The 230,123-nt window shown below is 67.7% G+C and carries 201 protein-coding genes and 2 tRNA genes (1 of these 203 only partly in view); 97 read left to right on the top strand and 106 right to left on the bottom strand.

From position 1 onward, the window contains the following. Positions 1-335 precede the first annotated feature (335 nt). Positions 336-2,141, bottom strand: a complete 1,806-nt coding sequence (locus tag LO787_RS19480) for a diguanylate cyclase (protein ID WP_232492640.1) — start codon at positions 2,139-2,141, stop codon at positions 336-338. 232 nt (positions 2,142-2,373) lie between these two features. Between LO787_RS19480 and LO787_RS19475 the strand changes: the two genes are divergently transcribed. Continuing rightward, a complete protein-coding gene (locus LO787_RS19475; RefSeq protein WP_232492639.1) occupies positions 2,374-3,540 on the top strand; it encodes a pectinesterase family protein in 1,167 nt (388 codons plus the stop codon). Positions 3,541-3,567: 27 nt separating this feature from the next. Here the strand turns inward: LO787_RS19475 and LO787_RS19470 are convergent, their stop codons facing one another. From LO787_RS19470 to LO787_RS19450, 5 genes are all read right to left on the bottom strand, one after another. After that, positions 3,568-5,175: an alkaline phosphatase D family protein gene (locus LO787_RS19470; RefSeq protein WP_232492638.1), complete on the bottom strand. Its 1,608-nt coding sequence runs from the start codon at positions 5,173-5,175 to the stop codon at positions 3,568-3,570. Between the two features lie 11 nt (positions 5,176-5,186). Further along, positions 5,187-8,042, bottom strand: coding sequence for a TonB-dependent receptor (locus LO787_RS19465; protein ID WP_232492637.1), 2,856 nt, complete (start codon positions 8,040-8,042; stop codon positions 5,187-5,189). Positions 8,043-8,121: 79 nt separating this feature from the next. Further along, positions 8,122-9,081 carry a FecR family protein gene (locus LO787_RS19460; RefSeq protein ID WP_232492636.1) on the bottom strand — a complete coding sequence of 320 codons (960 nt, stop codon included), beginning with the start codon at positions 9,079-9,081 and terminating at the stop codon, positions 8,122-8,124. Next, a complete protein-coding gene (locus LO787_RS19455; protein ID WP_232492635.1) occupies positions 9,068-9,664 on the bottom strand; it encodes an RNA polymerase sigma factor in 597 nt (198 codons plus the stop codon). The genes LO787_RS19460 and LO787_RS19455 overlap by 14 nt, the downstream gene beginning before the upstream one ends. Before the next feature lie 108 nt (positions 9,665-9,772). Then, positions 9,773-10,648 carry a fumarylacetoacetate hydrolase family protein gene (locus LO787_RS19450; protein WP_232492634.1) on the bottom strand — a complete coding sequence of 292 codons (876 nt, stop codon included), beginning with the start codon at positions 10,646-10,648 and terminating at the stop codon, positions 9,773-9,775. 146 nt (positions 10,649-10,794) lie between these two features. On the opposite strand from LO787_RS19450, the gene LO787_RS19445 reads away from it, so the two are divergent. Beyond that, positions 10,795-11,241, top strand: coding sequence for a hypothetical protein (locus LO787_RS19445; protein ID WP_232492633.1), 447 nt, complete (start codon positions 10,795-10,797; stop codon positions 11,239-11,241). Between the two features lie 35 nt (positions 11,242-11,276). Here LO787_RS19445 and LO787_RS19440 read toward each other — a convergent pair whose 3' ends face one another. Further along, positions 11,277-12,728, bottom strand: coding sequence for an NAD-dependent succinate-semialdehyde dehydrogenase (locus LO787_RS19440; RefSeq protein WP_232492632.1), 1,452 nt, complete (start codon positions 12,726-12,728; stop codon positions 11,277-11,279). 210 nt (positions 12,729-12,938) lie between these two features. On the opposite strand from LO787_RS19440, the gene LO787_RS19435 reads away from it, so the two are divergent. From LO787_RS19435 to LO787_RS19410, 6 genes are all read left to right on the top strand, one after another. Continuing rightward, a complete protein-coding gene (locus LO787_RS19435; RefSeq protein WP_232492631.1) occupies positions 12,939-14,396 on the top strand; it encodes an aldehyde dehydrogenase family protein in 1,458 nt (485 codons plus the stop codon). Positions 14,397-14,579: 183 nt separating this feature from the next. Further along, complete coding sequence (locus LO787_RS19430; RefSeq protein ID WP_232492630.1) at positions 14,580-15,380, top strand: SDR family NAD(P)-dependent oxidoreductase; 801 nt, start codon at positions 14,580-14,582, stop codon at positions 15,378-15,380. A gap of 3 nt (positions 15,381-15,383) precedes the next feature. Then, positions 15,384-16,703, top strand: coding sequence for a cytochrome P450 (locus LO787_RS19425; protein ID WP_232492629.1), 1,320 nt, complete (start codon positions 15,384-15,386; stop codon positions 16,701-16,703). An 8-nt stretch (positions 16,704-16,711) separates the two neighbouring features. Beyond that, positions 16,712-17,737 (top strand): NADP-dependent oxidoreductase, encoded by a 1,026-nt coding sequence (locus LO787_RS19420; protein WP_232492628.1) that lies wholly within the window; start codon positions 16,712-16,714, stop codon positions 17,735-17,737. 53 nt (positions 17,738-17,790) lie between these two features. After that, positions 17,791-18,798 (top strand): DUF2889 domain-containing protein, encoded by a 1,008-nt coding sequence (locus LO787_RS19415; protein WP_232492627.1) that lies wholly within the window; start codon positions 17,791-17,793, stop codon positions 18,796-18,798. 216 nt (positions 18,799-19,014) lie between these two features. Continuing rightward, complete coding sequence (locus LO787_RS19410) at positions 19,015-22,473, top strand: indolepyruvate ferredoxin oxidoreductase family protein (protein ID WP_232492626.1); 3,459 nt, start codon at positions 19,015-19,017, stop codon at positions 22,471-22,473. Here the strand turns inward: LO787_RS19410 and LO787_RS19405 are convergent. Continuing rightward, entirely contained in the window at positions 22,389-22,910 is a 522-nt protein-coding gene (locus LO787_RS19405; RefSeq protein ID WP_232492625.1) for a GbsR/MarR family transcriptional regulator, read from the bottom strand. The genes LO787_RS19410 and LO787_RS19405 overlap by 85 nt on opposite strands. 70 nt (positions 22,911-22,980) lie before the next feature. Between LO787_RS19405 and LO787_RS19400 the strand changes: the two genes are divergently transcribed. Genes LO787_RS19400 through LO787_RS19385 form a run of 4 tightly spaced genes read left to right on the top strand, consistent with a single transcriptional unit; the run spans position 22,981 to position 26,315 of the window. After that, entirely contained in the window at positions 22,981-23,790 is an 810-nt protein-coding gene (locus LO787_RS19400) for an SDR family NAD(P)-dependent oxidoreductase (RefSeq protein WP_232492624.1), read from the top strand. 4 nt (positions 23,791-23,794) lie between these two features. After that, positions 23,795-24,286, top strand: a complete 492-nt coding sequence (locus tag LO787_RS19395) for a nuclear transport factor 2 family protein (RefSeq protein ID WP_232492623.1) — start codon at positions 23,795-23,797, stop codon at positions 24,284-24,286. Further along, entirely contained in the window at positions 24,283-25,284 is a 1,002-nt protein-coding gene (locus LO787_RS19390) for an LLM class flavin-dependent oxidoreductase (protein ID WP_232492622.1), read from the top strand. Before LO787_RS19395 ends, LO787_RS19390 begins: the two co-directional genes overlap by 4 nt. Next, positions 25,281-26,315, top strand: a complete 1,035-nt coding sequence (locus tag LO787_RS19385) for a zinc-binding dehydrogenase (protein ID WP_232492621.1) — start codon at positions 25,281-25,283, stop codon at positions 26,313-26,315. The genes LO787_RS19390 and LO787_RS19385 overlap by 4 nt, the downstream gene beginning before the upstream one ends. Before the next feature lie 12 nt (positions 26,316-26,327). Here the strand turns inward: LO787_RS19385 and LO787_RS19380 are convergent, their stop codons facing one another. From LO787_RS19380 to thrS, 3 genes are read right to left on the bottom strand one after another with little or no spacing between them, the layout of a single operon-like run. Then, the gene (locus LO787_RS19380; protein WP_232492620.1) at positions 26,328-27,002 is read right to left on the bottom strand and encodes a spermidine synthase; all 675 of its coding nucleotides are present in this window, start codon (positions 27,000-27,002) and stop codon (positions 26,328-26,330) included. Further along, positions 26,999-27,436 carry an acetyltransferase gene (locus LO787_RS19375; protein ID WP_232492619.1) on the bottom strand — a complete coding sequence of 146 codons (438 nt, stop codon included), beginning with the start codon at positions 27,434-27,436 and terminating at the stop codon, positions 26,999-27,001. The genes LO787_RS19380 and LO787_RS19375 overlap by 4 nt, the downstream gene beginning before the upstream one ends. Continuing rightward, complete coding sequence (gene thrS / locus LO787_RS19370; protein ID WP_232492618.1) at positions 27,433-29,424, bottom strand: threonine--tRNA ligase; 1,992 nt, start codon at positions 29,422-29,424, stop codon at positions 27,433-27,435. Before thrS ends, LO787_RS19375 begins: the two co-directional genes overlap by 4 nt. Before the next feature lie 401 nt (positions 29,425-29,825). Here thrS and LO787_RS19365 point away from each other — a divergent pair, with 401 nt between their 5' ends. Genes LO787_RS19365 through LO787_RS19355 form a run of 3 tightly spaced genes read left to right on the top strand, consistent with a single transcriptional unit; the run spans position 29,826 to position 30,798 of the window. After that, on the top strand, positions 29,826-30,410 hold the full coding sequence (locus tag LO787_RS19365) for a hypothetical protein (protein WP_232492617.1): 585 nt from the start codon (positions 29,826-29,828) through the stop codon (positions 30,408-30,410). Beyond that, positions 30,407-30,601 (top strand): helix-turn-helix transcriptional regulator, encoded by a 195-nt coding sequence (locus tag LO787_RS19360; RefSeq protein ID WP_232492616.1) that lies wholly within the window; start codon positions 30,407-30,409, stop codon positions 30,599-30,601. Before LO787_RS19365 ends, LO787_RS19360 begins: the two co-directional genes overlap by 4 nt. After that, complete coding sequence (locus LO787_RS19355; RefSeq protein ID WP_232492615.1) at positions 30,601-30,798, top strand: hypothetical protein; 198 nt, start codon at positions 30,601-30,603, stop codon at positions 30,796-30,798. Before LO787_RS19360 ends, LO787_RS19355 begins: the two co-directional genes overlap by 1 nt. A gap of 3 nt (positions 30,799-30,801) precedes the next feature. Here the strand turns inward: LO787_RS19355 and LO787_RS19350 are convergent, their stop codons facing one another. Further along, entirely contained in the window at positions 30,802-32,139 is a 1,338-nt protein-coding gene (locus tag LO787_RS19350; RefSeq protein ID WP_232492614.1) for a glycosyltransferase family 39 protein, read from the bottom strand. Positions 32,140-32,241: 102 nt separating this feature from the next. Here LO787_RS19350 and LO787_RS19345 point away from each other — a divergent pair, with 102 nt between their 5' ends. From LO787_RS19345 to LO787_RS19330, 4 genes are all read left to right on the top strand, one after another. Next, on the top strand, positions 32,242-33,018 hold the full coding sequence (locus LO787_RS19345) for an alpha/beta hydrolase (RefSeq protein ID WP_232492613.1): 777 nt from the start codon (positions 32,242-32,244) through the stop codon (positions 33,016-33,018). Positions 33,019-33,023: 5 nt separating this feature from the next. Beyond that, complete coding sequence (locus LO787_RS19340; protein ID WP_232492612.1) at positions 33,024-33,923, top strand: tetratricopeptide repeat protein; 900 nt, start codon at positions 33,024-33,026, stop codon at positions 33,921-33,923. Between the two features lie 10 nt (positions 33,924-33,933). Further along, positions 33,934-34,923, top strand: coding sequence for an LLM class flavin-dependent oxidoreductase (locus LO787_RS19335; RefSeq protein WP_232492611.1), 990 nt, complete (start codon positions 33,934-33,936; stop codon positions 34,921-34,923). Positions 34,924-35,140: 217 nt separating this feature from the next. Further along, a complete protein-coding gene (locus LO787_RS19330) occupies positions 35,141-36,367 on the top strand; it encodes an NAD(P)/FAD-dependent oxidoreductase (protein ID WP_232492610.1) in 1,227 nt (408 codons plus the stop codon). Positions 36,368-36,385: 18 nt separating this feature from the next. On the opposite strand, the gene queG is transcribed toward LO787_RS19330, so the two are convergent. Further along, positions 36,386-37,507, bottom strand: coding sequence for a tRNA epoxyqueuosine(34) reductase QueG (gene queG, locus LO787_RS19325; RefSeq protein WP_232492609.1), 1,122 nt, complete (start codon positions 37,505-37,507; stop codon positions 36,386-36,388). Here queG and LO787_RS19320 point away from each other — a divergent pair. Both LO787_RS19320 and LO787_RS19315 read left to right on the top strand, forming a co-directional pair. Further along, the gene (locus LO787_RS19320) at positions 37,506-38,498 is read left to right on the top strand and encodes an ABC transporter ATP-binding protein (protein ID WP_232492608.1); all 993 of its coding nucleotides are present in this window, start codon (positions 37,506-37,508) and stop codon (positions 38,496-38,498) included. The two genes, queG and LO787_RS19320, sit on opposite strands and share 2 nt — an antisense overlap. After that, positions 38,495-39,700 carry an ABC transporter permease gene (locus LO787_RS19315; RefSeq protein WP_232492607.1) on the top strand — a complete coding sequence of 402 codons (1,206 nt, stop codon included), beginning with the start codon at positions 38,495-38,497 and terminating at the stop codon, positions 39,698-39,700. The genes LO787_RS19320 and LO787_RS19315 overlap by 4 nt, the downstream gene beginning before the upstream one ends. A gap of 101 nt (positions 39,701-39,801) precedes the next feature. Here LO787_RS19315 and LO787_RS19310 read toward each other — a convergent pair whose 3' ends face one another. The 3 genes from LO787_RS19310 to LO787_RS19300 all read right to left on the bottom strand — a co-directional run bounded on the left by LO787_RS19310 (position 39,802) and on the right by LO787_RS19300 (position 41,028). Then, positions 39,802-40,416, bottom strand: coding sequence for a PilZ domain-containing protein (locus LO787_RS19310; protein ID WP_232492606.1), 615 nt, complete (start codon positions 40,414-40,416; stop codon positions 39,802-39,804). 177 nt (positions 40,417-40,593) lie between these two features. Next, positions 40,594-40,677, bottom strand: a tRNA-Leu gene (locus LO787_RS19305). A 66-nt stretch (positions 40,678-40,743) separates the two neighbouring features. Further along, positions 40,744-41,028: an integration host factor subunit beta gene (locus LO787_RS19300; RefSeq protein WP_232492605.1), complete on the bottom strand. Its 285-nt coding sequence runs from the start codon at positions 41,026-41,028 to the stop codon at positions 40,744-40,746. Positions 41,029-41,343: 315 nt separating this feature from the next. On the opposite strand from LO787_RS19300, the gene LO787_RS19295 reads away from it, so the two are divergent. The 3 genes from LO787_RS19295 to LO787_RS19285 all read left to right on the top strand — a co-directional run bounded on the left by LO787_RS19295 (position 41,344) and on the right by LO787_RS19285 (position 45,757). Then, positions 41,344-42,999: a peptide MFS transporter gene (locus LO787_RS19295; RefSeq protein ID WP_232492604.1), complete on the top strand. Its 1,656-nt coding sequence runs from the start codon at positions 41,344-41,346 to the stop codon at positions 42,997-42,999. A gap of 65 nt (positions 43,000-43,064) precedes the next feature. Beyond that, positions 43,065-44,453, top strand: a complete 1,389-nt coding sequence (locus LO787_RS19290) for an amidohydrolase (RefSeq protein ID WP_232492603.1) — start codon at positions 43,065-43,067, stop codon at positions 44,451-44,453. Then, positions 44,450-45,757, top strand: coding sequence for an amidohydrolase family protein (locus tag LO787_RS19285; protein ID WP_232492602.1), 1,308 nt, complete (start codon positions 44,450-44,452; stop codon positions 45,755-45,757). Before LO787_RS19290 ends, LO787_RS19285 begins: the two co-directional genes overlap by 4 nt. 166 nt (positions 45,758-45,923) lie before the next feature. On the opposite strand, the gene dxs is transcribed toward LO787_RS19285, so the two are convergent. Next, positions 45,924-47,846 (bottom strand): 1-deoxy-D-xylulose-5-phosphate synthase, encoded by a 1,923-nt coding sequence (gene dxs / locus LO787_RS19280; protein ID WP_232492601.1) that lies wholly within the window; start codon positions 47,844-47,846, stop codon positions 45,924-45,926. 98 nt (positions 47,847-47,944) lie between these two features. On the opposite strand from dxs, the gene LO787_RS19275 reads away from it, so the two are divergent. Then, positions 47,945-48,331 (top strand): VOC family protein, encoded by a 387-nt coding sequence (locus tag LO787_RS19275; protein ID WP_232492600.1) that lies wholly within the window; start codon positions 47,945-47,947, stop codon positions 48,329-48,331. Here LO787_RS19275 and LO787_RS19270 read toward each other — a convergent pair. The 6 genes from LO787_RS19270 to rpe form a co-directional block, all read right to left on the bottom strand. Beyond that, positions 48,328-48,789: a Fur family transcriptional regulator gene (locus LO787_RS19270; protein WP_232492599.1), complete on the bottom strand. Its 462-nt coding sequence runs from the start codon at positions 48,787-48,789 to the stop codon at positions 48,328-48,330. The two genes, LO787_RS19275 and LO787_RS19270, sit on opposite strands and share 4 nt — an antisense overlap. A 62-nt stretch (positions 48,790-48,851) precedes the next feature. Next, the gene (locus LO787_RS19265; protein WP_232492598.1) at positions 48,852-49,001 is read right to left on the bottom strand and encodes a hypothetical protein; all 150 of its coding nucleotides are present in this window, start codon (positions 48,999-49,001) and stop codon (positions 48,852-48,854) included. Positions 49,002-49,172: 171 nt separating this feature from the next. After that, complete coding sequence (locus LO787_RS19260; protein WP_232492597.1) at positions 49,173-49,373, bottom strand: hypothetical protein; 201 nt, start codon at positions 49,371-49,373, stop codon at positions 49,173-49,175. 36 nt (positions 49,374-49,409) lie between these two features. After that, the gene (purH, locus tag LO787_RS19255; RefSeq protein WP_232492596.1) at positions 49,410-51,002 is read right to left on the bottom strand and encodes a bifunctional phosphoribosylaminoimidazolecarboxamide formyltransferase/IMP cyclohydrolase; all 1,593 of its coding nucleotides are present in this window, start codon (positions 51,000-51,002) and stop codon (positions 49,410-49,412) included. Positions 51,003-51,119: 117 nt separating this feature from the next. Then, positions 51,120-52,928: a heparinase II/III family protein gene (locus tag LO787_RS19250; protein WP_232492595.1), complete on the bottom strand. Its 1,809-nt coding sequence runs from the start codon at positions 52,926-52,928 to the stop codon at positions 51,120-51,122. A gap of 86 nt (positions 52,929-53,014) precedes the next feature. Further along, positions 53,015-53,683 (bottom strand): ribulose-phosphate 3-epimerase, encoded by a 669-nt coding sequence (gene rpe, locus LO787_RS19245; RefSeq protein ID WP_232492594.1) that lies wholly within the window; start codon positions 53,681-53,683, stop codon positions 53,015-53,017. Positions 53,684-53,948: 265 nt separating this feature from the next. Here rpe and LO787_RS19240 point away from each other — a divergent pair, with 265 nt between their 5' ends. Further along, positions 53,949-54,467, top strand: a complete 519-nt coding sequence (locus LO787_RS19240) for a DUF2141 domain-containing protein (RefSeq protein ID WP_232492593.1) — start codon at positions 53,949-53,951, stop codon at positions 54,465-54,467. A gap of 4 nt (positions 54,468-54,471) precedes the next feature. On the opposite strand, the gene LO787_RS19235 is transcribed toward LO787_RS19240, so the two are convergent. From LO787_RS19235 to LO787_RS19225, 3 genes are all read right to left on the bottom strand, one after another. Beyond that, positions 54,472-55,242 carry a nucleotidyltransferase family protein gene (locus LO787_RS19235; RefSeq protein ID WP_232492592.1) on the bottom strand — a complete coding sequence of 257 codons (771 nt, stop codon included), beginning with the start codon at positions 55,240-55,242 and terminating at the stop codon, positions 54,472-54,474. After that, the gene (locus LO787_RS19230) at positions 55,239-56,144 is read right to left on the bottom strand and encodes a hypothetical protein (protein ID WP_232492591.1); all 906 of its coding nucleotides are present in this window, start codon (positions 56,142-56,144) and stop codon (positions 55,239-55,241) included. Before LO787_RS19230 ends, LO787_RS19235 begins: the two co-directional genes overlap by 4 nt. Positions 56,145-56,215: 71 nt before the next feature. Beyond that, positions 56,216-57,259, bottom strand: a complete 1,044-nt coding sequence (locus LO787_RS19225; protein WP_232492590.1) for an acylglycerol kinase family protein — start codon at positions 57,257-57,259, stop codon at positions 56,216-56,218. Between the two features lie 161 nt (positions 57,260-57,420). Between LO787_RS19225 and LO787_RS19220 the strand changes: the two genes are divergently transcribed. Next, positions 57,421-58,557 carry a CDP-alcohol phosphatidyltransferase family protein gene (locus LO787_RS19220; protein WP_232492589.1) on the top strand — a complete coding sequence of 379 codons (1,137 nt, stop codon included), beginning with the start codon at positions 57,421-57,423 and terminating at the stop codon, positions 58,555-58,557. A gap of 4 nt (positions 58,558-58,561) precedes the next feature. Continuing rightward, positions 58,562-58,990, top strand: coding sequence for an HIT family protein (locus LO787_RS19215; RefSeq protein WP_232492588.1), 429 nt, complete (start codon positions 58,562-58,564; stop codon positions 58,988-58,990). A 283-nt stretch (positions 58,991-59,273) separates the two neighbouring features. On the opposite strand, the gene LO787_RS19210 is transcribed toward LO787_RS19215, so the two are convergent. Continuing rightward, positions 59,274-60,029 (bottom strand): phosphocholine cytidylyltransferase family protein, encoded by a 756-nt coding sequence (locus LO787_RS19210; RefSeq protein ID WP_232492587.1) that lies wholly within the window; start codon positions 60,027-60,029, stop codon positions 59,274-59,276. Between the two features lie 148 nt (positions 60,030-60,177). On the opposite strand from LO787_RS19210, the gene LO787_RS19205 reads away from it, so the two are divergent. Next, entirely contained in the window at positions 60,178-61,545 is a 1,368-nt protein-coding gene (locus LO787_RS19205; protein WP_232492586.1) for a lipopolysaccharide biosynthesis protein, read from the top strand. 40 nt (positions 61,546-61,585) lie between these two features. Next, on the top strand, positions 61,586-62,800 hold the full coding sequence (locus LO787_RS19200) for a M20 metallopeptidase family protein (RefSeq protein ID WP_232492585.1): 1,215 nt from the start codon (positions 61,586-61,588) through the stop codon (positions 62,798-62,800). Positions 62,801-62,802: 2 nt separating this feature from the next. Here LO787_RS19200 and LO787_RS19195 read toward each other — a convergent pair whose 3' ends face one another. Beyond that, positions 62,803-63,093, bottom strand: coding sequence for a GNAT family N-acetyltransferase (locus LO787_RS19195; RefSeq protein WP_232492584.1), 291 nt, complete (start codon positions 63,091-63,093; stop codon positions 62,803-62,805). A gap of 57 nt (positions 63,094-63,150) precedes the next feature. Between LO787_RS19195 and LO787_RS19190 the strand changes: the two genes are divergently transcribed. Continuing rightward, positions 63,151-64,146, top strand: coding sequence for a threonine aldolase family protein (locus LO787_RS19190; protein ID WP_232492583.1), 996 nt, complete (start codon positions 63,151-63,153; stop codon positions 64,144-64,146). Further along, positions 64,143-65,054, top strand: coding sequence for a DMT family transporter (locus tag LO787_RS19185; protein WP_232492582.1), 912 nt, complete (start codon positions 64,143-64,145; stop codon positions 65,052-65,054). The genes LO787_RS19190 and LO787_RS19185 overlap by 4 nt, the downstream gene beginning before the upstream one ends. Here LO787_RS19185 and LO787_RS19180 read toward each other — a convergent pair. After that, the gene (locus LO787_RS19180) at positions 65,010-65,822 is read right to left on the bottom strand and encodes a Rossmann-fold NAD(P)-binding domain-containing protein (protein WP_232492581.1); all 813 of its coding nucleotides are present in this window, start codon (positions 65,820-65,822) and stop codon (positions 65,010-65,012) included. The two genes, LO787_RS19185 and LO787_RS19180, sit on opposite strands and share 45 nt — an antisense overlap. Positions 65,823-65,944: 122 nt before the next feature. Between LO787_RS19180 and pepN the strand changes: the two genes are divergently transcribed. The 6 genes from pepN to LO787_RS19150 all read left to right on the top strand — a co-directional run bounded on the left by pepN (position 65,945) and on the right by LO787_RS19150 (position 73,241). After that, positions 65,945-68,599, top strand: a complete 2,655-nt coding sequence (gene pepN / locus LO787_RS19175) for an aminopeptidase N (RefSeq protein ID WP_232492580.1) — start codon at positions 65,945-65,947, stop codon at positions 68,597-68,599. Beyond that, positions 68,592-69,398 carry a peptidoglycan editing factor PgeF gene (gene pgeF, locus LO787_RS19170; RefSeq protein ID WP_232492579.1) on the top strand — a complete coding sequence of 269 codons (807 nt, stop codon included), beginning with the start codon at positions 68,592-68,594 and terminating at the stop codon, positions 69,396-69,398. Before pepN ends, pgeF begins: the two co-directional genes overlap by 8 nt. 388 nt (positions 69,399-69,786) lie before the next feature. Continuing rightward, the gene (gene petA, locus LO787_RS19165; RefSeq protein WP_232492578.1) at positions 69,787-70,320 is read left to right on the top strand and encodes a ubiquinol-cytochrome c reductase iron-sulfur subunit; all 534 of its coding nucleotides are present in this window, start codon (positions 69,787-69,789) and stop codon (positions 70,318-70,320) included. 23 nt (positions 70,321-70,343) lie between these two features. Further along, the gene (locus LO787_RS19160; protein WP_232492577.1) at positions 70,344-71,642 is read left to right on the top strand and encodes a cytochrome b; all 1,299 of its coding nucleotides are present in this window, start codon (positions 70,344-70,346) and stop codon (positions 71,640-71,642) included. Between the two features lie 26 nt (positions 71,643-71,668). Further along, the gene (locus tag LO787_RS19155) at positions 71,669-72,508 is read left to right on the top strand and encodes a cytochrome c1 (protein ID WP_232492576.1); all 840 of its coding nucleotides are present in this window, start codon (positions 71,669-71,671) and stop codon (positions 72,506-72,508) included. Between the two features lie 196 nt (positions 72,509-72,704). Next, entirely contained in the window at positions 72,705-73,241 is a 537-nt protein-coding gene (locus LO787_RS19150) for an adenine phosphoribosyltransferase (protein WP_232492575.1), read from the top strand. A gap of 141 nt (positions 73,242-73,382) precedes the next feature. Here LO787_RS19150 and LO787_RS19145 read toward each other — a convergent pair whose 3' ends face one another. Further along, positions 73,383-74,738: a malonyl-CoA decarboxylase domain-containing protein gene (locus LO787_RS19145; RefSeq protein WP_232492574.1), complete on the bottom strand. Its 1,356-nt coding sequence runs from the start codon at positions 74,736-74,738 to the stop codon at positions 73,383-73,385. A 283-nt stretch (positions 74,739-75,021) separates the two neighbouring features. Between LO787_RS19145 and LO787_RS19140 the strand changes: the two genes are divergently transcribed. Beyond that, positions 75,022-75,095: transfer RNA gene (locus LO787_RS19140), tRNA-Gly, on the top strand. 18 nt (positions 75,096-75,113) lie between these two features. Here LO787_RS19140 and LO787_RS19135 read toward each other — a convergent pair. From LO787_RS19135 to LO787_RS19120, 4 genes are all read right to left on the bottom strand, one after another. Further along, positions 75,114-75,905, bottom strand: coding sequence for an SDR family oxidoreductase (locus LO787_RS19135; protein ID WP_232492573.1), 792 nt, complete (start codon positions 75,903-75,905; stop codon positions 75,114-75,116). Further along, positions 75,902-77,467: a GMC oxidoreductase gene (locus LO787_RS19130; RefSeq protein WP_232492572.1), complete on the bottom strand. Its 1,566-nt coding sequence runs from the start codon at positions 77,465-77,467 to the stop codon at positions 75,902-75,904. Before LO787_RS19130 ends, LO787_RS19135 begins: the two co-directional genes overlap by 4 nt. Next, positions 77,464-79,500, bottom strand: coding sequence for an acyltransferase family protein (locus LO787_RS19125; RefSeq protein WP_232492571.1), 2,037 nt, complete (start codon positions 79,498-79,500; stop codon positions 77,464-77,466). Before LO787_RS19125 ends, LO787_RS19130 begins: the two co-directional genes overlap by 4 nt. A gap of 160 nt (positions 79,501-79,660) precedes the next feature. Next, positions 79,661-80,797, bottom strand: coding sequence for a cell wall hydrolase (locus tag LO787_RS19120; protein ID WP_232492570.1), 1,137 nt, complete (start codon positions 80,795-80,797; stop codon positions 79,661-79,663). Between the two features lie 247 nt (positions 80,798-81,044). Between LO787_RS19120 and LO787_RS19115 the strand changes: the two genes are divergently transcribed. Continuing rightward, positions 81,045-82,364 carry a glycosyltransferase gene (locus LO787_RS19115; protein WP_232492569.1) on the top strand — a complete coding sequence of 440 codons (1,320 nt, stop codon included), beginning with the start codon at positions 81,045-81,047 and terminating at the stop codon, positions 82,362-82,364. Positions 82,365-82,420: 56 nt separating this feature from the next. Here the strand turns inward: LO787_RS19115 and LO787_RS19110 are convergent, their stop codons facing one another. The 5 genes from LO787_RS19110 to LO787_RS19090 are packed head-to-tail and all read right to left on the bottom strand — an operon-like array spanning position 82,421 to position 87,632. Beyond that, positions 82,421-83,386 carry a hypothetical protein gene (locus LO787_RS19110; protein WP_232492568.1) on the bottom strand — a complete coding sequence of 322 codons (966 nt, stop codon included), beginning with the start codon at positions 83,384-83,386 and terminating at the stop codon, positions 82,421-82,423. 28 nt (positions 83,387-83,414) lie between these two features. Then, the gene (locus tag LO787_RS19105) at positions 83,415-84,173 is read right to left on the bottom strand and encodes a CpsD/CapB family tyrosine-protein kinase (RefSeq protein WP_232492567.1); all 759 of its coding nucleotides are present in this window, start codon (positions 84,171-84,173) and stop codon (positions 83,415-83,417) included. An 8-nt stretch (positions 84,174-84,181) separates the two neighbouring features. Beyond that, the gene (locus tag LO787_RS19100; protein ID WP_232492566.1) at positions 84,182-85,684 is read right to left on the bottom strand and encodes a GumC family protein; all 1,503 of its coding nucleotides are present in this window, start codon (positions 85,682-85,684) and stop codon (positions 84,182-84,184) included. Continuing rightward, entirely contained in the window at positions 85,681-86,847 is a 1,167-nt protein-coding gene (locus tag LO787_RS19095) for a hypothetical protein (protein ID WP_232492565.1), read from the bottom strand. The genes LO787_RS19100 and LO787_RS19095 overlap by 4 nt, the downstream gene beginning before the upstream one ends. Beyond that, positions 86,844-87,632, bottom strand: a complete 789-nt coding sequence (locus LO787_RS19090) for a polysaccharide biosynthesis/export family protein (RefSeq protein ID WP_232492564.1) — start codon at positions 87,630-87,632, stop codon at positions 86,844-86,846. The genes LO787_RS19095 and LO787_RS19090 overlap by 4 nt, the downstream gene beginning before the upstream one ends. A gap of 258 nt (positions 87,633-87,890) precedes the next feature. On the opposite strand from LO787_RS19090, the gene LO787_RS19085 reads away from it, so the two are divergent. From LO787_RS19085 to LO787_RS19075, 3 genes are read left to right on the top strand one after another with little or no spacing between them, the layout of a single operon-like run. After that, positions 87,891-88,778, top strand: coding sequence for a WecB/TagA/CpsF family glycosyltransferase (locus LO787_RS19085; protein ID WP_232492563.1), 888 nt, complete (start codon positions 87,891-87,893; stop codon positions 88,776-88,778). A 24-nt stretch (positions 88,779-88,802) separates the two neighbouring features. Then, positions 88,803-90,338, top strand: coding sequence for a hypothetical protein (locus LO787_RS19080; protein WP_232492562.1), 1,536 nt, complete (start codon positions 88,803-88,805; stop codon positions 90,336-90,338). After that, on the top strand, positions 90,335-91,930 hold the full coding sequence (locus LO787_RS19075) for an O-antigen ligase family protein (protein ID WP_232492561.1): 1,596 nt from the start codon (positions 90,335-90,337) through the stop codon (positions 91,928-91,930). The genes LO787_RS19080 and LO787_RS19075 overlap by 4 nt, the downstream gene beginning before the upstream one ends. A gap of 179 nt (positions 91,931-92,109) precedes the next feature. On the opposite strand, the gene LO787_RS19070 is transcribed toward LO787_RS19075, so the two are convergent. Further along, complete coding sequence (locus tag LO787_RS19070) at positions 92,110-93,378, bottom strand: glycosyltransferase (protein WP_232492560.1); 1,269 nt, start codon at positions 93,376-93,378, stop codon at positions 92,110-92,112. Continuing rightward, positions 93,378-94,760 carry an oligosaccharide flippase family protein gene (locus LO787_RS19065; protein ID WP_232492559.1) on the bottom strand — a complete coding sequence of 461 codons (1,383 nt, stop codon included), beginning with the start codon at positions 94,758-94,760 and terminating at the stop codon, positions 93,378-93,380. The genes LO787_RS19070 and LO787_RS19065 overlap by 1 nt, the downstream gene beginning before the upstream one ends. A 266-nt stretch (positions 94,761-95,026) precedes the next feature. Here LO787_RS19065 and LO787_RS19060 point away from each other — a divergent pair, with 266 nt between their 5' ends. From LO787_RS19060 to LO787_RS19035, 6 genes are all read left to right on the top strand, one after another. Beyond that, complete coding sequence (locus LO787_RS19060; RefSeq protein ID WP_232492558.1) at positions 95,027-96,196, top strand: glycosyltransferase family 2 protein; 1,170 nt, start codon at positions 95,027-95,029, stop codon at positions 96,194-96,196. Beyond that, the gene (locus tag LO787_RS19055) at positions 96,193-97,119 is read left to right on the top strand and encodes a glycosyltransferase family 2 protein (protein WP_232492557.1); all 927 of its coding nucleotides are present in this window, start codon (positions 96,193-96,195) and stop codon (positions 97,117-97,119) included. Before LO787_RS19060 ends, LO787_RS19055 begins: the two co-directional genes overlap by 4 nt. Positions 97,120-97,251: 132 nt before the next feature. Further along, positions 97,252-101,925 (top strand): MupA/Atu3671 family FMN-dependent luciferase-like monooxygenase, encoded by a 4,674-nt coding sequence (locus LO787_RS19050; RefSeq protein WP_232492556.1) that lies wholly within the window; start codon positions 97,252-97,254, stop codon positions 101,923-101,925. A 92-nt stretch (positions 101,926-102,017) separates the two neighbouring features. Continuing rightward, on the top strand, positions 102,018-108,632 hold the full coding sequence (locus LO787_RS19045; RefSeq protein WP_232492555.1) for a type I polyketide synthase: 6,615 nt from the start codon (positions 102,018-102,020) through the stop codon (positions 108,630-108,632). Beyond that, positions 108,629-109,615: a glycosyltransferase family 2 protein gene (locus LO787_RS19040; protein WP_232492554.1), complete on the top strand. Its 987-nt coding sequence runs from the start codon at positions 108,629-108,631 to the stop codon at positions 109,613-109,615. The genes LO787_RS19045 and LO787_RS19040 overlap by 4 nt, the downstream gene beginning before the upstream one ends. A 14-nt stretch (positions 109,616-109,629) precedes the next feature. After that, on the top strand, positions 109,630-110,316 hold the full coding sequence (locus tag LO787_RS19035; protein WP_232492553.1) for a 4'-phosphopantetheinyl transferase family protein: 687 nt from the start codon (positions 109,630-109,632) through the stop codon (positions 110,314-110,316). A 39-nt stretch (positions 110,317-110,355) separates the two neighbouring features. Here the strand turns inward: LO787_RS19035 and LO787_RS19030 are convergent, their stop codons facing one another. Both LO787_RS19030 and LO787_RS19025 read right to left on the bottom strand, forming a co-directional pair. Then, a complete protein-coding gene (locus tag LO787_RS19030) occupies positions 110,356-110,589 on the bottom strand; it encodes a response regulator transcription factor (RefSeq protein WP_232492552.1) in 234 nt (77 codons plus the stop codon). Between the two features lie 154 nt (positions 110,590-110,743). Continuing rightward, positions 110,744-111,625: a response regulator transcription factor gene (locus LO787_RS19025; protein WP_232492551.1), complete on the bottom strand. Its 882-nt coding sequence runs from the start codon at positions 111,623-111,625 to the stop codon at positions 110,744-110,746. A gap of 481 nt (positions 111,626-112,106) precedes the next feature. On the opposite strand from LO787_RS19025, the gene rfbB reads away from it, so the two are divergent. Continuing rightward, a complete protein-coding gene (gene rfbB, locus LO787_RS19020; RefSeq protein ID WP_232492550.1) occupies positions 112,107-113,165 on the top strand; it encodes a dTDP-glucose 4,6-dehydratase in 1,059 nt (352 codons plus the stop codon). Next, the gene (gene rfbA / locus LO787_RS19015; protein WP_232492549.1) at positions 113,162-114,097 is read left to right on the top strand and encodes a glucose-1-phosphate thymidylyltransferase RfbA; all 936 of its coding nucleotides are present in this window, start codon (positions 113,162-113,164) and stop codon (positions 114,095-114,097) included. Before rfbB ends, rfbA begins: the two co-directional genes overlap by 4 nt. A gap of 292 nt (positions 114,098-114,389) precedes the next feature. Here the strand turns inward: rfbA and LO787_RS19010 are convergent, their stop codons facing one another. Continuing rightward, complete coding sequence (locus LO787_RS19010; protein ID WP_232492548.1) at positions 114,390-115,637, bottom strand: family 43 glycosylhydrolase; 1,248 nt, start codon at positions 115,635-115,637, stop codon at positions 114,390-114,392. 86 nt (positions 115,638-115,723) lie between these two features. After that, positions 115,724-118,585, bottom strand: coding sequence for a TonB-dependent receptor (locus tag LO787_RS19005; protein ID WP_232492547.1), 2,862 nt, complete (start codon positions 118,583-118,585; stop codon positions 115,724-115,726). Positions 118,586-119,012: 427 nt separating this feature from the next. Here LO787_RS19005 and LO787_RS19000 point away from each other — a divergent pair, with 427 nt between their 5' ends. Both LO787_RS19000 and LO787_RS18995 read left to right on the top strand, forming a co-directional pair. Further along, on the top strand, positions 119,013-120,359 hold the full coding sequence (locus LO787_RS19000) for an MFS transporter (RefSeq protein WP_232492546.1): 1,347 nt from the start codon (positions 119,013-119,015) through the stop codon (positions 120,357-120,359). Then, positions 120,356-122,203 carry a DUF8034 domain-containing protein gene (locus LO787_RS18995; RefSeq protein ID WP_232492545.1) on the top strand — a complete coding sequence of 616 codons (1,848 nt, stop codon included), beginning with the start codon at positions 120,356-120,358 and terminating at the stop codon, positions 122,201-122,203. The genes LO787_RS19000 and LO787_RS18995 overlap by 4 nt, the downstream gene beginning before the upstream one ends. A gap of 142 nt (positions 122,204-122,345) precedes the next feature. On the opposite strand, the gene LO787_RS18990 is transcribed toward LO787_RS18995, so the two are convergent. Further along, the gene (locus tag LO787_RS18990) at positions 122,346-123,239 is read right to left on the bottom strand and encodes a LysR family transcriptional regulator (protein WP_232492544.1); all 894 of its coding nucleotides are present in this window, start codon (positions 123,237-123,239) and stop codon (positions 122,346-122,348) included. Between the two features lie 163 nt (positions 123,240-123,402). Between LO787_RS18990 and kdgD the strand changes: the two genes are divergently transcribed. Further along, a complete protein-coding gene (gene kdgD / locus LO787_RS18985; protein WP_232492543.1) occupies positions 123,403-124,329 on the top strand; it encodes a 5-dehydro-4-deoxyglucarate dehydratase in 927 nt (308 codons plus the stop codon). A 214-nt stretch (positions 124,330-124,543) separates the two neighbouring features. Here the strand turns inward: kdgD and LO787_RS18980 are convergent, their stop codons facing one another. From LO787_RS18980 to LO787_RS18970, 3 genes are read right to left on the bottom strand one after another with little or no spacing between them, the layout of a single operon-like run. Further along, on the bottom strand, positions 124,544-125,551 hold the full coding sequence (locus LO787_RS18980; protein WP_232492542.1) for an alpha/beta hydrolase: 1,008 nt from the start codon (positions 125,549-125,551) through the stop codon (positions 124,544-124,546). An 11-nt stretch (positions 125,552-125,562) separates the two neighbouring features. Then, a complete protein-coding gene (locus LO787_RS18975) occupies positions 125,563-126,861 on the bottom strand; it encodes an MFS transporter (RefSeq protein ID WP_232492541.1) in 1,299 nt (432 codons plus the stop codon). Positions 126,862-126,914: 53 nt separating this feature from the next. Continuing rightward, positions 126,915-127,712, bottom strand: coding sequence for a 2-keto-4-pentenoate hydratase (locus LO787_RS18970; RefSeq protein WP_232492540.1), 798 nt, complete (start codon positions 127,710-127,712; stop codon positions 126,915-126,917). A gap of 290 nt (positions 127,713-128,002) precedes the next feature. Here LO787_RS18970 and LO787_RS18965 point away from each other — a divergent pair, with 290 nt between their 5' ends. The 5 genes from LO787_RS18965 (at position 128,003) to LO787_RS18945 (ending at position 133,508) form a co-directional block, all read left to right on the top strand. After that, positions 128,003-129,028, top strand: coding sequence for a LacI family DNA-binding transcriptional regulator (locus LO787_RS18965; protein ID WP_232492539.1), 1,026 nt, complete (start codon positions 128,003-128,005; stop codon positions 129,026-129,028). Positions 129,029-129,084: 56 nt separating this feature from the next. Then, positions 129,085-129,921 carry a 5-dehydro-4-deoxy-D-glucuronate isomerase gene (kduI, locus tag LO787_RS18960; RefSeq protein ID WP_103099314.1) on the top strand — a complete coding sequence of 279 codons (837 nt, stop codon included), beginning with the start codon at positions 129,085-129,087 and terminating at the stop codon, positions 129,919-129,921. A gap of 114 nt (positions 129,922-130,035) precedes the next feature. Further along, a complete protein-coding gene (kduD, locus tag LO787_RS18955; RefSeq protein ID WP_232492538.1) occupies positions 130,036-130,791 on the top strand; it encodes a 2-dehydro-3-deoxy-D-gluconate 5-dehydrogenase KduD in 756 nt (251 codons plus the stop codon). Position 130,792: 1 nt separating this feature from the next. After that, positions 130,793-131,815, top strand: coding sequence for a sugar kinase (locus tag LO787_RS18950; RefSeq protein ID WP_232492537.1), 1,023 nt, complete (start codon positions 130,793-130,795; stop codon positions 131,813-131,815). 139 nt (positions 131,816-131,954) lie between these two features. After that, positions 131,955-133,508 (top strand): carboxylesterase/lipase family protein, encoded by a 1,554-nt coding sequence (locus LO787_RS18945; RefSeq protein ID WP_232492536.1) that lies wholly within the window; start codon positions 131,955-131,957, stop codon positions 133,506-133,508. Between the two features lie 41 nt (positions 133,509-133,549). On the opposite strand, the gene LO787_RS18940 is transcribed toward LO787_RS18945, so the two are convergent. Both LO787_RS18940 and LO787_RS18935 read right to left on the bottom strand, forming a co-directional pair. Beyond that, positions 133,550-133,900: a cupin domain-containing protein gene (locus LO787_RS18940; protein WP_232496372.1), complete on the bottom strand. Its 351-nt coding sequence runs from the start codon at positions 133,898-133,900 to the stop codon at positions 133,550-133,552. Positions 133,901-133,935: 35 nt separating this feature from the next. Further along, positions 133,936-135,249: a pectate lyase family protein gene (locus LO787_RS18935; RefSeq protein WP_232492535.1), complete on the bottom strand. Its 1,314-nt coding sequence runs from the start codon at positions 135,247-135,249 to the stop codon at positions 133,936-133,938. 286 nt (positions 135,250-135,535) lie between these two features. Between LO787_RS18935 and LO787_RS18930 the strand changes: the two genes are divergently transcribed. After that, complete coding sequence (locus LO787_RS18930) at positions 135,536-138,421, top strand: TonB-dependent receptor (RefSeq protein ID WP_232492534.1); 2,886 nt, start codon at positions 135,536-135,538, stop codon at positions 138,419-138,421. Between the two features lie 99 nt (positions 138,422-138,520). After that, entirely contained in the window at positions 138,521-139,519 is a 999-nt protein-coding gene (locus LO787_RS18925) for an alpha/beta hydrolase (protein WP_232492533.1), read from the top strand. A gap of 152 nt (positions 139,520-139,671) precedes the next feature. Here the strand turns inward: LO787_RS18925 and LO787_RS18920 are convergent, their stop codons facing one another. Genes LO787_RS18920 through LO787_RS18895 form a run of 6 tightly spaced genes read right to left on the bottom strand, consistent with a single transcriptional unit; the run spans position 139,672 to position 146,503 of the window. Beyond that, positions 139,672-140,523, bottom strand: coding sequence for an aldose 1-epimerase (locus LO787_RS18920; RefSeq protein ID WP_232492532.1), 852 nt, complete (start codon positions 140,521-140,523; stop codon positions 139,672-139,674). Then, on the bottom strand, positions 140,520-141,959 hold the full coding sequence (locus tag LO787_RS18915; protein ID WP_232492531.1) for a sugar porter family MFS transporter: 1,440 nt from the start codon (positions 141,957-141,959) through the stop codon (positions 140,520-140,522). The genes LO787_RS18920 and LO787_RS18915 overlap by 4 nt, the downstream gene beginning before the upstream one ends. A 41-nt stretch (positions 141,960-142,000) precedes the next feature. Beyond that, the gene (locus LO787_RS18910; protein WP_232492530.1) at positions 142,001-142,876 is read right to left on the bottom strand and encodes an SMP-30/gluconolactonase/LRE family protein; all 876 of its coding nucleotides are present in this window, start codon (positions 142,874-142,876) and stop codon (positions 142,001-142,003) included. Between the two features lies 1 nt (position 142,877). Then, the gene (gene xylB, locus LO787_RS18905) at positions 142,878-143,669 is read right to left on the bottom strand and encodes a D-xylose 1-dehydrogenase (protein WP_232492529.1); all 792 of its coding nucleotides are present in this window, start codon (positions 143,667-143,669) and stop codon (positions 142,878-142,880) included. Between the two features lie 51 nt (positions 143,670-143,720). Next, positions 143,721-144,860 carry a fumarylacetoacetate hydrolase family protein gene (locus LO787_RS18900; RefSeq protein ID WP_232492528.1) on the bottom strand — a complete coding sequence of 380 codons (1,140 nt, stop codon included), beginning with the start codon at positions 144,858-144,860 and terminating at the stop codon, positions 143,721-143,723. A gap of 14 nt (positions 144,861-144,874) precedes the next feature. Continuing rightward, positions 144,875-146,503 carry a family 43 glycosylhydrolase gene (locus LO787_RS18895; protein WP_232492527.1) on the bottom strand — a complete coding sequence of 543 codons (1,629 nt, stop codon included), beginning with the start codon at positions 146,501-146,503 and terminating at the stop codon, positions 144,875-144,877. Positions 146,504-146,615: 112 nt separating this feature from the next. Here LO787_RS18895 and LO787_RS18890 point away from each other — a divergent pair, with 112 nt between their 5' ends. Continuing rightward, positions 146,616-147,647, top strand: a complete 1,032-nt coding sequence (locus tag LO787_RS18890) for a LacI family DNA-binding transcriptional regulator (protein WP_232492526.1) — start codon at positions 146,616-146,618, stop codon at positions 147,645-147,647. Positions 147,648-147,747: 100 nt separating this feature from the next. Here LO787_RS18890 and LO787_RS18885 read toward each other — a convergent pair whose 3' ends face one another. Beyond that, positions 147,748-149,178 (bottom strand): mannitol dehydrogenase family protein, encoded by a 1,431-nt coding sequence (locus LO787_RS18885; RefSeq protein ID WP_232492525.1) that lies wholly within the window; start codon positions 149,176-149,178, stop codon positions 147,748-147,750. After that, positions 149,175-150,617: a glucuronate isomerase gene (gene uxaC / locus LO787_RS18880; RefSeq protein ID WP_232492524.1), complete on the bottom strand. Its 1,443-nt coding sequence runs from the start codon at positions 150,615-150,617 to the stop codon at positions 149,175-149,177. Before uxaC ends, LO787_RS18885 begins: the two co-directional genes overlap by 4 nt. Before the next feature lie 76 nt (positions 150,618-150,693). Between uxaC and LO787_RS18875 the strand changes: the two genes are divergently transcribed. The 4 genes from LO787_RS18875 (at position 150,694) to LO787_RS18860 (ending at position 156,162) form a co-directional block, all read left to right on the top strand. Beyond that, positions 150,694-152,199 carry a UxaA family hydrolase gene (locus LO787_RS18875; protein ID WP_232496371.1) on the top strand — a complete coding sequence of 502 codons (1,506 nt, stop codon included), beginning with the start codon at positions 150,694-150,696 and terminating at the stop codon, positions 152,197-152,199. A 116-nt stretch (positions 152,200-152,315) separates the two neighbouring features. Then, positions 152,316-152,834: a sigma-70 family RNA polymerase sigma factor gene (locus LO787_RS18870; protein ID WP_232492523.1), complete on the top strand. Its 519-nt coding sequence runs from the start codon at positions 152,316-152,318 to the stop codon at positions 152,832-152,834. 33 nt (positions 152,835-152,867) lie between these two features. Next, positions 152,868-153,809, top strand: a complete 942-nt coding sequence (locus tag LO787_RS18865) for a FecR family protein (RefSeq protein ID WP_232492522.1) — start codon at positions 152,868-152,870, stop codon at positions 153,807-153,809. Between the two features lies 1 nt (position 153,810). Next, complete coding sequence (locus LO787_RS18860) at positions 153,811-156,162, top strand: TonB-dependent receptor (RefSeq protein ID WP_232492521.1); 2,352 nt, start codon at positions 153,811-153,813, stop codon at positions 156,160-156,162. Between the two features lie 64 nt (positions 156,163-156,226). Here the strand turns inward: LO787_RS18860 and LO787_RS18855 are convergent, their stop codons facing one another. From LO787_RS18855 to panC, 5 genes are all read right to left on the bottom strand, one after another. Then, positions 156,227-156,808 carry a hypothetical protein gene (locus tag LO787_RS18855; protein WP_232492520.1) on the bottom strand — a complete coding sequence of 194 codons (582 nt, stop codon included), beginning with the start codon at positions 156,806-156,808 and terminating at the stop codon, positions 156,227-156,229. Then, complete coding sequence (locus LO787_RS18850; RefSeq protein ID WP_232492519.1) at positions 156,805-158,160, bottom strand: sensor histidine kinase; 1,356 nt, start codon at positions 158,158-158,160, stop codon at positions 156,805-156,807. The genes LO787_RS18855 and LO787_RS18850 overlap by 4 nt, the downstream gene beginning before the upstream one ends. 127 nt (positions 158,161-158,287) lie before the next feature. After that, entirely contained in the window at positions 158,288-158,974 is a 687-nt protein-coding gene (locus tag LO787_RS18845; protein ID WP_232492518.1) for a response regulator transcription factor, read from the bottom strand. A gap of 439 nt (positions 158,975-159,413) precedes the next feature. Further along, a complete protein-coding gene (locus tag LO787_RS18840) occupies positions 159,414-160,178 on the bottom strand; it encodes a CsgG/HfaB family protein (protein WP_232492517.1) in 765 nt (254 codons plus the stop codon). Positions 160,179-160,310: 132 nt separating this feature from the next. Beyond that, a complete protein-coding gene (gene panC / locus LO787_RS18835; protein ID WP_232492516.1) occupies positions 160,311-161,168 on the bottom strand; it encodes a pantoate--beta-alanine ligase in 858 nt (285 codons plus the stop codon). 132 nt (positions 161,169-161,300) lie between these two features. Here panC and LO787_RS18830 point away from each other — a divergent pair, with 132 nt between their 5' ends. Continuing rightward, entirely contained in the window at positions 161,301-162,113 is an 813-nt protein-coding gene (locus LO787_RS18830) for a division plane positioning ATPase MipZ (RefSeq protein WP_232492515.1), read from the top strand. A 12-nt stretch (positions 162,114-162,125) separates the two neighbouring features. Continuing rightward, on the top strand, positions 162,126-162,413 hold the full coding sequence (locus LO787_RS18825) for a J domain-containing protein (protein ID WP_232492514.1): 288 nt from the start codon (positions 162,126-162,128) through the stop codon (positions 162,411-162,413). Between the two features lie 185 nt (positions 162,414-162,598). Here the strand turns inward: LO787_RS18825 and LO787_RS18820 are convergent, their stop codons facing one another. Together LO787_RS18820 and LO787_RS18815 are read right to left on the bottom strand one after the other, a co-directional pair. After that, positions 162,599-163,390 carry an energy transducer TonB gene (locus LO787_RS18820; RefSeq protein ID WP_232492513.1) on the bottom strand — a complete coding sequence of 264 codons (792 nt, stop codon included), beginning with the start codon at positions 163,388-163,390 and terminating at the stop codon, positions 162,599-162,601. 347 nt (positions 163,391-163,737) lie between these two features. Next, the gene (locus LO787_RS18815) at positions 163,738-164,340 is read right to left on the bottom strand and encodes a TlpA family protein disulfide reductase (RefSeq protein ID WP_232492512.1); all 603 of its coding nucleotides are present in this window, start codon (positions 164,338-164,340) and stop codon (positions 163,738-163,740) included. 19 nt (positions 164,341-164,359) lie between these two features. Between LO787_RS18815 and argH the strand changes: the two genes are divergently transcribed. The 7 genes from argH (at position 164,360) to LO787_RS18780 (ending at position 170,348) form a co-directional block, all read left to right on the top strand. Then, entirely contained in the window at positions 164,360-165,733 is a 1,374-nt protein-coding gene (gene argH / locus LO787_RS18810) for an argininosuccinate lyase (RefSeq protein WP_232496370.1), read from the top strand. A gap of 4 nt (positions 165,734-165,737) precedes the next feature. Then, positions 165,738-166,007, top strand: coding sequence for a hypothetical protein (locus LO787_RS18805; protein WP_232492511.1), 270 nt, complete (start codon positions 165,738-165,740; stop codon positions 166,005-166,007). Between the two features lie 8 nt (positions 166,008-166,015). Beyond that, a complete protein-coding gene (lysA, locus tag LO787_RS18800; protein ID WP_232492510.1) occupies positions 166,016-167,275 on the top strand; it encodes a diaminopimelate decarboxylase in 1,260 nt (419 codons plus the stop codon). Positions 167,276-167,282: 7 nt separating this feature from the next. Then, the gene (locus LO787_RS18795) at positions 167,283-168,071 is read left to right on the top strand and encodes a precorrin-2 dehydrogenase/sirohydrochlorin ferrochelatase family protein (RefSeq protein WP_232492509.1); all 789 of its coding nucleotides are present in this window, start codon (positions 167,283-167,285) and stop codon (positions 168,069-168,071) included. Positions 168,072-168,274: 203 nt separating this feature from the next. Continuing rightward, positions 168,275-168,466 carry a hypothetical protein gene (locus LO787_RS18790; protein WP_232492508.1) on the top strand — a complete coding sequence of 64 codons (192 nt, stop codon included), beginning with the start codon at positions 168,275-168,277 and terminating at the stop codon, positions 168,464-168,466. A gap of 11 nt (positions 168,467-168,477) precedes the next feature. Beyond that, the gene (locus LO787_RS18785) at positions 168,478-169,434 is read left to right on the top strand and encodes a hypothetical protein (RefSeq protein WP_232492507.1); all 957 of its coding nucleotides are present in this window, start codon (positions 168,478-168,480) and stop codon (positions 169,432-169,434) included. Beyond that, positions 169,431-170,348 carry a transposase gene (locus LO787_RS18780; protein ID WP_232492506.1) on the top strand — a complete coding sequence of 306 codons (918 nt, stop codon included), beginning with the start codon at positions 169,431-169,433 and terminating at the stop codon, positions 170,346-170,348. The genes LO787_RS18785 and LO787_RS18780 overlap by 4 nt, the downstream gene beginning before the upstream one ends. On the opposite strand, the gene ruvX is transcribed toward LO787_RS18780, so the two are convergent. The 6 genes from ruvX to pyrE are packed head-to-tail and all read right to left on the bottom strand — an operon-like array spanning position 170,345 to position 174,656. Then, entirely contained in the window at positions 170,345-170,833 is a 489-nt protein-coding gene (ruvX, locus tag LO787_RS18775) for a Holliday junction resolvase RuvX (protein WP_232492505.1), read from the bottom strand. The two genes, LO787_RS18780 and ruvX, sit on opposite strands and share 4 nt — an antisense overlap. Further along, positions 170,812-171,930 (bottom strand): DUF3089 domain-containing protein, encoded by a 1,119-nt coding sequence (locus tag LO787_RS18770; protein WP_232492504.1) that lies wholly within the window; start codon positions 171,928-171,930, stop codon positions 170,812-170,814. The genes ruvX and LO787_RS18770 overlap by 22 nt, the downstream gene beginning before the upstream one ends. A gap of 5 nt (positions 171,931-171,935) precedes the next feature. Further along, the gene (gene lepB, locus LO787_RS18765; RefSeq protein WP_232492503.1) at positions 171,936-172,856 is read right to left on the bottom strand and encodes a signal peptidase I; all 921 of its coding nucleotides are present in this window, start codon (positions 172,854-172,856) and stop codon (positions 171,936-171,938) included. Between the two features lie 20 nt (positions 172,857-172,876). Beyond that, a complete protein-coding gene (gene acpS, locus LO787_RS18760) occupies positions 172,877-173,281 on the bottom strand; it encodes a holo-ACP synthase (protein ID WP_232492502.1) in 405 nt (134 codons plus the stop codon). Positions 173,282-173,306: 25 nt separating this feature from the next. After that, complete coding sequence (locus LO787_RS18755; RefSeq protein ID WP_232492501.1) at positions 173,307-174,047, bottom strand: pyridoxine 5'-phosphate synthase; 741 nt, start codon at positions 174,045-174,047, stop codon at positions 173,307-173,309. Positions 174,048-174,074: 27 nt separating this feature from the next. Then, complete coding sequence (pyrE, locus tag LO787_RS18750) at positions 174,075-174,656, bottom strand: orotate phosphoribosyltransferase (RefSeq protein WP_232492500.1); 582 nt, start codon at positions 174,654-174,656, stop codon at positions 174,075-174,077. Positions 174,657-174,864: 208 nt separating this feature from the next. On the opposite strand from pyrE, the gene coxB reads away from it, so the two are divergent. The 13 genes from coxB (at position 174,865) to LO787_RS18690 (ending at position 187,059) form a co-directional block, all read left to right on the top strand. Continuing rightward, the gene (gene coxB / locus LO787_RS18745; protein ID WP_232492499.1) at positions 174,865-175,932 is read left to right on the top strand and encodes a cytochrome c oxidase subunit II; all 1,068 of its coding nucleotides are present in this window, start codon (positions 174,865-174,867) and stop codon (positions 175,930-175,932) included. 29 nt (positions 175,933-175,961) lie between these two features. Beyond that, complete coding sequence (ctaD, locus tag LO787_RS18740) at positions 175,962-177,647, top strand: cytochrome c oxidase subunit I (RefSeq protein ID WP_232492498.1); 1,686 nt, start codon at positions 175,962-175,964, stop codon at positions 177,645-177,647. 112 nt (positions 177,648-177,759) lie between these two features. Then, entirely contained in the window at positions 177,760-178,686 is a 927-nt protein-coding gene (locus LO787_RS18735) for a heme o synthase (RefSeq protein WP_232492497.1), read from the top strand. An 11-nt stretch (positions 178,687-178,697) separates the two neighbouring features. After that, positions 178,698-178,823, top strand: a complete 126-nt coding sequence (locus LO787_RS26125) for a hypothetical protein (protein ID WP_255700809.1) — start codon at positions 178,698-178,700, stop codon at positions 178,821-178,823. Then, complete coding sequence (locus tag LO787_RS18730) at positions 178,823-179,401, top strand: cytochrome c oxidase assembly protein (protein ID WP_232492496.1); 579 nt, start codon at positions 178,823-178,825, stop codon at positions 179,399-179,401. Before LO787_RS26125 ends, LO787_RS18730 begins: the two co-directional genes overlap by 1 nt. An 85-nt stretch (positions 179,402-179,486) precedes the next feature. Next, positions 179,487-180,308 carry a cytochrome c oxidase subunit 3 gene (locus tag LO787_RS18725; protein WP_232496369.1) on the top strand — a complete coding sequence of 274 codons (822 nt, stop codon included), beginning with the start codon at positions 179,487-179,489 and terminating at the stop codon, positions 180,306-180,308. Positions 180,309-180,381: 73 nt separating this feature from the next. After that, positions 180,382-180,945 (top strand): SURF1 family protein, encoded by a 564-nt coding sequence (locus LO787_RS18720; protein ID WP_232492495.1) that lies wholly within the window; start codon positions 180,382-180,384, stop codon positions 180,943-180,945. A 57-nt stretch (positions 180,946-181,002) separates the two neighbouring features. Further along, a complete protein-coding gene (gene ruvA / locus LO787_RS18715) occupies positions 181,003-181,608 on the top strand; it encodes a Holliday junction branch migration protein RuvA (RefSeq protein ID WP_232492494.1) in 606 nt (201 codons plus the stop codon). A 15-nt stretch (positions 181,609-181,623) separates the two neighbouring features. Further along, positions 181,624-182,652, top strand: coding sequence for a Holliday junction branch migration DNA helicase RuvB (ruvB, locus tag LO787_RS18710; RefSeq protein WP_232492493.1), 1,029 nt, complete (start codon positions 181,624-181,626; stop codon positions 182,650-182,652). Positions 182,653-182,913: 261 nt separating this feature from the next. Further along, positions 182,914-183,912, top strand: coding sequence for a PEP-CTERM sorting domain-containing protein (locus LO787_RS18705; RefSeq protein WP_232492492.1), 999 nt, complete (start codon positions 182,914-182,916; stop codon positions 183,910-183,912). Positions 183,913-184,110: 198 nt separating this feature from the next. Then, positions 184,111-185,154, top strand: a complete 1,044-nt coding sequence (locus LO787_RS18700) for a glycosyltransferase family 2 protein (protein WP_232492491.1) — start codon at positions 184,111-184,113, stop codon at positions 185,152-185,154. 10 nt (positions 185,155-185,164) lie between these two features. Next, positions 185,165-185,551, top strand: a complete 387-nt coding sequence (locus tag LO787_RS18695; protein WP_232492490.1) for a GtrA family protein — start codon at positions 185,165-185,167, stop codon at positions 185,549-185,551. Continuing rightward, a complete protein-coding gene (locus tag LO787_RS18690; protein WP_232492489.1) occupies positions 185,548-187,059 on the top strand; it encodes a GtrA family protein in 1,512 nt (503 codons plus the stop codon). Before LO787_RS18695 ends, LO787_RS18690 begins: the two co-directional genes overlap by 4 nt. Here LO787_RS18690 and LO787_RS18685 read toward each other — a convergent pair. Genes LO787_RS18685 through LO787_RS18670 form a run of 4 tightly spaced genes read right to left on the bottom strand, consistent with a single transcriptional unit; the run spans position 187,047 to position 191,371 of the window. Further along, positions 187,047-188,282, bottom strand: a complete 1,236-nt coding sequence (locus tag LO787_RS18685) for a hypothetical protein (RefSeq protein ID WP_232492488.1) — start codon at positions 188,280-188,282, stop codon at positions 187,047-187,049. The genes LO787_RS18690 and LO787_RS18685 overlap by 13 nt on opposite strands. Before the next feature lie 2 nt (positions 188,283-188,284). Then, a complete protein-coding gene (locus LO787_RS18680) occupies positions 188,285-189,085 on the bottom strand; it encodes a sugar phosphate isomerase/epimerase family protein (RefSeq protein ID WP_232492487.1) in 801 nt (266 codons plus the stop codon). Next, positions 189,082-190,248 carry a sulfotransferase family protein gene (locus tag LO787_RS18675; protein ID WP_232492486.1) on the bottom strand — a complete coding sequence of 389 codons (1,167 nt, stop codon included), beginning with the start codon at positions 190,246-190,248 and terminating at the stop codon, positions 189,082-189,084. The genes LO787_RS18680 and LO787_RS18675 overlap by 4 nt, the downstream gene beginning before the upstream one ends. Before the next feature lie 4 nt (positions 190,249-190,252). Further along, positions 190,253-191,371 (bottom strand): LLM class flavin-dependent oxidoreductase, encoded by a 1,119-nt coding sequence (locus LO787_RS18670; RefSeq protein WP_232492485.1) that lies wholly within the window; start codon positions 191,369-191,371, stop codon positions 190,253-190,255. 118 nt (positions 191,372-191,489) lie between these two features. Here LO787_RS18670 and LO787_RS18665 point away from each other — a divergent pair, with 118 nt between their 5' ends. The 3 genes from LO787_RS18665 (at position 191,490) to LO787_RS18655 (ending at position 194,400) form a co-directional block, all read left to right on the top strand. After that, entirely contained in the window at positions 191,490-192,590 is a 1,101-nt protein-coding gene (locus LO787_RS18665; protein WP_232492484.1) for a helix-turn-helix transcriptional regulator, read from the top strand. Between the two features lie 118 nt (positions 192,591-192,708). Continuing rightward, complete coding sequence (locus LO787_RS18660) at positions 192,709-193,461, top strand: SDR family oxidoreductase (RefSeq protein ID WP_232492483.1); 753 nt, start codon at positions 192,709-192,711, stop codon at positions 193,459-193,461. 129 nt (positions 193,462-193,590) lie between these two features. Next, complete coding sequence (locus tag LO787_RS18655; RefSeq protein ID WP_232492482.1) at positions 193,591-194,400, top strand: SDR family NAD(P)-dependent oxidoreductase; 810 nt, start codon at positions 193,591-193,593, stop codon at positions 194,398-194,400. Between the two features lie 114 nt (positions 194,401-194,514). On the opposite strand, the gene LO787_RS18650 is transcribed toward LO787_RS18655, so the two are convergent. Next, a complete protein-coding gene (locus LO787_RS18650) occupies positions 194,515-195,039 on the bottom strand; it encodes a VOC family protein (protein WP_232492481.1) in 525 nt (174 codons plus the stop codon). After that, positions 195,036-196,187, bottom strand: a complete 1,152-nt coding sequence (locus LO787_RS18645; RefSeq protein ID WP_232492480.1) for a sulfotransferase family protein — start codon at positions 196,185-196,187, stop codon at positions 195,036-195,038. The genes LO787_RS18650 and LO787_RS18645 overlap by 4 nt, the downstream gene beginning before the upstream one ends. 130 nt (positions 196,188-196,317) lie before the next feature. On the opposite strand from LO787_RS18645, the gene LO787_RS18640 reads away from it, so the two are divergent. Then, on the top strand, positions 196,318-197,106 hold the full coding sequence (locus tag LO787_RS18640) for an SDR family oxidoreductase (protein ID WP_232492479.1): 789 nt from the start codon (positions 196,318-196,320) through the stop codon (positions 197,104-197,106). Further along, entirely contained in the window at positions 197,103-197,522 is a 420-nt protein-coding gene (locus tag LO787_RS18635; protein WP_232492478.1) for a nuclear transport factor 2 family protein, read from the top strand. The genes LO787_RS18640 and LO787_RS18635 overlap by 4 nt, the downstream gene beginning before the upstream one ends. A gap of 131 nt (positions 197,523-197,653) precedes the next feature. On the opposite strand, the gene LO787_RS18630 is transcribed toward LO787_RS18635, so the two are convergent. Then, the gene (locus LO787_RS18630) at positions 197,654-198,715 is read right to left on the bottom strand and encodes an aldo/keto reductase (protein ID WP_232492477.1); all 1,062 of its coding nucleotides are present in this window, start codon (positions 198,713-198,715) and stop codon (positions 197,654-197,656) included. Positions 198,716-198,967: 252 nt separating this feature from the next. Here LO787_RS18630 and LO787_RS18625 point away from each other — a divergent pair, with 252 nt between their 5' ends. After that, positions 198,968-200,116, top strand: a complete 1,149-nt coding sequence (locus LO787_RS18625; RefSeq protein ID WP_232492476.1) for a pyridoxal phosphate-dependent aminotransferase — start codon at positions 198,968-198,970, stop codon at positions 200,114-200,116. Here LO787_RS18625 and LO787_RS18620 read toward each other — a convergent pair. Then, a complete protein-coding gene (locus LO787_RS18620) occupies positions 200,103-200,678 on the bottom strand; it encodes a TetR/AcrR family transcriptional regulator (protein WP_232492475.1) in 576 nt (191 codons plus the stop codon). The two genes, LO787_RS18625 and LO787_RS18620, sit on opposite strands and share 14 nt — an antisense overlap. Positions 200,679-200,758: 80 nt before the next feature. On the opposite strand from LO787_RS18620, the gene LO787_RS18615 reads away from it, so the two are divergent. Next, positions 200,759-201,475, top strand: coding sequence for an alpha/beta hydrolase (locus LO787_RS18615; RefSeq protein ID WP_232492474.1), 717 nt, complete (start codon positions 200,759-200,761; stop codon positions 201,473-201,475). 252 nt (positions 201,476-201,727) lie between these two features. Then, positions 201,728-202,159, top strand: coding sequence for a hypothetical protein (locus tag LO787_RS18610; RefSeq protein ID WP_232492473.1), 432 nt, complete (start codon positions 201,728-201,730; stop codon positions 202,157-202,159). 290 nt (positions 202,160-202,449) lie between these two features. Here the strand turns inward: LO787_RS18610 and LO787_RS18605 are convergent, their stop codons facing one another. The 19 genes from LO787_RS18605 to LO787_RS18515 form a co-directional block, all read right to left on the bottom strand. After that, the gene (locus tag LO787_RS18605; protein WP_232492472.1) at positions 202,450-203,052 is read right to left on the bottom strand and encodes a response regulator transcription factor; all 603 of its coding nucleotides are present in this window, start codon (positions 203,050-203,052) and stop codon (positions 202,450-202,452) included. A 184-nt stretch (positions 203,053-203,236) separates the two neighbouring features. Beyond that, positions 203,237-203,608 carry a flagellar protein FliS gene (locus LO787_RS18600; protein WP_232492471.1) on the bottom strand — a complete coding sequence of 124 codons (372 nt, stop codon included), beginning with the start codon at positions 203,606-203,608 and terminating at the stop codon, positions 203,237-203,239. A 1-nt stretch (position 203,609) separates the two neighbouring features. Beyond that, positions 203,610-205,028, bottom strand: a complete 1,419-nt coding sequence (gene fliD / locus LO787_RS18595) for a flagellar filament capping protein FliD (protein WP_232492470.1) — start codon at positions 205,026-205,028, stop codon at positions 203,610-203,612. Between the two features lie 30 nt (positions 205,029-205,058). Beyond that, entirely contained in the window at positions 205,059-206,198 is a 1,140-nt protein-coding gene (locus LO787_RS18590; protein ID WP_232492469.1) for an EscU/YscU/HrcU family type III secretion system export apparatus switch protein, read from the bottom strand. Continuing rightward, positions 206,195-206,965, bottom strand: a complete 771-nt coding sequence (gene fliR / locus LO787_RS18585; RefSeq protein WP_232496368.1) for a flagellar biosynthetic protein FliR — start codon at positions 206,963-206,965, stop codon at positions 206,195-206,197. The genes LO787_RS18590 and fliR overlap by 4 nt, the downstream gene beginning before the upstream one ends. 5 nt (positions 206,966-206,970) lie before the next feature. Next, positions 206,971-207,261 carry a flagellar biosynthesis protein FliQ gene (gene fliQ, locus LO787_RS18580; RefSeq protein ID WP_232492468.1) on the bottom strand — a complete coding sequence of 97 codons (291 nt, stop codon included), beginning with the start codon at positions 207,259-207,261 and terminating at the stop codon, positions 206,971-206,973. A 118-nt stretch (positions 207,262-207,379) separates the two neighbouring features. Next, the gene (gene fliP / locus LO787_RS18575; protein WP_232492467.1) at positions 207,380-208,174 is read right to left on the bottom strand and encodes a flagellar type III secretion system pore protein FliP; all 795 of its coding nucleotides are present in this window, start codon (positions 208,172-208,174) and stop codon (positions 207,380-207,382) included. 137 nt (positions 208,175-208,311) lie between these two features. Beyond that, complete coding sequence (locus LO787_RS18570; RefSeq protein ID WP_232492466.1) at positions 208,312-208,590, bottom strand: flagellar biosynthetic protein FliO; 279 nt, start codon at positions 208,588-208,590, stop codon at positions 208,312-208,314. A gap of 12 nt (positions 208,591-208,602) precedes the next feature. Beyond that, positions 208,603-208,905, bottom strand: coding sequence for a flagellar motor switch protein FliN (gene fliN / locus LO787_RS18565; RefSeq protein WP_232492465.1), 303 nt, complete (start codon positions 208,903-208,905; stop codon positions 208,603-208,605). Between the two features lie 15 nt (positions 208,906-208,920). Next, positions 208,921-209,796 (bottom strand): flagellar motor switch protein FliM, encoded by an 876-nt coding sequence (locus tag LO787_RS18560; RefSeq protein WP_232492464.1) that lies wholly within the window; start codon positions 209,794-209,796, stop codon positions 208,921-208,923. 8 nt (positions 209,797-209,804) lie between these two features. Next, complete coding sequence (locus LO787_RS18555) at positions 209,805-210,398, bottom strand: flagellar basal body-associated FliL family protein (RefSeq protein ID WP_232492463.1); 594 nt, start codon at positions 210,396-210,398, stop codon at positions 209,805-209,807. Positions 210,399-210,430: 32 nt separating this feature from the next. Next, a complete protein-coding gene (locus LO787_RS18550; protein WP_232492462.1) occupies positions 210,431-212,230 on the bottom strand; it encodes a hypothetical protein in 1,800 nt (599 codons plus the stop codon). A 31-nt stretch (positions 212,231-212,261) separates the two neighbouring features. After that, positions 212,262-212,687 carry a hypothetical protein gene (locus LO787_RS18545; RefSeq protein WP_232492461.1) on the bottom strand — a complete coding sequence of 142 codons (426 nt, stop codon included), beginning with the start codon at positions 212,685-212,687 and terminating at the stop codon, positions 212,262-212,264. Further along, positions 212,684-214,003, bottom strand: a complete 1,320-nt coding sequence (locus LO787_RS18540; RefSeq protein ID WP_232492460.1) for a FliI/YscN family ATPase — start codon at positions 214,001-214,003, stop codon at positions 212,684-212,686. Before LO787_RS18540 ends, LO787_RS18545 begins: the two co-directional genes overlap by 4 nt. 265 nt (positions 214,004-214,268) lie before the next feature. Then, the gene (locus LO787_RS18535; protein ID WP_232492459.1) at positions 214,269-214,889 is read right to left on the bottom strand and encodes a FliH/SctL family protein; all 621 of its coding nucleotides are present in this window, start codon (positions 214,887-214,889) and stop codon (positions 214,269-214,271) included. Next, on the bottom strand, positions 214,882-215,895 hold the full coding sequence (fliG, locus tag LO787_RS18530) for a flagellar motor switch protein FliG (protein WP_232492458.1): 1,014 nt from the start codon (positions 215,893-215,895) through the stop codon (positions 214,882-214,884). Before fliG ends, LO787_RS18535 begins: the two co-directional genes overlap by 8 nt. After that, a complete protein-coding gene (gene fliF, locus LO787_RS18525; RefSeq protein WP_232492457.1) occupies positions 215,895-217,550 on the bottom strand; it encodes a flagellar basal-body MS-ring/collar protein FliF in 1,656 nt (551 codons plus the stop codon). The genes fliG and fliF overlap by 1 nt, the downstream gene beginning before the upstream one ends. Positions 217,551-217,555: 5 nt before the next feature. Then, positions 217,556-217,924, bottom strand: a complete 369-nt coding sequence (fliE, locus tag LO787_RS18520) for a flagellar hook-basal body complex protein FliE (protein ID WP_232492456.1) — start codon at positions 217,922-217,924, stop codon at positions 217,556-217,558. After that, positions 217,921-219,231, bottom strand: coding sequence for a sigma-54 interaction domain-containing protein (locus LO787_RS18515; protein WP_232492455.1), 1,311 nt, complete (start codon positions 219,229-219,231; stop codon positions 217,921-217,923). The genes fliE and LO787_RS18515 overlap by 4 nt, the downstream gene beginning before the upstream one ends. 579 nt (positions 219,232-219,810) lie before the next feature. On the opposite strand from LO787_RS18515, the gene LO787_RS18510 reads away from it, so the two are divergent. Continuing rightward, positions 219,811-220,095, top strand: coding sequence for a DUF4139 domain-containing protein (locus LO787_RS18510; RefSeq protein ID WP_232492454.1), 285 nt, complete (start codon positions 219,811-219,813; stop codon positions 220,093-220,095). Positions 220,096-220,321: 226 nt separating this feature from the next. Here LO787_RS18510 and LO787_RS18505 read toward each other — a convergent pair whose 3' ends face one another. The 7 genes from LO787_RS18505 to LO787_RS18475 form a co-directional block, all read right to left on the bottom strand. Further along, positions 220,322-221,446 carry a pectinesterase family protein gene (locus LO787_RS18505; RefSeq protein WP_232492453.1) on the bottom strand — a complete coding sequence of 375 codons (1,125 nt, stop codon included), beginning with the start codon at positions 221,444-221,446 and terminating at the stop codon, positions 220,322-220,324. Next, the gene (locus tag LO787_RS18500) at positions 221,443-222,411 is read right to left on the bottom strand and encodes an alpha/beta hydrolase (protein ID WP_232492452.1); all 969 of its coding nucleotides are present in this window, start codon (positions 222,409-222,411) and stop codon (positions 221,443-221,445) included. Before LO787_RS18500 ends, LO787_RS18505 begins: the two co-directional genes overlap by 4 nt. 66 nt (positions 222,412-222,477) lie before the next feature. Next, the gene (locus LO787_RS18495) at positions 222,478-225,507 is read right to left on the bottom strand and encodes a TonB-dependent receptor (RefSeq protein WP_232492451.1); all 3,030 of its coding nucleotides are present in this window, start codon (positions 225,505-225,507) and stop codon (positions 222,478-222,480) included. Between the two features lie 122 nt (positions 225,508-225,629). Beyond that, the gene (locus tag LO787_RS18490) at positions 225,630-226,589 is read right to left on the bottom strand and encodes a FecR family protein (RefSeq protein ID WP_232492450.1); all 960 of its coding nucleotides are present in this window, start codon (positions 226,587-226,589) and stop codon (positions 225,630-225,632) included. Next, a complete protein-coding gene (locus LO787_RS18485; RefSeq protein ID WP_232492449.1) occupies positions 226,583-227,242 on the bottom strand; it encodes an RNA polymerase sigma factor in 660 nt (219 codons plus the stop codon). The genes LO787_RS18490 and LO787_RS18485 overlap by 7 nt, the downstream gene beginning before the upstream one ends. A 490-nt stretch (positions 227,243-227,732) precedes the next feature. Further along, entirely contained in the window at positions 227,733-228,485 is a 753-nt protein-coding gene (locus LO787_RS18480) for a nitroreductase (protein ID WP_232492448.1), read from the bottom strand. A 50-nt stretch (positions 228,486-228,535) separates the two neighbouring features. Then, positions 228,536-230,123, bottom strand: the 3' portion of a protein-coding gene (locus LO787_RS18475; RefSeq protein ID WP_232492447.1) for an N-acyl-D-amino-acid deacylase family protein. Its footprint extends 86 nt past the window's final position; the window shows 1,588 of its 1,674 coding nt (coding positions 87-1,674); its start codon lies beyond the right edge, outside the window; its stop codon occupies positions 228,536-228,538.

The raw sequence follows: 230,123 nt of genomic DNA, 5'->3' as shown, positions 1-230,123 counted from the left end.
CTGCATTACGGGAAACAGAGGGCACTTTGCCTGCCGCCACCAGTCTCTCCTGTATCGTCTGACGCAGTCTCGTTACCAAACACGGCAAATGACTTCATGGCCCCGAAATCTCAATCAGGGACTCTACGCAGATAGAGATCAACTGCATCCATTGATCGGATGCATCGCAGATATCTCTGCACAGCAGTACGCCTGCCACATCGATGAGAACTATATTTACAAATTTTTAGGTGTTTACTTGTGCTGCAAACGCCTGAACTCCGGTTCATGACGTATCGGGCCAAAGCGGGCAACGCGCGATGGAGCCATAACGGCTTCGATACGACCCAAATCCGTCAGGATGCCTTCGCGATGCGCTGGCGCCGCACGGCCACGACAGTACGGTCGCGCCCTTCCTCCTTCGCTCTCAGCAGGGCGGCGTCGGCCGTTATGATGAGCGACTGTGCAGTGCCATGCTCGGGGTAGACCGCGATGCCCATCGAGACTGTGACAGGCCCCAGCACTTCTCCGTCGTGGACCAGTTCCAGTTCGGCAATCCTGTCCCTGATGAGGCTGGCCCGATCCAGTGCCTGTCGCTCGTCGAAGCCGGGCATCAACATCAGGAACTCCTCGCCGCCGTAGCGGAACGCCAGCCCTTCGTCGCGGACCACGCCGCCGAAGACGCCGGCCACGGCCCGGATGACGAGATCTCCGGCATCGTGGCCGAAGCGGTCGTTGAGACGCTTGAAGTGGTCGATGTCCAGCATCAGGCAGCTTAGCGGCTGATCGGTGGCATCGGCAGCCACCACCAGCCTGCCCAGCGTATCCAGCAGATCGTGGCGATTGCGCAGGCCGGTCAGGGAGTCGAACAGCGCCTTTTCGTGCAACGCCGCGCGCAGGTTCAGGTTCGCCAGCGCGAGACCCAGGGTCTCGGACATCAGTTCGATGTAGACGATCGTCGATACATCCGGTTCATGCGCGGCGGCGAGGTTCTCGAGGACGAGAAGGCCGATCGTCTCTCCCTGCGCCGTCAGTGGGACGCACATTGTCGCCTGCGCGACATCGGTCGGGACGTGCCTGCACGGAACGTCTACGAGGTCGCCGCCCGGACTATGCACCTGCCCCCGCCGCAGCGCCCAGCATCCCTCGGGACTGAAGCTGGCTCCGCTGCCGCTCGGGGTCTGCCATTCGGTGGCGCACACCATGAGGTCGATGCGGCCGTCCAGAATGTACAGCCGCCCGGCGAGGTTCGGGGCGATCCTTGGCGCGAACAGGCGCACGACGTTGAACAGGTCTTCCACGGACTCGCAACCTTGCAATCGCTGGGTCATGCGGGCGAGCACGTCGCGCACGCGCCAGTCGGCGTCCCGCTGGCGCTCCAGCCGCTGGCGCTCGAGGCCGTTCTCCCGGAAGATGCGGATCGCCTGCGCCATGTCGCCGATCTCGTCCACTTGCGAGAACTGTGGCGTCTCGACGGCGTAGTCCTGTTCCGCCAGTCGGTTCACGACATCGCTCAAAGTGACGACGGGCTTGAGGATGCGGCGCTTGAGGATGAAGCCCAGGACGAAGAGGAACAGGATCGCGGTGATCGCCACCATGATTTCGGATATCGACCGCAGGCGCTGGGAAGCGAGGCTCGCATCCTCGATCGTGCGGTCGGAACGCTGGTCGAGCATGTACCGGAAACGGTCGAACTCGTATCTGACGCCTTCCAGTTGGCGCTGATAGTTTGGCCCGAAGATGATGCTGCGGGCGCGCTCGCTGTTACCGCCGCGATTGGCCGCTATCGCTGCCTGCTGTTCGTCCTCAAGCTCGCGTGCCCCCTGAAGGCCTGCGTGGAGCAGTTTCAGTTCAGCTTCCGACGCCCCATTGTCGCGCAGCTTCGCGATGCGTTGCTCGACGGTATCCAGCGCCGACAGCATCTGCCGGTACGTGCTCTCATGACCGGGATCGTCCGACATGGCGGCCAGTCGGGCCTGATCGGAAAGTTCCGACAGGTCGTTCTCCACCTCGAAGGTCAATGCGTCGAGCACATCGCGCTGCCTGACTGCGGAGCGTTCGGCCCGATCCGCGCTCGAAGCCATCACCATCGCGACACCGGCGGCGATCGTCAGGCACACCGTCGTCGCGTAGGCCCAGTTCGTTATTGCAGCGATCCTCATCGGAAAAGCCTAGGGCGAACATGGTTACTTTTTCGTGCCCGACGAAACCATTGCGGACCCAATGCATGAGGTTGCCGCGTTGCCGATGTCATCGCAACGTGACATTGCCCTTGCGGGGCCGCTTCGGATCGTTACGGTAGCGATAACAAATGGGAAGAGGGCATCAGGTTGCTGCGCCGCAGGGCCGGGGCTGCGCGGGTGTTCGGGCGCGCACGAACGTAAAGGAGGCCTGATGACGTTGACGATTCCGTTGGGAAGGGCGGGCGCTGCCGCCGGCATATCACGCCGGGCCTGCATGGCCGGTATCGGCGCGGGCGCGCTTGTGCCTTTGCAGGCCAGCATTCCGGCGAGGGCGGCCCCGACCTTCGACGCTGTCGTCGGCGCGATGCCCGCTGCTACGGCCGGGCGCAGGTTCGCCTCTTTGCAGGAGGCGATCGACGCTGCCGCTTCGGTTCCTCAGGGCCAGCCATGGCGGATCGCGCTTGGGGAAGGGCGGTATCGCGGGCAGTTCCGGATCGAGCGACCGAACGTAGAGATCCATGGGCAGGGCGCTGGACGGAGCGTGCTGTTCTTCGATGCCGCAGCCGGATGGATCGCGCCCGACGGCAAGCCCTACGGAACCTTTCGGACCTGGTGCCTGAGCGTCACCGCGCCCGATGTCAGGCTGCATGGCCTGACCATCGCCAATACCTTCGACGCTGCAGCAGAGATGCGACGGCCGGGGGGTATGCGCTCGGACGAAGGCGGCAGCCAGCAGGCGCTGGCGCTTTCGCTCGGCCGGGGGGCTGATCGCACTATCGTCTCGGAGTGCGAGATCACCAGCCATCAGGACACGCTCTACTGCGCGGAAGGGCGCGCGCTGTTCTTCGCCTGCCTCATCACCGGCAGCTACGACTTCATCTTCGGAGGCTCGGCCGCGCGGTTCGAACGGTGCGAAATCCGTTCGCTGCCGCGCATCGACCCGGTGGAAGGCTATATCACTGCGCCCAACACGGTGGCGGATCAGCCTGCGGGACTGGTGTTCGATGCCTGTGCGCTCACGGCAGAGACGGGGGTGCCGGATGGCAGCGTGTTCCTTGGCCGTCCTTGGGGCGTATCGACGATGCGCGGCGGCGTGCGGGTGAAGACGGTGGGAATGGCCGCCTACCTGCGCTGCTTGATGGGGCCGCACATCGCCCCCGCCGGGTGGACGAACATGTGGTACACCGATGCCGACGGCAAGCCAGCCTTCTTCGAGCCCGAGGATGCCCGGTTCATGGAATTCGGCAACACTGGTCCCGGCGCCTCGCCGCCATTCGGCGCCGCGCGAACGCAGCGCCGGGGGCGTATCATCGACGCGGCGCAGGCCGCAGGCTTTTCACGCGAGCAGATGTTCCGGGACTGGCAGCCGGAAGTCTGACGCTGCATCCCTGGCCTGCGCTCCGGTTCAGGCCGAGTGCAGGCCGGGCTTCCCGCGCTCGATGGCGAAGCGGGCGTAAGTCGACAGCTTCCCGTCGGGCACCGTCACCCGGTCCAGCACCTTGAGGTCAGCGGTCCAGACATCGCGGCCGACGTCGCACAGTACGTAGCCGCGCTGGTCGGTCGTCGCCTTGAGGAACGCGTTGTCCGTCCTGACCTGCCGGCTGTAGCCGTCCTGATCGCCCTGGCCGTCCGCGCCGGAGGTGATCGAGGTGGCGAGGAACTCGCTGGAGATCACCTTGCCGTCGCCGTTGTCCTGAACGAGATCGCCCGCATAGTGCCGGTGGGCATCGCCGGTCACGTTGACGACGTTGCCGGGGCAATGCGTGTCGATGTGATCGAGCAGACGGCGGCGGCTGTGCATGTAGCCGGGCCACTGGTCCATGGCGTAGGTCTTCTCGGTCGTGGTCGCGGCCTCGTCTCGCTGCATCAGGTTCATCACCATGACCTGATGGGCGATGAGGTTCCATCGGCTCTTCGAGGCGGTGAGACCATCGAACAGCCACTGCTCCTGCGCGTCACCCATCATCGTGCGGTAGGGCGAATAGACTTCCGGCCCCAGCGGCATGATCTTGTCGCCGTAGGACTGGTCGGAGCGGTACTGCCGTGTGTCGAGGATGAATGCGTTCAGCAGGTCTCCGTACTGCGCGGCGCGGAACATGCGCATGTGGCTGCCCTGCGGGATCGAGGACCGCCGCAGCGGCATGTGCTCGTAATAGGCCTGCATCGCCAGCGCGCGACGGAAGGCGAAGACTTCGGCGGGGGTGCCGTCCTGATCGAAGTCGCTCGCCCAGTTGTTGTCGATTTCGTGATCGTCGAAGCTCATCCAGAAGGGCAGGGCGGCATGGGCGGCCTGTAAGTCGGCGTCGGACCTGTAGAGTGCATGACGCCGACGATAATCGTCCAGCGTATAGATTTCCGTGCCGATGTGGCGGCGGACGGGATCGTAGCTGCGCCCGTTCACCTTGAACTGCCCCGGCCCGCGATCCGCGCCTTCGTAGATATAGTCCCCGTAGTGGAACACGAAGTCCACCGGCTCCTCGGCGATGCGGCGCCATGCCGTGAAATGGCCCTGCTCGTAGTGCTGGCATCCCGCAGCGACGAAGCGCACCCGGTCTACCCGCGCGCCGGGCATGGGCATCGTGCGGGACCGGCCCACCGCGCTCTGCTCGCTGCCCACGCGGAACCGATACCAGTACGGCCTGTCCGGGCGCAGGCCCGCCACTTCCACATGGACGCTATGCGCCAGTTCCGGATGGGCGAGGGCGGTTCCCTTCGCGACGACGCCGGTGAAGCGTTCGTCCTCCGCCACTTCCCAGCCGACCGCCACGGGCTTGAGGTCCATGCCGCCGTGCGGTTCGAACGGCAGCGGGGCAAGCCGGGTCCAGATCACGAAGCCGTCGCTAGCCGGATCGCCGGACGCGATGCCGAGCTTGAAGGGGTGATCCGGGAAGCTCGGCACCGCGAGCAGGTTGCGCGGTTCCGGCTGCTGGGCGAAGGCGGGGAAGGGAAGGCCGGCGGCAAGGCCGGCCGATCCCATCATGCGCATCAGGGCGCGGCGGTCGGTGAGGATCATGGCGCCGGGTCTCAGCGGATGATGAGGTGGACGAAGGCGGTGCGGCCGTAGTTGTCCGCCTCGGTGTAGTACTGAAGGTTCTCGCCCATCAGCCAGCGCGGCTTCTCGCCGAGGGCATTGTAAAACTCGTACTTCAGGGTGGCGAACGAGGTGATCCGCTGCGTCAGGCTGAGGTCGAGCGTGCCGTAGCCCGCGCGCCCTTCGTCGAGCCACGGCGAGGCGCCGACGCTTTCGAGGTACTTGCCGCGATAGTTGTAGCGGGCGGTGAAGGCGCTGTGCAGGAACGGCGTGTGCCAGGTCACGCCCGCATTGGCGAGCACGGCGGGCTGGTAGAGCAGCCGGTCGATCTCACGCACGCCGCCGTCCGAAGTGACCTCCATATGGCCCTTCATCAAGGTCAGGTTGGCGAAGATGTCGAACTTCTGGCCCGCCAGCTTGATGCCCTTGTTCTCGACCCGCATTTCCGCACCCATGATGCGCGATCCGCTGGAGTTCATCGGCTGGGAGATCTTGTAGACGGTGTCGCCGATCGAGGTCTGGCTGGTCAGGTTGTAGATGTCGTCGTCGATCCACTTGGCGAACAGGCTGACGCCGACCAGCCCCTTGCCGCGATTGAACGCCTGCGTCGCGGTGAAGTCGAGGTTGGTGGCGCGGCGCGGCTGCAGGTCGGGGTTGCCTCGGCTGATGACGCAGCCTTCGCTGCCGTTCTCCTGCTCGCCGCAGCTCGTGCTTTCGGCCTGCGCGATGTCGCCGGGCGTCGGGCGGCCGAGCGTGCGGCTGGCCGATGCGCTGATCGTGGCGGTATCGGTCAGCTTGTATTCGGCCGAGAGTGAGGGGAGCACGAATTCATAGCCGCCGTGGCTGCGCGCGGTCCCCGCGATCGCTCCGTTGGACACCTGCGGGGTGTCGGCGGTGAAGCGCGTGTGATCGAACCGCAGGCCCCAGACCATGGCGAAACGCTCGGCGGTGTAATGGAGCGAGGCGAACGGCGACACGACCGTCTCGGCGTAGCGATAGTCGCCGATCGCGGAGTTGTAGGCGGTGTTGGTCTTGTCGACCGCCAGCGTCGGCATCTGGCTCACGAAGCCGTAGCTGATCCACGGCATTGGCGAGATCGCGCCCGCCGCCGTGTAGTCCGGCGTGAAGAGGTAATCGGCCATGTTGCGGCCGACCTTGTAGTCCAGTTCGTCGAGATTGCGGCGCAGCACCAGGTCACGCCACTCCGCGCCGACCACGAAGCCCACGCCGCGATCGTCGGCGCCTGCGTTGTACGAATAGTCGATACGCGCATTGCCCATGTCTTCGCGGGCGACGCGGTTCATGTCGTAGGCGGTGCTCAGCAGATAGGGCGTCTTCTTCGGGTCGAGCACCTTGGGATCGCTGAGCGAAGTGATGTGCGGGATCCTGCCTTCCGAGCTGTAGGTCAGGAAAGCCGAAGTGGGATAGGCGCGCGCCACCAGTGAGGTCTGGTGGTTGTCGTACAGGGCCTTGGTGTAGCCGCCGCGCACCTGCAGGTGGCTCTTGCCTTCGGTCCATTCGACATTGCCGATGCCGCCGAACAGCCGACGGTTCCAGTCGTCGTGGCGGTAGCGGGTGTAGATCGAGTTGATCTGCTGGCGGCCGCCCGCCTCGGTCTGGTCGAAGATCGAATTCTTGGTGTAGTAGTCCTGCTTGTTCATGGTGGAGTCTTCATAGCGACGCCGCCCGAACCCGAGGATCGATGCATAGAAGCGCTCGTCCGGAGAAGACCATTCCAGCTTGGCCGAACCGCCGTAGGAACGCAGCTGGTTGGTGTAGCTGGCATATTGCTGGTCGTAGGGGACGATCAGCCCGTTCCAGTTCGGGTCTTCCGGGCTCGCGAGCTTCTTGCCCGCGTCGCTGAAGTAGTACTTGGTGGCCTGCCAGTACTTCGACGAATTGCGCACGCGGTCCTGGTATTCGCCGGTGACGACGATCCCGAACTGCCCGTCCGCGCCGAACCGGCTGCTGACGACGCCTTTCAGGCCCTTGCCCCAGTGCGCGCCGCTGCCGGTGATGGCGTTGATGCCTGCGGGGCCGCGAAAAGTGGAGTAGATCGCGTTGGCGTCGAACAGGGTGTAGAGCCCGTCCTTGTCGAAGGCGGACCGGGTGACGACGTTCACCACGCCGCCGATCGCATCGCCGGGAAGCTCGGGCGTGAAGCTTTTGTAGACCTCGTTGCCCGAACTCATGTTCGAGGGCACGAGCTGCAGGTTGACCTGACGCGAACCGTCGCCGTCCGATCCGATCGATGCCAGCGCGATGCCGTCGATCAGGGTGCTGTTGAGGTTGGCGGAGATGCCGCGGATCGAGATGAAGCGAGGCGTGTCGCCTTCCTCGACGCCGGTGATGCCGGGGAGCGTAATCAGCTGCTCGACGACGGACCCGTCGCCGCCCGCCAGCGTGGCGACGTCATCGATATGGACGGCATCGACCACGGCGGTGGCCCGGCGCGCGATGCGCTCGTCGGAACGGCGGGCCATCACGACGATGGAGGACGCGCCATGCTCGATGCCGCGCGGCGTCGAGGAGACGATCTCGCGGCGGCCAAGGGTGATGACGGTGCCCTCGATGGAAAGCACTTCGAGCCCGGTTCCGCGCAGCAGGCGGGAGAGGCCGTCCTTCGTCTCCAGGTTGCCCTTCACTTCACCGGTGCGCTTGCCGTCGGTCTGCTCCTTCTGGACGAGAAGTTGCACGCCGGCCTGCCGGGCGAAAGCCTGAATGCCTGATGCGGCGGACTGGGCCGGAACGTTGAAGTGCGTCGGCCGGGCAGAAGCGGGCATCGAGACGACCAATGCGGTCACGGCGGCGCCGAACATCCACGGCGACGGGCGAGAAAACGAAAACATGCGACCTCCGGTAAGTGTTAACCGGTAAGAAGATCGGCCGCGTGTTTTCCCTCAACTTCGTCGAAAAATTTTATGATGACTATTCGATGATGATTTCATTTCGATTTGATGACAATCGCGATCCGCTGATACGCGCCAACGCGGTTGCGAATTCCAGCGACTGACTGGTCTGGAAGTAACCGACCAGCTGGTAGCGTGCCGCTCGCGCATTTCGGATCCGGATCGGGCGCTCATTGTACCGGTTGAACTCGTCGGCCGCCTCGCTCCCCGTCTGGCCGTTGAGCACGATTTCACCCCGACGCCAGGCGAGCGTCTGTTCGATGTCGGTGCCCGCCGGTGAGGGTTCGGTGATCGTCAGTGCATGCTTGGTGCCGTTCTGGCGCAGGAAAGCCTGGTCTCCCATCGCGATGGCTATGGGTTTGTGCGCGGACCCATCGATCCACGCCAGCACCCGGCCTTCGGTGACCGTCACCCTCACTCCCTCGTCCACGCTGCGCACGGCAAAGGCCGTCCCGGTGGCGCGAACGTGGACCGAACCGACCGTCACCTCGAAAGGACGGGCGCGGTTATGCGCCACGCGAAACCAGGCCTCGCCCTTGCGAAGCGCCAGATCGCGCCGGGAAGCACTGTAGTCGACATCGAGAGCCGTATCGGTGTTGAGCGCCGCAAGCGACCCGTCAGCGAGCATAACGTCGCGATGCTGCCCGATAGCCGTGGCGTAGTCCGGGGGGGAGGGCCACAGCACGAATGCGCCAACCGCAGCGGCAATGCCTGCAAATGCGATGCCCCATCCTCGTGAAACTCCTTTACTTCCGAGATATGCGGCGGCCGGGATGACGATCGGATCTGCCGCATCGGCGGCATCAGGCTCCCGCGCCTGGTCTATCCACTGCAGCGTGGCGCGGGCCCGCAGATAGGCGCCACGATGCCTGCGATCCATGGCGAGCCAGGCTTCAAGCTCCTGCTTTTGCGTGGCATCCAGCACTCCGGCGTCCCAGCGCACGGCCCAGGCATTGGCTATCTCGTCAATGGAAGGCATGGAGGGGCGTCTCGTCGCGATGGCTGGTGCCGGCTTCGTTATGGGGTTGTCCATCGGACAGGATTTTCATGATCATACGCAGGCCGCGCAACGAGTTATTCTCGACGATCTTCTCCGTAATGCCGAGATGTCGGGCCGTCTCCTTCTGCGAAAGCCCATGAATGCGCCGCATTTCGACGACATGACGATAAGCGGGAGGCAGCGTGGCTATCGCGTCGAGAACCCGTCGCAGTTGAAGCCGCGCATCGACGACCCGCTCGGGAGAAGGCGCCTCGTCCCGGATGTCGGCGAGTTCGGCATCTTCGATAGCATCGAAGGCGACGACCTTCTCCCTCCTGAATCCCTGAATGACGATCGAACGCGCGATCGTGAAGAAGTAGGCGCGGCCGCTCTGGATGTGGGACGTATCCGGCAGTTCCGAGAGACGGCAATAGGCTTCCTGTATCACGTCATCGACATCGCTCTGGCTACGCACCGTCTTGCGCAGCCAGAGCCGGACATCGGCCTCATGTGGTATGATGTGCGTGGCGACCCATTGGATCAGATCCTCGCGATGATCCTTGTCGCTTGCCTTGGAGGCCACCGGTCTTCTCGAATACGTGACGGCTCCGACTGAGCCGGGCGGTCACAAATCAGAAATGTGAGACACATTGATGACGCCCGCGCCATGACGTTGATAACCGGCTTGGAATCAGGGAAGCATACCCTCCAGCGGCGTCTTGCGGCCGGGGCCGCCGCGCACCGCCACGGTCATCTCGCCCAGCCCCTCGATCCACGCATGCATGGTGTCGCCCGGCACCACGGGGCCGACCGAGCGCGGCGGGGTGCCGGAAAAGATCACGTCGCCCGGATGCAGCGTCATCACCGAGGCCGCATGCTCGACGAGCGCGGCGATGCCGAGGACGAGGCGGAGGGTATTGTCCACCTGCCGGTCCTCGCCGTTGACGGTGAGGCGGAAGTCGAGTGCGTCGGGGTCGGCGATCTCGTCCTTCGTGGTCAGCCACGGGCCCATCACGCCATAGGTGTCGAAGCTCTTGCCGAAGCTGGGAAACTCGCTGCCCTGCATCGTCATGTCGAGGCCGATGCAGTAGCCTGCGACGTAGTCCAGCGCCTCCGACGCGGGGATCTCGGTGCCTTCGCGGCCGATGACGATGGCGATCTCCATTTCGTGGAAGGTCGTGCGTTCGGGCCAGCGCAGGGTAACGCCGTCGGCGGGACCGGCGGCGGCGCTGGTCATCTTGAACAGCAGGCCGAGGCGGCGTGGATGGCCGCCCGCCGCCAGCACTTCCTCGAAGTTGCCCGCGCCGCAGACGAACTTGCCCGGATTGGCGACGGGGTTGGAAAGAAGCACGCCGGACAGGGGCAGACCCTCGGCGGCGTCGGCCAGCGCCTCCATCCGGGGGCGCAGGGTGTCGAGATGGGCGATGAACTGGTCGCCGGGCGGGAAGGGCCAGCGCACGGAGGGCAGGGCCTCGGTCACGGCGGTGACGTCATGCACCCGATCCTCCCGAACCACGCCGAGGCGGATCGGTGCGTCGGGCGCGGTGCGATAGCGGCAGATCTTCATTGCGGCATTCCCCTCTCGTTCTCGCGGCAAGGGAATGCGGATTTTCCCCTCGCGCAATTGCAGAGGGTCCATCGACGCGGTTTCATCGTCCGGAGATGTTCTCCAGACTGGGATTCACCGCATCGGCAGTATCAGGAAAACCACGCATGACCCGGTTGTTCTTCGCAGTGGCGATGGCCTTGCCGCTGCTGGTTGTTGCTCCGGCCTTGGCGCAGGCTCCCGAGATCCCCGCCGAGATATACGGCAGCTATGCGCCGGGCGGCGACTGTACGCGCCAGCCCCGGGTTATCGTCGGCAAGGCGGGGGTCTTCCTCGACACTGCGGCGGGCAAGGCGGGGCCGCTGCCGGTCGACGTGTGCTATTCCTGCGCGGGCGGCGCGCGCTACGAAGGCATCCAGCGCTGGGTCGGGGTCAAGTACGGCAAGGACAAGTGGGGCGGCGACAACATGCCCGTGACGCTGATGTTCAACGACGGAGAGCGGCGCGGCGCGCTGCTGGTGGAGCATGACAACACCCTGCGCACCCCGCTGGGCGCGCCGATGATGCAGGTGGTTCAGGCCCGCTCCCTCAAGCAATGCAGGACGCCGAAGTAGGCTTCGGCGCGAAGCCTACTTCGGCCAGACCCGGATCAGGCCGGCTTGATGCCCATGCAGAGGTACTTGACCTCCATGTAGTCATCGAGGCCGTAGTGCGAGCCCTCGCGGCCGAGGCCCGACTGCTTGACGCCGCCGAATGGCGCGACCTCGGTGGAGATGAGGCCGGTGTTGATGCCGACCATGCCCGCCTCCAGCGCCTCGGCCACGCGCCACACGCGGCTCAGGTCGCTGGCGTAGAAGTAGCTGGCGAGGCCGAACTCGGTGTCGTTGGCCATGCGGATGGCGTCTGCCTCGTCGGTGAAGCGGATCACGCCCGCGAGCGGCCCGAAGGTCTCCTCGCGCGCCAGCTTCATGTCGGGCTTCACGCCCGCGACCACGGTGGGGTTGAAGAAGCTGCCACCCAGCGGATTGCGCTGGCCGCCCGCGAGCACCGTGGCACCGCCGTCGACGGCGTCCTTGAGGTGCTCCTCGACCTTCTCGACCGCCTTCTCGTCGATCAGCGGGCCGACCTGCACGCCTTCGTCCAGGCCGTAGCCGACCTTCATGGTGCTGACGCGCGCGGCCAGCTTCTCCACGAATTCGTCGTAGACGCCGTCCTGCACGTAGAAGCGATTGGTGCACACGCAGGTCTGGCCGCCGTTGCGGAACTTGGAGATCATCGCGCCCTCGATCGCCGCATCGACGTCGGCATCGTCGAAGACGAGGAACGGTGCGTTGCCGCCCAGTTCCATCGAGCACTTCTTGATGGTCTCGGCGCATTCGCGCAGCAGGTCGCGCCCGATCTCGGTGGAGCCGGTGAAGGTCAGCTTGGCGACCTTTGGGCTGGCGGTCAGCGCCGAGCCGATCTGCCCCGCGCTGCCGGTGACGACGTTGACCACGCCCTTGGGGATGCCCGCCATCTCGCACAGCTGCGCGATGGCGAGGGCCGAGTAGGGCGTCGCCGAGGCGGGCTTGATGACGATGGTGCAGCCCGCCGCCAGCGCCGGGCCGAGCTTGCGGGTGATCATCGCATTGGGGAAGTTCCAAGGCGTGATCGCCGCGACGACGCCGACGCCCTGCTTGATGACGACGATACGGCGGTCGGGAGCATGGCCGGGGATGGTGTCGCCATAGGCGCGCTTGCCCTCTTCGGCGAACCACTCGATGAAGCTGGCGCCATAGGCGATCTCGCCCCGGCCCTCGGCCAGCGGCTTGCCCTGTTCGCGGCTGAGCAGTTCACCCAGATCGTCCTGATGCTCGATCATCAGTTCGAACAGCTTGCGCATCAGCCTGGCGCGCTCGCCCGCGGTCTTGGCGCGCCATGCCGGGAGCGCGGCCTCGGCGGCGTCTATCGCGCGGGCGGTTTCGTCGGCGCCCATCTTCGGCACCGTGCCCAGAACCTTGCCGCTGCCCGGGTCCGTCACCTCGAAGGATGCCCCGGAATCCGCGCCGACCCACTCGCCGTCGATGTAGCACTGCTGCTTCAGGAAGTCGGTGTAGGCCATTTCTTGCGGGTTCCTCTTGGTTGCCGGTGGCGTCTCTCGAACGGACACGCGCGGGTTCCGGCATGGTCTAGGCACGCCTCCTAGCCGTTACAAGCCGCACCCGCCGCCTGCCACAAGCGCGAGGTCGCGCGATTGACGCTCCTCCAAGCCTGCGTTAGTCTGAAATCCGAATAATAATTCGCAAATGTGAATATATCCGGGAGAGTGGACTTGGACTACGCAGGGTACATCGGCGGCAGGTTCGTGCGCGGCGAGGGCGAGCGGTTCGCGGTGCAGAACCCCTCGGACGAATCCGTGGTCGCCGAAGTGACCGGCGTTTCCGCTGCCCAGGCAGAGGCCGCCATCGCCGCCGCGCGGCAGGCGTTCGATTCCGGCGCCTGGCCCGGGCTCTCCATGAAGGAGCGCGGCGCGGCGATGACCCGCTTCGGAGAGGCGATGCGCAAGCGGGCGGACTGGCTCAAGGAATGCGCGATCAACGAAGCCGGATGCCCGGTCTCCGCCACGGTCATGGGCGCGCAGGTCCACGCGCCGCTGCGCATGACGGACGAGATCGTCGACCTGTTCCTGCGCCTGCCGGAGCATGAGGAAAACCCGCTGCCGATCCACGAGCGGGTCAACCCGCACTTCGTGGTGCAGAGCCTCAAGCGGTGGTCGCCGCTCGGCGTTGTCTCGGCGATCTCGGCCTACAACGTGCCGTTCTACACCGCGTTCTGGAAGGTGGTGCCTGCGCTCATGGCGGGCGACACGGTGATCCTGCGGCCCAATCCGCTGACGCCGATCTCATCCATGATCTTCGCCGAAGCGGCCGAGGAAGCGGGTCTGCCGCCCGGCGTCATGAACGTGATCGTCGAGCCAGGGCTTGCCGGCGGCCTTGCCATGACCACCGATCCGCGCGTGGACATGGTCTCGTTCACCGGATCGTGCACGGTAGGCGCCAAGGTGGCGGAGCAGGCCGCGCCCACGCTCAAGCGGCTGGTGCTGGAACTGGGCGGCAAGTCCGCGCAGATCTATCTGCCCGACGCCATGGCGCGCGCGCCGTCCGCCGCCTACTCGGTCTGCACTTCGCACGCCGGGCAGGGTTGCGTACTGGGTACGCGCGTGTTCGTGCCGCAGGAGAGCAAGGCCGAAGTGCTGGACGGCATGGCGAAGCTGCTGGCGAACGTGAAGATCGGCCCGGCCAGCGATCCCGCCACCCAGCTCGGCCCCGTCATCAGCGCCGCCCAGCGCGACCGCTGCGAGCACTTCACGAAAGCCGCCGTCGAGGCAGGGGGCCGTGTCGTCTGCGGCGGCAAGCGGCCCGAGGGGATCGACAAGGGCTTCTACTGGGAGCCGACCGTGCTCGACCTGCCGGACAACGCCAACCCCGCCGCGCAGGAGGAGATATTCGGCCCGGTGGTGGGCGTCATCGGCTACCGTGACCTCGACCACGCGGTCGAGATGGCGAACGACAGCCGCTTCGGCCTGTCCGGCTGGGTCCACGGCGCGGACAAGGTCAAGGCGCTGGAGGTGGGGCTGAAGATCCGCAGCGGCGCGGTCAACATCAACGGCGCGGTGATGTCCAGCTACGCCAGCGGCGGCGGCATCAAGATGAGCGGCCTCGGCCGCGAACGCGGCGTCGAGGGCCTGCGCGAGTTCCAGATGATGACCACGCTGAACATCGGCGGGTGAGGCGAGCGGTGTGGGCACCCTCTGCCGTCGTCGGTTCCCCGTCGTCATTGCGAGGAGGCGAAGCCGACGAAGCAATCTGCGGCGACGCGAACGGCGATGGATTGCTTCGCTTCGCTCGCAATGACGAGGTGGGGAGCGGGCAGGCTTGACCTCAGACGCGAGAACATAAGGGAGAGGACGAGGATGGAAGGACTGGTTCAGGGCAAGGTCGCCCTCATCACCGGCGCGGGTTCGGGGCTTGGCCGCGCCGCCGTGCTGCTGTTCTGCGAGCATGGCGCGAAAGTCGTCGCCGCCGACATCAACGCCGCGAATGCCGAGGAAACCGCCGCGCTCGCAAGGGAAGCGGGCGGGGAGGCAGTGGCGGTCGCCTGCAACGTCGCCGATCCCGCCAGCGTCGATGCTGCCGTGGCCAGGGCGGTGGAGAGCTTTGGGCGGCTCGACGTCATCTACAACAACGCGGGCATCACCATCAGCCCGATCCCCGGCAAGGGCCTGCGCTCGCTCGTCGAGTGCGACCCGGAGGAGATGAAGCGGGTGGAGGACGTCAACATCAACGGCGTCGTTTACGGTTGCCAGTCGGCGATCCGCCAGTTCGAGAAGCAAGGGGGCGGAGGGGCCATCGTCTCCACCGCCTCGGTCGCGGGGCTGATGGGCTACGGCGGCGTGCTCTACGGCGCGACCAAGGGCGCGGTCGTGCAGCTGACCCGCGCACTCGCCATCGAGGTCGCGGGCAAGGGCATCCGTGTCAACGCCGTCTGCCCCGCCGGGATGCTCACGCACTATGCGGGCATGGACCCCGACAGCGAGCATCGCGACCGCATCCTCGAAGGCATGGGCAAGGCGCACCCGCTGGGCAAGGCCATAGACCCGCGCGACACCGCGTCCGCCGCGCTGTTCCTCGCCTCGGACCTCGCCGCCAACATCACCGGCGTGAACCTGCCGGTGGACGGCGGTCTGTCCGCCGGGCGCAAGGCGGGGGGCTGAGCCATGGCGACCTGCCCGATGAGAGGCGGCAATTCCGCCGCGCTCGCCTCGCTGATGAGCGACAATCCGCGCTATGCGGAGATGTTCGACGTCAACAAGGAGAGCGCCAACGCCGGGGTCGACGGCAACCGCGACTATACCGACGACATGAACGCCTTGCGCGACGCTGCCCCGGTCCACAAGGGCAGCTTGCGCGAACTGCTCGGCGTGCCGGAGATGGCCCATGCGATGGGCCCGCCGCGCGATGCGATGACGTTCTTTTCCTGGCGGGCCTGCGAGATCGGCTTTCGCGAGAACCTGCTGTTCTCGTCCGAGGGCTACAACGAAAGTCCCGGCGTGCGCACCATCGGGCCGACGATCCTCTCCATGGTCGGCAAGCCGCACAAGCGCCTGCGCTCCGCCGCGCAGCCACTGTTCAAGCGGCCCAAGGTGATCGACTGGTGGAACCGCCGCTGGATCGAGGAGACGGTGGACGCCCTGCTCGACCGCCTGCTGGACGAGGAGACGACCGACCTCAACAGCCAGCTCTGCGCCCGCCTGCCGATGGCCACCGTCACCCGCGCCATCGGGCTGGAGGGGGAGGACGTGATCGAGTTCCGCTACCAGCTCAACCGCGCCACCTTCGGCGCGGCGAAGCTGACGCCCGAGGAAGCGGCGGCATCGCGCGCGTGGATCGACGCGACCTTGCGCGAACTCATCGCCGAGAACACCCGCAATCCCGGCGACAACCTCATCACCGGGCTCATCGCCAGCGAGATCGTCGACGAGGAGGACGGCTTCAAGCGCAAGCTGACCGAAGACGAGATCTTCGGCTACTGCAAGCTCGCGATCTTCGCGGGTGGCGGCACCACCTGGCGGCAACTGGGCATCACCATCGACGCGCTGATGAACCACCGCCACTTCTGGGATGCCTGCCGTGACGACCGTTCGCTGGTGGAACTCGCGGTCGAGGAATCGCTGCGCTGGCGCTGCACCGACCCGATGATGCCGCGCCTCTGCATGGAGGATACCGAGGTCGAGGGCGTGCCGGTGCCCGCCGGAACCCGCGTGTTCCTGTGCTTCGGCGCGGCGAACCACGATCCTGCCGTGTTCCCCGATCCGGGCACTTACGACATCTTCCGCAAGAAGCAGGCGAACATGGGCTTCGGCTACGGCCCGCATCGCTGCCTCGGCATCGAGGTCGCGCGGCAGGAGATGATCGTCGCCATCAACGGCCTGCTCGACCGCTTCCCGAACATGGCCCTCGACCCCGGCAAGCCGAAACCGGAGTACCGGGGCCTCGAACATCGCGGCATGACCGCCGTTCCGGTGAGGCTGAAATGAGCGCGACGATGAAGCAGGTCGTCCTGGCCGCCTATGCGCAGGGCAATCCGAAACCGACCGACTTCCGCGTGGAGGACGTGCCCGTGCCCCAGCCGGGGGAGCGGGAGATACTCCTCAGGACGCTCTACATAGCGGTCGATCCGCTGCTGCGCTTCTCGGTGGACGAGAAGGTGCTGACCGGTGCAGGCCGCGCCGAGCTTGGCCAGCCGATGGTCGGCCCGGTGGTGAGCGAGGTCGTCGCTTCCAACCACCCGGACTACGCCGCGGGCGACGTGGTGGAGGGGCGCTCCGGCTGGCAGGAATATGCCGTGCTCGCCCCGGACCAGAGCGACTATCGCGGGCCGCCGCGCAAGCTGGATACCGCGCTTGCGCCCGTCTCCACCGCGCTCGGCGCGCTCGGCGGGCCGGGGCAGACCGCCTACGAGGGCATCGTCAACGTCGGCAAGGTGAAGGCGGGCGAGACGGTGGTGATCTCCGCCGCTGCGGGCGCGGTGGGCTCGATCGCCGGGCAGATCGTCAAGGTGCTGGGTGGCCGGGCGGTCGGCATCGCGGGCGGCGCGGCCAAGTGCGCGGCGCTGCTGGACTTCGGCTTCGATGCGGTGGCGGACTACAAGGCGGCCGACTTCGCCGACCAGCTCAAGGCGGCGATGCCCGAAGGCGCGGACGTGTACCTCGACAACGTCGGCGGCGACGTGACGATGACCGTGCTGCCGCTGCTGAAGCGCGGCGCGCGTATGCCGATGTGCGGCTTCATCGCCTATTACGGCGTCGGCATGGAAGGCCCGGGGCCGGACCGGCTGCCCGGATTCTACCGCCTCATCATGAACAAGGGACTCGAGATCAAGGGCTTCGCCGGGATGCTGGCGGGCCAGAAGGGGCTGGAGGACATCGCCGGGTGGATGAAAGAGGGCAAGATCCGCTTCGCCGAATCCGTCGTCGAGGGCATCGAGGCGGCTCCGCAGGCCTTTTCCAGCGTATTTTCGGGCCATGACCACGTCGGCAAGCTGCTGGTGCGTGTCGCCCCCCGATCATGATGCAGGCTTGATCCGGGCGGCGGCGGGGTGCAGCGTCTCTTGCAATGAACTTCATGACGCTCCCTCCGCCGCCGCGCGCCACCGCGAACCCGGCCCCGGTCCGCGCCGCCGGGTCGGTGCGGCGCACGTCCAGCATCGACGTGTCGTGGCCGGACGGCATCGAAGGCCAGCGCCTGTTCGTCGGCGCCGCGCGCGACTTGTGGACCCCGCTGGCGGGGGAGGACGGCCTGACGCTTGCCGAGGGCCGCTACGAAGTGCGCATGACCGAGGACAAGACGATCACCGCGATTCATGCCGACCCCGCGCCCGAGGGGATCGCCGCGCTGGTCGGCGCGCGCGCGGGCGGTCACTTGCGCGGGCTGCTGCGTGAGGAACTGCCGGGGCTCGTGGCCGATGCGCACCCGCTCTACCTCGTGCTCGACGATCTGTCCGGCACCGCGCTCGTCAGCAGCTTCGCGTGGTCGCAGTGGTATCCCGACTGGGCCGACCGCCTGCGCGAGAAGCTGGGCGACGAACAGCACGACCGCATGATGGCCAGTCGCGTCAACGTGTGCTGGGGGCTGCAGGAGGGCAACATCGGCGTATCGGGCGACGTCGATCCCGAGAAGGTCGCCAATGCCGACGCGGGCGATCTGCGCAACCCGGTGGATCCGCTCGGCTGGCATTCGCTTTCTGACCACGATGGCCCGGGGTTCCGCCGCGCGCGCCGCATCGACGTGACGCGCGACGATGCGGCAGGCGTGATCCGCATCGACTCCGCCTTCCAGGACAGCGCCATGCGCCGCGACGGCACCCGTGTCGCCATCCACGAATACGTCCTGCGCGCGACGGCGGACATCGCGACGCTGGAAGTGCTCTCGATGGAGCCCGAGGCGCGCATCCTGCCGTTCCCCGAATGCCCCGGCGCGGTGGCGAACACCCAGCGCCTCGTCGGCCGCAACCTCGCCGAGATCCGCGAGGAGGTGCTGGCGCACTTGCGCGGCCCCGACGGCTGCACCCACCTCAACGACGCCCTGCGCGCACTGGCCGACGTGCCGGAGCTGGCGGGGCGGATAGCCTAGCTGGCTGACCCTTCGACAAGCTCAGGGTGAGCGGGGTTGGCATAACAACCCCTGACCCCGCTCAGGCTGAGCTTGTCGAAGCCCCGCCGGCAAGGCACAACGCCGCCCCACCCCGCAACCCCGCTTGACCGCTGCGGCGCAAGCCCGCCCTCCCGCTTGCGCCCGCCCTGCCCCTCTGGAAAGCCGCCGGAAGGCAAGGCAAATCCGGGAGGCCGAGTGACCCGTTCGGTCGTCACGCTCGATGACAAGTACACGCAAGGCGAAGGGCAGGTCATGCTCTCGGCGCTGCAGGGCGTCGTGCGGCTGCTGCTCGAACAGGCGCGGCGGGACCGGGCGGGGGGGCTGAACACGGCGGGCTACGTGACCGGCTATCGCGGCTCGCCGATCACCACGCTGGACGCGCAGCTCTGGGCCTCCGAAAAGCTGCTCACCGACCACGCGATCCGCTTCGAGCCGGGGCTGAACGAGGAACTCGCCGCCACCTCGCTGCGCGGCACGCAGCAGCTCGACTGGTACGGCAGGCCGAAGGTCGATGGCGTCTTCGCGCTGTGGTACGCCAAGGGCGTCGGCGTCGAGCGTGCGGGCGAGGCGATCAAGGCCGCCAACTTCGAAGGCACCCATCCGCGTGGCGGGGCGCTGCTGCTGTGCGGGGACGATCACGCGGCGAAGTCGTCGCTCACCGCGCACCAGTCCGAGCATGTGATGGTCACGGCGATGGTGCCGATGCTCTACCCCGCCACGACCGACGAAATGCTCTCCATGGGCCAGCTCGGTTGGGCTCTGTCACGTCTCAGTGGCCTCTATGTGTCGCTCAAGGCCGTTACGGATACGCTCGATCTGACCACCACCGTCACGCTGCCGGGGCACGGTTTTCCGATACAACTCCCTGAAATCACGGGATCTCCGAACCTGCGCATCGCCATGTCGGCGCTGGAGCAGGAAGCGGCCGTGATCGAACACCGCCTGCCCATCGTCCCCCGCTTTTCCGCGCTGAACCGGCTCGATCGGGTGAGCCATGATGCCCCCGAACGACGCCTCACCGTGGTCAGCGCAGGCAAGGCCTGGCTCGATGTCTGCCAGGCCCTCGCCGACCTCGGCCTGACGGACGAACGCCGCCGGAATCTGGGCCTCAGGGTCGTGAAACTGGGCCTCGTCTGGCCGCTGGATGGCGCTTTCCTGCGAGATTCCTGCGGCGGCAGCGCCGAAGTCCTGGTGGTCGAGGAAAAGCGCGCCTTCATCGAGGAACAGCTGGCCCGCATCTTCTACGGCCGCGCCGATGCCCCGGTCCTGACCGGCAAGGCCCTGCCGGACGGCACACCGCTCCTGCGTGAAACCGGCGTTCTCGACCCCGCCACGGTCCGCCGCGCACTCGTGAACCGCCTCTCGGCGCTGGGCATTCTCGACGAGGAAACCCGCGCCCGCGGCGGCGCCCTGCGCGTGATCGAGGACGGCGCGCAGAGCCTCCAGCGCACGGCGATCCGCCCCGCCTACTTCTGCTCCGGCTGCCCGCACAATACCTCGACCATGGTGCCCGAAGGCAGCGCGGCGATGGGTGCGACGGGGTGCCACGGCCTCGCCCACTACATGCCCGAGAGGCGCACGATGCAGACCGTCTCGATGGGGCAGGAGGGCATGCCCTGGGTCGGCGCGCAGCACTTCGTCGATACGCCGCACATGTTCCAGAACCTCGGCGACGGCACCTACACCCACTCCGGCCTGCTGGCGATCCGCGCGGCGGTGGCGGCCAAGAGCCGCGTCACCTTCAAGATCCTCTACAACGATGCCGTCGCGATGACCGGCGGCCAGCCCGCCGAGGGCGCGTTGAGCCCGGAGCAGGTCGTGCGCGAACTGGTGGTGGAGGGCGTCGATCCGGTCGTGCTGGTGAGCGAGGATCCCGCGCGCTTTTCGGCGGCGGAACTGCCGTCCGGCGTGCGCATCCTGCACCGCGACCGGCTCGACGAAGTTCAGCGCGAGTTGCGGGAAACCTCGGGCACGTCCGCCATCGTCTACGAACAGACCTGCGCCAACGAGAAGCGCCGCCGCCGCAAGAAGGGTGTGCATCCCGATCCCGACAAGCGGCTCTGGATCAATCCGGCGGTGTGCGAGGGCTGCGGCGACTGTTCGGTCCAGTCCAACTGCCTCTCGGTCGTGCCGATCGAGACCGATCTCGGCCGCAAGCGCGCCATCGACCAGTCGACCTGCAACAAGGACTATTCCTGCATCAAGGGCTTCTGCCCGAGCTTCGTCGAGGTATCCGGCGCGATTCCGGCGAAGCGGGCGACGGACGACAAGGCCCTGCTTGCCCGCGCGGCGGCGCTTCCGGTACCGCCGGTTCTCGATCTTGCCAACGGTCCGGTCGCTCTGGCTGTGGCAGGGATCGGCGGGGCGGGCGTGCTGACGGTCGGCGCTATCCTGTCGATGGCGGCACATCTGGAGGGCAAGGCCGCCAAGGTGCTCGACCAGACCGGCATGGCGCAGAAGGGCGGCGCAGTTACCAGCCACCTGCGGATCGGCGCGGATACCGCGGCGATCCCCTCGGCGCGGCTGGGCGCGGGGCAGGCCGACGTGCTGATCGCCTGCGACCTCGTCGTCGCGTCCAGTCCGGAAGTGCTGGCGCTAGCCCGCCCGGAAACGCGTGTGCTCGCCAACGAAGATGTGGTGCCGACCGGGGAATTCCAGCGCAACCGCGACCTCGACCTTACCGCCAGCCGCTTCCTGTCCGCCATCGGCAGGCGGGTGGAGGCGGGCAACATCGCCTCGCTGCGCGCCGGGGCACTGGCGAGCAGGTTGCTGGGCGATACGATCTTCACCAACCTGATGATGGTCGGCTTCGCTGCCCAGCACGGTCTGTTGCCGGTCGGGCTGGAGTCCATCGAGCAGGCGGTGCGGATGAACGGTGTCGCGGTGCGCGCGAACCTCGCCGCGCTGGCACTCGGGCGACTGGCGGCGGCGGGCGAGGACGAGGGGCTAGCGATGGACGATGCGCCAGTGCCCCACGACTATGCCGCCGTGGTCGCCCATCGCTCGCGACTGCTCGCCGACTATCAGGACGAAGCCTTTGCGGCACTGTATCGAGCCTTCCTCAATGACGTGGAGACCACGCTGCAAGCGCGCGGCATCGTGGATCGGGAGCCGTTCCTCGCCGCGACGGCACGGGGTCTGGCACGGCTGATGGCCTACAAGGACGAGTACGAGGTGGCGCGCCTCTATTCCGCGCCTCCCTTCCGCGATGGGCTTGCCGAAGCCTTCGACGGCGCGCCGCGTCTGAAGGTCCACCTCGCCCCGCCGCTGCTGGCGTGGCGGCGCGATGCGCGTACCGGGCTACCACGCAAGATCGCCTTCGGGGCGTGGATATTCCCGGCATTCCGCCTGCTCGCGCGGATGAAGGGCCTGCGCGGGACGGCCTTCGACCCCTTCGGCTATACCGCCGAGCGGCGCATGGAGCGCGCGCTGATTGCGGAATACCGCGATCTGATCCGCGATGTGGCGGCGAAGGTCACGCCGGAAACGACGCAGGTCGCGGTTGAGATCGCAGCGGCGGCGGACCTTGTGGTCGGCTACGGCCCGGTCAAGGAGGCAGGCGTCGCGGCTTACCGCGCGAGGGTGGCGGACCTTCTGGCGCGGTTGTCAGCGCCGTTGTCGGTTCCCGCCGGACGCATCGCCGAACCGGCCTGATCGGCGATCACGCCTTCGATCGCCGCGCGCATCGCAGTGTAGAACTGGCTGATCCGCTCGAACCGGTCGGCGACGGCGTCGGGAATGTCGCGCTCCCGCTGGCCGGAGAAGAGTCGGACCTGCCGGTCGAGCAGCGCCGCCTTCTCCACGAAAGGTCCGCTGAACTCGCCCGGTAGGGAGTAGTAGATCCGGCGGCTGCCCGGTTCGCCCTGGCGGCGGGCATTGCCGCAATGCTCCAGCGTCCGGGCGGCGGTGCTTGCGTTGCTCTTGCTCATGCCGAGGTCCGCGGCGATCTCGTCCAGCGTCGCCGGTTCCTCGCGCAGCAGCAGGTACGCATAGATGCGCCCGACCGGTCGGGGCCAGCCCCAAGGGGCCATCAACATCGCCATGGCGTCAAGAAAGGCTTCGTCCTGCTGTGACAGCTTGATGTTCGACATATTCTGGATTTACTGAATTTGATCGATGGAGGCCAGCGGTAATCGGCCCGGACCTTGGGAGAGCAAAGCCATGGAACAGCAGGAGTTCGCCGCGCGCTACGGCCCGTGGGCCCTGATCGCCGGGGCGTCGGAAGGAACGGGCGCTTCGTTCGCGCGCCAGCTTGCGGAGAAGGGCCTGAACCTCATTCTCGTCGCCCGGCGCGAGGGGCCGCTCGACGGGCTGGCGCAGGAACTGCGCGCCGCGCACGGGATCGAATGCGTGACCGCCTCGATCGATCTGTCGGTTGAGGAGGCGACCCAGCAACTGCTCGCCGCCGCTGATGGGCGCGAAGTCGGGTTGCTGATCCTCAACGCCGGGGCGGATACCAATGGCTCGCTGTTCCTTGATACCGAAGTGGCGAACTGGGACGCGCTCATCATGCGCAACGTGCTTACGGTGACGCGGGCGCTGCACGCATTTGCTGAGCCGATGCGTGAGCGGGGGCGGGGCGGGCTCATGGTCGTGGGCTCAGGCGCTTGCTACGGCGGGCTGCCCGGCATCAACGTCTATGCCGCGACCAAAGCGTTCGACCTCGTGCTGAGCGAGGCGCTGTGGGCCGAACTGGAGCCGCACGGTGTCGACGTCCTCAGCTTCGTGCTGGGCCGCACCGACACCCCCGCGCACCGCGAACTGATGGAAGCGCGCGGCATCGCCATTCCCGACGGTCTCGCCGACCCGGACGAGGTGGCGCGCCTCGGCCTCGAACGCCTGCCCTTCGGCCCGGTCTGCAACTGGGGCGAGGCGGATGACGAGGCGAAGATGTCGGCTTCGTCCGCCGCCGACCGCCGCGAGCGCATCCGCCGGATCGCGGCGATTTCCGCCGCCTACGCGAAGGCCTGATGTGATGACCGACCTTGAAGCCAAGTTCGCCATCACCGAACAGTTGTATCGCTATTGCCGCAGCGTCGACCGGCTCGACGCGCCGCTCGGCCATTCGGTGTTCCATACCGATGCCACCGTCGATTACGGGCCGTCCGGATTTCAGGGTAGCGGGCATGCCGCGATCGACTGGATCTGCGCGGCGCACGGGCAGCTTGCCGCCCACTCGCACCAGATCTCGAACATCCTCATCGACGTCGACGGCGACCGCGCGGGCAGCGAGGCTTACGTCACCGCCACCCTGCGCATGGAGCGCGAGGGCAAGGTCATGCACATGGAGGTCTGGTCGCGCTACTGCGACCGCTGGTCCCGTCGCGACGGCGTGTGGCGGATCGAGCGCCGCGACACCGTGACCGACTACGATTCCATCCGCGAAGTCACGCCGATGAAGCGCCACGACTGGGCCCGGCGCGACCGCGATGACCCATCCTATGCCGCATTGGGAGGCGCACGATGAAGGACTTCAAGATCTCCGTCTCGTTCGACATGCGCTCGCCTGACTGGGCGACGCCGACGCCCCGGCTCTACCGCGCGGCGATCGAGATGGCGGCTTTCGTCGACCGGATCGGCGCGGACCAGATCGGCCTCATGCAACATCACGGTTCGGACGACGGCTACCTTCCGCAGCCCTTCGCGCTGGCGGGCGGCATGGCGGCGGTGACGCAGCGCATCCGCTTCGTCCTCGGCGCGGTGATCCTGCCGCTGCACGATCCGCTGGAGCTGGCCGAGCAGATCGCGGTGGTCGACAACATGTCGGACGGCCGCCTCAACGTGATTTTCGGCGCGGGCTATGTGCCTTACGAATTCGCGATGTTCCGCAAGTCGCTGAAGGACCGCGCCCGGCTGATGGACGAGGGGCTGGAGATCATCCTGCGCGCCCTCAAGGGGGAGCGGTTCGAGGCGGATGGTCGGCCGATTTTCGTGCGCCCGCTGCCGGTGCAGGAGCCTGAGGACATCGTGCTCGTCGGCGGCGGGGTTCCGGCATCGGCGAAGCGGGCGGCGAGGTTCGGGGTCGGCTTCGGGCCGATGAAGGGCGAACTCGTCGACATCTACCTGTCCGAGTGCGAGCGGCTCGGCCATCGTCCGCGCACGTCTTTCCGCCCGCGCCCCGGCATGCCGCTGGCGATCCACTTGTGCGAAGACCCGGACCAGGGCTGGGAGGCCATCGCCCCCCATGCCGTCCACGTCATCACCGAATATGCCAAGTGGGCCGAGGCGGAGGGCGACGGTTCCAATTCCCCGTTCAAGGGCCTTACCGACCCTGCCGTCCTGCGCCATGCAGGCATGTTCGCAGCATGGACGCCGCAGATGCTGCTGGACGCCGTGGCCGGGCGCGAGGGCGGCAACATCGGGTTCCAGCCCCTGTTGGGCGGCCTTTCGCCCGAGGAGGGCTGGAAGAGCCTCAGGCTGCTGGAGCAGACGATGCCTGCGCTGCGCGAGGCGATTGCGGCATGAAGGCGGCCTGCGTCGAGAACGGGGCGATCCATGTCCGCGAGCTGCCCGATCCAGAGCCGGGGAAGGGGCAGGCGCTGGTCCGCACGCATTCCTGCGGTCTCTGCGCGTCGGACGCGCATTTCCTGACCGGCGGGCAGCACGTCATCGACCTCTCGCGCCGGATGGGAGGGCCTTACGCGGCGCTCGACTATGCGCGGGCCTTCGTGCCGGGGCATGAGTTCGTGGGAGAGGTCATCGACTATGGCAGTGGCAGCCGCCGTCCGGTCGCGCCGGGGCGGCGGGTGACGTCGGTGCCGATCATGCGACAGGGCGGCGCGCATGCCGTCGTCGGTTTCAGCCATGCCTGCCCCGGCGGCTGCGGCGAACTGATGCTGCTCGATGAGGATTTCCTGATCGAAGTGCCCGAGGGCCTACCCGACGACCACGCGGCGATGATCGAGCCGCTGGCGGTCGGCCTCGAACACGCAAGGCGCGGGCGGCCGGGCAAGGACGACGTGGCGCTGGTGCTCGGCTGCGGGGCCATCGGTCTTGGCGTGATTGCGGGGCTGGCGCTCGCCGGGATCGCACCGATCGTCGCGGCTGACTTCCATGCCGACCGGCGGGAGCTGGCCTTGAAGATGGGCGCGCATATCGCCGTCGATCCGCGCGAGACCGATCCCTATGGGCCGCTCCCCGATCTCGGGGGGCGGCGCGTCAATCTGGTCTACGAGAACGTCGGCGTGCCGGGGATGCTACAGCGGATCATCGAGAGCATGCCGTTCGACGGGCGCCTCGTCATGGGCGGCTACTGCATGGAGCCGGAGCCGCTCTACGTCTTCGCCGCGCAGAACAAGCGCCTCAACATCCAGTTCGCGGGCGGCGAGGAGCCGCAGGACATGGAGCTTGCCCTGCGCAGAATCGCCGATGGCCGGATCGACGTGACGCCATGGCTCGGCGGCCGGATCGGGCTGGGCGGCGTGGCTGCGGCCATCGCCAACCTGTCCGGACCGGGCACACCTGTGCGCACGGTCGTCGATCCGCGAATGATGTAGGAGGAGGCCTCCTTACTCCTTCTTCGAGGCGAACCAGATCACGTGCTTCGGCCCCTTGCCGTTGCTGCGCGACGAGACCTTCACTTCGTTGACGAAGAACCCGGCCTTCTCCAGCCGACGCGTGAACGCCGGGTCCGGGCCTGCCGACCAGATCGCCAGCACGCCGTCAGGGGTGAGCGCGCGCTTGGCGGCGCGCAGGCCGGCCAGCGAGTAGAGGACGTTGTTATCCTCGCGCACCAGCCCATCCGGCCCGTTGTCGACGTCGAGCAGGATCGCGTCATAGTCGCCCATGCCCGCGCCGATCACGGTCGAGACGTCGCCCATCAGCAGCGTGACGCGCGGATCGTCGAGGCAGCCCTGTTCGAGATGCGCCATTGGCCCGCGCGCCCATTCGATGATCTCGGGCATGAGTTCGACGACGGTCGCCTGCGCGTTGTCCGGCAGCACCTTCAGCGCCGCGCGCAGGGTGAAGCCCATGCCGTAGCCGCCGATCAGCATGTGCGGGCGGCGCGATCCCTTGATGCGATCGTAGGACATCGTCGCCAGCGCTTCCTCGGAGCCCCACTTGCGCGTGCTCATCAACTCGTTGTGGCCGAGCACGATCATGAAGTCCTTGTCGTGCCTGAAAAGCTCAAGCTTTTCGCCGCCGGGCACCCAAGCGGTGTCTATGAGTTCGCGCTGGATCATGACGGTCGTCCGTATTGCAGATGGATGATGGGATAGGGGCGCCCCGCGCTGTCGCGTTCGGAACGTCCGGTGCGCACGAAGCCGCGCGCCTCGTAGAAGGGCAGGGCGTTGTCGGCCTGCTCGTTGGCATCGACGCGAGGGGCCGGATCGAGGGTCAGTGCATGACGGACGAGTGCGGAGCCGAAGCCGCTGCCGTGGACCGCCGGATCGACGAACAGGGCCTCGATCACGCCGTCCATGAAGATCATGAAGGCTTGGGGCTCTCCGGCGGCATCCTCGGCGATCCAGAGCGGCGCCTGCGGCAGCATCGTTTCCACGTCGCCGGCGATCCCGGCCCTGTCCCCGGTCGAGAGGAAGCCGTGGGTGGCGTCCACCGCCGCGCGCCAGATGGCGAAGGCGCGCGGGGCGTCGGTGGGGCCACCCGGACGGATCACTTGAGGTCCGGGGCGGTCGCCTCGTCCTTCAGGAGCGCTATGGCTTCGTCGAGGGTCATGACCTTCTGGTGCTCGGCGCCCAGCGTGCGCAGGGCGACGGTGCCCTCCTCCGCCTCGCGCTTGCCGACGACGAGGAGGTGGGGAACCTTCTTGAGCGAGTGTTCGCGCACCTTGTAGTTGATCTTCTCGTTGCGCAGGTCGGTTTCGACGCGCACGCCCGCCGCCCTGAGCTTCTGCGCCACGTCCTGCGCATAGCCGTCGGCGTCCGACACGATCGTCGCGACCACGGCCTGCACCGGGGCGAGCCACACGGGCAGCCTGCCCGCGAAGTGCTCGATCAGGATGCCGATGAAGCGCTCGTAGGAGCCGAAGATGGCGCGGTGCAGCATGACCGGGCGGTGCTTCTCACCGTCCTCGCCGATGTAATGCGCGTCGAGGCGCTCGGGCAGCATGCGGTCCGACTGGATCGTGCCGACCTGCCAGGTGCGGCCGATCGCATCGGTGAGGTGCCATTCGAGCTTGGGCGCATAGAACGCGCCTTCGCCCGGCAGTTCCTCCCAGCCGTATTCCGGCGTGGCGAGGCCCGCACGAACCACGGCATCACGCAGTTCGGCTTCGGCCTTGTCCCACTGCTCGTCGGTGCCGATGCGGTTGTCCGGGCGCAGCGCCAGCTTGATCGCGTAGGTGAAGCCGAAGTCCCGGTAGACCTTGTCCGCCATCTCGCAGAAGGCCTGCACTTCGCCGACGATCTGATCTTCGCGGCAGAAGATGTGGCCGTCGTCCTGCGTGAACTGGCGCACGCGCATCAGGCCATGCAGCGCGCCGTGCGGTTCGTTGCGATGGCAGCAGCCGTTCTCGACGATGCGCAGCGGCAGGTCGCGGTAGGACTTGATGCCCTGCTTGAAGATCAGGACGTGCGCCGGGCAGTTCATCGGCTTGAGCGCCATCCACTCGGCATCGTCCGAGATGATCGGGCCGTCGTCCTCGGTGTTGGGCACTTCGTCGGGGATGACGAACATGTTCTCGCGGTACTTGCCCCAGTGGCCGGACTGCTCCCACTGGCGCGCGTCCATGACCTGCGGGGTCTTGACCTCCTTGCAGTCGGCCTTGCTGATGGCGCGGCGCATGTAGTCCTCAAGCGCGCGGTAGATCACGTAGCCCTTGGGGTGCCAGAACACCGAACCGTGCGCTTCGTGCTGGAGGTGGAACAGGTCCATCTCGTTGCCGAGCTTGCGGTGGTCGCGCTTGGCGGCTTCCTCAAGGCGCATCAGGTGCTCGGCAAGCTGCTTCTTGTTCAGCCAGCCGGTGCCGTAGATGCGCGAAAGCATCGCGTTGTTCTGGTCGCCGCGCCAGTAGGCGCCCGAAACGCGCGTCAGCTTGAAGGCGGCGGGGTCCAGCTTGCCGGTCGAGGGCAGGTGCGGACCGCGGCACATGTCGAGCCAGTCGTCGCCCGACCAGTAGACCGTCAGCGGCTCGTCGCCGGGGAGTTCGGCGGCCCATTCCGCCTTGAAGCTCTCACCCTGCTGCTTCCAGCGGCTGATGAGCTGTTCGCGGTCCCACACCTCGCGGCGCAGCGGCTTGTTGGCGGCGATGATCCTGCGCATCTCCGCCTCGATCGCGGGCAGATCCTCGTCCGTGAACGGGCGATCCTTGGGTGCGAAATCGTAGTAGAAGCCATCGTCCGTCGAAGGGCCGAAGGTGATCTGCGTTCCGGGGAACAGCGCCTGCACCGCTTCGGCGAGGACGTGCGCGTAGTCATGCCGGGCAAGGTCCAGCGCCTCTGCCTCGTCGCGGCTGGTCACGAGCGCAAGGCTGGCGTCGCCGGTGAAGGGACGGCTGAGGTCGACCAGCTCACCGTCGATCTTTGCGGCGAGGGCCGCCTTGGCGAGGCCGGGGCCGATGGCGGCGGCGACGTCGGCCGGGGTCGAGCCCTCGGGCATCTCGCGGACCGAACCGTCGGGCAGGCTGATCTTGAACATCTCGGACATGGACGAACTCATCTCTCGTTTGCCCCATGCCATACCAGAGCATGTGGGCGGAAAATCCTTGGGCGCGCCATGGCACAGGCGCGCCTCCGGGTGAAGGTGCGGCGTCGGCTAAATTGGCTCTGTTTCGGGAGAGAGACGCCGGCCTCGCCCGAAATCCGGGCGACGGCGGCGACGCGAACTCAGCCCGCGACCGACCGTGCCCGGACGAGCCGGGTAGTGCGGGTAGTCGTGGTGCGCGCGTGCGTCATCGTCGGTGCATGTAGCGATTCGGCGGAGGAAAGCCAAGGTTCGCGGCTGCGGGCGTTTCGTGAGACAAGCATCATTTTCATAATGTCAATGAAGCTTGACTTCGATGCACAACAATGACAAATAAACTTTACATCTAAGCAAGGGAACTTGTCATGGAACGTGAAGCAGTCGATCGTCGACCCGTGTGGCTGTGGGGTGCGGCCTTCTTCGTCGGGATGTTCGGCGCCGGGCTGATGGCGCGGGCGCTGCAATTCGGCACCGTGGCGTCGATGGCGGTCATGGTGCCGCCGATGCTGCTGCTGATACCCTTCCGCCGCGCGACCGAGCGGGCGCAGGGGGCATGCGGATCGCTGTCTCCGGCAACCCGCCGCTACAACCGGCGGGCGATGGCCTGGTCGTTCGCGTACATGGTGCTGCTCTTCGTCGCGATAGCCGGGGCCAAGGCGGGTGCTAATGGGGCACTGTTGTGGCTGCTGGCGGTCCTGCCGGCGCTGCCGATCCTCTACCTGCTCTGGGCGATGGCGCGCTATCTGGTGGAGGAAACCGACGAATACCTCCGCATGCGCGTCGTCACCGCGGCGCTCTGGGCGACGGGCCTGCTGCTGGGCCTGGCCACGCTCTGGGGCTTTCTGGAGACCTTCCGCCTCGTCCCGCATGTCGCAGGATGGGCCGCGATTCCCGTCTGGGCCATCGGGCTCGGGCTCGGCAGCGCCTTTGTCCGCTGGAGGGAGCGTTGAAGAACCGCCTCAAGGTGCTCCGCGCCGAACGTGGCTGGAGCCAGCAGGAACTTGCCGAAAGGCTGGAAGTCTCCCGCCAGAGCGTCAATGCGATCGAGACGGGGCGTTACGATCCCTCTTTGCCGCTGGCCTTCCGCATCGCCGATGTCTTTGGTATGGCGATCGAGGATATCTTCCAGAGGGGTGAGTGATGGCTACCGGCCCGCAGCGGCGCAGAAGGGGAGCATGGCTGGGCGCCGCCGTGGCCATCGCGGTCGCCATGGCCGTGTCGCTCGGTCTGTTCAGGACTTCGGGAGACCGTGATGCCCCTCGGGAAGAGAGCACTCTCGGCGCGATCCGTGCCGATGGGAAGCTGGTGCTGAAGGTCTTCTCTCCGCACCTCTACTGAACTTCAGTGCAGGGTGTGTGCGGTTGTGCCGCGCTCGCCCAGTCGGCCTAGCGTGGTCATCGCCAGCCATCCCACCGTCATGCATACCCATGGCATCACCGGATAGTGGAACCGCGATTGCCCTGAAAAAACGAGGCAGATCAGCGTCGGATAGAGCGCGATCCCGTAAGGCAGCAGCCACCAGCCGATCCATCGCTGCCCGTCGCGACGGCGCCTTGCGATCATGACGAAGAAGGCGACGGCGAACCCTGCCATCAGCAGGACGTAGTACCCCTGATTGAGCACGCGCACCGCGCGATAGGCCAGTTCGAACCGCTCGTAGCCGGGCGCGCCGCCCTGATAGGCCCATTCCGCCTCGCCATCCGGCAGCCAGAGGCGCAGGAACTTCTTCGGGAGCAGCTTCGCGAAGCGGTCCGGGTGCGCGGCGATCCACTCCATGCCGAGCCTCCGCGCCTCGGCATCGCGGGTCACTTCGTCGAGGCCGGGGCGGGCCATGAGTTCCTTCACCACCGGCGCATCGGGCGTGTAGTCGCCGGTCGCGGTGTCGTGATTGCCGGTCAGGAGCGTGTAGCCGCCATTGGTCGAGACGGCGACCCAGTGGCCCAGTTGCGCTTGATTCCGCACGGTCCAGGGCAGCACGGTCAGTCCGGCGAGGGCCAGCACGATCATGCCTTCGACGACGAGGCCGGGCATGCGCTTCCACACCTGGCCCATGCGCAGCCACTCGATCGCGAAGAGCAGGGGCACGACCACGAGGGTCTGCGCCTTCACCATTGTGGCGATGCCGAACAGTAGTCCAGCGCTGACCAATTGCCAACGATTCGAGCGGGTTACGACCGCCCAGCATCCCGCCATCAGCAGCGCCGTATAGAACACTTCGGTCAGCGCGAGGGGCACGTAGCCGATGGCGTTGGGGTACACCGCGAGCAGCAGCAATCCCGCCCGCGCCGCGCCTTCCGAGCCGAACAGGCGGCGTCCGAGGGCCAGCGTCAGGGCTCCGATCAGCAGCGAACTGACCAGATTGAAGATACCAAGCGACACCAAGGATGCACTGAAGCGCCCGAAGACGAGCCCAAGGGCGATCGGCCAGCCCGCAGGCCAGAACGCAGTCGGCGCACCATGGTTGTCGAGATACCCCTGCCCCGCCGCCAGGCTGACCGCGCGGGTGTAGTACCATTCCGCGTCCGAAGTGGGCGCCACATCGATCATCAGCACCGCCGCGCGCAGGGCGAAGTACAGCGCCCAGATGCCGAGCAGCACCGAGCGATCGGTGGCGAACCATTCGAGCCGCAGCGCGAGCCGGGAGGGGCGGGTGGGGAAGTGGATGACCTTGGCGCTCATGTCGGCCCGATCGTTTAGGGACGGGGACTTAAGATCGCATTACGCCCCTGCAAGCAAGTCTTTGGCTTGCCGTTCATCCCTCGGGTTCCCACTAAGGGCAGCATGACCTCGACCAGCTATCTCGAATTGTCCGACGGGCGCTCCATCGCCTACCGCTTCACGCCCGGCGGAGCGTCCTATGCCGGCCCGGTGATCGTCTTCCTGCCCGGCTACATGTCCGACATGGCAGGCTCCAAGGCCGCCGCCCTGTTCGAGATGGCGCACGCCAGCGGCATCCCCTGCCTGCTGTTCGACTATTCCGGCTGCGGCGAGAGCCCGGGCGACTTCGCCGACGGCACCCTGTCGCGCTGGACGCAGGAAGTGCTCGCCCTCGTCGCCGCGCTGGAGACGGACGCGAAAATCGTGCTCGTCGGCTCGTCGATGGGCGGCTGGCTGATGCTCAAGGCGGGCCTCGCGCTGGGCGAGCGGCTGGCGGGTCTCGTCGGCATCGCCGCCGCGCCGGACTTCACCGACTGGGGCATCCCCCAGATGGACAAGGCACTGCTGGCCGATGGCGAGATCCTCTTCGAAGACAATCCCTACGGCCCCGAACCGACCCCGACGCACCCCGGCTTCTGGGCCGACGGTCAGGCCAGTCTGATGCTGGAGGGCGAGATCGCCATCGACGTGCCGGTGCGCCTGCTCCACGGCCAGCGCGACCCCGACGTGCCCTGGGAAATCTCCATGCGCCTCGCCGAACGACTGCGTTCAGCCGACGTGCAGGTCACGCTCATCAAGGACGGCGATCATCGCCTCTCGCGCGAATCCGACATCCGCCTGCTGCTGCGCACCGTCGCCGAGCTTGTGTTGCCGCGCGTGGAGGATGGCCCGGAGTCCTGATCCCCATGTCCTCGCTGCTTCTCCTGCTTCCGCTGCTGGCCCAGGTCGGCCCCGCCTCGACCCTGCCGAGCGCCCAGCGGCCCTATGCCTCCGAGCTTCCGCTCGAAATCATCGAGAAGAAGGACAAGCAGGACCGCGACCGCCGCGCCCGCGAGGCGCAGAACGTGGCGATGCCCTCGATCGGCGGTGGCAGCGGCAGCGGCGCGGGCTGCATGAGCGCGGTCGAGGCCAACCCGGAAAAGTCGGTCGAAGTCATCCGCAGCGCGCTCGCCGATGCGGTGGGGCGTGAGCGGGTGCGCGCTGGGCTCTGCCTCGGCGTCGCGCTGAGCGACCTCAACCGCTGGGACGAGGCGCGCGCCGCCTTCTCCGACGCCCGCGACACGGCGGAGAGCGAGGACCACGCCAGCCGCGCCCGGCTCGGCGCGATGGCGGGCAATGCCGCGCTGGCAGCCGGCCAGCCGGGGCAGGCGCTCTCGCTGCTGGCGCCTGCCGCGACGGATGCCAAGATCGTCGGCGATGCCGAGCTTACCGCGACGATCGCGCTCGACCGCGCCCGCGCGCTCGTCGCGGTGAAGCAGCCGGAAGAGGCCGCCAACGCCCTTGCCGAAGCCCGCGCCGCGCAGCCCGACAATGCGCAGGCCTGGCTGCTGTCCGCCACGCTCTCGCGTCGTCAGGACAAGCTCGCCGTGGCGCAGACCCAGATCGAGAAGGCCGCCAGCCTCGCCCCGCAGGATCCCGAGATCGGGCTTGAGGCGGGCGTGATCGCGATGCTGTCCGACAACGAGGCCGCCGCGCGGCGCAGCTGGGATTCGGTGGTCAAGACCGCCCCTTCCAGCGACGCAGCGGTGACCGCGAAACAATACCTCTCCCAGCTCGGGGCTCCAGACCCGGCTCCGGCAAAATAAGGCTTCCCCCATGGTTCCGCTTTCCGTCCTCGATCTCGTCACCGTCCGCGAAGGCGGCACCGTTGCCCAGGCCCTCGATATCTCGGTCCGCACCGCGCAGGCGGCGGAACGGGCGGGCTACAAGCGGTACTGGGTGGCCGAGCATCACGGGATGGACGGCATCGCGGGCGGCGCGACTTCGGTGGTGCTCGCCCATCTCGGCAACCATACGTCCACCATCCGCATCGGCGCGGGCGGGATCATGCTGCCCAACCACACGCCTTACGTGATCTCCGAGCAGTTCGGCACGCTGGCCGCGATGTTCCCCGGCCGTGTCGACCTCGGCCTCGGACGCGCGCCGGGTGCGGACGGGCGGCTCGCCCACGCGTTGCGCAAGGACATCCATGCGGCGTCCGAGCGCTTCCCCAACGACGTGGTGGAACTGCGCGCGCGATTCGCCGGGCAGGCGGCAGGCGGCGTGCCGTCTCCGCAGGCGGTCGATGCGGACGTGGAGATGTGGATCCTCGGCTCCAGCCTGTTCGGAGCGCAACTCGCCGCCATGCTGGGCCTGCCCTACGCCTTCGCCTCGCACTTCGCCCCCGCCGCGCTGGACGAGGCCGCGCACGTCTATCGCGAGCGGTTCCAGCCGTCCGAATCGCTCGACAAGCCGCACTTCATGGCCGCGATCAACGTCGTCGCCGCCGATACGGACGAGGAGGCGGTCTATCTTTCCTCCTCCACCGACCAGAGCTTCGTGGCCCTGCGCACCGGCAATCCCGGCCGCCTCCAGCCCCCTGTGCGCGACTACCGTGCGGGCTTGCCGGGTGCGGCGAAGGCGATGCTGGAGCAGGTCCGCTCGGTCAGCGCCGTCGGCAGCCCGCAGACCGTGCGGCAGGGTCTTGAGGACTTCGTGGCGCGCACGCAGGCCGACGAACTGATGGTCAGCATCGCGACTTACGACCCCGAAGCGCAGATCCGCTCGCTGGAACTGACAATGGACGTGCTTAAGCAGCCTGCCTGATGACACACCCATGAATCGTCATTGCGAGCGTAGCGAAGCAATCCATGTCCGCCCCCTATGCTGGGTGGCGACGCTGGATTGCTTCGCTGCGCTCGCAATGACGAAGGGGGTGAGTGATCGGGACGACTCCTTCCGGCACTACGATGCCTACCTATCAAGGTAACTAGATTTCGCCTGAGGCATTGACCGCGCGCTTAAATTGCGGAACCCAAGCGCCATGAGCAAATCAGACGTCGTCATCGTGGGAGCGGGACATGGTGGAGCGCAGTGTGCGCTTGCCCTGCGCCAGAACGGGTTCGAGGGGACCATCACCGTCATCGGCCGCGAGCCGGAGTATCCGTATGAGCGGCCGCCGCTCTCGAAGGAATACTTCGCGCGGGAGAAGACCTTCGACCGGCTCTACATCCGCCCGCCGACGTTCTGGGCGGAGAAGGACGTGGCGTTCCGGCTCGGCACCGAGGTGACGAAGGTGGACGCCTCGGCGAAGGAACTGACGCTCTCGGACGGCAGCACGTTCGGCTACGGCAGGCTGGTCTGGGCGACCGGCGGCGATCCGCGGCGGCTGTCGTGCTCGGGCGCGGATCTGGCGGGCGTCCACGCGGTGCGCACGCGCGAGGACTGCGACACGCTGATGGCCGAGGTCGACGCGGGGACGAAGAACATCGTCGTCATCGGCGGCGGCTACATCGGGCTGGAAGCGGCGGCGGTGCTCTCGAAGATGGGGCTCAACGTGACGCTGCTCGAAGCGCTGCCGCGCGTGCTGGCGCGCGTAGCGGGCGAGGAACTGTCCGCGTTCTACCAGAACGAACATCGCGCGCATGGCGTCGACCTGCGCACGGGCGTGGCGGTGGAGTGTCTGGAGGGCGACGGGCATCGCGTGACGGGCGTGAAGCTGGCGGATGGCGAGATCGTGCCCGCCGAAGCGGTGATCGTCGGCATCGGCATCGTGCCGGCGGTCGGCCCGCTGATCGTGGCGGGCGCCTCGGGCGCCAATGGCGTGGACGTGGACGAATACTGCCGCACCTCGCTGCCGGACGTCTATGCGATCGGCGACTGCGCGGCCTTCGCCTGCGACTATGCGGGCGGCACGGTGATGCGGGTGGAATCGGTGCAGAACGCCAACGACATGGCGACCTGCGTGGCCAGGGCGATCTGCGGCGACGAGAAGCCCTACAAGGCGTTCCCGTGGTTCTGGTCGAACCAGTACGATCTCAAGCTGCAGACGGCGGGGATCAACATGGGCTTCGATCGGACCGTGGTGCGCGGCGATGTCGAGGGGCGTTCGTTCTCGGTGGTGTACCTCAAGGACGGGCGCGTGGTGGCGCTGGACTGCGTCAACATGGTCAAGGACTACGTGCAGGGCCGCAAGCTGGTCGAAGCCGGCGCGATGCCGGATGTAGAGCGGCTCGCCGATGCGGGGACGCCGCTCAAGGAAATGGTGTGAAGATGGCGTCGTCCCGGATCAGGTCCGGGACGACGTGAGCCTATCCCTCGCCCACCGCGCGGCATCCGCCACGCCCTCATCTCCATCCGCCAGCAACGGCTCGACCTGCGCCAGCAGCGCCGCAATCCCGCTGTTCCCCGCCGCGTAGAGGCAGTTGCGCACGAACCGGTCCCGCCCGATCCGCTTGATCGGACTGCCCGAGAACAGCCTGCGGAACCCCGCATCGTCCAACGTCAGCAGGTCCGCCAGTTCAGGCGCGGTCAGTTCCGCGCGGGGCAGGAAGGTCTTCATCGTGTGCGCCGTCGCCGCGAACTTGTTCCACGGGCATACCGCAAGGCAGTCGTCGCAGCCGTAGATGCGGTTGCCGAGGCCCTCACGCATGTCCTCTGGCACCGGCCCCTTGTGCTCGATCGTCAGGTAGCTGACGCAGCGCCGCGCATCGAGGCGGTAGGGCGCGGGGAAGGCATCGGTCGGGCACGCGTCCTGGCAGGCGCTGCACGACCCGCAGCGATCCCGCGCCGGAGCCGACAGCGGCAGGTCCAGCGTCGTGTAGATCTCGCCGAGGAACAGCCACGAACCATGCTCGCGGCTGACGACATTGGTGTGCTTGCCCTGCCAGCCGAGCCCGGCTGCGGCGGCGAGCGGCTTTTCCATGACCGGCGCGGTGTCGGTGAAGACCTTCACGCCGACTTCTCCCAGCCCGCGCTTCGCCCCTTCGCCCACCATCCAGCGGGCGAGGTTCTTGAGCGCCTTCTTCACCGTGTCGTGATAGTCGGCGCCCTGCGCATACGTCGAAATCCGACCGATGCCGCCCTCGTCCGCCAGCCGCAGCGGATCGGCGGCCGGGGCGTAGCTCATGCCGAGCGCGATGACGCTGCGCGCCTCGGGCCACAGCCCCTGCGGGCTGCGCCGATGGTGCGCGCGCTCCTCCATCCAGCCCATCGTGCCGTGCATGCCCGCCGCAAGCCAGGCATCGAGCCGCGCCGCGCGGGGCCCATCAGGCGCAGCCGAGGCGATGCCGAAGGCGCAGAATCCCAGCGCGCGCGCCTCCGCCTCCACAGCCTCGGCAAAAACGCTTAGTGCGCTCTTAACCGGGACTGCGGTATGATCGTCGCAAGTGCTGGACCCTGGGGGCTTCATGGATGCGCAAGTAGGAGATCCTCGGTTGACCGGCAATGAGCGAAGCTTCGATCTGCCGCTGGCGATCGAGGCGCGGGGGCTGGTGAAGCGTTTCGACGGGACCACCGCGGTCGACGGCGTGGACCTCAGCGTACCGCAAGGCTCCGTCTACGGCATCCTCGGCCCCAACGGTGCGGGCAAGACGACGACGCTGCGCATGCTGCTGGGCATCATCGAGCCTGATTCGGGCTATCGCCGCATCCTCGGCGCGGAGCGGCCGCACGACGTCGCCCACGCCATCGGCTATCTGCCGGAAGAACGCGGGCTCTACCCGGCGATGAAGGCGACCGAGGCCATCGCCTTCCTTGGCGCGCTGCGCGGGCTGCCGCTGAAGGAGGGCCGCAAGCGCGCGCACGAACTGCTCGAACGGCACGGCCTCGGCTATGCGGCGGACCGGCAGATCCGGCAGCTTTCCAAGGGCATGGCGCAGCAGGTGCAGATCCTCGGCACGCTGGTCCACCGCCCCCGCCTCGTCATCTTCGACGAGCCGTTCTCCGGCCTCGACGCGCTCAACCAGGGCAAGCTGGAGGCGATGATGCGCGGGCTGGCGGAGGACGGCACAACCGTCATCTTTTCCACGCACGTCATCGCCCATGCCGAGCGCCTGTGCGACGAGGTCGCGATCATCGCGGGAGGCCGGGTGCCCTTCGCCGGGCCGGTGGACGTGGCGCGGGATCGCATCCCTGCGCAGGTCCGCCTCGAAACGCAGGCCGAGACCGGCCTCTGGCGCACCGCGATGCCGCCGGATGCCAGACGGGAAGGTCGCTTCTGGCGCTTCGCGCTGCCCGATTCCGGGATCGAACCCCTGCTGCGCGCGCTGATCGCGGGCGAGGCGGGCATCCTGTCGCTTTCCATCGAGCGGGCGGGACTGCACGATGCTTTCGTCTCCATCGCCGGCGCCGCCGCCGCCCGCGCACTCGACGAGGAAAAGCCCGAGGAGCCGCGCCGATGATCGCCGATTCGCAAGGCGTCGCCCATCGCGGCAGGCTCTCGATGCTCGCCGCCGCGTGGGTGGTGGCGCGGCGCGATTTCACCGCGATCCTGTTCTCGCGGACGTTCTTCTTCTTCCTGCTCGGCCCGCTGTTCCCGGTGATCGTGGGCATTCTGGCGGGCAGCGTGGGCCAGCAGGTCGACCAGAGCGGTGATGCGCCCGCCATCGCCGTCGCCATGCAGGAGGCCGATGCAAAGGCGATGGTCGCCGCGCGCAATGCCCTTGCCGGTCGGCTGGGGCAGGGCCTGCCGGAACTGCGCATCGTGAAGAGCGCCGAGGATCGCGGTGATGCCGCCGCCTTGCTGACCGGTACGCCTGCCGCCCCCGTGCTCGGCGGCCAGGCCGCGCAGATCGAGGCATGGCGCGGCGACGTCGAGATGATCGCAGCGCAGGCCCGCAGCGATTCGCTCCATGCGTGGCCGCGCGTGCGCCTTGAAGCCTCGGCGACGCACCATGCTTCGGCTGACCGCCGCAGCCGTCTCAGGACTGCACAGGCGGCGCAGACCCTGCTGTTCCTGCTTACCATGATGCTGGCGGGCATGGTCCTGTCGAACCTCGTCGAGGAGAAGGGCAACAAGATCATCGAGGTGCTCGCTGCCGCGATACCGATGGAGTCGGTATTCTTCGGCAAGCTCTTCGCAATGCTCGGCGTCTCGCTCGTGGGCATCGCCGTATGGGGCGGCGTCGGCGGTGTGCTCTACATCGTCGCGGGTTCAGCGTTTCCGGTGCTGCCCGATCCCGCAGTCGGCTGGCCGCTGCTCATGGCGCTCGGCGTCATCTACTTCGCCATGGCCTACCTGCTGCTCGGGTCGGTGTTCCTGTCGATCGGGTCGCTGGCGAACACCGTGCGCGAGGTGCAGACGCTCTCGATGCCGGTGACGATGATGCAGCTCATGCTGTTCTTCTTCGCCACCTTCGCGATGACGCAGCCGGGCAGCCGGATCGAGCTTCTGGCGATGCTGCTGCCCTTCAGTTCACCCTTCGCGATGCTGGCGCGCGCGGCGCAGGATCCCGCCCTGCTGCCGCACCTAGCGGCGCTGGCATGGCAGGCGCTGTGGCTGCTGCTCCTGGTCCGGGGCGGATCGATGCTGTTCCGCAAGAAGGCGATGAAGTCCGGCCCGCAGGGGACGGGGCGTCGCTGGTGGAGGCGCGCAGCCAGCTAGGCTGCGTCCCACTTTCGTCGTCATCCCGTGCAACAGGCAATGTCAGGAGATAGGTTCCCGCCTTCGCAGGAATGAGTGCTAAACCGTTCAGCGAGACCCGCTCAGCGAAGGCGTCCGGGCTGCATGTGAAAGGCTCGGACCGCCAGTTCCTCAAGGCTCATGAGCTGGCGGAAGACGAGGCCGTAGGCCGGGTGCTTGCGCCAGCATACCGTCGCTTCAAATTCGGGCATGTCCTCCGCCTCGATGCGCAGGTACTGGCCGATGGCGAGGTGGCGGTCGGTCTCGATCCCGGCGCCCTGGCGCGAGAGGTCGCGCAGGCGCACGACGCTGGTTTCGCCCATGATCGTGACGCGGGCCACCTGTTCGACCCCGATGCGGATCGGGCGCTTGGGGTAAGGTCCGGCCTCGGCGATGAAACGCTGGACGTCGATCGGCAGGTCGAAGCGGAAGCCCGCCTCGCCACCCTGTTCCCAGACTTTCTCCACGCCCAGCCGGTCGCCCGCCGCGCTTTCCAGCGCAAGCCGCCGTTCGGTTGCCAGCGGATGGAAAAGGCGCAGCTTCACGCCGGTTTCGGAGACGTCGCGGACGATGCACAGGTACTCACCCTCACGGCCGATCAGCTTTGCGGCGCGCAAGAGCAACGCGAAGCGCGGGCTTGCCCGCTGCTCCTCGTGCGTCAACGCCCGGCTGGTCGACAGGCTTTCCTGAAAGGTCATGCCAACGATACCCCTCGGTACGCGCACCCCGACGCCCGAACGGTGTGCGATGGGGGAGTACCTAGTATTTGATACTCTTTCGCAAGTTACGTATTTGTAAACGCAATCGTTTGAATAGAATCTTCTTTGCGAAGAAACTGCAAATATTCGCCCAAGTAGATGTTCAGGCTCAAGATCTGGTGCGGGCGGCGGGACTCGAACCCGCACTGGATACCCAAGCGGATTTTAAGTCCGCAGCGTCTACCATTCCGCCACGCCCGCGAACACGCAGATCGGCGCGCCGTCATCTAGCGGCGCGCGACCTTCGGTGCAATCTCGGAGCGAGCGTCAGTCCGCCACGTTGAGGCGGGCGCGCATTTCCTTGCCCGGCTTGAAGTAGGGAACGCGCTTCTCGGGCACTTCCACGCTTTCGCCGGTGCGCGGGTTGCGGCCCTTGCGGCCATCGCGGTGGCGGGTCGAGAACGCGCCGAAGCCGCGCAGTTCCACGCGGCCGCCGTCGGCAAGGCGCTGGCTGATCTCCTCGAAGAAGGTATCCACCGCGCGCTCGACGTCCTCGGCGCGCAGTTCCGGATTGTCCTTGCCGAGAACCTGCAGCAGTTCGGACCTTATCATCGCGACTATCCCCGCAAAAAAAAGCGTGCCCGGAAAACGCGGCAGAAAATTTCTTCAACCGCGTGACGAAACACAAAATTACGTCCGGCCTCCCCGTGGCCTGTCGTGAAAATGCCACCGGTGCCCGCTTCGCGCAATGGGCTCGCTAAAGATGGGGGAAAGTCGGGATGAAGGCGGGTCCGACGTGGTGATCCACCGGGGTGCGGCCATTTACAGCGGCAAATTGCCCGCTAACCTCCCGTTCCTTCACGCGCGGCCCCTCTGCGGCCGCAAGACAAGAAACATGAGACGACAGGGCGCGAAGGCACGAGCATCATGAAAGACATCGCACTTTGGAACGAAGGGGACTGGATCGCCGCGATCGGCGCCGTATTCCTCTTCGCCGTGCTCGCCGTGGGCGGCATCATCGCCACGCGCAAGAGCGAGGAATTCGTCGGCCATCCGCGCGGCCTCTTCGTGCTTTTCTATGCCGAGATGTGGGAGCGTTTCTCCTACTACGGCATGCGCGCGCTGCTGATCCTCTACCTCACCAAGTTCTGGCTGTTCTCGGACGGCCCGTCGAACCTGATCTACGGGGCCTATACCAGCCTCGTCTACATCACCCCGGTGCTGGGCGGCTATCTGGCCGACCGCTGGCTGGGGCAGCGCAAGGCCGTGCTGTTCGGCGGCATCGTCCTCGCCCTCGGCCACCTGTTCATGGCCTACGAGGGCCTGCAGGGCGTCACCGATCCGGCGGTCAAGCAGGCTGACCCCGCCATCAACGTGTTCTGGCTGGCGCTGGCGCTCATCATCGTCGGCTCGGGCTTCCTGAAGGCCAACATTTCGGTGATCGTCGGCCAGCTCTACAAGATGACCGACACCCGGCGCGACGCGGCCTACACGATCTTCTACATGGGCGTGAACACCGGCGCGGCGCTCGGCACGATCCTCGTCGGCTATCTGGGCGAGACGATCGGCTGGTCCTACGGCTTCGGCCTCGCGGGCATCGGCATGGTGCTGGGCCTTATCATCTTCGTGGTCGGCAGGCCCGCGCTCAAGGGCCGGGGTGAGCCGCCCAAGCCGCTGGCGAAGAACAACGAACTGATGCTCTACGGCATCGGTGCGGCGTCGGTCGCGGTGATCTGGTTCCTGATCCAGTACGTCAGCGTCATCCAGTCGCTGCTGGTGGTCTCGGGCATCGCGATGCTGCTCTATACGCTCTACGAGGCATTCAAGCTGCCCAAGGAAGCGCGTGAGCGCATCTTCGCGATCCTGTTCCTGATCGCGCTCAATCCGATCTTCTGGGGCCTGTTCGAGCAGGCGGGCGGATCGCTCAGCCTCTACACCGACAAGTTCGTGGATCGCGGCGGCGTGCCGACGAGCCTCTTCCAGTCGATCAACCCGATCTACATCGTGCTGTTCGGCCCGATCTTTGCGGGCCTGTGGGCCTATCTCGGCAAGAAGGGGCTGGAGCCTTCCGCACCGGCCAAGTTCGCGCTGGCGCTGGCGCAGGTCGGCCTCGGCTTCCTCGTCTTCGTGTGGGGCGCGGGCACCGGCGATCCGGCGGTGATGACTTCGGTCGTCTTCGTGTTCCTCATCTACATGCTGCACACCACGGGCGAGCTGTGCCTGTCGCCGGTCGGCCTTTCGGCCATGACCCGCCTGTCGCCGCTGCACCTCGGCAGCTTCATCATGGGCGCGTGGTTCTACATGACCGCGGTCGGCAACTTCGTCGCGGGCAAGATCGGCGAGGCGACGGGCGGCGAAAGCGGCACCATGGACAAGGCGCTGACCCTGTCGATCTACTCGAAGATCGGCTGGATCACGATCGGCGTCGCGGTGGTCGTGCTGCTCCTCTCGCCCATTGTGCGGCGCTGGATGCACCTCGACACGCTGGGTGATCGGGCGGGCGACGCCGACCTCGCCGGCAGCGCCGAGTTCGGGCTGGAGGCGCAGGAAGCGGGCTTCCACCCGGCCATGAAGAAAGACTGACGAAGACCTCTCCGGCCCGGGCGCTCCCCGGGCCGGATTTCCATCTGCAACAGGGGAATATGCTGATGACGGTATCGCCTTGGAAACGGCGACTGGCCCGCAGCCTGACGTGTGCGCTGGCGCTCGGCGTCGCGCTGTCGACGCAGGCGGCCGACGCGAAGAAGAAGGGCAAGGACGAGAAGGCGGGCGAAGCGCCTTACGCCTCCACCTACAAGCCCTATCCCGGCCGCCCCACGGCGCTGGTCGGCGCGACGGTCTATGACGGTCGCGGCGGGCGGATCGACAACGGCACGGTGCTGTTCGAGAACGGCAAGGTCGTCGCCGTGGGCGGTGCGGACCTGACGGTGCCCGCAGGCTATGATCGTGTGGACGGCAAGGGCAAGTTCGTCACCCCCGGGGTGATCGATATCCACTCGCACCTCGGCGTCTATCCCAGCCCTTCGGTCGATGCGCTGTCGGACGGCAACGAGATGACCTCCCCCACCACGCCGGACGTCTGGGCCGAGCATTCTGTCTGGCCGCAGGATCCCGGCTTCAGCCGCGCGCTCGTCAACGGCGGCGTCACCACGCTGCAGATCCTGCCGGGCTCCGGCAACCTCATGGGCGGGCGCGCGGTGACACTCAAGAACGTGCCCAGCCGCACGGTGCAGGGCATGAAGTATCCCGGCGCGCCCTACTCGCTCAAGATGGCCTGCGGTGAGAATCCCAAGCGGGTCTACGGCGGCAAGGGGCAGAAGCCGATGACCCGCATGGGCAACTTCTCGGTCAACCGCCAGGCTTGGATCGACGCCAAGCAGTACATGGACGGCGACCATGCCGAGCGCGATCTCGGCAAGGATACGCTGGAAGGCGTGCTGAAGGGCGAGATCCTCGTCCAGAACCACTGCTACCGCGCGGACGAGATGGCGCAGGTTCTCGATATGGCGAAGGAGATGGGCTACAAGGTCACGGCCTTCCACCATGCCGTCGAAGCCTACAAGATCGGCGACATCCTCAAGGCCAACGATGTCTGCGCTGCGATCTGGGCGGACTGGTACGGCTTCAAGATGGAAGCCTACGACGGCATCCCTGAAAACGCCGCGCTGCTCGCCAAGCAGGGCGCCTGCGTGGTGATCCACTCCGATGATGAGAACGGCATTCAGCGGCTCAACCAGGCGGCCGCCCGCGCGCAGGCCGCAGGGCGCCGCATCGGCGTGGACGTGCCGGACGCGCAGGTCGTCGGCTGGTTCACCTACAATGCCGCCAAGGCCATGGGCATCGGCGAGAAGACCGGCAGCCTCGAAACCGGCAAGATGGCCGACGTGGTGCTGTGGAACGGCAACCCGCTGTCGATCTATTCGCGGCCCGAGAAGGTCTGGTCCGACGGTGCGCTACTCTATGATGCCGACGATCCGAAGCGAAAGCCGGTCAGCGATTTCGAACTCGGCCAGCCCGGTGAAGGAGACGTGAAGTGAAGCGCCGCCTGATCCTTGCCGCCCTGCTTGCGGCCCCAGCCCTGACGGCCTCCCTGTCCGCGCTCGCGCAGGACTTCGCCATCACCAATGCCACCGTCGCCACGGGTGACGGCAGCGCGCCGATCGAGCACGGCACCGTCGTCGTGCGCGCCGGCAAGATCGTTGCCGCAGGTGCAGGCGTCGCCGTGCCCGCCGGCATCCAGACCGTCGACGGCACCGGCAAGTGGGTGACGCCCGGCCTGTTCTCCGCGATCACCGACCTCGGCCTCTGGGACGTCGAAGGCGTGGACGACAGCAACGACACTTCCGCCGACAAGTCGCCCTTCAACGCCGCGCTGGATGTTGTGCCTGCGCTCAACCCCTCCAGCGAGCACATCGCCGTCAGCCGCGAGGGCGGCGTCACCCGCGCCAGCGTGACCCCGTTCAACGGCGGCTCGATCTTCGCGGGACAGGGCGCGGTGATCGATCTTGGCGAAGATGCCGCAATCGTCGTCAAGCCGCGGGCGTTCCAGTACGTCGAACTCGGAGAGGCCGGTGCGAAGCTGGCGGGCGGCAGCCGCGTCGCCGCACACACCGCGTTGCGCAATGCGCTGCGTGAGGCGCGCGAGGTTGCGACCCTGACCGCCGGGGCGCAGCGACAGGGCGATGTCCTGCTCACCCGCGCCGATGCGGTGGCGCTTGCCAAGGTCGTGGACGGGACACAGACCCTTTACGTCGGCGTGGAGCGCGCGGCGGACATCCGCAACGTGCTGGCGCTCAAGCCCGAGTTCCCCAAGCTCGACCTCGTGCTCGTCGGCGCCACGGAAGGCTGGCTCGTCGCCTCGGAGATCGCGGCGGCCAAGGTGCCGGTCGTGACCATGCCGATGCGTGACCTTCCGGCCGCGTTCGAGACGCTGGCCGCCACCATGTCCAACGTCGGGCGCCTGAAGAAGGCGGGTGTCAAGGTCGCCATCGGCCTGTTCGAAGGCGGCAACCAGCCCCGAAATGCGCCGCAACAGGCAGGCAACCTCGTGGCGCTGACCAAGATCCCGGGCGCAACCGGTCTGACCTGGGGCGAGGCGCTGGCCGCGATCACCTCCGTCCCGGCGGAGATCAGCGGCTTCGGCGGCAAGGCCGGGGTGCTGGCTCCCGGTGCCGTAGGCGACGTTGTGCTGTGGGACGGCGATCCGCTGGAGGTATCCTCCGCTCCGGTGGATGTGTGGATCGACGGCGTGAAGCAGTCCGTCGACAGCCACCAGAGCCGCCTGCGCGCACGGTACAAGGATCTCGACGAGACCTATCTGCCGAAGGCCTACGACTGGTAGTGGAAATGGCGGGCAGCGACGACCGGCTCCTGCCCGCCCCAATCGCCCGGCGGATTTGATCCGCGTTCGTCATTCCCGCCTGCGCGGGGATGACGATGAAGGGAGAGGCGACCAAGCTTTCAAGCTGATCGCCATTTCGTTCAGGCCGCGCTTGTCAAAGCCGCGCTTAAGCCCGCGCCTCGTTCACGCCCGCGCTGTTGTGGCGCAGTGCCTTGAGCACGGTGTCGACGATCTGCGGGGCGTTGAGACCGGCCTCGTCGTACTGCGTATCGGGCTTGTCGTGGTCCTGGAACACGTCGGGCAGGCGCATGGTGCGGATCTTGAGGCCCGCGTCGGTCAGGCCCTCGTCGCTCGCCATCGTCAGCACATGCGCGCCGAGGCCGCCGACCGAGCCTTCCTCCACCGTCACGATGACTTCGTGGCTCAGCATCAGGCGGCGGATGAGGTCGGTGTCGAGCGGCTTGGCGAAGCGCAGGTCGGCGACCGTGGTCGACAGGCCCTTGGCTTCGAGCTGATCCGCCGCCTTGAGCGCTTCGCCGAGGCGGGTGCCGAGCGAGAGCAGTGCGACCTTGGAACCCTCGCGGACGATACGGCCCTTGCCGATCTCCAATGCCTCGGGGACTGCGGGCAGTTCCACGCCCACGCCGTTGCCGCGCGGGTAGCGGAAGGCGATCGGGCCCGCATCATAGAGCGCGGCGGTGTGGACCATGTGGACCAGTTCCGCCTCGTCCGCTGCCGCCATGACCACCATGTTTGGAAGGGTAGCGAGATAGGTCACGTCGAACGAACCGGCATGCGTCGCGCCGTCCGCGCCGACCAGGCCCGCGCGGTCTATTGCGAAGCGTACCGGGAGGTTCTGGATCGCTACGTCGTGGACTACTTGATCAAACGCACGCTGGAGGAAGGTGGAATAGATCGCGCAGAACGGGCGCATGCCCTGCGCTGCCAGACCGGCCGCGAAGGTGACGGCGTGCTGTTCGGCGATGCCGACGTCGAAGCTGCGGTCCGGGAACAGCTGCGCGAACTTGTCGAGCCCGGTGCCCGAGGGCATGGCGGCGGTGATGGCGCAGATCGTCGGGTCCGCCTGCGCCTCGGCGACGAGGGCCTTGGCGAAGACGCCGGTGTAGCTGGGCGGACCGGCGGGAGCCTTGGCTTGTTCGCCGGTGATGACGTCGAACTTCTGGACGCCGTGGTACTTGTCCGCCGCGTTCTCGGCCGGGGCGTAGCCCTTGCCCTTCTGCGTCACGACATGGACGAGGATCGGGCCTTCGCCCGCGTCGCGCACGTTTTCCAGCACCGGGACCAGCGCGTCGAGGTCATGCCCGTCGATCGGGCCGACGTAGTAGAAGCCCAGTTCCTCGAACAGGGTGCCGCCCATGGCCATGCCGCGCGCGAACTCGTCGGTCTTCTTGGCGGCGACGTGGAGCGGGCGGGGCAGGCGGCGGGCGAACTTGCGCGCCAGCTCGCGCAGGCCGAGGAACTGGCCCGAGGACACCAACCGGGCGAGATAGGCCGACAGGCCACCCACCGGCGGCGCGATCGACATGTCGTTGTCGTTGAGGATGACGATGAGGCGGTTCCCGGCCTCGCGCGCGTTGTTCATCGCCTCGTAGGCCATGCCCGCGCTCATCGCGCCGTCGCCGATCACGGCGATGCCACGGCCCGGCTCCTGCTTGATCTTGCTGCCGATGGCGAAGCCCAGCGCCGCCGAGATCGAGGTGGAGCTATGCGCGGTGCCGAACGGATCGTACTCGCTCTCCGTCCGCTTGGTGAAGCCGGACAGGCCGCCGCCCTGGCGCAGCGTGCGGATGCGGTCGCGGCGACCGGTCAGGATCTTGTGCGGATAGGCCTGATGGCCGACGTCCCAGATCAGGCGGTCCACCGGGGTGTCGAAGACGTAGTGAATGGCGACGGTCAGTTCGACCACGCCGAGGCCGGAGCCGAGGTGGCCGCCGGTCTGGCCCACCGCCGATATCATCTCGGCGCGCAGTTCGTCTGCAAGCTGGCGGAGCTGGGCAGGCTTGAGCTTGCGCAGGTCGTCGGGAGTCGAAACCGTGTCGAGCAGGGGCGTGGCCGGATTGGCGTTCATTTCTCGGGCCCTTACACCCTTGTTGCGGACGTGTCGATTGACGGCTTTCGTAATATCGCGCTGAAATGCAGAACGCTTGCACAAGGAAAGGACTTGCCGTGTCTATCGTTCCTGCTGCCCGACCCATAGCATTCGTGCTGACGACTGATCGCGCCCGAGCAGAGGCCTTCTACACCGATGTGCTTGGACTTGCGGAGGCGGGGCGCGACGACTTCGCCACGACCTACGCGCTGGGCGGGGAGGCCACTCTCAGGCTGACGCCGGTGCCGGGCCATGTGCCGAGCGGCCATACCGTGCTGGGATGGTCCGTGCCGGACATGGCCGCGACGATGGCAGCCCTGCGGGCCAAGGGCGTCGTCTTCCAGATCTACGAAGGGTTCGGGCAGGATGCCGACGGAGTGTGGCATGCACCCGGAGGCGGCGCCAAAGTCGCGTGGTTCAACGATCCCGACGGCAACAACCTGAGCCTGACCGAATCGGCCTAGTTGCAGTCCGCGCAGATGCCGCGCAGTTCCACCACCGGGCGAACGTCGGCGAAGCCCGCGCCCTTGGCGGCGGCGATGAGGGCGCCGGTCAGCTTGTCGTCGTCGATGTGGACCGCCTGCCCGCAACTGTCGCAGATCAGGAAGATGCAGTCGTGCTGGCAGCCGGGGTGGCTGTTGGCGACGTAGGCGTTGGCGCTCTCCACCCGGCGCGCAAGGTTGGTGCGCACGAACAGGTCGAGGATGCGATAGACGCTGTTGGGGGCGACGCGCTTGCCGCGCAGCGTCGAGACGCTTTCGGCAAGGTCGTAGGCCGAGGCGGGGCGTTCCCGCTCGGCAAGGGCGGAGAAGACATCGGCGCGCATCTCGGTCCACTGCTCGCCCGCATCGACGAGAGCGTGACGGGCGGCCTTGACGAGATTGTCGCCGGAATGTTCGTGGTGGTTATGGTTGCCGGACATAAGCCCCATATGGGGCCTGTCGCACCGCTAGGCAATCGGTGCTCGGATTACTCCGCCTGAGATCACTCGGCTTGGGCGGCCTGCGCGGGCGGCACCAGGTCGCTCGACAGCGGCGAGACGTGGCCGATCCCCATCGCGCCGAGCACCAGCAGAGCACCGCCAGCGAAGCCGAAGGCGAAGTAGCGGTAGAAGTCGGCTTTGAAGATACCCATGACGGATCGGCTTTCGAATTTGTCTCTCAGGGACCGGGAAAAGGCCGGTCGATTAAGGCGTGGCGCCCCTTTGGCCGGAAATGGATTGCGGTCCAGTGAACAAAAGGGTTCACATCCCGATTCTTCGACGAACGGTTGACCTGGCGGGACGAACGGCGGGAACAATCGGGCTCAGTGACCTGAAACCGCCATAATCACCGAAAATGTGACAAGGATCGCGACCGGCAGCGCCGCGCAGCCGAAGGGCAGGGCGGCCGCCGCCAGTGCGCTTGCGGGTGAGCGGAGCTTGCCGAGACGCAGCAGGACGGCGGCGATGGTGAGACCGGCAAGGAAGCCGACGACGACGAGCGGGCCGAATGCGGTCAGCGTCATCGTCGCGTCTTCTCCTGCTGTCCTGCGTACCGGCCCTTAGTGCTTGAAGTGGCGCATGCCGGTGAAGACCATGGCGAGGCCGGCTTCGTCGGCAGCGGCGATCACTTCGTCGTCGCGGATCGAGCCGCCCGGCTGGATGACTGCCGTCGCGCCCGCTTCGGCAGCGGCCAGCAGGCCATCGGCGAAGGGGAAGAAGGCGTCCGACGCCACTGCCGAGCCGACGGTGCGCGCGGCGTCCCAGCCGAACTTCTCGGCAGCTTCCGCCGCCTTCATCGCCGCGATGCGCGAGGAGTCGCGGCGGTTCATCTGCCCGGCGCCGATGCCTGCCGTCACGCCGTCCTTTGCGTAGACGATCGCGTTCGACTTGACGTGGCGGGCCACGGTCCAGGCGAAGAGGCAGTCGGCCAGTTCGCGATCGGTCGGCGCGCGCTTCGTCACGACCTTGAGGTCGTCGAAGGCGATGGCGCCGTTGTCGCGGCCCTGCACCAGCAGGCCGCCGGTGATCTGGCGGACCGAGAGGCCGGGACGGCGCGGATCGGGCAGTTCGCCGGTCAGCAGCAGGCGCAGGTTCTTCTTCTTCGCGAAGAATTCGCGCGCTTCCTCGTCTGCGTCGGGCGCGACGACGACTTCGGTGAAGATCTTGCAGATCGCCTCGGCGGTCGGGCCGTCGAGCGTCTGGTTGACCGCGACGATGCCGCCGAAGGCCGAGACGTCGTCACACGCCAGCGCGCCGTTCCAGGCGTCGAGCAGCGAGTCGCCCTGTGCCACGCCGCAGGGATTGGCGTGCTTGACGATGACGACGGCAGGCTTCTGGCCGCGGAACTCGGCGGCGAGTTCGAAGGCGGCGTCGGCGTCGTTGAAGTTGTTGTAGGACAGTTCCTTGCCCTGCACCTGCTCGGCCTGCGCCAGACCCTTGGTGAAGGGACCGACCGGCGTGTAGAGCGCGGCCTTCTGGTGCGGGTTCTCGCCATAGCGCAGGGTCGTCGACAGGCGGCCATTGACGCTCAGCATCTCGGGGAACTCAAGGCCCTGATCGGCGAAGGCGAACCACTGCGAGATCATCGAATCGTAGGCGGCGGTCTGCGCATAGGCGCGCGCGGCCATCAGCTTGCGGAAGCCCAGCGTGGTGCAACCGTCGGTCGCTTCCAGTTCGACCATCAGCCCCTCATAGTCGCCGGGGTCGGTGACGATGGTGACGTAGGCGTGGTTCTTGGCCGCCGAGCGGACCATCGAGGGGCCGCCGATGTCGATGTTCTCGATGATCTCGTCGCGGCTCGCACCCTTCGCAACAGTCGCTTCGAAGGGGTAGAGGTTGACGACGACGAGATCGATCGCGCCGATGGCGTGCTCGGCCATCGCGGCGGCATGTTCGGGATTGTCGCGCACCGCCAGCAGGCCGCCATGCACCATCGGGTGCAGCGTCTTGACGCGGCCGTCCATCATCTCCGGGAAGCCGGTGATCTCGGAGATGTCCTTCACCGTCAGGCCCGCATCGCGCAGCGCCTTGGCGGTGCCGCCGGTCGAGACCAGCTCGACGCCGCGATCGCTCAGCACCTTGCCGAGTTCGGCGAGCCCCGTCTTGTCGGATACCGAAAGCAAGGCGCGGCGGATCTGGACGGAATCGGTCATGAGGCGGGCTTCCCTGGCGAATGTCTCTTCGCGCGCGCCCTTAGGCTGCGAGGGGGAAGGGGGCAAGGGCGCTGCGTCGCTTTGTCCCGGCGGGAAGGCCGGACGCGGCGCGGCCTCTCAGTTCATCTTCTTGATGATCCAGCCGAATGTGCCGCCGCCGCGCGAGACCATGCCCTGCACGACGATCTGCTGGGTCGCCTGCGGCCGCCCCTGTCCATCGACCCAGAGCGAGTCCTCCACCGTGACCTCGCCCTCGTCCGCGGCGGAGCGGAACTGCCAGTAGCTCCCGTCGGGGAGGGACAGACCGGCGCCTCTGCCGTCCGCCGTCAGGTTCACATCGACTTCCGGGCCGAGGTGGAAGCGGATCGCGAAGCCGACCTTGCCGCGCTTGCCCTTCTTCCCGGCGGGGACGAGCAGATCCTCGCCGCGCAGTTCCGTGCCGTCATCGCGCAGCAACAGGATGCGCTGGTGGGTCAGGCCGTACCGCGCCGCATAGCCGTTGTGGCTGGCGTCGAGACGGGTGGCGTTGGCGCCCTTTTCCTGCGGCAGCGTCTTGCGGTCCACCGCGACTTCGGTGACGCCCGAACCGATCATGCCGTTGATGAGCACGGCGGTGGAGTTGGCGTCGTCCAGCGTCAGCGTCGAATGCGCGGCGGTGGCGCGCAGGCCCTGCTCCAGCCGCACCGGCACCAGCCCGCCGCCGCTCGCCGCGCCGCCGCAGTTGACGATGAGGCGGTGCGCGCCGTGGGAGAGTTCGAACGCCAGCGTCGAGGCGCAGCCGAAGCGGGCCTGCGCGGGCATCGGCGGCGGGGCGGTGTCGAACTGCAGGATCGACTTGTGGGCGGAGACGCGCTGGTAGCCCCACTGGCGCACGTCGCGCAGCGGGCGCGTGCGCACGCCGCTGGCATGGATCAGCGCCTCGAGGTCGACCGCATCGACTGCCCAGCCGCCCTGCCATGAACCCAGCCCGCCATCGCCATGGGTGAGGGCGAGCAGCGGGGGCACCAGCAGTTCGACCACACGCTCGACCGAGGACGGCGCATCGCGGCGGGTCGCGTGGTAGCAGTTGCGCAGCCGCACCAGCAGCGCGATCGCCTCCATCTGCGCGAGCGGACTGCGCGAAAGCACGCCGCCGTCGTCGCCCATCAGTTCGCCCAGCGCCTTGATGAGTCCAGCCTCGCCATAGAGGCGGCGCGGACGTCCATCGGGCAGCAGCAGCCCGGCCGCGACGATGCCGACCCAGCCCGCCACTTCGGCCAGCCCGTCCTCGGCATTGGTGACGTGACGATCGAGCCAGCGCGCGGTCGCGGCGATGTGCGCCAGCGTGCGGGAGCGCAGCGCCTTTTCGCCCGACAGGATCAGCGGCGCATGGGCCAGCCAGTTCGCCAGTCGCGTGCCGGTGTTCCCCACGCTCCAGGCGGGGGACTTGCCGGGCTTGGCAGGCGGCTTGGGATTGGCCTGTAGCCATGCGCTGAGAATGCGCTCGGCCACCGGCGCGCCCTGTTCGCGCGCGGCGCAGGCTTCGAGGTCGGTCAGCCAGGAGAAGGAGTGGACGACCTTCTCCAGTGGCGGCGTCATGCGCGCGGCACCGGCGAAATCGACCTGCGCGATCGGCGTCTTCGCGCCGTGGACCATGAAGTGGCCCGCGCGGATGGCGGTGCCCGCGCTGCGGCTGCCGGGCAGGGTGTTGTTGACGGTCGCCAGCAGCCGCGTGCGCGCCTTCTTGCCGACCGGTCCGGACAGCATCGCCCCCGGCACGCCCATGCGGTAGGCCATGCGGATCAGACGTTCGCCGACGCCGACCGAGGGCGGCGAGAAATCGACGAGCGCCAGCGCCCGGCCCGGCTCGATATGGCCGGGCTCGATCACTTCGACCGGATTGGCTGCCGCAGGGGCAGGGCGCGTCTCTTCCATGGTTTCGTTCATCACGCCCTCCACGGCCGCCTGCGACAAGGGAACAGCCCGTGAAGTCTCCGGGTTCCGTGGCGCAAGCGGCGGGCGGGCGGTGAAGTTCACGGCAGGTCGAGCCCCTTCAGTGTGCGGATGTTGGCTGCATACTGCGACGGACCGCCCTTGAAGGTGGCCGAGCCCGCGACGAGCACGTCGGCGCCTGCGGAGACGCACAGCGGTGCGGTGCGCGCATCGACGCCGCCGTCGACCTCAAGCCGGATATCGCGGCCCGACTTGTCGATCATCTTGCGCACCGCTTCGATCTTGCGAAGCTGGCTGGAGATGAAGCTCTGCCCGCCAAAGCCGGGGTTGACGCTCATGATGAGGACGAGGTCGATCTCGTCGATCAGGTAATCGAGCATCTTGGCGGGCGTCGCCGGGTTGAGCGAGATGCCGGCCTTCTTGCCGAGGTTGTGGATCGTCTGCACCGTGCGATGGACGTGCGGACCGGCCTCCGGGTGGACGGTGATGTAGTCGGCGCCAGCTTCCGCGAAAGCCTCGAGATAGGTGTCCACCGGGGAGATCATCAGGTGGACGTCGAAAGGCTTGGCGCTGTGCGGGCGCAGGGCCTTCACCACGGCCGGGCCGATGGTGATGTTGGGAACGAAATGGCCGTCCATGACGTCGACGTGGATCCAGTCGGCCCCGGCTTCGTCGATGGCGCGCACTTCCTCGCCAAGCCGGGCGAAATCGGCGGACAGGATCGAAGGGGAAATCAGCGGGGTTGTCATGGCAGTTTAACGAACGCTCCTTTTCCCCGGAATACGCCACCACATCTTGGGGCGACAAGCGTTCGGCCTGCCGTTTTCCACACGCGATCTTGTGGCAAGGCCCGGTTTCGCCGCTTTTCGGCGACTATGCGACGAGCCGGGGCTTTCCAGCGCCGTAACAGAAGGTTCAGAGGTCATTCACGGCGTCTGGGGCACTTCGCGCTCCGAAACGGGTTTCAAGCGGGCCGGTGGCCTGCCACCCATGAGTCGACTACACGGGAAAGAGATGACCAAGACCATTTCCAGAACCCTGCTTCACCGCTCGTCCCTCGCGCTCGCCCTGAGCGCGGTCGCCGGGCTTGCCGCGCCTGCTCCGGCGCTGGCCGAAGCCTATCGCAACGAAATCCGCAACGAACCCGCCCGCTGCCAGTCCGACAAGGGCCCGGCGATGATGGTGACCGTCGACGGCATCAAGTCGTCCTCCGGCAAGCTGCGCGTCCAGTCCTATCGCGCGACCTCGGGCGAGTGGCTGGTCAAGGGCAAGTGGCTCTCGCGCATTGAAGTGCCTGCGAAGGCGGGCACGATGACCTTCTGCGTGCCGGTCCCGGCTTCGGGCACTTACGGCGTCGCGGTGCGTCACGACGTCAACGGCAACGGCGAGACGGACATCCGCACCGATGGCGGCGCGATGTCCAACAACCCGTCGATCAACATCTTCAACCTCGGCAAGCCGAGCTACACCAAGGTCGGCGTGCCCGTGGGCGAGGGCGTGAAGTCGATCCGCATCCAGATGAAGTACATGTGAGCCCTCAGGCCCCGCGCGCATCCATGATGGCGCGGGCGTCCACGAGATCGGCGGGCTTGTCGACATCCACCGCCGCAAGCCCGTCCCGCGCGGCGACGAGGCTGGCGGTTACGCCGATCCGGCGACCCAATCTTCCGATGGCCTCGGCCAGCGTCAGGCGGCCGAGCGCGTAGCTCACCAGCATGCCGAGACCGAGCCGCGCGGCGATGCGCCAGGGGCGCTTGCGGTCGGCCTCGACCATCTTCCATGTCTCGATGGCGAGGCCTGCCCGGCTGGTGGCGAGCAGGAACAGGTTGCAGCCCGACCAGTGGCCGTCCGCGAAGCGCAGGTAGGTGCGGCGGCTGCCGGGCATGGCGGCCTCGATCGCCTCGCGCCGGGCGAGCAGGACGGCGACGTCGCTGCCCTCGGGCGTATCGGCAAGGAAATCGCGCACCCACTCGCCCTTGAGAAGCGCATGGTCGCTGGTTGTCACCAGCAGCGGTGCGGAAAGGGCGTCGAGGCCGATGGCGACGCTCGCGCTTGGCCCCGTGCCGGTCGCCAGCACCTCGCAGCCCAGCCGGAGGGCGAGGTCGCGGACTTGCGGCTCGCTGGCGGAGACGGCGATACGCTCGATCCCCGCATCGCGCAGTGCAGAGACGACGAGGGCGAGCATCGGCCGACCGGCGATCTCGACGAGAGCCTTGTGCGCCACGCCTTCCGCGTCGGCGACCGGATCTGGCGCACCGGGCCGCGACCCGGCGAGGACCAGAACGGCCGGAATCTTCGACGTCGTCATGCAGCGCGCTCCCGCTTGCCGCGCCAGACCTGCCAGAGAACGCCCGGTGCGGCGAGGATGGGATGGCGTTCGCGCCATGGTGTGATCGTCACGGGAACGCCGGTGTGGCGCTCGATCTTCCACGCGGCATAGCGGGCTGCGCCCTCGAACGTGGTCGAGGCCTTGAGCAGCCTCAGGACGTTGTAGGGCTTGCCGAGGCGCTGGCGGCGCTTCCACCAGCCGAGCGTGCGCGCCCGGTCGCGCGGATCGAGCATGGGCCTGATCGTGCTCCCATCCTGCGAGAACGCCACGCCTGCGGCATCGAGCGCAAGCGGCAGCAATCCGTCGAAGTGCGCGCGGTTGGCGGCGAGGATCGAATCCTCGCGGCCTGCCTTCTCGACGCGGAATTCGGCGGCGTAAGTCGCGCGGAACAGCGCGCGCCAGTAGTCTTCGGGAGTGCCGGTCGCGGGGCCCAGCGCCACGGCCAGTCGCGCGGCGGTGCGCGCCGCGCCCGCGACGGCCTGCGCCACGGCCTCGCCCGCCGCCGCATCGCGCTGCCAGGCAAGCGCGCTCGGCTGGACGAAACGCGCCCAGATCGTGGTGTCGAGGTGCTCTCCGGCGGCGGCGGCGGCGAAGGTTTCCAGCGCCATCGTGGCGACCTTGGCGCGCAGCGGCACGCCGCCGTGCGTCCATTCGTGGTAGCTGACGCGCGGCCAGATGCGCTCGACCTGCGGGCCGGGCAGCAGCACGTAGAAGTCGAGCACGCCTTCCAGCGACCCGGTGCGCAGGTTGGAGCCGTAGAACAGCACGCCCAGCGCACCCGCTTCGTTCGCCAGCCGCTCGGCGAAGGCGCGCACTTCGGGCACGACCTCGCGCGTCAGGGCGGCGGCGATGCGATCATGGAGGGGGGACTGCGCGCTCATCGCGGCGTGCATCGGACAGGCTTGCGGCAATTACAAGCCCGCGCCGTCAAAGGCCTGCGGTCAACAGATCGTCAGGGGACGACGAAGTTGATCTGCGGGCCTTCCTCAAGGACATAGCGACCTGCCGGGAATGCCTCGCCATCGAGGATGAACGAGCCGCCGATGTCCATCTCGACCTCACGGGCGCTCACGCGCTGCGCGCCCTTGCGAGCGAGGAACGGCAGGTTCAGGCCGAACATCATCGCCGGAAGCAGGGCAATCAGCCAGCGCACGGGCCAGTCGACCACGGCAAGCTTCAGGCCGGGTGCCGGATGACGTCCGAAAGGCCGCGCGCCGAGCGGGAAGCGCTCGAACGTGGTCGCAATGGTCAGGTAGCGCTCATCCGCGTTGCCCTTGCCATGATACGGCAGATGCTCGCCGCTGCGGCGATCGACGATGCGGGTCGGCGTGCAGACACGCCATGCGTTGCGGGCGCCGCCGAACAGCGTCTGGACGACGCCCCAGAGGATCGTCAGGCCTACTGCGAAGCTGTTGAACAGGCCGCGGCGATGCGCCTCCTGCCCGGCCTCGGTGGCGATCGAGAAGACGCCGGTGCCGAGGATGAAACCCTGCACGCAGCGTGCGGTTCCGTCGGCGGGGGAGATGCGCAGCGGGCTGCGCGCGATCGTCTTGCCGCGATGGGCAGAACTCAGTGCTTCGGCCAGCGACCAGCGGTTGGGCAGGCCGAGGTCGACCGCCAGTGCGTTGGTTTTGCCCTTGGGCAGCACGATGAAGGTCGGCCAGTCGTCGCCGAAGATGTCGGCGCCTGCGGAAAGCACGTCGCGCACGGTGCCGTCGCCGCCATCGACCACGAGGTAGTCGACGCCGCGGCGGGCGAACTCGCTCAGCGTGCCGTGCAGTTCCTCGCGGGTGCGCGGGGTCTGCGTGAGAATGTTGGAGCAATCCGCCATCTCGGGCGAGACGCCCTTGTTGCGATGGCTGCGGGGATTACGGACGATGCCGACGAGGGGAACCGCGCGCCCACGACGGACCGGACGCACCGTGCGCGCCCCGTCCCGGCGACCAAGCTCGCCGAAGATCGGCAGCGTTTCGAAGGTGTGAATGCTTCCGTGCACGACGACCCATGTAGTGTCGCCCGCCCGTAAAATCACCCAGAAACATGCTCTGACACATTTGCGTTACAGTTTGATGGCGCTTGTGACCGTATTGACACGGATTCGGAGCAACCGGGGGCGGCGCATTGTCACTGCGTGTCCAAGGCATTACGTGCCGGTCCATGGTCCAGAATACGCAAGTGCTGCCGGTGGCGACGATCGGCGAAAATCCCGTTAAACTCTGGGGTCTTAGCCCTTCTCAGCGGGTCGGCAGGATCGCCCGCGCGGCGGGGCTGGAGCCTGTCGAGACGGTGCCGGAGGGGCCGGCGATCCTCTCGAATGCCGCTTTTGCGTGGGATCCGGCGTGGTTTGCGCACATCACCGGGAGGCCGGGCATGGTGTTGACTCTGGGCGGTGTTCCGGCTCTCGCACATGCAGCAGATGCGGATCAGGCGGCCCGAATCGCCCACGCCATGGCGTCGAACACGGTACTGAACGACACCAAGGGGCTCCTGACGGTGGCCTACGAGGACCGACCGACCATTGAAAACAAGCAGTTGCGCAAGCGGGAGACACCGTTCCTGATGCCGCTGATTGCGTCCACTTTGCGGCCGATCGAGCGGGCCAGCTACTTCGGCGCGTACAAGGGCGTGACCGATGTCCTGACCAAGTACCTCTGGCCCGAGTGGGCGCTGGTGCTGACGCGCGTGTGTGCGAAGTTCGGGATCACGCCCAATCAGGTCACGACCGTCGGCGCGGTGTTCTGCGTCATTGCAACTGCCCTGTTCGCTTATGGGCATTACTGGGCGGGCATGGCGACGGGACTGGTGTTCATGGTGCTCGACACCGTGGACGGCAAGCTGGCGCGCTGCACGATCACGTCCTCGGCCTGGGGCAACGTGTTCGATCATGGCATGGACCTTGTCCATCCGCCGTTCTGGTGGTGGTTCTGGGCGACCGGGCTTGGCGCATGGGGCCTTGCCTACGACACGACGACGTTCTGGTGGGTGCAGGGCGCGATTCAGGGAGGCTATGTCGTCCAGCGGCTGATCGAGGGTGCGTTCATGCGCCAGAACGGGCTGATGCACATCCACGTCTGGCGACCGTTCGACAGCAGGTTCCGCCTCATCACCGCGCGCCGCAATCCGAACATGGTGATCCTGTTCGTCGCCATGATCTTCGCGCGCCCCGACATCGGCCTCATCGCCGTCGCGTGGTGGACGGCGCTGTCGTGCCTGATCCACGCCGTCCGGCTCGTTCAGGCATGGATCGTGCGGGCGAGGGGCGGTACGATCACCTCCTGGCTGGCGGAAGGCTGACACGATGAACGCGACGCTCGAGAAGTTCGGCTGGCCCGCGACCACGGTCGCCGAGTTCGCGCACTGGGTCGTGCTGACGCGCCCCGCGCAGCCGACGCTGGGCTCGCTGGTGCTGGCGGCCAAGAGCGACGCCACCGCATTCGGCGACCTGCCCGCCGAAGCCCATGCCGAGCTCAAGGCCGTCACCACCGCGATCGAAGCGGCGCTGGGCGAGGCGGTCGGCTATGCCAGGCTCAACTACCTGATGCTGATGATGGTGGACCCGCACGTCCATTTCCACGTCATCCCCCGCTACGAGGGCGCGCGCGAGTGGCAGGGCCGCGAGTTCGTGGACTGCGGCTGGCCCAAGGTGCCGGACCTTGGCCACGCGGTTGTACTGGAGGGCGCGGATCTGGATGCGCTGGTGGCGTGGCTGAAGGGGTACTTCGGCTGACGGCGGTTTATGCCGCGGGGGCTTCGACAGGCTCAACCATGACCCTTCGACAAGCTCAGGGTGAGCGGGGTTGGCGTAAGAACCTTCAATTCCGCTCAGGCTGAGCCTGTCGAAGCCCCCTCGACGCAAACCGCCAGCGGTCCCGGATCAGGTCCGGGACGACGTGCTCTTTTAATCGTCATTGCGAGCGCAGCGAAGCAATCCACGGTCGGCCCACGACGCTGGATTGCTTCGCTGCGCTCGCAATGACGAAGAAGGTTCGAAATGACCGGCCCTCGGCCGATCACCACGTATCGGTCAGCTTCGTCGCGATCTCGATGTCGTTGAGGAAGTCCACCTCGGCCCAGTTCAGGCCCTCGATGGAGACGGTGCCGACCTTACCGGTGGGGGCGATCGAATCGATCACCTTGAGATACCAGTGCTGGACGCCCTCGGGCGTGCGCATGGCCTGGCGGACGGTTTCGCGGAACAGGTCCGCGCCTTCGCCCCGGAAGGCGAGGAAGCCGATCGATTCGGCGTTCGACTGCGCCGGGGTCAGCGTCTTGCCGATGTGGATCAGGCGGCCTTCGGGGCTGCGTTCGACCTTCATGTCGTCGCTGTCGTAGCCGTCAGCCTTCACATCGACGGTCACGGTGATCGGCCAGGGCTTGCCGTCAGGGCCGGTCGCGCCCTGCTGGACCTTGCGGACGATCTCCTCCGAGACGAGCGTGTCGCCGTTGAGGATCAGGAAATCGCCGCGCATCGCCTCGCGCGCGATCCAGCAGGAGCCGAGGTTGTCGGCGACCTTGAAGAACGGGTTGAAGCGCACCGTGATCTCCACGCGCGGGTCGCGGATGGAATTGAGGTGCTCCTCCAGCATGTCGGTCATGAAGCCGGTGACGACGTCGATCCGCTTCACCCCGCCGCGCGCCAGCATCTCGATCTGCCATTCGATCAGCGAGCGACCGGAGAAGTCGATCAGGCACTTGGGACGCTCCGCCGTGAGGGGCAGCAGGCGCGAACCCTGACCGGCGCTGAGAAGGATTGCATGTTCGATCATGTGTCATTCAGTCTGCTTGGAGGAAGGGCGGCATCTAGCGACTGCAGCAAGAAAGGGAAAGCTCTGGCGGGGCGATCCGTCCCGCATCCATACAACAGAGCGAGCCACACCCTTGCAACTGTCATCACCCTCGTTCACATGCGAGCCAATGTCCGCCAAACGCTACCGCCAGGAGAGTGCATCTCCGCTAGGGCGGATACTCCAGAACACGGCCTGGCTGCTCGGCGGCAAGGGCTTCGGTGCGGTTTGCGGCCTCGCTTACCTCGCCATTCAGACGCGCACGCTGGGCCTCAAGGATTTCGGCCACTTTTCGCTGATCTTCGGCACCGCGCAGGCGCTCATCGCGCTCGCCGGGTTCCAGACCTGGCGGGTCGTGGTCCGCTACGGTTCCGAGCATGTCCACGCGCAGGAGTGGGACAAGTTCGGGCGCCTCGGAATGCTGTGCGGGGTGATCGACGCGGTCGGCGCGGTGCTCGGCTGCGCGCTCGCGGCGGTCATGATCTACGGCTTCGCGCATGTGCTGGACCTCAACCCGTCCTACATCGACGTGGCGTTCCTGTTCTGCGTCGGATCGCTCTGGGCGCTGGTGTCCGCGCCGACCGGCATGGTGCGCGCGCTCAACCGCTTCGACATGGCCGTTTATGTAGAGGCCATCGTGCCGAGCGGACGCCTCGTCGCCGCGCTGCTGATCTGGGCGACCGGGCCGAGCGTCGGGCGGTTTCTTGCCGCCTGGGCGGCGATCGATATCCTCGAGGCCATCCTCTACTGGATCATGGCGCGGCGGCTGTGCCCGCAGGCGGTGAAGCTGTCCTACCTGTTCCAGCTGCGGCAGGCGCTGCGGGAGAACCCCGGCGTCACGCAGTTCTTCCTCGTTACCTACATGGGATCGGCGACCGACGCGATCATCAAGAACGGGCCTCTGCTCGTCGTCGGCGGCTGGGTGGGCACGCGTGCGGCGGGCCTCTATCGCCTTGCCTCGCAGCTCTCGCAGGCGCTGAGCAAGCTGTCGACGCTGCTGACCCGCTCGGTCTACGCCGAAGTCGCGCGCGTGCGGGTCGCCTCCAAGGCGGACGAGTTCCGCAAGCTCGCGCTCCAGACCAGCCTGATCGCAGGCGGTGCGGGCATCGCCGTGGTGGCGGTCGCCTACTTCGCGGGCGAGACGCTGCTGGCGATGATCGGCGGCGACGATTTCGAGAGCGGCGCGTCGATCCTGATCCCGCTTGCCATCGCCGCCAGCTTCGACCTTGCCAGCGTGGCCTTCGAGCCGGTGCTGCACTCGACCGGGCGGGCGCGCCATTCGCTGACGGCGCGGCTGATCGCGGTTGTCGCGCTGGGCTTCGGGCTGTGGCAGTTCATTCCCCTCGGCCCGAGCGGCGCGGCTTGGGCCGTGGCGCTGGCGGGGGCGGTGTCCTACGTGGCGATGGGCCTGATGGCGTGGCGCACGCTCAAGCAGGTCGAGGGCGGACAGATCTCGGTCGGCCTTCCAGACGATGCGGAAGTGTCCGGCAACGAGTGACGCGGCTCGACAGGCGGGCGGTCCGGGGTATCATGCCGGGATGACAGCCTCCCTCGTCGCCGAAGCCGCCGCCCTTTCCGACAGCATCGTGGCCCTGCGCCGCGCCATCCATGCCGAGCCCGAGATCGGGCTCCATACCCCGAAGACCCGCGACAAGATCCGCGCGGCGCTGGCCCACCTGCCGCTGGAATGGGTGGAGGGGCCATCGACCACCGGCCTCGTCGCCACGCTGAAGGGCGGGGCCGGACCCGGTCGCTGCGTGCTGCTGCGCGGCGACATGGACGCGCTGCCGATGCCCGAGGAGACCGGGCTGGACTTCGCTTCCACCATCCCCGGCACCATGCACGCCTGCGGCCATGACACCCACGTCGCCATGCTGGCAGGCGCGGCGCAGATTCTGGCGGACCGGGTAGACGAACTGGCGGGCGAGGTCCGCTTCATGTTCCAGCCGGGCGAGGAGGGCTATCACGGCGCCCGCTTCATGCTGGAGGACGGGCTGCTCGGCGGGGAAGGCTTCGACCGCCCGCTGCCCGATGCCGCCTTCGCGCTCCACGTCATGCCCAATGCGCCGCATGGCCTCGTCGGCGGGCGCGCGGGGCCGCTCATGGCGGCGGCGGATCAGATCACCATCACCGTCACCGGGCGCGGCGGCCATGCCTCGATGCCGCACGACACGCTCGACCCGGTGCCGATCGCCTGCGAGATCGTCGGCGCCATCCAGACCATGGTGGCGCGCCGGTTCAGCGTGTTCGATCCGGTGGTCGTCACCATCGCGAAGATCGAGGCCGGCAGCGCCCACAACGTCATCTCCGACTCCGCGAAGATGGTCGGCACGATGCGCACCCTCTCCGCGGCCAACCGCGCGCGGCTGAAGGAGGAACTCCCGCTGCTCGCCGCCGGGATCGCAGGCGCGCACGGGCTGATGGCGGAGGTCGATATCCTCGAAGGCTTCCCCGTCACCGTCTGCGATGCCGCCGCCGTCGAGTTCGGAGAGGGCGTGGCGCGCGAGTTGCTGGGGGAGGCGGCCTTCCTGCGCCTGGCCGACCCGATCATGGGCGCGGAGGATTTCGCCTACGTGCTGGAGAAAGTGCCCGGCGCGATGTTCTTCCTCGGCGTCAGCCACGAAGGCGCGGACTGGCGCCACTGCTGCGGCATCCACTCGACGAAGATGATGGTCGACGAAACCGTCCTGCCGCGCGGCGCCGCCTTCCTTGCGGGGCTGGCGACGCGCTTCCTGTCGGACGGGCTGGGCTGAACTCAGGCCCTGACGTCGGCCCATTCCGGGTGGCGCTTGAACGCCACGTCCACGTAGCTGCACAGCGGCGCGATGCGGAAGCCGTTCTCGCGCGCGTCCGCCACCATCGCCTCGACCAGTCGCCCGGCGACGCCGCGCCCGCCGATGGCCTGCGGGACCAGCGTGTGATCGGCGTAGCGCACGCCGTCGCGCTCGGTCCAGGTGAGGCGGCCGATGTGGTCGCTGTCGGCGACATGGGCCTGATATTCGCCCGAGGTTCCGTTCTCGTGCTTGGTAATGGTCACGCCAACCATGGATGCTCCTCGCTCTGCGCTTGACGGGGGCTCGTCGCGCTTTCAGTGCATATGGCCATGCAGTTCAACTCCGACAATGCCGCCGCCGTCCACCCCGCCGTCTGGCGCGCGATGATGGCGGCCGACGCGCCCGATGCGCCTTACGACAACGACTCGCTGAGCGGCCGCCTCGACGGCGTGTTCTCGGACCTGTTCGGGCGCGAGTGCGCGGTGTTGTGGGTGGCGAGCGGGACGGCGGCCAACTGCCTCGCCCTCGCCGCCATGGTGCCGCCGCACGGCGCCGTCGTCTGCCACCGCGAGGCGCATATCGAGATGGACGAAGCGGGCGCGCCCGGCTTCTTCCTCCACGGCGCCAAGCTGCTGCTGGCCGACGGGCAGAGTGCCAAGGTGACGCCGCAGACCCTCACCGCCGTGATCGACCCGATCCGCGACGACGTGCATCAGGTCCAGCCCCACGCAATCTCGATCACGCAGGCGAGCGAATACGGCTGCGTCTACCGCCCCGCCGAAGTCGCCGAAATCGCCGCCTTTGCCAAGGCGCGCGGGCTTGGCCTGCACATGGACGGGGCGCGCTTCGCCAATGCCGTGGCGCACCTTGGCTGCACCCCGGCCGAGGCGGCGGGCGATGTCGATGCGCTGAGCTTTGGCTTCGTCAAGAACGGCGGCATGGGCGCGGAAGCCATCGTCTTCTTCGACGTCGAGGCCGCGAAGGCCATCCGCTATCGGCGCAAGCGGGCGGGGCACCTCCAGTCCAAGGGCCGCTTCATGGCCGCGCAGATCCTCGCCATGCTGGCCGACGACCTGTGGCTGGAGAACGCGCGCGCCGCCAACGCCGCCGCCGTTGCCATCGCCGCCGCCGCGCCCGAGCGCCTGCTCCATCCGGTGGAGGCCAACGAGATCTTCCTCACCTGCACCGCCGCCGAGCGTGAGGCCCTGCGCGCGCAAGGCTTCGCCTTCTACGACTGGGGCGCCGACGCGGCGCGGCTGGTGACGTCGTGGGATGCGAAGGACGGGCACGTCATGGCGCTGGTCAAGGCGCTGGCGGCGCTATGAGCACGACGGTCGAGGCGCCTGCCTCGCGGACGAAAGTGATCGTCGCGTTCCTGGTCGTCACCGCGATCTGGGGGTCGACCTGGCTGGTCATCAAGGATCAGGTTGGCTCGGTCCCGGCGACGTGGTCGATCACCTACCGCTTCCTCGTCGCCTGCGCCGGCATGTTCGCCTTTGCGCTGGTCCGGCGCGAATCGCTGCGGCTGTCGCGGCAGGGCATGATCTTCGCGCTGCTCGTCGGGCTGGCGCAGTTCGTGTGCAACTTCCAGTTCGTCTACCGGGCGGAGATGCACCTGACCTCGGGGCTGGTGGCGGTGTTCTACGCGCTGCTGATGGTGCCGAACGCGGTCCTGGCGCGGGTATTCCTCAAGCAGCATGTCGGGCCGGGCTTCATCGCCGGGTCGGTGGTCGCGATGGGCGGCATCGCGCTGCTGATGATTCACGAATACCGCACCGCTCCGCCCGAAGGCGCGATCCTGCTCGGCCTGCTGTTCACTTGCGCCGGGCTGCTGAGCGCCTCGGTCGCCAACGTGTTGCAGGCGGGGCCGGTGGGCCGCGCGCAGCCGATCGTGCCGATGATCGCCTGGGCCATGTTCTGGGGCACGCTGGTCGACATCGGCTTCAGCCTCGCCACCGCCGGGCCGCCGGTGATCGAGACGCGGTGGGAGTATCTCGCGGGCATCCTCTACCTCGCCATCGCCGGTTCGGTGGTGACGTTCCCGCTCTACTTCATGCTGATCCGCGAGCTTGGCCCGGGCCGCGCGGCCTACAACGGGGTCGCGGTGCCGGTAGTGGCGATGGCGCTCTCGACGCTGTTCGAGGGCTATCGCTGGACCACGCTGGCGGCGGGCGGCGCGGTCCTCGCTCTATCCGGGCTGGTGATCGCCCTCGCCACGCGCAAGCGCGGCTAGCCCTTCCACGTAAGTCGGATAGCGCGGCCGCCAGCCGAGCACGCGCCTGGCCTTGCCGTTGGCGACGCGGCGGTTCTCCGCATAGAACGCCCGCGCCATGGGGGACAGGTTCGCCTGCTCCAGCGTCTGCAACGGCGGCAACGGCAACCCGGTGAGGCGGCAGGCCTCCTCGACCAGCCGGTTCTGCGGGCAGGGCAGGTCGTCGGCGAGGTTGTAGGCCCCGCCCGGCGCGCCGATCCCGGCGAACACGCCCGCGGCGATATCCTCGACATGGACCCGGCTGAACACCTGATCCGGCAGGTCGATGCGGTGAGCGCGGCCCTCCGCCACGCGCTCCAGCATCGAGCGGCCGGGGCCGTAGATGCCGGGCAGGCGATAGGCCCGCGCGCCCACTGCCAGCCATGCCGCGTCGGCCTCTGCGCGGGCGGTGCGGCGACCGGTGCCGGTAGGCGCGCTCTCGTCCACCCATGCGCCGCCGGCATCGCCGTAGACGCCGGTGGAGGAGAGGTAGGACAGGGGCTTTCCGCGTAGCGCGTCGCCGTAGCGTTCCAGCACCGGATCGAGCGGCTCGCCCCGCCCCTCGCGACCCGGGGGGACCGAGGACAGCACATGGTCCGCATCGGCAAGGGCGAGGCGCACGCTGCCCTCGTCCTCGAACGACAGTGTTCCCTCGCGCCCGGTCGAGATCACCTCCCACCCGCGCGCCGCGAACAGCGTGGCGATGACGCTGGCGGTGTAGCCGAGGCCGAAGATGAACAGGCGGGGCATGGGGTGTCCTTCTACGGCGTGGCGCACACCTAAAGACCGCCACCGGTCCCGGATCAAGTCCGGGACGACGAATCCTCGAATGCGCCGCTGGCAATCGCCCGGCGACGCTCTAAGTAACGCACATGGACATCGCCAGCAGACCCTCCGAGCCCGTCGAGAACACCCAGATCGCCGATGCCGCCCCGGCGCCGATCTCCCCGCCGGTCATCCGGCGCGAGGATTACCTGGCTCCGGCCTGGCTGGTGCCCGAAGTGGCGCTGGACTTCCGCCTCGGCGTGGATGCCACGCATGTCACCGCGACCCTCTCCGTCACCCGCAACCCCGCCGGAAACGGCGCGACCACGCTGCGTCTCAACGGCGACCAGATCGCCCCGCTCGCGGTGCGGGTGGACGGGCGCGAGGCGAACGACTGGCGGCTCGACGGCGCGGACCTGCTCGTCGAATTGACCGGCGACGCGCATGCGGTGGAGATCGAGACCGCGCTCAATCCCGGCGCGAACAGCCAGCTCATGGGCCTCTACGCCTCGAACGGGATGCTCTGTACGCAGTGCGAGGCCGAGGGTTTCCGCCGCATCACCTTCTTCCCGGACCGTCCCGACGTGCTCTCCACCTACACGGTGCGGATGAGCGGCGAGAAGGCGAAGTTTCCGATCCTGCTCGCCAATGGCAACTGCACCGATCAGGGCGAGGGCGAGGGCGGCACGCACTGGGCCGAATGGCACGATCCCTGGCCCAAGCCGAGCTACCTCTTCGCGCTGGTGGCGGGTGACCTCATCGCCAACCACGCCACGTTCGAGACGATGGGCGGGCGCAAGGTCGACCTTAACATCTGGGTCCGCCCGGGGGACGAGGACCGCACCCAGCACGCCATGGATTCCCTCATCAATTCAATGAAGTGGGACGAGGAAGCGTTCGGGCGAGAGTACGATCTCGACCTGTTCAACATCGTCGCCGTGTCCGATTTCAACATGGGCGCGATGGAGAACAAGGGGCTCAACGTCTTCAACACCCGTTACGTCCTCGCTGATCCGGAGACGGCGACCGACGGCGATTACGACGCGGTCGAGGGGGTGATCGGGCACGAATACTTCCACAACTGGTCGGGCAACCGCGTGACCTGCCGCGACTGGTTCCAGCTCAGCCTCAAGGAAGGCTTCACCGTGCTGCGCGACCAGCTGTTCAGCTCGGCGATGGGCAGCGAGGCGGTCAAGCGGATCGAGGACGTGCGCGTCCTGCGCGTCGCCCAGTTCCCCGAGGATTCGGGGCCGCTGGCGCACCCGATCCGTCCCGATTCCTATCAGGAAATCAGCAACTTCTACACCGCGACGATCTACAACAAGGGCGCCGAGGTGATCCGCATGATGCGCACCATGGCGGGCCTTGAGAAGTTCCGGAAAGGCACCGATCTCTACTTCGACCGGCATGACGGAGAGGCCGCGACCTGCGAGGATTTCGTCCGCGCGATCGAGGACGGCACCGGGCTGGATCTCACGCAATTCCGCCTCTGGTACTCGCAGGCCGGCACCCCGCAGGTCGCCGTCGAGCTTGCACTGAACGGCACCAAGGCGGTGCTGAAGCTCACCCAGACGGTCCCGGCGACGCCCGGCCAGCCCGAGAAGCAGGCGATGCCGATCCCCTTGCGCATCGCCCTGTTCGACCGCGACACCGGCGAGCATTCCGGCGAGCAGCTCATCGTGCTCGACAAGGACACCGACACCTTCACCTTCGACGGTTTCGCCAGGATGCCGGTACTCTCGATCAATCGCGGCTTCTCCGCCCCGGTGGCGATCGACTTCGCGCGCGACAACGCCGACCCCGTGTTCCTCGCCGCGCATGACGACGATCCGTTCGCGCGCTACGAGGCGATGCAGGGCCTCGTCGTCCAGCACCTCGTCGCCGCCGTGTCCGGCACGCTCGACGATGCCGCGCGGGCCGAGGGGCGCGCCGCCATCGTGCAGGCGTTCGGCGCGGTGATCGCCGACCCGGCGCTCGACGACCTGATGCGCGGCGAGCTGATGATCCTGCCCGCCGAGAGCTACCTTGCCGAGCAGCTCGCCATCTCCGACCCCGGCGCCATCCATGCCGAGCGCGAGGCGCTCAAGCGCTGGCTGGGCACCGAACTGGCCGCGCCGCTGAAAGCCCTGCACGACCGCGCCGTCGCCGTGCCCTACTCGCGCGAGGCCGCAGCGCGCGGCGCCCGCAAGATCAAGACGCAGGCGCTCGTCCTCATCGCCGCGGGCGATCCGGTGGAGGGCGCAAGCCGCGCCTTCACGCAGTACCAGGCGGCGGACAACATGACCGACCGCCAGGGCGCGCTGATGGTCCTCGCCAACCTCGATGCGCCCGAGCGCGAGATGGCGCTGGCGGACTTCCACCTGCGCTACGAAGGCAATGCGCTGGTCATCGACAAGTGGTTCTCGCTGCAGGCGGGGGCGCTCAATCCCAGGGTGCTGGAGCAGATCGCCGCGCTGTCGAAGCACGCCGACTTCACCATGACCAACCCCAACCGCGTGCGCGCGCTCTACATGGCGGCGGCGGTGAACCCGACCGCGTTCCATCACGAGAGCGGCGAGGGCTACCGCATGATCGGCGACCTGATCCGTCGCCTCGACCCGATCAACGCGCAGACGGCGGCGCGCTTCGTGCCCTCGCTCGGCCGCTGGCGACGGATCGAGCCGGTCCGCGCGGCGATGATGCGCGCCGAACTGGAACGGATCGCCGCGATGCCCGACCTTTCGCGCGACGTGCGCGAACAGGTGTCGAAGTCCCTTGGCTGACCTGGTGCCGGAAGCAGCCACGGAATCGGTCGAGGTCAACCGCGCCACTCTGCTCGACGGCCTGCCGCACGGCTTTCTCGGTCGTCGCGGCGGCCTGAGTGAAGGCGAGGTCGCGGGCCTCAACGTCGGGCGCGGTTCGGGCGACGACCTCGACCTCGTCGAGCGCAACCGCGAGATCGCCGCTGCGGCGGTGCTCCCCGGCGCGCGGCTGATCACGGTCTATCAGGTCCACTCCGCCGACTGCGTGACGCTGGGCGAGGAGGCGTGGTCGGAGGGAGCCAAAGTCGACCAGCGCCCCAAGGCCGACGCCATCGTCACCAACCGGCCCGGCGTGGTCCTCGGCATCCTCACCGCCGACTGCGCGCCGGTGCTGTTCGCCGACCGCGAAGCCGGGGTGATCGGCGCAGCCCACGCCGGCTGGCGCGGCGCGATCGGCGGCGTCACCGATTCGACCATCGCCGCGATGGAGGCGCTCGGTGCCCGCCGGGAAAGCATCGTCGCGGCGGTAGGTCCGTGCATCGCGCAGGAATCCTACGAAGTGGACGCGGCCTTCCGCGACCGTTTCGTCACCGACGACCTGCCCAACATGCGCTTCTTCGCCGAAGGGCGGCCGGATCACTTCCAGTTCGACCTCGAAGGCTACGTCCTGTGCCGCCTGCGCGCCGCCGGAATCGGCAGGGTCGAGGGCCTGCGCCTCGATACTTACACCGATGCGGAGCGATTCTACTCCTTCCGCCGCGCCACACACCGCGGCGAACTGTCCTACGGCCGCCAGATCTCGCTGGTCGGACTGGGGTGAGTCCCTGTCCCTCGTCATTGCGAGCGTAGCGAAGCAATCCAGCCACATTCCCTGCCGCCGGATTGCTTCGCTACGCTCGCAATGACGATGGGGGGGCAGGTGGCGGCGGATTTCGCGCTGCGGTGCCGACCCGCCACCGTATCCGCCTCGAATACTTCGCGTTCGACTTAACCTCGGCCTGTTACAGTAGCTTGCCCCGACCAAAAACACGGTTGGCACGGCCGTCGTTCACGTATAACAGGGCCCCAAAGTCGGGAGAGAAGCGGGCCTGCCGTGGGCGGGGCCGGGTCTCGAAACCGACAAGGGGGATACCAGGATACTGTGGTCTGATTGACCTCCTGTCGGTCCCCCGGCAGTGTGGGTTGTCGAAAGCAAGGCAAGGGCAAACATGGCAGAAACAGAGGGCGTAAGGCGGCGCGATTTCATCAACATTGCCGCAGTCAGCGCCGCGGGTGTCGCTGGCGTCGGGATCGTCATCCCGCTCGTGAGCCAGATGTCGGCTTCGGCGGACGTTCTGGCGGCTTCCTCGACTGAAATCGACATCTCCGCGATCCAGCCCGGCCAGGCCATCAAGGCGATCTTCCGCAAGCAGCCCGTCTTCGTGCGCAACCTGACGCCGAAGGAAATCGCGGAAGCGAACGCGGTCGATCCCTCGTCGCTGCGCGATCCCCAGACGCTGGAGGAGCGCACGAAGGAGGGCAAGGAGAACTGGCTCATCACCATGGGCGTCTGCACCCACCTCGGCTGCGTGCCGCTGGGCGCGGGCGAGGGCGAGGTGAAGGGCGAATTCGGCGGCTACTTCTGCCCCTGCCACGGCTCGTCCTACGACACCGCAGCGCGTATCCGTAAGGGCCCCGCGCCCAAGAACCTCGAGGTTCCGGAGTACGCGTTCAGCTCCGACACCGTCGTCAAGATCGGCTGAGCCCAAGAGAGAGGATCAAGAACATGAGCTTTCCCTGGGCAAAGCACTATACCCCCGCGCATCCCTTCATGAAGTGGATGGACGACCGGCTGCCTATCCCGCGCCTCGTCTACAACGCGGTCGGCGGCGGCTACGAAGTCCCGCGCAACCTGAACTATTTCTGGAACTTCGGTTTCCTCGCGGGGCTGTGCCTCGTGCTGCAGATCGTCACCGGCATCGTCATGGCCATGCACTACGCGGCCAACACCGCCGTGGCCTTCGACACGATCGAGATGACCGTGCGCGACGTGAACTGGGGCTGGCTGATGCGCTATGCGCACGCCAACGGCGCCTCGGCCTTCTTCGTCGTCATCTACATCCACATCTTCCGCGGTTTCTACTTCGGCTCCTACAAGGCCCCGCGCGAGATGGTGTGGCTGCTGGGCGTCGTGATCTTCCTGCTCATGATGGCCACCGCCTTCATGGGCTACGTGCTGCCCTGGGGCCAGATGAGCTTCTGGGGCGCCAAGGTCATCACCGGCCTGTTCGGCGCGATCCCCTTCGTGGGCGAGCCGCTGCAGCAGTGGCTGCTCGGCGGCTTCGCGCCCGATAACGCCGCGCTGAACCGCTTCTTCTCGCTGCACTACCTGCTGCCCTTCGTGATCCTGGGCGTGGTGATCCTGCACATCTGGGCGCTGCACATCCCCGGCTCGTCGAACCCGACCGGCGTGGAAGTGAAGTCCAGCTCGGACACGGTGCCGTTCTACCCGTACTACGTCGCCAAGGACGGCTGGGCGATCGGCGTCTTCGCGATCCTGTTCTCGATCGCGGTGTTCTATTTCCCGAACGCGCTCGGCCACCCGGACAACTACATTCCGGCGAACCCGATGAGCACGCCCGCGCACATCGTTCCCGAATGGTACTTCTGGCCGTTCTACGCGATCCTTCGCGCCTTCACGCAGGACTTCTTCTTCATCCCGGCCAAGCTGATGGGCGTGCTCGCCATGTTCGGCGCGATCCTGGTGTGGTTCTTCCTGCCCTGGCTCGACAAGTCGCCGGTGCGCTCGGGCACCTATCGCCCGCTGTACAAGAAGTTCTTCTGGGTGCTCGTGGCTGACATGCTCGTGCTGTTCTACTGCGGCGGTGCGCCGGCGGAAGAGCCCTACGTGATGTTCAGCCAGCTGGCGGCGCTCTACTACTTCGCGCACTTCCTCATCATCGTGCCGATCGTCTCCTCGATCGAGAAGCCGCTGCCGCTGCCCTATTCCATCACGGAATCGGTGCTCGGCAAGGATGACGAAGCCCAGCTCGACGTGTCCGCCGCCCCGGCTTCGGCCGTCTGATCCAGCCAGAACGAAAGACGAAAGACATGGCACGCATTCTCTCGATCCTCGTCGGGCTGTTCTTCACGGTCGCGCTCGCGTGGTCCTTCGGTGTAGGCTTCTACACCTGGGCCACCGAACCCGCGGCCAAGACGGCGGAGCACGAGTTCCACCTGCACCCCAAGGAACTGCACCTCGCCAGCGACGGCATCTTCGGCAAGTTCGACAAGCAGCAGCTCCAGCGCGGCTTCCAGATCTACAAGGAAGTCTGCTCGGCCTGCCACTCGCTGAGCCACGTCGCTTTCCGCGATCTGGAGCAGCTGGGTTATTCCGAAGGTCAGGTGAAGGCCATCGCAGCGGGCTTCCAGGTGCCCGGCACCGACCCGACCACGGGTGAGGCGAACATGCGCCCGGGTCAGGCGACGGACTACTTCCCCAAGCCCTTCGCCAACGACATCGCCGCGCGCGCCGCGAACAACAACGCGATCCCGCCCGACCTGTCGCTCATCACCAAGGCGCGTCACGAAGGCCCGGCCTACGTCTACTCGCTGATCACCGGCTATCAGGCGCAGCCTGCGGAACTGCTCAAGGAGTTCCCGGACGCCAAGACCCCGGACGGCCTGCACTTCAACCCGTACTTCGCGAACCTCAACCTCGCGATGGCCCCGCCGCTCACCAGCGACGGTCAGGTCGAGTACGGCCCGGGCAACCCCAAGCCGACCGTCGACCAGATGGGCAAGGACGTCGCTGCGTTCCTCGTCTGGACCGCCGAGCCGAAGCTGGAAAAGCGCAACCAGACCGGCCTCGCCGTGGTGCTCTTCCTGATCTTCGCGACCGTGCTGGGCTACATGTCCTACCGCAACATCTGGGCGGGCAAGAAGCACTGATCCCACCCGCCTCGTCATTGCGAGGGGCGTAAGCCCCGTGGCAATCAACGGCCGCTTAAGCCGCTCTGGATTGCTTCGCTCCGCTTGCAATGACGAAGAGGGTTCGGTGATCGCCCACTAGCTGCTAAGGGCTCCGGCGCCCCGCCACCCTCGGTGATGGCGGGGCGCTTCGTTTTTGAAAGACCGGAGAATACCCGTGACCGTCGAAGACCTGCGCCAGCTGGTGCGCACGATCCCCGACTTCCCCAAGCCCGGAATCCTGTTCCGCGACGTGACCACGCTGATCGGCGACGGTCCCGGCTTCGCGGCGGCAGTGGGCCACATGGTCGAGCGTGCCGAGGCTGCGGGCGCCGAGGTCATCGCGGGCGTCGAGGCGCGCGGCTTCATCTTCGGCGCGGCCATGGCGGCGCGCATGGGGCTTCCCTTCGTACCCGTGCGCAAGCCCGGCAAGCTGCCGGTGCCGGTGCTCGCCATCGACTATGCGCTGGAATACGGCACCGACACGCTGGAGGTCGATCCCGGCGCGGTCCCCGACGGCGCGTGGGTGGTGCTGGTGGACGACCTCATCGCCACCGGCGGCACCGCGCTGGCGGCGGTGGAACTGCTGCGGCGGGCCGGGGGCGAGGTGGTGCACTCGCTCTTCGCCATCGACCTGCCGGAGTTGGGGGGGGCCCAGCGCCTGCGCGATGCGGGCGTGCCTGCGGATGCGCTGCTGGCTTACGAGGGGCATTGACCCTTCGACAGGCTCAGGGTGAGCGGAGTTAGAGTAACAACCTCCAAACCCGCTCAGGCTGAGCCTGTCGAAGCCCCATCGGCTGGGCGCGCCTAAAGATGGCCACCGGTCCCGGATCAAGTCCGGGACGACGTGTGCGGACTACGCCGCCACGGCATCCTTGGCCTTCTTCCCACCCGCCTTCTTCGCCCCGCCCTCGGGCTCGTCCACCAGCGCCTGCACGGCCTTGGATGTCGCCACGGTGCCCAGTTCGGTCAGCGCGAAGAAGTTCGCCTCAATGTCGGCGAGGTCGTAGAGGTAGTTCACCATGACGCCGTGCGCCTGCTTCTGCCCGTTGGCGGACAGGTCGGCATTGGCGTGGACCGCCTCCAGCCGCGCGCCGTTGCCGAGGTGGAAGCGCGCCACGGGGTCGAGCGGCTGGTTGCCCTTGCCCTTGGCCTCCACCAGATAGCGGGCTGCCAGCCGCCGCAGTTCCTGCGCGCCGGGCACCGGGGCATCGCTCGCCTGCTCCTTCGCCAGCCACTTCGCAAAGCCCGGCACCGGAGAGAGCGTGGCGAAAGTCTTGAGGTGCGGCAGTTCCTCCTTCAGCAGGCCGACGACACGCTTGATGAGGTGGTTGCCGAAGGGAATGCCCTTGAGGCCCACCTGACAGTTCGAGATCGAATAGAAGATCGCGCAATTCGCCTCGCTGGGCGCGATCGTCTCGCGATGGTCGGAAATGATCTCGTGGATCGAGCCGGGAATCTGCGGTGTCAGCGCGACTTCGACGAAGATCAGCGGATCGTCACGCATCTGCGGGTGGAAGAAGCCGTAGCACCGCCGGTCTACCGGCTCGACGCGGCGGCGAAGGTCATCCCAGCCCTGGATCTGGTGGACCGCCTCGTAGCGGATGATCCGCTCCAGCAGTTGCGCCGAGCTGTCCCAGCCGATCCGCCGCAGTTCGAGGAACCCGGCGTTGAACCATGCGGTGAAGGCGTTCTCCAGATCGCGGTCGAGCGCCAGCAGGCCCGGCGTGGTGCCTGCTTTGGGCACCGCCAGCAGATCCTCGCGCAGCCCGATCAGGCGCGGTGTCCCCTGCGGCGCGAGGTTGAGCTGGTTGATGAGGCGGCGGCTGGGCGACTTGCTGGCAAGGTTCAGCGCCAGCGCGGAAGCCTCGTCCCGCTTCTCGTTCCACTTGGCGATGGCCTTGTCGATCGCCTTGGCATCGGCGGGGTGCAGGTCATGCACCTTGCCGAGAAAGTCCTGCCGCGCCTCGATGCTGCTGGCTTCGTAAAGCTCGAAGAACGCCGAGGCGAGCGCCGGTCCCGAAGCGCGCCCGCGCAGCGAAAGCAGCGCGTCGGCAAGGTCCATCAGGCTGTCCGCATGGTCCCGCCGGGGCGCGACGCCGATGCCGCGCAGCAGCTTGCCGAGCCCCGAGTTCATCAGCAGGTCGAGCGGATTGCGCCGCTTCGCCGCGACCGGAGCGGCGGCTTCGGCAGGAGTGCGCTGGGTATTCATGAAGGCCCCTCGGTTCGGCTGCGTCGTCCGCAGGCTATCATCGCCGCACCTGCGAGAGAATACGCAGACGCCGGTACGGGCGTCCGCAGGGGCAGGGCGAATGGTCTGGAATGGCGGTTTTCCGTCATTATGTCCGGAGAAGCCGCCGGGGCGATCCACGCCCGCACGCGTTCATGCACAGCGTCGATGCAAGAGAGCCGTTGACGCAGATGCCCCGACCGTGGCAAGCGCCTCTCCACGACGCGGCCCGAGTTACCACGGGGCAGCGGCATCGGCGCGATGAGCGGGTATAGCTTAGTGGTAAAGCTCCAGCCTTCCAAGCTGGCTATGCGGGTTCGATTCCCGCTACCCGCTCCAGCCGGCCTTCCCAAATCATCACGCCGCGCTGAGCATCCGGGGCGCGGGCGTCCGGCGCATCAGCAGGCGGTTGAACAGGCGGCGCTTCAGGGACTGAGGCGCGAGCACCTCGTTGTTGCGCTCCCACAGCGTGCCGTTCATCGAGGGGTGCTGCGACAGCGCGAGTTCGGCGCCCCAGCGGGCAGCGTCCTCGGGCTCGATGCCGTCGGGCAGGCCCATGGTGGTGCGCAGCGCGCCCGGAATCCAGTCGCTGACGACGATGCCGGGAAAGCGACCTTCGAGGTCGGCCACCATGGCGCGGGTGAAGATGCGGCCCGCGCCCTTGGACACCGAATAGGCGCTGCTCGCGCAGATCGGCGCGAGGTCGGCGAAGCTGGTGACGTTGACGATGCGGCCGGTGCCCCGGCTCACCATGTCGTCGAGAGCGAGGCGGCTGCACGCGACCATGCCGCCGAGGTTGGTGGCGATGCTCTGCATGAAGCTTTCCGCCGTCTCGTCGAGGAAATCGCGACGGGGATAGACGGCGGCATTGTTGATGAGGATCGCCACCGGGCCGAGCGCGCGTATCTGCGCGAAGGCATTGCGCACGCTGTCGTAGTCCGAGACGTCGCAGGTCAGGGCGTGGAATGCGCCGGGGCCGGTGCTCAGCGCGGAGGTTTCGGCAAGGTCCGCCGCGCTGCGGCCGAGACCGGCGACGGTGCATCCGCGCGCGACCAGTTCCACCGCCAGCGCCCGGCCGAGCCCGCGTCCCGCGCCGGTGACGACCGCGATGCCGCCATCGCCGCCCCCGTTTTCGTTGCCGCCGCTCATGCCGCGGCCATGATGGCATCGCCCACCCGCAGCGCGTTGGCGGCGATGGTCAGGCTGGGGTTGACGCCCATCGAAGTGGGCATGAACGAGGCGTCGGCGACCCACAGGTTGGTCATGCCGTGGACGCGGCACCGGGCATCGACGACGCTTTTCTCGGGGTCTGTCCCCATGCGCAGGCTCCCGCAGGGATGGCCGAAGTTGAGCACCGGCTCATAAGTGAGGAACAGCGTCCGCTGGCCGAGCGACGAGCGGATCAGCTTGCGGAACCGCTTGCGCCGCTGGTGCAGTTCGGGGCTGAAGCGATAGTCGACGAGGATGCCGCCGGGACGTTCCGGGTCGGGCATCACGCGGTTCTCGGCATAGGGCATGTCTTCCAGCAGGCCGACGAAGACCTTGGCCTGCCCGAGCATCTGTGCCGCGACCTTTGCCGGGATGCGCGCCAGTTCCTTCGCCCCCGGCACGCGGCGCAGCGGCGTCCGGTCGATCTTGCCGCGCAGGTAGCTGAGGATCTCGCCTTCGCCCGCATCGAGGCCCATCGCCTGCACCATGCCGAAGCGGTGCCCGTCGGCGTGGTAGAGATCGCGAAAGCCGATGGACTTGGCGGCCTCGTCGTAGCCCTCGCCGCGCCGGGGCCAGAGGGCGAACATCTCGTTGAGATGGAACATCAGGTTGCGGCCGACCTGCCCGCGCGCATTGCCGCAGCCCTCCGACCAGCCGGACGAGCGCGAGCCGAGAAGGATGCGCGGGGACGAGAGCGCCCCGGCGGCCAGTACGACATGGTCGCCGGTGAAGGTCACGTCCTCGCCGTCGCGGCTGGCGACGACTTGCGTGATGCGACCGTTGCCGCCGATGAGTTCCTTTACCTCGCAGCGGTCGGCGACGGCGGCGCGGCCGGTCGCCACGGCGGGTTCCACGCCCGCCGAGCGGCCGTCCATCTTGCACGGGCGCGGGCACTTGCGGCCAAGGCATGAGCCGCATCCCTCGACGCCGAGCATGGCGCTGTGGAGCTGGTAGGGATGGAGGCCGGAGCGGCGCATTCCCGCCATCAACCTTGCGTCGCCCTCGCACATCCGGGCCGGGGCAGCGAGGCTTGGCGTCGGGTGGCTGGCGAGCGGGTCGGGCTCGCCCCGGATCGAGAACAGCGCCTGCGCCTGGTCGAAGTAGGGCAGCATCTCGGCGAAGCGGACCGGCCATCCGGCGGTAGGGTGCGGTCGTTCCTCGCTGTGGTCGAGGTCGTGGACCTCGGGCCGCTCCAGCGTCGCCGCGTAGAATACCGAGGATCCGCCGACGCCCGCGCCGATGGCGGCGTGGAAGCGGCGCTCCTGCCCCTCGATCCGCGCGCGGACGGGCTCCGGCCACGATCCGCGCGCCAGTCGGGCGACCGGGTCGGAGACCTCGTCGCCGGGCATGTGGTTCTCCTCGGTGCGGTAGCCCGCGCGGCCCTTCTCGACGAACAGGATCGAGAGGCCCCGCTCGGCGAGGCGACGACCGATGACGCCGCCGCCGATGCCGGTGCCGATGACGATGACGTCCCAGTGTCTTGCGGCGAGTGCGCCGATCATGTGCGCCCCGGTTTGCTGCCCGAGAGGAACGGGATGAACAGGTCGCGCAGGCTGACCGCGCCCGCATAAGTCATGTGGTTGTTGTCGAAGTAGAGCGAGGTGCCGTTCTGCATGCCGCTGCACTTGTCGGCGCAGAGGCGGGGCCACGGGTCGATCAGCCGGACCTGCCGGTCGGCGACGAGCTGGTCGATGGGGGCCTCCGCCAGCCGGGTGCGTTCGCGCAGGGCGGGCATCTGCACGCTGGCGAGCGTGCGCGCCTGATCGGCGGTGAGCCGTCCGTAGGCCATGTCGCGGGCGACCCTGATGCTGTCGTACTGCGGCAGCTCGGGCACCTGCCGCATCAGGTAGACCTCGTAGCCGTCGCCGTTGAGTTCGGCCACGGTGAGCTTGAGCGCGGCGCCGAACAGGTCGGCCTGCGCGACGTTGCGGGGCAGGCCGGAGCCGTCCTCGGGCGCGAGGCGGATGACGTTGTGCGCGTCGCGGCCCACGCCCTTGCCGTCGGCGTAATAGGCCCAGCGGCCGACGAGCAGCAGGCGGTGGATGTCGGGGAACTGGCGGATCGCCGCGCGGATGCGGCGGTTGTCGTCCATGCAGGCGCGGTCCTGATCGGGCGTCGCGGCGCTTTCCTGCTTGGCGAGGCCGAACAGCGGCGGGCAACCGGCGTGCCAGATTATCAGGCCCGGACGCCCCGCCTCGCGCGCGGCCATGGCGAGGCCGTCCATCTGCGCGCGCAGGTGGCTGTCGCCCCAGATCAGGAACTCGGGCTTGCCCTCCGGCCCGATGGCGCAGGTCTCCACCCCGGCGAGCGGACCGCTGCCGGCGCGCGTGCAGCGGCTCATGTCCTGCAGGAAGCCGCCCGATGCGGTGATGTAGACCTGCGTCTCGCGCGAGAAGCGGTCGGGCATGCCGTTGGTCACGTAGCTCAGCGCGCCCATCGAGAGCACGGCGCAGGCGGCGAAGGCGGCCCCGCCGACGAGCCGGGGCGGCGTGACCCAGCGGGCACGGCGGAACGGCTGCTCGACGAAGCGCCAGCTCAGCGTCGCGACCACGAAGACCAGCGCCAGCCACGCGGCGGTCTCTGCCGGCGATGCATACTCCCCGCGCCAGTAGCGTGACAGGATCAGCAGCGGCCAGTGCCAGAGGTAGAGCGAGTAGGAGATCAGCCCGACGAAGACCATCGTCGGGTGTGACAGGAAGGTGCCGGGATTGCCGCGCGCGCGGGCGGCTCCGGCGATCACGGCGGCGCTCCCGGCGACCGGCAGCAGGGCCTGGTATCCGGGGAAGCCGGTGTTCTCGATCAGCATGAACGAGGCGGCGAGCAGGGCGATGCCGGTCCATGCCAGCAGGGCCTGCAGCTGCGGCCCCGGCGCGGACTTCTGCAGCCAGATCGCCAGCAGCACGCCCGACAGCATCTCCCACGCGCGGAACGGGAAGAGGTAGAAGGTCAGCACCGGATAGCCCGCCGTGAAGGCGATGCAGCCGATCAGCGATGCGGTCCACACCGCCACCAGTACGCCCAGCACCAGCTGCGGGCGCGCGCGGACGAGCAGCAGCGCGTTCAGCAGCAGCGGCAGGAAGATGTAGAACTGCTCCTCCACCGACAGCGACCAGGTGTGCAGCAGCACCCGGTTCTCCGCGCCGAAATCGAAGTAGCCCGCCTCGCGGTAGAACAGGATGTTGGACATCCACAGGCTCGACGCGATGAGTTCCTTGCCGAGATTGCGGAACTCGTAGGGCAGCAGCACGAACCAGCCGATCAGCATGCTCGCCATGCCCATCGCGAAGAACGCGGGGGCAAGGCGGCGGATGCGGCGCAGGTAGAAGCTGCCGAGGTCGATGCGGCCCCGCTCGGTCATCTCCGACCACAGCATGCCGCCGATCAGGAAGCCCGAGATCACGAAGAAGACATCGACGCCGACGAACCCGGCCTTCAGCCCCGGCACCGCGAAGTGGTAGAGCACCACCGCGAGCACCGCGATGGCGCGCAGGCCGTCTATCTCCGTGCGATAGGATCCATGCTGTGCTGACGACAAGTGCGGTTCCCTCCACCGGGAAATGATCCGGGCATCCCGTCCGCGAAAACGCCCCCGTTCCCGTCCCGAAGTCTAGGCGGCGGTGCCGCGCGGGGACATTCCTGAAACCGCGTGGCAATTTTCGGGAGGGGCTATTGGGCGGCCGGACCGGGCCCGAGGCTCAGATGCAGCGGCCCGAGGCGTCCGGCGCGAAGCGGGCGCAGTCCCAGCGCATGCTGGCGGCGGCAGTGGTGCTGTGGCGTTCGAAGACGAAGGCGATCGCATCGACCGCGCTGCCGGGCATCGGCAGGGCGCGCGGCGTGCGCGCGGCGTCGGTCCAGCCGATGAAGCGGCACTGGCTCACCCCGGCGCAGCGCTGTTCGGCCAGCGCGCGGAAGCTTGCGGGCGAGCCCCCGGCGGGGAGCGTGACGAGGAATACGTTCGACGGCGGCGGCGCGGCGACGCTCGGCGCGCCGAGCGGCGGTGCCAGCGGACCGGTCGGCATGATCGTCGCGATATGCGGCGCCGGTACGGCGGACGAGGCGGCGAGTTCCACGTCGGGAACCGAGAAGTCCTCTCCCCGATGCGCATCGGACAGGCGGGCGAGCTGGGCGATTTCCGGCTCGACGCCGCTGTAGCGCATCTCGAAGATCTGCTGCCCGCGCCAGCGATAGAACAGGTGCGTGCGCACGACGGCGATCTTGTCCATCGTGCGGTCCCACGCCGGGCTCACCCAGTCGGTATGGTAATGCGTGGCGAGGCCGACGATCGGCTCCACCTGACCGAGCAGCATCTCGGTCGCCACGCGGCGCGCCTGCTGCCATGCTACGGCGGAAGGCGTGCGGCGCAGCAGCGAGCCGTCGCAGGTGAAGGTGAACTGGCAGCCGGTGCGACGCTCCGACCCCTGGAAGACGACGCCGCACACGGTCGAGGGGAAGGCCCGGTGGCGCACGCGGTTCAGCACCACCTGCGCGACGGCGCGCTGGTCGGAGATGCCGACTCCGGCCTCGTAATAGTCAGCGGCGGCGAGGCAGTCCGTGGCGCGGGCGATGTCCTCCGGCCCGGTGCGCAGGTAGAAAGGCTGCGCGGGGACGAGCACGCCGCGCGCCATCGGCACCTGCGCGTTGAAGGCGCGGGCCAGCAGCGACTGGGCATCGGCGGGCGGCAGCGGCATGGCGTCCGGCCCGTCGAACGCGCCGCGCACGATGGGCGGCGTGGTCAATCGGGGCAGCGGGCTGGCGACGGGGTGGTCGACCGGCACCGTGGCGACGGCGAGCAGGGCCAGACATGCGCCGAGCCCCACCCGGGCCCGGCGCATGACCGTCCTCCCACGCCCAATCGTAGATGGCCCAACCGTGGACGGTTCACCGTCCCGGTTCCTCTTCCACCAACCGGAATACAAGGCGGCCAAGGCCGGCAAATCGGATCTCCCGCAACGAACCCGGTTCATCCCACGCTGCGTTGCGGCGCGGCATCCGTGCGATCATGCTCCCATGGCCCACAGGCCAAATTCCCTACGGAAAACACGCAATGCCGCGGGCGGGCGCGGTAAGCATAATGCGGCGATGACCCAGATCACCGAAACGGCCCTCGCGCCGCTCGTCCTGAAGCGCCTCGGGCGTGAAGAGGCCGTGCGCGAGCATGGCGTGCGGGGGGCGGTCGGCACCGCCACCCGGCGCAGTCGCGCGGCGGTTGCCTACCTCAGCAACGTCTACCCGAAGATCAGTCACAGCTTCATCCAGACCGAGATCGCCGCGCTTGAACGGCAGGGTATCGAGGTCCACCGCTTCACTGTGCGCCGTGCCGGGGAAGGCGCGGCCGACGCGACAGAGCGCGCCGAGGCGGCGCGGACCACCGGGCTGCTGGAGGACAGGGGCGCGCTGGCGAAGGCCGTGCTCGGCTGTCTCGCCACACGTCCCGTCGCGGCGCTGCGCGCGCTGGGCCTCGCCTGGCGCACCGGTGGCAGCGGCAACCGCATCCGCGCCTGCGCCTATTTCGCCGAGGCGGCGCTGCTCGCGCGGCGGCTGGAGGCGGAAGGTGTCTCGCACCTCCACGCCCATTTCGGGACGAACCCGGCGATGGTGGCACGCCTCGTCGCCCGCCTCGCGCCCGTGACCTACAGCTTCACCGCGCACGGGCCGGACGAGTTCGATGCCCCTCGCGGGCTCGACCTGCCGGGCAAGATCGCCGAGGCGGCCTTCGTCATCGGCGTCTCCAGCTTCGGGCGCGGGCAGCTCATGCGCTGGTCGCGCCCGGATCACTGGTCGCGCATCCACGTCGTCCACTGCGCACCGGACCCCGCGTTCTTCGCCAGCATCGAGGACGGCGTGCAGGAGCCGGTCGTCACGCCGCAGCTGCTCTGCGTGGCGCGGCTGAGCGCGCAAAAGGGCCTGCCGCTGCTGCTGGAAGCCGTCGCCCGCGTGGCGGCGCGCCGCGAAATCCGGCTCGACGTCATCGGCGGGGGCGAGGATGAGGCGATCATCGAGGCGCAGATCGAGCGGCTCGGCCTGCGCGGCATCGTCACCCTGCGCGGCTGGGCTAGCCCGGAAACGATCCGCGAGGCACTGCGTGCGTCCCGCGCCCTCGTCCTGCCGAGCTTCGCCGAGGGCCTGCCGGTGGTGCTGATGGAGGCGATGGCGCTGGGCCGCCCGGTCATCGCCACCGCCATCGCCGGGATACCCGAACTGGTGGACGGCGACGTGGGCTGGCTGGTGCCCTCGGGCTCGATCGAAGCGCTGGAAGGTGCCCTCGACGAAGCGCTGGATGCCTGGCCCGAGGAACTCGCGGCGATGGGCATGGAGGCGCGGGCGAGGGTGCTGGAGCGCCACGATCCGGAGCGCTGCGCCGGTCGCATGGTGGACCTGCTGAAGCCGCTGGCACGGTGACGTGGCCTGAACGAAAGCCCCGGACAGCGCTGCCGTCCGGGGCTGGACCTCCGATGTCAGAGACTGGCCGGGGGGATGATCCGCAGCACCGGCGGCAGGTGGCTTGGCCACAGCGCGGCGGTGCGCTGGCGCTCGGGCATGCCGTTGACCATGTGTCGAACCTCCGAACGCGAGATGCCGCTGCGCTCGCACAGGAACGGGTGGCGCGGCGGATTGGCGAAGTAGCTGTAGAACAGCGCGGCGCGGTCGCGCCCCGTGGCGGGCTTGCCACGGTGGAAGAAGCGCGCGGTGTCGGCGAAGACCACGGTGCCCTTGAGCCCGGTGCAGCTTCTGCGGTCGCGCGAGAAATCCGCGCCGAGCCGCTGGCGCAGCGAATCCTCGGAGCCGAATTCGTAGCGGTAGCCTTCGTCGTCGCTGCGGACCGTGTCGGGGAGCGAGATGCACTCGAACGGGCCGCCCTCGTCGTCGACCTCGTGGAGATAGATCGCGATCTTCAGCATGCGCCGGTCCTCGCGGTCGCGGTGCCACTGGCGCGTCGCGATCTCCAGCCCGTCGGCGACGGTGTAGTTGATGACCACGCCGTCATAGGCGACCGGCAGGCCGATGTAGCTCTCGGCGATGTCGAGCAGGCGGTCGTGCAGGCCCCAGCGGAAGATTTGCGGGTTGCGCACGATCTCGGCAGGCGGGACGATGATGAACTGCTGCCCTTCGGCGGCGAGCGTGCGCGCGTCCTCCGCGAAGTCGTCCGCCAGCGGTCCTGCCAGGTCCATCAGCGAGGCGGACCCCGGGACGCCCAGCGCGTCGAGCGTGGTGACGTAGACGCCGTGGGTGTTGACCGCATCGACGATCGCAGCGCCGAGGGGATCCATCTGCGGCAGGCTGTGCGAATGGCGGTTAAGCGCGGCGGCATGCCGCTGGCCGAGCCACAGGCGCAGACGCCGTTCGTTGAGCACGTTGAAGGCGACACGGGACGGCAGGTCGCGCAACCACTTGGCGCGACCCTTGGATATCAGGGTCAGCATCGGACTCTCCGCTGATTTGAAGGGGGGATCAGGCCTCTCTGGGGCCGCTTTTGTAATACCCGTAGTCGATCCGCCTCATCGGCTGCGAGATGGAACGGTTGAGCACCGTGCCGATGATCGGCGTCGGGCTGACGGCGTGCGCGATCTCGCGCAGGGCGCCTCTTGCGGTGCGGCCTTCCTCGGCCACGACCAGCATGCCATCGACGCTGCGGGCGATGAGCACCATGTCGTCGCTCAGGATCGCCGGCGGCGTGTCGATGATGCAGATCGCGCCGCTGTCGAGGAACTGCCGGTTGCGCAGGGCCAGCGGCAGGCCGTTCGAGGCGAGCAGCGCCTCGGCGTCGAGGCGCGGGCGGCGGACGCGGTGGACGGCAAGGTCCAGCCCCTCGATCCGCGCCTGCGTGGCGCTCCAGGGGCATTCGCCCGCAAGGTAGTCGTCGACGCCCGCGTAGTCGTCGGGAAGGCCGAGCCGCTCGCCGAGCGAGGGGCGACGCAGGTCGAGTTCGACGAGGACGGTCGGGTGGACGCGGGCCAGCACCATCGCAAGGTTGGCGGCGATATGCGTCTTGCCGTTGCCGGGCTCCGCCGATGTCACCGCGAAGACGCGGGTGCCGGTGGCGCGGGCATGATCCAGCAGCGCCGAGCGGATCATCGTGAAGGGATGCAGCTCGTTGCTGAGCGGCGCGAGGCCGATCATGTGGTTGGCCGCGAGGTAGTCCGCGTCCGGTGCGAAGGTGATCCCGGCAACCGCGGGCACTTCGATGCCGCCCTGCGGAATGAATGACATTTCAGCGTTCATATCCCTGCTCCCGAATAGGCCGGCGATGCGGCTCGCGAGCGGCCGGGCAGCCAGGCCGCGAGCCGATCGAGGAATGACGGTCCGCGGCTCGTGCCCACGGTTCCGAACAGAGGTGCGCGCACGGCGCGGCGGAGGCTTTCGGCGCCATGGATGGTGCCGGTCAGCATTTCGCGGGCGATGATGAGGCACAGGCCGATGGCGAAGCCTGCGGCGATGCCCATCGCCAGGACTATCCAGCCGCTCTTGCCGAGCGGGTGGAGCGGCAGGTTCGGCGGATCGACCACGGTGAACCGCTCGCCTTTGTCCTCCGTCTGGAGATTGGCCGCGACCTGCGCATCGAGCTGCTTCTCCCTGAGGGAGTCGTACTGGCGCTTGATGTTGTCGTACTCGCGCTCGATCGTGTTCAGCTCGTAGGCGGACTGCGGCGCCTGCGCCACGCGGCGGTCGAGGTCTGCCATCGTGTTCACCAGCTCGGCGCGGCGTGCGGCGAGGGTGGCGATGCGTTCACGCCCGGCGACGATCTCGGCCTGGATCAGCGTCTCGCCGCGCGCGGGCTCCTTGGCCAGCATGGCGCGCTGGCGGTCGACTTCGGCGCGCGCGGCGATGACGTCGGGGAAGGCTTCCGAATGGCTGGCGAGCAGGCGGACGAGGCGTTCCTCGGCGCGCTGGAGGTTCTCGATGCCGGGCGGCAGGCGTTCGATCTCCTGCTGGCGGGCGGCGAGCAGGCTGGACTGCTGGATCAGCCCCTGCGTCTCCGCGTCGGTGCGCGAGATTTCCGCGCGCATCGCCGAGCTCGATTGCGAACTGAGCGCCACGTCGGTGGGCAGCGCCCCGGCATAGCGGGCCTCCACGCCGCGGCGCTTCTCGGCAAGGTCGCGCAGCTGGCGGCGCAGCTCGTCCGAACGCCGGGCGAGGAAGGCGGCGGTGCCGGTCGCCTGCTCGGTGCGGAAGCGCTTGTCCTCGACGAGGAACATGCGGGTAAGCTGTTCGGTCACGGCCTGTGCCGAGCGCGCGTCCCGATAGTCGAACGTGAGGTTGAAGGCGATCGTGCTGCCCCGGCCCTGCGCCTGGTTGGCGGCGACGAGGTTCACCCCGATCTTGTTGCGCATCATTTCGAGCAGCTTGGGATACTCGATGGCGGCCCGCTCCTTGGGATAGAGCTTGTTCTGCTCGATCAGCCGGGTGAGGCTGTCGCGGCTTACGATCTGCTGGCGGATCTTGGCGATGCGCTCGTCGGCCACTTCGGTCAGCGGCGAGGCGATGAGGCTCGTCGGGATCTGCGGGGAATCGATCAGCAGCGTCGCGCTGGAGCGGTAGACCGGCTCGCGCATCAGCACGGTCGCGGTCGCCGCGCCCGCTCCGAGCAGGGTCGGCGCGATCAGCCAGCGCCAGCGGCGGCGCAGCATGGCGAGGATCTCGACCGGGTAGATGCCGAGGGCTTCGGCATCGTTCGGCGACGGCGATGCGGGCGTCGCGGGCATCGGAGAAGTCGTGTTCATCGGCTGGGTATCCGGAAGGTGACGCCGACCCGGACGGTCCAGGTGCCGAGCGTCTGGCTGGACAAGCCGGTGCGGCGGTCATAATCCGCGCCGACGTGAAGGCGGAACCGGTTGTCGAGCCGGTGCTCGTAGGCAGTGGACAGGCGCATCACCTTCGTATCCGTTTCGAAAGTGGGGCCGGGGACCGCGCGGTAATCGGCAGTGGCGCTGAGCGTGCCGCGCTCGCTGGTCTGCAACTGGAACGTGGCGTTCAGCGTCTTTTCGCGCTGGATGCCGCCGAAGCTGGTGACGACCGGCGAAATCCTGCCCGAAAGGCAGACCCGCAGGCGGCGCGGATCGTAGCACAGCGAGACGGACGCGGTCGGCTGGGCGGGCGTGTTGTTGCGCCGACCGTCGGATTCAGTGCGCGTGATCTTCGACAGCCCCCCTTCCGCCTGCGCGGAGAAGTACCGACCGATGCGGGTGCCCACCTTGAGGACGACGATGGCGGAATCCGAGTCCGAACCGTCCGCGGATTCGCTGAAGGTCGCGACGCCGCCCAGGCCTATCCAGGTATAGGGCGATATGTGCCGCTCCGCGCTCGCGCCGAAGCTCGTCGCATCCGTCTTGGCCAGCAGCACCGAGCCCAGCGGAACGCGGCGGTTCCACGAGATCTCGCCCGCGAAGCTGGTATGTGCATCCGGGCGCCAGCGCACGTTCTGTTCGAGCGCATAGCTTTCCTGGAGACTGATCGGGTCGACTGCGGCGTCGATCGTGCTCGCCAGGGTTTCCAGCGGCAGTGACCGGTCGAAGCGCGCCCGTGAACTCAGCGAGAGGCGCTCGTCGTCGCGATACTTGAGTTCGGCGGAGGCGCGGCCGGTGGTGAACGAGCCGTAACGGCGGTCGTACCGGCGGTAGGCGATCCTGCCGTCGAGATCGAGCGCGGTCTTCGGATCGATCCCGATGCCGATGCCACCCTGCGCGGAGATTTCCCCGCCGGAGGTTCGAGCCCGGTCGTCGAGGGTGAGGAACGGGTTGCGGCCCGTGAACCCCGTCATGTCGAACTCGATGTACGGCTGCTGCTCCTGCGCGGCCGCATGGGTCGGGGCCAGCCCCAGCGCCGCACCCAGCATCGGCGGGGCGGCAGCGAGGAGGAGCAGCGTGCCACGATGCGCCGCCGTCACGGGATCAGCAGCACGTCGCCGCTCTGGAGAGTCGGCAGCGGCGTGGCAAGGGCTCCGGATTGCAGCGAACGCGCGCCTTTCAGCAGACTGCTCAGGCGAACGCGTTCGACGACCTGCCCATTGCGGGTCTGGCGCAGGATCACGGCGCTGCCGGTGTCGGCGAACTCCGCGATGCCGCCGGCCATGCTCAGGGCCTGCAGGATGTTCGGGGCCGAGCCGCTGGTGAAGCTGCCCGGCGTGCGGACCTTGCCCAGCACGTAAAAGCGGGTGCCATCGGTCTCGCGCACGGTGACGGTGACGTCGGGCGGCGCGGCGGTGTAGTTCAGCGCGATGCGGCCGCGAATCTCGTCGGCGATGTCGGTGACGTTGCGCCCGGCGGCGCGGATGTTGCCCGCCAGCGGGAAGGCGAAGTTGCCGTCCGGCTGGACGAGCACCTGGCGCTGCATCCGCTCCTCGCCCCACACGAAGACGTCGAGCTGGTCGCCCGCCCTCACGGTGTAGCGATTGGCGGCTTCCGCCATCACGGTCATCGACTGCGCCCCGGAAACGACCGGCGCGATGGTCGGCGCAATGGCCGGTGCGACCGGCGCCGCGATGGCAGGGCCGGCCGCGTTGCCTGCCGTTGCCGCCGCCGCTGCCGGACTTGCGCCGAGCTGGGTTGCGATGACCTGTGCCATGGCCGGGTGGGCGGCGAGGCCCATGGCCAGAGCGGTGATTGCCGTCGAAACGGTCCGGGTCTTCCGGCGCGCCGCGAGCGGCCGGTCTTCATCGGTCGAATGAAACATGTCTAACCCCCACAGCCGGCATCGAATGTCGGTCTGTCGAAAAGCTAACCCCATGTGCTACTTGCCGAAAATTCTCCCATATGAGGGCGGGCTTATCCGTGGGGAGAAATCCGCATCGGTCCGTCGCAGCCGCTGTCCCGAAAAGTCCGGTGCCCTTTTTCGGGAAGCCAAAAGGGGGCCGCAGTTCCTTGGCCGGAGTTGCTCGGGAAGACCCCGCGTCGCCGCGACGGCATACTCGCGCGATGGGGAGGCACGCTCATGTCGCTTGAAAACCTGAACCTGACCGGGCGCGAGATCGCCGGACACGAGATTCTTACGCCTGAACTGGGACTTCCGCTTAACGGCCTCGCGAATGCCGGGCACCAGGCGGCGCATCGCGACGATGTGGAGTTCCTCGACCTCGATTTCACGCCGATCGACCTGCCGACCGCGTTCGACGCCGTGTGCAAGCGACCGCCCTCGGCGCCGTTCACCTATATCGTCACGCCCAACGTCGACCATGTGGTGCGCCTGCTGCGCCGCCGCTCCGACTTGTGGCCCGCCTATCGCGATGCCTGGATGACGCTGTGCGACAGTCGCATCCTCGCGCGCCTCGCGCGCGGCGTCGGCCGTGACCTGCCGGTGGTGACGGGCAGCGACCTGACGCTGCGCCTGTTCGAACAGGGCATCGCGCCCGACGATCACGTCGCCATCCTCGGCGGCAGCGACGCCACCGTGGCCCGGATCAAGGAGATCTACGGGCTGCGCAACGTCAGCCACTACAACCCGCCGATGGGCTTCATCAAGGATCCGCGCGAAGTCGCGCGCGCCGTGCGCTTCCTCGTCGATGCCAAGGCGCGCTACTCGTTCCTTGCCGTGGGCTCGCCCCAGCAGGAGATCGTCGCGCGGCGCGTCGCCAAGGCGCGCGGCGGGCAGGGCATCGGCTTCTGCATCGGCGCCAGCCTCGAGTTCCTTTCCGGAGAACAGGAGCGCGCGCCGCTGATGGTGCAGCAGATGTCGATGGAATGGGCCTTCCGCCTCTGCTCGAACCCGCAGCGGCTGTGGCGGCGTTACCTGATCGAAGGGCCGCAGATCTTCCGCATCCACCAGGTCTGGCGCCGCCGCGCGCCGATGCCGGGGTCGATGCGAACACCGCTGCACGGCTGAGTGGTTCATGATCGGGGGCGTTTCATGAACCGCGTGGCACTGGCGATCCTTGCAGGAGCGGCGCTGTCGCTGCCCGTGCTGTTCCATCTGGGCGGCGCGTGGCAGGCGGCGGGGGGTGCGGAACTGCGCTCGGTGCGGGTCGGCCCCGCGCCGGAGACCACCATCGGGATCAACTTGTTCAACCTGCAGTGGTACAATCGCCAGCAGGTCTTCTCCAACCTCATCGAGCAGAGCGAGTGGTTCCAGTCGCGCGGGGAAGGGTGGACGCCGATGCCGGCGGGCCAGATCGACCGGCTCGGCTGGGTCACGCACCTTGAGCCCGGCCAGACCGCGCCGCGCTTGCTGGTGCTGCCGCCCGCGCCCTACCGCGCGGTGCGGGTGCGCTGCACGTACCTCGGCAGCGGGGAACTGAACGCGGACGGCGTGGCGCAGATCACCGGGCGGGGGCCGCAGAGCATCGAGTTGATGGTGACGCCGACCGGCAAGGAAGACGAGATGGGGTGGATCGAGATCACCCGCACCGATCCGCGCGATCCCTTGCGCGATATCGACTGCCGCAAGGCCGGCACGCCGCCGGGCGCGCGTTTCGATCCCGACTTCCTCGAATCCGTCGAAGGCTTCGAGGTACTGCGTTTCATGGACTGGCAGCGCACCAACGACAACGCGCGCCTGCCGTGGAGCGAGCGCGCGCTGCCCGAGGCCTCGAGCCAGGCGGGGCCTGCGGGTGCCTCGGTCGAGGACATGGTGGACCTTGCCAACGTGGTCCACGCCGACGCGTGGTTCACGATGCCCTACCATGCCGACGAGGCCTATGTCCGCGGCTTCGCGCAATTGGTTCACGACCGGCTGGAGCCGGGCAACCGGATCTACGTCGAACTGGGCAACGAAGTCTGGAACACGATGTTCGAGGCGACCGAGGATGCCAAGCGCGAGGGACTCGCGCGCGGGCTCGGTGCCGGGAACGACGAGCGCGCCACGATGGAGCGCTATGCCGAGCGCGTGACCGAGACGATGCGCATCTGGACGCAGGTCTTCGCCGACCGTCCGGGCGCGCTGGTCCGCGTCTGCGCGACGCAGAACGCCAACCCCGCCTTCGCGCGCATGGTGCTGGAGTTCCGCGACACCGCCGAGTGGGTCGATGCGCTGGCGACCGCGCCTTACCTGTGGCTCGACATGGAGAGCTACCGCGCGAACGACACCGATCGCGTCTTTGCCGAGATGCCGGGGGTGATCGACCGTACTTTCGCCATGGCGGCCGAGAATCACGACATCGCGGCGGAGTTCGGCAAGCGCTACATCACTTATGAAGGCGGCCAGCACCTCGTCACGCGCGATCTCGCGCTCGCCCGCGCAGTGCAGCGCGACCCGCGCATGGGCGAAGTCTACACCCGCTACCTGACCGGGTGGCGCAACCGCTTTGGCGACACGATGATGCTCTACGCATCGACCTCGCCTATCTCCGAATACGGCGCCTGGGGGCTGCGCGAATACGGCGGACAGCCGATCGCCGAAGCGCCCAAGCTGTCCGCCGTGCGCCGCTTCCTGGAGGCAAGCCGTTGACCCAGAAGAAATCGTCGCTGCCGCCGCTCGCCATACTGGCGATGCTGGCGACGACAGCCATCCTTTTCGCCATCGCCAAGCCGGGCTTCTACGGCGCCTGCATCAGCACGGCCTGCGTGATGTACTTCGCATCCTGCCTGCGCGAGCCGTACCGGCAGGAGATGGCGGTGCGGGCGATCCTCATCACCTTCTTCATGCCCGCCGTCGCGTGGATCATCCCGAACGTGTGGATGCTCTACTTCGTGATGCTGATGTGGGTGCCGATGTTCGCGTCGCGCCCGGACCAGATCGCGGGGGTCTACCTGCACAGCCTGCTGCTGCTGCCGGGGCTCGACCTGTCGGTGGACCTTGCCGGGATCAAGCTGTTCGACATCGGCGTGCATGACGCGCTGGCGATCGGCGCCACCGTTGCGCTGCTGATCGCGCCGAGCCGGGCGCGGATCGCGGGCGGGGACGACCTGCGTGTGGTCCTGCTGCTTCTGGTGCTGGTCTTCGCCTCCGCGCGCGATACCAGCGCAACGCATTTCCTGCGCACCACGATCAACATCGGACTGGACTTCGGGCTGCCGTACTACATCCTCAGCCGCGGGCTGAAGGACGCCGCCTCGATGCGCAGCGCGATGCGCTGGTTTGCCGCCTCGGGCGTGGCGATATCCGGCATCCTCGCCTTCGAGATGTGGGAAAGCTGGCCGATGTACAACGAACTGTACTGGCACTACGCGATCCCGATGCTGCTGGTCGTGAAGTCGCGCGGCGCCTTCATGCGGCCGGGTGGACCGTTCAACGAGCCGACCTCGATCGCGCTGGTCATGATCCTGTGCCTGTTCGCCCTGTGGCTGCTGCGCGACGACTTCCGCACCCGCGTGCGCCACGGCCTGCTGTGCCTCATCGCGTTTCTCGGAGCCTCCGCGCCGCAATCGCGCAACGCCTGGGTCGCGCTCGGCATCGCCGTGCTGCTGGGCGACATGTTCCTCGGGCGCTGGGGTGCGCTGGTGCGCAAGTTCGCGCCGACGGGGGTGGCGCTGATGCTGATCCTGGCGGCGGCGAACATGTGGCCGTCGTTTTCAGACTCGCTCGGCCTGTCGGGACAGGCGAGCGACACTGCCGATTACCGTCGCCAGCTGCTGGAGCGAGGGGTCGAGGAGTTCTGGGACAGCCCGATCATCGGCTTCTCGCGCCCCGAGCTTGAAATCCGGCTGGACGACATGCGGCAGGGCGAAGGCATCATCGACTACGTGAACACGTTCCTGTGGTTCGCGCTCGTCTCCGGGATCATCGGGTTGACGATCTTCGTGTGGAACCTAGCAGCGCCGCTGATGTACCTGTGGCGGATGCGGCGCACCGAGATGATGCTGGGGACCGGCGCCCCGGCGGCCTTCGTGTTCGGCAGTCTTGCGGCACTTGGCGCGACGCTGTTCTTCACTTTCTTCGCGACCCGCATGTCGTACCTGACGATCGGCTTCATGGGCTTCGCCGCCGCGATCCGGGCGGTGAGCAGGGCTCACGCGCGGGAGATCCCGGCATACCCGCGCCCGCCAGCGGTGCAGCACTATCCGCCCGTCAGTGGCCAGCCGGGTCTTGCACCGGCTTAGGGCGAGATCCGCGTTGTCGTCATTGCGAGCGTAGCGAAGCAATCCATGGTCAGCCCCTACGTTCCATTGGGTCGCTGGATTGCTTCGCTACGCTCGCAATGACGAGGGGTGGTGTCGAAGGATAGACCGCATACGAAAGGGCGCCGTTCAAGCGGCGCCCTTTCGTATGCCGAAACCGCTCAGCCGAGGTGGCGGCGGATCACTTCGCTGCGGTGCTGGAAGACATGCTCGTCCGTGAACGGCGCGCCGTCGGCGGAGGCCTTGAGGATCAACCGTGAAAGCCGCGCCCGGTCAGCGCTCAGTGCTGCCAGTTCCCGGGCAAGTGCCGCCGTGTCGCCCAGCGGAACGAGCACGCCGCCGCCATGCGCGGCGATGAGGTCGGCCGGGTAGGCGCTCGTATAGCCAGCGATCGGACAGCCCGAAGCCAGTGCCTCAATGAGACAGCGGGGTGATTCCGGGGTCAGGTGGCAGAACTGGAAGACATGTGCGCGGCGCAGCTCCTCCAGGATTTCGGTCCGGTCGTTGACGAAGCCCGGCATCTCGACGCGGGACTGGAGACCGGCCTTGGCGACCCGCGCCAGCATCTCCGGCCGCTCCGACCCGTCGCCGAGCCAGCGGGCATGGAAGTCGACGTCCATCGCGGCAAGCCGTTCCAGCACCTCGATCCAGTCGAGCGGCCCCTTCATGGGATCGGCGCGCCCGGCATAGACGATGCGCAAGGGGCCTTCCGCCGCCGCGCCTGCCTTCATGGCGAGGCGCTGGGGCGCAAGATGGTCGTCCGGTGCGATATGGATGTCGTGGACGATCTCCGCCGGGCCGGAGGCGAACGGCGCATAGGCGTCGTATGTTTCCTTGCCGTGGAACAGGCCGAGCGAGGCGCGGCGGATCACCGCACGTTCCAGCCGCGCCATCGGGCGGTGCGTCAGCCGCGCGCGCAGTCGTTCCTTCCACGGGCCGACATGGGCGCTGCGGCGCACGACTTCGGATTCCACGCGGTCGGTCCAGACGGCGAAGGGGCGGTCCATGGCCTTGGCGGTGAAGCCCGCCACCGCGCCCCAGTCCCCGAACAGGCCGCCGATCGCGAAGCTGAGCCAGCGCGCCTCGGCGATCAGCGCGGCGATGCGGCGGCGCGTCGCGGGCAGTTGCCGCAGGAACTGGTCGGGCCGGTAGGCCATCGGCAGCGCCTCGAAGCGCACGCGGTCGAGCTTCGATCCCGTATCCGCCACCGGCACCCAGCCGACCGGCGCGGGATCGGGGCTCAGCGGCATCATGACGATGACGCGCGCGAAGTTCGCGGCCCAGAGGCGCAGCCCGTTCACCGCCTGCGCCTCCACCATCAGCCCGCCCTGCGCGTCGCGGTGCAGTGGCACCGGCGCGTAGATGAGCAGCGTGTCGTCCTGCACCGGCTGCGCGCCGGTCAGCGTGCCTGCGCGGAGCGGCGCGTTCATCACAGCCCCGCCAGGACCGGAGACAGCACCAGATCCGCGCCCATGCCGAGCAGCACGCCGCCCAATCCCGCAGCGAGGAACAGGCCCTCCTGCCAGAGGTCGAGTAGCCCCACCTTGAACATCCGCCGCCACTTGAGCAGCAGCGCGGGCAGTTCGAGCAGCCCCACCGTGACGACCAGCCCCATCTCGCCGAAGCCGAGGTAGGCGAGGGTGCCGACCACGGCCAGCCAGACCAGCTTGCCGGTGTTGGCTTCAAGGTAGGCGCTGACGCCGCCGGTGGCGATCAGGCTCTCATGTGCGGCGTTGGACGGCATCGCCAGCAGCGAGGAGATGCAGAGGATCTGCATGTAGAGCGCCGTCTCTGCATAGGACGCGTCGTAGAAGATGCCGATGATGAGCGGCGCGCTGCCGATGATCCCGCCTGCCGCCGTGGCGTAGAGCAGCGAGGGAATGCGCCGCCGCGCGTAGAACTTGCCCCTGAGGTCCGCCGCCCCCTCGCGCCAGAGCGCGGCATAGGCCGGATAGAGCACGCGGCTGGTGTAGTTGCTCGCGAAGGCCAGCGGCGCGGAGGCGAGGTTGCCCGCCAGCACGTAGAAGCCGAAATGGTCGAGCGGCATGAACTTTGCCAGCACCATCTTGTCGCACTGCGAGACCAGCAGGTAGATGAGGCTCGACCCGGTGATGTAGCGCGAGAACGCCCAGAGTTCGCGCAGCGTCTCGCGCTCCAGCGCGAAGGACCGCTTGCCATCGGGGAAGATCAGGTAGCTCAGCGTCACCTTGAGGATCGTGCCCGCCAGCATCCCGCCGAGGATGGCCCAGTAGGTCGGCCACTGCCACGCGATCGCGGCGCTCACCGCGATCTGCACGACGAGCGCGAGGATCTCGACGCTCGACAGCCGCAGGATGCGCCGGTTGCGCAGCGCGGAGAACAGGCTGGTCGAGGCGAAGCCGTCCACCGTGAACAGCAGCGATGCGGCGGCGATCATCGGGGCCAGCTCGGGCCGTCCCAGCGCGTGCGACACCGGGATCGCCAGCAGCGCCAGCACGGCGGTAAGCACCACCGAGCGGATCAGCGAGACGGTCCATACCGTATCGAGGAAGCGCTTCCGGTCGCCGTCCTTCTGCCGCACGACGAAGCTCTGGAAGCCGAGGTCGCTCGCCAGCACGATGGTCAACTGCAGCGATGCGATCACACCCGAGATGCCGAACACCTCGGGCGCGAGCAGCCGGGTCAGGATCATGCTGCTGACCGCGCGCAGCAGGTTGTTGATGATGACCGAGGCGAACACCACGTTGGTGTCGCGCAGCGCCGTGCCGCGCAGGCGCGTGAACAGGCCGGGACGGAGCGCCGGCCATTCGGCGTTGGAGGCTTGCGCGGTCATCGCGGCGCGCGCGCTTCGACGGCGTGGCCGATCAGGCCATCGGCACGGTCCGCAAGCGGCCGACGGGTTGAGCAGAGCCCGATATGCACGCGGCAATTCTCCTTGGGAAACACGAGGAAGCTTCGCGCCCAAGTCTATTGGCAGGGCTTGGGGGGTGTCGATCATGAGAACTTCCAAGGGAGTTTCATGTCTGCACCCGTGCAGGGGGCCTCCCTATCCTGCCCCGCATGGAGATTGCGCCGGGGGGCGCCTTGCAGGGGGATCAGATGGCGTTGCTCGGCTCGGTACTGGCCTGGGGGACTGCAGCGGCGGCGGGCCTGCCGACTGCGGTGCTCGCGCTCGAATGCCTTGCCGGTGCGCACAGGCGCCCGGCTGTGGCAACTACGGAGACACCTTCGTTCATCGTGGTCATGCCCGCGCATGACGAGGCAGCCGGGATCGAGGCGAGCGTGCGCACAGCGCGGGCGCAACTGCGCGAGGGCGACGAACTGCTGGTAGTCGCGGACAACTGCACCGACGACACCGCGCAGCGCGCCCGCGCGCTCGGTGCGACCGTCATAGAGCGCTGCGACCCCGTCCTGCGCGGCAAGGGCTATGCACTGGAGTTCGCGCGCGGTTTCATCGCCAGGCATCGCCCCGAGCCGCGCACGGTCATCGTCCTCGATGCCGACTGCCGCGTCTCGCCGGGCTCGCTCCCCGTGCTCGCGGCGACGGCGGCGGTGCGCGACGCGGCGGTGCAGGGCCGGTTCCTCCTCGACGCGCCGGGCGATGCGGGCGCGATCGTGCGGATTTCCAGCTTCGCGTTCCTCATCAAGAACCTCGTGCGCCAGCAGGGGCTTGAGCGGCTGTCCGGTGCGGCGCTGCTCCACGGCTCGGGCATGGCCTTCCCGCGCGCCATGTTCCTCAACATGCGCTGGCCGGGCGGCTCGCTGGTCGAGGATCTGGAGATGGGGCTCGACCTGTTGCTGGCCGGGCATCGCGTCGTGGTGGAGCCGCGCGCGCAGGTGCTCAGCGCGACCAGCACGGTCGAGGGCACCGGCAGCCAGCGCCGCCGCTGGGAGCACGGCATGATGCAGACCGCCGGGCGCTACGTGCCCCGGCTGCTGGCGGGCGCGCTGCGCCGTCCGGCGCTGGCGCTGGTCGCGCTCGACCTCATGGTGCCGCCGACGGTGCTGCTGGGCCTGTGCTCATTGGCGGCATCGGCGCTGGTACTGGCGCTGGCGGGGCCGACATCGACGCCGTTCCTCGCGCTGCTGGCGACGCAGGTCGCGGCGGCGCTGGGCGTGTCGCGCGCATGGGGGCACCACGGACGCGACATGCTGCCGCTTTCGGTACTGCGCGAGATCCCTGGCTACGTGTTCTGGAAGATGCCGCTGATCGCCCAGTTCGTAACCCGGCGCGAGCGGCAGTGGAACCGGACGGAGCGCCTGCCGTGAACCCGGTCGGCTTCGTCATCATCGGCCGCAACGAGGGCGCGCGGCTGGACTTGTGCATCGACAGCGTGATGCGCACGCACCAGCGCGCGGTCTACGTCGATTCCGGCTCCACCGACGGCAGCGTGGCGCGTGCCAAGGCGCGGGGGCTCCCGGTGGTCGAGCTTGACCCTGCACAGCCCTTCACGGCGGCGCGGGCGCGCAATGCCGGATGGGAACGGCTGCTGCGCGACGATCCCGGACTTGAACTCGTCCACTTCATCGACGGCGACTGCGAACTCATCCCCGGCTGGCTGGACAAGGCGCTGGCCGCGCTGCTCGCCGACGACCGGCTCGCCGCCGTCTGCGGCCGTCGCCGCGAACGCGCGCCCGACGCCAGCCGCTACAACCGCCTGTGCGAGCACGAGTGGAACACCCCGGTCGGCCTTGCGGAATCCGTGGGCGGCGACGCGCTGTTCCGCATCGCCGCGCTGGAGGGCGTGCGCGGCTTCGACGAGACGCTGATCGCCGGGGAGGAGCCCGACATGTGCCACCGCATGCGGCGGCGCGGCTGGCTGATCCGCCGGATCGAGGGCGACATGACCATCCACGATGCGGGGATGACCCGCTTCGGCCAGTGGTGGCAGCGCAATCGCCGCAGTGGCTATGCGACCGCCGAAGCGCTGGCGATGCGCGGGTCTCAGGATGCCGAGGCGGGGCGCGACCTGCGCCGCAAGGTACTGAGCAACATCGTGTGGTCGCTGCCACCCGCGTGGATGCTGTGGCCGCTGCTCTGGCTGCGCATCCGCCAGCGCAAGGATGCCTTGCAGGCGACCTGGCTCACGCTGGGCAAGCTGCCGCATCTCCAGGGCCAGCTCGATTACTGGAGCCGCCGCCAGCGGGCGAATACTGGCGCGCGTCGTATCGAGCTCATCGAGTATAAGTAATTCGCTCCCCAAAATACCCAAGTGTTGATCCATGGTGAAAACCGGGACGGGGTTTGGGACATAGTTTTCCAAAATCAGCCTCAATACAGTCGAGGACGAATTTGGGGTAATCACATGGGCGTGGGGCATCACATGGCGTCTATCGACGACTTATCGCGCGGCGACGATTCGGTTTATCGCGGAAACCTCTACAGCATCCTGATCGGTAACGAAACGTTGCTGGCGGAATGCGGCAAGCAGCTGATCGAGCGGGGACACGGTATCGCGGCCGTGGTCGCCGCGCCGGGATCGCCTGCCGCCGACTGGGCGCGACGCTCCGGCATCGCACTGTTCGAGAAGCCGCGCGACCTGCTCACTGGCCTGCCGAACGCGGCGCCGGGCAGCGTCGACTACGTCTTCAGCATCTCCAACCTCGCGGTGCTGCCGCCCGAAGTGCTGGCGCTGGCCTCTCGCGCGGGGATCAACTTCCATGACGGCCCGCTGCCCGAGCTGGCGGGCCTCAACACGCCGGTCTGGGCGCTGCTCGACGGGGCCGAGCGCCATGGCGTGACCTGGCACCTGATGATCGGCGACGTTGACGAAGGCGCGATCCTTGCCGCCGAACGCTTCGAGATCGCCGCGGAGGAAACCGCGCTTTCGCTCAATACCCGCTGCTTCGAGGCGGGCCTGCGCACTTTCGGGACCATCGTTGCCGACATCGACGGCGCCGTCGCGGCGGCCACCGTGCAAGACCGCGCGCCCGACCGCATGGTTGGCCGTGCCGACCGGCCCGAGGCCGCAGCGACGATCGACTGGAACCGCCCGGCCGAGAACATTGCTCGCCTGGTCCGCGCGCTCGACTTCGGGCTCTACGCCAACCCCATGGGCGCGCCCAAGGCCCTGCTGGGCGAGCGGCTGCTGCTCGTCCAGCAGGTGACGCCGCTGGCGACGGCATCGGGCCGCGAGCCGGGCACCGTGATCGTTTCCGGCCCGAACCCGATCGTCGCGACCGCCGACTTCGACCTACGGGTGGACCGCCTTGCGATGCTTTCCGGCGACGTGCTGACCGGTTCGCAGGTGAGCGACATGCTGATCGACGGGGCGTCCTTCGTTTCGCCCGACGCCGCGCGGCGTGACCAACTCAACTGCCTCGATTCCGCTGTCGGTCGCTACGAGGCCTGGTGGCGCCGTCGCCTGCAGATGCGCGAGAGCCTGCAACTGGCGCAGTTCCGCCCGCGTATCGGCGACGGTCCGGCGCAGCCTTTCGCGTTCGACCATGCCTTGCCGCAGGGCGTCGTCGCCGGTGACGCGCTCGCGGCAGTGGTGGCATGGCTCGCCCGCGTCGCCGACCGCGCCAGTGTCGAGATCGGCTATGCCGACAGCGTTAGCCGCGCTCGCCTCGACGACGTGGCCGACTGGTTCGCACCCGAATTGCCGATGAAGGTCGAAGTGGATTTCGCCGCTCCGCTCTCAGCCGTGCGCGATGCGCTTGACCGCGAACTGGCGGGCCTGCACCGCCGCGTCGCGATCTCCGCCGACCTCATCGCCCGCAGCCCCGAACTGCGTGGCCGCGTCGGCTTCGACCACCCCGTCAGCGTGCAGGTGGTCAACCGCCTCGACGAAGCGCGGACGAGCGACGCCGTGCTGGACATCGCGGTATGCCCTGCCGAGGGCGCGCTGCGCTGGACCGTCGACGCCACCCGCCTCGACCGCGCGGACCTCGACGATTTCGTGCGCGGCTTCGAAGCGATGTGCAACGCGATCGGCGAGACGCCGGTGGGCAGCCTCTCGCTGCTGGAACCCTCGGAGATCGAACGCGTCATCGGCGCGTGGAACGCCACCGAAGGCCCGGCGCCTGCCGGTCCGGCGTGGCACCGCCACTTCGTCGAGCAGGTCGCGCTGACGCCCGACAAGCCTGCCGTCACCGCGCTCGGCACCACGCTGACTTATGCCGAACTCGACGCCTGGTCGAACCGCATCGCGCATGATCTTGCGGCGCGTGGCGTCGGCCCGGAAGTTCTCGTCGGCCTGCACCTTTCGCGCTCGGTGGACATGATCGCTTGCCTGATCGCCGTTCACAAGGCGGGCGGGGCCTATGTGCCGCTCGACCCGTCCTACCCGCGTGATCGCATCGCACACATGGTAGGGGATTCGGGCCTTGGTCTGGTGCTGAGCGAGACCGCGCTGGCGGGCGACCTGCCTGTCACCGATGCCCCCATCCTCACCATCGATACCCTGCGCGATGCTTTCGCTTCCCGCCCCTCCGACCCCTTCGATGGCGGGGCGGACGGCGCGAACCTTGCGTACATGATCTACACCTCGGGCTCGACCGGTCTGCCCAAGGGCGTGATGGTCGAGCACCGTAACCTATTGAATTTCTACGCAGGCATGGACCGTCACATCGCGCCCGACGGCACCTGGCTGGCGGTGACGAGCCTCAGCTTCGACATCTCGACGCTGGAGCTCATGTGGCCGCTGATGCACGGCTATCACGTTGTCATCGCCAGCGAGAAGGAAGTGCGGGGCGATGTTCCGGCGGTGGTGGAAACCGCGCGGCCGGTGGGTTTCAGCCTGTTCTACTTCGCGAGTTCCAGCGCGGGCAGCGCGGCCGAGCAGTACAACCTGCTGCTGGAAGGCGCCCGTTTTGCCGATGCCAACGGGTTTGAGGCGATCTGGACGCCGGAGCGACATTTCCATGACTTTGGAGGGCCTTACCCGAACCCGGCGGTCGCTGCGGCGGCCATCGCGGCGATCACTTCGCGGGTGCAGATCCGGGCGGGAAGCGTGGTGGGGACGCTGCACCATCCGCTGCGGATCGCGGAGGAGTGGGCACTGGTCGACAACCTGTCGGGCGGGCGCGTCGGCATCGCTTTCGCATCGGGCTGGCAGCCGGACGATTTCGTTCTAAATCCAAGTGCTTACGCTGATCGCCCGGGCGGCCTCAAGCGCTGCATGGAGGACGTTCGCGGGCTTTGGCGCGGGGAGGCTCGGGCCTATCCGGGGCCGCTGGGGCATGATGTTTCGGTGAAGACGTACCCCCGCCCGGTCCAGCCGGAGCTGCCGGTGTGGATCACAAGTGCTGGAAATGCCGAGACTTTTCGTGAGGCCGGGCGCGTCGGGGCGAACGTCCTGACCCACCTTCTGGGGCAGTCGATCGAGGAGGTGGCGGCCAAGATCGCGGCCTATCGGGAGGCGTGGCGCGCTGCCGGGCATGCCGGAGAAGGGCGCATCACCTTGATGTTGCACACTTTTCTTGGGAAAACCGAGGAGACCGTGCGCGCTGCGGTGCGCGGGCCGCTGATCGAGTACCTGCGCACCTCCACCAACCTGCTCAAGCAGTACGCCTGGTCCTTCCCGGCTTTCAAGACGCCGCAAGGTGCTGAAAGGCTTGAACTTTCCGATATCTCGCAGGAAGAGACCGACGCCCTGCTCGACCATGCGTTCGAGCGCTATTTCGAGACCAGCGGTCTGTTCGGCACGCCCGAGGACAATGTCGCGCTGGTGGCGAGGCTTTCTGCGCTGGGTGTCGACGAGATCGGCTGTCTGGTCGATTTTGGCGTGGATAATCAGACGGTTATCGAGCATCTGCCGCAGATCGCCCGCCTGCGCGAAATGGTACTGAACGACACCAAGAGCGCACAGGACGTCCCCGAGCGCGCACTGCACGCCCTCATGGCGCGCCATGGCGTCACCCACCTGCAGTGCACGCCTTCGCTGCTCCAGGTGCTCGCTGGAGACGAGCTTTCGCGCCCCCGTCTTCAGGCCCTGAAGCACCTCATGGTCGGCGGCGAGGCGTTCCCGCCGCAGCTGGCGACCGACATGACCGGGCTCGTCTCCGGCACAGTCATGAACATGTACGGCCCGACCGAGACGACCGTGTGGTCCGCCGTCCACGCGCTCGACCAAGGTGGTGCGCCGCCGCTCGGCAAGCCGCTGCTCAATCAGCAGATCTACATCCTCGACCGGCGCATGCAGCCGGTGCGTCCGGGCACGCCGGGCGAGCTGGTGATCGGCGGGGCGGGCGTGGTGCGCGGCTATCACGACCGTCCCGAACTGACCGCCGAGCGCTTCATCGTGCACCCCTTCAACCCCGGCGAGCGCGCCTATCGCACCGGCGACCTTGCCCGCCAGCGCGAAGACGGCACGCTGGAGTTCCTCGGTCGCCTCGACCATCAGGTGAAGATCCGCGGCTACCGCATCGAACTGGGCGAGATCGAGGCCGCGCTGACCGCGCATGCCGACGTCACCGAGGCCGTCGTCGTCGCTCGCAAGGAAGGGGCCGCCACCCGGCTCGTCGCCTACCTAGCCCCGCGCACCGGCGCGCCGGCGGTGGAGGACTTGCGCGCGCATCTTCGCGAACGGCTGCCCGACTTCATGGTGCCGTCCAACTTCGTCATGCTGGAGGCCCTGCCGCGCACGCCCAACGGCAAGATCGACCGCAACGCCCTGCCCGAACCGGTCAGCGTGGTGGTCGACAACGTGGCGGAGGGCGCGGCCCCGGCCACTGGCGTCGAGGCGCAGATCCAGGCGATCTGGTGCGACGTGCTGAAGCTGCCGCAGGTCCGCCTGTCCGACAACTTCTTCGACATCGGCGGGCACTCGCTGCTCGCCATCCAGGTCCACCGCAGGCTTGCGGCGGAACTGACGCAACCCGTGGCGCTGACCGACATCTTCCGCTTCCCCACCATCGCCGCGCTGGGCGCGCATCTGGCGGGCGGATCGGAAGGACAGGTCACGGCCGCCGCGACACAGGGACAGAGCCGCGCGCTCGCCCGCCAGCAGGCGCGCCAGCGCCTCGCCGGGGCGCGCGTAGGGGTGAGGGTGTGATGGCGATGGTCGACGGGGAGGGAGGGGCATACGCGGCCCTTCGCACCCCCCGCACCATCCGTTCGCGCGCTTCGATCTAACAGGACACAGTCATGCACCAGCCCATCGAAGAACCGTTCGATCCCTCGCTCGACATGTCGGGTGCGATCGCCATCGTCGGCATGGCCTGCCGTTTCGCCGGGGCGCGCAGCCCGGACGAGTTCTGGTCGATGCTGAGCGAGGGTCGCGACGGCGTCGAGACCTATTCCGAGGAGGAACTGCTCGCCGCCGGGGTCTCGCCCGCGCTGCTGCGCAATCCCGACTACGTGCGCCGGGGCGCGCCGCTGGCCGACATGGAATGCTTCGATGCCGCGCTGTTCGGCCTGTCGAAGCGCGATGCGGCGGTGATGGACCCGCAGCACCGCCACTTCCTCGAATGTTCGTGGGAAGCGCTGGAGGATGCGGGCCATACCCCGCAGGGTTTCGCCGGGGATGGGGGCGTGATCGGCGTCTTCGCGGGATCGGGCCACAACGCCTACATGCCCTACAACCTGCTCACCAACGGCAAGCTGGTGAACGAGGTCGGCCTGTTCCTGCTGCGCCACACCAGCAACGACAAGGACTTCCTGACCACCCGCGTCTCGTACCTGTTCGACCTCAAGGGGCCGAGCATCAACGTGCAGACCGCGTGCTCCACCTCGCTCGTGTCCATCCACATGGCGGCGCAGAGCCTGATCTCGGGCGAGTGCGACATGGCGCTGGCGGGCGGCGCATCGATCGAACTGCCGCACCGGCAGGGCTACCTCTACGAACAGGGCGAAATCCTGTCGCCCGACGGCCTGTGCCGTCCGTTCGACGCGGATTCCAAGGGCACCGTGTTCGGCAGCGGCGTCGCCGTGGTGGCGCTGCGCCGGCTCGAGGACGCCATCGAGGCGGGCGACCACATCCACGCGGTGATCCGCGGTTCGGCGATCAACAACGACGGCGCGGGCAAGGTCGGCTACCTCGCCCCCAGCGTCGACGGGCAGGCGGCGGTCGTCGCCGAGGCGCTGGGCGTTTCGGGCATCGACCCCTCGGCCATCGACTATGTCGAGGCGCACGGCACCGGCACGCCCATCGGCGACCCGATCGAGGTCGCGGCGCTGCGGCAGGTCTTCTCGCAATCCGGCCCTCGGTCCGAGCCCTGCGCGCTCGGCTCGGTCAAGGCCAATATCGGCCATACGGACACCGCCGCAGGCGCGGCGGGCGTCATCAAGGTGGCGCTGGCCATGCGCAATGCGCAGCTGCCGCCCGTTCCGCATTTCGGGGCCCCAAATCCCGAATGCGCGCTGGATACCGGACTGTTCCGCGTACAGTCCGCCAGCGCGCCCTGGCTCCGGCGCGACGAACGCCCCCGTCGCGCCGGGGTCAGCTCACTCGGCGTCGGGGGCACCAACGCGCATCTCGTCATGGAGGAAGCGCCGCCGCGCGCGGCCAGCGGCCCGAGCCGTCGCCGCCAGCTGCTGCTGACGTCCGGCGCGACGCAAAGCGCAGCAGACGCCAATGCAGGCGCACTGGCCCGACATTTCGAGGCGTCCGCCCCGCTCGTCATTGCGAGCGAAGCGAAGCAATCCATGGCGGATGGCGATGCCGCTGGATTGCCGCGCGACTTCGTCGCTCGCAATGACGAAGGGAGGGGAGGGGAGCACCTCGTCGAAGCTGGTGAGGGCCAACACTTCGTCATTGCGAGCGAAGCGAAGCAATCCACGCCCGACGATGCCGCCCGCGCTCTCGCCGATGCCGCCTTCACGCTCCAGAGCGGTCGCCGTCATCTCGGCTGGCGGCGTTTCGCGGTGGCCGGGGATGCCGCCGGGGCGAGCGCCGCGCTTGACGCCGCCGCGCGCCACGGTTCGGCCAAGGCGCCTTGCGTGCCCGGTCGTCCGGTGGCCTTCCAGTTCTGCGGCGGCGGGTTGCAGCATGTCGACATGGCGCGCGGCCTGCATGAAAGCGACGCCGCCTTCCGCGCCGACGTGGACAAGGGCCTCGCCACCCTCTCGCGCATCGGCGTGCCCGACCTGCGCCGCTGGCTGTTCCCGGTGGAGGCGGACCGCGCCGAGGCGGCGACGCAGCTTGAGCGGCCCTCCAACGCGCTGCCCGCGCTGTTCATCGTCCAGACCGCGCTGGCGCGCTTCTGGATGCGCCTCGGCATCGAGCCCGCCGCGATGATCGGCCACAGCTGCGGCGAATATGCCGCTGCGCACATCGCGGGCGTCATCGACCTCGAAGCCGGCCTGCGCATCGTCCACGCGCGCGGCCGCCTGTTCGAGACGACCGCAAAGGGCGGCATGATCTCGGTGCCGCTGCCCGAGGCCGAACTGGCGCCGATGCTGCCGCCGGACGTCTCCATCGCCACGATCAACGCGCCCGCGCTCTGCGTCGTGTCGGGCGGGGCGGAGGCCATCGCGGCCTTCCACGCCGAGCTTCACGCGCGTGAGATCGAGGCGCAGGCGATCCCCATCGAGGTCGCCGCGCATTCGGCGATGCTCGATCCGATCCTGCCGGAATTCCGCGCCCTGCTGCGCACGATCGCCTTCCGCGCGCCGCAGATCCCCTTCGCCTCGAACCTGACGGGCCGCTGGGTGAGCGCCGCGGAAGCGACCGATCCCGAGTACTGGGTGCGCCACCTGCGCGAGCCGGTGCGCTATACCGACGGCCTCGAATGCCTGCTGGCAGAGGCGGATCAGGTGCTGCTGGAAGTCGGCCCGGGCCGCGCCATGACCAGCCTTGCCCGCCAGCATCCGGCCCGCAAGCCTACGCAGCCGGTGGTCGCCTCGATGCGCCATTCGGGTGAGGACGTGGCCGACGACCAGCGCGTGATGGAGGCGCTCGGCGAACTCTGGGCGCTCGGCGTCGAGGTGGACTGGGCGGCGTGGTGGGGCGAGGAAGTGCGCTGCCGCGTGCCGCTGCCGACCTACCGCTTCGACCGTGAACGCCACTGGATCGAACCCGGCGCGACGCTGCACGGCGCGCAGGCCCAGGGCGATCCCGAGGCGCGCCTCGGCCTCGACGACTGGGGCTACGAGCCGGTGTGGAGCCGGGAGAACCTTGCCGAGACCGCCGATCCGGTCGGCCCGGCGATGGTGCTGTGCGATGACGACGGCTTCGGCGACGGCCTTGCCGCCCGCCTGCGCGAGCGCGGGGTGGAGACGGTGACGGTGCGTGCCGCCGCCCGCTTCTCGGCCAGCGCGGCGGATGCCTTCGCGCTGCGGCCCGACGTGCGGGATGACTGGTCGCGGCTGTTCGTGCATCTGGCGAAGGACGGACGCACGCCCAAGCAGATCTACCATTGCTGGCTGACCGGCGCGGTCGCCGCGCCGCGCCGTCGCGATGCCGCGATCCTCGACCGGGGGCTGCACGCTCTCATCGCCATGGTCCCCGAACTTGCCGCACAGGTGGATGAGGCGGCGGCGGTCATCGCCCTCGTCACCACCGACGCGCAGCGCGTCGCGGGCGATGCGTCGCTGGTGCCGCTCAAGGCGACGGCGGTGGGCGCGGCCCGCTCCGTCACCGCCGAATATCCCGCCATCGAGGTGCGCGCGATCGACATCGACGCCGGTGCCGCAGATTTCGACGCGCTGATCGAGGAAGTCTCGCTCGACCGCGCACGGCGCGGCTGCATGACCGGCGACGTCGCCCTGCGCGGCGGCGAACGCTGGGTGCAGAGCTACCGCAACGCCCGCGAGCCGCTGGCCGAGGGGCAGGCGACCTGGCTGCGCGAGGGCGGCGTCTACGTCGTCACCGGCGGCCTCGGCGGCCTCGGCCTGTCGATCGCGGACCATCTGGCGCGCGTCTGCAAGGCCCGCCTCGTCCTCGTCGGTCGCAGCGCCCTGCCGCCGCGCGGCGAATGGGCCGAGCGTCTTTCCCGCGGCGACCTGCCGCTGGGTGTCGAGGACAAGGTCCGCCGCCTCCTCGCCCTCGAAGCGGCGGGCGGCGAAGTGGAGCTGATCGTCGCCGATGTCGCCGACGCCCGCGCGCTGGCCAAGGGCATCCGGGCCGCCGTCGCCCGCTTCGGCCCGGTGGACGGCGTGTTCCATGCCGCCGGCGCGCTCGACGACGGGCTCATCGAGACCCGCACACGCCCCGCCGTCGAAGCCGTGCTGCGCCCCAAGATCGCGGGCACGCTGGCGCTGGAGGAAGCGCTGAAGGGCCAGAAGCCCGGCTTCCTGCTGCTGTTCTCCTCGGTCAGCGCCTTCGCGGGCCTGCCGGGGCAGGTCGACTATGCCGCCGCCAACGCCTTCCTCGACGCCTATGCCCAATCGCGCCGCCGCGATCCCGTCACGCGGGTGCAGTCGGTCGGCTGGAGCCAGTGGGCCGAAGTCGGCATGGCCGCATCGCTCGGCGGGCGCGAGGGCGGACCCGCCACGCTTCCCGAGGATCTCGGCACCGGCAAGGCGATCGACCATCCGTTCCTCGAACGGCTCTGCACCATTTCCGAAGACGAGTTTGTGGTCACCGGCATCCTAACCCCCGTGCGGCATTGGGTGCTCGATGAGCATCGCGTCGTCGATGCCGGTGCGCTGCTGCCCGGGACATCTTTCCTGGAGATGTCACGGGCAGCAGTTGCGCTGGTTCACAAGGGTGCGCTGGAGCTGTCCGACTTCACCTTCCTCAAGCCCTTCGCGGTGCCCGACGGCACGGAGCGCGCCTTGCGCGTCCACGTCCGCAAGCGCGGCGCGAGCGGGTGGAAGGTCACCATCCTTGGCCGCACCGAGGGCGAGCAGGGCGAATGGACCGAGCACGCGCACGGCGTCGTCAGGCCGCACACGCTCACCCCGCTGCGCAATGCGCTGGACCTCGGCGCCATCGCCGAGCGCTGCCTCCCGGCGATCTGCGGTGCGGAGGACCAGCCGATGATGGACTTCGGTCCGCGCTGGCAGAACGTGGTGCAGGCGCTCGGCAACCCGCATGGCGAGGCGCTGCTGCAACTGGAGCTGGCGGAGGAATTCCGCGCCGAGACGGATGCCATGGGCCTCCACCCCGCGCTGCTCGACTTCGCGACGGCGGGCGCGCAGACGCTGATCCCCGGCCGCGATCCGTCGCGCGAGTTCTACGCGCCGTTCACCTACCGCCGCTTCCTGCTCCACGCGCCGCTGCCCGCGCGCATCTGGAGCCACATCCGCCTCGCGTCGAGCGACGGGCAGACGGCGGTGTTCAACGTCACCATCACCGATGCCGACGGCGTCGTCCTCGCCGAAGTGCGCGAGTTCACGATGATGCACATGGGCGATGCGGCGCAGCTGTCCCGCGCGCCCGTCTCCGCCCCACCGCGCGCCGCCAGGGCCGCGTCGAACGACATTGCCGCATCGGTCGAGGGCATCCTCCCCGAAGAGGGCGTGGAGATCGTCGCCCGCCTGCTTTCGGGCCGCAGCCGCCCGCATACGGTGATCTCGCCCTACGACCTCGAACCCGTGCTCTCGCGCCTGCGCAGCCCGCCCCGTGCGGCGCGCCGGGAAGCGGCGAGCGGCGATCCGGCGGACTTGCCCGCGACCCCCGCCGAACAGGTCATCGCCGACTTGTGGTGCGACCTCCTCGGCATGGATGCGGTCGGGCGGCACGACAACTTCTTCGACCTTGGCGGCCATTCGCTGCTGGCGGTGCAGTTCACCAACCGCTTGCGCAAGAAGACCGGCCGTACCCTGCCGCTGGCGGCGATGCTCGGCCAGCCGACCGTCGCAGCGCTGGCGGCGGTGATCGACCCCGACAGCCAGGCGAGCGACGCCACCGTCGCGCCCGCCGACGACGGCTTTGGGCACGGTGTCGTTACCATCCGCAAGGGCGGCACCGGCACCCCGCTGTTCTTCGTCCACGACGGCCTTGGCGAGACGCTGCTCTATCGCGGCCTCGCGCTGCGACTCGACGGATCGCGCCCGGTGCTCGGCCTCGAACCGCTGCGCAAGGCGGACGGCAACTACGCCCACACCCGCATCGACGAGATGGCGGCCTACCACCTCGGGAAAGTCCGCGCGGTGCAGCCGCAGGGGCCGTACCTGCTGGCGGGCCTGTGCGCAGGCGGCGTCATCGCCTTCGAGATGGCGCAGCAGCTGCAGGCGATGGGCGAGCAGGTCGCCTTCGTCGGCATCATCGACGCCGCCGATGTGGAGGCGCGCAAGTTCCGCTTCGGCGAGACCCGCACCCGCCTGTCCCGTGTCACCGCCTCGCTGCGGTCCACCAGCGCGCTGCACGTGCTGCCCGACCTCGGGCGGAGGGCGTGGAACCTCGTGCGCTGGGAAGTCGGATCGCGGCTGCGGCAGGCGCAGGACCGGCGCACCGTCCAGTCCCTGCGCGGCGCGGAGGATGCGCTTCCCGTGGCCGAGGCCGGATCGCCCGCGATCCCGTTCCTCAAGCTCTACGAAGTGGCGCACAAGGAGCACCGCCCGATGGGCGTGCTCCAGTCGGCCAGCGTCGCGCTGTTCAAGGCATCGGACGATACCGGCATCGTCGACGATACGCCCTATCGCATGGTCTATCGCGACTACGCGCTGGGCTGGGGCAAGCGGGTGCGCGAGGATATCGTGATCCTCGACGTCCCCGGCGGCCACAGCTCCAACCTTCAGGAGCCCCACGTCGCGACGCTGGCGCCGCTGTTCCAGAGCGCGCTCGACGATGCGCTGTCGGAGCATGGCCCCTGGAGCCGCGCGATGGCCGCCCATGAAGAGCGTTTCGACTATTTCGAGCAGGCAGCAGAATGACCGCGCGCAGCTATTCCTCGGCACTGGTCTTCCCGATCGATGTCGTCATCGTCAATTACCGCACCGGCCCGCTGGTGCTCGACTGCCTCGCCAGCCTCGATGCCGAGCGCCTCGGGGGAGCGCGCCTGCGCGCGATCGTGGTCGACAATGCATCGGGCGACGGTTCGGCCGAACTGGTGCAGGCGGCGATCGAGGCGCGCGGCTGGGACTGGGTCACGCTGATCCCTTCCTCGGTCAACGGCGGGTTCGGCGCGGGCTGCAACCTGGGCATCGAACATTCGCTGCGCAGCGGGCGCAGCCGGGCGGTCTGGCTGCTCAATCCCGATACCCGCGTGATGCCGGGCACGGTGCAGGCGCTGGCGACCTTCATGGCCGCGACCCCGCGCGCCGGGATCACCGGCACGGCGCTGCTGCTGGCCGACGGCACGCCCTGGCCGCACGCCTTCCGCTTCCCGACGGTGCTCGGCGAACTGGAGCGTGCATTGCGCTGGGGCCCGGCCTCGCGCCTGCTCGCGCGCCACGCCGTCGTGCGCACCATGGACGGCCGCGCCGAGCAGGCCGACTGGGTATCGGGTGCGAGCGTGGCGGTGCGCCGCGAGCTGCTCGAACAGGGGCTGCGCTTCGACGAGGGGTATTTCCTCTATTACGAGGAGACCGATTTCTGCCGCACGGCGCGGGCGATGGGCTGGCAGTGCTGGTATGCGCCGCGCCCGGTCGTGCTGCACATCGCCGGGCAGAGCACCGGCGTCACCGGGCAGGGCGCTGTGGCACGCCGAGTGCCGGGCTACTGGTTCGCCTCGCGCCGCCGCTACTTCCGCAAGAACCACGGGCGCGCCTATGCGCTGGCGGCGGACATCGCGTGGATCGCAGGACATGTCGCCTACCTTGCCAAGCAGCTGCTGCGCCGGGCCCCGCGCGAGGATCCGCCCCGGCTGCTGAGCGACTTCGTGCGCCACGGCATGCTGTCGCCGGTCCGCCGCTGAGGCAGGGCACTGGGATGGGAGAGGATTTCGCAGAGACCCTGCGCGCCCACGGCATCGACGGCGAGCGAATCGCGGCGCCGTTCCCGCTCTGGCTGGTAAGCGCCCGCAAAGGCCCGCAATCCGCGCTGGCCGACCTGCTTTCGGACGAGGAGACGCAGCGCGCGGCTCGCTTCACGGTGGATGATCTGGCGCGCCGCTACCGTGCGGCGCACGGGGCCATGCGGCTGCTGGTGGAGGCCGGTTTCGGCATTTCCGCAAGGCGGCAGCGCTACGGCCGCAACGACTACGGCAAGCCGCATCTCCTGGAGATGCGGCAGGTGCAGTGCAGCATGAGCTACACCGGCAGCCATGCGCTGGTGGCGCTGGCGATGGACGCGGAGATCGGCATCGACATCGAGCAGGTGCGCGCGATCGACGATACGGCGGGACTCGCCTCGATGTACTATACGGATCGTGAAGTGGCCCAGTTGGGCGGTAGGTCTGCGGTTATGGGCGACCATGCGTTCCTGACGGTCTGGGTCAGGAAGGAAGCGTGTTCAAAGGCGCTTGGCAGGGGGCTCTCGATTGCCCCGTCGTCGTTCGAATGCGGCGTTGGCTGCGGCCTGAGAAACGTATTTATCGAAGGTGAAACAGTAGAAAGCGATGTTATCGACCCGAAGGGCGGTATGCTGATGTCTTGGGCCCGGAGAGGCCAGTTCTAGAAACTAGAATTCCGACATTCTTTGCATGCATATCTACGCTCAGTTGGCCTCGGACTGGAGCAGGCCTTCGCGAATGACGTAGGCGATCATGTGCGCGCGGTTGCGCGTGCGCGTCTTCAGGCGGACGTTTTCGACGTGGCGCTCGACAGTACACGGAGCGATGTTCAGTTCGATGGCGGTCTCCTTGGCGGAACGACCCATGGCAACGAATTGAAGCACATCCATCTCGCGCGAAGTCAGCTGGACGTTCTCGGTTCCCTCTATTCGATACATGTAAAACCCCCTTAGACTCATAATGGAGTAAGTTAACCCCACAAACGCAATGTCGCATCGCTCTAACGGAGAGTCACGGTATATTTTGAGGGAATATACCTATCGAATGAGCTCTTTAGGGTGTCGAAGAGTGCTAAAATGGGATTCCGAAAAATCAGGACAGGCAGGCCAAGTGGAAGACCTGAAAGTAACAAAGGCAGATAGATGTCTTCCTAATTACTGCCTGCAACAAATTGTTTCTGGAATCTGTGATGGTTCGCTCCATTCCGATGGCTCGCGAACCACCGCCGCCACCGAACGGACGCACGGTCGAGTCATGCGCGCTGAACAGGTCCGCTTCGGGTTCTTCGGGCGGCTGTTCGGCGGTCGTCTCCGTATCCTCGGACCCCGGCTGCCGGACAAGCTCGCGCGCCATGACGGCGGCCTGGGTGCGGTTCTCCACCCCCAGCTTGCGCAGGATGGCCTTCACCGCGGCTTTCACGGCGGTTTCGTTGATGCCCATCTCGCGCGAGATCGCCTTGTTCGGCTGGCCGAGCGCGAGCTGTTCCAGCACCCGCAGTTCGCGTTCGCGGAACTTGTAGGCGTCCAGCGACGGGCCGGAGGCGGTCGGGCGCGATGCGGCGGGCATCGAGACCAGGAAGTCGATCACTTCGGGCGGCGCCACCTTCTGCCCGTTGGACACCATCTGCAGGATCGCGACTAACGAGAGGTAAGGCACGTTGTCCGGGAAATAGGCATAGGCGCCCGAAGCATAGAGCGCGACCATTTCATCGAAATCGAAAGTACCGGTAAGGACTACGATCCTCAGGTTCGCATGGTCATGCTGCATCCGTTCGAGGATTGCTGCACAATTGTCTTGCAGCAAATCGCGTTCGATGACGAGGATGTGCTGTTCGCTCGATGCGTAGAAACTCAGGTTGAGATCGTCGAGGTCCGATACCGATTCAGCGACCTCGAAGCATGCATCCATGAATATCCGGCGAAGACCTTCGCGAATGATCGAGTTTCGGATTGCAATGGAAATGGATGCCGGCATGTCGGTTCGTATGCCCCTCTCTGCATTGTGCCCCCATTCGTTCTAACAACCATGTATCATCATTAAAATTTTGACAATGCCGTAAAATCCCGCCTCGGATCGGGGGGTGTCTCTCGGCATATTCGATTGCCCCATGACGGGCGGGAGGGCGAAAGGCACCTTGCACTGTATTGTTTAATACAATGCCGCGCGATTCCGCCGTATCCTCCCGGAATGTACCGGACCATGCATGCGGTAAGTCTTGGCCGGACCTCGTAAAACTCACTGGTATTTCGTCGGAATAGAATATTCCGCCCCATTATCGCCGAATAGGCGACAATTGCGAATTCTGGCTCTCTGTCCCGGCGGGGCCGCCCATGCTGCGGCTGCGCGCATAGCTGCATGCAGACTGACCTCGCCCGGGGGGCGAGCGGGGGGCCTCGATCATGACCGTTATTCCGCCTGAGACTGTCCGGACGCCACTGGCGGGGGGCGCCGACCGATGCGCGTGATCGTGACCGGCGGCGCCGGCTTCATCGGCTCGGCGCTGGTGCGCTACCTCGTGCAGACGCGCCGCGACCAGGTACTCAACATCGACAAGTTAACTTACGCAGGTAACCCGACATCGCTCCATTCGGTGACCGGGCGGGAGAACTACCGCTTCCTGCGCGCCGACATCTGCGACCGTACCGCGATGGAGGACGCCTTCGCGCAGTTCCGCCCCGACCGGGTGATGCACCTCGCGGCGGAAAGCCATGTCGACCGCTCGATCACCGGCGCGGGCGATTTCGTCTCGACCAACGTGATGGGCACCTTCACGCTGCTCGAAGTCGCGCGCGACTACTGGTCGCGCCTGCCGGCTTCGGACCGCGACCGCTTCCGCTTCCTCCACGTCTCGACCGACGAGGTCTACGGATCGCTCGGCGACGAGGGGCTGTTCCGCGAGGATACGCCCTACGACCCCAGCTCGCCCTACTCGGCTTCCAAGGCTGCGTCGGACCATCTGGCGAAGGCCTGGCACCGTACTTACGGGCTGCCGGTGGTGGTTTCGAACTGCTCGAACAACTACGGGCCCTATCACTTCCCCGAGAAGCTGATCCCGCTCACCATCATCAACGCGCTGGAGGGCCGCCGCCTGCCCGTCTACGGACGGGGCGAGAACGTGCGCGACTGGCTCTACGTCGATGACCACGTTCGCGCGCTGGAGCGCATCGCCTCGCTCGGCCGTCCGGGAGAGACCTACAACGTCGGCGGCCGCAACGAGCGGCGCAACATCGACGTCGTGCGCCGCATCTGCCTGATGCTCGACGCCATCGCGCCGACCGACACCCCGCGCGAGCGCCTGATCGACTTCGTGGCCGACCGGCCGGGCCACGACGCCCGCTACGCCATCGACGCGACCAAGCTGGAGCAGGAACTCGGCTGGCGGGCGCAGGAGACTTTCGAGACCGGCATCAGCCGCACGGTGCGCTGGTATCTCGACAACGAATGGTGGTGGCGCCCGCTGCGCGCCCGGTACGAGGGCGAGCGGCTGGGGCTGGTCAGGGAGGCCGTGGCATGAAGGGGATCATTCTGGCGGGGGGCAGCGGCACGCGGCTCTATCCGATGACGCTGGCGACGTCGAAACAACTCATGCCGGTCTACGACAAGCCGATGATCTACTACCCGCTCAGCACGCTGATGCTGGCGGGCATCCGGCAGATCCTCATCATCTCCACCCCGCGCGACCTGCCTGCCTTCCAGGAACTGCTCGGCGACGGGTCGCAGTGGGGGCTGGAGCTGGAATACGCCGTGCAGCCGAGCCCCGACGGGCTGGCGCAGGCCTACATCATCGGCGCGGATTTCGTGGGCAATGAGCCTTCGGCGCTGATCCTCGGCGACAACATCTTCCACGGCGGCGGGCTTCAGGACATGCTCGGCAACGCCGCCGCACGCACCCGGGGCGCGACCGTCTTCGCCTATCACGTGCAGGATCCCGACCGCTACGGCGTCGTCGAGTTCGATGGCCGGATGAGGGCGGTGTCGATCGAGGAGAAGCCCGCAGTACCGCGCTCCAACTGGGCGGTGACCGGGCTGTACTTCTACGACGGGCAGGTGGTGGACATCGCCGCCGACCTCAAGCCCTCGCCGCGCGGCGAACTGGAGATCACCGACGTCAACCGCATCTATCTCGAGCGGGGCCAGCTTTCGGTCGAGACGATGGGGCGCGGCTATGCCTGGCTCGACACCGGCACGCCCGACAGCCTGATGGATGCCGCCGAATTCGTGCGCATCCTCGAAAAGCGCCAGAGCACCAAGATCGCCAGCCCCGAGGAAGTCGCCTTCCGTCGCGGCTTCATCGGCGAGGTGGAACTGGAGCGGGCGATCACGCGGCTCGGCAAGTCGGACTACGCGCGCTACCTGCGCGGCGTGCTGGCGCAGTCGATGGTCACGCCCGAACTGCCGGTGCCGCCCGCGTTGCTGGAACTGACACCGCATCCCTCGGTGCAGTGAGGGGCGGGCGTCGTTATTGGAATTCGTGGAACAAACTTCGTCATTGCGAGCGTCGCGAAGCAATCCACGCGGCTCGCGCGGCGCTGGATTGCCGCGCAGCTTCGCTGCTCGCAATGACGATTCAAAGGCAGGGTATCCGGCTTGGTTGCGAGAGCTTCGACAAGCTCAGCCTGAGCGGGGTTAGGGGTTGTCATTACACCAACCCCGCTCACCCTGAGCTTGTCGAAGGGTCGCGCCGAAACGCTTGCCTAAAGACAGGCCACGGTCCCGGATCAAGTCCGGGACGACGCGTTCACCTCGGCGCGAAATCCGCCACCAGATGTCCCTTCTCGTCCATGCGGGCGGGGACGATGCCGGGCTTTTCGCGGAAGGGGGCTTCGTCGTCGTTGCCGAAGATGGTACACCACCAGCGGCCTTCCTTGTCCTTGAAGATGTTGCCGCCGCCGCCGCAGGGCACGCTTTCGTAGCGGTCGCGGTAGGGGCCGAAGGGCTTGTCCGAGGTCGCCAGCGCGAACGAGTAGCGGTTGGGGTGGAAGCGGTCGACGGCGCCGAGGTAGTATTTGCCGTCGTGCTTGAACATCGTCGCGCCTTCGAAGCCGATGTCCTTGTAGTCGCGGCGCACGCACTTCTTGTTGTGGTGCGACGGGTCCGGATCGGGCGTCTCCAGCGTGACTTCCTGCCAGTCCCCGTCGTAGCCCGAAAGGTCGGGCTTGAGGCGCACCATCTCGAAGGCGCCGCCGTATGTCAGGTAGACGGTGCCGTCGTCGTCGCCGAACAGGGTGGCGTCGATGCCGTTCCTCAGCGGCTTGTCGGGCGAGAAGGCGTGGACGTAAGGCCCGGTCGCCTTGCCGGTGGTGCTGCGCAGGATCGCGATGCCCGACCGGCTGATCGAATGGCAGATGTAGTAGTTGCCGTTGATGAAGTGGATCTCCGGCGCCCAGATCGCGCGGAAATAGTCGCCTTTGCGCACGGTCCACTGCTTTTCCCAGCCGCCGTCGCGCTCGATGCTCCAGACGAGGCCGAGGTAGTCCCACTGCTTCAGGTCGGGCGAGCGCCACAGCTCGATGCCGTCGTTGGCCTTCCAGATGTCGTCGCCGGTGGAGCCGGTCATGTAGTAGAATCCGTCGCCGCCAAGGCACACGATGGTGTCGCGCAAGTGGACGTGGATCAGGGGCTTCACCGGCGGGATCAGCCCCTGCGTGACGACGCGGCCGGAATCGGAATCGCCCCACGGGAGGGCGTTCTTCGGCGGCTTGCCGGGGCCCTTGAAGCGCACGCCCTTGCGGTCCACCGCCGCTTCGCTCGTCACCCAGCCGCCGCGCTCGGTTTCGGGCGTGACGGGCAGGCCGGGGCCGCTGCGTGTGGCGACGTCGTAGTAGCCGGGCGGCGGCGGGGCGATGGGACGGCCATTGTCATCCTCGATCGGGAAGGGCGGACGCTTGAGCGGTTCTGCGGCCAGAGCGAGGGAGGGGCGCGTGGTCGCCAGCGCCAGCCCTCCGGCTACCACTGCGCGGCGGCTGATCTCGAAGCCTTTGGTCACGTCAACTCTCCCCAATTTCAGATAGCGCTATCATTCTCAGATCGAAAAAATCCCGGCCCTGCGCGTTGCAGGACCGGGACAGGCCGTCAGTACTTGAAGCGGACGCCGAAGTAGAACTGGCGACCGAAGCTGTGGTTGAGGACGACGCGGTCGGCATCGCCGATGTACATGTCCTTGACCTCGTTGGTGAGGTTGTTGCCCTCGATGGTGAGGGTGATCTGTTCGTTCAGGTTGATGCCGATCGAGGCATCGACGTTGATCGCGCTGTTGACGCCTTCCTCGGTGCTCTGTTCACGCGCGCCGCCGCCGAAGGCTTCGACGTAGCCCGAACGGTAGGACACCGAACCGCGCACCGACAGCAGCTTGTCCTCGTAGAACAGCGTGCCGTTGGCGGTGTGCTTCGACAGGTTGGTCAGCGGGCCGGTGACGGTGCCGAAGCCGCCCGGGCCGGGGTACTTCAGGTCCGCCTTGACGTAGGTGTAGTTTGCCAGCACGCCGAGGTTGCTGAGGATGCCGGGCAGGAAGTCCAGCTGGTGCTGGTAGTTGACCTCGAAGCCGCGCAGCTTGCCGCCGTCGCCGTTGATCGTGCGGCGCACGGTGACGGGGACGTTGGTGGGCAGGCCCTGGTCGGTGGCGAGGTTCAGCGGGAAGCCGAGCTGGTCGTAGGGCACCAGCGTGGAGATCTGCGTGCCCGAGAGCGAGCCGATGTCCTTCTGGAACAGGCTGACGCCGATCAGCGAGCCCGGGGCGAAGTACCACTCGGCCGAGAAGTCGAGGTTGAACGCCTCGGTCGGGTTCAGGTACGGGTTGCCCTGGTTGAAGACCTGGTTCGCCTGCTGCAGCACGAGGTTGCCGCCGGGCGACAGTGCGCCGAGGCCCGGACGGGTGATGACCTGCGCGGCGCCGAAGCGCAGCAGGAAGTCAGGCGTGATCTCGGCGACGAGGTTCATCGAGGGCAGCCAGTTCTCGTAGCTGCGCTTGACGGTGATCGGCGTGGCGGTGCCGCTGGCGAGGCCATAGCCGAACGAGGTCTGGCCGGTGCGGACGTAGCGCACGCCCGCGTCGCCGCGGAACATGATGCCGCCGATCTCGCGCTCGAAATCGATCTGGAACCAGGCCGCCTTGTCGACTTCCTTGATCGAGCCGGTGTTGCTCGCCGCGGTCGCGTTGGGGTTGGAGCCCGCCACGTCACGCCCGTTGACCCGGAAGTCCACCGAGCGGCCGTTGATGGTGGTCACGCAGTTGCAGTAGATGTCGAGCGTGTCGATGAAGCCCTGCAGGTCGGGGATCACGTACCCCGAGCGGCTGGGATCGCCGGTCTGGCCGTTGAACGGCTTCGTCAGCGCGGCGACCTGCGCGGCGGTCAGCGTGCCGGACTGCGTCTCGGCCACGAAGCGGCGGCTCTCGAAGGTGTCGTAGCGGAAGCGGCGGTATTCGCCGCCGAACGACACCTTGAAGCCGTCGGTCACGTCCCACTCCGCGCCCAGCTTGGTCGAGAGGTAGTCGTTGGTGACCTCGTTCTGGCGGATGCGGACGTCCGAGGTGCCGTTGGTGAACGACCAGCTTGCCGGATCGCTGGGATCGAAGCCCCAGTTGATCGTCGGCTTGCGGCTGTTGTCGCGGTAATCCCACGAGAAGCCGTCCGAGTTCTGGCGGTCGAGCACGACGGTGGTCTGCTCGGGGCTGTCGAACTTGGACTTGGAGTAGCCCGCGTAGGCGTTGAGGCGGAAGGTGTCGCTCAGCTCCTGCTTCAGCACGGTGTTGTACTGGTAGAAGGTGGTGCTGAAACGGTCGTGGCGCGATTCGATGCGCATGTCGACGTCGTCGAACACACCGTAGACCAGCGAGTTGTTGGCATCGACCTCACCGTCGCGGATGATCGTCTGCGACTTGCCCGACGCGCCCGAGCGGCTGAACGACAGCGCCTCGATGTAGTTTTCCCAGCGCTGCGTCTTGGACTTCGCATAGAGTCCTTCGACGACGATTTCGGTGCGATCCGAGGGCTTCCACTGGATAGCACCGGTCAGGCCGAGGCGCTTGATGTCGTTCTTCCAGGTGTCGTAGCGGGGAATGCGCGGGTGGTAGAGCAGGTCGCCCCAGTTCGATCCGTCGGCGGCGGGCGCGGCGTTGATCCGCGCATTGGTCCAGCCGGGGAGGGTGGAGGCGGCGTTGAACCCGCCGTTGACACCGGACGGGCTCCAGCGGACGGTCGAGTGGCCTTCTTCCTCGATGGTGCGGGTGGAATAGGCGGCCGAGGCGAGGACGCCGAAGGTGCCTTCCGCGTTCTGCCAGCTGACGAGGCCCGCAAGGCGCGGATCCCATGCCTTCGACAGATCATTGTAGCCTGCGCGGGCCGAACCGGCGACGACGAAGTCGTCCTTGAAGTCCAGCGGACGCGCGGCCTGCAGGTCCACCGTGGCGCCGAGCGAGCCTTCCTCGACCGAAGCCGAGGCGGTCTTGCGCACGGTCAGCGAGTTGAACAGTTCCGAGGCGAAGATGTTGAAGTCGAAGCCGCGGCCACGGTTCACGCCGCCGCCCGCGTCCGAACCGCCGGTGGTCGCCACGGCTTCCATGCCGTTGATGCGCACGCGGGTGTATTCGGGACCAAGGCCGCGCACCGAGATCGCGCGACCTTCACCGCCTTCGCGGGAGATGGCGACGCCGGGGATGCGCTGGAGCGATTCCGCGAGGTTGTTATCGGGGAACTTGGCGACGTCCTCGGCCTTGATGACGTCCACCGCAGCGGTGGATTCGCGCTTCACCGCCTGCGCGCTCTGCACCGAGTTGCGGAAGCCCGTCACGATGATGTCGGCGGGCGTCGCGCCGTCTTCGGAAATCTGCGCGTCCTGTGCGTCCTGCGCGATGGCCGGCGAGACGCAGGCGATGGCAAGCACCGTGGCGGACGCACCGCGCACGAGACGACGACGAAGAATTGCGGAATTACGCACCCTGTTTCCTCCCCAAGCGTGACCGGCGAAGCGGGACTTTCCCGTCCTCGCCTTGACCGGCCCAGCCTCCCTTTTATGGATAGCCTGCTACCGGTGTCAGACATTAGCAACAACGCCAGATTGATAGGCGCGGTGCGTTGCGGGTTCGTGCGCGAAAAGGGGCTTGATCGATGCAGTCGGTGCATCGGTGGTGGAGAATGGGTGATGCGGACCCCCATTTCGTCATTGCGAGCGCAGCGAAGCAATCCTGTGAGGCAAGGGTTGGCCTTGGATTGCTTCGCTGCGCTCGCGATGACGGCGGGGTGGCGGAAATTCGATGATGCACTTCGCACATCGATCAAGCTGCACAGCGGCATGGATGCGCCGCCCCGCGCGCGCATAAGTCTGCAAGGTATCTGGAAAGAGCCGCGAAAAGGGCGAGGGAGAGATGGATTTGTCAGGTTCGATAGAAGCGGCTGCTCCGACGAGTGCGCGCCCGACGCGGGTGCGCTATCTCATCATCGCGCTGATCTTCATCATCACCTCGCTGAACTACGCGGACCGCTCGACCTTCTCGATCGCGGGGGCCTCCGCCTCGGCGGAGCTGGGGCTCGACGCGGTGCAGACCGGGTTCATCCTCTCCGCCTTCGCATGGGCCTATTCGCTGGCGCAGATCCCCGGCGGTGCGCTGCTCGACCGGTTCGGGACGCGGCCGATCTACATCGCCGCGATCGGCACATGGTCGTTCTTCACCGTGCTGCAGGGCTTCGCGGGCTTCATCCTCGGCGCGACGGTGGTCACGCAGCTGTTCCTGCTGCGCTTCCTCGTCGGGCTGTGCGAGGCGCCCTCGTTCCCCGGCAACGCCCGCATCGTCGCGGCATGGTTCCCGGCGCGCGAGCGCGGGACGGCATCGGCGATCTTCAATTCCGCGCAGTACTTCTCGCTCGTCGCCTTCGCGCCGCTGATGGGCTGGGTGGTCCATGAATTCGGCTGGCGCGCGGTGTTCTTCGTGATGGGCGGCCTCGGCCTCATGGCGATGTGCGCCTTCGCCGCCTTCATCCGCGAGCCGACCCGCCACAAGTGGGCCAATGCCGCCGAGGTGGAGATCATCCGCGAAGGCGGGGGCCTCGTCGATCCCGAGGGGCGCAAGGACAAGTCCGCCGAGCCGACCTTCACCTGGAACAACATCCGCCAGCTGCTGACCAGCCGGATGATGCTGGGCGTCTATCTCGGCCAGTACTGCATCAACGTGCTGACCTATTTCTTCGTGACGTGGTTCCCGATCTACCTGGTCAAGGATCGCGGCTTCAACATCATGGAAGCGGGCTTCGTCGCCGCGCTTCCGGCGCTGTGCGGCTTCGTCGGCGGGGTTGCGGGCGGCGTCATGTCGGACATGCTGCTGGCGCGCACCGGATCGATCACGCTTGCGCGCAAGGCGCCGCTGCTGGCGGGGATGCTGCTCGCGAGCCTCATCATGGTCGCCGCCCGGGTGGAGAGCCAGGTCGGCGTGGTGCTGCTGATGTCGCTGGCCTTCTTCGGCAAGGGCGTCGCCTCGCTCGGCTGGGCTGTGATGTCCGATGTCGCGCCGCGCAAGCTGGCGGGTCTGGCCGGGGGCGTGTTCAACACCTTCGGCAATGCGGCGGGGATCGTCACCCCCATCGTCGTCGGCATCCTCGTCGCGCAGGCGGGATCGTTCGATACCGCGCTCGTATTCGTCGGTGCGCACTGCCTGCTCACCATCGTCGCCTACTTCCTCGTCGTGCAGAAGCTCGAACGTCTGGAGCTTGCCGCATGAACCTGAACCGTCGTTCCATCCTCACCGGCGCGGGCACGCTGGCGCTCGCCGCGACGCTGCCCGCCACCGCGCGCGCTGCGACTGAAATCGCCATCGACACGCCGATGGCTGCGCCGCGCTGGGCCGTCCTGCAACGCCACCTCATCGCCATGCAGGGCGACGCCGCCCGCGCCTTTCACGACCGCTACTTCAACGCCGATCACGAGATCGAGGCGTTCCTGCGCTGGGGCGCCAACGACGGCCCGGACGACGCCATCGAGGCGATCAACGACTGGCCCTACCTCTACCTTATGGGCGGAGAGGCGGGCCTGCTCGACCTCGCGCAGAAGGTGCAGGAAGCCCACTTCGCGCAGTATTCGCGGGCGAAGACCAAGGACGTTCCGATGGGTCGGAACGGCATGTACCAGCGCGAATTCGCGCCGCAGATGGACTGGCAGCACATCAGCGAGGGGCTGACGACCTTCAACCAGCTCGGCCTCTGCACGCCGGAAGATCGCAAGCTGATCGAGCGCGCCCGCCGCTTCGCCGACTTCTACACCGGCCGCGACCCGATCGCGCGCAACTACGATACCAAGCTCAAGCTCATCCGCTCGATGTTCAACGGCAGCATCGGCCCGCTGATGCGCCCGGCGACGATGCTGGACTGGGCAGGCGATCCCTTCGACACCGCGCCGTTCGAGATGGTCCACGGCGAATCGAGCTACAAGGACACGCTGGAGCACTACCGCGAATATACCCAGACGGTCGGCGACAACCCGCTGAACCTGCACTCGACCGCACTTGGCTTCAACGCCTGGATGCTGACCGGCGAGACCCGCTTCCGCGACTGGATGATCGAGTACGTCGAGGCGTGGGCTGGTCGCGCGAAGGCCAACGGCAACATCCTGCCCAGCAACATCGGGCCGGACGGCAAGGTCGGCGGAGGCGCGGGCGGCAACTGGTGGGGCGGCACTTACGGCTGGGGCTTCAGCCCGATCAACCCCGTCACCGGCAAGCGCGAGGACCGCAACCGCATCCCGCGCGCGATCATGGGCTTCATGAACGCCTACACGGCGACCGGCGACGACCGCTATCTGCAGGTCTGGCGCGACCAGAACGCCCGGATCAACGAGGCGTCGCGCACGGTCGACGGCGTGCTTTCCGCACCGACCATGCACGGCAGGCAGGGCTGGTACAGCTTCAAGCCCGGCCCGTACCGCTTCAACACCGGCGAAATCTGGTATCTGTCGCAGCGCGAGAGCGACCGCGCGGCGACGGAGCCGACGCCGTGGACGCAGTTCCTCGACGGCAAGCAGGACGGCTGGGCCGAACAGGCACTGCTCGACGACATGGAGCGCGTGCGCACGCAGATGGTGCGCGTGCATGAGGACAGGACGACGGCGCAGACCCGCCTTGCCGACAACCCGATCGAGCGTAACCCGGTCTCGGTGACGGCACTGCTGCACCAGACCATGGGCGCGATCCACGTCGCGCGGCCGCCATGGTCGAAGACCTCGCCCAACCAGGGTGGCACGCTGCTGTTCGCGCGGCTGCGCCACTTCGACGCCGACCGCAAGCGCCCCGGCCTGCCCGAAGACGTCGCGGCGCTGGTGGAGAAGCTGGAGGCGGGCAGCACCACGCTCTCGTTGGTGAACCTCAACCCCGCCCTGCCGCGCCGTCTGGTGATCCGCGGCGGCGGCTACGGCGAGCATCGCATCGAGGCGGTGCGCCTCGGCGACAAGCGGATCCCCGTCGGCAACCGCGATGTCGCGCTGCGGCTGGAGCCGGGGGCGGGCGCAAGGGTCGTGCTGGAGATGAGCCGCTTTACCCAGCAGCCAACGCTGGCCTGGCCGGAGATGGTGTGACCCACCAATTCCTCCCCGAGCTTGTCTCGGGGAGGTGGCAGCGCGAAGCGCTGACGGAGGGGGAATGGGATGGGTTCTCCCCCTCCACCACCGCCTGCGGCGGCGGTCCCCCTCCCCGAGACAAGCTCGGGGAGGAACTGAATTAGCCTTCCGTCACGGCCTTCAGACACAGCTCCCGGAACGCCGGCAGCGCCGGGTTCTCGCTCTCCCTCCGCCAGGCAAGGTGCAGTTCCACCGGCGCCTCCGGCTGCGTCTCGAACGGCCGGAACACCACGCTGCGCGGATGAAGTCCCGCCGCCGCCTCAGGCACGATGCCGGGCGCCAGCGCCGCCCCGACCAGCCCCAGCAGTGAGTGGATCTGCGTCACGTACTGCACATAGTTGGGTGCGGCGCCCGCCCGCTCGAACAGGCTGGACAGCAGCTGGTGGAAGTATCCGGCCCCGCGCTGCGCGTACATGACCAGATCCTGCCCGTCGAAATCGCCCGGCCCGAAGCTCTCCTGCCCGGCGCGCGGATCGTCCTCGTGCAGCGCGACCAGCAGGCTTTCGAGCAGCAGCGGCGCGGAGTCGAACTGTACCTTGTCGACCGGCGGGCGCACCAGCGCGAGGTCGATCATGCCGGTGTGCAGCGCCTCGAACTGGTCGCCGGAGACAAGCTCGTGCAGTTGCAGTTCCAGCCCCGGCAGTTCCGCCGCCGCACGCTTGACGATGCGCGGGAGGAGGACATAGCCCGACACTGCCGTGAACCCGATGGAGATGCGCCCCGTCTCCCCCTTCCATACCCGCCGCGCGGCCAGCGCCGCGCTTTCGGACAGGCGCACGATGCGGCGCGCTTCGTGGAGGAAGGTCTCGCCAGCCAGGGTCAGCGTCACTCGGCGGCTGGTGCGGTTGAACAGTTCGACGCCGAGGATGCGCTCCAGCACCTGGATCTGGCGGCTGAGCGGCGACTGGGTCATGTGCAGCCGCTCCGCCGCGCGGCCGAAGTGCAGTTCCTCGGCGAGGACGACGAAGCAGCGAAGGTGCGTAAGCTCGAACATCGTCGATGCGTACAGCGCTAAAGGTCCAAGGAAAAGATGCGCGTGATGCAGCGATCGGCCGCCATCGATGTCAGGCGGACATAAATCGATCCAGTTCCAGCGATGGGCGCGGCTGCCCCACGACGTTACCAAAGCGGTACAGGATCAATTGGAGCATTAAGCGATGTCGCCTCAGGAATTGGCCGCCCGCATCGGCGGGGGTCTCCTCTCGTTCCCGGTCACGCATTTCGACGCGGACCTGCAGTTCGACGAAGGGGCTTATCGCGAGCACCTCGGCTGGCTTTCGGACTATGACGTGGCGGGCCTCTTCGCCGCCGGCGGCACGGGCGAGTTCTTCTCGCTGACCCCCACCGAAGTGCCGGTCATCGTCAAGGCGGCGGTCGAGGAAGCGGCGGGCAAGGTGCCCGTGCTCTCGGGTTGCGGCTACGGCACCGCCATCGCCACCGACCTCGCGCGCAGTGTCGAGAAGGCGGGCGCCAACGGCCTGCTGCTGCTGCCTCCCTATCTCGTCAACTCGACGCAGGAAGGCCTTGCCGCGCACATCGAGGCGGTCTGCAAGTCCACCTCGCTCGGCGTCATCGTCTACAACCGCGACAACGCGATCGTGAACGAGGATACGCTGGCAGGTCTGTGCGACCGCAACCCGAACCTCATCGGCTACAAGGACGGCGTCGGCGACGTCGAACTGATGATGCGCATCTACGCGAAGATGGGCGATCGCCTGACCTACGTGGGCGGCCTGCCCACCGCCGAGACCTTCGCGCCCGCCTATCTGGAAATGGGCGTGACGACCTATTCCTCGGCGATCTTCAACTTCATGCCGGAATGGGCGCTGGCCTTCTACAAGTCGGTCCGTGCGCGCGACAAGGCGGCGATCCTGGCGGGCCTGACCGACTTCGTGCTGCCCTACATCGCCATCCGCAACCGCGGCACCGGCTATGCCGTCTCGATCGTAAAGGCGGGCATGAACGTGATCGGCCGTCCCGCCGGTCCGGTCCGCACGCCGCTGACCGACCTCACCGCCGAGGAGCAGGCGATGCTCGCCGCCCTCGTCGAGAAGGCCAACGCCTCGCTGCGCGTCGCGGCCTGAACAAATACGGCGCGGGTGGCTCCAAACACCCGCGCCGCCCGCCCGCCGAGAGGCGCGCGCCAGCAGGGATGAGCCCGCTTCCACCCCTCCGGAAGTTGGCTCATCCCTGCTTTTCGTCGTCCCGACCCTTTCGTCATTGCGAGCGAAGCGAAGCAATCCAGCGTGCGAGAACAGCCTTGGATTGCTTCGCTGCGCTCGCAATGACGAAGGGGGCTTAACCCAGCCCCATTCGGCTCGCCCAGTCCAGCCATAGCGAGGGCCATGCCGCGACCGGCTTCCCGGCGATGTTCCACAAGTTGAACCCGTGCCCGCCTTCGGCGAACAGGTGCAGGTCCACGGTCACGCCTGCCGCCCTCAGCGCGGCGCGCAGGCGCAGGGAATTCTCGACCGGCACCGTGGCATCATCCTCGGCATGGACGATGAAGTGCGGCGGGCTCCTGGTCGTCACGATGCGGTCGATCGAATGCGCCGCCTCGGCCTCGGGCGTGGGGTTCGGGCCGAGCAGCTTCTCGCGCGAACCGGCGTGGGTGATGGCCGGGTCCATGCTCACCACCGGATAGAGCGGCGCGGCGCAGAACGGGCGGGCGGACAGCTTGTCCGTCGCATCCACCGGCGCGTAGGCGGGAAAGTCGAACCGGCTGGCGAGGTCGGCGCACAAATGGCCACCCGCCGAAGATCCCATCACCGCGACACGCTCCGGCTCGATGCCGTAGGCCTTCGCGCGGGCACGGATCAGGCGCATGGCGCGCTGGGCGTCGGCGAGGGGGGTGTTTGAGCGATCCTGCCAGCCTTCGCCGGGCAGGCGGTACGTCAGGACGAAGGCGGTGTAGCCGTGCTCGGCCAGCCACTGCGCCACCTGCACGCCGCCCTTGTCGAACGATTCCTCGCGATAGCCGCCGCCGGGGATGACCAGCAGGGCGGCACCGTTGGGATACTTGGGGCGGAACGCGGTGATGCGCGGCCGGGCGATTCCGGCGATGACGCGGTCGGGCTGGGCGGGGTTGGCGGAGCGCTCGGTGGCCCGCTCGACCGGCAGCGGGGACGGCGCTCCGGGTGGGGTGCCGGGCCAGAGGTCGATTACCTCGCCTGTCTTGTCAAAGGGAAGGGCGGGAGACGCCGCCGCCCCCGCCCCCGTTGCTTTCGTGGCCGCACCGGCCACCGCAGGGCGCGTCAGGCCGAGTGCGATGGCTCCGGCGAACAGCGTCCTGCGGTCGAGGTTCATGGTGCTTTCCCTCAGGCTGCCGGAGCATCCTCGATGCGCACCGGCGCGAGGCGCGGGCTGAGCAGATGGACCGCCAGCAGTGCGAGCAGGTAGGCGCTGGCGCAGATCGCGAAGAGCACCTCGTAGCTGTGCGTCGCGTCGAGGATGTAGCCCGCGAACAGGGCCATGCCCATGCCGCCGAACGCGCCTGCGGTGCCACCGATGCCGACCACCGAACCCACCGCGCCGCGCGGGAACACGTCCGACGGCAGGGTGTAGAGGTTGGCCGAGAACGCCTGGTGCGCCGCCGTGGCGAGGCCGATGACCAGCACTGCCGTCCACACGTTATCGACGCTCTGGACGAACCAGATCGGCAGGACGCACAGGGCGCAGATCAGCATCGTCACCTTGCGGGCGAAGTTGGGCGTGCGGCCTGCGGCGATGAGCTTGGACGACAGCCAGCCGCCCGCGATGCTGCCCACGTCCGAGATCAGGTAGATCGCGGCGAGCGGCAGGCCGAAGGTCTTGAGGTCAAGGTCGTAGCGCTCGAACAGGTAGCCGGGCAGCCAGAACAGGAAGAACCACCAGATCGGGTCGATCAGGAACTTGCCGAGACCATAGGCCCAGGTCTCCTTGACCACCAGCAGGCGGCCCCAGCCGATCTTGGTGACGGGGTCTGCGGGATCCTGCTTGATGTAGGCGAGTTCGCCGGGCGTGACGCGCGGATGCTCGTCCGGGTGGCGGTAGATGGCCCACCAGACGGCCAGCCAGATGATGCCGAACAGGCCGGTGACGAAGAACGCCATGCGCCAGTCGAACCACAGGACGAGCAGCGGCACGAGCAGCGGCGTGACGATAGCGCCAACGTTGGCACCGGCGTTGAAAATGCCGATGGCGAGGGCGCGTTCCTTCTGGGGGAACCAGTCGGTCACGGCACGGATGCCCGCCGGGAAGTTGCCCGATTCTCCGACACCGAGGCCGAAGCGGGCCATCGCGAACGAGGTGATGCCGGTGGCGAAGCCGTGGGCCATGTGGCTCACCGTCCAGATGACGATGGCGACGGTGTAGCCAAGGCGCGCGCCCAGCGTATCGACCACCTTGCCGAACGACAGGTAGCCGATCGCGTAGGCGAGCTGGAACCAGAACACGATCCCGGCGAAGTCGCTCTCCGACCAGTGGAATTCGGCCGAAAGCGTGGGCTTCAGCACGCCGATCATCTGGCGATCGACATAGTTGATCGCCGTCGCCGCGAAGAGCAGCGCGACGACCACCCAGCGATAGCGCCCGACTTTAGCGACCTGTCCTACCGTGCCGCCGGTTCCTGCATCCATTTCCCTGCTCCCTTGCGGCCGCACTCTTCGCGTGCCGCGCGTATAAGTCTCTGTCAGGCCGGTGAAACGGCCGCGATTCCGCAGGCCACCGTACCGTGTCCCTCGAAAGTCGCCAGTACCTGTTCACCGGGTTTCACCGGATGGACACCGGTGACCGCCCCGGTCGAGACCCAGGTGCCGCCGCTGCAGTCGATCCCGCGCGCGGCAAGGTTGCCGAGCAGGAAGCGCACCGCGCCCAGCGGACCGTCGAGCATCGTCGCCGTGGTCGCCTCGCCCGCCGTCACGCCGTCGATGTCGAGGCGCACGGTGATCGCGTTGAAGTCGATGGTCTGCCAGCCTTCGAGCACCGCGCCGACGACCAGCCCGTAGTTGTTGCCGTAGTCCGATACCGTGACCGGCGGCCCGTCCGCGTTGATGCGCGGGTAGGGCGAACTGGCGACCTCGATGCCGAGGTGGACCGCGTCGAGCACGGCGATCGTGCCCGCGTCGTCCTGCGGCACCACGCCGTCCCAGCCGGGCGCGACGTGAAGGAGGAATTCCGCTTCGCCCGCCGCGAAACCGTCCGCGAAGACCGGCATTTCGGGCGATTCGCCCTCCGCCACCGTTACCACGCTGTCCGCGAAGATCGGGCCGGCGAGGCGGTTGGCGCCCAGTTCGGCGTCGAGCGGCGGGTTGATCTTGCCGACCTTCCAGCCGACGATCTCGCGCCCGTCCATGCCGATGGCGAAATCCTGGATCAGGTAGCCGCTGCCGAGATCGGTGGGCAACTGTCCGGGATATGTAATGAGTGCGCGCTTCTCGCGCCGCGCCGTCACGAATGCTTCGGCGACTGCCTTTGCCGTTTCTGTCAAAACAATCCCCACACCCAAGAAAACCGTGTTCCGGCCGCTTCTCGACACCGGTGTCAACCGCATGCCCGTCGCGACCCGTCCTGTTCGAAGAGTTCGCTCTCCGGATCGGTCACCAGCCCGGACGCCCTGCGGACACGGAAGCTTGCCTTCACTTTCGCGCGCAGTCTGTGCAAATGCGGGAGTGAAGGAATGGTAACCGGTGTCATCTTGCCTTTCGTCCCACGCGAAGGCAAGTCTGAAAAATTCGGCCCACTCACGAATCCGCCGACGAGAGATCATAAGGACGCCGCATGGCAGAAGGCCAGAAACCTACCATCAATGACGTCGCACGCATTTCCGGCGTGTCGAAGAAGACGGTCAGCCGCGTCATCAACAAGTCGCCGCTGCTCAACCAGGCGACGCGCGAGAAGGTCGAATCGGTGATCGCCGAACTCGGCTACGTGCCGAATCCGCAGGCTCGCGCACTGGCGCTGCGGCGCAACTTCCTGATCGGCCTGATCCACGACAACCCGAACGCCCAGATGGTGCTCGGCGTGCAGGAGGGCATCCTCGACACCATCCGCGACACCGAGTTCGCGCTGGTCGTCCAGCCGATGAACCGCCATTCGCCGACCCTCTACGACGACGTGCGCCGCTTCATCGAGCAGCAGCGGCTTTACGGCGTCATGCTGCTGCCGCCGCTGTCCGAGCGCGACGATCTTGCCGAATTGTGCCGCGATCTCGGCTGCACGCTGGTGCGGATGGGCTCGGCGAAGCTGGACGATGACGAGCACCTCGTCGCCTCGAACGACCGGCAGGCGGTGAGCGACGCCGTCGCCTGGTTGGCCGAACTCGGCCACCGGCGAATCGGTTTCGTTGCGGGGCCTGAGGGCTTCCGCTCCGCCAACGAGCGCGAGCAGGGGTTCCTCGACGGTCTCGGCCGTGCAGGGCTGGAGCCCGATCCGGCGATCATGGCGCGCGGCACCTACCGCTTCGAATCGGGCAAGGCCGCCGGGGAAAAGCTGCTCTCCGCCGCCGAGCCGCCGACCGCCGTGTTCTCCAGCAACGACGAGATGGCGGCGGGCATCCTCCATGCCGCGCGTGAACGCGGGCTCGACGTGCCGCAGGATCTCTCGATCATCGGCTTCGACGATACCGCTACCGCCGCGCACATCTGGCCGCCGCTGACGACCGTGCGCTGGCCGATCCGCACGATGGCCAGCACCGCCGCCGCCAAGCTCATCCGGCCTGCCTCCGCAGCGCAGGAGCCGTCGTTCTTCCTGTCCGACCTGATCCGCCGCGCATCGGCGGTTCCTTATCCGGCGCAGGAGCGTTGACACCGGTTACCCAATGCGGATACGAGTCTCCGAAGGCCTGAACGGGAGAGTTCACAGTGTTCTGCAAGACGTACCACGCCACCCATCCGGACATGATGGAGTGTGTCTCCAACGAGGAACTGCGCGACCGTTATCTGGTGACGGGCATGTTCAAGGCCGGCGAGGTCAACCTCAACTATTCGCACAACGAGCGCTTCATCATCGGCGGCGCGGTTCCGGGTGCGGAGCCGCTCAAGCTGCCGCTGCAGACCGTCCCCAAGAGCGCCGAGGGCAAATCGTTCTTTGAACGTCGCGAAGCGGGTATCACCAACATCGGCGGCCCGGGCGCGATCACCGTCGACGGCCAGCGCTTCGAGATGAAGAACAAGGAATGCCTCTACGTGCCGATGGGCAGCGAAGAGGTGATCTTCGAGGGTGAGGGCGCGCGCTTCTACATCGCGTCGGTCCCCGCCCACAAAGCGCTGCCGATCAAGCACATCACGCTTGACCAGGCCAACCCGCTGGCGCGCGGCGACCTTGCCAACTCGAACCAGCGCACGATCTACCAGCTGGTGATCCCCGGCGTGTGCGAGAGCGCGCAGCTCCTGCTCGGCCTCACCGTGCTGGAAGAGGGCTCGGTCTGGAACACGATGCCGCCGCACCTCCACGACCGCCGCTCGGAAATCTACCTTTACTTCGAGCTGCCCGAAGAGAACGACCGCATCTTCCACTACATGGGCGAGCCCGACCAAATGCGTCACATCGTGATCGCCAACGAAGAGGCCGTCATCAGCCCGCCGTGGTCGATCCACATGGGCTCGGGCACCAAGAAGTATGCGTTCATCTGGGCGATGGGCGGGGAAAACCTCGACTACACCGACATGAACGTGCTGGACATCTGCCAGCTTCAGTAAGGCTTACCCTCCCTTCGTCATTGCGCGAAGCGTAGCGGCGAAGCCATCCATCGACGTGGCGCGGCACCGCACGGGCGGCTGCCCCGCCACGCTCGCAATGACGAGAGAGGACACATGGCAATTTCCTTCGACCTGACGGGCAAGACCGCGCTCGTCACCGGCGCCAACACCGGCATCGGCCAGGCCATCGCCGTCGCACTGGCCGAGGCCGGCGCCGACGTCGCCGTGGCGGGCCGCTCCGAGCCGGCCGAGACGCTCGCGCTGATTGCCGCGACCGGGCGAAAGGCGGTCAACATCAAGGCCGACCTCTCCAGCACCGAACCCGTCCAGCGCGTCATCGACGAGGCTGTCGCCGGGCTCGGCAAGGTGGACATCCTCGTCAACAACGCCGGGATCATCCGCCGCGACGACCTGCTGCAGTTCTCGGAAGAGGACTGGGACGCGGTGATCGACACCAACCTCAAGACCCTGTTCTTCCTCAGCCAGGCGGCGGCGAAGGGCATGGTCGAGCGCGGCGCCGGAAAGATCGTCAACATCGCCTCGCTGCTGACCTTCCAGGGCGGCATCCGCGTGCCCAGCTACGCCGCGGCGAAGTCGGGCGTCAGCGGCGTGACCAAGGCAATGGCGAACGAGTTGGCACCCAAGGGCGTGCAGGTCAACGCGATCGCGCCGGGCTACATCACCACCAACAACACCGCCGCGCTTTCCGCCGACGAGACGCGCAACCGCCAGATCCTCGAACGCATCCCGACCGGACGCTGGGGCAAGCCGGAGGACATCGCGGGCGCCGCCGTGTTCCTCGCTTCCGAGGCATCGGACTACGTGACCGGCCAGGTGCTGGCGGTCGATGGCGGCTGGCTGGCGCGCTGACATGACCGAGAGCGCTTCCGGTCACGTCGTCACCTTCGGCGAAGTCCTGCTGCGTTTCGCCACGCCCGGCGCGCGGCTGACCGTCCAGTGCGATGCGCTGGACATGGTCGTCGGCGGGGCGGAGGCCAATGTCGCGGCGGGGCTCGCTTCGCTGGGCCATGACGTGAAGATGCTGACGCGCCTGCCGTCGAGCCCGCTCGGCGACAAGGCGCGCGCGGCCCTCGGCGCAGCCGGTGTCGACACCGCCCACGTCGGGCGCGATGCCGGGCGCATGGGCCTCTATTTCCTCGAGAGCGGAGCGGGCTTGAGGCCCTCGTCGATCACTTACGATCGCGCGGGTTCCGTGTTCGCAACCTCCAAGGCGGACCAGTTCGACTTCGCCTCCGCGCTCGAGGGCGCCCGACTGCTCCACCTGTCGGGCATCACGCCGGCGCTCGGCCCCGGAGGCGTCGCGCTTGCGCAAGCCGCCGTCGCCGCGGCAGATGCCGTCGGCGTGCCTGTCTGTTTCGACGGCAATTACCGCGCGCTCCTGTGGGACGCGTGGGACAGCAACCCGCGCGAGATCCTGAACGGGCTGATGCAGTCGGCCACGATCATGATCGGCAACCATCGCGACATCTCGCTGCTGCTTGGCAAGGCGTTTTCCGGCGATGGTTCCGACCGTCGGCGCGAGGCGGCCTTGGCCGCCTTCGAGGCGTTCCCCAAGCTGCAGCTTATCGCCTCGACCGCGCGGCACGTCGTCAATTCCGGCCACCACCGCATCGCCGCGCGCCTCGATTCGCGCGAGGCGGCGCACCAGACGAGCGAGGTCGACGTGACCGGCATCGTCGACCGCATCGGCACCGGCGACGCCTATGCCGCAGGCGTGCTGCACAAGTGGCTGAACGGCGCGGACCTCGTCGCCACCGCGCAGGCGGGGCTGGCCTATACGGTGCTCAAGCACACCATGCCGGGCGACATGTGCCTCGTCGGACCGGGCGAACTCGAAGCGTTCTCCGCCAGCGGTGGCGACGTGCGGCGGTAACAAGCGTCGTCCCGGACCTGCTCCGGGACCGCTGGCCGTGAATAGCCCACTTCGCGGCGAGGCACACAGCGGCGATGGCGTTTCTAAAGACAGCCACCGGTCCCGGAGCAAGTCCGGGACGACGACGTGGGAGAGTTGCATGACCAACGGCATCATGACGCGCCGCACCCTTGTGAAATCCGCTGCACTTCTGGCCGCGGCAACTCCGCTGCCTGCCCTCGGCCGCAGCCCGACGGCCGCGAAGGTCGGCCGCTTCACCGGCATCACCGAGAACAGCGTCCACGCCTTCAAGGGCATCCGCTACGGCCGCGCCGAGCGTTTCGCCCGCCCGGTTGCCGAGCCATGGGACGGTCCCGCAATCACCGCCGCCAAGTTCGGCCCGATCTGCCCGCAGCGTGCCATGGCCGATGAGGCACAGGCGGAAGACTGCCTGTTCCTCAACGTCTGGACGCCCGAGACGGACCCGCGTGCGAAACGGGCGGTCATGGTCTACTTTCACGGCGGCGCCTACACCACCGGCTCGGTCACGGACCCGCTGACGCATGGCGGGAAGCTGGCGGCGGGCGGCGATGTCGTGGTGGTCTCCGTCAATCACCGGCTCAACGCGCTGGGCTATGCCTGGCTCAAGCCTTTCGGTGCGAAGTACGCGGACAGCGGCAATCTCGGCCAGCTTGACCTGATCCTGGCACTGCAATGGGTGCGCGATCATATCGCCGCGTTCGGTGGCGATCCGGCGCGAGTCATGGTGTTCGGCCAGTCGGGCGGCGGCGCCAAGATCGCAACGCTAATGGCGATGCCTGACGCAAAGGGCCTGTTCCATTCCGCCGCGACCATGAGCGGGCAGCAGGTACAGGCAAGCGGTCCGGCGCATGCCTGGGCACGCACGCAGGCCTTCATGAAGGCTTTGAAACTCGCGCCCGATGATGTCGAGGGGCTGCGCACCATGCCGATCGCGCGGCTGGTCGAAGGGCTCGACGCCACCGACCCGGTGATGGGCGGCGGCGTCTATTTCGGCCCGGTGCTCGACATGGCGAACCTGCCGCGCCACCCGTTCTGGCCCGACGCGGCACCGCAGTCGCTCGGCATACCGATGATCCTCGGCAACGTGCGCGAAGAGACGCGGGCATTCCTGAATCCGCGCGGGCCGAAGCTGCAGGGGCTGTCGTGGGAGAACCTCGCCGCGCGCATCCTGCCCGAGATCAAGATCGACCTCGATCCCGTCTGGGTGGTCGAGCAGTATCGTACCCGTGAGCCCGGCTGGAGCCCCGAGGAGGTGTTCTATGCGGCGACCACGGCAGGCCGTTCGTGGCCGGGGCAGGTGATCGAGGCCGACGCACGCGCCGCTGCCGGGGCGCAGGCGACCTGGGTCTATCAACTCGACCGCCGCTCGCCGACCGATCCCTTGCGCGGGGCTGCGCATACCGACGACATTCCCTACGTCTTCGGCACGCTCGACGCGCCGGGCAGCTATTCGGGCGTGGACGAGGGCGCGCGTCGGCTGAGCACGGCGATGATGCAGGCCTTCACCGGTCTTGCGAAGACGGGCAGGCCGGGGCTGGCGGAGTGGTCGCCCTATCGCCTGCCGGATCGCGCGACGATGGTGTTCGACGACAAGGTGCGCGTCGAGAACGACCCGCGCCGCTGGCAGCGCGAACTCTGGGCCACAGCGCCCTACGTCCAGCCCGGCGTCTAATTCCTCCCCGAGCGAGCTCGGGGAGGAATAGGCATCAGCTATTACTTCTTCGGCGGATTGGGGTAGGCGATGACCAGCGACAGCGGTTCCTCGCCGCGCTGCCAGATGCCGACGACCGCTCCGTCATAGAGGTAGGCAGTCATCCCCGGCACCAGCTTCGCGCGCTTGCCGTCGGACACCACTTCGCCCTCGCCGGAGAGCACGTAGTAGACCTCGTCATGGGCGATGGGGTGTTCGCCGATGGCTGCGCCCTTGTGGAGCACGCGGCGGCGGAATTCCATCGTGCGCGGGGCGGGCGCGGCGTCCGAGATGCGGTAGGCCGTGCTCATGCCGATGGCGCCGTGGGGAGGGGCTTCCTCGCGGACGGTGTCGCGCTCGTCGATCACCGCCATCGGCGGCGCGGCGGCGAGAAGGAGGAGGGCGGCGATCACTTGAGCTTCTCCCGCATCTGCTTGTCCCTCTTGGAAAGTTTCTCGTGCGCGCCGTCCTTCTGACCAGGATACACGCCGGACTTCGGCTCCATGGTGTCGAGATCCCAGTCCTTCTCCACGAAGGCGGCGCTGGTCGGCGCGGGGTGGGGGTAGCCGCCGACCTGCTTCTCGTCGTCGATGATCTCGCCGCGGCCTTCGGCGACGAAGAACAGCACGCGGACGTCGTCGGGCGCGCGGTCCCATGGGCGGGCGCCGACGGTGGCGAGCAGGCTGGTTTCCAGTTCGTCCGCGTCGATCACCTTGAGCCCCTTGAGGCTCGCCATCGGCGATTCCCTGTCCAACAGGCGGGCCTTGGTGACACCATAGCGCCCGGTCAGCGGTGCGGGATTGCCCCAGCGATCGACGTTGATGTTGTCCTTGGAATACCAGGCCAGGTCGCCGTCGCCGCCGAGCATCAGGAACGGCAGATCCTTCGCGGTCGAATTGCCCGCGCGCATGACGTTGCCGATCGCGCTGATCTCGCCGGTCACGTATTCGTGGCCCCGCCATTCGAGGTTCATCAGGTTGTAATGAACGCCGCGGTTGCCGGGGTCGTAGATCAGGTTGTTGACCATCAGCACCTGTGCGCCACCCTTCACCAGAGGCGAGCGCTCCACGTTGTGCGCGTAAAGGTTGCGGTAGAGCGTGATGCCGGTCGCGTTGTCGTGGATCAGCGAGCCCTTGGAGTGCTCGCCCTTGGGGTGGCTGGCATTCGCGAGGCTCTCCGCCGCGATGTTCTCACGGAACAGGATGTCGTGGCTGGTGGCCTTGCGCCATTCCTTGACGTTCTTGCCCTCGAAGCGCGGGCCGGACGTCGACATGTTCTCGTCGATGGCCCAGAGGAAGCTGCAGTGCTCCACCACCACGTTGTAGGCGGCGACGGTGGAGAGCGCATCCGCTTCCCAACCCGAAAGCTTCGGCTGGCCGTCTACGCCGGTCATCACGCGGATGTGGCTGATCTTCACGTCATGACCCTTGAGGTCGATGCCTCCACGGATGAGGGTAATGCCGGGCGAGGGCGCGGTCTGGCCCGCGATCGTCAGGAAGGGTTCGTCGATGTTCAGGCTGGAGCGTTCGAGGTCGATCACGCCGCCCACTTCGAACACGACGATGCGCTTGCCCTTTGCCTCGATGGCGGCCTTGAGCGAGCCGGGACCATCCTTCGCCAGAGTCGTCACACGAATGATACGACCGCCTTCGCCGCCATTGGTCGGGTCGTTCGAAGCGGTCTTGGCCAGCGCCACAGTAAGCGGTGTGGACAATGTAACCATCAGAACCGGAAAGATAATTCGTCTCGCAATGCGACCGATCTTCACAACGATTCTCCCGTTTGCAGAGGTTCTTGACAGCACGACCTCCCTGCGGCACTAACTGATGACACCGGTTACCAACGATCGCAAGGATGATCTTTGGAACGGGTGGGGCGATTTGGAGGTCGCCTTGAGGGCCCCTTCGCAGGGGCGGGAGTAGAGGTGCCGGAGCAACGCGCGCGATAGTCGCGTCACCTTCTGACACCGGTATCATTTTTGGCCTTCGAGGCCGTGAGGGGATGTTGTCATGCGCCAGCATGTTACCGGAATTTCGCTTTTCAAGGCAGCCCTGTTCGCGGGTTGCGCGCTGGCTCTGCCGCACGCGGCGCTCGCGCAGGACACCGCCGAGGCTGCGGCCGACGCCGCTACTGCCGATCAGGCTGACGCCGCCAGCGCCAACGAGATCGTCGTCACCGGCTTCCGCAAGTCGCTCGAGGCCGCGCTCAACGTGAAGCGCGAATCGATCTCGGCGGTCGACGCGGTCGTCGCCGAGGACATGGCGAAGTTCCCCGACCAGAACCTTGCCGAATCGCTGCAGCGCATCCCCGGCATCTCGATCCAGCGCGACGGCGGCGAAGGCCGCGCGATCACCGTGCGCGGTCTCGGCGCGCAGTTCACCCGCGTGCGCGTCAACGGGCTGGAGACGATCGCCACCAGCTCGGACGGCGCCTCCGCCAACCGCGACCGCGCGTTCGACTTCAACGTGTTCGCCTCGGAACTGTTCAGCAGCCTCGTCGTCCACAAGACCGCCGAAGCCAGCCTCGACGAAGGCTCGCTCGGCGCCGTGGTGGACCTCAACACCGGCAACCCGCTGGCGGGCAAGACCGGCCTGACCGCCGTGCTCAACGTGCAGGGCTCGTACAACGACCTGTCGAAGAACGTCGGCCCGCGCGTCGCCGGTCTGCTGTCGTGGAAGAACGAGGCGGGCACGCTCGGCGTCAATCTTTCGGCGGCCTACTCGCACACCGACACGATCGAGAGCGGCAACAACTCCGTGCGCTGGGCGCAGGCCTACTTCAACTCGGTGGGCGGCACGCCCTGCTTCTACTCGAACGTCGGCGCGACCGGCGGCAACCCGGTCAGCTCTGGCGGCGGCTATCGCCCTTCGGCTGCCTGCGATCAGGCGTCGCTTTCATTCCACCCGCGCATCCCGCGCTACGGCGTGGTCGAGCATGACCGCCGCCGTCTCGGCCTGACCGGCTCGATCCAGTTCGAACCGACCGACCGCACCAAGTTCTCGATCGACGGGCTCTACTCGTCGTTCAAGGAAGACCGCGCGGAACAGTGGCTCGAAGTACTCGCCCGCTCGAACGAGCGTCGCTTCGATGTCGTGAACCCTGTCTATGACGACAAGGGCAACATGGTCAGCGCGACCTTCAACAACGCCTACGTCCGTACCGAAAGCTACCTGCGCAAGTCGGAGACCGAGTTCTACCAGGTCGGCGCGACCTGGGACCAGGACGTCACCGACAAGCTGCGCTTCACGCTGCTCGGCGGCTTCTCGCAGTCGAACGCCGATATCCCGGTGGAAACGACGTTCGCCTACGACAACCGCAACGCCAACGGTTTCAGCTACGACTATTCGGACATGAAGTCGCCCGTGCTGACCTACGGTCTCGACGTGACCAACCCGGCGAACTTCCAGCTCGCCGAAATCCGCGACCGTCCCTCCTACGTGAAGAACCGTTTCAAGACCGCGCAGTTCCGCACCGAGTGGGACATGACCGAGGGCTTCACCGTGAAGGTGGGCGCGATGTGGAGGCGCTACAACTTCCAGACCCAGCTGTTCATGCGTGACACCGCAGCCTGCGGCGCCAACGGCACGCGCGACCTGATTCTCGGTCAGGTGACCTGCTCGTCGAGCGTCTACGGCCTGCCGGTGACTTCGGGCATCTCGCAGCTCGTCAACCTCGGCGACGCCGGGCAGCCGAATGGCACGACCGACCAGTGGCTCGTCGCCAACATCCAGAACGCGGCCGACTATACCAACCTCTACGGCCGTACTGCGGTCGAGGATCTGGGCAACAACCGCCGCGTGCAGGAGACCACCTCGGGCGGCTACCTCCAGTTCGACGTCAAGGGCGAGATATTCGGCCTCGAATTCGCGGGCAACGCGGGCATGCGCTATGCGCATACCAACCAGCGTTCGACCGGCTACACGGCAGGCGTCGCGGGCACCGTGAAGCGTACCTACGACGACTGGCTGCCGTCGATGAACCTTGCGTTCTACCCGCGCCATGACGTGATCCTGCGCGGCGCCATCGCCAAGGTCATCACCCGTCCGGCGCTGAGCAACCTCAACCCGGGCGGTTCGGTCGACGGCTTCAACTACCGCGTCAACTTCGGTAACCCGTTCCTCGATCCTTACCGTGCGACCAACTTCGACGCTTCGGTCGAGTGGTACTTCGCCCCTCAGGCGCTGCTGTCGGTGGCGGGCTTCATCAAGAAGATCGAGAGCTTCCCGGTCGCCGGCACCTATGTCGCCACGCTGCCGCAGCTCGGCCTCGGCCGCGACGTGCTGGGCCAGAGCACGCCTGCCTACATCAACTACGATCCCAACCAGGAATACGTGGTGTCCTCGCAGGTCAACGGTGCCGGTGCGACCCTCAAGGGCGTGGAACTGGCGCTGCAGTTGCCCTTCACCTTCCTGCCGGGCATCCTCAGCCACACCGGCTTCCAGGGCAACACCACCTTTATCAAGAGCAGCGCCGACTACACCATCACCGGCCCGGCGACTTCGGCCTGTACCCGCAACGCGACCACCGGCGCCTGCGGCCTGACCGGCGTCTCGGCGGTCTACAACGAGACGCTGCTCGGCGTGTCGAAGAAGGCCTGGAACGCCACGCTCTACTACGACGACGGCAAGCTGAGCCTTCGCGGTTCGGTGAGCTATCGCGGACCGTTCGTGGACGCCACCAGCGCCACCGGCAACATATTCGAGGGCTACGGTTCGTACACCAGCGTCGATGCCGCGATCCGCTACAAGGCGTTCGAATGGCTGGAGCTGTCGATCGACGGCAACAACCTGACCGATACCTATCGCTATCGTTTCAACGACGTCTACGCGAACCGCAATTACGAGAACAATCACTTCGGCCGCACCATCCTGTTCGGTGCGCGCGCGAAGATCTGATCTCCTCCCCTGACGGGTGGTCCGCTGCTTCCCCTTTTTCCAAGGGCGGGAGCGGCGGACCACCGTCCTTTATATTCTGACATAGCGCGGAGAACGGCCTTGGACTTCGACCGCAGGACTCTGATCGCGGGTTCGCTTGCCGCCGCCGGGCTGGCCTCGAAGGCGGGCGCGCAGACTGCGCCGCCGATGGCCGCGAAGCCGCTGCCTCCCGGTCTGCCGCAACCGACCGAGACCATCGACCTCTGGCCCAAGGGCCCGCCCGCGACGCTCAAGGCGCCGCTGACCGAGACTGTCGACGAACGCTCCACCGACGCCCTCGTCACCGACCGCGCCGTCCACGGCGTCTCGCGCCCGCGCATGGTGGTGTTCCGGCCCGACCGGCCCAACGGCGCGGCGGTCATGATCACGCCGGGCGGCGGTTACACCCGGATCGTCGTGGACAAGGAAGGCTACGAGATCGCGCGCTGGCTGACCGCGCGCGGCTTCACGGCCTTCGTGCTGTTCTACCGCCTGCCGGGCGAGGGCTGGTCGAGCGGCCCCGACACGTCGCTCGCCGACGCGCAGCGTGCCATGCGCCTGATCCGCCACCGCGCCAAGGACTTCGCCGTGGACCCCGAGCGCGTCGCCGCCATGGGCTTCTCCGCAGGCGGGCACCTCTGCGCGGACTTGTCCACGCGGTTCGCCGCCAGGGTCTATGAGCCGGTGGATGTGGCGGACAAGCTATCGGCCAAGCCGTTCTGCGCCGCGCCGATCTATCCGGTGGTCAGCATGGACGCCGCCATCGCCCACGCCGGTTCACGCAGCCTGTTGCTCGGCCCCGTGATTACGCCGGAACTGGAGGCCGCGCACTCGCCCGACCGCACCGTGCCCGCCGACGCGCCGCCGCATTTCATCGTCCATGCCGAGGATGACGACGTGGTGCCGGTGGAGAACGCCGTCCGCCTGCGCGCCGCGCTCAAGGCGCGCGGTATCCCGGTGGAGGCGCACTTCTTCGCCAACGGCGGCCACGGCTTCGGCCTGCGCCGCGCCATCGGCAAGCCGGTGGAAGCATGGCCCGAGATGTGGCGCGCCTGGGCGCGGACGGTCGGGTTCGGGTGAGGCGGGTTTAAGCCATCCATATCCCGTCGCCCCTGCGGAGGCAGGAGCCCAACGGGTCCATCGCCACGACACCTTGCTCACCGTGAGACGGCTAGGTTGGGATGGGCCCCTGCCTGCGCAGGGGTGACGGACTTATGGTTATCGGACGACGATTACCGCCGAACCCTGATCTCCATCGCCAGCGCCATGGTCTCGCCCGGCTCCAGCACCGTGCCGCCCGCCGCCGCGAAATCCGGCTGGCTGAGCGCGTCGGGCATCTGGCTGGTCGGCTCGATGCACAGGAAGTCCTCGCCCGGCGGGGCATAGACGTGGACGAACCCGGCTTTGGTCGAGGAAACCTCGACATCGCCCCAGGTCGCGCGGCCATCCCAGCCGAACCAGCAATTGTCGGTCAGGGTGTCGGGAAGGGGGACTGAACCTTGCGCAAAATCGCCGAAAGCATTGGCAGGAGCGGTCTCGACGGGGATCATGCGCGCATCGCTGAGCCACACGCCCGATGCCGTGAAAGTCAGCTTCGCCCCGTCCTCGCGCACGAAATAGGGGTGCTGGCCGACCCCGCAAGGCATCGCCTCGCCCGAACGGTTGGTGACCTCCAGCACGACCCGCAGCGCGCCGTCCGTCAGGTCGAAGCGCTGTGCGGCGGCCCATGTCCATGGCCAGTCACTGTCCGCCGCGTGGGCGCAGGTGAGGACGGCGCTGTCTTCCGACTGCTCCGCGACGGTCCACTGCTTGAGCCAGCCGAGGCCGTGAAGCGGATGCTCGAAGCCATCGACGTTGACCGGCAGCGCATAGTCGCGGCCCGCGAAAGTGAAGCGCCCGTCGGCGATGCGGTTGGCGTAGGGCACCAGCGGGAAGCACGCGGCATCCAGCGGGCTCTGCGCATCGGCGGGAGTCGGGCGCATCACCGCGCGCCCGTCCACCGTGAAGCTGCCGATCGAACCGCCGAGGCGGGGCAGCAGCGTGACTTCGCTGCCGCTCGCCTTCAGCATCAGTGGCTTGCTCAAGCCGCCATCTCCTCCAGCGTGCGGCCGCGGGTTTCCTGGACCATCGCGCGCACGAAGAAGAACGAGAGGAACGCGCTCATCGCGTAGAACCCGTAGGTCAGCGGCAGGCCGAGGCCCGCGGCCATCGCCGGGAAGCTGACCGAGATGCCGAAGTTCGCCATCCACTGCGCGAACCCCGAGACCGCCAGCGCCGAGCCGCGGATCTGGTTGGGGAACATCTCGCCCAGCATGACCCACATGACCGGGCCCCAGCTGACATTGAAGAACACCACGTAGGCGTTGGCGGCGATCAGGGCGACGGTGCCGACGTTGTCGGACAGGGTCAGGTGCCCATCGACGAAGGTGCCGCTGGCGAAGCATACGGCCATCGCGCCCAGCGTCACCGCCATGCCCGCCGAACCGACCAGAAGCAGCGGCTTGCGGCCCAGCTTGTCCACCACCATCACGGTGACGAGGCAGGCGAGGATCGAGAGCGAGCCCGACAGGATGTTGATGAGCAGCGCGTCGCTTTCCGAGAAGCCGACCGACTGCCACAGCACCGCGCCGTAGTAGAACACGATGTTGATGCCGACGAGCTGCTGGAACACGGCGATGCCGATGCCCGCCCAGACGAGCTTGCGGAGGCGACCGGTCTTCGGATCCTTGAGATCGGCGAACGTCGGGCGGTGGTGGTCGGCGGCGAGGCTGGAGCGGATGTCCGCGACCATGGAGGTTGCGGTCGCCTCGCCGAAGATGCGCGCCAGCACGGCTTGCGCCTCGGCTTCACGGCCACGTGCGACGAGGTAGCGCGGGCTTTCCGGGATCAGGAACAGCGCGACGAGGTAGATGACGGCGGGGATCACCTGCATCCAGAACATCCAGCGCCATGCGGGCAGGTCCAGCCACAGCGGATCGGTGCTCGACCCCGCGTGCTTCGCCAGCGCCCAGTTGGCGACGAACGCGCCGGTGAGGCCGGTGATGATCATGATCTGCTGGAGGCTGGAAAGCCGCCCGCGGATCGAGGCAGGGGTGACCTCGCTGATGTACACGGGCGCGAGCACGCTTGCCGCGCCGACGCCGACGCCGCCGATGAAGCGGGCGACGATGAAGAACAGCGAACTCGTCGCCGCGCCGGCGCCCAGCGCGCTGACGACGAACAGCGCTGCGCCGATCATCATCACGCTGCGGCGGCCCCAGACGTCCGCCAGACGGCCTGCCACGAAGGCGCCCGCGGCGCAGCCCAGCAGGATCGCGCCGACGTTGAGCCCGGTGCCGAGCGCGGAGAGGTCGAACGCGCTTTCCAGACCGTCCTGCGTGCCGTTGATGACGCCGCTGTCGTAGCCGAACATGAAGCCGCCGATCGTCGCCACTGCGACGATCATGGCGACAAACGCCATGTTCACCTTGTCGTCGTAGCTGACGGCACCTTGCCCGCTACTCATATCAATCGCGGCCATTCCCGTATTTCCTCTTCCCTTAAGCCTGTTGCGACCCGTTGTCAGATCGCGGGATGTATCGGCGAAAGCCCCGGCACGTCCACCGTGAAGGTGAAGAGATCCCCGGCGTTCGGTTGTGCGGCCAGTTCGGCTTCCGACAGACCCTTGCGCGCGGTGGTTGCGTAGACCGTCCTGAGGTCCGCGCCGCCGAAGGCGATCTTGGTGACGTTGGCGACGGGGAACTCCACGCGCTCGATAAGGGTGCCGTCAGGGGCGAAGCGGGCGACGCCCCAGCCGCCGAACAGGCCGACCCAGATATGGCCCTCGCTGTCTACCACCGGACCGTCGGGATAGCCCATGCCTTCGGGAATGCGCGCGAAGAGCCGCGCCTCGCCGGGGTGGCCGTCCGCGCCGACCGGGGCGGCCAAGATCGCTCGCTCCAGCGTGTCGACGAGGTAGACGGTGCCGCCGTCCGGCGAGAAGGCCGGGCCGTTGGTGATGACCATCGGATCGGGCGACAACGCGGTCAGCGCGCCGCCGTGGAGGCGATAGTAGCCGCCGCTCGGCGCCTCCTCGGTGTTGTCCATGGTGCCGAGCCAGACCGAACCGTCCGGGTGAACGGCCGCGTCGTTCAGGCGATTGCCGGGCATGTCGGGCTCCACCGCGTGGAGGAGCGTGAAGGCCCCGTTCGCGCAGCGATGGACGCCTGCCTTCGCGCCGACCAGCAGCGCGCCGTCCCTGAGGGGGAGCACCCAGCCGGGCTCCTCGGGCGCGGCCACGGTGTCGAGTGCGCGCGATGCCGGATCGAAGCGGTGCAGCTTGTGGCCCTTGATGTCGACGAACCACAGGCAGCCGCGCGCCGCGTCCCACACCGGGCCTTCGCCCAGCGTCGCGCCGACCTTGCAGGCGACGGCGGGCGTGATGACGGCGGATGCCATGTCAGCGCCAGCCCGCGTCGACGAAGTACTCGTGCCCGGTGCACATGCGCGCGTCGTCGGAGGCGAGGAAGAGTGCGAGCGCCGCCACGTCGGCGGGCTGGACGCGCGCCTTGAGGCACTGCGCGTCGAGGATCTCCTGCTCGCCTTCGGGCGTGTACCACTTTTCCTGACGCGGGGTCTGCACATTGCCGGGGACGATGGCGCAGACGCGGATGTTCCGCTCGCCCAGTTCGCGGGCCATGGCGCGGGTCATGCCCTCGATCGCGGCCTTCGCGGTCTGGTAGAGCGAGAGCTGGTCGAGCGCGAGGTGCCAGCTGATCGAGCCGAAGTTCAGGATCACGCCGCCGCCTGCGGCCTCCATGAAGGGCACGGCGGCCTGCGCGGCGAAGAACAGGTGGCGCAGGTTCACCGCCATGCGGTCGTCCCAGTACTCGGGCGTCACGTCTTCGAGCGCGTGGCGGTCGTCGTTGGCGGCGTTGTTGATGAGGATGTCGAGGCTGCCGAATGCATCGTGCGCCGCCGCGACCTGCGCCTTCACGAAATCGAGATCCTTCAGGTCGCCCGCGACGAAGTGCGGGGTGAAGTCCACCGTCCCGTCGAGGCTCGCCACAAGAGCCTCGGAAGGGCCGGCGGCGATGTCGACGAAGTGGACCTTCGCGCCCTGCCGCGCGAAGGCCTCGACCAGCGCCGCGCCGATGCCCGAGCCGCCGCCCGAGACGAACACCCCCTTGCCGGCGAGAGAGGGAAAGCGCGCCGTGTGGGTGGCCGGTTCAGGGGTGGCGGTGGTCAGCATCGTGGTCCTTTGAGAGTCGGGTGTTCAGGCGCGCAAGGAGAGGGCAGAGGGTCAGGCGAGCTCGTCGGCCTTGGCGCCGATCAGGCCGCGCGCGGCAAGGTTGCGGTAAAGGGCGGAAATGCCGTTCTCCCACGCCGGGGCCTCGCTGGAGGTAGCGACGGTGTTGACCAGCGTGCCGAGGCGGTCGCTGGAGATCGCGACGACATCGCCGATCCGGTGCGTGAAGCCGCGGCCCGGCGCCTCGCGGTCCTGCGTCGGCGCGAAGAGGGTGCCGAGGAACAGCACGACGCCGTCCGGGTACTGGTGCTCGGAGAAGCACTGGTGAAGCAGGTCGAGCGGCGGGCGGCTGATTTCCGACATGCGGCTTTCGCCTGCGAGCAGGAACCCGTCGCGGCCCTCGATGCGCAGCAGCACCTCGGCGCTCTCGACGTCGGCCATGGTGTAGCCCTGATCGAACAGGCGCACGAAGGGGCCGACCGAGCAGCTGGCGTTGTTGTCCTTGGCCTTGCCGAGCAGGAGGGCCGAGCGGCCTTCGAAATCGCGAAGGTTGACGTCGTTGCCGAGCGTCGCACCCACGGCCTTGCCGCGTGCGTCGGAGAGGATGACGATCTCCGGCTCCGGGTTGTTCCAGTCCGAATCCGAGCGCACGCCGATGGTCGCGCCCGAGCCCACGGTGGAGAGCACCGGCGACTTGGTGAAGATCTCCGCATCCGGGCCGATGGCGACTTCGAGGTACTGCGACCACATCCCGTCCTCGATCAGCGCGGCCTTGAGCGCCATCGCCTCGGACGAGCCGGGGACGACCGAGCGGATCGAGCCGCCGATGCGCTCCTCGAGCCCGCCGCGCACGGCCTGCGCCTTGGCGGCGTCTCCGCGCGCGCGTTCCTCGATCACGCGTTCCAGCGCCGAGACGGCGAAGGTCACGCCCGCGGCCTTCACGCACTGCAGGTCGATTGGGCTGAGCAGGGTGGCCTTGGCCAGCACCGCTTCCGCATCGCCGAGCGCCTTGCCCTCGGCGGCGTTGAACGCGCCGGCATCGACGAGGTCGGCCACTGTCGGGGCGACGCGGCTCATGTCGTAGGCGATGCCGCCGCTCAGCAGCACCGGGGTCGGGCCTTCGCCAAGGTCGATGCGGCCGAGGAACAGCCCTTCGCGCCAGTCGGCGGGGAGCATGGAGAGGGTATCGGTCATGTCGTGTCGCTCCTTCAAAGCGCGCGGAACTTGAAGTCGGTGAAGCGGGCCTCGCCCTGTCCGGCCGCGTAGAGGCCGGGGCGCAGCATCAGGAAGCCGCCGCGCACGTTGTGGTGGTAGCCGGAGACTTCCATGCCGCGGTCGAACCGCTTCCACGTCTTGCCGCCGTCGCCGCTGGTGTGGAAGGCGATGATATGGCGGTCGTTGCGGACGCGCATCAGCATCTTGCGGCCATGGTAGTTGGCAGGGCGTCCACGTTCGATCCCGTACTGGTGCGTGACGAACTTCGCAGCATCGAACCCGAGCCCGCAATATAGCTGTTGGTCGTAGAACAGCAGCAGCCCTGCGGTGACGCCGGGGTCGATCTCGATCCCGCACTGGAACTCGTAGGCCCGGTCTCCTGCGATCAGCAGCAGCGGCGAGGAATCGACCGGGGCCTTGCCGGTGGCGGTGAGATGCAGCGTCTTGTCCGCCACCCGCGCGCGCTTCGCCTCATCCGGGGCGGGCTTGAAGAAGTTCCAGCGGCGGCCGAGTTCGAGGGTCGAGAAATCGTCCGACAGCGGCATCCCGTGCGGGCCTGCCTTGGTGCCGCCCCTGGGCGCGGCGATCGGCTTCGACAGGTCGCCGCCCTGCATGTGGAACCAGCCGTCCGGCGTCCAGGTCACCGGATCGAGCAGGGTCTGGCGGCCGAGCGTCCAGAAGTCCTTCTCGTAGCCGTGATAGACCGACCACCAGTCGCCCGCCGGTCCTTCGAACAGCGTGGCGTGGCCGCGCGACCACCAGGCTTCCGACAGGTCGGTGGTGCGCACGATGGGGTTGTGCGGGCAGTTCTCCCAAGGGCCGTGGATCGACTTCGACCGCGCGGCGATGACCATGTGGCCGGTCGGCGGACCGGCGGTGCCGCCCACGGCGGTGACGAGGTAGAAGTACTCACCGCGCCGCACGATCTTGGGGCCTTCGGGCGAGAAGCCCTCGACGTCCCAGTCCTCCGGGTAGTGCCAGGGGTCGTAGACGTGCTCCACCTTGCCGACGGTCGAGAGGCCGTCGGGCGCGAGGCGGATGCGGTCGCCGCCGGAAAGGAAGAGCCAGCGCGATCCGTCCTCGCCCACGGCATGGCCGGGGTCGATGTGGTCGGGCAGGCCGAGGCTGATCGGCTCGCTCCACGGGCCTTCCGCCTTGTCCGCCCAGACGACGTACTGCGCGTTGGGGCTGGCCTTGACGGTGAAGTAGATGAAGAACCGGCCGCCGTGCTTGCTGATGTCCGGTGCCCAGACCGAGCCGAGGTTCTTCTTGAGCGCGGCGGTGAGCGGACGCCAGTTGATGAGATCGCGCGAGTGCCACACGACGAGGCCGGGGTACGAATCGAAGGTCGAGAAGGTCATGTAGTAGTCCTTCCCGTCCCGCACGATCGTCGGGTCGGGATGGTCGCCTGCCATGATGGGGTTGAGATACGTCCCGTCGCCGAGATCGGCGTGGCGCTGGTCGTCGAACCCGCGGCGGTACTTCGGCGCGGCCTTGCCGGTGGCCACGGCGCCGGATGCCGGGCCCGCTGCAGCGGCGGCGCGGGCTGCGGGACCGGACACCGCTGTCAGTGACACCGCTCCCACGGCTGCGGTCAGAGCCTCGCGGCGGTCGAACTTCATCCCTCTCTCCATTCTGTGTTCCTTGATGCTAGCGCTATCATTCGTGTCGTGGGTGTCAATGAAAATTGCAGGAAAGCTTGATCGCCGCGCCTGACGTCATACAAGCGTAAGGATGCACGATCGGACTGGAAAACCGCGGGACGGCGAGCCCACCATCGAGGACGTGGCGGCGGCTGTCGGCGTCTCGATCCGCACCGTTTCGCGCGTGCTCAACAAGTCTCCGAAGGTGAACGCCGAGACGCGCCAGCGGATCGAGGAGGCCATCGCCGCGCTCAACTTCAAGCCGAGCGCGCGGGCGCGGGCGCTGGCGATGGGGCGCTCGTTCCTGATCGGGCTGATCCACAACGACCGCAACGCGCTGGTGCTCGATTCCATCCAGCGCGGCGTCGTCGCGGTGACGGCGAAGGCGGGGTACGAACTGATCGTCCACCCGACGCCGCTGGAATCGGCGGCGGCGATAAGCGACGTGCTGGCTTTCGTGGAGCGCTCCCGCGTCGACGGGCTGGTCGTGCTGCCGCCGGTGTCGGGCGTGCCCGGTCTGGCCGAGGCGCTGGCGGAAGCGAAAGTGCCCGCAGCGGCGCTGTCCTCGGTGCCGATCGCCGGTTTCGCCGACGTCATCGTCAGCGAGGAGCGCGAGGCGGGCGCGGAAGTCGCGCGGCACCTGCTCGACCTCGGCCATCGGCGGCTCGGGCTCATCAACGGGCCTGCCGATACCTTTTCGGCCACGCAGCGCCGCGAAGGGTTCCTTGCGGAAGCGGGGAACGGCGGCGCGTCCGTGATCGAGGCCCCGGGCGATTACGGCTTCGGCTCGGGCGTGGCGGCGGCTGAGCACCTGCTCGCGCTGGCGGACCGCCCGACCGGGATCTTTGCCGCCAATGACATCATGGCGGCCGGGCTGCTCAAGGTCGCGGCCAGCCGCGGCATCGCGGTTCCGGGCGAGCTTTCGGTGGTCGGCTTCGACGGCAGCCTGCTGACGCAGATGCTGACCCCGGCGCTGACCTCGGTCATGCGCCCGTTCGGCGAGATGGCCGGAGCCGCCGCCGCGCGCCTCATCGCGCGGATCGAGGGCGACGGCACCCCGCCGCCCTGCGAGGGTCGGATGCAGGTGGTCGCGGCGGAATCGACGGGGCCTGCTCCGGGGTAGAGGGCTTACCCTAACCTCGTCATTCCCGCGAAGGCGGGAACCCATCTGCTGACATCGCCGATGACGCCGACGCCGGATGGATACCCGCCTCACGGGGAACTTATGCGGGCAAAGCCTCCAGCCGCCCCGCCTCCAGCGCCGCGATCCCGGCCTCGACAGCCTCGACGAAGCGGGTGTCGTTGCCGAGTTCGCCGAACACCTCGCGCATCGCCAGTACGCGCCGCCAGTCGCCCGCGCGCTCCAGCAGGGGCGCGGCGAGGGGGTCGGTGATGGTCCGGCCTTCCTCGGCCGCAGCGGCGAGGAAGCGCAGCCATGCCGCGATGGGCAGGGCCAGCCGCTCGATCGGGCGGCCGGCGGCGAGGGCCTCGCGCGTGGTGTCGAGCAGGCGGTAGGGCAGCTTCTGCGATCCGTCCCATGCGATTTGCGACAACAGGTGGCGAATCGCGGGGTTTGCGAAGCGCGCCAGCACGTCCGAGATGTAACGCGACAGGTCGAGCCCTGGCGGCGCGACCACCGAAGGCGCGATGTCGTCGCGCATCAGCCGTTCGGCGAAGGCGGCGAGTTCGCGGTCCGCCATCGCGTCCGCCACCGTCTCCAGCCCGCGACCGAGGCCGATATAGGCCAGCGCCGAGTGCGGACCGTTGAGCAGGCGCAACTTGGCCGCCTCGAACGGACGCACCTCGCTGGCGAAAGTCACGCCCGCCACGTCGAGCGCGGGGCGCTCACCGGCGAAGCGATCCTCGATCACCCACTGGGTGAAGCGTTCGCGCTGGATCGGCCAGGCGTCCTCGAGCCCGGTCGCCTCGGCCACGCGGTTGCGCAGGGCGTCGTCGGTCGCGGGGGTGATCGAATCGACCATGGCATTCGGGAAGGCGCAGGTTTCCGCGATCCAGCGTGCCGTCTCGGCGTCGATGACCTCGGCGAGCGCGATGGTCGCGACTTCGAGCTTGCGACCGTTGTCGGTGAGGTTGTCGCAGCATAGCACGGTCATGCCGGGCAGGCCCGCCAGGCGCCGCGCCTGAAGCCCGCGCACCAGCCAGCCGGTGAACGAGCCGGGCGTCCAGCCCTCTGTCTTCGAGGCCTCGACATCGGCCTTGATCGCCGGGTGCGCGAAGTCGAGCGTGCCGTCCGCGCCGAGGCAATAGCCCTTCTCGGTCACGGTGGAACTGACGATGCGCGTGTCCGCATGCGCCAGCGCGGCGAGGATCGCCTCGGGCTCATCCTTCGTCAGCACCTTCAGGATCGAGCCGATCACGCGGTACTCGGTCTCTGCGTCGAGCAGCGCCAGCGTGTAGAGGCCGTCCTGCGGGGTGAGCGCGTCGGCCACGCCCCGCGAATTGAGGCTGACGCCGGTGATGCCCCAGCGCGGATCCTGCGCGAGCAAGGTGTCGAACGCGGCGGCCTGATGCGCCCGGTGGAACGCGCCGGGGCCGAAGTGGACGACGCCCGCCTTCACGGCAGTGCGGTCGTACTGCGGCTGCGCGACGGCGGCAGGCAGCGCGGCGAGGGTATTTGCGGAGAGACGGGTCATGCCGGTTCCACCTCGCGCACGGGGGCTTCGAGGCCATAGGCCTTGCGGACGAGGCCGACGGTCAGTTCCTGCGCCAGTTCGGCGGCCTCCCAGTCCTCCATGCGGTGCTCGGCGACGAGGCGTGCCAGGAAGCCGCAGTCGATGCGGCGGGCAACGTCGTGGCGTGCCGGGATCGACAGGAACGCGCGGGTGTCGTCGTTGAAGCCGACCGTGTTGTAGAAACCAGCCGTCTCGGTGGTCATCTCGCGGAAGCGGCGCATCCCCTCGGGGCTGTCGTGGAACCACCATGCCGGGCCGAGCTTGAGGCACGGATAATGGCCCGCCAGCGGCGCGAGTTCGCGGGCGTAGGTCGTTTCGTCCAGCGTGAAGAGGATGACCTTGAGCGCAGGCTCGTTGCCGAACAGGTCGAGCATCGGGCGCAGCGCCTCGACGTATTCGGTCGGACGCGGAATGTCGGCGCCCTTGTCGCGGCCATGGCTGGCGAAGAGCTTGGCGTTATGGTTGCGCGTCGCGCCGGGATGGATCTGCATGGTCATGCCGTCCTCCAGGCTCATGCGCGCCATTTCGGTCAGCATCTGCGCGCGGAACAGTTCCGCCTCGTCGGCGTCGGCCTTGCTTGCCATGACCTTGGCGAAGAGCGCTTCGCATTCGGCGGTCGAGAGGTTGGCGGTGCGTGCGGTCAGGAAGCCGTGGTCGGTCGCCGTCGCGCCCATCGCGCGGAAGTCGGCACGGCGCTTGCGGTGCGCGGCGAGATAGCCGGTCCAGCTTTCGACGTTCTCGCCCGAAAGGTCCGCGAAGCGGGCGATGTCGCGCGCGAAGCTGTCATGCTCCGGGTCGATCACCGAGTCGGGGCGGTAGGTGGTGACGACGTTGCCCTTCCAACCCGAAGCGCGGATCGCCTTGTGGTGCTTGAGGTCGTCACCGGCGCCCTCCGTGGTGGCAAGCAGTTCGATGTTGAACCGCTCGAACAGCGCGCGCGGGCGGAATGCGGGCGAGGCGAGGGCTTCGGCGATGGTATCGTAGTAGAAGTCCGCCGTGCTCTCATCCAGCGCCACGTCGATGCCGAAGACTTCGCCGAAGACGTGGGGCAGCCACATGCTCGACGGGGTGCCGCGAAACAGCTTCCAGTTCGCCGCGAACAGCCGCCATGCCGCGCGCGGGTCGGTCGCGGGCATAACGCCGCCCTTGCGCGGCACCGCCAGCGCGTCGAGGTCGATGCCCTGCGAGTAGAGCATGCGGAACAGGTAGTGGTCGGGCGCGAGCAGCAGTTCGGTCGCGTTCGTCCACGGCGCGTCGGACGCGAACCATTCGGGATCGGTGTGGCCGTGGGGGCTGATGATCGGCAGGTCGGCGACTTCGGCGTAAAGCTCGCGGGCGATGGCGCGCGTCGTCGGGTCGGCGGGGAGCAGGCGGTCGGGGTGCAGCGAGAGCTTGGGCATCTTTGACTCCAAGGGCATGTCGTTGCGGCTCGATTACCGAGTTGTGCCAGCGCTGGCAATGCTGTATCGGCACGGCATGGTCGAAACGCTCTCCAAGCCCGTCAACGTGATGCGCATCTCTGCCGAGGATGATGTCGCCGTCGCCCTCGCCCCGCTCGAAGCCGGTACGGATGTCGCGGTGGACGGGCAGGTGGTGCATCTGCTCGACGCGATTCCGGCGGGCCACAAGTTCGCCGTCGCGCAGGTTGCGGCGGGTTCGCCGGTGCGCCGCTATCGCGCGCCGATCGGCCTCGCCACGCGCGACATCGCGGTGGGCGAGCATGTCCACACCCACAACGTCCACACCGCGCTTTCCGGAGAGAAGGCCTATGCCTTCAGCGGCGCGGCTGCCGAAACGAAGCACGCATCGGGACCGGAACGCACCTTCCGCGGCTACGTCCGCCCGGACGGCAGCGTCGGCACGCGCAACGAACTGTGGATCCTGCCCACCGTCGGCTGCGTCGGTCGCCTGGGTGAGCGGCTTGCGGCCAAGGGCAACCTCATCGCGCCCGAGAACGTCGACGGCGTCCATGCCTTCAACCACCCGTTCGGCTGCTCGCAGCTCGGCGCGGATCTTGACGGGACGGCGGCGGTGATCGCCTCGCTGGCGCTCAACCCCAATGCGGGCGGCGTGCTGTTGCTCGGCCTCGGCTGCGAATCGAACCAGCTTGAGGAACTGCTCAAGCGCATCCCCGAGGACCGGCGCGACCGCCTGCGGGTGCTGCGCGCCCAGTCGGAGAGCGACGAGTTCGCGGCCGGGCAGGCGCTGATCGGCGAACTGCTCGACCTGATGGCGCAGGACCGGCGCGAGGAAGTGCCGCTTGCCAAGCTGCGCCTCGGAGTGAAGTGCGGCGGCTCGGATGCGATGAGCGGCCTGACCGCCAACCCGTTGATCGGGCTCATGGCCGATGCCGTGACCGAAGCGGGCGGCGCCGCGATCCTGACCGAGATCCCGGAGATCTTCGGCGCGGAGAACCTGCTGCTCGAACGCGCCACCAGCGAGGAGGTGTTCGACAAGCTCTCGACCCTCGTGAACTCGTTCAAGCGCTATTTCCTCGACCATGGCGAGCCGGTTTCCGAGAACCCCAGCCCCGGCAATATCGCCGGCGGCATCACCACGCTGGAGGAAAAGTCCCTCGGCGCGGTGCAGAAGGGCGGCCTCGCGCCGGTCTGCGATGTGATCGGCTACGGCGAGCGGCTGTCGCAGGAAGGGCTGACCGTGCTCGAAGCGCCGGGCAACGACGCCGTCTCCACCACCGCGCTGGCGGCGGCGGGGGCGACAATCACGCTGTTCTCTACCGGGCGCGGAACGCCGCTCGGCAGCCCGGTCCCGACCGTCAAGATCGCGTCCAATCACGCGCTGGCGGAGCGTAAGCCGGGCTGGATCGACTTCGATGCCGGGCTGGTGCTTGACCTCGGCATGGCGGGCGCGGCGGACGTGCTGCTCGACCGGATCATCGCCATCGCCAGCGGCGAGCCCGCCCGCAACGAGAGCAACGACGAGCGCGCCATCGGCATCTGGAAGCGCGGCGTCACGCTCTAGGAGCCACCGCCTTTCCATCCACACCTTTGCCGGATTGTGTCGCGAGGGGGTTGCGTTGACGCCGGTTCGGTTTCAATTCTGCAACAAACCGCTTGAACGTGGAACGGCTTTTCGGTGTGACTGGTATTGAAGACGCGGGTTCCTGCGGGCTCGCGGTTGTCCTGCTGTCGAATCGTGACAGGCTGCGCGCGTATCTGCTGGCGCGCGGCGCGGGCGACATTGCCGACGATCTGCTGCAGGAAATGTGGATAAAGGCCTCCGCGATCCACAAGGATGTGGAGCCGAGCCCGCTCTCCTATCTGTTCCGCATGGCCGAGCGGCTGCTGCTCGACACCTGGCGGCAGGGCAACCGCCGCTCCCTGCGCGATTCCAACTGGGCGGAGGTCAACGATCGTGGGGCCGACCCCTCCGCCGAACATGCGCTGATCGCCCGGCAGGAAGTGGGCATCGCCACCAGCCGCCTGCGCGCGCTGGGCGACCGGGTGGAGCACGTGTTCCGCCGCTACCGCATCGACGGGGTGGAGCAGCGCGTGATCGCGCAGGAACTGGGGGTCAGCCTCAGCACCGTCGAGAAGGACTTGCGCAAGGCCTACGCGGCGCTTCTGGAGATTCGGAGCGGCCTCGATGCGGATTGAGCCGGTCGGCGGCGTTATGCGCCGGAGAAAAATATGATGAACAAGAACGCTCTCGAGGAGGAAGCGCTCGACTGGGTGATCCGGCTGGGTGATCCGGGCTTTGCGGACTGGGACGCGCTGACCGCATGGCTCGCAGTCTCGCCCGATCACGCGCGCGTATTCAACGCGCTGCAACTGGCCGAGGCCGACGTGCTGGAGGACATCGCGGAGGAAGCGCCAGACACGCCGCCGGTCGCCGTCGAGCCTGTGCAGCCCGTCTCCAACGACAACCCGTCGCAGGCTCGTCGCTTCTGGCCCATGGGCCTGGCGGCGGGCGTGGCGGCGCTGGTTGCGGTGGGCGTATGGTGGGCCTCCGCGCGCGAGGATGCAGGCGCGCCCTGGCAGGAATACCGCACCGCAGACGGCGCGCGCCGCGAACTGCGGCTGGCCGACGGCACGCAGGTCCGCATGAACGGCGGCACGGTGCTCCGGGTCGATCCCAGTGGCCGCGGTGCGCAACTGCTCTCGGGTGAGGCGCTGTTCGAGGTGCGCCACGACGCCGCACATCCCTTCACGGTAACGGCGGGCGAGGCGACGATCACCGATCTCGGCACCCGGTTCGACGTCACCAGCGCGGAGGGCCGCGTCACCGTAGGCGTTGCCGAAGGTTCGGTGGCGCTCGCGGGCAAGGGCGAGGAGCGCGTGGAACTGACCGCCGGGCAGGGCGGCGAACTCAGCGGTTCGCGGCTGCGCGCGTTCGAGGTCGCGCCCGGAAGCGTCGCCGCGTGGACCGAGGGGCGGCTCAGCTACGAGGACGCGCCGGTCGAGCAGGTCATGGCCGATGTCCGCCGCGCCACCGGGCTGCGGCTGACGCCCGGCCCCGTCCCGGGCGGCCGCTTCACTGGCACCATCGGGCTCGATGGACCGCCCGAGGCCCTGCGCGCGAAGCTTGTGCTGCTGCTGGGCGCCGCCGAGGAGGAGGGCACGGCGAACTGACATGCGCGGGATCGGCGCTACCGCGCTGGCAGTCGTGCTCGCGCTCGGCCCGCAGATGGCCGAGGCGCGCGACCTCGCGATCCCGCCGTGTACGCTGGGCGAGGCGATCGACATCATTGCCCGTGGCACTGGCGCCAGCATCGGCACCACCAACCCGACCCTGCTGCGCCGCCGCGTGCCCCGCATCCGCGTCTCGGGCGGGGTCGAGGCGATGCTGCGCCAGATCCTTGGCGAAGGGGTGGTGCTGCGGCGGGTCGGCGGCGACGCCTGGCTGATCGTCGGGTTGCGGCGGCTGGAGGAGGCTGCCTCATCGCCGCCCACGCTTTCCGCGCCGCCGACCATCGCCAGCATCGTCCACGGCCCAGCGATCATGGTCGCCGCCAGTCGCCGCGACGCGTCGCTCCACGCCTTGCCGTTCGCGGCGCAGGTCGTCACCGGTGACGCGCTTGACGCAGGCAGCGGCGCGCACGGCACCGACGCCATTGCCGAACGCGTCGCGCTGATCTCGGCCACGCATCTCGGGCCGGGGCGCGAGAAGCTGTTCCTGCGCGGGATCGCCGATTCCAGCTTCGCCAGCACCCGCGCGGCCACCGTGGCGCAATACCTTGGCGAGCAGCGGCTGACCTATCGCGCGCCCGATCCGGGGCTGCTGCCCTACGATCTCCAGCAGGTCGAGGTGCTGCCGGGGCCACGCGGGGCGCTGTACGGCGCAGGCGCGCTCGGCGGCATGATCCGCCTCCAGCCCCGCGCCCCCGAACTTGCCGAGGTTTCGGCGCAAGGGTGGGGTGGTGTCTCCACCACGGCGCACGGAGCGACCGGCGGCGATGTCGGCGGTGTCCTCAACCTTCCGCTGGAGCAAGGGCGCATCGGCCTGCGCGCGACCGGATACCGCGTCGAGGCGGGAGGCTACATCGACGATGCGACGCGGGGGGCGAAGGACGTCAACCGCACGCTGACCACGGGCGGCAGGCTGGCGCTGCGCTGGCAGGCGCAGGACTGGACCGCCGACCTCACCGGCGCGGCGCAGGGCGTGCGCAGCCGTGACGCACAGTACGCCGAGCCCGAAGCCGCAGGCAGCCTAGCCCGCCGTACCGGGGTAGCGGAGCCATCGTCCGACAGCATCGCGCTCGCTTCGGCCACGCTGCGGAGAGAAGGCGGGCCGGTTCGCTTCAGCGCGACCTTCGGCGGCGTCCGGCAGCGGGTTTCGGAGCGTTACGCAGCCACCACGCTCGACCGCCGTCACGTCATCTTCCACCAGGCCGAGCGCACGCGGTTGCTGAGCGCAGAGATGCGGGCATGGCGGGATGCGGATGGTAACGCGGTCGGTTGGCTGGCGGGGGTGAGCATGCTTGCCAGCCATGCCGTGCAGACGCGGAGCCTTGAGCCTGACGCACCGGACAATTTCGTGCATGTACGCAACGATAACCTTGAGTTGAATGCTTTCGGCGAAGCGGCGTGGCAGGCAGCGCCCGGCCTCAAGCTGACGGGCGGCCTGCGCCTGACGCGCGTCACGCTGGACGGGCGCGCGGATGGCAGGCTTGAGAGCTTTCAGGTACTGTTTTCCGATGATCCGACACTGGTCGAGGTCGAGCGCACGGTGACGCGCGTGCTGCCGTCGATCTCGGCGCACCTTGAACTGGCCGGCGGTGCCCGCGCCTTCGTGCGTTACGAGCGCAGCTTTCGCCCCGGCGGCGTCGCTGCAGGTGAGGTTTCACGCAAGTTCGCTGGCGACCGCATCGGCACGCTGGAGGTGGGCGTGAGAGAGGCCGCGCTGGGGCCGCTGGCGATCGACGCGACGCTGGCATGGAGCCGCTGGCTCAACGTGCAGGCAGACCTGCTGGCGGCGATCGGGATCACGTTTACCGAGAACGTCGGCAATGCGCGCGTCCTGTCGGCCGACATCGCCGTGCGTGCGCAAATCACCGGGCGTCTCCAGGCAGAGGCGGCCGCCATGCTCATCGACGACCATCTGAAGGCAAGCAGCAGGAACATTCGCGGCGGCAGCAGTTCGCTGCCGAATGTGCCTGCCATGACGCTGCGCGGGCAGGCGCGCTACCGCGTGCCTATCGACGCGGAACGCAGCCTACGGTTGGATGCGGCGCTCATCCATGAAGCGCGATCCGTGCTCGGCGCGGGGCCGGAACTCAACCTGCATCAGGGGCCGGTGACGCGGCTGGACCTTGGCGCGCGACTGGATCTGGGCGACTATGCGCTGTCGCTGTCGGTTGAGAACCTGTTCGACGCGCGGGGCAACCGGTTCGCGCTGGGCAATCCCTTCACGCTGGCTCAGGGCCCGCAGACGACACCGCAGCGCCCGCGCACGATCCGGGTGGGGTTCGAGGCGCGGTTCTAGGAGTTTCGTTTTTGCCCGCTGCCCTTGCCTGCGCAGTGGCGACGGGAAGTGGGGAAGCGTTCGCTCATTCCACGACGAGGAAATACTCCGCCGCGCGGTTCCCGGCGTTGCGCACTTCGATCACGTAACGCTGGGTGAACAGCGGGATCCAGCGGCAGGCGCGGCGGGCGTCGTTGGTGGTGCAGACCGGGCGCCGTTCGGCGTCGAGAACCTGCAATGTGACCGGCGAGTCGCCCGGCGTCGACAGCGCGATGCTGGCCTTCTTGCCGGACAGGAAGACCTGCTCGAAGCTGTCGCTGCCGCCGGGCTGGGTCTTGCCGGTGCGGTAGCCGGGGCCGAGCGGGCTGCCGCGCAGTGGGGCCAGTTGTCCGGGCACGAGCGCGCGCCATGCGGGCACCGGGTCGACGCCCTGCCAGCCGTCGAGCGGGCGTGCTCCGGCGCGATCGATCACGCCGAGGGCGCGGGCGAGCCCTTCGTTGTCTGCATGGCCCTGCGCGCTCTGCGCGGTCGCGAGCGCAAGGGCGACGCGCTCGCCGACTTCGGGCTGTTCGTCGTGCGCGGACAGGGGCGCGGCGATGGCCAGCGCTGCCACGGCTGCGGCAAGGGCCACGCCATGCAGGGCGGGGCGGGTCGTCTGAACGTTCATCGTCTGAACTCCGGGGCAACCGTGAAGCAGGCGCCTCTTTCGCTGGGTGCGAGCGAAATCTCAAGGTGGTGTCGTTCGGCGATCGCGCGGCACAAGGCAAGACCGAGGCCCGCCCCTTCGGTGCCGAGTGAACTGCCGCCGCGGGCGAACTTGGCGAAGATGCTCTCGCGCTGGTCCTCGGGAATGCCCGGCCCGTCGTCGCTGACGATCAGCACCGGCCCCCGGCGCAGCGTCAGGCGGACGGTGCCGCCGCGCGGGACGAACTTGAAGGCGTTGTCGAGCAGGTTGGTGACGAGGCGGGTGAGCGACATTTCCTCGCCCTCGATGGTCACGCCGAGCTCGATGTCGAGCACCAGCTTGTGGCCCGATTCATCGGCGCTGTCGGCGTAGAGCTCGCCCAGCCGCGCGGCCATGATGCTGAGGTCCACCGGGGCGAGGCCGTGACGGTCGCCGCGCCGGGCCTCGCTGGCGGCGATGTCGAGCAGCGATTCGAGCATGCGGATGATGCCCCGGATCTCGGTGCGCGCGTCGGCGATGCGGGCGGCGGTCTCGGCGTCGGGGGTGGCGGCGAGGGCCTTCACCAGCCGGTTGTCGAGGTGCATGAGCGGCGTGCGCATTTCGTGCGCGACATGGTCGGTGGTTTCGCGATGCGCGGCGGCGAGGCGCTTGAGGCGGGCGAGGGCATTGCCGGAGTGCGCGGTCAGCTCGTCGATCTCGTCGCGGCCTGCCGACCCGCGCGCGAGCTCTTCCAGCGCGGCGTCGTCGGGCTGGCGGAAGGCGGCGTTGATGCGCTCCAGCCGTCCGGCAAGGCGGTGCGCGGCGGTCCAGCCGCCGAGCGCCACCGCCAGCACCGCCAGCAGGCCCCCGGTCAGGAACACCAGCGCCACCTGCCGCAGCAGCATGGAGAGGTCGCGATACTCGTGCGCCACCAGCAGCTTGAGGTTCGGGCCGAGCTGCGTGGCGCGGGCGAAGGCGCGGCTGCCGCCCTCGATGCGGATGTCGGCGGCCTCGGAGATGCCCGCGTGGAGCCCCGGCCATTCGGTGAGGTCGCCCGCGATCCGCGCGCCTTGCGCATCGGCGAGCAGGTAGTGCGCCGGATCGGCGTTGCGCGGCTGGAGCGCGAGGCGGTCCTTGATGCGCTTGGCCAGCTCGCTCTCGTCGCCGCTGGCGTAGATGTCGACCATGCCCGCAAGGTCCACATCGACCGCGCGTTCCAGCGCCTGCCGGTTGGACCGCTCGATAGTGGCGTTGGTGAGCAGCCACAGCCCGAAAGTGATCGTCGCCGCCGTCGCGATCGCCCACAGCACGATCTGCGCGAAGATCGAGTGGCGGATGAAGACCAGGCGGCTCATGGTCTGGAAATCCGCCGCGGGCGGATTTCACGGCACCGGCCCACGCCCCCACCCGGCCTCCCATCAGGATACACTGGAGTGGGAGGCCGGGTGGGGGCGTGGGCCGGTGCCGTAACCAGCAGAGCCATCACCGCCCGTCCAGCAGCCGGTAGCCGGACCCCCAGATCGTCTCGAGCGCGGGCTTGTCGAAGCCGTCCTCGAGCTTGCGGCGCAGGCGGCCGATGTTGACGTCGACCACGTTGGTCTGCGGGTCGAAGTTCATCTTCCACACGTCGCGCAGCAGCATCTCGCGCGTCAGCACCTCGCCCGCGTTCTCCATGAAGTAGCGGAACAGCTCGAATTCCTTGGGGCTGAGCGAGAGGTGGCGGTTGTCGCGAAAGGCGGTGCGCGCCTTCACATGGCATTCGAACGCGCCGTAGAGGATCACGGCGGAGTGCTCGCGCCCGGAGGAGCGGCGGTGCAGCGCGCGCAGGCGGGCGAGCAGTTCCTCGCCCTCGAACGGCTTGGCGAGATAGTCGTCCGCGCCCGCGTCGAGCCCTTCGGCGCGGTCGGTGGTGCGGCCCAGCGCGGAGAGCAGCAGCACCGGTGTGCCGACGCCGCTCTCGCGCAGGCGCGACAGGATGGTGATGCCGTCGAGGTCGGGCAGCATGCGGTCGAGGATGATGACGTCGAACCGCTCCGCTCCCGCGCGTTTCAGCCCGTCGTTGCCGGTGGCGCACCAGGTCAGCGAATCGCCCGAGAGGCTGGCGAGTTCCTCCACCTGGGAGGCGGCGCGCGAATCGTCCTCGATGTAGAGGATGCTGAGCCCGCTCATGCCCCGCGCTCCGCCGGGGTGCCGATGGCGGCCGACCGGCCTGCGGCGCGCGAGAGGCCCTCCCGGCCCTCGACACGCTGAGGCCCACCGACCGCCACCGGGCTATGCGAGGCCACAAGCCGCCCAAGGGGACTGGGACGACGGCCTGTCCGGCCCCGAAACATGCCGGGAAGCACGGGGAAACCACGCAAGGTGGCAAGATCGCCGACGTCGCGGCGTGATGAAGTCGGGTTGCGAATGACCTTTTCCCCCGGCAACGGAAGCCGACCCTCGCTTCGGCCGCCGCTGCTCACGTTATGTCGTCTCATGGATATACGACAGCGCCGCGCGGGTCGCCTGACAATGCTTGTTATTGGGCGCTTGTTATGGGGCTTGTTAAGCGGCTCTCATGGAGCCGCCACGCGGCGGGAGCACTGCCCCCGCCGCGCCGGGCCGCAGGTCAGCGCGCCTTGGGTGCCGCCGCGGAGGCGTCCACCGGCAGGCCGCCGAGCTGCGCCACCAGCTTGGTATAGGCGTCGAGATAGGCGAGCACGATGATCTGGCCAATCTGCGTGTTCTGGTAGCCGCCGCCGCCCACGCCGCCGAAGGTGCCGCCGAAGAAGCCGCCGCCACCGCCGCCGAAGCTCACGTCCGACTTGCGCGCGTAGCCTTCGGTCAGCGCCTCTTCCACGGTGGTGCGCGAGTTGACGACCGAGAGCGTCACGTTCGCCTCGCCCTTCTTGACGTTGAGGCCGCCCGCAATGGCGCCCACGCCGCGTCCGAAGAAGCCGCCGACGCCGCCCAGCACGCCGCCGAGGCCGCCGCCGCCCGAGTTGTTGTTGGTCGAGACGATGTCGGGCTGGAGGAAGTAGTCGGCGGCCTTGATCTGGCCCTTGCCGATGTTGGAGCCCTTCTGCAGTTCACCCTGCTCGGCCAGCGCGCGCTCCATGGCGCTGTTCTGGAGCGAGCGGCCGCGATTGACCATGGTGAAGCAGCCGGACTTCTGCACGAAGACGCGCAGGATCGCTTCGGGGCTGCCGAGGCTGAGTTCGCGCCACCACTGGTTGTCGGGCTCGATGATCGCCACGGTGCCAAGGTTCTTGGTGCATACCGGGATGGCCTGCGTGCCCTGCGACTGCAGCTTGCGGCCGGACGACTGGTCGGCAAGCGCCGGAGTGGCGGCAACGGCGGCGAGCGCGGCAACCGCGCAGATCAGCGTCTTCATGACGAACGATGCTCCCTTGTTTTCCCGCGCACCCGCGCGGACTGCCCGATCCCCAGGGCGACGAACTCCTTATGCGGTCACTCTTGCACGAACAAATGACGATGTCTGTGAGAATCTTTCGCAAATACAATGTCAGGAGGGATTTACCGCCATGTTGTCGATGAGCCGCGCCGGGCCGATCCGCGCGGCCACGATCAGCCGCATCGGCCCTTCCGAACGGGCGGCGAGCGGGGCCAGGTCGTCGGCGTCGCGCAGCTCGGCGTAATCGATGGAGCGGAAGCCTCCGGAAAGGATGCCCGCCTGCATCCGCGCCAGCGTCGCCGGGACGTCCGCGCCGCCCTCGATCGCGGCGATGGCGGCGCGCATCGCGGTCGGCAGGGCGACGGCGGCGGCGCGTTCATCGGCGGAGAGGTAGGCATTGCGCGAGGACATGGCGAGCCCGTCCGCCTCGCGCACCGTCGCCACGCCGAGGATTGCATCGGCGGCGGGACGCGTGAGGTCGAGGTCGCGCGCCATGCGGCGGATCACCGCCAACTGCTGCCAGTCCTTCTCCCCGAACAGCGCGACGTCGGGCATGACCTGGTTGAACAGCTTGCACACCACCGTCGCCACGCCGTCGAAGTGGCCGGGCCGCGAGGCGCCGCACAGCCCTTCGCTCACGCCCGCGACGGAGATGTTCGAGGCGAAGCCCGCCGGGTACATCGCCTCCACCGTGGGCGCCCACAGCACGTCCACGCCTTCCGCCTCCAGCAGTGCCGAGTCGCGCGCGAGCTGGCGCGGATAGGCGTCGAGATCCTCGTTCGCACCGAACTGGAGCGGGTTGACGAAGATCGAGACGACCACGCCCGCCGCGCGCTTCCTGGCCTCGCGCACCAGCGTCAGATGGCCGTCATGCAGCGCGCCCATCGTGGGGACGAGCGCCACCGGACCGGCCTCGCGAAGCCGGGAGACAGCATTGCGCAGTGGATCAAGAGCGTGGACGGTTTGCATTGGGCTTGGCTGCTCCGGTATGATGCGCGCGACCGAAAGGCGCACCGGCCCTTAACCCCGGCGCGGCTACGGGGGCAAATTGATTTGAAACGTCGGGCCGAACACCGGTCCCGCGAGCAGGATAACGGTCACGTGACAGCGCATCGCATTGTCTTCGCCAACGAGAAGGGCGGCACCGGCAAGTCCACCACCGCCGTCCATGTCGCCATCGCGCTCGCCTATCAGGGCGCCAACGTCGCCTGCATCGACCTCGATCACCGCCAGCGCACGCTCTACCGCTACCTCGAGAACCGCATCGAGACCGAGCGCAAGCGCGAGATCGCGCTGCCCGGCGCGCGCTTCGCGGTCTACGACGGCGACGACATCGGCGAACTGGACGACCTCGCCGAGCAGATCGCCGACGGTTACGACTTCCTCGTCTTCGACACGCCGGGCCGCGACGATCCCTTCGCGCGCCACGTCGCGACGACGGCGGACACGCTGGTGACGCCGCTCAACGACAGCTTCGTCGACTTCGACCTTCTCGGCCAGGTCGAGAGCGAGACCTTCAAGGTCAAGCGCCTGTCGTTCTACGCCGAAGTCATGTGGGAAGCCCGCAAGAAGCGCGGTTTGAAGACCATCAACGAAGGCCGTCGCGAACTGGACTGGGTGGTCGTGCGCAACCGCGTCCAGCACGTCGAGGCGCGCAACATGCGCCGCATCGACGGCGCGCTTCAGGAACTGTCCAAGCGCGCGGGCTTCCGGGTGGCGGCGGGCCTGTCCGAACGCGTCATCTTCCGCGAGCTGTTCCCCTCCGGCCTGACCCTGCTCGACAAGGGCCATTTGGGCGATCTCGCCACCAGCCACCTCGTCGCCCGGCAGGAACTGCGCGGGCTGGTGGCGGGGCTCAACCTGCCGGTGCCGGGCAAGGGCGAGTCGCAGCCCGCCTACGCCGAAGCCGGCTGACGGAGCGCCGCCGTGGTCAAGCTGCTGTGGCTGGTCGCGCTCGCCTGCGTGGCGTGGCGCATGTATTCCGGGCGCTGGCCCTGGGAGAAGAAGCGCAAGGTCGCCGGTCCCTCGTTCGAGGCCGCACAGGCGCGCGCGCTGCTGGGCGTTGAGGCCGGCGCCGACCGCCGCGAGATCGTCGAGGCCCACCGCCGCCGCATCGCGCAGGTCCATCCCGACCGCGGCGGCTCGTCCGAACAGGTCCACCAGGCGAATGCGGCGCGGGATCTGTTGCTGGCGCTGCTACCGGTCGAGGGGTAGGGGCGGGCGTTATACGCGCCTCCGAGTTTCCGTCGCCCCTGCGAAGGCAGGGCCCCATCCCGAGCTAGCCGATTTGCGGTGAGCACGGCTCCGTAACGATAGACCTGATAGGCCCCTGCCTTCGCAGGGGCGACGGGGTTGGGGAGCGGTCATCCCTCATCCCGGCGCGCCTGGGTGGTTTCCGGTCATCTAGACTTCGGACGCGCGCGGTAGACAATTGCCGTGCTGTACTGAGCGCCAACCAGATCTCCATAACGGTCTGACGCAGGCCGAAATCGAGCGTAACGCAGCATTCCATCGCAAGCGGCTTTGTCCAAGGCGGTGATGTTGCTGCTTGCGTAAGCTTGGCATCTAGAAACCCGGCCATTTTCGGCTACCCAAAGCCTGACTCCAACTCGGACAGCATTCATGGACGGTGCTAATTTAACTGATTGAACAGCGTTAATTTTTGCCATCCATGCCGCTTCGTTGAGCGGCTTGACAGGGCGCTCAGTCTTGTAATGGAAACTGCTGTTTCTTTTATAGCTTCTTGCTGCTTCATCGTCATTTGCCCCGCGACATCCAGTAGCGATCTGAAAATTGGCGGATAATCCAACCTTCTGATTATATCGCTTTATAGCATCTGCATACTGCCAGATTTTTTCCTTAGGTATTTTGCAAGAAGATGAAAGAACGTCTGAATAATAAATCCCTCCTCTTGAGATCAGCCGATCCTCATTCTTTCTTGATTTACAGGCGATCCTCGGAATGAACCGACCATCGAAAGGATTGTTACTTTCGTACACACGGAAGTCTTTATTGCGAAGGCTATCCGCAGCGTTTGCACCTAAGCCTTTCACGTAGGTCTCAAGGCAAGCTCGGAAAGTCTTACTTTCTTGCTTTGCCTCCGCATTCACCGACGCTGCGGTCGATGCTGCAACGCCGAGTAATGCTCCCGACACAAATAGCCTCATCGTCATTTCCGCCAGTAATACCATGCATAGCTATCAAATTTTCTGATACGCGGGGCACTTTAGCAACATGCTAAACTCGGGCGTCCGCAAAGGGACGTATCCGGACTGCCCTCTGTCCTACAGCAACGCTACCGGGGTAATGTCAGCGAATGCTTCAGCCCAGCCAGCCCATCCACCTGTCGTGCCCCGATCAGGCCAGCGCAAGGCGACATCCCGGCGAGCGTAAGGCGACACATTTCCCGTGCAAGGCGACACTATCACCTCGCAAGGCGACACATCGCGCCCACAAGGCGACACTTTCCGGCCCAAGGGGACACCTTCTCCCCCTGGACCGTGTAAACCGTGTAAACCTGTCGCCTTGAACGCGGTCCTTACTTGGCCTCGGCGATCAGCTTGAGCGCCTCGGGCGAGGTCCAGTCGTTGCCGCCGGTGTAGCGCCACACTTCCTTGCCCTGAGCATCGAACAGGATCGTCACCGGCAGGTTGCCGCCGTACTGGAAGCCGAGGTCGCCCTGCTCGTCCACCCAGGGCTGGATCTGCTCCAGCTCGCGGCGGCGCAGGATCTCGACGACCTTGTCGGTCTGGCCCATGTCCTGCGAGATCGGCAGGATGGTGACGCCCAGCTCCTGCTCGCGCTCGATCAGCTTGTTGAGCGTAGGCATTTCGGCGATGCAGGGCGCGCACCAGGTAGCCCACAGGTTCACCAGCAGCGGCTTGCCCTTGAACGAGGAGAGTTCGAGGCTTTCGCCGGTATTGTCGACCAGGCTGACGGTCGGCATCGGCTCGCCCTTGTGCGAACGGTCGATCTTGCCGTCCGCCGCGGCGGGCTTGGCGGCGGCATCCTGCTTCGCTTCGGATGAAGCCTGCGGTTGCGCGTCCTTCCCGCCTTTACTATCGCAGCCCGCGATCACGAGGGCCGAGGCCCCGGCCAGCGAACACAGGACGAGCGACTTGAGCGAACGGGAAGACAGCAAGGCGGCAGGCTCCAACCAGATGTGGGGCGGACGCTTCGCCGAAGGGCCGTCCGCGATCATGCGCGAGATAAACGCCTCGATTCCCTTCGACAAGGCACTCTGGCGGCAGGACATCGCAGCCAGCAAGGCCCACGTCGCCATGCTGGGCGCCTGTGGCATCGTTTCGGACGCCGATGCGGTGACCATCCGCGACGGTCTCGACGCCGTCGCAGCCGAGTACGAAGTGAGCGGCGTGCCCGAGGACTGGGATCTCGAGGACATCCACATGACCACCGAGTCGCGCCTCGCGCAGCTCATCGGTCCCGCCGCCGGACGCCTGCACACCGCGCGCTCGCGCAACGACCAGGTCGCCACCGACTTCCGCCTCTGGGTGCGCGATGCGATGGATCAGGCCGATGCTGGCCTGCTGGCCCTGCAGATCGCGCTCGTCACCCGCGCCGGTGAGCATGCCGATTCGATCATGCCCGGCTTCACGCACCTCCAGACCGCGCAGCCGGTGACGCTTGGCCACCACCTGATGGCCTATTACGAGATGATCGGCCGCGACCGTTCGCGCTTCGCCGATGCGAGGAAGCGCATGAACCGCAGCCCGCTGGGCTCGGCGGCGCTGGCCGGGACGGGCTTCCCGATCGACCGCACGATGACCGCGCAGGCGCTGGGCTTCGACGGGCCGACCGACAACAGCCTCGATTCGGTGTCCGACCGCGACTTCGCGCTCGATTACCTGATGGCCGCCAGCCAGTGCGCGCTGCACCTCTCGCGTCTGGCGGAGGAGTTCATCATCTGGGCGAGCCAGCCCTTCGGCTTCGTGGCGCTGCCCGATGCGCTGTCCACCGGCAGCTCGATCATGCCGCAGAAGAAGAACCCCGACGCGGCGGAACTGGTGCGCGGCCACTCGGGCCGCATCTCCGGCTGCCTGATGTCGTTGATGATGACGATGAAGGGCCTCCCGCTCGCCTATTCGAAGGACATGCAGGACGACAAGCCGCCGGTGTTCGAGGCGGCGGGCCTGCTGGCGCTGTCGATCGCGGCGATGACCGGCATGGTCGCCGACACCCGCTTCAAGACCGACCGCATGCGCGCCGCCGCCGAACTCGGCTTCGCCACCGCCACCGACCTTGCCGACTGGCTGGTGCGTCAGGCCGACATTCCTTTCCGTGAGGCGCACCACATCACCGGCGCGGCGGTCAAGCTGGCCGAGCAGCGCGGTGTGCCGCTGGACAAGCTGCCGCTGGACGATCTCAAGGCCATCGACAGCCGCATCGACGAGCGCGTATTCAAGGCGCTCTCGGTCGAGGCGTCGGTCGCTGCGCGCAATTCGCACGGCGGCACCGCGCCCGATCAGGTGCGCCTGCGCGTGGCCGATGCCCGCGCAGTGCTCGGTCTGGAGTGAATTGATGAAGAAGGCCGTTATCGCCCTGATGCTCCTGAGCCTCGCCGCGTGCGGGCAGCGCTCGGCGCTCGGCCTGAAACCGGGTCAGCAGATGCCGCCCGCGCCTTACGGGCGGCAGGACAAACCGGCGGCCGCCGAACTTCTGACCACGCCCACCATCGCCATTCCCGAACGCAGCGTCGAACTGCGGACGCGCTCCGAGGAGAGGCAGGACGATCCGTTCGACCTGCCGCCGCCGGAATCTCCGCAGCCCGAAGCCGACAAGCCCGAGTAAGTTTCTTCATGGATCATTTTGCAATCGTCGACGGCGCGATGAACGCCGAACAGGTGCCCTTGGCCGAAATCGCGCGCGAGGTCGGCACCCCGGTCTACGTCTATTCGCGCGCCACGCTCTCGCGCCACGCCCGCGTCTTCCGCGAGGCGCTGTCCGCGCTGCCCAGCGTCCACATCGCCTTCGCGGTGAAGTCGAACCCGAACCTCGCTGTCCTGCGCCTGCTGGCCAAGGAAGGCTACGGGGCCGACGTCGTCTCGGAGGGCGAGATGAACCGCGCGCTGGCGGCGGGCATGAGGGCCGAGGACGTGGTGTTCTCCGGCGTCGGCAAGACCCGCGCCGAACTGGCCGCCGCCGTGCGCGCCGGGATCGGCCAGTTCAACCTCGAGAGCGAGGAAGAGGGCGTTGAGCTCTCCGAAATCGCCGTGGAACTCGGCGCAAAGGCCACCTGCACCCTGCGCGTCAACCCGGACGTGGATGCGCGCACGCACGCCAAGATCTCGACCGGCAAGGCGGAGAACAAGTTCGGCGTCGCCTATGACCGCGCCGCCGGAATCTATGCGCGCCTGTCGGCGCTGCCGGGGCTGGAGATGCGCGGCCTTGCCGTCCACATCGGCAGCCAGATCAGCGACCTCGAACCCTCGCGGCAGGCTTTCATCAAGATGGGCGCGCTGATGGAAGCGCTGCGCGCCGATGGCCTGAGCGTCACCCACATGGACCTCGGCGGCGGTCTCGGCGTGCCGTACAAGGCCACCGACGACTTGCCGACGCCCGCCGACTACGGCCGCATGGTGGCGGAAGTGGCGGGCGACTGGGGCGTCACCCTCATGTTCGAGCCGGGCCGCGTCATCACCGGCAACTCCGGCGTGCTCGTGACCGAGGTGGTCCGCGTCAAGCAGGGCACTACGAACCCATGGATCGTCGTCGATGCGGCGATGAACGACCTCGCCCGCCCCGCCATGTACGATGCCTGGCACGATTTCGCCGCCGTCGCGCCTTCGGGCGAGACGATGACCGCGAACATCGTCGGCCCTATCTGCGAAAGCTCCGACACGTTCGCCATGGCCCGCGAGATCGACGTGGTGCAGGCGGGCGACTTTGCGGTGTTCCGCACCGCCGGGGCCTATGGCGCGACGATGGCGAACACCTACAACAGCCGCGCGCTGGTGCCCGAGGTCATGGTCGACGGCGACCGGTGGGCGGTGGTCGCCAACCGCATCGAGCCCGCGACGATCCTCGCCGCCGAGCAGGTGCCGGACTGGCTGGACTGATCTGGCGATGATCGACGCGCTTCCCCTCTTCCACCGCATCGCCGGGAGTCCGGTCGTGGTGCTGGGCGAAGGGGACGCGGCGGAGGCCAAGCGGCGACTGGTCGAGCGGGCAGGCGGTCTGGTCTTCACGGATCTGGCGGAGGGCATCGCTTCCGGCGCGCGGCTCGCTTTTGTCGCGCTGGAGGATGACGCAGCGGCTGAAGCCGGTGTCGCCGAGGCGCGTGCGGCCGGACTGCTGGTCAATGCCACCGATCGTCCGGCGCTGTGCGACTTCACGGTGCCTTCGATCCTCGACCGTTCGCCGGTGCTGGTCGCGGTGGGGACGGGGGGCGCTTCTGCCGGGCTGGCGAAGCAGTTGCGGCTGCGGCTGGAGGCACTGCTCCCTCAGGCGCTCGGCAGGCTCGCGACCGGGCTGTCGGAAGTGCGCCTCGCCTTGCGCGAGCGATTTCCCGATGCTGCGGTACGCCGCCGCGCACTCGATGCCGCGTTGGCCGCAGGCGGCCCGCTCGATCCTCTGGTGGATGGCAGCGCGGGGCGGGTGGAGGCCTGGCTCGCCGATGCGGTGCAGCCGCCGGAGGACACGGTCGAGATCGTTCTGCGCAGCGACGATCCGGACGACCTGACCTTGCGCGAGGCGCGGCTTCTGGGAACCGCCGATGTCGTCATCCACGAGTCGCGAATCGGTTCCGCAGTGCTCGATCGTGCCCGTGCAGACGCTGTTCGGGTCGAGATGGACGCTGAACTTCCGAGTTCACCTTTGCACGGAACGACGGTCATCCTGCGGCGCTTCCGTTAGCGCGTTAACTATCGAAAGTCGCGATCTGCGGGCAGACTAACCGGACGCGTGCCGGCGGGGTAAACCAAGTCTGTTTCATGGCTCTTTTGCAATGTTTTGTTCGAAATTCAGGCGCGTCTTGCGTATAATTTCGCGATGACATTCTTTTAATTAAAAGCATCATTCGGGTTGCGGCAGGGGGTTTCTCGAAGGGGGCTTCGCGAATGAACGTCGCACATCAGCATGAGGAAATGCATCGCCGGGCAGCGGTCCGCGTCAGCCGCGCGGAACTGCCGGACCTTGCCACGCCGACCGGGATGTTCGGCAGTCGCCGTGACCGCACCCGGCTTGAGGCCTGCGACGACGATCAGGCGGGGCTGATGTCCTGCCTCTACCCTTTCCATCGCGAAGGCTGATCCGGCGCGCCATGGAATTGCGTGGGGCGCTGGCGGGGCTTCGCCGCGACGATCTCGAATGGCGGCGTGGCCAACTGGCCATGGCGAAGGCGCTTTCGGCATGGCGCCGCGAGCCTGCCGCTGCTCCCGTTCTTGCGGCGATGAAGCGCTTCGGTGCAGGCGCCGTACTGGCATCCTGTGGGCCGCTGGCCGAACTGTTCATGCAAGGCGCCGCAAGGGCGCCGGAGTTTGCCGACAGTCTGGTCGTGGCGGCGCTCGCAGCCCTCGACGGCAATCCGCTGGGACAACTCCCATTGCCTCATGGCGCGAGCGATGCCGTGCCGACGCTGGTGCTTGCCCGGGACGGTGACGCCACGCTCGCGATCGTGGCTTACGACGGTGCGGTACTGGCTATGCTGCCGCCGCCGGGCACGGCCCGTTTCAGGCCGGTGGAGAGCTGGAACTGCGTGCTGCGCGGGTCCGGCGCGGCCGATGTCGTGCGTTGGCGGGATGGCTGCCTGCCTGAAATTCAGCACATGGCGTTGGGCGAAGGGCAGGTACACTACCGGCGTGGGGACGCCACCGCGGTCGAGGTTCGCCGCGCTGACGGAGCGCTTGTCGTGCTGCGCTTGGAGCGCGCCTTGCGGGACGCAGAGCCCGTCCGCGAAGTGCGCCTCGCCGATGGTGCGCTCCTTCACAGGGCCAGCGCGCGCCGTGCCGACAGCCGTGACGAACTGATCGTGTCGTTGCTGGGCCGGATGGAGCGTATGGATGCCATACCGCGCCTTGCCGCTCTGGCTCTTGGCGAGGGCGGCGAAGCATTGCGCTGGCGGGCGTTGTGCGAGGTGATCGCGCTGGATGCGGTGGTGGGAGTGGAAATTCTGCGACGGGTGGCGGCAGGCGCGCAGGATCCGCTGGCTGTGCAGGCTGGGGAGCTTCGTGAAGCGTTGTTCGCGTCCCGGCCGGAACTGCGGGAGGCCGCGGCGTGACACACCGGATCGAAGTGAATGACCCGACCACCGCGACGCTGGAGGAAGCCTGCGACGCCCTGCGCGTATGGGGGTTCGATCCCGCAGAGGAGGAAAGCGTCGCGCACGCGGCCAACTGGCTGCGCAGGCTCGGCAATAACCGGGATTTCCTTGGTGACGTGCTGATCGACATGCTGGCGGGGCGGGCATCCGCGACGCGTCCGGCGCTCGACGCGGGTGAGCCCAACCGTGTGATGCTCGCGGTGCCCGGGCGCGGGGACTTCTCGATCAGCGCCTCGATCTGGCCCGCCGAGGACGATCACGCCTTGCGCGTCAGTGGGCCGGAAGCCTTCGCCTACGGTGTTGCGCACGATCACAACCACGACTTCCTCGTGCTCGGCTACTTCGGACCGGGCTCGGATTCGGACGATTACGAGTATGATTATTCGCAAGTCGCGGGCTGGAGTGGCGAGCGCGTCACGCTGCATGCGCTGGGCCGGTCGCGGCTGGAGCCGGGGCACTTGCGACACTACCGCGCGCACCGCGATATCCATGCCGTCCATGCACCGTCATCGCTTTCGGCGACGCTGGCGCTGACGCATGAACACGCGGCCAAGAGCTGGACCGATCACTACATTTTCGATCCCGAGAAGGATGAGATCGCGCGGGTGCTTGGGCATGGACCGAGCGAGGCGTTCCTGCGCATCGCCGTCGCTCTCGGTGGAGAGGAGGCGACCGATCTGGCGACGAGGTTCGGCCGCCACCACCCCAGCGACCGGATGCGGCTGGTGGCCTGGCGGGCGCTGGCGGGGAATGCGCCGGACCGGGCGGCGCAGGATGCCTTGTGGCGCGAGGCGGAGGGCAGCGGCAGCCGGGCGGTGGCGGCAGTAGCGGCGCGGCGGCGCGCCATCCTCGGCGAGATCGCGGAAGCCTAGAACACGCCCCCTGCCAGCGCATCGATGGCGCCTTGCAGGATGACCGCAGCCGCCGCCGAATCGATGCGGGTGGCGCGCTTGGCGCGGCTCATGTCCTGCTCGATCAGGCCGCGTTCCGCGCCGGAGGTGGACCAGCGCTCGTCCCACAGCAGGATCGGCAGGCCGAGTACCGTCAGGTTGCGGGCGTAGGCGCGGCTCGACTGGGCGCGGGGGCCTTCGCTGCCGTCCATGTTGAGAGGCAGGCCGATGACGATGCCCTTTATCGAGCGTTCGCGGATGAGTTCCTCCATCAGCGCCTTGTCGGCGCCGAACTTGCCGCGTTTGAGTGTCTTGCCGGGCGAGGCGAAGCGCCAGCCGGCGTCGCAGAACGCGGTGCCGATGGTCTGCGTGCCGAGGTCGAGGCCGAGCAGAGCGCCCGCTTCCGGCAGTGCGTCGCGGAACTCCAGCGAACTGGTGGTCGGGGTCACTTTTGCTTCGCCAGCCACGCTTGGGTGCGCCTTTCGAAATCGGCCCTGAGGTTCGCCCAGAACAGGGTCACGTCATAGAGATGATAGTTGTTGCCAGGAAGCACGTAGGTGCCGAGGTCGAGCTTGGGCGGTGGGCCGATATGCAGGAAGTGATCCGGGCCGCAGGCGGCGGGCACGGCCTTCTCGGCCATCGTGCCGCTGCGCGCCCTGAAGTCCGGGACGAGCGTGCCGAGGTTCGCTTCCGCCTCAGCCGCCGTGTCGGGCACGCCGGTTAGAGGGTTGGTGCAGAGAAAAGGACTGCCCGCAACCGACTTCGCATCGAGGCCGGTGCGGCGCCCATAAGCCTTGAGCGGCATGGAGACGTCTGCGGGGTCTGCGACCGAGAGCCAGCTCACCACGCAGCCCGGCTGCTCGGCGGTGCGGCAGGCAGGGACGCCCATCTTCGGCAGGTCGTGTTCCAGCGAGACGGGCCAGCCGATCACCCACGCCCCCACCAGTCGCTCAGCGAAAGGCGTTCCGGCGATCCGGTCACGCATCAGGCGGCGGAGCAGGAAGGCGCCCTGGCTATGCCCGGCGAGCGCGATGGGCTGGCCCGGCTTCAGGTGCCGCATGAAGATCTCGAACGAGGCGAGGACGTCGGCATAGGCCAGGTCGATGGCCTGAGCGGCTTCCGGCTTGGCGGTCAGGAACGCGCCAATGGCGGCCTGCCGGTAGCGGGGAGCCCAGATATCGGCCTCGTTGAATGGGCTCGCCATGCCCTGCACGAAGAGGTCGGCGCGATCCCGACTGACCTTGTCGTCGAGCGCGGCATTCCATGATGCGCGAGCGATGTAGCTCGTCGGGTGGACGAAGAAGACGGCTACCGGGAGGCGGTCCTTCGGGGCCTCGATGCCGGGGGGAAGCCACGCGGAAGGATCGTCCTTCATGCCCGGGTGGGCCACCCACATCGCCGGGTTCTCCCACGATTCGGGCGGCAGCGCCTGCTGCTGCGCGAAGGAGACGTCCGGCACGAAGGCCATCTCGGTCAGGTCTTCCGACCAGAACCACAGTGCCAGCATCAGCGCCAGAACCGTCACCGTCAGTCCCGCGACGACGTAGAGGAACTTGCGCGCCACGCGGGTCAGTAGGCCTTGGTCGGGTCGACGCGGGGGCGCAGGCTGGTGAAGGCGCGCCCGTCACGCATGGCGCCCCACCAGGTCAGCGGGTTCCAGGTCTGCGAGCCGTCGAGCGAGAAGGTGATGAACTCCGCCCGACCGCCGATGTCCGACAGCGGCACCGGGCCGCCAAGGCCGCCATCGGGCTGCCCCTTCCAGTTGGTCGTGAACGGCGCGCGGCTGTCGGCCGAACGGTCGCGGTCGTCGCCCATCAGGAAGACGTGGCCTTCGGGGATCGTGACTTCGGGATAGTTGTCGAGGCTCTGGTCGATATAGTCGATGACCTGATAGCTCGCGCCGTTGGGCAGCGTCTCGCGGTAGGTCGGCAGTTCGTAGACCTCGCGGCCCGATGGCAGGCGGGTGCGGTACTGCTCGAAACCGTCGTAGCAGTGGCCGGGCTGCTGGCCCTCGCAAGTCAGCTTGTCGTCGGCGGCGATCTGCACCGGCGGCTCGATCTCGCGCGGGATGAACCTGCCGTTGAGACGGATGCGGCCGTCGATCACCGCGATGCGATCTCCCGGACGCGCGACGACGCGCTTGATGAGGTCGGCCTTGCGATTGCCGGGTACGACGATGACGATGTCGCCGTATGCCGGTACGCCGCCGAGAATGCGCGCGGTCGAGCGGGGCAGCAGGTGGAAGCTCAGCGACGACCAGTTCCAGCCGTAGGGGTACTTCGACACGACCAGCCGGTCGCCCACTAGCAGCCCCGGCATCATCGAGATCGAGGGGATGTAGAACGGCTTGGCCACGAGCGAGTGGAACGCCAGCACGCCCAGCAGCATCACGACGAGGCCGCGCAGTTCGTGCCACCAGTTGGTCGCGGGGCGCGGCGACTTGGCCGGCTTGAGCGCGGCGAGATCGGGCCGCGCGGTCTGTTCGTTCATGTCTTGGGGGGACTCGGCGTTCAAGGGAGGGGGCGCGCTTCGATGATGACGAAGGCCTGCGCCCATGGGTGATCGTCGGTGAGTGTCAGGTGAACCACGGCTTCGTGGCCGGCGGGAATCATGGAATCGAGCCGTGCCTTCGCGCCGCCGGTCAGCGCCAGCGTCGGCGCGCCGGAGGGCGCGTTGACGACGCCGATGTCCTTCATGAACACGCCCGCCTTGAACCCGGTGCCGACCGCCTTGGAGAACGCCTCCTTGGCGGCGAAACGCTTGGCGAGCGTTCCCGCGATGGTGTGCGGACGGCGCGCGGCCTTGGCGCGCTCGACTTCGGTGAAGACGCGGTTGAGGAAGCGGTCGCCGTAGCGTTCGAGCGAACTGGCGATCCGCTCGATGTTGCACAGGTCCGAGCCGAGGCCGATGATCATGCCTGCGCTCCCGCTGCCTTCGTCATCACCGCACCTCATCCATCAGCGCGCGCATCTTCTTCACGCTGGCTTCCAGCCCGATGAAGATCGCCTCGCCGATGAGGTAGTGGCCGATGTTGAGTTCCGCCAGTTGCGGAATGGCCGCGATGGGCTGCACGTTCTCGTAAGTGAGGCCGTGCCCGGCGTGCGGCTCGATGCCGTTCTTGGCCGCGAGCGCCGCCATGTCGACGATGCGGCGCAGTTCGTGCGCGACCTGCTCACCCTCGGCATGGGCATATTCGCCGGTGTGGAACTCCACGACCGGCGCGCCGAGCTTCATCGCCGCTTCGATCTGGCGCGGCTCGGGGGCGATGAACAGGCTGACCCGGATGCCAGCGTCCGACAGGCGGGCCACGATCGGCGCGAGCCGGTTGTGCTGGCCCGCCGCATCCAGACCGCCCTCGGTCGTGCGCTCCTCGCGCCGCTCGGGCACGATGCAGGCGGCGTGGGGACGGTGGCGGAGAGCGATCTCCAGCATCTCGTCGGTCGCGGCCATTTCCAGGTTGATCGGCAGGCCGGTGGCGTCGGCGACGCGGAACAGGTCGTCGTCGCGGATGTGGCGGCGATCCTCGCGCAAGTGCACGGTGATGCCGTCGCCGCCCGCGCGCGCGACGATCTGCGCGGCGCGGGCCGGATCGGGATGCTCGCCGCCGCGCGCGTTGCGGATCGTCGCGACATGGTCGATGTTGACGCCGAGGCGCAGGCGCGCGGGGTTGTGGACGTTCATTCGCTCATCCCGATCTGACTTGAGGCGTTACTGGGCGCGGCTGCCGGGCTTGACCGCTTGCGAGGAGGCGAGTTCGGGCGGCAGTTCGTCCGGCGCATACGTCGGGAAGTTCAGAGCCACGAGCGGGAAGAACGGCACGCCGAGGTCCACCGAGCCCGCTGAACGGTCCACCAGCGAGGCCGCCGCGATCACGGTGCCGCCGGCTTCCTCGATGGCCTTGATCGCCTCTCGGCTGGACAGGCCGGTGGTGACGACGTCCTCGACCATCAGCACCTTGTCGCCCGGTTCCAGCGTGAAGCCGCGGCGCAGTTCGAAGGTGCCGGTGGGGCGCTCGACGAACATCGCGTCGATCTGCAGGGCGCGGCCCATTTCCTGGCCGATGATGACGCCGCCCATCGCAGGCGAGACCACCTTGGTGATCTGCTTGCGGATGTCGTGCGGCAGGTTGGCGGCGATGGCCACCGCAAGGCGTGCGGCACGGTCGGGGTTCATCAGCACGCGGGCGCACTGGAGATAGTACGCGCTGTGGCGGCCGGACGAGAGCAGGAAGTGTCCTTCCAGCAGCGCCTTGCTGGCGCGGAATTCGGCGAGGACCTCTTCTTCGAGCATTTGCAACTAACCTCGGTTACGATTTTCGAGCGATCTCGCGCAGTTCGCCTGCGCGTTACGGCAAAAATTCCCCTAGAGGCGCTTGAGACGGGCGGCAAGGCCGCGTATAGCCCGGCCCAAAGAGGGCAGAACGTCTTCATAACAGGGGTGCGCGCGAGGTCGAGCGAATCGACACGTGCGTTCGAAGGAAGTGGAAGCGCAAAAAACCATGACATCCGGCAAGATTTCGTTCGGTATCGGAAGGGCAGCCACGGCGCTGGGCCTTCTGCTTGCCGGTGTTCTGACCGCTGCGGTTCCGGGCTTTGCACAGGATGCACCCGCCGCTCCTTCCGCGATTGCGACCGGTGCCGCCGAAGGCGCCGCGCAGGCTTCGAGCGCGGGCAGCTACACCCCGATGGCCCCGACCCCGGGCGTCGGCATGCCGGTGGATGGCGGGATCAACCTCCAGTCGCAGTTCTCTCCCACGGGACAATACGGCGAATGGCTGCATCACGGCCTGCTGTGGATCTGCCTTATCATCTCGCTGTTCGTGCTGGTCCTGCTGGCGATCGTCATCGTGCGCTTCAATCGCCGCGCCAACCCGGTCGCGTCGAAGACCAGCCACAACACGCTGCTCGAAGTGGTGTGGACGCTGCTGCCGGTGCTGATCCTGATCGGCATCGCAGTGCCTTCGATCGATCTCATCGCCAAGCAGTACAAGCCGGCCCCTAAGGGCGCGCTGACCGTCAAGGTCACCGGCAACCAGTGGTTCTGGACTTACGGCTACCCGGACAACGGCGACTTCGAGGTCATCTCGAACATGCTGAACATCCCGGGCGAGCCGACGATCAACAACGGCGTGCGCGAAGTCGGTTCCAAGCCCTGGGACGGCCCGTCGCACCTCGAGGTCGATAACCGCATGGTCGTGCCGGTGGGCGAACCGATCCGCCTGCAGATCACCGCCGCCGACGTGATCCACTCGTTCGCGGTGCCTTCGCTCTGGTTCAAGCTGGACGCCGTGCCCGGCCGCATCAACGAAAAGGTGCTCTTCATCGAGAAGCCGGGCGTCTACTACGGCCAGTGCTCGGAACTGTGCGGCGCGAAGCACGGCTACATGCCGATCGCCGTCGAGGCACTGCCGCGTGACAAGTACAATGCCTGGGTTCTGACCCATGCCGGTGGCGAGATCGACGGGAAGAAGCCCGCCGCCGCCGAAGCCGCTGCGGCTCCCGCCGCCGCTCCCGCTGCAGACGCCTCCGAGGCGCCTGCCGGCGAAGCGACCGCCGAAGCCGAATAACAGCGATACGAGAGGACAGGGTCTCCACCATGGCAACCACCGCTGATCACTTCCAGGCTCACCCGGAAGACCACGGACACCACGACGCCGATCACAAGCCCGCGTTCTTCGCGCGCTGGTTCATGTCGACCAACCACAAGGACATCGGCACGATGTACCTGATCTTCGCGATCTTCGCGGGGATCATCGGCGGCGCCTTCTCGGGCATGATGCGCGTCGAGCTGGCCGAACCCGGCATCCAGTACCTCGACACCTTCGCCAGGTGGTTCGGCGCGGTGAACCCGGACTTCAACTCCACGCTGCACACCTGGAACGTGCTCATCACCGCGCACGGCCTCATCATGGTGTTCTTCATGGTGATGCCTGCGATCATCGGCGGCTTCGGCAACTGGTTCGTGCCGATCATGATCGGTGCGCCGGACATGGCCTTCCCGCGCATGAACAACATCTCGTTCTGGCTGACGGTCTTCGGCTTCTTCTCGCTGCTGTGCTCGGCTTTCGTTCCGGGCGGCACGGGCAACGGCGCCGGCACCGGCTGGACGGTCTACGCCCCGCTTTCGACGAGCGGCTCGCCCGGACCTGCGGTCGACTTCGGCATCTTCTCGCTGCACCTTGCGGGCGCGGGCTCGATCATGGGCGCGATCAACTTCATCACCACCATCCTCAACATGCGCGCGCCGGGCATGACCCTGCACAAGATGCCGCTGTTCGTATGGTCGGTGCTGGTCACCGCGTTCCTGCTGCTGCTTTCGCTGCCGGTTCTCGCCGCCGCGATCACCATGCTGCTGACCGACCGCAACTTCGGCACCACCTTCTTCGACGCTTCGGGCGGCGGCGATCCGGTGCTCTATCAGCACCTGTTCTGGTTCTTCGGCCACCCCGAAGTGTACATCATGATCCTGCCGGGCTTCGGCATCATCTCGCAGATCATCTCGACCTTCTCGAAGAAGCCGGTCTTCGGCTACCTCGGCATGGCCTACGCCATGGTCGCCATCGGCGTCGTCGGCTTCATCGTGTGGGCGCACCACATGTATGCCACCGGCCTGTCGGTGAACACGAAGATGTACTTCACCGCCGCCACCATGGTCATCGCGGTGCCGACCGGCGTGAAGATCTTCTCGTGGATCGCGACGATGTGGGGCGGCTCGATCGAGTTCAAGTCGCCGATGGTCTGGGCGATCGGCTTCATCTTCCTGTTCACCGTGGGCGGCGTCACCGGCGTCTACCTCGCCAACGGCGGCATCGACGACGTCGTGCATGACACCTACTTCGTCGTCGCGCACTTCCACTACGTGCTGTCGCTGGGCGCGGTGACTGCGCTCTTCGCCGGGTTCTACTACTGGTTCCCGAAGATGAGCGGCAAGATGCACTCGGAGTTCCTCGCGCACGTCCACTTCTGGATCTTCTTCATCGGCGTGAACATGATCTTCTTCCCGATGCACTTCCTCGGGCTGCAGGGCATGCCGCGTCGCTATCCGGACTACGCGGAAGCCTATACCTACTGGAACCACATCGCCACGATCGGCTACATGGTGATGGCCGCCAGCCTCGTGGTCTGGTTCATCAACATCGCCTACGCCTATCTCGCGGGCCGCAAGGCTGAGGACAACTACTGGGGCGAAGGCGCGACCACGCTCGAGTGGACGCTCACCAGCCCGCCGCCGTTCCACCAGTTCGAGACCCTTCCGGTCATCGGCGAAACGGCGCACCACTGATATCGTGCGACCGCCCCGGCTCGTCCGGGGCGGTAGTGGCGTGGGCTGCGACCTGGGGTGTGACGTTCTGTCACTCGCCTGAATCGCCGCCCGGGTGTATGGGCGGACCATCATGACCCCCACAAGTTCGATTCCTGCGGCCACCCCGGCCCCCGCAGACTGGCGTGACCTCATCGCGCTGACCAAGCCGCGCGTGATGAGCCTGGTGATCTTCACCGGCCTGTGCGGCCTGCTCGCCGCGCCGGAGAGCATCCACCCGGTCCTCGGCTTCACCGCCATCCTGTGCATCGCGATGGGCGCGGGCGGCGCCGCCGCTCTCAACCAGTGGTGGGAGGCAGACCTCGACGCCGGGATGAAGCGCACCGCCAAGCGCCCTTTGCCGCAGGGCAGGCTCGATCGGACCACCGCCCGTGACTTTGCAGGCGTCCTCTGTGCCGCCTCAGTGTTTCTCATGGGCTTCGCGATCAGCTGGCTGGCCGCCGCGATCCTGGCGATCTCCATCGTCTACTACGCCGTCGTCTATACGATCTGGCTCAAGCCCCGGACTCCGCAGAACATCGTTATCGGCGGCGGCGCCGGCGCATTTCCGCCGCTGATCGGCTGGATCGCGGCGACCGGGCACGTCTCGCTGATGCCGATCGTGCTCTTCGCGATCATCTTCATGTGGACCCCGCCGCACTTCTGGGCGCTCGCGCTGTTCGTGAAGACCGACTACGCCAAGGTCGGCATCCCGATGATGCCCGTCGTCGCCGGAGAGCGCTCCACCCGCCGCCAGATCATGGCCTACGCGGTGCTTCTGCTTCCGCTCAGCGCGCTGCCCTGGTGGCTGCCGGGCGACGAGCACAGCGGCGCGATCTACGGTATCTCGGCGCTGGTGCTCTCCACCGTGTTCCTCGCCCTGTCGATCCGCGTCGGCCTGCGCGAGCGCAGAGGCGATGACGACGCGATGAAGCCGGAGAAGCAGCTTTTCGCCTACTCGGTGCTGTACCTCTTCGCGCTGTTCGCCGCGCTGGTCGTCGACCGCTTCATCCCCCTTTGACGGACAGGACCATGACGGACCCCGATACGCAGAAGAATTTCGACCAGATCCGCCGCAGCCGCAACCGCGTGCTGGGCCTCAGCCTCGCGGGCTTCGTCATCCTCGTATTCTTCATCTCGATCGCGAAGATGGGCTGATGAGCGGGAAAGGCGCCAACCGGAAGGTCGCGCTGACCGCCGCTTCGGCGGCGCTGGCGATGCTCGGCCTCGGTTTCGCCTCGGTGCCGCTCTACCGCATCTTTTGCCAGGTCACCGGTTACGGTGGAACCACCCAGCGCGCCGACGAGGCCAAGGCCGCGACCGTGCAGGACAGCGGCCGCACGATATCGATCCGCTTCGACGCGAATGTGGAGCGGAACATGCCCTGGCAGTTCAAGCCGCTCCAGCGCACCGATACGGTGTCCATCGGCGCGCGCGACATGGCGTTGTTCTGGGCGAAGAATACTTCCGACAAGACCGTGACCGGCACCGCCAGCTTCAACGTGGAGCCGGAGCAGGCCGCGCGCTACTTCAACAAGATCCAGTGCTTCTGCTTTATCGCCCAGACGCTGAAGCCGGGCGAGGAAGTGCGCATGCCGGTGCTCTACTACGTCGATCCGGCGATCCTTGACGATCCGGACAACAAGGACGTCCAGCAGATCACGCTGAGCTACACCTTCCACGTCACCTCCGTGGGCGATGCAAAGACACTGGACCAAGCGCAAACCGGCAGTTAAGGCCGATACGGGAACCGTCTGCGCAACCAGCCCTTTCGAGGTGGCAGGCGGCAAATGAGATTGGATGAACGGGGACGAAGGCACCATGGCCGGTACGAAGCACCACGATTACCATATCCTTCCGCCTGACATCGCGCCTCTGGCGACGACGATCGGCGCCTTCGCGTTCACGTCCGGCATGGTCCTGTTCATGCACGACCTGCCCGGCGGCAAGTTCGTGCCCTGGGCCGGCCTTGCGATCCTGCTTGCCTCGATGTTCATGTGGTTTTCGAAGATCGTGAAGGAAGCCCACGCCGGCGATCACACCCCGGTCGTGCAGCTTCACCAGCGCTACGGCATGATCCTGTTCATCGCTTCGGAAGTGATGTTCTTCGTCGGCTGGTTCTGGGCCTTCTTCGATTTCTCGCTGTTCCCCTCGGAACTGGCCGAGACAGTCGGCGGACAATGGCCGCCCAAGGCGATCGAGGCGGTCATGGACCCCTTCGCGCTGCCGCTGCTCAACACGCTGATCCTGCTCTGCTCGGGCACCACCGTCACCTGGGCGCATCACTCGCTGATCCACGGCGATCGTGAGGGGCTGAAGAAGGGCCTGTGGGCGACGATCCTGCTGGGGGTGCTGTTCTCGTTCATCCAGGGCTACGAGTACCTGCACGCGCCGTTCGGCTTCGGCGGCAATACTTACGGCTCGGCGTTCTACATGGCTACCGGATTCCACGGATTCCACGTCATCGTCGGCACGATCATGCTGATCGTCTGCCTCAAGCGCGCCTACAACGGCGACTTCACGCCGCGCCAGCACTTCGGTTTCGAGGCGGCGGCATGGTACTGGCACTTCGTCGACGTGGTGTGGCTGTTCCTGTTCGTTGCCGTCTACATCTGGGGCGGCTGGGGCTATCCCACGCACTGATCCATCGGGATCGACCAACTCGAAAGGGCAGCCGGAGACCGCTTCGGCTGCCCTTTTCGCATCGGGACAAGACATGCGCCGCATTCCCGTTTTCGCCACCCTGATCGTCCTGGCGGCCGTCGCGCTGATGATCGCGCTCGGCTTCTGGCAGTTGCGCCGGCTGCATGAGAAGGAGGCGCTGCTCGCGCATTACGCGGCGGCACAGCGCAATCCGGTGTCGGTGGAGTGGACGTCGAGGGGCGTCGGCGAAGACCTGCTCTATCGCCGGGCGCACCTGACATGTACGTCGGTGGCCGAGCGCAGCAGCATCGCGGGCCAGAATGCGGCAGGGAGGTCGGGCGTCGCGCAGACGGCGAAATGCACGTTGCCCGGTGGCGGCACGGCGCTCGTCGTGCTGGGCTGGTCGCTCCAGCCCAATGCCGGTGACTGGCAGGGCGGGCAAGTCACCGGCGTGATCGCGCCGGGGCCGCGACTCGTCGCTGTACCCGCACTCGGCGGACTCGAGGCGAACGGTCTGCCCGATCCCTCAGACCTTCCCAACAATCACCTGTCCTACGCCGGGCAGTGGTTCTTCTTCGCGGCGACGGCGCTGGTGATCTACGGTCTGGCCCTGCGGCGGCGGGGGCAGGGCCGTTAGCGAAGCGCGATCTTTTCCTCTGGCGCGACGAATCGGTTGCTGCCATAGGAACAAACCATGATCGCCAAGCTGACAGGATTGCTCGACGACACCGGCCCCGACTGGGCGATCATCGACGTGAACGGGGTGGGCTATCTCGTTCACTGCTCCGCGCGCACGCTGAGCCACCTCGGCATCCGGGGTGACCGGGTGGTCGTCCACACCGAGATGCAGGTTTCGGAAACCGACCAGCGCCTCATCGGCTTCGCCAGCGGGGCGGAGCGCAACTGGTTTCGGCTCCTGACCGCTGTGCAGGGCGTCGGCTCGAAAGTGGCGCTGGCGATCCTCTCCGCGCTGACGACCGAGGAATTGCAGCGCGCCTGTGCAGGGAGCGATTCGGCGATGGTGGCGCGGGCCAACGGCGTCGGCCCCAAGCTCGCAAGTCGCATCGTCAACGAACTCAAGGACAAGGCGGGCGGAATGCCGACTGCGCCCGGAGCGCCGGGTGTCGCGGTGGCGGCGTTGCCGGGTTCGGCCAGCGCGGACGCCGTCTCCGCTCTCCAGAATCTCGGCTTCAAGCCTGCCGTCGCAGCTTCGGCCGTGGGCAAGGCCGTTGACGAACTGGGCGAGGAAGCCGGGCTCAACGACCTCGTGCGCGTGGCGCTCAAGCTGGCGACCGGTTAAGCACCGAAACCTGACATGACCGACAATCCCATTCTCTCCCCCAACCGCCAGGCCGAGGACGCCGATGCGGCGCTGCGGCCCAAGACACTGGCCGAATTCGTCGGTCAGGCCGCTGCCAAGGACAACCTCCACGTCTTCATCGAGAGCGCCAAGTCGCGGCGCGAGGCGATGGACCATGTGCTGTTCTTCGGCCCGCCCGGCCTCGGCAAGACGACGCTGGCGCAGATCGTCGCGCGTGAACTGGGCGTGGGATTCCGCGCCACCTCCGGCCCGGTCATCGCCAAGGCGGGCGACCTCGCCGCGCTGCTGACCAATCTTGAGCAGGGAGACGTCCTGTTCATCGACGAGATTCACCGCCTCAATCCCGTAGTCGAGGAAGTGCTCTACCCGGCGATGGAGGATCGCGCGCTGGACCTCATCATCGGCGAGGGGCCGTCGGCGCGCTCCGTGCGGATCGACCTGCCGCCGTTCACGCTGATCGGCGCGACGACGCGACAAGGCCTGTTGCAGACGCCGCTGCGCGACCGTTTCGGCATTCCTGTGCGCCTGCAGTTCTACACGGTCGAGGAACTGGAGAAGGTTGTGACGCGCGGCGCGGGCCTGCTCGGCATCGGCATGGACAAGGGCGGCGCGACCGAGATCGCACGCCGTTCGCGCGGCACCCCGCGCGTTGCGGGTCGCCTGATGCGCCGCGTGCGCGACTTCGCCCATGTCGCGGGCTCCGATGTTATCACGCGGGCCATTGCCGACGATTCGCTGACTCGACTGGAGGTCGATTCGATCGGTCTCGATGCGCAGGATCGCCGCTATCTTCGGATGATCGCGGATATCTACAAGGGCGGGCCGGTCGGAGTAGAAACGCTGGCGGCGGGCCTTTCCGAGCCGCGCGACACCATCGAGGAAGTGATCGAGCCCTACCTCATCCAGCTCGGCCTCATCGCCCGCACGGCCCGGGGGCGCTGCCTCAACGACCGGGGCTGGAGCCATCTGGGCATGACCCCGCCGGCGGGGCCGCAGGGTGGACTGTTCGATTCGGAAGGCTGACCACGCAAGGCGCTGATCGGGCGGCTAAAAGCGTCGGCCTGCTTTACAACTGCCCGGATCGATAGTCCCGTTTCGGTACAAGCCTTGGGGCGGAGTGATAAATTAACCAACTTTCCCGCATCGGGACGGTGAATTGGCGGTGAATGACGTTGCCGCGTTAACCGGACTCTGCGTTTGTTGCTGGCAGATGGATGGGAGGTGCCGCGAGGCTCTTCGCCGATCCAGCGAAACAAAGAAAGCAAACGCATTATGTCGGTTCGGATGGCCCTAGCGAAACTGTCTGCCTGTGCGGCAGGCTGCGCGATCATCGGTGGCGGCGCCGTCCACGTGGCGGAGACGCAGTCCGCCAAGACCGAGTACCGCAAGGTGAAGATGGCGAAGGCCGCGCCGGTGAAGACCGTGAAGCGCCCCGCCCAGCGCATCGTCCGCAAGGATCAGCCGCGCACCACCAAGCGCGTGCGCAAGATCATCAAGCGCACCTGCTGCGACCAGCCGCAGATGGCGATGGTGCCGATGCCCCCGCCGTACATGCCGCCCGCGCCGCCGCCGTCCTATGCCGGTGGCAGCGGCGGCACGCCGGTGGTGATCGGTGGCGGCCCGATCGGCGGCTTCGGCGGTGGGTTCTTTGGTGGCTTCTTCGGTGGCGGCGGTGGCGGAGGCGGCGGCAACGTCGTCATCACCTCGACCAGCAGCGGCGGTGTCACCTCCACGACCGGTGGTGTGACCTCGACTTCGGGCGGCGTCACTTCGACCAGCGGTGGTGTCACCTCGACCTCCAGTTCGAGCACCGGCGGGCTGACCTCGACCACCACCACGGGCGGTCTCACGTCCACGACGACGACCGGCGGCATCACGTCGACGACCTCGACCAGCTCGGGCAACGTCACCAGCACGAGCAGTTCGTCCTCCTCGTCTTCGAGCTCTTCGTCGTCGTCGAGTTCATCGTCCTCGTCGTCGAGCGGCGGCGACGATCATTCGTCGGGCGGTGCCACCTCGAGCGGTTCGTCCAGCGGTTCTTCGTCGAGCTCTTCGTCGTCCTCTTCCTCGGGTTCGTCCTCGACTTCGGGTGGATCGACCAGCTCTTCGTCGAGCAGTTCCAGTTCCTCGTCGTCGTCTTCCAGCTCGTCCTCGGGCGGTTCGACCACGACGACTTCGGGCGGCACCGACGTTCCGGCACCGCCGATGCTGATCCTGTTCGGCGCGGCCGCCGCGACCATCGTCGGTCGGCGCAGGCTGTCGCGGGCCAAGGCTTCGGCCTGATACCAGTCACATGGGGGCAGGTGCCGTTCGCGGCGCCTGATGTGGAAGGGCGACGCACGCGGGCGTCGCCCTTTTCGTTTGCCCGCCATTTGCTTGTGGAAACGTCAGAAAAGCGAAGGTCTACCGTCTTTTACGCGCGGTTAACCAAGCATGGTGGATACCGCTTGGCGAGCACAGCCGATTCCGCGGGGCCCAAGCATGTTGATGGAACCTTTCCTGCCGTTTGCCGAGCGGACCTGTCCGCGGCTTTCGGTCGTGGTGCCCTGCTACAACGAGGAAGACGTGCTGCTCATGCTGGAGGCGCGCCTGTCGGCGGCCTGCGCGGAGCAGGTGGGCGACGATTACGAGATCATCCTCGTCAACGACGGCTCCACCGACCGTACCTGGCCGCTGATCTGCGTGCTGGCGGAGCGCAATCCGCGCGTGCTGGGCGTGGACCTCTCCCGCAATCACGGGCAGCAGCTTGCAGTGACCGCAGGCCTCCAGATCAGCCGCGGCGACCGCGTGATGATGATCGACGCCGACCTGCAGGATCCGCCCGAACTGCTCGGCGCGATGATGGCGAAGATCGATGAGGGTGCGGACGTCGTCTACGGACAGCGCGTGGTGCGGCATGGCGAGAGCGTGGTGAAGCGCGGGACTTCGGCGCTGTTCTACAAGCTGCTCAACCGCCTCGCAGAGCAGGAAATTCCGGTCGATACCGGCGACTTTCGCCTGATGACGCGCCGCGTCGTCGACCAGCTCAACGCCATGCCCGAACGTTTCCGTTTCATCCGCGGCATGGTCAGCTGGGTCGGGTTCGAGCAGGTGCCGTTGCAGTACGAGCGCGACGCGCGGGCAGCGGGAGAGACCAAGTACCCGATGCGCCACCTTGCCCGCCTTGCCATCGATGCGATCACCAGTTTCTCCACCGTGCCGTTGCGGATTGCCTCGCATCTCGGCGTGCTGGCGGGTTTCGCAGGGCTGGCGCTGCTGTGCTGGGCGATCTGGCGGTGGTTCGAGAACGGCGTCATCGTCGGCTGGACAAGCACGATTGCGGTCATGCTCATCATGGGCAGCATGCAACTCATCATTCTTGGGGTCTTCGGCGACTACCTCGGTCGTCTCTATATCGAGAGCAAGCGACGCCCGCTGTTCATCGTGCGCGAATTGCGCAGCCAGACCCGGCAGGGTCGGCAGGCGGGCATCGACCCGATGACCGGCGTGCCCCTCGGCCTCGCCGCACTCGACGCGCACCACTGATTATCACGCCATGCTGAAGTCCGCGCTGCGTTTCGGGTTGGTCGGCCTGCTGAACACGCTGGTCGGGCTCGCCGTCATCGCCGCGCTGCTGCATGTGGGGGCGGGAGATTACCTTGCCAATGCGGGAGGCTATGCCGTGGGCCTGTGCCTGTCGTTCACGCTCAACCGCATCTGGACCTTCGAGGTGCGCGGCCCGGTCGCGGCGGGGGAGGCGGGGCGCTTCCTGCTGGCCTTTGCGCTCGCCTACTCCGTCAATCTGGCCGTGCTGACCATGATGCGCGGACTCGGCTTCGCACAGAGCCTGATCGGGCAGGGCGCGGGCATCGTGGCCTATTCCGTCTGCTTCTTTCTGCTTTCGCGCGCTTTCGTCTTCGTTCCGGGACGCGCCTTGCGGTGAAGTCGGATCTGTCGACGATCCCGCCGCGCTGGTGCGCGGCACTGGTGCTGCTGGCCATCGTGCCGCTGCTCTATCCGGCGGTGCCGCCGCTGACCGACCTGCCCGGCCACATGTCGCGCTTTATGGTGCAGATGGACGGCGGTCGCAGCGCCGGCATCGCGCGCTGGTACACATTCGAATGGAACCTGCTGCCGAACCTCGGGACCGACCTCATCGCGTGGGTTCTGGAGCCGCTGATCGGGCTGGAGCCGACGATGAAGGCGATCGGTCTCCTGATCGTCGGGCTGCAGGTCGCAGGCTACCTCCTGCTGTCTCGCGCGGCGCATGGTCGGGTGATGGTGACGGCGCTCTTCGCGATCCCGCTCGCACTGGGCAATCCGTTCCAGTACGGCTTCATCAACTTCGTGCTCGGCACTGCGCTGGCGACGCTGGCGCTGGCCTGGTGGATGTCTCCGTCCATGGCGGCCAGACCGAGGCTGCGCTGGGCCGTGTTTGCCATTGTCGCTTCGGTGATCTGGGTGTGCCACCTCGCAGCCTGGGCGTTGCTATGCGTCCTTGTCGGCTGTTGCGAACTGGCGGCGCGCTACGAGCGCTCGGGGCGTATCGGGTGGTCGCTGCTGACCGGCTTCCTTGCCAGCACCTGCCTGCTCGTCCCGCAAGTGCTGAGCCTGCTTCTGCCGCAATCGGGCGAGCATCTGCCCAGCGGGTTGTGGTTCGTGGTGCCGGTGAAGCTCTATCATCTCGCCAACGTGCTGGCGGATCGCTGGGAAGGGTGGGACTACGGCTGCGCGGTGGCGCTTGCAGTCGTCATCGGCGTGCTCTGGCGCTCGCGGGCGGTGGCGCTGCACAAGGGGCTGGCGCTTGCCTCGGTCGTGCTGCTGGCGCTCTATTTCGTCATGCCGGGCGTGGCCTACGGGTCCGCTTATGCCGACATGCGGTTGACGCCCACGATCCTTGCGCTGGCGTTGATCTGCGCCCGTCCGCGTTCCGAAATGTCTCCGCGTGCCCGGCAGGTGCTGGCCGTCGCCGCCATTGTCTTCATGTTGGCGCGACTGGGGGGCAATACGGTCAGCATGGCCATGTGGGACCGGCAGATCCGGCAGGAGACGGCGGTGGTCGATGCGGTGCCCCGCGGCTCGCAGCTGGTGACCTTCATTTCGCAGCCGTGCCGGGCGCAATGGTTGCAGAACCGCATTCGCGACACCCACGCCGCCAGTTATGCACTGACGCGGCGGCACGCCTTCGCCAACGACCAGTGGCAGATGACCGGAGGGCAATTGCTGCGGATCCATAACCCGGTGACAGGCCCCTTCCAGGACGCCGAGACGGGATCGATGGTGGGGGAGCAGTGCCAGGGCTTCAACCAGCTTCTGCGCGCGGTGAAGAATGTTCCGCCGGAAGTGCCGCTGCTGTGGATCGTGTGGCACTCACCCGAAATGCCGTTGCCGGGTTGGCGGGAGGCGGCGCGTTCCCACAATTCCGTGCTCTACCGGCGTCAGACACCGTAGCGGCGCTTGATCGCGCGGTAGCGTTCGATGCGCATGGTCGCGCGTTCTGTCGGGGTGACAATGGCGGTGTCGGCGGGCAAGTATTCCATCAGCCTGTCGCGTGGGACCACGCGGGTCCGGAACCGCGCCGCGTCCTGCGTCAGCAGATTGCGGTAAGTGAGGTTGCCGTCGCTGAAGCCCTGCGTGTCGAGCCAGTTGTGGATGCCCGGATCGTCATGGGCGAGCACAAGGCGCACGACGCCGTCGCTGTCAATGCGGGTGCGGGCGGGGGTGTAGCTGACCGGGCGGTGGAGGAAGTCCATCGAGCCGACGAAGGCCCCGCCCATGCCGAATATCCAGAACCCGGGATGCATGTCCATCTCGACGATCAGGGCCTCATCGGGCTCCAGCCGCCAGACCATGTGCGCGGCCATGCGCCCGCGTTTCGCATCCGAGGCGTCGTTGGCGATCTTGTCGGCGGGGAACTGGTTGAGCGCCTTCGGATCGCAGACGCCGCGGGAAGTCAGCCAGGAATGCTCGGGCCAGTCGCGCATCAGGCCGGTGACGAAATCGCCTGCCCAGTCCATTGCCTCGATCATGCGGGCGGGCGAGGGGAGAGGTCGGGGGGCGTCCATGCCGATGCGTTCGATGGTGAGCGCGGTGGGCGTTTCGTCCCAGCCGTCGAAGGCTTCGCGGATGAACAGCTTGCGGCTGCCGGGGGTGGTGGGGAGCCAGTTGCGGTCTCTTCGCTCGCCGCCGATGAACAGTTCGAAGTTGTCGTTCGCGTCAGCCTCGATCTGCGTGCCGAGGATGTTGCACTCCGGGATGTCGCCGAAGGGTTCGTGGAGTGAGGGCCAGTCGGTGCCGGGGATCGTCGCGGGGCGCGGGCCTTGCACGGTTACGTTGAGCCAGCGGGCGGTGCCTTTGCGGCCGGTGAGACGGTAGGCGTGGGCGCCATCGATCCATGCCTGCCGATAGGTGAAGTCGGCCACGTCGCCGCCCAGCTTGCGCGTGGGTGTGACGAAGGGGTGGATCATCGGGAAAGCCGGGTCTTTCGTCTCCAGCGCAAGGTCGAATGCTTGCCCCAGATTCTGCGTCAGGAAACGGAATGCGTCGGCGCGCTGGAGCGGGTTGGCGGGATTGGCGTCCTTGAAGGCGCTAAGGCCCGCCAGCTTCAGCCGGTCGCAGAACTGTTCCCATGCTTCGCGCAAGGGAGCGTCGTCGGGTCCGTCGCCATAGGCCATCGTCAGGCTCCCAGTCGGTCGAGCATGTCGGAGAGGTAGCGCGCCGAGCGGGTGCAGGCCTCGCGAGGGCCTTCCGCAGCGATGCGCGGGCCGACGAGTTCGAGGTCGAACAGCCCGCGATAGCCGAGGTCGAGCACGTCGCGCAGGATCGCCTCCAGCGGGATCGCGCCATCTCCCGGAACCGCTCGGCAGGGCGTGCTGCGGTCGCCGAGGACGTAGTCGCTCACCTGCACCAGCCCGGCCAGCGGCAGGGCGTCGGCGAGGTTGTCGCGCAGCATGGCTTCGGTCCAGCAGGCATGGAGTTCGACGCAGACCCCGATACCGGCGATCCGGGCGAGGAGCGTCGCATCGGGGAGGGTGTGCGCCATGTGGATGTCGGCGTTGAGCGGGGAGGCGTTCTCCACCAGCAACGCGACGCCCGCCTTTTGCGCAGCATCGCGGCAGGGAGCGATGAGGTCGGCGAAGCGCTGGGCTGCGGTTTCCCACGACAACGCGCCGCGCCCTCCAGTCAGGAGATAGATGGAGGGCGCGCCGATTTCCCTGGCCAACTCTATGGTGTGCAGCAGACCTTCCACTGCCGCGCCGGTGTCACGTTCGAGATCTGGATGCACCGCGAAGAGATGATTGATGCAGCCGATCCGCACCGAACTGTCGCGAGCGGCGGCGCGGTCCGTGTCGGACTGGAGGCGGGGCGCGGCGAGCGTGCAATGCTGCACCCCGATGCTGCGGCAGAAGTCGAGGAATGCCGCGGTCGGCTCATCGATCACGGCGACCTGATGGAGGCTGACGCGGGGGTGGATCATGCCCGCACCTCGATAGGTACGCCGAAGCGCTCGCGGAAGGGCGCGAACTCGGCGTTGAGGGCATCGAGGTCGTAGCCGGCATCGGTCAGGACGCTCGTGGAGTAATGGAACTTGCCATGCCGGTCGCCCCTGTTCTCGGCGAGGTACCGGTGCATCGCCGCTTCCTGCCGCTCGCCGAAATCGCGCCCGGCGAAGCGGTAGTAATCGCGCACGGTGCCGATGGGGTCGGCTACAAAATCGCGGTAGAGAACGTGATGGATGCGCGGGTCGTTCACCAGCGGGTTCGCCATGGTATTGCCGATCGACCAGCGGACCCGTTCGAGGTGCGCCTTCGCTTCTTTCACCAGATCGATGCGGCCGACGATACCTTCCATGATGTCCGACATCATCATCGTCGAACTCGCCGCCACCATGACCGGATCGCGGTGCAGCCAGACCAGCGTGGCGTCGGGATAGGCGTCGAAGAACGCCTCCAGCCGCGTGGTGTGGAAGCCCTTGAGCACCCAGTACTTGCGCTCCCGCCCATGCTGGAACGCCTGCAGCATGGCCTTGTGGATGCGGTACTGCGCCGGCGGGTCGGTCGGCAGGCCCATCGAGAGGTTCTGCATCGGCACGCGCCACCAGGCGGTCGGCGTCATGACGCGAAAGTCGAAGGCCCAGGTACGCTCGTCCTCGGGCAGTCCGTCGCCGAGCATGTCGTTGTAGGGATGGCAGTGCAGCCACTTCGCCATCTTCGCATTGATCTCGCGCCATTCCGCATCGGCCTGCGCGTAGCGGGGGTCGAGCCCCTCGACCGTGCCGGGCGGCGGGGAGGGGTGCATGACTTCGGCGAAGCGCAGCGCCCGCGCGTCCGGGTCGACCGACATGAGCGCGTGCATAAGCGTCGTGCCCGAGCGCGGCTCTCCGCTGGCGAACATCGGCCGTTCGATCACCTCGTCGGCGAGGGGAAAGTCCTTGCGGTCCTGGAAGAAGCGCAGCCGGTCGGTGAGCAGCCAGTGGATGTTCTGCGCCGCCGCCTGCCGTCCTGTCGCGTCCATCGGGATCGTGTTGATGTGCGCCATGGCCAGCGCGAAGCGTTCGGGGAAGCTCTCGTCCGCCCAGTCCGACAGGCCGGTCCCGGCCATGGCATGCTGCAGCAGTTGCTGCGCGTCGAGGTCCGCCATCGCCTCAGCCCTCCACCAGCTTCCGGATTTCGTCCTCGGTCTCGCGGACCTTGGCGGCGGAGGTGGCGGAGAACTTCATGCCACCCATCGCGCCGTATTCCATCAGCTTGTAGACGCGCATCCCGGCGTCGGCGAAGCCCTTGATCTTCACCGCCACCTCTTTCGGCGTGCCGACCGGCAGGATGTCGCGGATGGCCTGCGGGTTCATCTCCTCGCAGAAACGGACCATGGCATCGCGGCTCAGCTTGACCGGATCGAAGTCCATGATGCCGCGCCAGTCCGGACCCATCGGATGCTCATGGCCGAACTGCGCGAGATCCTTGGCGGTGATCATCAGGATGATCGACTTGACCATCGGCGCGCGCAGCATCTCGTCGATCTCGTCGGGCTCGCCGATCAGGGCCATCTGGGTGATCGCGGGGGTGAAGTGGCTCATGTCGCGGCCCGCCGCGTCGCCCGCGTCGAGGATGACCTTGAGCTTCGCCGCATAGTCCTCGGGCGTCCACGATCCCGCCGGCCACCAGCCGTCCGCCTCGCGCCCGGTGATGCCCAGCATCCTCGGCCCCGCCGCGCCGAGCCAGATCGGCGGCGCCTTGCCGTCGAAGAACTCGGTGTCCATCCGCGCGTGTTCGAGATGGAAGAACTCGCCCTCGAAATCGACCGGGCCGTCGGCATGCCACAGCAGCTTGATGACGCGGATCGCCTCTTCCAGCCGTCCCACCGGCTTGGCGAAGTCGAAGCCGTAGGGGACGGTGTTCTCCAGTTCCCCCGAGCCGAGGCCGAGGATGAAGCGGCCCTTGGACAGATGGCTCACCGTCAGGGCCGACTGCGCCAGCATCGAGGGATGCCGCCGCACGGTATCGACCACCGTGGTCGCCAGCGGCGTGCTCTTCGTCAGCACTGCAGCGGCGGCGGCGACCGCCATGCCGTCGAGGTGGCGGTGCGGGCTGGGTGACGCTTTGGCGAGGTCGGTGAACTCGGGCGTCCAGATCGAATCGGGCCAGAAGCTGACCATGTGATCGGGCAGCCAGATCGAATGGTAGCGGCCCGAATCGTAGTCCCCCACCATGTCGATGCCGAGCGGCAGGGTCGTGCGCAGGAAGGCGGCGGGCTGCACTTTCATCGGGCGCTCCTCTTCAGCGGCGCATCGCCGCGACGATGCCGCGCGTGCGCCTCTTTGTTAGGAGCCCATGGGTGGTCTAGGCGTCGCTCAAAGCAAATTCCCATTTGGGGATGAGAACATGGCGGGAGAGAACCTCATCGTGCCCCTGATCGGGGGGCTGGTCGAAGACCCGCCATGGCGCGGTTTCCTCGACGCGCTGCGCGATGCGGTGGCGGGCGACTACGCGAGCCTCGTGTTCCGGCCGCTGCCGCTGGGCACGCCCGAGGCGCGGGTGATCCATCTCTATTCGGGCGAGCCTTCGCCGCCGCCGGTTTCGCGGCACTATCGCGAGAATCTCTACCTGCGCGACCCCATGCCCTATCACGAGATGGCGGAGGGGCGGGCGTTCCGGCTGGACCAACTGCTCCACCTCGGTGAGCCGGCGCACGACGCCTACCTGACGCAGCTGCTGGTGCCTTCGGGCATGAACCACCTCAGGATGATCCGCTTCGCCGAGAAGGGCGGCACAAGCGGCTGGATCACCGTGACGCGGCGGGAGAACGAGTTCGGCGAAGAGGTCGATGCCCTGCTGGAGAGCCTTGCCCCATACCTTCGCGCCGCACTCGGCACCTTCGTGGCGCTGGAGCGCGAGCGGATGACCGCCGCCGTCGCGCGCGAGGCGGTGCGGCGGATGAATTTCGGCTGGCTGACGCTGGATGGCGAGGGGCGCGTGCTCGACGCCGATCCGCAAGGGACGCGGATGCTGGAGGGCGGCGGGCCGATCATGCGGGGGAAGGACGGCAGGCTCACCGCGCGCGATCCGGCGTTGCGTCGCCAGTTGCCCGCCGCGATCCGCGAGCTTGCCGTTGACCCACAGGCCCGCCCGCGTGCGCTGGTGCTGAGCCGTGAGCCCTGGCTGGACCTGCTGCTGGTGCCGTCCGGCCAGCGCATGGGCACCACGCAGGCCGCGCCCGCCATCGTCTGCTACCTCCACGCCGACAACTGGTCCTCCGCCGACCGCTGCGACCAGCTGGCGCAGCTGTTCGACCTCGCGCCCAGCGAGGCGCGGCTGGCGCTGGCGCTCAGCCGGGGCATGTCGATCAGCGAGGCCGCGCCGGAACTCGGGCTGACGGTGGAATCGGCGCGGACGTACTCCAAGCGCATCTATGCCAAGACCGGCGCGCGGGGGCAGGCGGACCTCGTGCGGTTCATCCATCGCTCGGTGCTGGTGATTGCGTGATCGGATACATCTAGTGATCGCGCCAGAGCGATTAGAACATATGTTCAGCATTTTTCGTTGACTGCGCAGCGTGCCGACGCCAGCCAATGAATACGAAACGAACGGGAGAGCACCGCAGATGACCCAGCCACTTGCAGGAAAGGTCGCGCTCGTGACCGGGGCTTCCTCGGGCATCGGGGAGGCGGCGGCGCTGTGTCTGGCGGAGGCCGGGGCGGCAGTGGCGATGACGGCGCGGCGGGCGGAGCGCCTCTCCGGGCTGGTTGCGCAGATCGAGGCGGCGGGCGGCACTGCGCTCGCCATTCCCGGCGACATGATGGTGGAGGACGACGCGCGCCGCGCCATCGCGGAGACGGTCGAGAAGCTGGGGCGCATCGACATCCTCGTTAACTCGGCCGGGATCATGGAAGCGGGCGGGATCGAGAACTGCGACACCGCGATCTATCGCCGCGTCATCGACATCAACCTGATGGGCACGGTCTACACCAGCGCCGCCGCCGTGCCGCACATGCTGGAGCAGGGCGTGGGCGACATCATCACGATCTCCTCGCTCGCCGGGCGCAAGGGAGGGCCGATGACCAGCGCCTATTCGGCCAGCAAGCACGCGGTCAACATGATGACCGACGGCATGCGGCAGGAACTGGGCGGCAGGAACATCCGCGTCACCACGCTGATGCCCGGCGCGACCGAGACGGAAGTTGGCGACAACATCTCCGACCCCAACTGGCGCGCGGCGATCCAGGCGCATGTCGCCAAGGAGGGCGCGGTGAAGCCCCGGGACATCGGCGAGGCTATCGTCTTCATCCTGTCGATGCCGCGCCGCACGAACATCTCGGAAATCTCGATCCGGCCGACGATCGACACTTCGGCGTGAATGGAACGATGACCCAGCCCCAGGGCGTCATTGCGAGCGTAGCGAAGCAATCCATGGTCGGCCCGTGATGCTGGATTGCTTCGTTACGCTCGCAATGACGAACGGGCGAACGACATAGGGAGAAGGACGATGGCCGGAAGGCTTCAGGACAAGGTCTGCATCATCACCGGCGCGGGTTCGGGCATGGGGCGGGCAATGGCGCGGCTGTTTCATGCCGAGGGGGCGAAGCTGGTGCTCGCCGATATCTCGGGCAAGGAGGACGAAGTCGCGGCGGAACTCGGCGGCGATGTCGTCTCGATCCACTGCGACGTCTCGGACGAGGCGCAGGTGCAGGCGCTGATCGCCAAGGCCGAGGACAGCTTCGGCCGGCTCGACGTGCTGTGCAACAATGCGGGCTTCGGCGGCGGCATGGCCGCGCTGCACGAGCAGCCTGTGGAACTGTGGGACAAGGTCCACGCCACCAACATCCGCGGCGTGTTCCTCGGCATGAAGTACGGGATCGCTTCCATGCTCAGGACCGGCGGCGGGGCCATCGTCAACACCAGCTCGGCCTCCGCGGTAGTCGGGTGGAAGCACCACGGCGTCTACAGCTCGGCCAAGGCGGGGGTGCATCAGCTGACCAAGGTGGCCGCGCTCGACTACTCGGATCGCAACATCCGCGTGAACGCCGTCGCGCCCGGAACGATGTGGACCGGGCTGGTCGAGGCGTCGAAGACCCACGACGCCCCGCCCGAGGGTTTCCCGACGCTCGCGGGCATCCCGATGGGCCGCTGGGGGCGGGCGGAGGACATCGCGACCGCCGCGCTGTTCCTCGCCAGTGACGAGGCGAACTACATCACCGGCGTCATCCTGCCGGTGGACGGCGGCTATTCCATCGGCTTTTCCGGCATGGGGGCCGAGCGTCCGGGCATCGTCAGCGTCAATTCCGACGGCACCTAGAGCCGCCTTCCCCTTTTCGTCATTGCGAGCGCAGCGAAGCAATCCAGCGGTCAAGGCGAGCTCTGGATTGCTTCGCTACGCTCGCAATGACGAATCCGGAGCGGGCTTCCCGCCCTACAGCCAAGGCGCGACCGGCAGCCCCGCCAGCGAGAGATCGGCCCAGAGATACTCCGTATAATGCCCGATGCGCCGCCGGGTATCGACGTAGCAGAAACAGAGCTTCTCCGCTGGCGAGGGCTCGGCGGGGAACAGCAGCGCGAACTGGTCCCCGCTCGCGCGCACGCCCGCCAGCAGCGCTTCCCATGCGGAGTAAGGCCCCGGAACCGCCACGGCTACGTGGTGGAAGTTCAGGACATGCGCCGACAAGTCCACCGCATCGGTGTAGATCTGCGTCACGCCCGATACCGGCTCGATGATCTCGAACTGGCGCAAGGCGCCCGGCGCGCCGATGTTGGCGATGGCGGACTTCACGCCCAGCCTTCGCCGCTCGCCGTAGGACATGACCTCGATCTCGGCCTCGCTGCGACGCAGGCCGGTGATGCCGAGTTCCGCCTCGGCATGGGCGATGGCAGCGTCCATGTCGCGCGTGGCGTAGCTCATCTGGATGAGCTGCCCGTACCGCGCGCCAAGGTGCGTCATGCGCCCTGCTTCACCGGGATGCGGTAGCGTTCGATGTAGTCGGCGAAGGCGTGATGCACGCCCTCGCGCGTCAGGCCGTAGCGTTCCAGCGAATAGTCGTGCTTGCCGTGCTTCCCCTTGGGGTTGGCCGCCATGTAGGCCTGCATCGCGGCCTCCGCCTCGGGCGTGAAGGGATCGCCGAAGTGCTCGTAGATGCCCCGGCACACGCCGATCGGATCCTTCATCACGTCCACGTACTGCACGTCGAGGATCGCGTCCGCGCCATGCTTCGCGCGGAAGGCGTCCTGCCGCTCGATCATGATCGCGAAGGTTTCCATGAACGAGCGGCCGATCCCTTCGAGGTCGACGTCGTCCGAGTAGATGCGCCGCACGTTCTCGATCAGGCTGCCGATGGAGCCGAGCACGTCCGCCGGATCGCGGTGCGTCATGACCAGTTGCGCGTCCGGATAGACGTCCTTCAGCGCATCGAGGAACAGCGGATGCCACGGGTTCTTGAGCGTCCAGCGCCCGCCCGCCTCGGCCTGGAGCAGTTGCAGCAGGCGCTTGTGGAAGCGGAACGCGGGGCCGTAGTCCGCCTCGTGCAGCAGCCAGTGGCGATAGCCGGGAATGTCGGCCTGCGATTCGAAGACCTGCGCGCAGAACGAATAGGTCATCGAGAACTGGCATTCGGTCGGGCTGTCGGCATCCTCGTAATGGATCGCGGCGATCTGCGGCATGTATTGCAGCGAGGCCTGCGTCTGGTCCTGCATCTTGCGCCAGCGTGGACCGGCGCGCAGTTCCTCGGGGCGCGGAGGCGGCACCGGATCGTGGGATTCCCAGCGCAGGAACGGGCGGCGCGCCGGGTCGGCGGCGAGCAGGTTGATGACGAGCGTGGTCCCCGTGCGCGGTAAGCCGAAGACGAACAGCGGTTTCTCCACCGGGCGCTCTGCCAGTTCGGGATGGCGGGTCATCCAGTCCTCGATCCGCATCCGCCCGGCCACGTACTTCACCAGATCGCGGCGTGCGAGTTGTGTCCCCCGCTCGGTGAAGCGGGCCTCCCCGGCGTAAGAGTCGAGCAGCTTCTGCAAGCCTTCGAGCACTGCCGGATCGCCGATTTCCGTCAGCCCGGTCTCCGCGCGGGCGGCTGCGATCACCTCGTCGAGCGTCATGCCGGTTCGTCCTTCCCCATCGTCTTATCGTCGCCACGGTGATGCCTGGGGTGGGTGATTGCAAGATAGTGGGCACTCCTACAGACTTGCCTCAAAGGCGGCGAACCCGCGCGGAGGAGAGGTAAAACCCATGGATTTGAGCGAGGCGAGACATGCTTTCGTCACCGGCGGCGCGAGCGGCATCGGGCTAGGTATCGTCGATGCGATGGTCCGGCGGGGTCTGCGCGTCACCGTCGCGGACATCGACGCGGAAACGCTCGCGCGCGTGGTGGCGGAACGGTGGGAGGGCGTGCGTGGCGTCGTGCTCGATACCCGCGACCGCGATGGCTGGGCACGAGCCAAGGCCGAGGCAGAAAGTGCGTTCGGCCCGGTCGACGTGCTGGTCAACAACGCCGGCATCGCCCCCAACGGTCGCGAGTTCGCGGACATGGACCCGGAGAGCTTCGACCGCATCGTCGCGATCAACCTCGGCGGCGTCGCCAACGGCGTCTTCGCCTTCGCGGCGGACATGCGTGCGCGGGGGCGGGGGCATGTGGTCAACACGTCGTCGCAGGCCGGGCTGACCGCGAGCGTGCCGGGGGTGGGGGCCTATGCCACCGCCAAGTTCGGCGTCACCGCGCTTACCGAGGCGCTGCGGCAGGAGATGGCCCCGCACGGCGTCGGCGTGTCGCTGCTGTGCCCCGGCTACGTCGCCACCAACCTTGCCGAGACCACGCGCAAGATCGGCGGGGAGATCCGCCAGTACGCCGGTTCCATGCCGCCCTCGACGATCACGCCGGATGACGTGGGCGAGATGGTCGCAGCGGGCATTGCGGCGGACGAGCCGGTCATCGTCACCCACACCCGCGTCTGGCGCAGCGTCGAGCCCCGCTTCACCGCGATCCGCGAAGCCTGCGAGCGCCGGGACGCGGCGGCATGAGCGAGGAGCGGCTGGCCCGCATCGAGGCGCACATCGTCATCGCCGATCTCGTCCACGGCTATGCAAGGGCCGTGCGGCGCGAGGCTTACGAGGACATTCCGGCACTGTTTGCACCCGGCGGCACCTTCGAAGTCCGCTTCGGCGCGGCGGACAAGGCGGAGTTCGCCGTGCGCCAGCGGTTCGAGACGCCCGATGCGCTGGCCGCGTTCCTCATCGAAGGGCGCGGGCGGCCGCATCCGGTGCCGCTGATCCACAACCTGATGATCGCGGTTTCCGGCGATACGGCTGAGGCGAACGCGCTGATGGTCGCGGCGATCACCGGCACCGACAAGGAAGTGCGCGGGGAATATCACGATCGCTTCGTGAAGCAGGACGGGCGCTGGCTGTTCGCGAGCCGGGTTTACACGGTGTTCTGAGCCCAAGTTCCTCCCCGGAACGGGGAGGGGGACCGCCGCGAAGCGGTGGTGGAGGGGGAGAGTTCAGGCAATTCCCCCTCCGTCAGCCCTTCGGGCTGCCACCTCCCCGAGACAAGCTCGGGGAGGAATTGTCACCGCCGCTCCACCGTGACCCCGCCGAACATCATCCCCTCCGCCGGGCCGGTGAGAACGTCCATCGGGAACACCTTGGGCACCGCGCTCACCGCGTCCAGCCGCGCCAGCTGGCTCTCATCCAGCGTCAGGTCCAGCGCGCCGAGGTTGTCCTCAAGCTGCGCGGGGGTGCGCACGCCGACCACCGGGGCGCACGTCGCCGGGTTCGCCAGCGTCCATGCCAGCGCCACCTGTGCCGCAGTGCAGCCGATCTCCCGCGCCACCTCGACCACCACGTCGGCGATGTCGAGGTTGCGCGCGGTCAGCTTGCCCGTCACCGCGTTGATCGCCTTGCGCGAGCCGATCGCGTCCATGCTGCCGGTCGTGTCGAGATCGGCGCGGGTGTACTTGCCGGTCAGCATCCCCTGACCGAGCGGTGCCCACGGTGATACCCCCATGCCCATCTCCCGCGCCATCGGGATCAGTTCGCGCTCCACCGTTCGCTCGACGAGGCTGTACTGGATCTGGAGCGCGCAGAATTGCGTCCAGCCGCGCAAGTCGGCGATTGCCTGCATCCGGCTCGCCTGCCAGGCGGGCGTGTCCGAAAGGCCGGTGTAGAGCACCTTGCCGCTCGCCACGAGATCGTCGAAACCGCGCAGGATCTCGTCCACCGGCGTGCGGAAGTCCCACATGTGGAGGTAGAGCAGGTCGATGTAGTCGGTTTGCAGCCGCCGCAGCGAATCCTCGACCGAGCGGACCATGTTCTTGCGCCCGTTGCCCGCCGCGTTGGGGTCGCCGGGGCGGGTGGTGAGCGAGTACTTGGTGGAGATCACCAGCGGATGCCGTCGCCCCTTGACGATGCGGCCCAGCCATTCCTCCGAGCCGCCCATCTGGCCGTAGAAGTCGGCGGTGTCGATGAAGTTGCCGCCGCGTTCGGTGAAGCGATCCACCACGGCGCGCGCCTCGTCCTCGCTGCTGCCCCAGCCGCCCTCCACGGCGAAGGTCATGGTGCCCAGCGCCAGCGGCGAGACGCGCAGGCCCGAGCGGCCGAGCAGGCGGTAGTGATCGAGGCTGGTCGCCATCGTGTGTTCTCCTTTCGGGCGGGGTTGTGGCGCGTGTCGAGGGGGCTGGCCATGCGGGGAGAGCCATGCTTCCCGCTGGATCAAGAGAGCCTGCCATCCGGCAACGTCCCCGTCGTACTTTGCTTCGTCATTGCGAGCGCAGCGAAGCAATCCAGCGGCGCGAGCCGACCGTGGATTGCTTCGCTGCGCTCGCAATGACGAACGAACGGGCGATACATTGCATCGCCCGCCGCCCGCGCGTAGCACGCGGGCATGATCGCGCACGTCGAACCCTTCCACGCCACCACCATCGGCCGCCTCGCCTACGAACTCGCCGCCGAGGGGCGCGACGTGATCCACATGGAGTACGGCCAGCCGTCCACCGGCGCGCCCGCCGCCGCCATTGCCGCCGCCCATGCGGTGCTCGATGCCGAGGCGGGCGGCTACTGGGAGAGCCCGGCCCTGCGCGAGCGGATCGCGCGCCACTATGCCGAGGCTTACGGCGTCGAAGTCTCCCCCGAGCAGGTGTTCCTGACCTGCGGCGCCTCGCCCGCCTTCGTGCTGGCGCTGTCGTGCCTGTTCCGGCCCGGTGCGCGGGTGGCGCTCGCCCGGCCGGGCTATGTCGCCTACCGCAACGCCATGCGTACGCTCTACATCGAGCCGGTGGAGCTGCCCTGCGGTCCTGCCGAGCGCTATCAGGTGACGGCCGCCGCGCTCGACGCGCTGGACCCGGCGCCCGAGGGGCTCATCATCGCCAGCCCGGCCAACCCCACCGGCACCGTGATCGCGCCGGAGGAACTGGCGGCCATCGCCGAAGTCTGCGCGCGCAAGGGCATCGCGGTGATTTCGGACGAGATCTACCACGGCCTGACCTACGGCATGACGGCGGACTCGCTGCTGAGCCATGTGCCCGATGCGCTGGTGGTGAACAGCTTTTCCAAGTGGTTCTCGATGGCGGGCTGGCGGCTCGGCTGGCTGGTGGTGCCGCCGCACCTGATCGAGCCTGCGCGGGCGCGGATCGCCAACCTGTTCCTGACCCCGCCGGTGCTGGCGCAGCACGCAGGGCTCGTCGCGTTCGACTGCGTGGAGGAACTGGAAGGCCACCACGCCAACTACGCGCGCAACCGCGAGCTGCTGCTGGCGGCGCTACCGCGCCTCGGCCTCCAGCGGATCGCGCCGCCGGACGGGGCGTTCTACATCTGGGCGGACATCGGCCACCTGACCAACGACAGCTTCGCGTTCTGCCGCCAGCTGCTGGCCGACACCGGCGTCGCCACCGCGCCGGGGATCGACTTCGACCCGGTGGACGGCAACCGCTTCATCCGCCTGAGCTTCGCCGTCTCCACGCCGCAGATCGAGGATGCGATCGAGCGCATGGTGGCGTGGTTCGCCGCCCGGCGCGAGGCGGTCAGCCCGGCCTGACGATGTCGAGCACCTGCCGGGTGAACCACGCATCGATCGCCGCGATCTCCGCCGCGTCGCGCGGGGGCAGCGGCAGGTGGCCGGTGAAGAACACGTAGCCGATTGCCAGCATCGCCAGTTCCAGCGCGCGCACTTCCCCGTCCGCGCCGCCCCCGTCCGTGCTGGCAAGATGCGCGCCCATCGGGACGATGCTGCATTCGGTGAAGACCCGCGCGGCGATGTGCGCCGCCTCCGGTTCGCCCGAGGCCATCGCCATCATCAGCATCGGTCGCGCGGCGTGCTCCTCCTCGCGCAGTGTTCGGGCGAGGGTGCGCGCCATGTCCTCGGGCGGCAAGGCGATCAGGTCGTCGATCCGGATCGCCTCGCGCAGCGCCGCTTCGAACAGACCCGCCTTGCTGCCGTAATAGCGCAGCAACAGCGTGGAACTGGTCCCGGCGAGCGTGGCGATCTCCCGGATGCCGGTGTGCGAATAGCCGGTGACGGCGAAGGCGTGCTGCGCCGCCTGAAGGATGCGCGCGCGCGTGGCCTGGGCGTCGCGCTTGCGGGGAGGGTCTGACGGCATCGGCATGATGCTAACGCTGCTTGACAGGTGTTCAACCCGGACGGATGTTATCAGTTGATAACTTGAGGTGGGAGAGATCTATGGCGACCTTCGTTCTGGTTCACGGCGGCGGGCATGGCGGCTGGTGCTACAAGCCGGTGGCGCAGCGGCTGCGCGCGCTGGGGCACGAGGTTCACACGCCCTCGCTCAGCGGTCTCGCCGACCGCGCCCACCTGATGAGCGCCGCCATCGACCTCGACACCCACATCGCCGACATCGCGCAGCTGCTGGAGTTCGAGGATCTGACCGACGCGATCCTCGTCGGCCACAGCTACGGCGGCATGGTCATCACCGGCGCGGCGGACCGCAAGCCGCAGCGCGTGGGCCACCGCGTCTATCTCGACGCCGCCTATCCGCGCGACGGCGAGTCGCTTTACGAACACGCCTACGAAGCGATCCACGGCGCGAAGCAGGGGCTGCACGAAGTGGACGGGGTGCAACTGGTCATGGCGCCGATGCCGGGCATGGCGGCGTTCTTCGGCGTCACCGATCCGGTGCTCGGCCCCTGGACCGATGCGCGGCTGACCGCGCAGCCGTGGAAGTGCTTCGACCAGAAGCTGGTCCTGACCAACGAGGCGGCGATGCGGGCGATCCCCGAAAGCCACCTCATCTGCACTTCGACGATTCCGGGCCGCGATATGCCGCTGCTGACGGCGCGGTCGGATGGCCGGGTATGGGACATCGACACCGGGCATGACCTGATGCTGACCGAATCCGAGTGGGTTTCCGAGCGTCTGGACGCCATCGCGCGGCTATAATCCGCGAGTCGCAGCGTGGCTGAAGCCGCCGGATGTCGCGTTAGCAAACGATTCAACCTCTAGGTGAAACGCCATATCGCGTCCTGCGGACCCAGAAATGAACGGAAGCTTCATTTCGTTTCTATAAGGTGTAACAAGGTGGGACGCCCTACTTGGGATATGCGCAACTGCGTATTGACGCGGAGCCATTTCCGGGGACTTTGGCGCACCTTCGGAACGCGAAAGACAACGACAACGGCGATGGCTAACACCTTGGACAATTCCGGTAGCGAACGCGCACAGGCCATGCGGCTGCGCGATTTCCTGCACGACTGCACGGGCAGCGCCCCGTGCGAGGAAGCCGACCGGGTGCGCGATGCGATCGCCCTGCTTGGCGGCGGTGGTCTCGACGGGACCGTGAAACTCGATCTGGAACGGATCGACGCCATGCTGGCCAGCGGCGCGGCGCTCAATGCCGTGCTGGAAATCTTGGGCCGTGACACCGCGTTCATGCTGTCGCGCGGCAGCGAGGCCTGCCTGGCGACGGTGGTTCCCTCCGGTGCTTCGGAAGAGGCGAACGGCGAAGGCTCCACGCTGGCGCTGGCGATGCTGGCCGGTCACATTTCCGCCGTTCTGGCCCGGGTCGAGCAGGCGAGCCAGCAGCAGCAGGCTCCGTCGCTGCCGGCGTCGATGCTGCTGCACTGATACTTCGTCATTGACGGCGTTCTGCGGAAAGGGGGTCGATGGCCTCCTTTTTGCGTTCATCGATCCGTCTGGCCCGCGACAGGCCCGACCGGGAGGGGATGACGGCCGGGCCTGCTCCTTCGACTGCGGGTTCAGGTGCCGACGCTCTGGCAACGGTGTGCGTCGACTTGCCTGTCTTACCCGCATCGTGGCTAACGGCCTGTTCACGCCGGGCTCCGGGTTTTCCCGCGCCGGAAGTTCCCGGAGGCGCAGGGGCCGGATCATCGCCGCCGCCGTGGCCGCTTCGCCAGTCAGTTGACCAGCGATGCCTCGATCGCGATGCGGATCGCGTCCGAGGTGTGGTTCGCGCCCAGCTTGTTGAGCATGTTGGCGCGATGGATTTCCACGGTGCGCGGGCTGATCGAGAGCTTTTCTCCGATAAGGCGGTTGGACAGCCCGCTGGCGACGCCGCCCAGAACTTCGCGCTCGCGCCGGGTCAGGCGGTCCACGCGGGCGCGCGCCATGACTTCGCGCAGCTTGGCGTTGCCGAGGCTCTCGGCGCGGGTGATCGCCTTCGCGAGGCTGCCGGTGAGTTCATCGGGCGAGATGGGCCAGGCGATGTAGTCGATCGCGCCGTCGAGGATGGCCTGCACGATCCGCTGCGCGCCGGGCTCTTCCGAGAAGGCGATGATTGGGAACCAGTCCCCATGGGTCGCCATGGTGTCGATCAGTTCGTCGATCGCGCCCGCCTGGTCGTGGATCAGCACGACGCCCGAGCGCGGCCAGGCCATCGCAAGTTCGGAAATGTTCTCGAACGGCTCGACATGGATGCCGCCGCTGGACAGGACATGGCTGATCGCCGCGCGGCGGCGCATGTCACTGTCGATGAGGATCAGGTTCGAGATGAGGTCCACGGCCAATCTCCCATTGGATATGTGCCTAAGGACTTATTCGCATTTCCCCGGCCACGTCGCGCCCGACCTGCTCCGAAACCGAGGCAAACGGCGGGCTAACCGTGGCTAACACGCGCTTTTTCGTGATCTACGCGGTTACCGAAACGGGTGTGAAGTGTGTCGCTTCGGGACTTTTTACGCGCATTCAGCCTGCCAGCAGGGCCTGTCCGATCTCGGCGAAGTCGGTGCGCAGCGCCGTGATCGCCTGCGGATCGAACTCCAGCGCGCTGTCGAGAATCGTCCGCCGCGCGCCCTCGTAGAGCTGGCCGAGCGCGACCGCCATGCCGTCCGCCCCCGCGACGCCCATCTGCAGCGCTGTGATCGCGGTCAGCGCGCGCGTCATCGAGCGGCTCTTGAGGCAGTTGTCGCCATTGGCGTCCGCATGGACGGCGGTGCCCAGCGCGCTGACGAGGTGCTCGTAGCACAAGTGGACCAGTTCGGCCGGGCCTGCGCCGCTGACCCGCGCGTCGAAGTCCACGCGGCGGTAGGCTTCCTGGGGGGAGGTCTGCCGCAGCATGTCAGTTCGACTTGTTCCACTGCGCGATCTGGTTGGTCAGCATCGCGAGGGTGGACTTGCTGGCACCGATGCGCGCCTCTGACGCGGCGTACTGCGCCACCAGCCGCGCGCGCAGCTTTTCCTGCTGCTCGGCAAGGTCGGCCTTTTCCGTGGTGAGGCCGGTCTTCTTCTTGGTGTAGCCCGCGATCGAGCTGCCCAGCGAATAGGCGTCCGACGTGGTGGTGGCGGCGCGGTAGATCTTGTCGACGGTGGCGAAGACGCCGCTGACGCCGTTGGTGAACATCGCCGCGACGCCCCTGGGGTCGGCGGCCTGCGTCGCCGAAAGGCGGCCGGTGTCGAGCGTGAAGGTGCCGTCGCGCTGGATCTTGAGGCCGAGGTCCGCCAGCGTCTTCGCCGCGCCGGTCGCGTTTGGCATGATCGTCGTGCCGCCGAGCGAGGACAGCGAGCGCTTGAGCGCCCGCGCGCCGGGATCGTTGGCAAGGTCGGCGCCGAGCGAGGTCGCGCTGTTGAGCGCCGAGACGACCTCGTTCAGCGCATCGACGAAGTCCTGCATGGAACTTGCGATGGCGCTCGACGGGTCGGAGAAGCTGACGGTGGTCGGCGTGCCGGTGTTGGTTGCGGTGAGCTGCAACTTCACGCCTGGAATGGCGTCGGTGACGGTGTTGGATTTGGCCGTCATCGCCAGCCCGTCCACCTTGAATGCGGCGTCGCTCGCGATGGTCATGAGCTGGCCGCTGCCGGAACCCGGCGACCATGCCAGTGCGGCGAGACTGGGGTCGCCCGGTTCCACTATGAACCCGTTCTGTGCGCCCTCGGTGCCTTTCAGTACCAGCTGCGCGCCGTCCACCGTCGTGGTCACATAGGCGCTCACGCCCGCATCCGCGCCGTTGATCGCGGTCGCCACGTCGGCCAGCGTCGCGCCTGACGGAATGGCGATATCGACGGCGGAATGCGTGGAATCCTGCGCAAATCCGCCGTTCGAGACGGTCCCGAACTTCAGCGTCAGGGTGCCGGAACCGACCGGGCTGGTGGTCGCGGCGAAAGGTGCGCTCGCCAGTTGCTGTCCGCTCGCCAGTTTCGTCACTTCCAGCGAGTAAGTGCCGCTCGGCTGGCTCGATCCGGACAGCGAGGCGCTGGCGACATTGGGCGCAGCGATGTTCGGCGTGCGGGCGAGGCTGCCCGAACGGACCAGCGTACCGAGCGAGGTATTGAGCCCCAGCATCAGCGACTTGATGTTGGAAGCCGCGGAAATCTGCGCGTCCAGCTTGTCCGAACGCGCCGCCAGCCTGTCGTTGCGGGAAGCGAACTGCGCGGTGGCGAGGTTGTTCGCCAGCGCGGTCATGTCCACGCCGCTCCCTCCGCCAAGCGCGGTCACGAGCGAGGTTGTGGTGGCCGAGGTGGTGGAGGAAGTGGTTGTCATGCCTGCAAGAACGGCGGTTTCCGGCGCGGTTTAAGCGAGGGAAGCGGGATCGAGCCGCCCGTCCGCGTCGAACCGCAGCGTCACCGGCACCGAGACTTCGGGCGCGGCGCGCTTTTCCCCGCGCTTCAGCGCCATCACGAAGGCGAGGAGGGCGGCGACGGCGACGTAGTGCTCCTCACGGATCACCTGCCGCTCGCGCGTGGTGTAGTAGACCGAGCGGGCGAGCGCGGGGTACTGGAGCACCGGAACGGCGTGCTCTGCCGCCAGTTCGCGCATGGCGAGCGCCTTGTCCCCGCGCCCCTTGGCGACGACGACGGGAGCGGATGCTCTGGCCGGATCGTAGGACAGCGCGACCGCGAAATGCGTGGGGTTGGCGACGACGAACTGCGCCTGCTTCATCGCCGGGATCAGCCCGCCCATGGCGATCTTGCGCTGCCGGTCCTTGATCGCGGCCTTCTTTTCGGGCGCGCCTTCGGCCTCCTTGGCTTCGTCGCGCACGTCCTGCAGCGTCATCTTCAGGCGCCGGTTGCGGCGGAAAAGCTGGACCGGCAGGTCGAACAGGGCGATCACGAACAGCCCGGCGGATAGCCAGAACAGCAACAGGACCACGGTGTCCCACGCCCACGAGAGTTGGGCGAACACGTCGCCACGTCCCAGCCGCGCGAAGGCGTCGATGCGGCCCTCTCCCCAGGCCCAGGCGATCACGCCGAGCAGCGCGACCTTGGCCAGTCCCTTGGCCATTTCGATCCAGCCGGAGGGGCCGAACACGCGCTTCAGGCCCGACATCGGGTTGATGCGGGAGCCCTTGGGCATCACGTTCCCGCCGACCCAGCGCCCCTGTCCGAAGCCGAGTTGCGAGACGAGCGAGATCGCGATCACCGCAAGGCCCAGCACGACCACCGGCGGCAGCGCGGTGACGAGCGCGACGGTCAGCATCGTGCCCGGGCTGAAATCGTCGAGGCTGGCACGGTCGAAGGTGAAACTCTCGCGGATCAGGCGTTCCGACAGGTCCAGCAGCCACGGGCCCGTCACCTTGAGCCATACCGCGCCGATGGCCATGGAGGCCGCGATCGCCAGTTCGCGCGGACGAATGACGTCGCCCCGCTTCGCCGCGTCGCGCAGGCGCTTTTCGGAAGGAGCAAAGCTCTTTTCGCCTTCCTGCTCGCTCATTCGAACAGCCGCTCCGCATGGTCGAGCGCCTCGGCGGAGAGGCGGGTGACGAGGTCGGTGAGAACCGGGGCGGAGATCATCAGCGCCGCGATGCCGCCCAGCACGCCCATCGGCATGCCGAGCGAGAACAGGTTGAGCGCCGGGGCCGAGCGGCTGAGCACGCCCGCGACGATCTGTACCACCAGCAGCACCAGCGTGACCGGCAGGGCGATGGCGACGGCGGTGAGGAACATCTGCGAGGCGAACGAGGCGACCAGCGAGAACTTCTCCGGCCCCAGCCAGGTCTGGCCCGGCGGGAACACCTCGTAACTGCGCACGACGAGGGCGAACCATTGCAAGTGTGCGCCCAGCGCCAAGAACACCACGGTCATCACGACCATGAAGTACTGGCCGATCGCGGGGGACTGCGTGCCCGCCACGGGATCGACGGCGACCGCCATGTTCATGCCCATGCCGCCGCCGATGACCTCGGCGGCGATGATCGGCGCGGCGAAGGACAGCTGGAGCACGAAGCCGAGCGTGAGGCCGACCATGACCTCGCCCATGACCGACAGGATGCCGATGAGCGACAGCATCTGCGCCGGGGCCTGCACCGGCGTCCACACGCAGACCAGCACCGCCACGCCGCCCGCGACCATCACCCGGACCTGCGGCGGCACCGTCACCGCGCCGAACAGCGGGGCGGCCACCAGCGCGGCGCCGATGCGGGTCATCACGAAGACCAGCCGCCAGAATTCCGCCTCCAGCGGGCCGAAGCCGAAGTCCATCCCTATCAAGGCGTCGCCTGCGTCGTCTGGCCGGTACGGGCGATCTGGTCGAAGATCTCCTGCGTGTAGTCGGCGATCAGCGTCATCATGGAACTGCCCAGCAGCACCAGCACCAGCGCGATCACCGCGAGCTTGGGTACGAACGTCAGCGTCTGCTCGTTCACCGAAGTCGCCGCCTGGATCACGCCGATGACGAGGCCCACCGCCAGCGAGGCCAGCAGGACAGGAGCCGCCACCAGCGCCGTCACCCACAGCATTTGGTCGGCGAGGGCGAGGAGGGCGCTTATGTCGTCCATCAGTGGCGCCCCGCCCGATGGGGCTTCGACAGGCTCAGCCTGAGCGGAGTTGAGAGAGCGGTTTCCGGTTTCCGCTCAGGCTGAGCCTGTCGAAGCCCCCGGCGTGCAAGCCGCTCCATTACCCGAAACTCTGCGCGAGGGAGCCCATCAGCAGCGCCCAGCCGTCCACCATGACGAACAGCAGCAGCTTGAAGGGCAGCGACACGATCATCGGGCTCATCATCATCATGCCGAGGCTCATGAGCACCGACGACACCACCAGGTCGATCACCAGGAACGGCAGGAACAGCATGAAGCCGATCTGGAACGCGGTCTTGAGTTCGCTGGTGACGAAGGCGGGCAGCAGGATCGAGAACGGCACGTCGGCAGCTCTCGCGAACCTCGGCGCTTTGGCCATCTCGGCGAACATCATCAGGTCGCGCTCTCGCGTCTGGCGGATCATGAAGGCGTGGAAGGCCTTGCCGCCGTTCTGGATGGCGACCTCGGCGTTCATCGTGCCTGCGGAGTAGGGGGCGATGGCGGTGCGGTTCACCGTCTCCAGCGTGGGCGCCATGACGAACAGCGACAGGAACATCGACAGCCCGATCAGCACCTGATTGGGCGGCGATTGCTGGAGGCCGATCGCCTGCCGCAGGATGGCCAGCACCACCAGGATGCGGGTGAAGCTGGTCATCATCAGGATCAGGCTGGGCAGGATCGTCAGCAGCCCCATGATGAGGAGCAACTGCAGCGACATCGTCATGCCCGGGCCATCGGTGCCGCCAAGCGAGCCGAACGCCCGGTCGAGCGCGCCGGGGATCGCGGCAGGGGCCTGCGGCGCGGCGGCCTGCGCATGGGCCGTTGCGGAGAGGAGAAGCAGCGGTAGGGCAGCAAGGCTCCTCCCCCAACGGGGGAGGGGGACCATGCGAAGCATGGTGGAGGGGCACGCGGCGGATTGCCCGAGCTTGAAGGGCGGAGTTGTCTCCGGCGCGCGCAGCGAGGGCCGGCAATCCCGAGGGTGCCCCTCCACCACCCTGCGGGTGGTCCCCCTCCCCGTTCCGGGGAGGAACTTCATTCCCGATCTCCCGCCGCGCGCAAGCGGGCCGGAGCCTCGGCCAGTCGCGACAGCCCTTGGCGAGACACCGAAACCAGTATCTCCCGCCCGTGGAACTCGATCACTGCCAGCTTCAGAGTGGGCGAGAGCATCGTCGTCTCGACTACCCGGATCGACTTCGACCCCGCGCCGACACCCGTCCGTGCCTGCACCAGCTTCGCCAGCCGCAGGCAGCCCCAGATCATCAGCGCGATCAGCGGCAGCAGTATCAGCAGCTTGAGGACGTACCACAGCATCAGCCTTCCCCCTCACTCCTGACCGTCGCCCGGCAGGCCGAGGGCGTCGTCGGGCGTGGCGGTTTCCTCCACGCCCAGCATCTCGACGATGCGCAGGCCGAAGCGGCCGTTGTGGGACACGACCTCGCCCTTAGCGATCGGCTTGCCGTTTACCAGCACGTCGAGCAGTTCGTCGGTCATGCGGTCGAGCATGACGAGGCTTTCCGGGCCGAGCGCCAGCACGTCCTTCAGCTTCATCTGCGTGCGGCCCAGCTCGACGGACAGGCGCACATCGACGTCGCGCAGGAAATCGAGGCCGCGGGAATGAATGCTCATGTCTTTACGTGTTCCTCAAAAGGCATTCTGGATCTGGACCGCGACGCGATCCTCGACTTCGCCGACGGTCCCGGCAGCTATGGTGCGCCCGTCAACCCTGAGCGGCACCGCGCGCGCCACCGTCACCGGCAGCACGTCTCCGGGGCGCAGGGCGGAGAGGCGCGAGAACGGCAGGGTCATGTCCACCAGCACCGCCGTCACCTCGATCGGCAGCGAGGCGAAGGGCTCGGTATCGGGGCCGGGGCGGGCGGTGCGCGTGACGGCGCGGCGCTTGCGGCGCGGGGCGACGAGCGCGCTCGCAAGCGTGCCGAGGGGGAAGGCGAGTGCCAGCGACCAGGGCTCGGCACCCGCTTCGTCCACTTCCAGCACGATGCGCAGCAGCGGCTCGCCTGCGCCGAAGGGCGCAAGCTGCGCCAGCACCGTGTCGCGGCGCAGCGGCATGACGCGATGCACGTCGTCCCCGCCCATTCCGGCGGAGAGCGCGGCGGCGATGGCGTCTTCCATGCGCGCGAGCAGCAGTTCGGCGGACAGAGGGAAGCGGGTCGGCAGCGGATCGGGCAGCAGCCCGCGCCCGCCGAAGGTGCGGTCGAGCAGGCGCAGCACCGGCGCAGCCTCGAAGCTGGCGAGCAGCGGGAGGCGCTTGGGGCCGAGGCCCATCAGGCTGTGCGCGGTCAGGCCCGTTTCCTCGGCAATCAGCGCGTCGAGCGTGCCCTCCGCCGGGATGCCGATGCGCACCACCGGAGCCTCCGCACCGGAGACCCGGCCAAGGCCCGAGGGCAGCGTGCGCGCGAGCTTCTCGCCCAGTTGCGTCAGGGGGCGCACCATCTCGGCGATGGAGGGGCCGATGCCGAGCAGTTCGGCGCAGTGCCGGGGCTTCGTGGGAGACGCCATCGCCGCCCTCACTGGATGATGAAGTTGCGGAAGTAGACGGCATCGACGCCGCCGAACCCTTCCTTCCGGATCAGCACCTGGTTGATCGCGGCGGTCATCCGCTGCTGCAGGCGCGCCTTGCCTTCCACCGTGGAGACGTCGTTCTCCGGCGTGTCGGCGAGGATGCCGAGCAACTGCGAGCGGATCGCCAGTTCATGCTTGGACAGCCACTGCAACACGCGCCCGTCGCGCCGGGTGGAGCAGGCGATGCTGGCCTGCACCATGGCGTCGGTGTCCTTGAGGTTGGAGGTGAAGTCGTCGCTGAAGGTGAAGTAGGCGGTGCGGTACTCGTCCCCGCCCTCGCTCTCGGCCTCCTCGCCGCCGCCTTCCCCTTCGCCTTCCTTGGCGGGAGGCGCGTAGGGATCGACCTCGCCTTTCTTCACCAGTTGCGGGCCTTCGGGCTTCTTCGCCTCGCTGGCATGGCCGCCGATGATACCCGCCGCCGTGAGCCCGAAGACCGCGCCGCCGCCGACGACGAGCATGGCCACGGCGACGAGGACGAGCCCCATCTTGCCCTTCTTCTTCGGTTTTTCCTCGCCGTCACCGGCCGGTTTGTCACTCATTCACGTCGGTCCCTGTTCGGTCGGCGATAAGGTCAGGCGTAGACATCGCTGCCGCCCGAGCGCTGTTCGCGCCCGCGCTGCTGTGAGCCGGACTGCGGCTGGTCCCGTTGCCCGGACGAGTGCGAGCCGCCCTCGCGCCGCGCCTGCTGGCCGGAGGCATCGGCGCGGGCCTGCTGCTGGCTCTGGCCGCCCGCGTGTGCCTGAGCGGTGTTCTGCGACTGGCCCTGCTGCGGCGCCGGATTGTCGTGACGCGGCTGGTCGGAATTGGCCGCAGAACCGCCCGCCATCGAGGCCACTGCGGCCTGCACCGCGCCGGTGAACTCCGGGTCATGGCTGGCGAGCGTCACCGAGAGCCCGCCGTCGTCGTGCCGCAGCTGCATGGCGACGCGCCCGAATTCGGCATGTTCGAAGGCGGTGCGCACCAGATGCGGAGCCGCCGCCTCGCGCGCCTCGCCCAGGCGGGCAACGAGCGTGTCGAAATCATGCTGTGCGTCGGCGGGCGGGGTGGAAGTAGTGACTTCGATTGTGCCGGTGGTGGCGGGCACTGTCTCGGCAAGCGTTGGAACTATCGATGCGGTGTGCTGGGCCGTCGTGGGAAGCGGGCGGATAGCGGCTGCCTCGCTGTCGCGGGGCTTGATCGAAAGCGGCTCTTCCGTCGCATCACCATGCGCTGCGGTTGGTGCCGTTACAGGGTGCGCATCGGCGGTCGTGGCCGTGAAAGCGGCAGGCGTGGCCACGGGCATGTTTACGCCTGGGACGGTGGGCTCGATCGGCGCAGCAGGTCGCGGAGATGGAGCGGCGTTGATGCTCGGCCGTGCCTTAAGGGAAGGTGCCGGAATCGGGGGGAGAGCTTCCAGTGCGGCAGAGGTCAGCCCATGGCCGGTCTGCGCAGGTAGAGCAGAGGCGACAGGCGCCGGTGCTACAGGTATGGCTCCGGGTGCTAGTGGCGCGTTCGGAATGGCGCGAGGCTCGGTGCGCACCACGTCGATCCGCTCGAACCTGATTTCGGGCGAGGGTATCGAAGTCACCGCAGCGGGACGGATGGCGCTCGCTGCAAGGGGTGTCGCGTTCGGTCGGACTGTTTCCGTCAGAAGAGCCGTGCTGCGGGGTGCCGTGTCGATGATGTGTGCTTGCCTGCCGGGGGACGGCAAGGCGGCAAGAGGTTCGGCAGCCCCGGAAGCAGGAAGGATCGGCGTGGATGGCAGAACTGCCGCAAGCGCCTCTGCCGGAACGGGCTGCGCAAGGCCGTCCGGCAAGATGTTGCCGCTGTCCTTGCCGCCCGAAGCTTCGACTTTGCCGACCGCATGGGCAGGAAGCTGACCGTGACCGCGCGAGGTTTCGCGCGATGGCTTTGGTACAGGGATCGCGGCAGACACGTCGCCGCCCGGGCGAAGCATGGGAAGCGCAATGGCGGCGGCCAGTGCGTTGTGCGAGGCGACGATTGCGGGCCGTCCCTCAGGCGCGCCGTTTGCAGGCCGTGGAGCCTGCGTCGTCGCCGGGGGAGGGACCGTTGCACCGGGCGGCATGATCGGGGTGCCAGCCGGTACTTGAGCGCGCGGTGCATGACGCGGAAGCGCGGCTGCTCCGGCCTGAAGCGCGAGTGCTGCCAGTCCGTCCTTCAGCGTCTCCGCCGTCGCATCACCGACCTCGGGCATCGCAGGCGTGAACTCACCCGTGTGAAGGGCGTGCTCCGGCGTCACAGGCTCGCCCGGCCCATCGAGCAGAGCCGCGAACGTCGCGGCGGGCGGTGCGGCTCCGATGGGCGATGCCAGCGCGGCGGCAATGGCTCCGATGGGCGCGGCGCTGGAAGTCGAGGCTGTAGTCTGGATCATGCGGGGCCGGTCCTCACTGGTTCGTCGCCTGCTATTCAATTTCCGTGCCAGAGCGGCGCTTGCCGCCCAGCACGGGTTGCTGCGCCTTGGCGGCAACCACGCGCGCTTGCGCCGCCGCACGGTCCTCGATGGCGGCACGGCGGCGTTCGGCCTCGATCAACTGCTGTTGTTTGGCGTCGGCGATGGAGCGGGCGCGCTCCGCTTCGCCGTCGGTGGTGCGGGTGATCGTGCGCAGGCCGCCGACGAAGCGCCCGACCTGATGCAGCGTCGCGCCGTCGACGGCGTCGCGGCGGGCGGCGTATTCACTGGCGAGGCGTTGGGTGCGCTCGGACAGGTTCTGCAACTGCGCCAGCGTGCCCTCGGCCTGCGCGGCTTCGGTGGCGGCGGCCTGCTTGGCGATGGCGCGCAGCTTCTCCAGCCGGTTGAGGCGGGCCAGCTTCTTCCTGTCTGCGGTCATCCCAGCAGTTCCCGCAATTGCGCGGCGCTCTGCTCCAGCGTGACGACTTCTCCCTGCGGCTGGCAGAGGAAGCCGGTGAGCGCGCCGTGCATGGCGATGGCGCGGTCGAGCTGGGGGTCGGCGCCCTGCCGGTACGCGCCCATCAGCACGAGGTCGCGGTTCGCCTCGTAGCTCGCGGTCAGAGCGCGGAAGGTGCGGGCGGCGTGCTGGTGCTCGCGCCCGACGATGTCGTTCATCACACGGCTGAGCGAGGCGGCGATGTCGATGGCGGGATACTGCCCGCGCTGCGCCAGATCGCGCGCGAGGACGACGTGCCCGTCGAGGATCGAGCGGGCAGTGTCGACGACGGGATCGTCCTGGTTGTCGCCATCGGCGAGCACGGTGTAGAGGCCCGTAACCGCGCCGCCGCTGGCTGCGGAGTTGCCCGCACGCTCGACCAGCTTGGTGATGGTGGCGAGGGCGGAAGGGGGATAGCCGCGCGCGGCGCCGGGCTCTCCCAGCAAGAGGCCGATCTCGCGTCCGGCATGAGCGACGCGGGTGAGGCTGTCGAGGATCAGCAGGACGTTACGGCCGTGCGCGCGGAAGTGCTCGGCCATCGAGGTGGCCAGCATCGCGCCGCGCAGGCGCAGGTTGGGGGCGTGATCGGCGGGGACGGCGACGATGACGGTCTTGTGCCGCTTGGCGTCGTGCATGTGGCGTTCCACGAAGTCCGAAACTTCGCGCGCTCGCTCGCCGATCAGGCCGACGACGATGATGTCCGCGCTGGCGCCATGCGCGATCGTGTCGATGAGGACGGACTTGCCGACGCCCGACCCGGCCATGACGCCGATCCGCTGGCCGATCCCGAAGGTGGTCATGGCGTTCAGCGCGCGCACGCCGGTATCGAAGGGGCGGCGCACCGGGCTGCGGTCGAGCGCGGAAGTGCGCACGCCGCCTGCGGGCCATTCGAGGCGGGTGTGGATGGGCAGGCCGCCATCGATCGGCAGCCCCTCGCCATCGACGGCGCGGCCGAGGAACGCCTCGCCCACCGGGAGCATGCCGGGGTGGCCTTCGGGCACCACGCGGGCGCCGGGGCGCAGCAGGATGGTGTCGCCAAGGAGCATCATCATCGTGCGGCCGTTGCGAAAGCCGATCACCTCGGCGGCGAGGGTGGCGCGCCCGTTGGCGACCTTGCACAGCGCGCCGACGGGTATGGAGAGGCCGCTGACTTCGAGCAGTCCCCCGTCGCAGGCGGTGACGATGCCGAAACGGCGCGGGCCGAGTTCGGCGGGCGCGGCGGCGAAGTCGGCGAGGATTTGGGCGTAGGGGGAGGTCATCGGGCTGACCTTCCCGGGCAAAGGGTTTCACGCGGAGGCGCAGAGGCGCGGAGAAGAAAAAGGGTTCGCGCAAAGGCGCAAAGGCGCAAAGGGATGGTGCGGCGCCGCAGGCTATCTTGCCTATCGCGTACCTCGCCGAATGAAGGCGGCTTTGCCGCAGGCGCTACATCTTTGCGCCTTTGCGCCTTTGCGCGAACACCTTCTTTCACTGTTCTCCGCGCCTCCGCGCCTCCGCGCCCCCGCGTGAAATCGGATGGGCCATCGCCTAAGCCTGATGCAGCGCTTCGGCGATGGCCATGCGCCATGCCGCCGGGCCGTCCTCGACACCGCCGGTGGCGGTTTCGACGCGCACGGTGCCGCGTTCCAGCGAGGGGTCGGGCTGCACGGTCCAGTCGGCCTTGAGGCGCGGGGAGACCAGTTCGATATCGGCGGGATGGAGCCTGACCACGCGCTCGTCGTCGGCGCGGGCGAGCATGGCGACGGCGCGCGCGATGCGGTTCGCCAGCGCCACCTCATCCAGCGCCAGCGGACCCAGCGCCACCTCGCACAAGGCTGCGACGGTATCGCGCAGGCGCAGGCGCAAGTCCTCCGCCATCGTCGCGTCGAGGCGGGTGAAGGACAGCGCCAGCGCCTCGCAGGCGCGGTCGTCCGCCATGATGCGCGCGGCGGCCTCGGCGCTGGCCTGCGCGTGGCCCTCGGCATAGCCGCGCCCGTAAGTCTCAGTCAGGATGTCGGGCGCGTCGGCGGCGAGTTCGTGGTGGGGGGCGATCAGGTCCGGCAGGCCGCTCAGCCGAGCATTGGGCCGGAATGCCGGAGCCTGCCCCAGCGCTTCGGCCAGCGACAGGCGGGGGCGCGGCGTACCCAGCGAGAAGCCCATGTCAGACATAGTCGTCGTCCCCCGATGAGCCGAACACGATAGTCCCGTCCGCCGCCAGCTTGCGGGCGACGGCGACGACGGCCTTCTGCGCGGTGACGACATCGGCCAGCTTCACCCGACCGCGCGCGGCGATCTCGTCGCGCACGCCGTCCGCCGCGCGGCTCGACATGGCGCGGAAGAAGACCTCGCGCTCGTCCTCGGAGATGCCCTTGAGCGCGTCGATCAGCGTCTCGTTCGGCACGTCGCGCAAGAGGGCGCCCATCGCCTGCGGGTCGAGGACGAAGAGATGCTCGAACTTGAACATTTCCTCCTCGATCTGGCGGGCGAGCAGCTTGTCGCGCTTGATCAGCGCGCCCATGACGTGCCGTTCCGCGACCTTGCCGATGGAATTGATGATCTGCGCCGCCTCGCGCGCGCCGCCCATCTGCAACGGGCGCTCGCCATGCGCCTCGGAAATGCGGCGGGAGAGGACTTCCTCCAGCATCTCCAGCGCATGGGGCGCGACGGGGCCGAGGGTGGCGATGCGGTGGACGATCTCGGGCTGAACTTCGAGGGGCAGCCCGTGCATCACGGCGGCGGCGACTTCGGGGTCCAGCTGGATCAGCAGCACGGCGATGGCCTGCGGATGCTCGCCCTTCACCAGCGGCACCAGCGCGTCGGGCGTCAGCCAGCGGGCCAGTTCGAGGGAAGATGTCTGCGCCGCCGCCACCGGGGCGATGCGGCGCATCATGTTCTCGGTCTTCACCTCGCCCAGCGCGCGGTGCATCATCGTGCGCACCTGACCAACACGGTCGTGGACGACGAGGCCCAGCTTCTCGGTCCGCTCGACGAAGCCGGTGATGGCGCTGGCGATCACGTCGGGGCCGATCTCGCCCAGTTGCACCATCTTCTCGCCCAGCAGCCGCAGTTCATGCGGTTCCAGTGCGGCGAGGATGTGCGTGGTCTGGTCCTCGTCGAGCAGCATCATCATGACGGCGGCGTTGTCGACGGGGGCCAGTCTGGTCAGGTCGGTCATCAGGCGGCTTTCTGGTCGTCGGGCGGGCTGAGCATCTGGCGAAGGGCGATCACGGCGCTGTCGGGCTTTTCGGCAACGAGGCGCTGGGCGATCTCGAGCTGGCGGGCGAGCAGTTCGGCGCGGCTGATCTCGACCGCGACGCCCTCGATATCGCCGATCTCCGGCCGGGCGGTGAGCGCGGCGGTCGTGGTCGGTAGGCTGTCGTCCAGCTGGACCTCGCCTTTCCGGCCCTTCCTCGCCTTGCCGCCGCGCATCGCGCTTATCATCGGACGCACGCCGAGCAGGAGGACGAGGAGCACCGCCAGCACCGCCGCGCCGTTGCGCACGATCATGGCGAACCAGTCGGTCTCGTAGAACGGCGTTTCCTCGACCGCGACCGGGCTGAACGCGCGGGTGACGATCTTGACGGTATCACCGCGCGCGGTGTCGGCGCCGACCGCCGCGCTGACGAGCGCCTGCAAGTCCTGGATCTCCTGCGCCTTCGCGCCCTTGAGTGCATCGGCGCTGATCGCGACGGCGACGGTCAGCCGCTTGATCCCGCCGGGGCCTGTTTCCGAAACGGAAACCTGGCGGCCCAGTTCGTAAGTCTTGCTGGACGAGCTTTCGCCGTTCTGCGGAGCGGCACCCGGCGCGGTGGTGGGCGTTCCCTGCGGCGCGCCGGGGACGGCCTGCGTCGCGGGGGGCGGGGTGTTGGAGAGCACGCCGGGAACGCCGCCCGCCTGTCCTGCGCCCGTGGTCTGCGACTGCTGCATCTGCTCGGTGCGGACCACGCCGTCCTTGTCGTAGCTTTCGCGCGCTGCCGTCACCTGATCCATGTTCAGTTCCACCTGCGTCTCGGTGGTGAACTTGCCCTCGCCGAGCATCGGGGTTAGCAGGGCCGAAACCTGCTCGCGCAGCTTGCCTTCGAGGCGGGACTGCATGTCGAGCCGGTCGTTGTCGGCGTTGCCGCCTTCGGACAGCAGCTGCCCGTGCTGGTCGACCACGCGCACCGCATCGGGCGATAGCCCCGGCACCGATCCGGCGACGAGGTTAACGATGGCCGCCACCTGGCTCTGGCTGAGATTGCGGCCCGAACGCAGCCGCACCATGACCGAGGCGGTCGGCGCCACATTGTCGCGCACGAAGACCGAGCGTTCGGCCTCCGCCAGATGGACGCGCACCGCCTCCACCCCGTCGATCTGGCCGATGGTAAGCTGGAGGTCGTGCTCGCGGGCGGAGCGCAGGCGCTGGCCTTCCAGCGTGCGGCTCGCGCCCATCGGCAGCTTTTCGAGCATGGCGTCGCCGCTTTCGGGCGTGGACAGCGCGCCGTCCTGCGCCACCAGCATGCGGGCCTTGTAGTAATCCGCCTCCGACACGGTGAGCGCGCCGGTCTGGTTGTCGATGCGATAGGCGATCTGCGCACCGTCGAGCGCCTCGGCCACGCCCGCGCGCTCGCTGTCGTCGAGCTGGGCATAGAGCACGCGCTGCGGCGTCGGGGCCATCAGGCTCCACGTCAGCGCCGCGCCGCCGATGGCGGACAGGCCGATGAACACCGGCAGCATCTTCTTCACGGCGGGCTGCTGGGTGATCGACGACAGGCGCGTCAGCACGCTGCCGTCGGAAAGCGGCGAGGCGCCGCCGAAGCCGGGGGCGCTGACGGGGACGAGGTCGGCCATCTAGCTCACACTCCCATCCGCATGATGTCCTGGTAGGCGGACAGCAGCTTGTTGCGGACCTGCAAGGTGGCTTCGAAGGCGACGCCCGCCTCCTGCCGCGCCAGCATGACCTTGGCGACGTCGGTCACTTCGCCCTTCTCGTAAGCGACCGAGAGGTCTTCGGAGCGCTGCTGCACGGCGCTGACGCCGTTCAGCGCGTGCTGGAGCGAGGAGGCGAAGCCGTCGGTCTGGCCCTGCGGTGCCGAGGTCTGGTTGGCAGCCTGCGCGGTGTGGATCTCGCGCAGGAGGTCGTTGCGGGCGATGATCTGCTGGCGCAGCGCGAGGATCTGCTGGACCCCGCCGCCGCCCGCGCCAATCGAGGGCAGCCCGCTCATCGGCCGCCTCCCGCCGCGTGGCGACCGATCTCGATCCCGGCCTCGCGCATCGAGGCGAGGCGGTAGCGCAGGGTGCGCTCCGAGATGCCGAGTTCGCGGGCGGCGCGCAGGCGGTTGCCGCCACAGGCGTCGAGGACTTCCATGATGTGCCGGGCTTCCGAATGCTGGACGATGCTGGAGAGCTTGCGGGTTGCCCCAAGTTCGTGGTCTTCGGCGTCCAGCATCATGCCTGCCCCGCCATGCGCAACGGCGAGACCGCCGATGGCGAGATGGCTGACCAGCCGCGCGGGGCTGTCGAAGACGATATGCTCGGGCGCGATCGTGGCGCTGCCGTGAGAAAGGAGCAGCGCGCGGCGTACCACGTTCTCCAGTTCGCGCACGTTGCCCGGCCACGAATGCAGCTTGAGCATCGCCAGCGCACCCTCTGTGAAGCACGGCGTCGTACCGGCGGAGTGGCGCAGCGCCAACGCGAAGGCGAGGGGGGCGACGTCGTCCGCGCGCTCGCGCAAGGGGCGCAGCGTCAGCGGGAAGACGTTGAGGCGGTAGTAGAGGTCTGCGCGGAAGCGGCCCTCGGCGACTTCGGTGGGCAGGTCGCGGTTGGCGCATGCGATGATGCGCACGTCCACCTTGATCGCGCGGGTGGAGCCGATGGGCACCACTTCCTGCTCCTGCAGGGCGCGCAGCAGCTTGGCCTGGAGGGGGAGGGGCAGCTCGGCGATCTCGTCCAGCAGCAGGGTGCCGCCGTCCGCCGCGCGCATGAAGCCCTCGCTGGCGGAAGTCGCGCCGGTGAAGGCGCCCTTCTGGTGGCCGAACAGCATGGCCTCCAGCATCGTCTCGGGCATGGCGGCGCAGTTGACCGCGATGAACGGGCCTTCGCGGCGGTTCGAGCGGGCGTGGATGAAGCGGCTGAGCACTTCCTTGCCGGTCCCGGTCGGCCCGTTGATGAGGACGGGGATGTCGCTGACGGCCAGGCGCTCGGCCAGCGCGAAGACCGAGAGGCTCTCCGGATCGGCGGCGATCGGGTCTTCCGGCCCTGCCATCGCGGCGAGGATCATGGCGAGCGACGTTTCGCTGACCGGGTCGGCATAAGTGACGGCGGTATGCGCCGAACCCTCGCGCATGATGGCAGGGGCAGCGCCGCGCGACAGGCTGACGCGGCGGGCGCGGGGCCTCGTCGGGCTGCGGTCCTCGCCATCGCGAAAATCGATTGCAGCGATATCGAAAAGAGAGGCGGCGATAGCCCCCGCCCGTTGCAGCAGCGGGCCGTGCAGGCGGAGCGTCGCGTCGGTGACGGGCAATGTGGCCATGGGTCGCGTTCCTCGGAATTAACCGTGTTCCGAAGGCGGTTATGACCGGGGGACGGCAAAGAGAGCGGTAATTTAAGGGGGCGTAGGTTTGCGTATTCGTTACCGGACGAGGGATGGAATGCCGTGGACCCTCGCGCGCGTGGGGTGCGCGCGATTCCGCCCAATTCCCCGTCGCTCCTGTGCGCGCAGGGGCCTATCGGGCCCGTCCGCAAATCCTGCCGTCGCGTTAATATCCGAAGGGCGGGATGGGCCCCTGCCTGCGCAGGGGCGACGGGGTGAGAGAATCAGCGGGGTTCGATTCGGCCCCTCTACCCCTCGTCATTGCGAGCGGAGCGAAGCAATCCAGCTGCGCGGGCACCCGTGGATTGCTTCGCTCTGCTCGCAATGACGACGTGGGTAGGATGCCTCGCAAACGATTGTCGAGAGGCAGCCTTAAACTCCGCCGCGCCCTGCCGGTCTAGTGGCTGGCGACGCTGGAAACCCAGCCGCCGGGACCAACGGGACAGTTACGGGAACACGCTTGCTCTGCCCCAAGGCACGACGGCGCTTTATGCGCAGGGAGCAGCAGGGCGACAGCTTATGGGCCTCGGCACGCTGACGGACCGGGCAGAGGGAGAGACCTTCCGCCTCTCCGCCGGGACAAGTACGCAAGTCCTGGCTACCCAGAAGCCGCTGGCGCAAAAGGAGATGCTGTTGACCATCTCCAACGCCAACCCCTTCCCGGTCTCGGTGGAAATCCCGATCGGCTCGCCCGGTCAGAAGATCGTCGCGCAGGGCGAAAATCTGCCGCAGACGGACGGGATCGCTACATGGTCACGATCGCTTGCCGCCGGGGAAGAAGCTCAACTGCGCTACACCTACTGAGGCATGTCGGCTCTATCTCCTTCACCGGCGTCACTTCATGAGCGGGCAATGCTTGGTCGACGGTGACCGGATCGTCACCCTTCACGAGAGCGATCGCTTCAGGCTTCGCTTCCACGACAAGCGACGACCGAGCCTGTCACTGAAAAGCCCCCACGGCATCGAGCGGCATCATCACGGATGCGGAAAATACACGCGTAGTTTCAAATCAAGCGGCGTCAGAGGCCGGTCAATACTTTGATGTTGACACGGTCCATCCTGCAATGTCCCGCCATACTTGCTTGATGTCCTCACCAGGTTTCCATCTCATGCCGATATCGCGGGCCTTCGCGCCGGGGCCGCGCGAGCCGGCTTCCCAGAAGCGCGAATCCTGCGGGCGGAACACCTGCGTCGGCGTGCCGTCGCGCGCGGTGCCGTTCATGGTCGTCCAGTGCTCCGGGTGGATGTGGCGGTCCATGAAGCAGTCGATGAAGGAGACCTGCCCGATGGCCTCGGGGTCGGCATAGCGCCCGTCGGCGAACTTCGTGGTCGGGTGCCAGGGCCGGGCCAGCGCCACCGCTCCGTCCGGCACGCCGTCCTCGCGGGTCAGGCGCGAGCGGTAGATGACGATGCCGTGTTCCTGCGACGAGGGCGTGGAAGGTGCGGCGATGAAGGACTGGAACTCGCCCGGCTCGTAGGGCGCGGCGCGGCGGCGCGACCGGATTTCGCTGTACTCGATCAGCAATTGTCCGTTGCCGAAGATGAAGTCGATGTTGCCCGCGATCAGGCTGCGCTGCACCAGCGCGCGGCCGCCGTTTGCGAAGAGCGTATCCTGATAGCCGAGCAGCGCCACGCGATCCAGTCGCACGCGGTCGCTCGCGATGTCGAGCAGCAGCGCCAGCGCCTGCGGGTTGCGGATGCGCGCCTCGCCCTCCAGCCGGTCATTGGCGAGATAATCATAGGTGTTCTCCACCGTGAGGCCGGAGACGACCACATCCTTGGCATTGATGGTGAGAGTGGCCGAGCCCGCTGTTCCCCATCCCGCGCGGTGATAGGCCCCGGCGGTCTGCGCCACCGCGCCGAAGTGCAGGCGTGTGCGGGCAGTGCCGCTGCCGATCAGCCGCAGACGGTCGCGGGCGACGACAGGCTTCTCGGCGTAGTCTCCGGGCGCGATGCGGATCGTGATCCATTGACCGGAGGTATCGCGCGCGGCAGCGTCGAGCGCGGGCTGGATCGCGGTGTAGCAGGGCAGCGCGGTACCACCGCACGATGGCTGCACCACGTATTCGGCGGGTGGTGCTGCGGGCGCGGCGAACGCAGCGTTCGGCGTGAGCGCAGCGGCGGCGAGGGCAACGCCCGGAGTCAGGAACTTCATCGTGTGGCGGGCTCGCTGGGAGAGGAAAGGCTGGCAAGGAAGCTGTCGATCTGCTCGGCGACCTGCGGCAGCCATGGGTCGAACAGCCAGAAGTCGTGCGGGGCATTGCTGAAGGCATGGAAGCGATAGGGGATCGCATTGCGCTTCAGGGCGGCGATCACGGCATCCTTGCCCTCGGTGAAGCGGGGAATGCCGCTGGAGACGATCAGCGTCGGCGGCGATGACTTGCGGACATGGCTTGCGGCGCTCGCTTCGCGCCACTTCGCCGGGGCATGTTCATAGGAGCCGCCCAGCCACCGCGCGGCGGGGGAGGCGTCGCCGGCGGCGTTCTCGAACGACAGCGCCTGCGGTGTGGTGAAGTCCAGCACGCCGTCGAGGTCGATCAGGGCGTTGGCGGTGCGCTCGCCCCCCGCGCCGAACAGCCCGGAAGGCCCGGCATAGGCGAGCAGGGAGGCCATCTGGCCGCCCGACGACGCGCCGCCCACGGCGATGCGCCGGGGATCGAGCCCGAACTCGGCGGCGTGGCTGCGCGCCCAGGCGAGCGCGTCGCCGATGTCGATCATCCCCGCCGGATAGGCGGCCTCCGGGGACAGGCGGAACTCCGGCAGGAACACGGTATAGCCGCGCTGCGCCAGCAGGTTCGCCAGTGCGTAGAAGTGCGACTTGCCGCCTGCCCGCCAGCCGCCGCCGTGGACAAGCACGATGCCCTGCCGCAGCGGCCGTGCGGGACGGAAGATGTCGAGATGCAGGTCGCGCGCGTCGGTGGTCTTGTAGGGACGGTCGAACAGCACCGACTGCCCGGGCTGCCACGTCACCACAGGCCAGGCGATGCCGGGGTACTTGTCCCGGTACTGGTCGAAGCGACGGCCGACGGTGTAGCTGTCATCCACCTCGCGGGCCGGGGCGACGGCGGGGATCAGGCAGGCGGCCAGCAGCACGCCCGCCAGGCACTTCGCTATCGACACTCGGCAAACTCCGCAAAGACTAAAAAAAGGGCCGCCGCCGAGGGGTGGCGACGGCCCTGCAGGTTATCAGAACTGGTAGCGGGCACCCAGGAACCACTGGGCGCCAGTCTTGGAGAACTCACGCACCAGATATTGAGAGCCGTCACCAGTGCCGTAAATGCGTTCCTTCTCGTTGGTGATGTTGATGCCCTGCACGTTGATGCTGAGGCGCTTGGTCAGGTTGTAGTAGGCGGAGAGATCGACCTGCGTCGGGCCGTACTTGCGTTCCTGCACATGGCCGTTGCCGCCCGGCTCGCTCAGCAGGTAATCGTCGCGCTTGTTGACCGACAGGCGCAGGCCCATCTCGCCGGTGTCGTAATAGGCGGTGAAGTTGTAGGAATTGGGCGAGAGACCCGTCGAATCCCGCGCCGACACATGGGTGTAGTTCGACGCGATGCCGAAGTACGATAGTGCGCCCGGCAGGAACGTGAACGGCACGTTGAGCGTCGCCTCAAGCCCCTTCACGCTGTTGCCGTCCGACGAATTGACGGTGCTGTAGAACGTGTACTGCGCCGTCGCCGGGTCTGCCTGGTAGGACGGATCGTAACGCGGATCGGCGTAGATCGCCGCCCAGTATTCCTGCGGGACCGACTGCTGCACGACCGAGGTCGTCAGCGAGCTGATGATGTTCTTCTTGAACACGCCCACGGCGAACAGCCCGCCCTTGCTGAAGTACCATTCGAAGCCGAGGTCGAAGTCGTTCGACAGGTAGGGCTTGAGCGCCGGGTTGCCGAGGTTGCTCACCGTGCGCGTGGTGTACTCGAACACAGGCGCGGCGATATTGAGCGAGGCAAGGCCGGGCCGCGTCATCGACCGGGCATAGGCGAAGCGCGCGACGAGGTCCGGCGTGATGTTCAGCGCTGCGTTGAACGACGGCAGGAAGTTGTCGTAGTGCCGCTTCACCTCGACCGGCGAACCGGAGATCACCGCGCTCGATTCCACGTCGGTACGCACCCAGCGCACGCCGCCGTCGAGCCGCAGCGTCATCGCGCCGATGTCGATCTCGCCGGTGACTTCGCCGTAGCCGCCAGTGGTCTTCTCGACGACCCGCCAGCCTGCGGCGACGTTGGTGGTGTAGTTCGTCGAGATCAGGTCGGTGCCGATGGAATCGAAGTCGAACACCGCGAAGGTCGGCAACCCGCCGGAGACCACGCCGCTACCGAAGTGGCTGATGGGAAAGCTCGTCAGGTAGCTTTGCGGCGCGAACGTCGGCAGGTCGCCCTGCGCCTCGGAATAGCCGACGAGGCGGCGATTGTAGGCGAAGCCCGCCTGCGCGGTGAAGCGGCCCCGGGTGAACGTGACGTTCGCCTTGGTCGTGAAGTTGTCCTTCACGACGTTGTTCAGGCGATTGGCGGCAGTGGTCGCATTGACGAAGTTCGCGGGATCGTTCGGATCGTAGTCCCCGTAGTCGACCGTGGCGACATCCCGGCTGCCTGAATAGTCGTAGGCGTAATAGTGCGGGATCGAGCGGGCGTAGAAGCGCAGTTCGGAGCGGTCCGCCGTATCGCGCGCCTTGCCGACCATGGCGTCGACCTTGATCTCGCTCGACACCTCGTAGTCGCCCGAGAGCACGAACTGGCGGAACTTGGAGGTCGAGGTCTGGTGGCGGCTTTCGTACCACGAGGTCACGTCGTCGAACGCGGCAGCGACAAGCTGCTTTCCATCAGGGGCGACGGTGAAGGACAGCGGGGTCTGGCCGACGTAGTTGCCCGGCGTGCCGTGGGTCAGCAGCCACTCCATCGAGTTGTAGCTGTAGCGGTCGTTGTCGAGCTGCGAATAGAGCGCGTCAAAGCTGATCTGCAGCCCGTCTACCGGCTTGACCTGGATCGACCCGGTCAGGCCGAGACGTTTCTGGTCGTTGCCGAAGAAATCCGCGCGCGGCAGGCGCGGCGCCCACAGGCAGTCGAGGCGGTCCGCCGCGCCGCAGTCCTCGGGCGTGCCGGTGACGGTGGGATTGGTGTCGGCCCAGCTGTCACCGTTCACGAAGGGCGAGGTCCAGCGCACGCTGGAGAAGCCCTCCTGATAGACCGTCCGCTTGGAATAGGCGGCGGAGAACAGCACGCCGATGCGGTCGTCGGCGAAGGTGTCGGAGATCATCACCGTCGCGCGCGGATCGACCTTGCGCGTCACCGTGTTGTATCCGCCCTGCGCCGAGCCGACGACGTGGAAGCCCTTGAAGTCGAACGGCTTGGCCGAATAGAGATCGACTGTACCGGCGATGCCGCCTTCCTCGATCGAGGCGCGCTGGGTTTTCTGCACGTCGATCCGGTTGAACAGCTCCGACGCGAAGACGTGGAAGTCGAAGGCGCGGCCCGCGTTGATCGTGAAGCCGCCGGAATCGAGGCCGTCGCTGCTCGCGGGTACTTCCATGCCGTTCAGCGTGGTGCGCGTGAAGTCCGGCGAGAAGCCGCGCAAGGTGATGTTGCGTCCCTCGCCACCCTCGCGGGAGATCGCGACGCCGGGCAGGCGCTGGATCGATTCCGACAGGTTGAGGTCGGGCATCTTGGCCATGTCCTCGGCCATGATGCTTTCGGTGAGGTTCACCGCCCGGCGCTTGAGATCCTGCGCCTTGGCGAGACTGCCGCGAAATCCGGTGACGAGGATTTCGCTGGCCGCCGCCGGCTCGTCGGGCGTGCTCGCCTCGGGCGCGGCGCGCGATGCCGTGGCGGGCGCATCCTGGATGGCCGGCGCGGCGGTCAGGCTCGTCAGCGTCACCGTTCGCGGCGGAGCGGGCGGCGTCGCGGAGCGGGCGACGACGGCATAGGAGCCCGGCCCGGTGCGCTTCGCGACAAGGCCGGTCCCGGCGAGCAGCCGCGTCAGCGCCTCGTCGACGCTCATCTCGCCGCGCACGGCATTGGCCCGGACCGCGTGGGTCAGGCGCCGCGCCGCGATGATCTGGATATCACCCTGACGACCGAGCTGCGTTATCGCGGTCTCGGCGGGCTGCGCCTCGATCGCGAACTGGCGGGTCTGCGCCGCGGCCTGAGCCGTGGACGACACCGCACACACGATCGCGACGGACGTGAACAATGCGCCCCGCAGCGTGGAAACTCTCATGATCCCTCCCAATTCCCCTGTCCGACGGACTTTTTCCGCCTGTATTTTCAAAGAGACCTGCCGCCGCAGATTCCTTCCCTCCGGGCGCAGATTTTTTGCGCGCCCAAGGGGAAGGAATGCATCTATTCGATGCGGATCAGCGCAGGATTGCTGGTGTCGAGCGCCACGCCGAGGCTGGCCTTCACCGCTTCGGCGAAGCCTTCCGGGTCGTTGACGCGGAACAGTCCGTCCAGCTTCTCCCGCGCGACGTCCGGGTCGGCGATGATGATCTGGCGACGGTTGTAGCGGTTGAACTCGTCCGCCGCGTCGTAGAGCGTGCGCCCGTCGAGGTCGATCATCCCGCCCCGCCAGGCCAGCGCCCGGTCCACCGAGGACGAGACGCCGGTCTCATAGTCGATCACCGCATGTGCGCTCATCATCGCGCGGTCGCCTGCCGTGAGACGCATGCGCAGGTCGCGGTCGCCCTCGGCCCAGGTTTCCACCACGCCCTCGGTGACGAGGATCTCGACTCCCGTTTCGCGTCGCCGCACCGAAAAGGCGGTGCCCACGGCGCGCACCCGCACGTCACCCGAGGCGACGACGAAGGGCCGTTTCGCATCCTTGGCGACCTCGAACCAGGCCTCGCCCTGCGTCAGTTCGACCTCGCGCGCCTGCTGCGCCATGGTCACGGTGAGTTCGCTACCCGAGTTCATGGTCATGACCGAGCCGTCCGACAGCGGCAGCCGCCGGATCTCGCCGAGACGGGTTGTGTAGGCGGCCGGGCTCTGCACCCAGCGCAGCCCGGCGAAGGCCAGCACTACCGAGGCGGCGATGCCTGCCATGACGCCCCGGCGACGCCATGCCCCGGATGGAGCGGTATCGGCCTCTTCCCCGACCTCCGGCTCGGCTGCCGTTTCCTCGGCCTGCGGCGTCAGGGCGAGCCAGTGCGCCTGCGTCTGGAGGAGCAGGCCCTGACGCAGCGGATCCTGCGCCAGCCAGGCCTGAAGTTCGGCCTCGTCCGCCGCGGCCCATGCATCGCCGTCCATCCGGGCGACGAAGCGGGCGGCCTCGTCGCGGGCCTGCTGTGTGGCGGAGGTCACCATCGGCGCGCCTCCTTCGGTTCGACGGGCGTCATCCGGCCCTCGCTCAGCGCCTCGGCGCGCAGCCAGGCGTCGCGGATGGCGCGCACGCCGTTCCAGACCTGTTTCTCGACGGCCTTCTCGGTCATGCCGAGGTGGGTCGCGATCTCCTTCTGAGACCACCCTTCGATCTTGCGCAGTTCCACCACGCGTCGGCAGCGTTCGGGCAGAGTGCCGATGATCGCCATGACCCGCTCGTAGCTCATGCGGCTTGCGGCCTGCTCTTCCGGCGAAGGAGTCTCCTCGTCGCGCCATGTCTCGATGTCGCTGACCGCTTCGAAGACCACCACCTGCTGGCGCTTGAGCCGCCGCAGCATGAGGTTGCGCGCGATCGCCGACATGTAGGCGAGAGGCTGGTCGATGTGATCGACCGAGGGGAGCATCGCTATGCGGCAGTAGGCTTCCTGCATGACCTCGTCGATATCCTCCGGCGAGAGCCGCGAACGCGCGAGCCATCGGCGGATGCGCGCCTCGTGCGGCACGATCTCGCGCGCGACCCAGACCGCGATCCGGCGTCTCCGGGCAGGTTCGCCGCCTGCCCCTGTTGCGTCTGCCTCTCCTGGCGTGACACCCTCCTTCACCGGGCCTGTGCCGGGATTGAATTCCCGTTCTGGCATGTAGGAGACCCGGTGAGGAAGATTCCTTCCGTGAGAAGCAAACTTTTTTCAGGATGCTTGCGGCTAAGGTGCGCCCGTAGAGGAGCAAGGGCCTGAAGTACCGCGCAACAGCCCCGGCTTCCGGCGCTTAGCAAGGTACGGAGCGAGAACCGGAAATCCCAAGGGTAGCGGTTGCTGCTGCGGCCGCCCCTTCCCGGCCGCCCTGCGGTAGAATTTCGTTCCAAAGAAGTCCCGCTCGAAGTTGCTCTCGGAGCCTAACCGCTTGCAATTTCGTTTCGGGTTGGCGGACTGATCGTCAACGAAATGCCATTCGGCCGAGACCCTGGAACGTTGCTGGACAAACTGCATCGACTTGTTGCGCTGGCCGCGCCCGTGTCGATGCTCAGGAGGCGTGGGGACATCTGGTGCATCGAGAGCAAGATAACTTCGAGGCGGCAGCAAAATTTTGTCGAAGTGATCGTGCTCAAGATTTCTCCTTTTGAGCACGACTTCAAGTAGTCACCCAATCTACCACATCTTCGACACAAGCGCGTCGGGAACGGAAACTATTCGCGGGATGGTCAAGATCGGGGTAGCCAAATGAAGCTCCGAGCACCACGAGCCGATTTTCGGGTATGTTGAAGTACTCGCGTATCAGTGGCGCGTAACCAGCCAAAGCCGCCTGGGGAACAATGCCGAGCCCCAGGCTCTGCGCCGCGAGCAGCAGATTACCTACATAGATGCCGGTATCGATCGCTCCATAAGTGCCGAGATCGCGCTCGGACGTCACGATCAGTGCGTGAGGCGCGTCGAAGAGCCGAAAATTTTGCAGCGCCTGCCGCCCTGACGCTTCCCTGTCTCCACGGGTTATGCCCACACTTTCGTAAAGCTGTCTGCCAACTTCCCTCTGCCGCTCCTTGTACACGCCGCGATAGACGACGGGAAAAGCGAAATCGGGGCTGGCCGTCGGAATTCCCCCATTTGCGGCGCCGTTGGCTACGGCATGCTCGAACAGAGCCGTGGCGAACCGCCCCGTCCCCGCTCCTTCGGTCACGATCGTCTGCCAAGGCTGAGAATTGCACCAAGATGCCGATAATTGCGCCATCGCCAGCATGCGGCGGATCACCGGCCGGGGGATTGAATCTTGCCGATATGCCCGGCAACTGAAACGCTCGCCGAGAAGCCGGGAGAGCACGATCGCGTCAGGCATATCGGATGTGTCCGCACCATCGTCAAACACGCTTTCACGTTCAACCATAGACATCGCGACGGTCCTCATCGGCCCTCGTCCGGCCATCCGCATCCAGAGGCGCACTAACCTGACATTGCCGCATCACGGCTTCCCATCCGGTTCACCGTCCGGGTATCCTTCCCTCGGGTCAGGAACGATCCGGGTACTGCCCCGGTGTAGCGGCCATGGTCGATCACCATCGATCCATTCACGAACACATGACATATGCCGTCCGCCTCCGCGTAAAGCCTGTGGGCGCCGCCGGGAAGGTCCGCGCGAGACTGCAGCGCGTGGCGTGCGACCGTCGATGGATCGAAAACCGTAATGTCCGCGTGCCACCCTTCGCGCAGCGTTCCCCGGCGCTTCAGTCCGAGGAAACGGGCGGGTGCCTGAGTGATGTGGTGTACGCATTCCTCGAGCGACAGCACACTATGCTGACGCACCGGCCGCTCCAGCATCCGGGTGAAGTAGCCGAACGTGTCGATCGTCTCGACATGCGCACCCGCATCCGAACCGCCCACGCAGAGCCGGTCGTCGCGCCACAGCCCCAACCGGAAGCGATAGGTTTCGGCATCCTCTCCCACGTCGATGAAAGTGAACAGCGTTTCCAGTCCATCCGCCAGAGCGAGGTCGAATAGTGCGTCGAGAGGGTCGCAGCCGAGTTCGTCGGCGGCCTCGCCGATCGTCCTGCCTTCGAACCTGCGCGTCATGGCGTGATGGCCGCGCTCGACCATCACGAAATCGCGATCCATCAACTGACGGACGATCTGCAGCGCCTGTGCGGCGGGCGCAAAAGCGCAGTCGCGCAGATATGCCCGGAACACAGGATCACCCAGAGCACTCAGACGCTCCGTCCTGCTCAAGCGAAACAGCCGGTCCCAGCCCGGAATGATGTCGAACACGCCACCGCGCGCCAGATCGAAATGGGCATTGGCAGTGATCGGCACGGTCAGGCCCACGACGTCGCCGCCACGCTCCCGGGCGTAGTCGCTCATGGACAACTGGCGCGCCACGGTATCGCGCTCGCCCTGATCCAGCGTACTGGTGAACTGGGCGTTCCAGGTGACGACGCGCTCTGAAGCGAGCGACATGTCGCTCATCAATCGGGCGGTGTCCTCGTCGAACAGCAGCCCGGGCTGGATCTCGACGCTCGACCCTTCGTAGTGGCGACAGATTTCCGCAAGGGCGACGAATTCCTCGGGGCTTGCGAAACGGGACGGCACGGGGCCGCCGGTGTGATCGTTGTGGGTGGGAGAGTTCGAGGTCGAGAAACCCAGCGCGCCTTCCTCCAGCGCGGAAGCCAGCAGTACCTGCATCCGTTCCACATCCTGCGCACTGGCATGGCCCTGCGTCGCCCGCTCCCCCATCACCATGCGGCGGATCGCGGAGTGCCCCGTCGAAAAGCCGCAGTTGATCGCGGTTCGCCCGGCCAGGCGATCGCGGAACTGGCCGAAGCCGTTCCAGTCGCACGGCACGCCCGCCTCCAGCGATACGAGCGGGATGTCTTCCACCTGCGACAGCATCGGGACAATGTATCGTGCGGATTCCGGCGTCATCGGCTGCAGGGTGAAGCCGCACAGCCCGCCGATCACCGTCGTCACTCCGTGATAGGGCGAAGGGCTCGCGGTGTGATCCCAAAATAGCTGCGCGTCGTAATGGGTGTGCGGATCG

It is taken from the genome of Novosphingobium kaempferiae, assembly GCF_021227995.1.
Taxonomy (GTDB): Bacteria; Pseudomonadota; Alphaproteobacteria; order Sphingomonadales; family Sphingomonadaceae; genus Novosphingobium; species Novosphingobium kaempferiae.
The sequence above is the reverse complement of the archived record's forward strand: the minus strand, read 5'-3'. Positions and strand labels throughout refer to the sequence as shown.

Coding starts and splice junctions, on each gene's coding strand:
- ruvA (WP_232492494.1), top strand. CDS start 181,003: ATGATCGCCAAGCTGACAGGATTGCTCGACGACACCGGCCCCGACTGG.
- LO787_RS19395 (WP_232492623.1), top strand. CDS start 23,795: ATGACCGACCTTGAAGCCAAGTTCGCCATCACCGAACAGTTGTATCGC.
- LO787_RS18560 (WP_232492464.1), bottom strand. CDS start 209,796: ATGGCGTCTCCCACGAAGCCCCGGCACTGCGCCGAACTGCTCGGCATC.
- LO787_RS18620 (WP_232492475.1), bottom strand. CDS start 200,678: ATGCCGTCAGACCCTCCCCGCAAGCGCGACGCCCAGGCCACGCGCGCG.
- LO787_RS18935 (WP_232492535.1), bottom strand. CDS start 135,249: ATGGTTACATTGTCCACACCGCTTACTGTGGCGCTGGCCAAGACCGCT.
- LO787_RS19070 (WP_232492560.1), bottom strand. CDS start 93,378: ATGAACGCGCCGCTCCGCGCAGGCACGCTGACCGGCGCGCAGCCGGTG.
- LO787_RS18980 (WP_232492542.1), bottom strand. CDS start 125,551: ATGAACCTCGACCGCAGGACGCTGTTCGCCGGAGCCATCGCACTCGGC.
- fliG (WP_232492458.1), bottom strand. CDS start 215,895: ATGACCGACCTGACCAGACTGGCCCCCGTCGACAACGCCGCCGTCATG.
- LO787_RS19145 (WP_232492574.1), bottom strand. CDS start 74,738: ATGAATACCCAGCGCACTCCTGCCGAAGCCGCCGCTCCGGTCGCGGCG.
- kduD (WP_232492538.1), top strand. CDS start 130,036: ATGGCAATTTCCTTCGACCTGACGGGCAAGACCGCGCTCGTCACCGGC.
- LO787_RS19250 (WP_232492595.1), bottom strand. CDS start 52,928: ATGAACGAAACCATGGAAGAGACGCGCCCTGCCCCTGCGGCAGCCAAT.
- fliF (WP_232492457.1), bottom strand. CDS start 217,550: ATGGCCGACCTCGTCCCCGTCAGCGCCCCCGGCTTCGGCGGCGCCTCG.
- LO787_RS18700 (WP_232492491.1), top strand. CDS start 184,111: ATGTTGATGGAACCTTTCCTGCCGTTTGCCGAGCGGACCTGTCCGCGG.
- LO787_RS19155 (WP_232492576.1), top strand. CDS start 71,669: ATGGCACGCATTCTCTCGATCCTCGTCGGGCTGTTCTTCACGGTCGCG.
- LO787_RS18885 (WP_232492525.1), bottom strand. CDS start 149,178: ATGACCCGTCTCTCCGCAAATACCCTCGCCGCGCTGCCTGCCGCCGTC.
- LO787_RS19205 (WP_232492586.1), top strand. CDS start 60,178: ATGTCCGCCAAACGCTACCGCCAGGAGAGTGCATCTCCGCTAGGGCGG.
- LO787_RS19290 (WP_232492603.1), top strand. CDS start 43,065: ATGACGGTATCGCCTTGGAAACGGCGACTGGCCCGCAGCCTGACGTGT.
- LO787_RS18795 (WP_232492509.1), top strand. CDS start 167,283: ATGATCGACGCGCTTCCCCTCTTCCACCGCATCGCCGGGAGTCCGGTC.
- LO787_RS19365 (WP_232492617.1), top strand. CDS start 29,826: ATGGAACGTGAAGCAGTCGATCGTCGACCCGTGTGGCTGTGGGGTGCG.
- LO787_RS18940 (WP_232496372.1), bottom strand. CDS start 133,900: ATGGCGGTGATCGACGAGCGCGACACCGTCCGCGAGGAAGCCCCTCCC.
- LO787_RS18845 (WP_232492518.1), bottom strand. CDS start 158,974: ATGAGCGGGCTCAGCATCCTCTACATCGAGGACGATTCGCGCGCCGCC.
- uxaC (WP_232492524.1), bottom strand. CDS start 150,617: ATGCCCAAGCTCTCGCTGCACCCCGACCGCCTGCTCCCCGCCGACCCG.
- LO787_RS18495 (WP_232492451.1), bottom strand. CDS start 225,507: ATGAGAGTTTCCACGCTGCGGGGCGCATTGTTCACGTCCGTCGCGATC.
- LO787_RS18995 (WP_232492545.1), top strand. CDS start 120,356: ATGAACCTGAACCGTCGTTCCATCCTCACCGGCGCGGGCACGCTGGCG.
- LO787_RS18515 (WP_232492455.1), bottom strand. CDS start 219,231: ATGGCCACATTGCCCGTCACCGACGCGACGCTCCGCCTGCACGGCCCG.
- LO787_RS19345 (WP_232492613.1), top strand. CDS start 32,242: ATGACCTCGACCAGCTATCTCGAATTGTCCGACGGGCGCTCCATCGCC.
- LO787_RS19355 (WP_232492615.1), top strand. CDS start 30,601: ATGGCTACCGGCCCGCAGCGGCGCAGAAGGGGAGCATGGCTGGGCGCC.
- LO787_RS18650 (WP_232492481.1), bottom strand. CDS start 195,039: ATGACGCACCTTGGCGCGCGGTACGGGCAGCTCATCCAGATGAGCTAC.
- LO787_RS19445 (WP_232492633.1), top strand. CDS start 10,795: ATGACCCGGTTGTTCTTCGCAGTGGCGATGGCCTTGCCGCTGCTGGTT.
- rfbA (WP_232492549.1), top strand. CDS start 113,162: ATGAAGGGGATCATTCTGGCGGGGGGCAGCGGCACGCGGCTCTATCCG.
- LO787_RS18675 (WP_232492486.1), bottom strand. CDS start 190,248: ATGGCGGACCTCGACGCGCAGCAACTGCTGCAGCATGCCATGGCCGGG.
- argH (WP_232496370.1), top strand. CDS start 164,360: ATGTGGGGCGGACGCTTCGCCGAAGGGCCGTCCGCGATCATGCGCGAG.
- LO787_RS19300 (WP_232492605.1), bottom strand. CDS start 41,028: ATGATAAGGTCCGAACTGCTGCAGGTTCTCGGCAAGGACAATCCGGAA.
- LO787_RS18570 (WP_232492466.1), bottom strand. CDS start 208,590: ATGCTGTGGTACGTCCTCAAGCTGCTGATACTGCTGCCGCTGATCGCG.
- LO787_RS18725 (WP_232496369.1), top strand. CDS start 179,487: ATGGCCGGTACGAAGCACCACGATTACCATATCCTTCCGCCTGACATC.
- LO787_RS18545 (WP_232492461.1), bottom strand. CDS start 212,687: ATGACCGCAGACAGGAAGAAGCTGGCCCGCCTCAACCGGCTGGAGAAG.
- LO787_RS19030 (WP_232492552.1), bottom strand. CDS start 110,589: ATGTATCGAATAGAGGGAACCGAGAACGTCCAGCTGACTTCGCGCGAG.
- LO787_RS18655 (WP_232492482.1), top strand. CDS start 193,591: ATGGCCGGAAGGCTTCAGGACAAGGTCTGCATCATCACCGGCGCGGGT.
- fliE (WP_232492456.1), bottom strand. CDS start 217,924: ATGAGCGGGCTGCCCTCGATTGGCGCGGGCGGCGGCGGGGTCCAGCAG.
- LO787_RS18805 (WP_232492511.1), top strand. CDS start 165,738: ATGAAGAAGGCCGTTATCGCCCTGATGCTCCTGAGCCTCGCCGCGTGC.
- LO787_RS18990 (WP_232492544.1), bottom strand. CDS start 123,239: ATGTTCGAGCTTACGCACCTTCGCTGCTTCGTCGTCCTCGCCGAGGAA.
- LO787_RS19025 (WP_232492551.1), bottom strand. CDS start 111,625: ATGCCGGCATCCATTTCCATTGCAATCCGAAACTCGATCATTCGCGAA.
- LO787_RS19450 (WP_232492634.1), bottom strand. CDS start 10,648: ATGAAGATCTGCCGCTATCGCACCGCGCCCGACGCACCGATCCGCCTC.
- LO787_RS18820 (WP_232492513.1), bottom strand. CDS start 163,390: ATGGTATTACTGGCGGAAATGACGATGAGGCTATTTGTGTCGGGAGCA.
- LO787_RS18555 (WP_232492463.1), bottom strand. CDS start 210,398: ATGAGTGACAAACCGGCCGGTGACGGCGAGGAAAAACCGAAGAAGAAG.
- coxB (WP_232492499.1), top strand. CDS start 174,865: ATGACATCCGGCAAGATTTCGTTCGGTATCGGAAGGGCAGCCACGGCG.
- LO787_RS19270 (WP_232492599.1), bottom strand. CDS start 48,789: ATGTCCGGCAACCATAACCACCACGAACATTCCGGCGACAATCTCGTC.
- LO787_RS18670 (WP_232492485.1), bottom strand. CDS start 191,371: ATGAAAGTGCAGCCCGCCGCCTTCCTGCGCACGACCCTGCCGCTCGGC.
- LO787_RS19215 (WP_232492588.1), top strand. CDS start 58,562: ATGAACGCGACGCTCGAGAAGTTCGGCTGGCCCGCGACCACGGTCGCC.
- LO787_RS18540 (WP_232492460.1), bottom strand. CDS start 214,003: ATGACCTCCCCCTACGCCCAAATCCTCGCCGACTTCGCCGCCGCGCCC.
- LO787_RS18860 (WP_232492521.1), top strand. CDS start 153,811: ATGCGCGGGATCGGCGCTACCGCGCTGGCAGTCGTGCTCGCGCTCGGC.
- LO787_RS19090 (WP_232492564.1), bottom strand. CDS start 87,632: ATGTTTCATTCGACCGATGAAGACCGGCCGCTCGCGGCGCGCCGGAAG.
- fliD (WP_232492470.1), bottom strand. CDS start 205,028: ATGACAACCACTTCCTCCACCACCTCGGCCACCACAACCTCGCTCGTG.
- LO787_RS19105 (WP_232492567.1), bottom strand. CDS start 84,173: ATGTCATTCATTCCGCAGGGCGGCATCGAAGTGCCCGCGGTTGCCGGG.
- LO787_RS19000 (WP_232492546.1), top strand. CDS start 119,013: ATGGATTTGTCAGGTTCGATAGAAGCGGCTGCTCCGACGAGTGCGCGC.
- LO787_RS19085 (WP_232492563.1), top strand. CDS start 87,891: ATGTCGCTTGAAAACCTGAACCTGACCGGGCGCGAGATCGCCGGACAC.
- LO787_RS19330 (WP_232492610.1), top strand. CDS start 35,141: ATGAGCAAATCAGACGTCGTCATCGTGGGAGCGGGACATGGTGGAGCG.
- LO787_RS18950 (WP_232492537.1), top strand. CDS start 130,793: ATGACCGAGAGCGCTTCCGGTCACGTCGTCACCTTCGGCGAAGTCCTG.
- rfbB (WP_232492550.1), top strand. CDS start 112,107: ATGCGCGTGATCGTGACCGGCGGCGCCGGCTTCATCGGCTCGGCGCTG.
- LO787_RS18865 (WP_232492522.1), top strand. CDS start 152,868: ATGATGAACAAGAACGCTCTCGAGGAGGAAGCGCTCGACTGGGTGATC.
- LO787_RS19480 (WP_232492640.1), bottom strand. CDS start 2,141: ATGAGGATCGCTGCAATAACGAACTGGGCCTACGCGACGACGGTGTGC.
- pepN (WP_232492580.1), top strand. CDS start 65,945: ATGGACATCGCCAGCAGACCCTCCGAGCCCGTCGAGAACACCCAGATC.
- LO787_RS26125 (WP_255700809.1), top strand. CDS start 178,698: ATGACGGACCCCGATACGCAGAAGAATTTCGACCAGATCCGCCGCAGC.
- LO787_RS19230 (WP_232492591.1), bottom strand. CDS start 56,144: ATGAGCGCGCAGTCCCCCCTCCATGATCGCATCGCCGCCGCCCTGACG.
- LO787_RS19400 (WP_232492624.1), top strand. CDS start 22,981: ATGGAACAGCAGGAGTTCGCCGCGCGCTACGGCCCGTGGGCCCTGATC.
- xylB (WP_232492529.1), bottom strand. CDS start 143,669: ATGCTGACCACCGCCACCCCTGAACCGGCCACCCACACGGCGCGCTTT.
- LO787_RS18550 (WP_232492462.1), bottom strand. CDS start 212,230: ATGATCCAGACTACAGCCTCGACTTCCAGCGCCGCGCCCATCGGAGCC.
- LO787_RS19415 (WP_232492627.1), top strand. CDS start 17,791: ATGACGCTCCCTCCGCCGCCGCGCGCCACCGCGAACCCGGCCCCGGTC.
- LO787_RS18695 (WP_232492490.1), top strand. CDS start 185,165: ATGCTGAAGTCCGCGCTGCGTTTCGGGTTGGTCGGCCTGCTGAACACG.
- LO787_RS19185 (WP_232492582.1), top strand. CDS start 64,143: ATGAGCACGACGGTCGAGGCGCCTGCCTCGCGGACGAAAGTGATCGTC.
- LO787_RS19390 (WP_232492622.1), top strand. CDS start 24,283: ATGAAGGACTTCAAGATCTCCGTCTCGTTCGACATGCGCTCGCCTGAC.
- LO787_RS18600 (WP_232492471.1), bottom strand. CDS start 203,608: ATGCTGCGGCAGACCTCCCCCCAGGAAGCCTACCGCCGCGTGGACTTC.
- LO787_RS18680 (WP_232492487.1), bottom strand. CDS start 189,085: ATGATCCACCCCCGCGTCAGCCTCCATCAGGTCGCCGTGATCGATGAG.
- LO787_RS18875 (WP_232496371.1), top strand. CDS start 150,694: ATGGTCGAAACGCTCTCCAAGCCCGTCAACGTGATGCGCATCTCTGCC.
- LO787_RS18590 (WP_232492469.1), bottom strand. CDS start 206,198: ATGAGCGAGCAGGAAGGCGAAAAGAGCTTTGCTCCTTCCGAAAAGCGC.
- LO787_RS19115 (WP_232492569.1), top strand. CDS start 81,045: ATGACCCAGATCACCGAAACGGCCCTCGCGCCGCTCGTCCTGAAGCGC.
- LO787_RS18840 (WP_232492517.1), bottom strand. CDS start 160,178: ATGAAGACGCTGATCTGCGCGGTTGCCGCGCTCGCCGCCGTTGCCGCC.
- LO787_RS19040 (WP_232492554.1), top strand. CDS start 108,629: ATGACCGCGCGCAGCTATTCCTCGGCACTGGTCTTCCCGATCGATGTC.
- LO787_RS19470 (WP_232492638.1), bottom strand. CDS start 5,175: ATGATCCTCACCGACCGCCGCGCCCTGATGCGCATGATGGGATCGGCC.
- LO787_RS18635 (WP_232492478.1), top strand. CDS start 197,103: ATGAGCGAGGAGCGGCTGGCCCGCATCGAGGCGCACATCGTCATCGCC.
- LO787_RS18510 (WP_232492454.1), top strand. CDS start 219,811: ATGGGCCTCGGCACGCTGACGGACCGGGCAGAGGGAGAGACCTTCCGC.
- LO787_RS19210 (WP_232492587.1), bottom strand. CDS start 60,029: ATGATCGAACATGCAATCCTTCTCAGCGCCGGTCAGGGTTCGCGCCTG.
- LO787_RS18915 (WP_232492531.1), bottom strand. CDS start 141,959: ATGGCCGCGATTGATATGAGTAGCGGGCAAGGTGCCGTCAGCTACGAC.
- LO787_RS18625 (WP_232492476.1), top strand. CDS start 198,968: ATGATCGCGCACGTCGAACCCTTCCACGCCACCACCATCGGCCGCCTC.
- fliP (WP_232492467.1), bottom strand. CDS start 208,174: ATGCTTCGCATGGTCCCCCTCCCCCGTTGGGGGAGGAGCCTTGCTGCC.
- LO787_RS18535 (WP_232492459.1), bottom strand. CDS start 214,889: ATGTCTGACATGGGCTTCTCGCTGGGTACGCCGCGCCCCCGCCTGTCG.
- acpS (WP_232492502.1), bottom strand. CDS start 173,281: ATGATCATCGGCCTCGGCTCGGACCTGTGCAACATCGAGCGGATCGCC.
- purH (WP_232492596.1), bottom strand. CDS start 51,002: ATGACCGATTCCGTCCAGATCCGCCGCGCCTTGCTTTCGGTATCCGAC.
- LO787_RS18895 (WP_232492527.1), bottom strand. CDS start 146,503: ATGAAGTTCGACCGCCGCGAGGCTCTGACCGCAGCCGTGGGAGCGGTG.
- LO787_RS19240 (WP_232492593.1), top strand. CDS start 53,949: ATGACCAAGACCATTTCCAGAACCCTGCTTCACCGCTCGTCCCTCGCG.
- LO787_RS19200 (WP_232492585.1), top strand. CDS start 61,586: ATGACAGCCTCCCTCGTCGCCGAAGCCGCCGCCCTTTCCGACAGCATC.
- LO787_RS19130 (WP_232492572.1), bottom strand. CDS start 77,467: ATGATCGGCGCACTCGCCGCAAGACACTGGGACGTCATCGTCATCGGC.
- LO787_RS18790 (WP_232492508.1), top strand. CDS start 168,275: ATGAACGTCGCACATCAGCATGAGGAAATGCATCGCCGGGCAGCGGTC.
- LO787_RS19080 (WP_232492562.1), top strand. CDS start 88,803: ATGAACCGCGTGGCACTGGCGATCCTTGCAGGAGCGGCGCTGTCGCTG.
- LO787_RS19475 (WP_232492639.1), top strand. CDS start 2,374: ATGACGTTGACGATTCCGTTGGGAAGGGCGGGCGCTGCCGCCGGCATA.
- LO787_RS18660 (WP_232492483.1), top strand. CDS start 192,709: ATGACCCAGCCACTTGCAGGAAAGGTCGCGCTCGTGACCGGGGCTTCC.
- ctaD (WP_232492498.1), top strand. CDS start 175,962: ATGGCAACCACCGCTGATCACTTCCAGGCTCACCCGGAAGACCACGGA.
- LO787_RS18930 (WP_232492534.1), top strand. CDS start 135,536: ATGCGCCAGCATGTTACCGGAATTTCGCTTTTCAAGGCAGCCCTGTTC.
- LO787_RS18900 (WP_232492528.1), bottom strand. CDS start 144,860: ATGACCGATACCCTCTCCATGCTCCCCGCCGACTGGCGCGAAGGGCTG.
- LO787_RS18640 (WP_232492479.1), top strand. CDS start 196,318: ATGGATTTGAGCGAGGCGAGACATGCTTTCGTCACCGGCGGCGCGAGC.
- LO787_RS19465 (WP_232492637.1), bottom strand. CDS start 8,042: ATGTTTTCGTTTTCTCGCCCGTCGCCGTGGATGTTCGGCGCCGCCGTG.
- LO787_RS18910 (WP_232492530.1), bottom strand. CDS start 142,876: ATGGCATCCGCCGTCATCACGCCCGCCGTCGCCTGCAAGGTCGGCGCG.
- LO787_RS19460 (WP_232492636.1), bottom strand. CDS start 9,081: ATGCCTTCCATTGACGAGATAGCCAATGCCTGGGCCGTGCGCTGGGAC.
- LO787_RS18665 (WP_232492484.1), top strand. CDS start 191,490: ATGGCGGGAGAGAACCTCATCGTGCCCCTGATCGGGGGGCTGGTCGAA.
- LO787_RS19135 (WP_232492573.1), bottom strand. CDS start 75,905: ATGAGCGGCGGCAACGAAAACGGGGGCGGCGATGGCGGCATCGCGGTC.
- fliQ (WP_232492468.1), bottom strand. CDS start 207,261: ATGGACGACATAAGCGCCCTCCTCGCCCTCGCCGACCAAATGCTGTGG.
- LO787_RS19100 (WP_232492566.1), bottom strand. CDS start 85,684: ATGAACACGACTTCTCCGATGCCCGCGACGCCCGCATCGCCGTCGCCG.
- LO787_RS18720 (WP_232492495.1), top strand. CDS start 180,382: ATGCGCCGCATTCCCGTTTTCGCCACCCTGATCGTCCTGGCGGCCGTC.
- LO787_RS19120 (WP_232492570.1), bottom strand. CDS start 80,797: ATGCGCCGGGCCCGGGTGGGGCTCGGCGCATGTCTGGCCCTGCTCGCC.
- LO787_RS19160 (WP_232492577.1), top strand. CDS start 70,344: ATGAGCTTTCCCTGGGCAAAGCACTATACCCCCGCGCATCCCTTCATG.
- thrS (WP_232492618.1), bottom strand. CDS start 29,424: ATGTCCGAGATGTTCAAGATCAGCCTGCCCGACGGTTCGGTCCGCGAG.
- LO787_RS18505 (WP_232492453.1), bottom strand. CDS start 221,446: ATGAAGTTCCTGACTCCGGGCGTTGCCCTCGCCGCCGCTGCGCTCACG.
- LO787_RS19260 (WP_232492597.1), bottom strand. CDS start 49,373: ATGACGCTGACCGCATTCGGCCCGCTCGTCGTCGTCGGCTTCCTTGCC.
- LO787_RS18755 (WP_232492501.1), bottom strand. CDS start 174,047: ATGAACGTCCACAACCCCGCGCGCCTGCGCCTCGGCGTCAACATCGAC.
- LO787_RS18490 (WP_232492450.1), bottom strand. CDS start 226,589: ATGGTGACCTCCGCCACACAGCAGGCCCGCGACGAGGCCGCCCGCTTC.
- LO787_RS19235 (WP_232492592.1), bottom strand. CDS start 55,242: ATGACGACGTCGAAGATTCCGGCCGTTCTGGTCCTCGCCGGGTCGCGG.
- LO787_RS18485 (WP_232492449.1), bottom strand. CDS start 227,242: ATGCCAGAACGGGAATTCAATCCCGGCACAGGCCCGGTGAAGGAGGGT.
- LO787_RS19340 (WP_232492612.1), top strand. CDS start 33,024: ATGTCCTCGCTGCTTCTCCTGCTTCCGCTGCTGGCCCAGGTCGGCCCC.
- LO787_RS18945 (WP_232492536.1), top strand. CDS start 131,955: ATGACCAACGGCATCATGACGCGCCGCACCCTTGTGAAATCCGCTGCA.
- LO787_RS18965 (WP_232492539.1), top strand. CDS start 128,003: ATGGCAGAAGGCCAGAAACCTACCATCAATGACGTCGCACGCATTTCC.
- rpe (WP_232492594.1), bottom strand. CDS start 53,683: ATGACAACCCCGCTGATTTCCCCTTCGATCCTGTCCGCCGATTTCGCC.
- LO787_RS19060 (WP_232492558.1), top strand. CDS start 95,027: ATGGCGTTGCTCGGCTCGGTACTGGCCTGGGGGACTGCAGCGGCGGCG.
- LO787_RS19065 (WP_232492559.1), bottom strand. CDS start 94,760: ATGACCGCGCAAGCCTCCAACGCCGAATGGCCGGCGCTCCGTCCCGGC.
- LO787_RS19380 (WP_232492620.1), bottom strand. CDS start 27,002: ATGATCCAGCGCGAACTCATAGACACCGCTTGGGTGCCCGGCGGCGAA.
- LO787_RS19110 (WP_232492568.1), bottom strand. CDS start 83,386: ATGCTGACCCTGATATCCAAGGGTCGCGCCAAGTGGTTGCGCGACCTG.
- fliR (WP_232496368.1), bottom strand. CDS start 206,965: ATGGACTTCGGCTTCGGCCCGCTGGAGGCGGAATTCTGGCGGCTGGTC.
- LO787_RS19385 (WP_232492621.1), top strand. CDS start 25,281: ATGAAGGCGGCCTGCGTCGAGAACGGGGCGATCCATGTCCGCGAGCTG.
- dxs (WP_232492601.1), bottom strand. CDS start 47,846: ATGAACGCCAATCCGGCCACGCCCCTGCTCGACACGGTTTCGACTCCC.
- LO787_RS18735 (WP_232492497.1), top strand. CDS start 177,760: ATGACCCCCACAAGTTCGATTCCTGCGGCCACCCCGGCCCCCGCAGAC.
- queG (WP_232492609.1), bottom strand. CDS start 37,507: ATGAAGCCCCCAGGGTCCAGCACTTGCGACGATCATACCGCAGTCCCG.
- LO787_RS19430 (WP_232492630.1), top strand. CDS start 14,580: ATGGAAGGACTGGTTCAGGGCAAGGTCGCCCTCATCACCGGCGCGGGT.
- LO787_RS19035 (WP_232492553.1), top strand. CDS start 109,630: ATGGGAGAGGATTTCGCAGAGACCCTGCGCGCCCACGGCATCGACGGC.
- pyrE (WP_232492500.1), bottom strand. CDS start 174,656: ATGCTCGAAGAAGAGGTCCTCGCCGAATTCCGCGCCAGCAAGGCGCTG.
- LO787_RS19335 (WP_232492611.1), top strand. CDS start 33,934: ATGGTTCCGCTTTCCGTCCTCGATCTCGTCACCGTCCGCGAAGGCGGC.
- LO787_RS18480 (WP_232492448.1), bottom strand. CDS start 228,485: ATGTCTATGGTTGAACGTGAAAGCGTGTTTGACGATGGTGCGGACACA.
- LO787_RS19050 (WP_232492556.1), top strand. CDS start 97,252: ATGGCGTCTATCGACGACTTATCGCGCGGCGACGATTCGGTTTATCGC.
- lepB (WP_232492503.1), bottom strand. CDS start 172,856: ATGAACGAACAGACCGCGCGGCCCGATCTCGCCGCGCTCAAGCCGGCC.
- LO787_RS19295 (WP_232492604.1), top strand. CDS start 41,344: ATGAAAGACATCGCACTTTGGAACGAAGGGGACTGGATCGCCGCGATC.
- kdgD (WP_232492543.1), top strand. CDS start 123,403: ATGTCGCCTCAGGAATTGGCCGCCCGCATCGGCGGGGGTCTCCTCTCG.
- petA (WP_232492578.1), top strand. CDS start 69,787: ATGGCAGAAACAGAGGGCGTAAGGCGGCGCGATTTCATCAACATTGCC.
- LO787_RS18630 (WP_232492477.1), bottom strand. CDS start 198,715: ATGGCGACCAGCCTCGATCACTACCGCCTGCTCGGCCGCTCGGGCCTG.
- LO787_RS19220 (WP_232492589.1), top strand. CDS start 57,421: ATGGTCCAGAATACGCAAGTGCTGCCGGTGGCGACGATCGGCGAAAAT.
- LO787_RS19265 (WP_232492598.1), bottom strand. CDS start 49,001: ATGGGTATCTTCAAAGCCGACTTCTACCGCTACTTCGCCTTCGGCTTC.
- LO787_RS18645 (WP_232492480.1), bottom strand. CDS start 196,187: ATGACGCTCGACGAGGTGATCGCAGCCGCCCGCGCGGAGACCGGGCTG.
- LO787_RS18855 (WP_232492520.1), bottom strand. CDS start 156,808: ATGAACGTTCAGACGACCCGCCCCGCCCTGCATGGCGTGGCCCTTGCC.
- LO787_RS19315 (WP_232492607.1), top strand. CDS start 38,495: ATGATCGCCGATTCGCAAGGCGTCGCCCATCGCGGCAGGCTCTCGATG.
- LO787_RS18890 (WP_232492526.1), top strand. CDS start 146,616: ATGCACGATCGGACTGGAAAACCGCGGGACGGCGAGCCCACCATCGAG.
- lysA (WP_232492510.1), top strand. CDS start 166,016: ATGGATCATTTTGCAATCGTCGACGGCGCGATGAACGCCGAACAGGTG.
- LO787_RS19190 (WP_232492583.1), top strand. CDS start 63,151: ATGCAGTTCAACTCCGACAATGCCGCCGCCGTCCACCCCGCCGTCTGG.
- panC (WP_232492516.1), bottom strand. CDS start 161,168: ATGCAAACCGTCCACGCTCTTGATCCACTGCGCAATGCTGTCTCCCGG.
- LO787_RS18785 (WP_232492507.1), top strand. CDS start 168,478: ATGGAATTGCGTGGGGCGCTGGCGGGGCTTCGCCGCGACGATCTCGAA.
- LO787_RS19320 (WP_232492608.1), top strand. CDS start 37,506: ATGGATGCGCAAGTAGGAGATCCTCGGTTGACCGGCAATGAGCGAAGC.
- LO787_RS19180 (WP_232492581.1), bottom strand. CDS start 65,822: ATGCCCCGCCTGTTCATCTTCGGCCTCGGCTACACCGCCAGCGTCATC.
- LO787_RS18730 (WP_232492496.1), top strand. CDS start 178,823: ATGAGCGGGAAAGGCGCCAACCGGAAGGTCGCGCTGACCGCCGCTTCG.
- LO787_RS18615 (WP_232492474.1), top strand. CDS start 200,759: ATGGCGACCTTCGTTCTGGTTCACGGCGGCGGGCATGGCGGCTGGTGC.
- fliN (WP_232492465.1), bottom strand. CDS start 208,905: ATGAGCATTCATTCCCGCGGCCTCGATTTCCTGCGCGACGTCGATGTG.
- LO787_RS19405 (WP_232492625.1), bottom strand. CDS start 22,910: ATGTCGAACATCAAGCTGTCACAGCAGGACGAAGCCTTTCTTGACGCC.
- LO787_RS18850 (WP_232492519.1), bottom strand. CDS start 158,160: ATGAGCCGCCTGGTCTTCATCCGCCACTCGATCTTCGCGCAGATCGTG.
- LO787_RS19350 (WP_232492614.1), bottom strand. CDS start 32,139: ATGAGCGCCAAGGTCATCCACTTCCCCACCCGCCCCTCCCGGCTCGCG.
- LO787_RS18975 (WP_232492541.1), bottom strand. CDS start 126,861: ATGGATGCAGGAACCGGCGGCACGGTAGGACAGGTCGCTAAAGTCGGG.
- LO787_RS18705 (WP_232492492.1), top strand. CDS start 182,914: ATGGCCCTAGCGAAACTGTCTGCCTGTGCGGCAGGCTGCGCGATCATC.
- LO787_RS19440 (WP_232492632.1), bottom strand. CDS start 12,728: ATGGCCTACACCGACTTCCTGAAGCAGCAGTGCTACATCGACGGCGAG.
- LO787_RS19045 (WP_232492555.1), top strand. CDS start 102,018: ATGCACCAGCCCATCGAAGAACCGTTCGATCCCTCGCTCGACATGTCG.
- LO787_RS19310 (WP_232492606.1), bottom strand. CDS start 40,416: ATGACCTTTCAGGAAAGCCTGTCGACCAGCCGGGCGTTGACGCACGAG.
- LO787_RS18685 (WP_232492488.1), bottom strand. CDS start 188,282: ATGGCCTATGGCGACGGACCCGACGACGCTCCCTTGCGCGAAGCATGG.
- ruvB (WP_232492493.1), top strand. CDS start 181,624: ATGACCGACAATCCCATTCTCTCCCCCAACCGCCAGGCCGAGGACGCC.
- LO787_RS19420 (WP_232492628.1), top strand. CDS start 16,712: ATGAAGCAGGTCGTCCTGGCCGCCTATGCGCAGGGCAATCCGAAACCG.
- LO787_RS19195 (WP_232492584.1), bottom strand. CDS start 63,093: ATGGTTGGCGTGACCATTACCAAGCACGAGAACGGAACCTCGGGCGAA.
- LO787_RS19425 (WP_232492629.1), top strand. CDS start 15,384: ATGGCGACCTGCCCGATGAGAGGCGGCAATTCCGCCGCGCTCGCCTCG.